At 69.9% G+C, this 227,439-nt stretch carries 209 protein-coding genes, 1 pseudogene and 3 riboswitches (2 of these 213 only partly in view); of the genes and pseudogenes, 132 read left to right on the plus strand and 78 right to left on the minus strand.

Translation table 11 applies throughout. From position 1 onward, the window contains the following. On the minus strand, nt 1–934 hold the 5' portion of the coding sequence (locus ACYVIO_RS23810) for an acyltransferase family protein (RefSeq protein ID WP_460653071.1). It extends 290 nt beyond the left edge of the window; only the first 934 of its 1,224 coding nucleotides appear in the window; its start codon is at nt 932–934; the stop codon falls past the left edge of the window. Between the two features lie 37 nt (nt 935–971). Further along, a complete protein-coding gene (locus tag ACYVIO_RS23815; protein ID WP_460653072.1) occupies nt 972–2,816 on the minus strand; it encodes a hypothetical protein in 1,845 nt (614 codons plus the stop codon). Nucleotides 2,817–2,936: 120 nt separating this feature from the next. On the opposite strand from ACYVIO_RS23815, the gene ACYVIO_RS23820 reads away from it, so the two are divergent. Next, entirely contained in the window at nt 2,937–3,998 is a 1,062-nt protein-coding gene (locus tag ACYVIO_RS23820) for a PorA family protein (RefSeq protein ID WP_460653073.1), read from the plus strand. Between the two features lie 39 nt (nt 3,999–4,037). On the opposite strand, the gene ACYVIO_RS23825 is transcribed toward ACYVIO_RS23820, so the two are convergent. Genes ACYVIO_RS23825 through ACYVIO_RS23835 form a run of 3 tightly spaced genes read right to left on the minus strand, consistent with a single transcriptional unit; the run spans nt 4,038 to nt 5,998 of the window. Beyond that, complete coding sequence (locus tag ACYVIO_RS23825) at nt 4,038–4,829, minus strand: class I SAM-dependent methyltransferase (protein WP_460653074.1); 792 nt, start codon at nt 4,827–4,829, stop codon at nt 4,038–4,040. Nucleotides 4,830–4,886: 57 nt separating this feature from the next. Then, a complete protein-coding gene (locus ACYVIO_RS23830) occupies nt 4,887–5,441 on the minus strand; it encodes an SRPBCC family protein (RefSeq protein WP_460653075.1) in 555 nt (184 codons plus the stop codon). Further along, entirely contained in the window at nt 5,438–5,998 is a 561-nt protein-coding gene (locus ACYVIO_RS23835) for a TetR/AcrR family transcriptional regulator (RefSeq protein ID WP_460653076.1), read from the minus strand. Before ACYVIO_RS23835 ends, ACYVIO_RS23830 begins: the two co-directional genes overlap by 4 nt. A gap of 124 nt (nt 5,999–6,122) precedes the next feature. Here ACYVIO_RS23835 and ACYVIO_RS23840 point away from each other — a divergent pair, with 124 nt between their 5' ends. From ACYVIO_RS23840 to ACYVIO_RS23855, 4 genes are all read left to right on the plus strand, one after another. Next, nucleotides 6,123–7,016, plus strand: coding sequence for an SGNH/GDSL hydrolase family protein (locus tag ACYVIO_RS23840; RefSeq protein ID WP_460653077.1), 894 nt, complete (start codon nt 6,123–6,125; stop codon nt 7,014–7,016). A gap of 34 nt (nt 7,017–7,050) precedes the next feature. After that, entirely contained in the window at nt 7,051–7,956 is a 906-nt protein-coding gene (locus ACYVIO_RS23845; protein ID WP_460653078.1) for a phosphotransferase family protein, read from the plus strand. Nucleotides 7,957–8,205: 249 nt separating this feature from the next. Then, nucleotides 8,206–9,702 carry a 30S ribosomal protein S1 gene (rpsA, locus tag ACYVIO_RS23850; RefSeq protein ID WP_460653079.1) on the plus strand — a complete coding sequence of 499 codons (1,497 nt, stop codon included), beginning with the start codon at nt 8,206–8,208 and terminating at the stop codon, nt 9,700–9,702. 78 nt (nt 9,703–9,780) lie between these two features. Continuing rightward, nucleotides 9,781–10,137 (plus strand): YrdB family protein, encoded by a 357-nt coding sequence (locus ACYVIO_RS23855; protein WP_460653080.1) that lies wholly within the window; start codon nt 9,781–9,783, stop codon nt 10,135–10,137. Between the two features lie 3 nt (nt 10,138–10,140). Here ACYVIO_RS23855 and ACYVIO_RS23860 read toward each other — a convergent pair whose 3' ends face one another. Then, complete coding sequence (locus ACYVIO_RS23860) at nt 10,141–12,891, minus strand: AfsR/SARP family transcriptional regulator (protein ID WP_460653081.1); 2,751 nt, start codon at nt 12,889–12,891, stop codon at nt 10,141–10,143. Between the two features lie 108 nt (nt 12,892–12,999). On the opposite strand from ACYVIO_RS23860, the gene coaE reads away from it, so the two are divergent. The 7 genes from coaE (at nt 13,000) to ACYVIO_RS23895 (ending at nt 21,050) form a co-directional block, all read left to right on the plus strand. Continuing rightward, nucleotides 13,000–13,608: a dephospho-CoA kinase gene (gene coaE / locus ACYVIO_RS23865; RefSeq protein WP_460653082.1), complete on the plus strand. Its 609-nt coding sequence runs from the start codon at nt 13,000–13,002 to the stop codon at nt 13,606–13,608. Nucleotides 13,609–13,689: 81 nt separating this feature from the next. Then, nucleotides 13,690–14,847: a PrsW family intramembrane metalloprotease gene (locus ACYVIO_RS23870; protein ID WP_460653083.1), complete on the plus strand. Its 1,158-nt coding sequence runs from the start codon at nt 13,690–13,692 to the stop codon at nt 14,845–14,847. Continuing rightward, nucleotides 14,844–15,875, plus strand: coding sequence for a hypothetical protein (locus tag ACYVIO_RS23875; protein ID WP_460653084.1), 1,032 nt, complete (start codon nt 14,844–14,846; stop codon nt 15,873–15,875). Before ACYVIO_RS23870 ends, ACYVIO_RS23875 begins: the two co-directional genes overlap by 4 nt. Next, nucleotides 15,872–16,852, plus strand: coding sequence for a hypothetical protein (locus ACYVIO_RS23880; RefSeq protein WP_460653085.1), 981 nt, complete (start codon nt 15,872–15,874; stop codon nt 16,850–16,852). The genes ACYVIO_RS23875 and ACYVIO_RS23880 overlap by 4 nt, the downstream gene beginning before the upstream one ends. 40 nt (nt 16,853–16,892) lie before the next feature. Then, nucleotides 16,893–17,699 carry a hypothetical protein gene (locus ACYVIO_RS23885; RefSeq protein ID WP_460653086.1) on the plus strand — a complete coding sequence of 269 codons (807 nt, stop codon included), beginning with the start codon at nt 16,893–16,895 and terminating at the stop codon, nt 17,697–17,699. 71 nt (nt 17,700–17,770) lie between these two features. Continuing rightward, nucleotides 17,771–19,873, plus strand: coding sequence for an excinuclease ABC subunit UvrB (gene uvrB / locus ACYVIO_RS23890; protein ID WP_460653087.1), 2,103 nt, complete (start codon nt 17,771–17,773; stop codon nt 19,871–19,873). Nucleotides 19,874–20,315: 442 nt separating this feature from the next. Further along, nucleotides 20,316–21,050, plus strand: a complete 735-nt coding sequence (locus tag ACYVIO_RS23895) for an SDR family NAD(P)-dependent oxidoreductase (RefSeq protein ID WP_460653564.1) — start codon at nt 20,316–20,318, stop codon at nt 21,048–21,050. A 227-nt stretch (nt 21,051–21,277) separates the two neighbouring features. On the opposite strand, the gene ACYVIO_RS23900 is transcribed toward ACYVIO_RS23895, so the two are convergent. Together ACYVIO_RS23900 and ACYVIO_RS23905 are read right to left on the minus strand one after the other, a co-directional pair. Continuing rightward, entirely contained in the window at nt 21,278–22,207 is a 930-nt protein-coding gene (locus ACYVIO_RS23900; protein WP_460653088.1) for a carbon-nitrogen hydrolase family protein, read from the minus strand. Further along, complete coding sequence (locus ACYVIO_RS23905; protein ID WP_460653089.1) at nt 22,204–22,770, minus strand: GNAT family N-acetyltransferase; 567 nt, start codon at nt 22,768–22,770, stop codon at nt 22,204–22,206. The genes ACYVIO_RS23900 and ACYVIO_RS23905 overlap by 4 nt, the downstream gene beginning before the upstream one ends. Nucleotides 22,771–22,922: 152 nt before the next feature. Here ACYVIO_RS23905 and ACYVIO_RS23910 point away from each other — a divergent pair, with 152 nt between their 5' ends. The 3 genes from ACYVIO_RS23910 (at nt 22,923) to ACYVIO_RS23920 (ending at nt 25,477) form a co-directional block, all read left to right on the plus strand. After that, entirely contained in the window at nt 22,923–23,681 is a 759-nt protein-coding gene (locus tag ACYVIO_RS23910) for an SDR family NAD(P)-dependent oxidoreductase (RefSeq protein WP_460653090.1), read from the plus strand. 36 nt (nt 23,682–23,717) lie between these two features. Continuing rightward, complete coding sequence (locus tag ACYVIO_RS23915) at nt 23,718–24,077, plus strand: MmcQ/YjbR family DNA-binding protein (protein WP_460653091.1); 360 nt, start codon at nt 23,718–23,720, stop codon at nt 24,075–24,077. Between the two features lie 263 nt (nt 24,078–24,340). Beyond that, the gene (locus tag ACYVIO_RS23920; protein WP_460653092.1) at nt 24,341–25,477 is read left to right on the plus strand and encodes a TerC family protein; all 1,137 of its coding nucleotides are present in this window, start codon (nt 24,341–24,343) and stop codon (nt 25,475–25,477) included. A 54-nt stretch (nt 25,478–25,531) separates the two neighbouring features. On the opposite strand, the gene ACYVIO_RS23925 is transcribed toward ACYVIO_RS23920, so the two are convergent. Genes ACYVIO_RS23925 through ACYVIO_RS23935 form a run of 3 tightly spaced genes read right to left on the minus strand, consistent with a single transcriptional unit; the run spans nt 25,532 to nt 28,349 of the window. Beyond that, nucleotides 25,532–26,446 carry a C40 family peptidase gene (locus ACYVIO_RS23925; RefSeq protein WP_460653093.1) on the minus strand — a complete coding sequence of 305 codons (915 nt, stop codon included), beginning with the start codon at nt 26,444–26,446 and terminating at the stop codon, nt 25,532–25,534. After that, nucleotides 26,443–27,510, minus strand: a complete 1,068-nt coding sequence (locus ACYVIO_RS23930; protein ID WP_460653094.1) for a mandelate racemase/muconate lactonizing enzyme family protein — start codon at nt 27,508–27,510, stop codon at nt 26,443–26,445. The genes ACYVIO_RS23925 and ACYVIO_RS23930 overlap by 4 nt, the downstream gene beginning before the upstream one ends. Further along, nucleotides 27,507–28,349: a serine hydrolase gene (locus ACYVIO_RS23935; RefSeq protein ID WP_460653095.1), complete on the minus strand. Its 843-nt coding sequence runs from the start codon at nt 28,347–28,349 to the stop codon at nt 27,507–27,509. The genes ACYVIO_RS23930 and ACYVIO_RS23935 overlap by 4 nt, the downstream gene beginning before the upstream one ends. A gap of 78 nt (nt 28,350–28,427) precedes the next feature. Between ACYVIO_RS23935 and ACYVIO_RS23940 the strand changes: the two genes are divergently transcribed. The 6 genes from ACYVIO_RS23940 (at nt 28,428) to surE (ending at nt 36,202) form a co-directional block, all read left to right on the plus strand. Further along, nucleotides 28,428–29,357: a cobalamin biosynthesis protein gene (locus ACYVIO_RS23940; protein ID WP_460653096.1), complete on the plus strand. Its 930-nt coding sequence runs from the start codon at nt 28,428–28,430 to the stop codon at nt 29,355–29,357. Next, complete coding sequence (locus tag ACYVIO_RS23945; protein ID WP_460653097.1) at nt 29,354–30,037, plus strand: phosphoglycerate mutase family protein; 684 nt, start codon at nt 29,354–29,356, stop codon at nt 30,035–30,037. Before ACYVIO_RS23940 ends, ACYVIO_RS23945 begins: the two co-directional genes overlap by 4 nt. Next, entirely contained in the window at nt 30,028–30,987 is a 960-nt protein-coding gene (locus ACYVIO_RS23950) for a DUF3500 domain-containing protein (RefSeq protein ID WP_460653098.1), read from the plus strand. Before ACYVIO_RS23945 ends, ACYVIO_RS23950 begins: the two co-directional genes overlap by 10 nt. 53 nt (nt 30,988–31,040) lie before the next feature. Further along, nucleotides 31,041–31,538, plus strand: coding sequence for a hypothetical protein (locus ACYVIO_RS23955; protein ID WP_460653099.1), 498 nt, complete (start codon nt 31,041–31,043; stop codon nt 31,536–31,538). Nucleotides 31,539–31,556: 18 nt separating this feature from the next. Beyond that, a riboswitch (cobalamin riboswitch) is annotated at nt 31,557–31,674 on the plus strand. Between the two features lie 34 nt (nt 31,675–31,708). After that, nucleotides 31,709–35,434, plus strand: a complete 3,726-nt coding sequence (gene cobN, locus ACYVIO_RS23960) for a cobaltochelatase subunit CobN (protein WP_460653100.1) — start codon at nt 31,709–31,711, stop codon at nt 35,432–35,434. Between the two features lie 12 nt (nt 35,435–35,446). Then, nucleotides 35,447–36,202, plus strand: a complete 756-nt coding sequence (gene surE / locus ACYVIO_RS23965; RefSeq protein ID WP_460653101.1) for a 5'/3'-nucleotidase SurE — start codon at nt 35,447–35,449, stop codon at nt 36,200–36,202. On the opposite strand, the gene ACYVIO_RS23970 is transcribed toward surE, so the two are convergent. Beyond that, a complete protein-coding gene (locus tag ACYVIO_RS23970) occupies nt 36,199–36,576 on the minus strand; it encodes a CPCC family cysteine-rich protein (RefSeq protein WP_460653102.1) in 378 nt (125 codons plus the stop codon). The genes surE and ACYVIO_RS23970 overlap by 4 nt on opposite strands. Nucleotides 36,577–36,678: 102 nt before the next feature. After that, nucleotides 36,679–36,758, plus strand: a riboswitch (cobalamin riboswitch). A gap of 95 nt (nt 36,759–36,853) precedes the next feature. Between ACYVIO_RS23970 and ACYVIO_RS23975 the strand changes: the two genes are divergently transcribed. The 8 genes from ACYVIO_RS23975 to ACYVIO_RS24010 all read left to right on the plus strand — a co-directional run bounded on the left by ACYVIO_RS23975 (nt 36,854) and on the right by ACYVIO_RS24010 (nt 46,359). Continuing rightward, a complete protein-coding gene (locus ACYVIO_RS23975) occupies nt 36,854–39,007 on the plus strand; it encodes a magnesium chelatase subunit D family protein (protein ID WP_460653103.1) in 2,154 nt (717 codons plus the stop codon). Next, complete coding sequence (cobO, locus tag ACYVIO_RS23980; RefSeq protein ID WP_460653104.1) at nt 39,007–39,621, plus strand: cob(I)yrinic acid a,c-diamide adenosyltransferase; 615 nt, start codon at nt 39,007–39,009, stop codon at nt 39,619–39,621. The genes ACYVIO_RS23975 and cobO overlap by 1 nt, the downstream gene beginning before the upstream one ends. Continuing rightward, entirely contained in the window at nt 39,618–40,970 is a 1,353-nt protein-coding gene (locus ACYVIO_RS23985; RefSeq protein ID WP_460653105.1) for a cobyrinate a,c-diamide synthase, read from the plus strand. Before cobO ends, ACYVIO_RS23985 begins: the two co-directional genes overlap by 4 nt. Next, nucleotides 40,967–42,391 (plus strand): 5,6-dimethylbenzimidazole synthase, encoded by a 1,425-nt coding sequence (gene bluB / locus ACYVIO_RS23990; RefSeq protein ID WP_460653106.1) that lies wholly within the window; start codon nt 40,967–40,969, stop codon nt 42,389–42,391. The genes ACYVIO_RS23985 and bluB overlap by 4 nt, the downstream gene beginning before the upstream one ends. Next, complete coding sequence (locus ACYVIO_RS23995; RefSeq protein ID WP_460653107.1) at nt 42,388–43,002, plus strand: hypothetical protein; 615 nt, start codon at nt 42,388–42,390, stop codon at nt 43,000–43,002. Before bluB ends, ACYVIO_RS23995 begins: the two co-directional genes overlap by 4 nt. A 180-nt stretch (nt 43,003–43,182) precedes the next feature. Next, nucleotides 43,183–44,283, plus strand: coding sequence for a LolA family protein (locus ACYVIO_RS24000; RefSeq protein ID WP_460653108.1), 1,101 nt, complete (start codon nt 43,183–43,185; stop codon nt 44,281–44,283). Nucleotides 44,284–44,288: 5 nt separating this feature from the next. Then, nucleotides 44,289–45,485, plus strand: a complete 1,197-nt coding sequence (locus ACYVIO_RS24005) for an ABC transporter ATP-binding protein (RefSeq protein WP_460653109.1) — start codon at nt 44,289–44,291, stop codon at nt 45,483–45,485. Continuing rightward, nucleotides 45,472–46,359, plus strand: coding sequence for an ABC transporter permease (locus ACYVIO_RS24010; RefSeq protein ID WP_460653110.1), 888 nt, complete (start codon nt 45,472–45,474; stop codon nt 46,357–46,359). Before ACYVIO_RS24005 ends, ACYVIO_RS24010 begins: the two co-directional genes overlap by 14 nt. 81 nt (nt 46,360–46,440) lie before the next feature. Here the strand turns inward: ACYVIO_RS24010 and ACYVIO_RS24015 are convergent, their stop codons facing one another. Further along, nucleotides 46,441–46,770 (minus strand): winged helix-turn-helix transcriptional regulator, encoded by a 330-nt coding sequence (locus tag ACYVIO_RS24015; RefSeq protein ID WP_460653111.1) that lies wholly within the window; start codon nt 46,768–46,770, stop codon nt 46,441–46,443. A 179-nt stretch (nt 46,771–46,949) separates the two neighbouring features. On the opposite strand from ACYVIO_RS24015, the gene ACYVIO_RS24020 reads away from it, so the two are divergent. The 3 genes from ACYVIO_RS24020 (at nt 46,950) to ACYVIO_RS24030 (ending at nt 49,607) form a co-directional block, all read left to right on the plus strand. After that, entirely contained in the window at nt 46,950–47,849 is a 900-nt protein-coding gene (locus ACYVIO_RS24020; protein WP_460653112.1) for an NAD(P)-dependent oxidoreductase, read from the plus strand. After that, complete coding sequence (locus ACYVIO_RS24025; RefSeq protein ID WP_460653113.1) at nt 47,846–48,718, plus strand: NAD(P)-dependent oxidoreductase; 873 nt, start codon at nt 47,846–47,848, stop codon at nt 48,716–48,718. The genes ACYVIO_RS24020 and ACYVIO_RS24025 overlap by 4 nt, the downstream gene beginning before the upstream one ends. 64 nt (nt 48,719–48,782) lie before the next feature. After that, the gene (locus ACYVIO_RS24030; RefSeq protein WP_460653114.1) at nt 48,783–49,607 is read left to right on the plus strand and encodes a putative RNA methyltransferase; all 825 of its coding nucleotides are present in this window, start codon (nt 48,783–48,785) and stop codon (nt 49,605–49,607) included. 66 nt (nt 49,608–49,673) lie between these two features. Here ACYVIO_RS24030 and ACYVIO_RS24035 read toward each other — a convergent pair whose 3' ends face one another. Beyond that, on the minus strand, nt 49,674–50,339 hold the full coding sequence (locus ACYVIO_RS24035; protein WP_460653115.1) for an FMN-dependent NADH-azoreductase: 666 nt from the start codon (nt 50,337–50,339) through the stop codon (nt 49,674–49,676). 108 nt (nt 50,340–50,447) lie between these two features. Here ACYVIO_RS24035 and ACYVIO_RS24040 point away from each other — a divergent pair, with 108 nt between their 5' ends. After that, nucleotides 50,448–50,981: a MarR family winged helix-turn-helix transcriptional regulator gene (locus ACYVIO_RS24040; protein WP_460653116.1), complete on the plus strand. Its 534-nt coding sequence runs from the start codon at nt 50,448–50,450 to the stop codon at nt 50,979–50,981. Nucleotides 50,982–51,012: 31 nt separating this feature from the next. Here ACYVIO_RS24040 and ACYVIO_RS24045 read toward each other — a convergent pair whose 3' ends face one another. Beyond that, nucleotides 51,013–51,675, minus strand: coding sequence for a response regulator transcription factor (locus ACYVIO_RS24045; RefSeq protein ID WP_460653117.1), 663 nt, complete (start codon nt 51,673–51,675; stop codon nt 51,013–51,015). After that, the gene (locus tag ACYVIO_RS24050; protein WP_460653118.1) at nt 51,672–52,937 is read right to left on the minus strand and encodes a sensor histidine kinase; all 1,266 of its coding nucleotides are present in this window, start codon (nt 52,935–52,937) and stop codon (nt 51,672–51,674) included. Before ACYVIO_RS24050 ends, ACYVIO_RS24045 begins: the two co-directional genes overlap by 4 nt. Before the next feature lie 394 nt (nt 52,938–53,331). On the opposite strand from ACYVIO_RS24050, the gene ACYVIO_RS24055 reads away from it, so the two are divergent. The 14 genes from ACYVIO_RS24055 (at nt 53,332) to ACYVIO_RS24120 (ending at nt 66,431) form a co-directional block, all read left to right on the plus strand. Beyond that, on the plus strand, nt 53,332–54,354 hold the full coding sequence (locus tag ACYVIO_RS24055; protein ID WP_460653119.1) for an ABC transporter substrate-binding protein: 1,023 nt from the start codon (nt 53,332–53,334) through the stop codon (nt 54,352–54,354). A gap of 2 nt (nt 54,355–54,356) precedes the next feature. Next, nucleotides 54,357–55,148, plus strand: coding sequence for an ABC transporter ATP-binding protein (locus ACYVIO_RS24060; RefSeq protein ID WP_460653120.1), 792 nt, complete (start codon nt 54,357–54,359; stop codon nt 55,146–55,148). Beyond that, nucleotides 55,145–55,927: an ABC transporter permease gene (locus ACYVIO_RS24065; protein WP_460653121.1), complete on the plus strand. Its 783-nt coding sequence runs from the start codon at nt 55,145–55,147 to the stop codon at nt 55,925–55,927. The genes ACYVIO_RS24060 and ACYVIO_RS24065 overlap by 4 nt, the downstream gene beginning before the upstream one ends. Further along, complete coding sequence (locus ACYVIO_RS24070) at nt 55,924–57,012, plus strand: Ldh family oxidoreductase (protein WP_460653122.1); 1,089 nt, start codon at nt 55,924–55,926, stop codon at nt 57,010–57,012. Before ACYVIO_RS24065 ends, ACYVIO_RS24070 begins: the two co-directional genes overlap by 4 nt. Continuing rightward, the gene (locus ACYVIO_RS24075) at nt 57,012–57,407 is read left to right on the plus strand and encodes a RidA family protein (RefSeq protein WP_460653123.1); all 396 of its coding nucleotides are present in this window, start codon (nt 57,012–57,014) and stop codon (nt 57,405–57,407) included. Before ACYVIO_RS24070 ends, ACYVIO_RS24075 begins: the two co-directional genes overlap by 1 nt. Before the next feature lie 51 nt (nt 57,408–57,458). Next, nucleotides 57,459–58,310 (plus strand): fumarylacetoacetate hydrolase family protein, encoded by an 852-nt coding sequence (locus tag ACYVIO_RS24080; protein WP_460653124.1) that lies wholly within the window; start codon nt 57,459–57,461, stop codon nt 58,308–58,310. Continuing rightward, nucleotides 58,307–59,008: a GntR family transcriptional regulator gene (locus ACYVIO_RS24085; RefSeq protein WP_460653125.1), complete on the plus strand. Its 702-nt coding sequence runs from the start codon at nt 58,307–58,309 to the stop codon at nt 59,006–59,008. The genes ACYVIO_RS24080 and ACYVIO_RS24085 overlap by 4 nt, the downstream gene beginning before the upstream one ends. Continuing rightward, nucleotides 59,005–59,733 (plus strand): SDR family NAD(P)-dependent oxidoreductase, encoded by a 729-nt coding sequence (locus ACYVIO_RS24090; RefSeq protein ID WP_460653126.1) that lies wholly within the window; start codon nt 59,005–59,007, stop codon nt 59,731–59,733. Before ACYVIO_RS24085 ends, ACYVIO_RS24090 begins: the two co-directional genes overlap by 4 nt. Before the next feature lie 3 nt (nt 59,734–59,736). Next, nucleotides 59,737–61,317 (plus strand): FAD-dependent monooxygenase, encoded by a 1,581-nt coding sequence (locus ACYVIO_RS24095; protein ID WP_460653127.1) that lies wholly within the window; start codon nt 59,737–59,739, stop codon nt 61,315–61,317. Then, a complete protein-coding gene (locus tag ACYVIO_RS24100; RefSeq protein ID WP_344170386.1) occupies nt 61,314–61,703 on the plus strand; it encodes a cupin domain-containing protein in 390 nt (129 codons plus the stop codon). Before ACYVIO_RS24095 ends, ACYVIO_RS24100 begins: the two co-directional genes overlap by 4 nt. Before the next feature lies 1 nt (nt 61,704). Then, nucleotides 61,705–62,601, plus strand: coding sequence for an amidohydrolase family protein (locus ACYVIO_RS24105; RefSeq protein WP_460653128.1), 897 nt, complete (start codon nt 61,705–61,707; stop codon nt 62,599–62,601). Nucleotides 62,602–62,680: 79 nt separating this feature from the next. Then, a complete protein-coding gene (locus tag ACYVIO_RS24110; RefSeq protein ID WP_460653129.1) occupies nt 62,681–63,646 on the plus strand; it encodes an alcohol dehydrogenase catalytic domain-containing protein in 966 nt (321 codons plus the stop codon). 172 nt (nt 63,647–63,818) lie between these two features. Next, nucleotides 63,819–64,511 (plus strand): GntR family transcriptional regulator, encoded by a 693-nt coding sequence (locus ACYVIO_RS24115; RefSeq protein ID WP_460653130.1) that lies wholly within the window; start codon nt 63,819–63,821, stop codon nt 64,509–64,511. Between the two features lie 54 nt (nt 64,512–64,565). Next, nucleotides 64,566–66,431 (plus strand): AfsR/SARP family transcriptional regulator, encoded by a 1,866-nt coding sequence (locus ACYVIO_RS24120; RefSeq protein ID WP_460653131.1) that lies wholly within the window; start codon nt 64,566–64,568, stop codon nt 66,429–66,431. Here the strand turns inward: ACYVIO_RS24120 and ACYVIO_RS24125 are convergent. Together ACYVIO_RS24125 and ACYVIO_RS24130 are read right to left on the minus strand one after the other, a co-directional pair. Then, complete coding sequence (locus ACYVIO_RS24125; protein WP_460653132.1) at nt 66,391–66,855, minus strand: PPOX class F420-dependent oxidoreductase; 465 nt, start codon at nt 66,853–66,855, stop codon at nt 66,391–66,393. The two genes, ACYVIO_RS24120 and ACYVIO_RS24125, sit on opposite strands and share 41 nt — an antisense overlap. Nucleotides 66,856–66,860: 5 nt before the next feature. Further along, entirely contained in the window at nt 66,861–67,250 is a 390-nt protein-coding gene (locus ACYVIO_RS24130; protein ID WP_460653133.1) for a hypothetical protein, read from the minus strand. A 59-nt stretch (nt 67,251–67,309) separates the two neighbouring features. On the opposite strand from ACYVIO_RS24130, the gene ACYVIO_RS24135 reads away from it, so the two are divergent. From ACYVIO_RS24135 to ACYVIO_RS24150, 4 genes and pseudogenes are all read left to right on the plus strand, one after another. Beyond that, on the plus strand, nt 67,310–67,891 hold the full coding sequence (locus tag ACYVIO_RS24135; protein ID WP_460653134.1) for a hypothetical protein: 582 nt from the start codon (nt 67,310–67,312) through the stop codon (nt 67,889–67,891). A 53-nt stretch (nt 67,892–67,944) separates the two neighbouring features. Beyond that, nucleotides 67,945–69,015, plus strand: coding sequence for a hypothetical protein (locus ACYVIO_RS24140; protein WP_460653135.1), 1,071 nt, complete (start codon nt 67,945–67,947; stop codon nt 69,013–69,015). Continuing rightward, complete coding sequence (locus ACYVIO_RS24145) at nt 69,015–71,063, plus strand: DNA polymerase Y family protein (protein ID WP_460653136.1); 2,049 nt, start codon at nt 69,015–69,017, stop codon at nt 71,061–71,063. The genes ACYVIO_RS24140 and ACYVIO_RS24145 overlap by 1 nt, the downstream gene beginning before the upstream one ends. Nucleotides 71,064–71,827: 764 nt before the next feature. Continuing rightward, nucleotides 71,828–72,656, plus strand: a pseudogene (locus tag ACYVIO_RS24150) (PHP domain-containing protein); the annotation flags it as partial. A gap of 312 nt (nt 72,657–72,968) precedes the next feature. On the opposite strand, the gene ACYVIO_RS24155 reads toward ACYVIO_RS24150, so the two are convergent. Continuing rightward, nucleotides 72,969–73,409, minus strand: a complete 441-nt coding sequence (locus ACYVIO_RS24155; RefSeq protein WP_460653137.1) for a hypothetical protein — start codon at nt 73,407–73,409, stop codon at nt 72,969–72,971. A gap of 105 nt (nt 73,410–73,514) precedes the next feature. Between ACYVIO_RS24155 and ACYVIO_RS24160 the strand changes: the two genes are divergently transcribed. The 4 genes from ACYVIO_RS24160 to ACYVIO_RS24175 all read left to right on the plus strand — a co-directional run bounded on the left by ACYVIO_RS24160 (nt 73,515) and on the right by ACYVIO_RS24175 (nt 78,629). Further along, entirely contained in the window at nt 73,515–74,309 is a 795-nt protein-coding gene (locus ACYVIO_RS24160) for a RibD family protein (RefSeq protein ID WP_460653138.1), read from the plus strand. Nucleotides 74,310–74,336: 27 nt separating this feature from the next. Continuing rightward, on the plus strand, nt 74,337–74,720 hold the full coding sequence (locus ACYVIO_RS24165) for a VOC family protein (RefSeq protein WP_460653139.1): 384 nt from the start codon (nt 74,337–74,339) through the stop codon (nt 74,718–74,720). A 96-nt stretch (nt 74,721–74,816) separates the two neighbouring features. Further along, nucleotides 74,817–75,797: an NAD(P)-dependent alcohol dehydrogenase gene (locus ACYVIO_RS24170; protein ID WP_460653140.1), complete on the plus strand. Its 981-nt coding sequence runs from the start codon at nt 74,817–74,819 to the stop codon at nt 75,795–75,797. Between the two features lie 189 nt (nt 75,798–75,986). After that, nucleotides 75,987–78,629 (plus strand): ATP-binding protein, encoded by a 2,643-nt coding sequence (locus ACYVIO_RS24175; protein ID WP_460653141.1) that lies wholly within the window; start codon nt 75,987–75,989, stop codon nt 78,627–78,629. On the opposite strand, the gene ACYVIO_RS24180 is transcribed toward ACYVIO_RS24175, so the two are convergent. Then, a complete protein-coding gene (locus ACYVIO_RS24180; RefSeq protein WP_460653565.1) occupies nt 78,622–79,851 on the minus strand; it encodes an RNA polymerase sigma factor in 1,230 nt (409 codons plus the stop codon). The two genes, ACYVIO_RS24175 and ACYVIO_RS24180, sit on opposite strands and share 8 nt — an antisense overlap. 44 nt (nt 79,852–79,895) lie before the next feature. Further along, nucleotides 79,896–80,264 carry a YciI family protein gene (locus ACYVIO_RS24185; RefSeq protein WP_460653142.1) on the minus strand — a complete coding sequence of 123 codons (369 nt, stop codon included), beginning with the start codon at nt 80,262–80,264 and terminating at the stop codon, nt 79,896–79,898. A 52-nt stretch (nt 80,265–80,316) separates the two neighbouring features. Between ACYVIO_RS24185 and ACYVIO_RS24190 the strand changes: the two genes are divergently transcribed. From ACYVIO_RS24190 to ACYVIO_RS24280, 19 genes are all read left to right on the plus strand, one after another. Continuing rightward, nucleotides 80,317–80,667 (plus strand): ArsR/SmtB family transcription factor, encoded by a 351-nt coding sequence (locus tag ACYVIO_RS24190; RefSeq protein WP_460653143.1) that lies wholly within the window; start codon nt 80,317–80,319, stop codon nt 80,665–80,667. Then, on the plus strand, nt 80,664–81,104 hold the full coding sequence (locus ACYVIO_RS24195; protein WP_460653144.1) for an SRPBCC family protein: 441 nt from the start codon (nt 80,664–80,666) through the stop codon (nt 81,102–81,104). Before ACYVIO_RS24190 ends, ACYVIO_RS24195 begins: the two co-directional genes overlap by 4 nt. Nucleotides 81,105–81,300: 196 nt before the next feature. After that, entirely contained in the window at nt 81,301–81,903 is a 603-nt protein-coding gene (locus ACYVIO_RS24200) for a CDP-alcohol phosphatidyltransferase family protein (protein ID WP_460653145.1), read from the plus strand. Continuing rightward, complete coding sequence (locus tag ACYVIO_RS24205; protein WP_460653146.1) at nt 81,900–82,727, plus strand: DUF881 domain-containing protein; 828 nt, start codon at nt 81,900–81,902, stop codon at nt 82,725–82,727. Before ACYVIO_RS24200 ends, ACYVIO_RS24205 begins: the two co-directional genes overlap by 4 nt. Further along, nucleotides 82,724–83,056: a small basic family protein gene (locus ACYVIO_RS24210; protein WP_460653147.1), complete on the plus strand. Its 333-nt coding sequence runs from the start codon at nt 82,724–82,726 to the stop codon at nt 83,054–83,056. Before ACYVIO_RS24205 ends, ACYVIO_RS24210 begins: the two co-directional genes overlap by 4 nt. Nucleotides 83,057–83,058: 2 nt before the next feature. Next, nucleotides 83,059–84,045, plus strand: a complete 987-nt coding sequence (locus ACYVIO_RS24215) for a DUF881 domain-containing protein (RefSeq protein WP_460653148.1) — start codon at nt 83,059–83,061, stop codon at nt 84,043–84,045. Between the two features lie 24 nt (nt 84,046–84,069). Continuing rightward, nucleotides 84,070–84,453 carry a glycine cleavage system protein GcvH gene (gene gcvH, locus ACYVIO_RS24220; protein WP_460653149.1) on the plus strand — a complete coding sequence of 128 codons (384 nt, stop codon included), beginning with the start codon at nt 84,070–84,072 and terminating at the stop codon, nt 84,451–84,453. A 135-nt stretch (nt 84,454–84,588) separates the two neighbouring features. Further along, a complete protein-coding gene (locus ACYVIO_RS24225) occupies nt 84,589–85,113 on the plus strand; it encodes an FHA domain-containing protein (RefSeq protein ID WP_184794386.1) in 525 nt (174 codons plus the stop codon). 31 nt (nt 85,114–85,144) lie between these two features. Beyond that, nucleotides 85,145–85,780, plus strand: coding sequence for a transcriptional regulator FtsR (ftsR, locus tag ACYVIO_RS24230; RefSeq protein WP_460653150.1), 636 nt, complete (start codon nt 85,145–85,147; stop codon nt 85,778–85,780). 59 nt (nt 85,781–85,839) lie between these two features. Continuing rightward, entirely contained in the window at nt 85,840–86,334 is a 495-nt protein-coding gene (locus ACYVIO_RS24235; protein WP_344170446.1) for a bifunctional nuclease family protein, read from the plus strand. Nucleotides 86,335–86,534: 200 nt separating this feature from the next. Further along, nucleotides 86,535–87,152, plus strand: coding sequence for a MerR family transcriptional regulator (locus ACYVIO_RS24240; RefSeq protein WP_460653151.1), 618 nt, complete (start codon nt 86,535–86,537; stop codon nt 87,150–87,152). Between the two features lie 50 nt (nt 87,153–87,202). After that, entirely contained in the window at nt 87,203–88,090 is an 888-nt protein-coding gene (locus ACYVIO_RS24245) for a dihydrodipicolinate synthase family protein (protein WP_460653152.1), read from the plus strand. 15 nt (nt 88,091–88,105) lie between these two features. Further along, nucleotides 88,106–88,197: riboswitch (glycine riboswitch) on the plus strand. 76 nt (nt 88,198–88,273) lie between these two features. Continuing rightward, nucleotides 88,274–91,129 (plus strand): aminomethyl-transferring glycine dehydrogenase, encoded by a 2,856-nt coding sequence (gene gcvP / locus ACYVIO_RS24250; RefSeq protein ID WP_460653153.1) that lies wholly within the window; start codon nt 88,274–88,276, stop codon nt 91,127–91,129. After that, nucleotides 91,126–92,427, plus strand: coding sequence for a serine hydrolase domain-containing protein (locus ACYVIO_RS24255; protein WP_460653154.1), 1,302 nt, complete (start codon nt 91,126–91,128; stop codon nt 92,425–92,427). Before gcvP ends, ACYVIO_RS24255 begins: the two co-directional genes overlap by 4 nt. Nucleotides 92,428–92,510: 83 nt before the next feature. Beyond that, on the plus strand, nt 92,511–94,010 hold the full coding sequence (locus ACYVIO_RS24260; protein ID WP_460653155.1) for a pyridoxal phosphate-dependent decarboxylase family protein: 1,500 nt from the start codon (nt 92,511–92,513) through the stop codon (nt 94,008–94,010). Continuing rightward, nucleotides 94,007–95,689, plus strand: coding sequence for an IucA/IucC family protein (locus tag ACYVIO_RS24265; RefSeq protein WP_460653156.1), 1,683 nt, complete (start codon nt 94,007–94,009; stop codon nt 95,687–95,689). Before ACYVIO_RS24260 ends, ACYVIO_RS24265 begins: the two co-directional genes overlap by 4 nt. Then, on the plus strand, nt 95,686–96,231 hold the full coding sequence (locus tag ACYVIO_RS24270; protein WP_460653157.1) for a GNAT family N-acetyltransferase: 546 nt from the start codon (nt 95,686–95,688) through the stop codon (nt 96,229–96,231). The genes ACYVIO_RS24265 and ACYVIO_RS24270 overlap by 4 nt, the downstream gene beginning before the upstream one ends. Nucleotide 96,232: 1 nt before the next feature. Further along, nucleotides 96,233–97,474, plus strand: a complete 1,242-nt coding sequence (locus tag ACYVIO_RS24275; RefSeq protein WP_460653158.1) for a lysine N(6)-hydroxylase/L-ornithine N(5)-oxygenase family protein — start codon at nt 96,233–96,235, stop codon at nt 97,472–97,474. Beyond that, nucleotides 97,471–99,195 (plus strand): IucA/IucC family protein, encoded by a 1,725-nt coding sequence (locus tag ACYVIO_RS24280; RefSeq protein ID WP_460653159.1) that lies wholly within the window; start codon nt 97,471–97,473, stop codon nt 99,193–99,195. The genes ACYVIO_RS24275 and ACYVIO_RS24280 overlap by 4 nt, the downstream gene beginning before the upstream one ends. A gap of 3 nt (nt 99,196–99,198) precedes the next feature. Here the strand turns inward: ACYVIO_RS24280 and ACYVIO_RS24285 are convergent, their stop codons facing one another. Both ACYVIO_RS24285 and ACYVIO_RS24290 read right to left on the minus strand, forming a co-directional pair. Beyond that, nucleotides 99,199–99,357, minus strand: coding sequence for a hypothetical protein (locus ACYVIO_RS24285; RefSeq protein ID WP_460653160.1), 159 nt, complete (start codon nt 99,355–99,357; stop codon nt 99,199–99,201). Nucleotides 99,358–99,552: 195 nt separating this feature from the next. Further along, nucleotides 99,553–101,127 (minus strand): carbohydrate kinase family protein, encoded by a 1,575-nt coding sequence (locus tag ACYVIO_RS24290; protein ID WP_460653161.1) that lies wholly within the window; start codon nt 101,125–101,127, stop codon nt 99,553–99,555. Between the two features lie 224 nt (nt 101,128–101,351). On the opposite strand from ACYVIO_RS24290, the gene ACYVIO_RS24295 reads away from it, so the two are divergent. Next, the gene (locus ACYVIO_RS24295; protein ID WP_460653162.1) at nt 101,352–102,239 is read left to right on the plus strand and encodes a Mom family adenine methylcarbamoylation protein; all 888 of its coding nucleotides are present in this window, start codon (nt 101,352–101,354) and stop codon (nt 102,237–102,239) included. A gap of 16 nt (nt 102,240–102,255) precedes the next feature. Here ACYVIO_RS24295 and ACYVIO_RS24300 read toward each other — a convergent pair whose 3' ends face one another. Further along, nucleotides 102,256–102,411, minus strand: a complete 156-nt coding sequence (locus tag ACYVIO_RS24300) for a hypothetical protein (RefSeq protein WP_460653163.1) — start codon at nt 102,409–102,411, stop codon at nt 102,256–102,258. Nucleotides 102,412–102,570: 159 nt separating this feature from the next. Then, on the minus strand, nt 102,571–104,094 hold the full coding sequence (locus ACYVIO_RS24305) for a PfkB family carbohydrate kinase (RefSeq protein WP_460653164.1): 1,524 nt from the start codon (nt 104,092–104,094) through the stop codon (nt 102,571–102,573). Between the two features lie 371 nt (nt 104,095–104,465). Between ACYVIO_RS24305 and ACYVIO_RS24310 the strand changes: the two genes are divergently transcribed. Then, entirely contained in the window at nt 104,466–105,122 is a 657-nt protein-coding gene (locus ACYVIO_RS24310; protein WP_460653165.1) for a class I SAM-dependent methyltransferase, read from the plus strand. Nucleotides 105,123–105,222: 100 nt separating this feature from the next. Here the strand turns inward: ACYVIO_RS24310 and rox are convergent, their stop codons facing one another. Continuing rightward, complete coding sequence (rox, locus tag ACYVIO_RS24315; RefSeq protein ID WP_460653166.1) at nt 105,223–106,638, minus strand: rifampin monooxygenase; 1,416 nt, start codon at nt 106,636–106,638, stop codon at nt 105,223–105,225. Nucleotides 106,639–106,787: 149 nt separating this feature from the next. Between rox and ACYVIO_RS24320 the strand changes: the two genes are divergently transcribed. Further along, nucleotides 106,788–107,417: a hypothetical protein gene (locus tag ACYVIO_RS24320; RefSeq protein WP_460653167.1), complete on the plus strand. Its 630-nt coding sequence runs from the start codon at nt 106,788–106,790 to the stop codon at nt 107,415–107,417. A gap of 105 nt (nt 107,418–107,522) precedes the next feature. Here ACYVIO_RS24320 and ACYVIO_RS24325 read toward each other — a convergent pair whose 3' ends face one another. The 4 genes from ACYVIO_RS24325 to ACYVIO_RS24340 form a co-directional block, all read right to left on the minus strand. Beyond that, nucleotides 107,523–108,932: a metallopeptidase TldD-related protein gene (locus tag ACYVIO_RS24325; RefSeq protein ID WP_460653168.1), complete on the minus strand. Its 1,410-nt coding sequence runs from the start codon at nt 108,930–108,932 to the stop codon at nt 107,523–107,525. Further along, nucleotides 108,929–110,446 carry a TldD/PmbA family protein gene (locus tag ACYVIO_RS24330; RefSeq protein ID WP_460653169.1) on the minus strand — a complete coding sequence of 506 codons (1,518 nt, stop codon included), beginning with the start codon at nt 110,444–110,446 and terminating at the stop codon, nt 108,929–108,931. The genes ACYVIO_RS24325 and ACYVIO_RS24330 overlap by 4 nt, the downstream gene beginning before the upstream one ends. Nucleotides 110,447–110,517: 71 nt before the next feature. Further along, a complete protein-coding gene (locus ACYVIO_RS24335) occupies nt 110,518–112,212 on the minus strand; it encodes an alpha/beta fold hydrolase (RefSeq protein ID WP_460653170.1) in 1,695 nt (564 codons plus the stop codon). Between the two features lie 61 nt (nt 112,213–112,273). After that, the gene (locus tag ACYVIO_RS24340) at nt 112,274–113,047 is read right to left on the minus strand and encodes a DinB family protein (RefSeq protein WP_460653171.1); all 774 of its coding nucleotides are present in this window, start codon (nt 113,045–113,047) and stop codon (nt 112,274–112,276) included. A gap of 115 nt (nt 113,048–113,162) precedes the next feature. Here ACYVIO_RS24340 and ACYVIO_RS24345 point away from each other — a divergent pair, with 115 nt between their 5' ends. Together ACYVIO_RS24345 and ACYVIO_RS24350 are read left to right on the plus strand one after the other, a co-directional pair. Then, nucleotides 113,163–113,684: an RNA polymerase sigma factor gene (locus ACYVIO_RS24345; protein ID WP_460653172.1), complete on the plus strand. Its 522-nt coding sequence runs from the start codon at nt 113,163–113,165 to the stop codon at nt 113,682–113,684. Then, nucleotides 113,681–114,376 (plus strand): hypothetical protein, encoded by a 696-nt coding sequence (locus ACYVIO_RS24350; RefSeq protein ID WP_460653173.1) that lies wholly within the window; start codon nt 113,681–113,683, stop codon nt 114,374–114,376. Before ACYVIO_RS24345 ends, ACYVIO_RS24350 begins: the two co-directional genes overlap by 4 nt. Here ACYVIO_RS24350 and ACYVIO_RS24355 read toward each other — a convergent pair. Next, nucleotides 114,373–115,095, minus strand: a complete 723-nt coding sequence (locus ACYVIO_RS24355; protein WP_460653174.1) for a methyltransferase domain-containing protein — start codon at nt 115,093–115,095, stop codon at nt 114,373–114,375. The two genes, ACYVIO_RS24350 and ACYVIO_RS24355, sit on opposite strands and share 4 nt — an antisense overlap. Nucleotides 115,096–115,242: 147 nt before the next feature. Between ACYVIO_RS24355 and ACYVIO_RS24360 the strand changes: the two genes are divergently transcribed. Next, complete coding sequence (locus ACYVIO_RS24360; RefSeq protein ID WP_460653175.1) at nt 115,243–115,878, plus strand: hypothetical protein; 636 nt, start codon at nt 115,243–115,245, stop codon at nt 115,876–115,878. On the opposite strand, the gene ACYVIO_RS24365 is transcribed toward ACYVIO_RS24360, so the two are convergent. Next, nucleotides 115,875–116,906 (minus strand): NADPH:quinone reductase, encoded by a 1,032-nt coding sequence (locus tag ACYVIO_RS24365; protein WP_460653176.1) that lies wholly within the window; start codon nt 116,904–116,906, stop codon nt 115,875–115,877. The genes ACYVIO_RS24360 and ACYVIO_RS24365 overlap by 4 nt on opposite strands. A gap of 193 nt (nt 116,907–117,099) precedes the next feature. Between ACYVIO_RS24365 and ACYVIO_RS24370 the strand changes: the two genes are divergently transcribed. The 5 genes from ACYVIO_RS24370 to ACYVIO_RS24390 are packed head-to-tail and all read left to right on the plus strand — an operon-like array spanning nt 117,100 to nt 122,748. Beyond that, nucleotides 117,100–118,029, plus strand: a complete 930-nt coding sequence (locus ACYVIO_RS24370) for an ABC transporter permease (RefSeq protein ID WP_460653177.1) — start codon at nt 117,100–117,102, stop codon at nt 118,027–118,029. A 1-nt stretch (nt 118,030) separates the two neighbouring features. Next, nucleotides 118,031–119,029 (plus strand): ABC transporter permease, encoded by a 999-nt coding sequence (locus ACYVIO_RS24375; RefSeq protein WP_460653178.1) that lies wholly within the window; start codon nt 118,031–118,033, stop codon nt 119,027–119,029. Further along, complete coding sequence (locus ACYVIO_RS24380) at nt 119,022–120,023, plus strand: ABC transporter ATP-binding protein (protein WP_460653179.1); 1,002 nt, start codon at nt 119,022–119,024, stop codon at nt 120,021–120,023. Before ACYVIO_RS24375 ends, ACYVIO_RS24380 begins: the two co-directional genes overlap by 8 nt. After that, nucleotides 120,020–121,081: an ABC transporter ATP-binding protein gene (locus ACYVIO_RS24385; RefSeq protein ID WP_460653180.1), complete on the plus strand. Its 1,062-nt coding sequence runs from the start codon at nt 120,020–120,022 to the stop codon at nt 121,079–121,081. Before ACYVIO_RS24380 ends, ACYVIO_RS24385 begins: the two co-directional genes overlap by 4 nt. Continuing rightward, nucleotides 121,078–122,748: an ABC transporter substrate-binding protein gene (locus ACYVIO_RS24390; RefSeq protein WP_460653181.1), complete on the plus strand. Its 1,671-nt coding sequence runs from the start codon at nt 121,078–121,080 to the stop codon at nt 122,746–122,748. The genes ACYVIO_RS24385 and ACYVIO_RS24390 overlap by 4 nt, the downstream gene beginning before the upstream one ends. A gap of 3 nt (nt 122,749–122,751) precedes the next feature. Here ACYVIO_RS24390 and ACYVIO_RS24395 read toward each other — a convergent pair whose 3' ends face one another. Continuing rightward, nucleotides 122,752–123,249, minus strand: a complete 498-nt coding sequence (locus ACYVIO_RS24395; RefSeq protein ID WP_460653182.1) for a phosphatase domain-containing protein — start codon at nt 123,247–123,249, stop codon at nt 122,752–122,754. A gap of 15 nt (nt 123,250–123,264) precedes the next feature. Next, nucleotides 123,265–123,816 carry a GNAT family N-acetyltransferase gene (locus ACYVIO_RS24400; protein WP_460653183.1) on the minus strand — a complete coding sequence of 184 codons (552 nt, stop codon included), beginning with the start codon at nt 123,814–123,816 and terminating at the stop codon, nt 123,265–123,267. Nucleotides 123,817–124,001: 185 nt separating this feature from the next. On the opposite strand from ACYVIO_RS24400, the gene ACYVIO_RS24405 reads away from it, so the two are divergent. Continuing rightward, the gene (locus tag ACYVIO_RS24405; RefSeq protein WP_460653184.1) at nt 124,002–125,126 is read left to right on the plus strand and encodes a metallophosphoesterase family protein; all 1,125 of its coding nucleotides are present in this window, start codon (nt 124,002–124,004) and stop codon (nt 125,124–125,126) included. Then, entirely contained in the window at nt 125,123–127,900 is a 2,778-nt protein-coding gene (locus tag ACYVIO_RS24410) for an ATP-binding protein (RefSeq protein WP_460653185.1), read from the plus strand. The genes ACYVIO_RS24405 and ACYVIO_RS24410 overlap by 4 nt, the downstream gene beginning before the upstream one ends. Before the next feature lie 28 nt (nt 127,901–127,928). Here the strand turns inward: ACYVIO_RS24410 and ACYVIO_RS24415 are convergent, their stop codons facing one another. From ACYVIO_RS24415 to fdhD, 3 genes are all read right to left on the minus strand, one after another. After that, nucleotides 127,929–128,675 (minus strand): anti-sigma factor, encoded by a 747-nt coding sequence (locus ACYVIO_RS24415; protein WP_460653186.1) that lies wholly within the window; start codon nt 128,673–128,675, stop codon nt 127,929–127,931. Between the two features lie 5 nt (nt 128,676–128,680). After that, entirely contained in the window at nt 128,681–129,280 is a 600-nt protein-coding gene (locus tag ACYVIO_RS24420; protein WP_460653187.1) for a sigma-70 family RNA polymerase sigma factor, read from the minus strand. A 69-nt stretch (nt 129,281–129,349) separates the two neighbouring features. Next, nucleotides 129,350–130,177 carry a formate dehydrogenase accessory sulfurtransferase FdhD gene (gene fdhD, locus ACYVIO_RS24425; protein WP_460653188.1) on the minus strand — a complete coding sequence of 276 codons (828 nt, stop codon included), beginning with the start codon at nt 130,175–130,177 and terminating at the stop codon, nt 129,350–129,352. Nucleotides 130,178–130,307: 130 nt separating this feature from the next. Between fdhD and ACYVIO_RS24430 the strand changes: the two genes are divergently transcribed. Beyond that, on the plus strand, nt 130,308–130,949 hold the full coding sequence (locus ACYVIO_RS24430; RefSeq protein WP_460653189.1) for a peptide deformylase: 642 nt from the start codon (nt 130,308–130,310) through the stop codon (nt 130,947–130,949). On the opposite strand, the gene ACYVIO_RS24435 is transcribed toward ACYVIO_RS24430, so the two are convergent. Further along, nucleotides 130,946–132,016 (minus strand): phosphotransferase family protein, encoded by a 1,071-nt coding sequence (locus ACYVIO_RS24435; protein WP_460653190.1) that lies wholly within the window; start codon nt 132,014–132,016, stop codon nt 130,946–130,948. The two genes, ACYVIO_RS24430 and ACYVIO_RS24435, sit on opposite strands and share 4 nt — an antisense overlap. Before the next feature lie 75 nt (nt 132,017–132,091). Between ACYVIO_RS24435 and ACYVIO_RS24440 the strand changes: the two genes are divergently transcribed. Beyond that, nucleotides 132,092–132,703, plus strand: coding sequence for a trimeric intracellular cation channel family protein (locus tag ACYVIO_RS24440; protein WP_460653191.1), 612 nt, complete (start codon nt 132,092–132,094; stop codon nt 132,701–132,703). Here ACYVIO_RS24440 and ACYVIO_RS24445 read toward each other — a convergent pair. Continuing rightward, nucleotides 132,700–133,899, minus strand: coding sequence for an MFS transporter (locus tag ACYVIO_RS24445; protein ID WP_460653192.1), 1,200 nt, complete (start codon nt 133,897–133,899; stop codon nt 132,700–132,702). The genes ACYVIO_RS24440 and ACYVIO_RS24445 overlap by 4 nt on opposite strands. A 46-nt stretch (nt 133,900–133,945) precedes the next feature. On the opposite strand from ACYVIO_RS24445, the gene ACYVIO_RS24450 reads away from it, so the two are divergent. The 3 genes from ACYVIO_RS24450 (at nt 133,946) to ACYVIO_RS24460 (ending at nt 136,464) form a co-directional block, all read left to right on the plus strand. Further along, complete coding sequence (locus ACYVIO_RS24450) at nt 133,946–135,061, plus strand: ferrochelatase (RefSeq protein ID WP_460653193.1); 1,116 nt, start codon at nt 133,946–133,948, stop codon at nt 135,059–135,061. Further along, nucleotides 135,058–135,852, plus strand: coding sequence for an inositol monophosphatase family protein (locus ACYVIO_RS24455; RefSeq protein ID WP_460653194.1), 795 nt, complete (start codon nt 135,058–135,060; stop codon nt 135,850–135,852). Before ACYVIO_RS24450 ends, ACYVIO_RS24455 begins: the two co-directional genes overlap by 4 nt. Nucleotides 135,853–136,164: 312 nt before the next feature. After that, nucleotides 136,165–136,464: a DUF4193 domain-containing protein gene (locus ACYVIO_RS24460; protein ID WP_012921380.1), complete on the plus strand. Its 300-nt coding sequence runs from the start codon at nt 136,165–136,167 to the stop codon at nt 136,462–136,464. Nucleotides 136,465–136,549: 85 nt separating this feature from the next. On the opposite strand, the gene ACYVIO_RS24465 is transcribed toward ACYVIO_RS24460, so the two are convergent. Both ACYVIO_RS24465 and ACYVIO_RS24470 read right to left on the minus strand, forming a co-directional pair. Then, nucleotides 136,550–136,864 (minus strand): DUF4235 domain-containing protein, encoded by a 315-nt coding sequence (locus ACYVIO_RS24465; protein WP_460653195.1) that lies wholly within the window; start codon nt 136,862–136,864, stop codon nt 136,550–136,552. 29 nt (nt 136,865–136,893) lie between these two features. Then, on the minus strand, nt 136,894–137,349 hold the full coding sequence (locus ACYVIO_RS24470) for a DUF3093 domain-containing protein (protein WP_460653196.1): 456 nt from the start codon (nt 137,347–137,349) through the stop codon (nt 136,894–136,896). Nucleotides 137,350–137,401: 52 nt separating this feature from the next. On the opposite strand from ACYVIO_RS24470, the gene ACYVIO_RS24475 reads away from it, so the two are divergent. The 6 genes from ACYVIO_RS24475 to ACYVIO_RS24500 all read left to right on the plus strand — a co-directional run bounded on the left by ACYVIO_RS24475 (nt 137,402) and on the right by ACYVIO_RS24500 (nt 144,228). After that, on the plus strand, nt 137,402–137,959 hold the full coding sequence (locus ACYVIO_RS24475) for a PaaI family thioesterase (RefSeq protein WP_460653197.1): 558 nt from the start codon (nt 137,402–137,404) through the stop codon (nt 137,957–137,959). Next, entirely contained in the window at nt 137,956–138,408 is a 453-nt protein-coding gene (dut, locus tag ACYVIO_RS24480) for a dUTP diphosphatase (RefSeq protein WP_460653198.1), read from the plus strand. The genes ACYVIO_RS24475 and dut overlap by 4 nt, the downstream gene beginning before the upstream one ends. A gap of 95 nt (nt 138,409–138,503) precedes the next feature. Next, nucleotides 138,504–139,202 carry a DUF3710 domain-containing protein gene (locus tag ACYVIO_RS24485; protein WP_460653199.1) on the plus strand — a complete coding sequence of 233 codons (699 nt, stop codon included), beginning with the start codon at nt 138,504–138,506 and terminating at the stop codon, nt 139,200–139,202. Nucleotides 139,203–139,256: 54 nt separating this feature from the next. After that, nucleotides 139,257–139,646, plus strand: coding sequence for an OB-fold nucleic acid binding domain-containing protein (locus ACYVIO_RS24490; protein ID WP_184794433.1), 390 nt, complete (start codon nt 139,257–139,259; stop codon nt 139,644–139,646). Continuing rightward, entirely contained in the window at nt 139,639–140,517 is an 879-nt protein-coding gene (locus tag ACYVIO_RS24495; RefSeq protein WP_460653200.1) for a DUF3159 domain-containing protein, read from the plus strand. Before ACYVIO_RS24490 ends, ACYVIO_RS24495 begins: the two co-directional genes overlap by 8 nt. A gap of 150 nt (nt 140,518–140,667) precedes the next feature. Next, nucleotides 140,668–144,228: a S8 family peptidase gene (locus tag ACYVIO_RS24500; protein WP_460653201.1), complete on the plus strand. Its 3,561-nt coding sequence runs from the start codon at nt 140,668–140,670 to the stop codon at nt 144,226–144,228. A gap of 39 nt (nt 144,229–144,267) precedes the next feature. On the opposite strand, the gene ACYVIO_RS24505 is transcribed toward ACYVIO_RS24500, so the two are convergent. After that, nucleotides 144,268–144,936, minus strand: a complete 669-nt coding sequence (locus ACYVIO_RS24505) for a potassium channel family protein (RefSeq protein WP_077016494.1) — start codon at nt 144,934–144,936, stop codon at nt 144,268–144,270. After that, nucleotides 144,936–145,598, minus strand: coding sequence for a potassium channel family protein (locus ACYVIO_RS24510; protein ID WP_460653202.1), 663 nt, complete (start codon nt 145,596–145,598; stop codon nt 144,936–144,938). The genes ACYVIO_RS24505 and ACYVIO_RS24510 overlap by 1 nt, the downstream gene beginning before the upstream one ends. 94 nt (nt 145,599–145,692) lie before the next feature. Between ACYVIO_RS24510 and ACYVIO_RS24515 the strand changes: the two genes are divergently transcribed. The 4 genes from ACYVIO_RS24515 to ACYVIO_RS24530 all read left to right on the plus strand — a co-directional run bounded on the left by ACYVIO_RS24515 (nt 145,693) and on the right by ACYVIO_RS24530 (nt 155,255). After that, nucleotides 145,693–147,720, plus strand: coding sequence for an APC family permease (locus tag ACYVIO_RS24515; protein ID WP_460653203.1), 2,028 nt, complete (start codon nt 145,693–145,695; stop codon nt 147,718–147,720). After that, nucleotides 147,717–148,889: a class I SAM-dependent RNA methyltransferase gene (locus ACYVIO_RS24520; RefSeq protein WP_460653204.1), complete on the plus strand. Its 1,173-nt coding sequence runs from the start codon at nt 147,717–147,719 to the stop codon at nt 148,887–148,889. The genes ACYVIO_RS24515 and ACYVIO_RS24520 overlap by 4 nt, the downstream gene beginning before the upstream one ends. 65 nt (nt 148,890–148,954) lie before the next feature. Next, entirely contained in the window at nt 148,955–154,312 is a 5,358-nt protein-coding gene (locus ACYVIO_RS24525) for a hypothetical protein (protein ID WP_460653205.1), read from the plus strand. A gap of 10 nt (nt 154,313–154,322) precedes the next feature. Further along, a complete protein-coding gene (locus ACYVIO_RS24530) occupies nt 154,323–155,255 on the plus strand; it encodes an LLM class F420-dependent oxidoreductase (protein ID WP_460653206.1) in 933 nt (310 codons plus the stop codon). Here the strand turns inward: ACYVIO_RS24530 and ACYVIO_RS24535 are convergent. Then, entirely contained in the window at nt 155,252–156,448 is a 1,197-nt protein-coding gene (locus ACYVIO_RS24535) for an MFS transporter (protein WP_460653207.1), read from the minus strand. The genes ACYVIO_RS24530 and ACYVIO_RS24535 overlap by 4 nt on opposite strands. A 201-nt stretch (nt 156,449–156,649) precedes the next feature. Here ACYVIO_RS24535 and acnA point away from each other — a divergent pair, with 201 nt between their 5' ends. Then, nucleotides 156,650–159,424, plus strand: coding sequence for an aconitate hydratase AcnA (gene acnA, locus ACYVIO_RS24540; protein ID WP_460653208.1), 2,775 nt, complete (start codon nt 156,650–156,652; stop codon nt 159,422–159,424). A 72-nt stretch (nt 159,425–159,496) separates the two neighbouring features. Here the strand turns inward: acnA and ACYVIO_RS24545 are convergent, their stop codons facing one another. Together ACYVIO_RS24545 and ACYVIO_RS24550 are read right to left on the minus strand one after the other, a co-directional pair. After that, nucleotides 159,497–160,549 carry a hypothetical protein gene (locus ACYVIO_RS24545; RefSeq protein ID WP_460653209.1) on the minus strand — a complete coding sequence of 351 codons (1,053 nt, stop codon included), beginning with the start codon at nt 160,547–160,549 and terminating at the stop codon, nt 159,497–159,499. After that, nucleotides 160,546–161,286, minus strand: coding sequence for an RNA polymerase sigma factor (locus tag ACYVIO_RS24550; protein WP_460653210.1), 741 nt, complete (start codon nt 161,284–161,286; stop codon nt 160,546–160,548). Before ACYVIO_RS24550 ends, ACYVIO_RS24545 begins: the two co-directional genes overlap by 4 nt. 201 nt (nt 161,287–161,487) lie before the next feature. On the opposite strand from ACYVIO_RS24550, the gene ACYVIO_RS24555 reads away from it, so the two are divergent. Further along, nucleotides 161,488–162,225: a sulfite exporter TauE/SafE family protein gene (locus ACYVIO_RS24555; RefSeq protein ID WP_460653211.1), complete on the plus strand. Its 738-nt coding sequence runs from the start codon at nt 161,488–161,490 to the stop codon at nt 162,223–162,225. 30 nt (nt 162,226–162,255) lie between these two features. Then, on the plus strand, nt 162,256–162,804 hold the full coding sequence (locus ACYVIO_RS24560; RefSeq protein ID WP_460653212.1) for a HEAT repeat domain-containing protein: 549 nt from the start codon (nt 162,256–162,258) through the stop codon (nt 162,802–162,804). On the opposite strand, the gene ACYVIO_RS24565 is transcribed toward ACYVIO_RS24560, so the two are convergent. The 5 genes from ACYVIO_RS24565 to ACYVIO_RS24585 all read right to left on the minus strand — a co-directional run bounded on the left by ACYVIO_RS24565 (nt 162,801) and on the right by ACYVIO_RS24585 (nt 167,523). Next, complete coding sequence (locus tag ACYVIO_RS24565) at nt 162,801–163,454, minus strand: maleylpyruvate isomerase family mycothiol-dependent enzyme (RefSeq protein WP_460653213.1); 654 nt, start codon at nt 163,452–163,454, stop codon at nt 162,801–162,803. The genes ACYVIO_RS24560 and ACYVIO_RS24565 overlap by 4 nt on opposite strands. A 57-nt stretch (nt 163,455–163,511) precedes the next feature. Beyond that, on the minus strand, nt 163,512–164,723 hold the full coding sequence (locus ACYVIO_RS24570) for an RNA polymerase sigma factor (RefSeq protein WP_460653214.1): 1,212 nt from the start codon (nt 164,721–164,723) through the stop codon (nt 163,512–163,514). A gap of 62 nt (nt 164,724–164,785) precedes the next feature. Then, nucleotides 164,786–165,130: a YciI family protein gene (locus tag ACYVIO_RS24575; RefSeq protein ID WP_460653215.1), complete on the minus strand. Its 345-nt coding sequence runs from the start codon at nt 165,128–165,130 to the stop codon at nt 164,786–164,788. Between the two features lie 69 nt (nt 165,131–165,199). Beyond that, nucleotides 165,200–165,616 (minus strand): HIT family protein, encoded by a 417-nt coding sequence (locus ACYVIO_RS24580; RefSeq protein WP_460653216.1) that lies wholly within the window; start codon nt 165,614–165,616, stop codon nt 165,200–165,202. Further along, nucleotides 165,616–167,523 (minus strand): Na+/H+ antiporter, encoded by a 1,908-nt coding sequence (locus ACYVIO_RS24585; protein WP_460653217.1) that lies wholly within the window; start codon nt 167,521–167,523, stop codon nt 165,616–165,618. Before ACYVIO_RS24585 ends, ACYVIO_RS24580 begins: the two co-directional genes overlap by 1 nt. A gap of 142 nt (nt 167,524–167,665) precedes the next feature. Here ACYVIO_RS24585 and ACYVIO_RS24590 point away from each other — a divergent pair, with 142 nt between their 5' ends. Further along, nucleotides 167,666–169,189 carry a CocE/NonD family hydrolase gene (locus ACYVIO_RS24590; protein WP_460653218.1) on the plus strand — a complete coding sequence of 508 codons (1,524 nt, stop codon included), beginning with the start codon at nt 167,666–167,668 and terminating at the stop codon, nt 169,187–169,189. Nucleotides 169,190–169,315: 126 nt separating this feature from the next. Here ACYVIO_RS24590 and ACYVIO_RS24595 read toward each other — a convergent pair whose 3' ends face one another. Beyond that, on the minus strand, nt 169,316–169,810 hold the full coding sequence (locus ACYVIO_RS24595) for a DUF402 domain-containing protein (RefSeq protein WP_460653219.1): 495 nt from the start codon (nt 169,808–169,810) through the stop codon (nt 169,316–169,318). 53 nt (nt 169,811–169,863) lie between these two features. Here ACYVIO_RS24595 and rfbB point away from each other — a divergent pair, with 53 nt between their 5' ends. Together rfbB and ACYVIO_RS24605 are read left to right on the plus strand one after the other, a co-directional pair. Then, the gene (rfbB, locus tag ACYVIO_RS24600) at nt 169,864–170,862 is read left to right on the plus strand and encodes a dTDP-glucose 4,6-dehydratase (protein WP_460653220.1); all 999 of its coding nucleotides are present in this window, start codon (nt 169,864–169,866) and stop codon (nt 170,860–170,862) included. A gap of 144 nt (nt 170,863–171,006) precedes the next feature. Continuing rightward, nucleotides 171,007–172,743 (plus strand): LamG domain-containing protein, encoded by a 1,737-nt coding sequence (locus ACYVIO_RS24605; RefSeq protein ID WP_460653221.1) that lies wholly within the window; start codon nt 171,007–171,009, stop codon nt 172,741–172,743. Nucleotides 172,744–172,788: 45 nt separating this feature from the next. Here the strand turns inward: ACYVIO_RS24605 and ACYVIO_RS24610 are convergent, their stop codons facing one another. Next, complete coding sequence (locus ACYVIO_RS24610; protein WP_460653222.1) at nt 172,789–173,295, minus strand: DUF402 domain-containing protein; 507 nt, start codon at nt 173,293–173,295, stop codon at nt 172,789–172,791. 157 nt (nt 173,296–173,452) lie between these two features. Between ACYVIO_RS24610 and dxs the strand changes: the two genes are divergently transcribed. The 5 genes from dxs to ACYVIO_RS24635 all read left to right on the plus strand — a co-directional run bounded on the left by dxs (nt 173,453) and on the right by ACYVIO_RS24635 (nt 181,346). Then, the gene (gene dxs / locus ACYVIO_RS24615; protein ID WP_460653223.1) at nt 173,453–175,348 is read left to right on the plus strand and encodes a 1-deoxy-D-xylulose-5-phosphate synthase; all 1,896 of its coding nucleotides are present in this window, start codon (nt 173,453–173,455) and stop codon (nt 175,346–175,348) included. Beyond that, nucleotides 175,308–176,750 carry a hypothetical protein gene (locus tag ACYVIO_RS24620; protein WP_460653224.1) on the plus strand — a complete coding sequence of 481 codons (1,443 nt, stop codon included), beginning with the start codon at nt 175,308–175,310 and terminating at the stop codon, nt 176,748–176,750. The genes dxs and ACYVIO_RS24620 overlap by 41 nt, the downstream gene beginning before the upstream one ends. Before the next feature lie 246 nt (nt 176,751–176,996). After that, on the plus strand, nt 176,997–178,292 hold the full coding sequence (locus ACYVIO_RS24625) for a hypothetical protein (protein WP_460653225.1): 1,296 nt from the start codon (nt 176,997–176,999) through the stop codon (nt 178,290–178,292). Between the two features lie 69 nt (nt 178,293–178,361). After that, complete coding sequence (locus tag ACYVIO_RS24630; protein WP_460653226.1) at nt 178,362–179,843, plus strand: APC family permease; 1,482 nt, start codon at nt 178,362–178,364, stop codon at nt 179,841–179,843. A 195-nt stretch (nt 179,844–180,038) separates the two neighbouring features. After that, the gene (locus tag ACYVIO_RS24635) at nt 180,039–181,346 is read left to right on the plus strand and encodes a hypothetical protein (RefSeq protein ID WP_460653227.1); all 1,308 of its coding nucleotides are present in this window, start codon (nt 180,039–180,041) and stop codon (nt 181,344–181,346) included. Here the strand turns inward: ACYVIO_RS24635 and ACYVIO_RS24640 are convergent. The 4 genes from ACYVIO_RS24640 to ACYVIO_RS24655 form a co-directional block, all read right to left on the minus strand. After that, nucleotides 181,327–182,421 carry a ligand-binding sensor domain-containing protein gene (locus tag ACYVIO_RS24640; protein ID WP_460653228.1) on the minus strand — a complete coding sequence of 365 codons (1,095 nt, stop codon included), beginning with the start codon at nt 182,419–182,421 and terminating at the stop codon, nt 181,327–181,329. The genes ACYVIO_RS24635 and ACYVIO_RS24640 overlap by 20 nt on opposite strands. Next, nucleotides 182,418–183,230: a hypothetical protein gene (locus ACYVIO_RS24645; RefSeq protein ID WP_460653229.1), complete on the minus strand. Its 813-nt coding sequence runs from the start codon at nt 183,228–183,230 to the stop codon at nt 182,418–182,420. Before ACYVIO_RS24645 ends, ACYVIO_RS24640 begins: the two co-directional genes overlap by 4 nt. Nucleotides 183,231–183,381: 151 nt before the next feature. Continuing rightward, a complete protein-coding gene (locus ACYVIO_RS24650; RefSeq protein ID WP_460653230.1) occupies nt 183,382–185,499 on the minus strand; it encodes a 3-hydroxyacyl-CoA dehydrogenase NAD-binding domain-containing protein in 2,118 nt (705 codons plus the stop codon). Continuing rightward, on the minus strand, nt 185,496–186,695 hold the full coding sequence (locus ACYVIO_RS24655; RefSeq protein WP_460653231.1) for a thiolase family protein: 1,200 nt from the start codon (nt 186,693–186,695) through the stop codon (nt 185,496–185,498). Before ACYVIO_RS24655 ends, ACYVIO_RS24650 begins: the two co-directional genes overlap by 4 nt. A gap of 177 nt (nt 186,696–186,872) precedes the next feature. Between ACYVIO_RS24655 and ACYVIO_RS24660 the strand changes: the two genes are divergently transcribed. Genes ACYVIO_RS24660 through ACYVIO_RS24670 form a run of 3 tightly spaced genes read left to right on the plus strand, consistent with a single transcriptional unit; the run spans nt 186,873 to nt 188,731 of the window. Then, nucleotides 186,873–187,562, plus strand: a complete 690-nt coding sequence (locus ACYVIO_RS24660; RefSeq protein WP_460653232.1) for a hypothetical protein — start codon at nt 186,873–186,875, stop codon at nt 187,560–187,562. Nucleotides 187,563–187,571: 9 nt separating this feature from the next. Further along, entirely contained in the window at nt 187,572–188,246 is a 675-nt protein-coding gene (locus ACYVIO_RS24665; RefSeq protein WP_460653233.1) for a dienelactone hydrolase family protein, read from the plus strand. Beyond that, nucleotides 188,243–188,731 carry a glutathione peroxidase gene (locus tag ACYVIO_RS24670; RefSeq protein WP_460653234.1) on the plus strand — a complete coding sequence of 163 codons (489 nt, stop codon included), beginning with the start codon at nt 188,243–188,245 and terminating at the stop codon, nt 188,729–188,731. Before ACYVIO_RS24665 ends, ACYVIO_RS24670 begins: the two co-directional genes overlap by 4 nt. A 144-nt stretch (nt 188,732–188,875) precedes the next feature. On the opposite strand, the gene ACYVIO_RS24675 is transcribed toward ACYVIO_RS24670, so the two are convergent. Continuing rightward, a complete protein-coding gene (locus tag ACYVIO_RS24675) occupies nt 188,876–190,174 on the minus strand; it encodes an HRDC domain-containing protein (protein WP_460653235.1) in 1,299 nt (432 codons plus the stop codon). Next, nucleotides 190,171–190,773, minus strand: coding sequence for a DUF3000 domain-containing protein (locus ACYVIO_RS24680; protein WP_460653236.1), 603 nt, complete (start codon nt 190,771–190,773; stop codon nt 190,171–190,173). The genes ACYVIO_RS24675 and ACYVIO_RS24680 overlap by 4 nt, the downstream gene beginning before the upstream one ends. 130 nt (nt 190,774–190,903) lie before the next feature. Between ACYVIO_RS24680 and hemE the strand changes: the two genes are divergently transcribed. Continuing rightward, complete coding sequence (hemE, locus tag ACYVIO_RS24685) at nt 190,904–191,944, plus strand: uroporphyrinogen decarboxylase (RefSeq protein WP_460653237.1); 1,041 nt, start codon at nt 190,904–190,906, stop codon at nt 191,942–191,944. 79 nt (nt 191,945–192,023) lie between these two features. On the opposite strand, the gene ACYVIO_RS24690 is transcribed toward hemE, so the two are convergent. Beyond that, entirely contained in the window at nt 192,024–192,530 is a 507-nt protein-coding gene (locus tag ACYVIO_RS24690) for a MarR family winged helix-turn-helix transcriptional regulator (RefSeq protein WP_460653238.1), read from the minus strand. 90 nt (nt 192,531–192,620) lie between these two features. Between ACYVIO_RS24690 and ACYVIO_RS24695 the strand changes: the two genes are divergently transcribed. From ACYVIO_RS24695 to ACYVIO_RS24710, 4 genes are all read left to right on the plus strand, one after another. Then, nucleotides 192,621–193,814, plus strand: a complete 1,194-nt coding sequence (locus tag ACYVIO_RS24695) for an FAD-dependent monooxygenase (protein WP_460653239.1) — start codon at nt 192,621–192,623, stop codon at nt 193,812–193,814. Between the two features lie 517 nt (nt 193,815–194,331). Further along, entirely contained in the window at nt 194,332–195,765 is a 1,434-nt protein-coding gene (gene hemG, locus ACYVIO_RS24700; RefSeq protein WP_460653240.1) for a protoporphyrinogen oxidase, read from the plus strand. Further along, the gene (hemQ, locus tag ACYVIO_RS24705) at nt 195,762–196,487 is read left to right on the plus strand and encodes a hydrogen peroxide-dependent heme synthase (RefSeq protein WP_460653241.1); all 726 of its coding nucleotides are present in this window, start codon (nt 195,762–195,764) and stop codon (nt 196,485–196,487) included. Before hemG ends, hemQ begins: the two co-directional genes overlap by 4 nt. A 1-nt stretch (nt 196,488) precedes the next feature. Next, the gene (locus ACYVIO_RS24710) at nt 196,489–196,866 is read left to right on the plus strand and encodes a VOC family protein (protein ID WP_460653242.1); all 378 of its coding nucleotides are present in this window, start codon (nt 196,489–196,491) and stop codon (nt 196,864–196,866) included. Nucleotides 196,867–196,911: 45 nt separating this feature from the next. Here ACYVIO_RS24710 and msrB read toward each other — a convergent pair whose 3' ends face one another. From msrB to ACYVIO_RS24735, 5 genes are all read right to left on the minus strand, one after another. Then, on the minus strand, nt 196,912–197,328 hold the full coding sequence (gene msrB, locus ACYVIO_RS24715) for a peptide-methionine (R)-S-oxide reductase MsrB (protein ID WP_460653243.1): 417 nt from the start codon (nt 197,326–197,328) through the stop codon (nt 196,912–196,914). A 118-nt stretch (nt 197,329–197,446) separates the two neighbouring features. Next, entirely contained in the window at nt 197,447–199,837 is a 2,391-nt protein-coding gene (locus tag ACYVIO_RS24720) for a lamin tail domain-containing protein (RefSeq protein ID WP_460653244.1), read from the minus strand. A 97-nt stretch (nt 199,838–199,934) separates the two neighbouring features. After that, nucleotides 199,935–201,326, minus strand: coding sequence for an adenylate/guanylate cyclase domain-containing protein (locus ACYVIO_RS24725; protein WP_460653245.1), 1,392 nt, complete (start codon nt 201,324–201,326; stop codon nt 199,935–199,937). After that, a complete protein-coding gene (locus tag ACYVIO_RS24730; protein WP_460653246.1) occupies nt 201,319–203,064 on the minus strand; it encodes an NAD(P)/FAD-dependent oxidoreductase in 1,746 nt (581 codons plus the stop codon). Before ACYVIO_RS24730 ends, ACYVIO_RS24725 begins: the two co-directional genes overlap by 8 nt. Before the next feature lie 146 nt (nt 203,065–203,210). Continuing rightward, nucleotides 203,211–204,803 carry a M4 family metallopeptidase gene (locus ACYVIO_RS24735; protein WP_460653247.1) on the minus strand — a complete coding sequence of 531 codons (1,593 nt, stop codon included), beginning with the start codon at nt 204,801–204,803 and terminating at the stop codon, nt 203,211–203,213. A gap of 161 nt (nt 204,804–204,964) precedes the next feature. Here ACYVIO_RS24735 and ligD point away from each other — a divergent pair, with 161 nt between their 5' ends. Further along, complete coding sequence (gene ligD, locus ACYVIO_RS24740; RefSeq protein ID WP_460653248.1) at nt 204,965–206,023, plus strand: non-homologous end-joining DNA ligase; 1,059 nt, start codon at nt 204,965–204,967, stop codon at nt 206,021–206,023. Between the two features lie 35 nt (nt 206,024–206,058). Here ligD and ACYVIO_RS24745 read toward each other — a convergent pair whose 3' ends face one another. Both ACYVIO_RS24745 and ACYVIO_RS24750 read right to left on the minus strand, forming a co-directional pair. After that, nucleotides 206,059–206,823, minus strand: a complete 765-nt coding sequence (locus tag ACYVIO_RS24745) for an SDR family oxidoreductase (RefSeq protein ID WP_460653249.1) — start codon at nt 206,821–206,823, stop codon at nt 206,059–206,061. Nucleotides 206,824–206,926: 103 nt separating this feature from the next. Beyond that, the gene (locus tag ACYVIO_RS24750; protein ID WP_460653250.1) at nt 206,927–207,736 is read right to left on the minus strand and encodes an SURF1 family cytochrome oxidase biogenesis protein; all 810 of its coding nucleotides are present in this window, start codon (nt 207,734–207,736) and stop codon (nt 206,927–206,929) included. Nucleotides 207,737–207,812: 76 nt separating this feature from the next. Here ACYVIO_RS24750 and moaA point away from each other — a divergent pair, with 76 nt between their 5' ends. Beyond that, entirely contained in the window at nt 207,813–208,826 is a 1,014-nt protein-coding gene (gene moaA, locus ACYVIO_RS24755) for a GTP 3',8-cyclase MoaA (protein ID WP_460653251.1), read from the plus strand. Between the two features lie 92 nt (nt 208,827–208,918). On the opposite strand, the gene ACYVIO_RS24760 is transcribed toward moaA, so the two are convergent. Together ACYVIO_RS24760 and ACYVIO_RS24765 are read right to left on the minus strand one after the other, a co-directional pair. After that, a complete protein-coding gene (locus tag ACYVIO_RS24760; RefSeq protein WP_460653252.1) occupies nt 208,919–209,122 on the minus strand; it encodes a hypothetical protein in 204 nt (67 codons plus the stop codon). A 177-nt stretch (nt 209,123–209,299) separates the two neighbouring features. After that, nucleotides 209,300–209,659 (minus strand): DUF3099 domain-containing protein, encoded by a 360-nt coding sequence (locus ACYVIO_RS24765; protein WP_460653253.1) that lies wholly within the window; start codon nt 209,657–209,659, stop codon nt 209,300–209,302. A gap of 74 nt (nt 209,660–209,733) precedes the next feature. On the opposite strand from ACYVIO_RS24765, the gene ACYVIO_RS24770 reads away from it, so the two are divergent. From ACYVIO_RS24770 to ACYVIO_RS24795, 6 genes are all read left to right on the plus strand, one after another. Beyond that, nucleotides 209,734–209,946 (plus strand): dodecin, encoded by a 213-nt coding sequence (locus ACYVIO_RS24770; protein WP_425835416.1) that lies wholly within the window; start codon nt 209,734–209,736, stop codon nt 209,944–209,946. A 108-nt stretch (nt 209,947–210,054) separates the two neighbouring features. Next, nucleotides 210,055–210,759, plus strand: coding sequence for a 3-oxoacyl-[acyl-carrier-protein] reductase (fabG, locus tag ACYVIO_RS24775; protein ID WP_460653254.1), 705 nt, complete (start codon nt 210,055–210,057; stop codon nt 210,757–210,759). 38 nt (nt 210,760–210,797) lie between these two features. Then, nucleotides 210,798–211,568 (plus strand): enoyl-ACP reductase FabI, encoded by a 771-nt coding sequence (fabI, locus tag ACYVIO_RS24780; RefSeq protein ID WP_460653255.1) that lies wholly within the window; start codon nt 210,798–210,800, stop codon nt 211,566–211,568. Next, complete coding sequence (locus tag ACYVIO_RS24785) at nt 211,561–213,258, plus strand: Mur ligase family protein (protein WP_460653256.1); 1,698 nt, start codon at nt 211,561–211,563, stop codon at nt 213,256–213,258. The genes fabI and ACYVIO_RS24785 overlap by 8 nt, the downstream gene beginning before the upstream one ends. Nucleotides 213,259–213,295: 37 nt before the next feature. Beyond that, nucleotides 213,296–214,192 (plus strand): hypothetical protein, encoded by an 897-nt coding sequence (locus ACYVIO_RS24790; RefSeq protein ID WP_460653257.1) that lies wholly within the window; start codon nt 213,296–213,298, stop codon nt 214,190–214,192. A 33-nt stretch (nt 214,193–214,225) separates the two neighbouring features. Continuing rightward, nucleotides 214,226–214,573 (plus strand): hypothetical protein, encoded by a 348-nt coding sequence (locus tag ACYVIO_RS24795; RefSeq protein WP_460653258.1) that lies wholly within the window; start codon nt 214,226–214,228, stop codon nt 214,571–214,573. On the opposite strand, the gene ACYVIO_RS24800 is transcribed toward ACYVIO_RS24795, so the two are convergent. From ACYVIO_RS24800 to ACYVIO_RS24825, 6 genes are all read right to left on the minus strand, one after another. Next, nucleotides 214,570–215,775: a Dyp-type peroxidase gene (locus ACYVIO_RS24800; protein WP_460653259.1), complete on the minus strand. Its 1,206-nt coding sequence runs from the start codon at nt 215,773–215,775 to the stop codon at nt 214,570–214,572. The two genes, ACYVIO_RS24795 and ACYVIO_RS24800, sit on opposite strands and share 4 nt — an antisense overlap. Further along, nucleotides 215,772–216,329: a copper chaperone PCu(A)C gene (locus ACYVIO_RS24805; protein WP_460653260.1), complete on the minus strand. Its 558-nt coding sequence runs from the start codon at nt 216,327–216,329 to the stop codon at nt 215,772–215,774. Before ACYVIO_RS24805 ends, ACYVIO_RS24800 begins: the two co-directional genes overlap by 4 nt. Nucleotides 216,330–216,348: 19 nt before the next feature. Continuing rightward, entirely contained in the window at nt 216,349–219,171 is a 2,823-nt protein-coding gene (gene cphA / locus ACYVIO_RS24810) for a cyanophycin synthetase (RefSeq protein ID WP_460653261.1), read from the minus strand. After that, nucleotides 219,168–220,238, minus strand: a complete 1,071-nt coding sequence (locus ACYVIO_RS24815) for a cyanophycinase (protein WP_460653262.1) — start codon at nt 220,236–220,238, stop codon at nt 219,168–219,170. Before ACYVIO_RS24815 ends, cphA begins: the two co-directional genes overlap by 4 nt. A gap of 42 nt (nt 220,239–220,280) precedes the next feature. Then, entirely contained in the window at nt 220,281–220,859 is a 579-nt protein-coding gene (locus tag ACYVIO_RS24820) for a dihydrofolate reductase family protein (RefSeq protein WP_460653263.1), read from the minus strand. Between the two features lie 66 nt (nt 220,860–220,925). After that, nucleotides 220,926–221,765, minus strand: a complete 840-nt coding sequence (locus ACYVIO_RS24825; RefSeq protein ID WP_460653264.1) for an AraC family transcriptional regulator — start codon at nt 221,763–221,765, stop codon at nt 220,926–220,928. 69 nt (nt 221,766–221,834) lie between these two features. Between ACYVIO_RS24825 and ACYVIO_RS24830 the strand changes: the two genes are divergently transcribed. Beyond that, nucleotides 221,835–222,608 carry a hypothetical protein gene (locus ACYVIO_RS24830; protein ID WP_460653265.1) on the plus strand — a complete coding sequence of 258 codons (774 nt, stop codon included), beginning with the start codon at nt 221,835–221,837 and terminating at the stop codon, nt 222,606–222,608. Nucleotides 222,609–222,662: 54 nt separating this feature from the next. Here ACYVIO_RS24830 and ACYVIO_RS24835 read toward each other — a convergent pair whose 3' ends face one another. Beyond that, nucleotides 222,663–224,069 (minus strand): glycoside hydrolase family 16 protein, encoded by a 1,407-nt coding sequence (locus ACYVIO_RS24835; RefSeq protein WP_460653266.1) that lies wholly within the window; start codon nt 224,067–224,069, stop codon nt 222,663–222,665. Nucleotides 224,070–224,149: 80 nt separating this feature from the next. After that, nucleotides 224,150–225,046 (minus strand): GNAT family N-acetyltransferase, encoded by an 897-nt coding sequence (locus ACYVIO_RS24840; RefSeq protein ID WP_460653267.1) that lies wholly within the window; start codon nt 225,044–225,046, stop codon nt 224,150–224,152. Between the two features lie 131 nt (nt 225,047–225,177). Here ACYVIO_RS24840 and ACYVIO_RS24845 point away from each other — a divergent pair, with 131 nt between their 5' ends. Together ACYVIO_RS24845 and ACYVIO_RS24850 are read left to right on the plus strand one after the other, a co-directional pair. Continuing rightward, nucleotides 225,178–225,999 carry a hypothetical protein gene (locus ACYVIO_RS24845; RefSeq protein WP_460653268.1) on the plus strand — a complete coding sequence of 274 codons (822 nt, stop codon included), beginning with the start codon at nt 225,178–225,180 and terminating at the stop codon, nt 225,997–225,999. A gap of 180 nt (nt 226,000–226,179) precedes the next feature. After that, complete coding sequence (locus tag ACYVIO_RS24850; protein WP_460653269.1) at nt 226,180–227,013, plus strand: hypothetical protein; 834 nt, start codon at nt 226,180–226,182, stop codon at nt 227,011–227,013. On the opposite strand, the gene serB is transcribed toward ACYVIO_RS24850, so the two are convergent. Next, nucleotides 227,006–227,439: the 3' end of a phosphoserine phosphatase SerB gene (gene serB / locus ACYVIO_RS24855; RefSeq protein WP_460653270.1), read on the minus strand. The gene runs 778 nt beyond the window's last position; 434 of the gene's 1,212 nt are visible here — the last part of the coding sequence; its start codon lies off the right edge, out of view; the stop codon is at nt 227,006–227,008. The two genes, ACYVIO_RS24850 and serB, sit on opposite strands and share 8 nt — an antisense overlap.

Genomic DNA, 227,439 nt, shown 5'->3' on the forward strand with positions numbered 1-227,439 from the left:
CGCCGAACGAGATGTCTCCGGCGACGTGCCCGATCCGTCCGCCGAGCATCGCAGCGGTCCGCCGCGACGGCGTGATCGCCGGGAACACCACGCAGGCGGCGATCGCGGTGTAGAGCAGGCTCTTCACGAACGCCTGTGCGGCGCTCGACGACGTCAGGTTGTACGGGCCGGCGATCGGGCCGGACGCGATCACCAGCAGGACGGCCGCGACCGCCCAGATCGTGCCGGGGATCGTGGACAGCGTGTCCAGTGCGGACGGCCCGAGCCGCCCGCTGCTGCGGGCGACCTGCCAGAGCGCGAAGCCCATGCCGACCGCGAACCAGCCGAGGTACCCGGGCAGCCAGAGGCCGGCCATCGGTTGGTCGGTCGCGTTGACGGCGGCCATCCAGATCGGGCCGAGCAGCGTGAAACAGGTCAGCACCGCGAGCCGGCGACGTACGGCCTTGCGGGTCGGACGCTCGTAGCTGATCAGCAGGCGGGCCAGGAACGGCAGCAGCAGGTAGAACGCGCCCTCCGTCGCCAGGCTCCACATCTGGGTCAGCCCGTCGGCAGCGGGAGAGTCGACGTAGATCTGGCTCAACGACGCGTGCCGCAGGTACGTCGTCCAGGTGATGCCGTCCTGCCGGGGGACCAGGAGGGCCGCGAGCACGACGGCCACCCACAACGCGGGCAGGATCCGCAGCGCCCGGTTGCGCAGGTACGGCAGCGTCAGCGGCGGCTCGGTCTCGCCGAACCAGGCGACGACGTACGGGCGGTAGAGCAGGAAGCCGGAGATGGCGAAGAAGATCGCCACTCCGACGTCGAGCCGTGCCAGCAGGCCGGCGAAGGGTCCGTTCAGCGCGTCGCCGCTGTGGAAGCCGACGTGCGTGGTCAGCACGGCGAGGGCACCGAAGGCCCGCAGACCGTCCAGGGCGGGGAACCGCGTCCGTCTCATGCACTCACCTGCGTCTGTTTCTGTGTCTGGACCTGGGTCATTCGCTCACCTGCGGCAGGCCGACCTCGACGCTGCCGATGCAGAGATTGCTCTTCGGGTCGGTGGTCCGCAACCGGATCGCGGCCAGGTCGGTCACGGGGGTCGGACCGAGGTAGCTGCTCGCCACTCCGGCGGGCCACGCCGCGGGTGCCGGCGCTGGTACGGCGACGGAGCGGCCGTCGGTTCCGATCAACTCGACCGCGACGGTGTGCTCAATTTTGCTCAGGTAGCCGATCTTGACGAACCAGTTGGCCGTCGGGTGGTCGGCGGTGGTCGCCTTCAGCGGCAGCGTCGTCGTGCTCGCGCCCTGGAGGAAGACCGAGCAGATCTGGCCCTTCCTCTTGGGCGGGATGACGTCGGTCGCCCACGCGCTGAGGTGCGCCGGACGGATCCGGCCGGTGTCGTCGACCATCCGCGGCTCGCTGCCCGAGACCTGCAGCTGGAAGGGGATCCCGGCGGTCCGGAGCACGGGGGAGACCCGTGGATCGGCCGACAGCGCGATCGACAGCGAGTTCGGCAGGCGGGTGTCCCAGAGGTTCACCGACGGACCGGCGTTGTCCAGCTCGGCGCGCAGCGTCGCGAAGTACGGGCGGGACGGGTTGTCGTCCCAGTACTGCGCGAAGCTCGCCAGTGAGACGACCGCGGACGCGACCCACGCGATCATCGCGCCGGCGGCGATCAGCGGCGGGAAGTGGATCGACCGGGCGGTGAGGACGACGGCGAGCGTGAGCGGGATCGCGAGGTCCGACCAGTAGTGGTAGTGCACGGTGAAGGAGGCACCGAAGAGCGCGAAGCGCCCGTAGGAGACCAGGGTCAGCGTGACCAGGGTGTAGATGCCGACCGATGCCCACAGCAGCAGCACCCGGCGGTCCCGGCGCCAGGCGGTCACCAGCAGGCCGATCGCGACGATCCCGCCGAGCACCACGACGACGGCCGGAGCGTCGGCGAGGCCGAAGGCGCCGGCGATCGGGCTCCAGTGCCAGGGGCCGCCGGCGAGTGCGCCGAGCGGTACGGCGATCGACTTGCCGGCCAGCTCGACCAGGGTGCCGAAGCTCGGTAGGTGGCCTGCCGACGGATTGCCGTTGGCGGCGTACAAGATGCCGAAGGCAATGATCGGGACGGTGAGCGCGGCGGCGTACGGCCAGGTACGGCGCAGCCAGGGCCTCAGTGGCGTCTCGCGCAGGTAAAGGGACAGGGCGAGCGCGGTGGCGAGGACGAGGCCCGACTTCTCCCAGCAGGCCAGGGAGATCAGCAGCGAAAGGGGGCCGTAGGCAACGGCTCGGCGACGGTGACCGACGGACCAGTCGACGGTCGCGTGCAGCAGGAGCAGACCGAAGACGTGGGCCGGGAGGTTGTTGACGCCGCTCGACAGCGACATGAACGACGGCATGCTGAGGGACGTCAGTGCGTACGCGACCGTGCCCGCGAGGACCCACCAGCTCGCCCCGAGCAGTCGCAGCAGCAGCCGGCCGAGGAGCGTGATCGCCAACGCCTGCAGGAGAACCCGGCAGACGACGGTGAAGTCCCAGTTCAGCGGGGCGAGCTCGGCGAAGGTCGCGTAGACGAAGCGCAGGCCCGGCGCGATGTGATCGTTCAAAGGGGTCAGCAGCTCGCGTGGCGCGAAGCCTTTGCCGCCCTGGACCAGGAACTCGATGTCGTCGCTCAGCCAGTAGCCGCGGCGCGCGAGCAGGCCGAGCACCACCGACTGGACGACCGCGACGCCGATGACGAGCGCTCGCAGAACGGTCGGCTCGGGCGCGGAACGGCGGCTCGCCAACGCCCGCCGTACGGCTGCTTCGGGCGCGGTGCGGCGGCGCGCGAGTGTGCCCCAGATCCCCCTCATGGAGCCGGACTATATGTCAGTTCAGGACGACCGCGATTGACTCTGTTCAATGACGCTACTCGCTGGTAGCGTCCCGCGGACAGACCGGGAGGGGTTGTTGTGGGGAATCGCAGTCGAATCGTGCTGCTGGCACTGGGGATCTTCTTCGTCGGGGTGGCCGTGATGGCCAGGTTCTACGCCTATCCGACGCTGGCGGTGGCGCCGCCGGACCAGGTCGCGCACACCACGTCGACGACGAGGGACGACGGCACGGTGTTCGTGGTCGCGACGCAGAAGGAGACCGAGCTGCCGCTGACGTCGAACCGGACCGTGCGCGGTGACGTGGTCGCGGCCGAGAAGATCGGCAAGGCGCTGAAGCGCGACGTGGTCGTCTTCGACACCGCCGTGGTCACCGACGACGACCCGGCGTACGCGTTCCCGAGCGAGGACGACGCCAAGCGCGACGACAAGGCGCCGCTGAGCTTCGTGCAGGAGCGGGTGGTGCTGGACGCGCACACCGGCGAGGCGATCCGCTGGGACCCCGACCGGGCCAAGGACAACAGCGGCGAGTACATCACCACGACGCTGAAGGCCGGGGACCGCAAGCGGCCGGGGGACAAGATCTTCGCCGGCCACGAGGGGCTGGTGCTGAAGTTCCCGTTCGGGACCGAGAAGAAGACGTACAAGTTCTGGGACAGCACGCTGCGCAAGGCGTTCCCGATCGAGTTCAAGGGCGAGACCGAGTTGCTCGGGCTGAAGGTCTACAAGTTCGTCCAGGAGATCCCGAAGTCCGAGGTGCCGCAGACCGACAAGCTGAAGGTGCCGGGCACGCTGATCGGCGAGAAGGGGCAGCCGTCGGTCCTCGTCGACCGCAGCTACCAGAACACCCGGACGCTGTGGATCGAGCCGGTCACCGGCGCGATCATCAAGGGTGAGGAGAAGCAGCTCGCCACGATCGACTACAACGGCGAGGTCAAGATCACCGCGACCGACGCCACCATCGCCTACGACGACGCGACGGTGAAGAAGAACGTCGAGGGTGCGAAGGTCGACGGGAAGTCCGAGGGCGGGTACGCCGAGAAGGCGTCGCAGCTGCACCTGATCGGCTTCTGGGTGCCGTTGCTGTCGCTGATCCTGGGTCTGCTGCTGCTCGCGCTGGCCGGGGCCCTGGCGCTGCGACCGAAGGGTCGCCGCGCGGCCTAGTGCTGAGCGACGCGCCTCGGGATCCGGGGCGCGGCGGCCTCAGGCTTTGTGGGCGGACCAGATCGCGGTGCCTGGGATCAGGCGGCCGCGCTCTGGTCCCCAGCCGCCCCAGACCTGGTCGTGACCGGCCGGCCACTCCGGCTCGAGCAGGTCGTCGACGACGAAGCCGGCGCCGGTGAGCGCGCGGATCCAGTCGCCGGTGGTCCGGTGGTGCTCGGCGTAGATCGCGACGCCGTGCTCGTCGACCTCGACGTACGGCGTGCGGTCGAAGTACGACTGGGTGATCCGCAGACCGGCGGGCGTCGGGTCGTCCGGCATGCTCCAGCGGATCGGGTGGGTGACCGAGAACACCAGCAGGCCTTGGGGTTTGAGGGTGCGGGCGATCTCGCGCAGCGCGGCCTCGGCGTCCGCCACGAACGGCAACGCGCCGAAGGCCGAGCAGGCGATGTCGAAGGTGTTGTCGGCGAACGGGATCGCGGTCGCGTCGGCGGCGACCGTGCGCACCGTCGTACCGGTCTTGCGGTCGAGCGCCTTGCCGACCTCGAGCTGCTCGAAAGAGATGTCGAAGGCAACGGCCTGCGCGCCCTGCTTGGTCAGCCAGCGGGCGCACTGCGCGGCACCGCAACCGATCTCGAGGACACGCTTGCCGCGAACGCTGCCGAGGAGTTGGGCGTCGGCCTCGTCGACACCTTCGGGACACCAGACGAAGCGGTCGTCGCCGAGAAAGGCGCCGTGCTCCTCGAGGTACTCGGTCGCCGCCGAGTCCCAGTAGGTTCTGCTGGCCTTCGAGGTCTCCGCCTCGGTCAGCTCGATACGTTGCGGCTCGACCACGCCGTCACCTTATCCCCGGGGGATTGTCCAGGGCGTCGGCCGGACCAGGTCGTGTCTCTAGGGCTTGGTTGCCTGGTCCGCGATCGCCTGGTTCATGGCGTGGAACTGGGGCTCGATGGTGTCGCGCAGCATGCCGGTGGTGAACGGGACGGCGACGCCGCGGAAGGTCTCCTCCTGGATCAGCTTGCTGCGGCCGTTCGGGAGGGGCTCGATGCGGAAGGCGTGCTCGCCGTCGAAGACGCCGCCGAAGCCGATCTTGCCGATCCAGCGCAGCTCGCGGCCGGGCTCGACGGCGAGCAGTTCGGGCGTGAAGGCCGTCTCGCTGCCCTTGGTGTCGCGCAGGACGTTGGTGATCGTCGCGCCGACCTTCAGCTCGCCGGTGGACGAGACGATGAACGGGTTCCAGTCGGGGTAGTGCTCGCGGTCGGCGAGTGCCTTCCAGACCTGGTCGGGGGTCGCGTCGATCTCGAGCTCGGTGTGCAGGACCGTCGGGCGGGCGATCGCGAAGACGGAGTAGCCGATCAGCAGGATCAGCAGGGCGCCGAGAGCGAGCAGCAGGCGGCGGCGGGCGGGGCGCCGGCGTACGGGAGTGGTGGCGGTGGCAGTGGTCATCGGGACTCCTCAGGTCCTAGGACGCTGGTGATGAGCGTCCGGGCGTACTCGGGGGTGAGTGGCTCGCCGGTGACGAGGAGCCGGTAGTAGAGCGGGCCGGCCAACTGATCGACCAGTACGGCGGGCGCGACGTGGTCGAGCACGAGCCCGGCCTCCTGCGCCTTGGCGACGACGGCGGTGACTGCTTGGTGGCGGCCGGCCCAGAGCGCGCGGACGGCTTCGCCCACGCGCGGATCGCGGGCGGCCGCGGCGGCCAGGTCGGCGATCAAGCTCGGGGGAGTGGCCGCGAGATTGGCGGCGATCGCGGTGACCAGCTCGGTCAGGTCGCGGCGGGGATCATCGCTCGGTTCGAACGGGACGTCCTCGCGCAGCGTGGTGATCAGCGCGACGACGAGCTCGGCCTTGGACGCCCAGCGCCGGTACAGCGTGGTCTTGGCGACGCCGGCCCGCTCGGCGACGCGGTCGATCGACAGGCCGTCGTACCCACCGCGCCGTAGTTCTTCGGCTGCGGCAGCGAGCACCTTGCCGTCGATCGCGGGGTTCCTGGGGCGGGCCATGGAGTTACGCTACCGCAGTATCGAAATGAAGTCGAACGACTCCAGGTCTTGCCTCGAAGGTGAGAGTTGCTCATGCTGTTGCGAACTGTTACTGGCCGGTCACTTAACGTCGAAGGGCAGCGCGATGCAGATGAGATCAGTACGGGTCCGAGTGGTCGCCGCCGTTGCCGCGGCGGGTCTGGTGGTCGCCGGTTCGGTGACCACGCCGGCGGCCGCGGCACCACCTGTGGTCTACGTGGCGATGGGCGACTCGTTCGCCGCCGGTTCGCTGGTGCTGCCGGCCAAGGAGGTGCTGACCTGCGCGCGTTCGGCGGTCAACTACGCCTCGCTGGTCGCCCAGCAGATCAAGCCCGCGAAGTTCCGCGACGTCACCTGCGGCGCCGCGACGACGGCACACTTCGCGAACCCGCAGCCGGGCATCATCGCGGGCACGGCGGCTCCGCAGTACGACGCGCTGAGCGAGGACACCACGGTCGTCTCGGTCGGGATCGGCGGCAACGACATCGGCCTGGTCGGGCTCGCGGTCTCGTGCGTCAACCTGCTGCCGCAGCCGATCGGCACGTCCTGCAAGGCGACCAACACGGCGGGCGGCGTGGACCGGCTCGCGCAGAAGATCGACGCGTTCGCGCCGACGTACGGGACTGTGATCGAGCAGATCCGGGCGCGGGCTCCGCACGCGAAGATCCTGATGGTCGGCTACCCGACCGGGATCAAGAAGGGTGGCTGCTGGCCGGTCGTCCCGGTGTGGGGCACGGACGCGGACTACCTGCAGGCGGCGCTGACCCGGCTGAACGTCAGGATGGCTGAGCAGGCGAACGCGCACGGCGCGACGTACGTCGACCTCGCGGCGCCGAGCGTCGGGCACGACATGTGCAAGAGCGCCGGGACGCGGTGGATCGAGGGACTGATCCCGAGCCTGACGACGAACGGTCTCGTGCCGCTGCACCCGAACGCGGCCGGCCTGCGCAACGCCGTACCGACGGTCCTGGCGGCGCTCGGTACTCCTGCGAAGGTCTGACAGCTTGTCGGTCGGTGCTGGCAGGATCGTCGCCGTGGATGGATTCGAGGCGATCGCTGCCAGCGCCGTACCGCTGACCGGTGGGTACGGCGGGGAGACGTTCGCGGTCAGCGCGGCCGGCGAAGACGCCGTGCTCAAGCTGTACGCGAAACGGCCGGGCCGGGCGGCGGTGGACGCGGCGTTGCTGCGGCTGGTCCGCGGGCTGCTGCCGGTGCCGCGGGTGCTGGACGCGCAGGTGGATCAGGTCGACGGCAATCCGACGTACGTGCTGACCGAGCGGTTGCCGGGGACGAATCTCGAGACCTTCCTGGTCGACGCCGATGATCGGCAGCGGGAGCGGGTCGGCGAGCAGTTGGGGGAGTTGCTGGTCCGGCTGAGCGGGATGCCGTTCCTGGATTTCGGGGAGTTCGTCGGGAGCGGGTTGGCGATCGAGTCGTTCGGGGGCGGCGGGCTCGACGAGTGGCTGGATAGCCATGTCGAGGCGCTCGGGCTTTCGCGTGACCAGGTGGAGAGCCTGCGGGACGTCGTCGCCGAGGCCGGGGACCTGACCGACAGCGGAGTCACTCGGTTCTGCCTGGTGCACAGCGACTTCAATCCGAAGAACCTGCTGGTCGACCCGGCGACGGCGACGATCACCGGGCTGATCGACTGGGAGTTCGCCTACAGCGGTTCGCCGTACGGCGATCTGGGGAACCTGCTGCGGTTCGGCGGCGATCCCGTGCTCGAGCGGGCGGTGCTGCGCGTCGTACGGGAAACCGGTCCGGATCTGGGGGACCGATTGGTCGACCGGGGCCGGGCGGTCGATCTGTGGGCGCTGATCGACCTCGCCGCGCGGTCGGGACAGAATCCGGTCGCGACCGCGGCGCACGAGCTGATCACGCGGATGGCCGACACGGGAGACCTGTCGGCAGGCCGTCCGGATCCGGACGTCGTACATTGAGATCAGCAGGACGTCGGGTGACCTCGGCGGGCGGCCGGGCGTGACCGGGTGCCCCGGGTTGTGCTGCCCCAGCCGGTACACGTATTCTGTGAGATGCGCTATGGGCCCGCGCGACCTCGGACGGAGCAGGCTCGTGCTCGCAGCAGTCGGTGGTGAATCTGTCCTCTCAGAGCTTTCCAGCGGTTTGGTGCGATCCAACGGCCCGTGCGCAGCCGTACGACACCATCAGCCCACGGAGCAACCCACCACATGACGGCCAGCATCGAGGCACCTCTCGACCCCGCAGTGCGCACCACCCCGCAGGTAGCGGTCAATGACATCGGGTCGGAGGAAGACTTCCTCGCGGCGATCGATCAGACCATCAAGTACTTCAACGACGGCGACATCGTTGAAGGGACCATCGTCAAGGTCGACCGGGACGAGGTTCTCCTCGACATCGGTTACAAGACCGAAGGTGTCATCCCCTCGCGCGAGCTGTCGATCAAGCACGACGTCGACCCGAACGAGGTCGTCAACGTCGGCGACCACGTCGAGGCCCTGGTTCTCCAGAAGGAGGACAAGGAAGGCCGCCTGATCCTCTCGAAGAAGCGCGCCCAGTACGAGAAGGCCTGGGGCACGATCGAGAAGATCAAGGAAGAGGACGGCGTCGTCACCGGTACCGTCATCGAGGTCGTCAAGGGTGGCCTCATCCTGGACATCGGCCTGCGCGGCTTCCTGCCCGCGTCGCTGGTCGAGATGCGCCGGGTCCGCGACCTCCAGCCGTACGTCGGCCAGGAGATCGAGGCCAAGATCATCGAGCTCGACAAGAACCGCAACAACGTGGTCCTGTCGCGCCGTGCGTGGCTGGAGCAGACGCAGTCCGAGGTGCGGATGAACTTCCTCACCCAGCTGCAGAAGGGCCAGATCCGCAAGGGTGTCGTCTCCTCGATCGTCAACTTCGGTGCGTTCGTGGACCTCGGCGGCGTCGACGGTCTGGTGCACGTCTCCGAGCTGTCCTGGAAGCACATCGACCACCCGACCGAGGTCGTCGAGGTCGGCCAGGAGGTCACGGTCGAGGTGCTGGACGTCGACATGGACCGCGAGCGCGTCTCGCTGTCGCTGAAGGCGACCCAGGAAGACCCGTGGCAGCAGTTCGCCCGGACCCACCAGATGGGCCAGATCGTGCCCGGCAAGGTCACCAAGCTGGTGCCGTTCGGTGCGTTCGTCCGCGTCGAGGAGGGCATCGAGGGTCTGGTGCACATCTCCGAGCTCGCCGAGCGTCACGTCGAGATCCCGGAGCAGGTCGTCCAGGTCAACGACGACGTGATGGTCAAGATCATCGACATCGATCTCGAGCGTCGCCGGATCTCGCTGTCGCTGAAGCAGGCCAACGAGGGTGTCGACCCGGTCTCCGACGACTTCGACCCCACGCTGTACGGCATGGCGGCGACGTACGACGACCAGGGCAACTACGTCTACCCCGACGGCTTCGACCCCGAGACGGGCGAGTGGCTCGAGGGCTTCGACTCGGCGCGTGAGGAGTGGGAGCGGCAGTACGCCGAGGCCCACGCGCGCTGGGAAGCTCACAAGAAGCAGATCGAGGACGCCAAGACGGCGGACGTCGAAGCCGGCGAGGCCTCGACGTACTCGTCGGCCACCGGCGGCGGCGCCAGCGCGGCTCCGAAGGACGACGCTCCCGCCGAGGGCGCGCTCGCTTCCGACGAGGCGCTCCAGGCTCTCCGCGAGAAGCTGACCGGCCAGGGCTGAGTAGTTCCCTAGCCAGCAGGACCCGAGACCCCCGCACCCCCGTACTGGGTGCGGGGGTCTCGCCTTTTACCCTGAGCCGTGCGCGAACTGTGGCGGTGGGGGAATCTGACGGTGGCGTTCCTGGTCGAGCTGATCGCGCTGGGCGTCTTCGCCTGGTGGGGCTGGCACACCGGCGACGACTTGGCCGGCGGCCTCATTCTCGCCATCGGCCTGCCGTTGGCGGGCGCCGTTCTGTGGGGCCTCTTCGCGGCCCCCACCGCGCGCCGCGGCCCGGTGCCGCGGGCGATCGTGAAGACCTTGGTCTTCGGCCTCGCCGCGTTGGCTCTCTGGGATCTCGACCACCCGCTGTTGGCCGTGCTCTTCGCCGTGGTCGTCGTGGCTAACCTGCTGGCCATCCGTCTCGGCAATCTGTCCCCGGAGGCGTCCTCAGGTTGAGCTTCAGTCCGCCAGCAGGGCTTCGAGGGACTCCTTGTTGAGTTCGGGGGCGCCGGTGAGGTTGTTGGCAGTGAGGATGGTGAGGGACTGCTGCCAGTGGTCGCGGGCCTGGGCGGGGTTGCCGGACTGCTGGTGGGCGTGGCCGAGGTTGGCCAGGGCGACCGCTTCGCCCCAGCGGTCGCGGAGGTCTCGGCAGATGGTGAGGGACTGCTGGTAGAGGGTGACCGCGGTGGCGTGGTCGCCGCGGGCTGCCTGGGCGGTGGCGAAGGTTTCCAGGGCGAAGGCCTCGGCGCGGCGTTCGCCTGAGGTGCGGTTGCGGAGGACGGCCTGTTCGGCGGCGGCGCAGGCTTCGTCGTACCGGCCGTCGGCCAGGTACATCTGGGCCATGCTCGACAGGTTGCGGGCGATCTCGACGTGGTCGTCCGGCGCCAGCGCGGCGATGGCCTGCTGGTGGTGCTCGATGGAGGCCTGCGCGTCACCGGCGTACCGGAACATCCGGCCGAGGCCGGTGAGGACCGAGGCCCGGCCGCGTTGGTCGTCGAGGGAGTCGAACAGCTTCAGCGCGTGAGTGAGGTGCTCGGAGCATCTCTGGAAGTCCCGGCGATGCAGGTACGCGGCCCCGAGGCCCAGGGCCAGGGTGGCCTCCGCGACCACGTCGCCGGTACGGCGTGCAGCCTCGAGCCCGACGCGCTGCAACTCGAAGAGCTCGTCGAAGGCGCGGAGGTAGATCAGGTACGGCCAGAGCGCGAAGGCCAGCCGGTACGCCGCCCGGTCGTGCCCGTGGCGTACGGCGTCGTACACCGCCGCGATCAGCACGTGCCGCTCGGCGGTGAACCAGTCAGCGGCCGTCGGCGTAGCGTCGAACGTCAGCGGCGTCACCCCAGGCAGTGGCGAGCCGAAGTCCAGCAGCGGCTCCGACCGCTCCAGCATGACCTTGCCGTTGAGGGCCGAGTGCGCGTACCAGTCCAGCAGCCGGGCCCGCGCAGCCTCACGCTCGGCCGGCTCCTCGGCCTGCTGGACCAGAGTGTTCGAGTAGAGCCGCAGCAGGTCGTGCAGCTGGTAGCGGCGACCGGGCCGCTCCAGCAGGTGAGCGCCGACCAGCCCATCCAGGCATCGGGCGGTCTCCCGCTCGGACCCAGAAGCCAACGCTGCAACGGCTTCCAGCCCGAGGTCCTGTGCCGGCTGTAACGCCAGCAGCCGGAACAGCCGAGCCTGCGGAGGCGCCAGCACGCGGTACGACCAGTCGAAGACCACGCGGAGGGCACCGTCGTCGTCCTCGTCGACATCCAGTACGCCGAGCCGATCGGGGTGATCACGTAGCTCGCTGATCAAGGCCCGTACGCCGGCTGCCGGGTCCCTGGTGACTCGCTCGGCTGCGATCGCCAGGGCCAGGGGCAGGTGGCCGCAGAGTTCGCTCAGCTCAGCGATCTCGGTGCTGCTCGCCTGGACGTGGTGGGGCTCGAAGGTCGCCGCCAGGTACGTCGCCGCGTCGTCTGGGCCGAAGCGGTCGAGCGCGACTCGGTGAGCGCCTTCTCGCGCGGCCAGCGAGCGCAGCTGGCTGCGGCTGGTGATCAGCACGAGGCAGCCGGAGCCGGGGAGGAGTGGTCGCACCTGCTCGGCGTCGCGGGCGTTGTCGAGCAGGAGAAGGACGCGGCGGTCTGCCAGGACGGTCCGCAGCATTGCCGTGCGTGCTGGGCCGCGCTCGGGGATCTGCTCGCCGGAGATGCCGAGGGCGCGCAGCAGGATGTCGAGCGCGGCATCTGGGTCCATGGGGTCGCCGGGGCCGTAGCCCTGGAGGTTCAGGTACAGCTGGCCGTCCGGGAAGCGGTCGGCCACTCGGTGAGCCCAGTGCAGGGCCAGGGAGGTCTTGCCGACGCCGCCTTGACCGTGGACTGCCAGGATCGCCAGGGAGCTGCCGGTACCAGTGCTCAAGGTGTCGAGGCGGTCCAGTGCGGCTGTGCGACCGGTGAAGCGGGCTGGGCCGGGTGGGAGTTGGCGTGGGGCGATGGCGGTCTGGCTGGGGCGCTTGGGCTCGGTGGCTTCGAGCAGCTCGGCGTGCAGGCCGCGGAGCTCGGCTTCCGGGTCTACGCCTAGCTCGTCGGCGAGGCGGCGGCGTAGTTCGTCGTACAGGGTGAGTGCTTCGGCCGGTCGGCCCGAGCGGCTCAGTGCGGTGAGCAGGCGGAGCCAGAGGGACTCGCGGAGGGGGTGCGTGGCGGTGAGCTCGCGGAGGGGTGGCAGTACGACGTCGTGGCGGCCGGCGGCGAGGTCCAGGTCCACCCGGCGTTCGATGGCGGACAGGTACGCCTCGGTGAGCCGCGGTGCTTGCTCGCGGTCGAGCCAGTCCGAGCGGATGCCGCCGAACGGTTCACCGCGCCACAGGGCCAGCGCAGCAGTCAGCAGGTCGCGCTCGGCCGTCGGGGTGCTCGCCTGGGCGGCCTGTTCGAGCAGTTGGGTGAAGACGAGTGCGTCGACTTGCTGCGGGTCGATGCGGAGGGCGTAGCCGCCCGGTGTGGTGTCCAGACTGAGCTCGGGCGCCAGCAGGGTGCGGAGCCGGGCCACCGAGGTGTGCACGCTGGGCCGCAGGTTGGCCGGCGGGTTGTCACCCCACAGTCGCTGGCCGATGGCGTCGACGGAGACAGAGTCCGGTACGGCGAGCGCGAGGACCGCCAGGAGAGCGCGGACGCGACCGGTCAGCCCAGGGAGCGGCTCGTCGTCGAGCAGCGTCTCGAACGGCCCGAGCAGCCGGATCTCCAAGTCGGTCCTCCTGTGTGCGTGCCGCCCATTCTCGGGGACAGCGGGGGTGACGGTCGGCCCGAGCCGGTGGTTCGTTCGCCAGCCGGACAGGGTCGGTAGGGTGCAGGCGTGCTGAGAGTCGGGTTGACCGGGGGAATCGGGTCGGGCAAGAGTTCGGTGTCGCGGCGGCTGGGGGAGCGGGGAGCCGTGGTGATCGACTCCGACGTGCTGGCACGAGAGGTGGTCGCGCGTGGGACCGACGGGCTGGCGGAGGTGGTCGCGGCGTTCGGCGACGGCGTACTGACGGCTGACGGCGAGCTGGACCGCCCGGCTGTCGGCAAACTCGTGTTCGGCGACGAGACGGCTCGGCGGAAGCTGGAGGCGGTCATCCACCCGCGAGTCCGCGCCCGGGCGGCCGAGATCGAGCAGGCGGCGCCGGACGACGCGGTGGTGGTGCACGACATCCCGCTGCTGGTGGAGACCGGTCAGGCGGACAGGTTCGACCTGGTGCTGGTGGTCGACGTACCGGTCGACGTACAGGTCGAGCGCCTGACCACGCAGCGCGGGATGGCCGAGGACGAGGCGCGGCGCCGGATCGCGGCGCAGGCCTCGCGCGAGGACCGGCTGGCGGCCGCGGACGTGGTGATCGACAACGCGGGCAGCCTGGACGACCTGGATCGCCGCGTCGACGAGGTCTGGAACCGGCTGACAGGGCACGGAACGGACACGAAAGCGTGACCCCTGCGCGGGAAATGATGTTTCCCGGCCGGCCTGTACGAGAATCACGCCGGTCCCGCAGGTCCTAGCTAGGGAGAGAGCGTGGAGTGTCCCCGCTGCGGCTCCGAGGTCCCCGACGTCTCGCAGTTCTGCCACCACTGTGGCAGCGGACTGCGGTCGGCGGACCCGGGGCGCAAGAAGGCGTACGCCGCCAGACCGGACGAGCCGGTGGCCTCGTTCAAGCTGGTGTCGACGATCATGCCGCAGGGCTCCGGCCAGCAGCCGTACACCTACAAGGTGGCGCTCGGCGTCGCCCTGCTGCTCACCGTGGTGACGGCGGCGGTCGGTGCGCTGCCGGTGGCGATCATGGTGGCCGCCTTCGCGATCCCGATCGTCTACATCCTCTACCTGTACGACGTGAACCTCTGGGAGGACGAGCCGATCCCGGTCGTCGTGGCAGCGTTCCTGCTGACCGGCGTACTGGCGGGTGTCTTCACCTGGCTCTGGTCGGACCGGATCGGCCTGTCGCTGGACACCATCGGCAGCAACGACGCCGGTCCGGTCGGCCGTGACCTGCTGATCCTGCTGCTGCTCGTCCCGGTCGTGTCGGTCCTGATCCAGCAGGTCGGACCGCTCTACCTGGCCTCCAGGCCCCGGTACGACGACCTGATGGACGGCTTCACCTTCGGGGTGGTCGCCGGTGTCGGGTTCGCCTGCTTCGAGACCCTGGTACTGCACTGGGGCTGGATCAGCGGCGGGTTCGCCGGTCCGGGCTCCGGTGCGGGGACGTGGATCTCGATCGTGGTGCTGCAGGGGTTCGTGAAGCCGCTGATCTACGGGTCGGCAGCCGGACTGGCCGTGGCGGAGTTCTCCGGGCTGGGCGAGAAGTACGACGGGTTCACCCCGCGCTGGGTGATCGGTGTGCTGCAGGCGATCGTGGTGAACGCGCTGTTCCAGGGTGGCGTCTACCTGCTGGGCTTCGTCGGCGGACAGGGCTCCTGGATCGGAGCGGTGCTCGGTGTGATCTGGGGGCTGCTGCTGCTCGGAGCGCTGATCGTGCTGGTCCGGACTGTCCTGCACAAGGGTCTGCTGGAGGCAGCGCTCGAGTCGGCTGCCCGCGGTGGGTCGAACCACGCGTCGGGTGAGCAGGCGTTCTGCACGCGGTGCGAGATGCCGCTACTGGCGCACTCGGACTTCTGCTCCGCGTGTGGCAACGCGGTGCGGTCGGTGCCCAAGTCGGAGCGAGGGGTCGTGGCATGAGCAACCAGCAACCGCCGTACCAGGGCCGGCCGCCGCAGCAGCCGCCGTACCAAGGGCAGCCGCCGCAGCCTCCGTACCAGGGACCGCCGCAGGGTCAGCCTCCGTACCAGGGGCAGCCGCCTCAGCAGCCGCCGTACCAGCAGGGGCCTCCGCCTCAGCAGCAGCGGCCGCCGTACCAGGGACCGCCGCAGGGGCAGCCGCCTTACCAGGGACCGCCGCAGGGCCAGCCGCCCTACCAGGGGCAGCCGCCGTACCAGCAAGGCCCGCCGCAGCAACCGCCGTACCAGCAGGGTCCTCCGCAGCAGCCGCCGTACCAGCAAGGGCCTCCGAAGCAGTTCCAGCAGCAGCAGTACCCGCCGCAGCAGCAGTGGGGACAGCCGCAGCAGTTCCAGCCGCGCGGTGGGCGTGGCCAGGGCAGCAAGAAGATCCTGGTGCTCGCCGGTGGTGCGCTGGCCGTCGTGGTGGTGATCGGTGTCGTGCTGGCGCTGGTTTTCGGCCGGAACGACGACAACAACGTCCAGCCCGACCCGAACCCGCAGCCGACCGGCCAGCCGAGTGAGAACCTCGACAAGGGCATCGAGGTCGGGGAGGGCGTGTTCGTCGATCCGGCCGCGGGGTACCTTCGCAAGACGCTGGAGGGTTTCAAGGGCGTCTACCTGCTCAAGCAGGGGGAGGGCTACTTCATGGTGCAGACCGTCAAGGCCGGCAGCGACACGGCCGACACCGTGCTGCCGATCCTGATCGCGAGCGAGAAGAAGGCGCGGCCGACCGGCTTCAAGGCCAAAGAGGTGCAGAAGGACACGCCCGGCGCCGACGACAAGACGCCGGTGAAGCAGGTCTCGACCCAGGCGTTCCAGTCCACCTCGACCGGCCAGGGCGGAAGCTTCGGCGTGGTCGGGTTCATCGGCGTGATCGAGCGCAACGACGGGATCATGACGATCGTTCAGGTGTACGGCCGGCAGGACAAGTCCGCGACGTTGCAGCCGGACTCGACTGCCATGTTCAAGTCGGTGATTGCGAGCCAGTGAGTAACAAGCGCGACAAGGGCCCGGCCGACAACCCCTGGGTCCGCAAGACCGATCCGGACGACGACGAGGGCGCGGCTCCCGAGGAGGAGCTGCCGCCGTCACCGTGGTCGCTGGAGGTTCCGCCACGCCCGTCACCGTGGACCGACCCGGCCGCTCCGGCCGCACCGGCCAACGGTGGCTGGGGCCGGGCCACGCCGGACCAGCCGACCGCACCGATGCCTCCGGCCCAGCCGGATGCCGGTACGCCGGCAGCGGGCGGCTGGGGCAAAGCCGACGAGTCCGCCGCTGGCGCGGGGGGTGCGACCGGGACCAGCTCCGCCTGGGGCGACAAGGTCGGACCGCCGTCGCTGCGGCGCCCCGAGCCGGTGAAGAAGAAGCCACCGGTCCCGCCGCTGCTACTGCCGATCGCGGGTGGTCTGGCGGTGGTGCTGCTGGTCGCCGTGGCGCTCGTCGTACTGACTGGCGGCGATGACAAGGCCAAGACTCCGACTCCGACAGTGACCACGCCGCCTGCCTCGACGTACACGCCGCCGGCGAACGCGATCGCCGTCGACCACGGCGTCTCGATCGTCCCGGCCAACGGCTGGAGCCTGCTCACCACGGAGACCGAGGGCAAGCAGCTGGTCACCTACTCCCCGAAGCGCGAGGCGCTGGCGTTCCTGTGGGTCCGGCAGAAGCTGAACGTGTCCGCCAACACCTACCTGCTGGGCATCGTCGAGGGTGAGACCGAGAACGAGACCACCGCGCTGGGCAAGGTACGGAACCTGCCGTGCCCGAAGGACGTCTTGGTGGAGTGCGTCGCGATCAGCTACACCTCTACCGTCGCCAAGACCGGCAAGGTGCAAGGCTCGGTCGAGGTGTACCGGCGCAAGGACGGCGTCGTGACCGCGCTCGACTTCCGCAGCAACGCGACGTACGCGGCCAAGGCCGAGTCCGAGGCGGCGCCGATGAGGCAGTCGGTCATCGACAGTCTGTGACCACACAGCTCAACCAGACCACACAGCTCGAGAGGCCCTGATGAGTCAGCAGTACGGACCTCCCCAGAACCAGTACCAGCCGCCCAACCAGCCGCTTCCGCCGGCCGGTCAGGGCGGCTGGGGTCCGGGTCCTGGCTACCCGCCGCAGTACCGGCCGGGTGGACGGAAGAACCGCAAGACCCAGTGGATCGTGATCGGCGGCGCCGCGCTGGCCGTCGTACTGATCGCGACGGGTGCGGTGCTGCTGGTCACGGGTGGCAAGAAGGACACCCCGGCCGCGCCGGTTGCCGGGGAGACGCTGACGCCGGCGCCGGTCGGGACGATGTACACCCCGTCCACGCCGTCGCCGACCGTGACCCAGATCACGAAGGGCCCGTACGACAAGGGCGTCGAGATCGGCGGCGGAGTCTGGTTCACGCCGGCCAAGGGCTGGGTGAAGGACTCGGACAAGACCCGGTCCGGCCACAACTACCTGCTGCCCGAGCCGGGCCGCGCGGGTGCGATCGACGGGTACTTCTGGATCCGGCAGACCACGCTGATGGGCGCCAAGCAGTTCGCCGAGCACCTGGTCGACGTCGAGTCGAACAACCTCGAGCACGTGGTGATCGGCAAGGGCGGCTTCCGGCCCTGCCCGAACAAGGCGCTCAAGCTCTGCTACGCGACCAACTACTCCGCCGTGGTCCCGGTCAAGGGCAAGAAGTCGGTCGTGTTCTCGGGCTTCGTGCAGACCTTCGAGGACTTCACCGGGCAGACCACGGCGACCGACGCGGCCCTGCAGCGCGAGGTCTGGCCGAAGCGCAAGCAGGAGATCCTGAACATGAACGGGACCCTGGTCCGCTCCTTCTGACCGGCCTTCGGCGGACGGCGTACGGATCGCGATTTCGGAAACTGTCGGCGCGGGGTCGTACGGTGGAGGGCATGAGACAGGTCACCGATCTCCAGCGTATGGTCGCGCCACTTCAGGTGGTGTCCGACTTCGACCCGGCCGGCGACCAGCCGGCCGCGATCGCCGAGCTCGAGCGGCGGATCAACGCCGGCGAGCAGGACGTCGTACTGCTGGGTGCCACCGGTACGGGTAAGACCGCGACGATGGCCTGGCTGGCGGAGAAGATCCAGCGGCCGATGCTGATCCTGCAGCCGAACAAGACGCTCGCGGCGCAGTTCGCGACCGAGCTGCGGAGCTTCTTCCCGGAGAACGCGGTCGAGTACTTCGTCTCGTACTACGACTACTACCAGCCCGAGGCGTACGTCCCGCAGACCGACACCTACATCGAGAAGGACTCCTCGATCAACGAGGAGGTCGAGCGGCTCCGGCACTCGGCGACCTGGTCGCTGCTGACCCGGCGCGACGTCGTCGTGGTCGCGACGGTGTCCTGCATCTACGGCCTGGGCTCCGCCGACGAGTACCTGAACCGCATGATCCACGTGAAGGTCGGCGACGAGATGGATCGCGACGGCCTGCTCCGCAAGCTGGTCGGCGTGCAGTACGCGCGCAACGACCTGGCCGGCACCCGGGGCACGTTCCGGGTCCGCGGCGACACGCTCGAGGTCTTCCCGGTGTACCAGGAGCTCGCCGTGCGGGTGGAGTTCTTCGGTGACGAGATCGAGCGGGTGATGACGCTGCACCCGCTGACCGGCGAGGTGCTCAGCGAGGAGAACGAGCTCTACATCGGCGCCGCGACGCACTACGTCACCGCCCCGGAGAAGATGGAGCGGGCGATCACGTCGATCGAGGCGGAGCTGGCCGACCGGCTGGCCGAGCTGGAGCGCGGCGGGCAGCTGCTGGAGGCTCAGCGGCTGCGGATGCGTACGACGTACGACATCGAGATGATGCGCCAGATCGGCACGTGCTCCGGCATCGAGAACTACTCCCGTCACACCGACGGCCGCGAGGCCGGCACGGCGCCGCACTGCCTGCTGGACTACTTCCCCGAGGACTTCCTGCTGGTGATCGACGAGTCGCACGTCACCGTGCCGCAGATCGGCGGGATGTACGAGGGCGACATGTCCCGCAAGCGGACCCTGGTCGAGCACGGCTTCCGGCTGCCGTCGGCGATGGACAACCGGCCGCTGCGCTGGGAGGAGTTCCTGGAGCGGATCGGCCAGACCGTCTACCTGTCCGCGACCCCGGGGCAGTACGAGCAGGACAAGTCCGACGGGTTCGTCGAGCAGATCATCCGGCCGACGGGCCTGATCGACCCCGAGGTGATCGTCAAGCCGACCAAGGGCCAGATCGACGACCTGATCCACGAGATCCGGCTCCGGGTCGAGAAGAACGAGCGCGTCCTGGTCACCACGCTGACCAAGAAGATGTCCGAGGACCTGACCGACTACCTGCTCGAGATGGGCATCCGGACCAGGTACCTGCACAGCGAGGTCGACACGTTGCGCCGGGTCGAGCTGCTCCGCGAGCTCCGGATGGGCGAGTACGACGTACTGGTCGGCATCAACCTGCTGCGCGAAGGCCTCGACCTGCCGGAGGTGTCGCTGGTCGCGATCCTCGACGCGGACAAGGAAGGCTTCCTGCGGTCGGGCCGGTCGCTGATTCAGACCATCGGCCGTGCGGCGCGAAACGTGTCGGGTGCGGTCTTCATGTACGCCGACAAGATCACGCCGTCGATGGAGATGGCGATCGACGAGACCAACCGACGGCGCGCCAAGCAGGTCGCGTACAACACCGAGCACGGCGTCGATCCTCAGCCGCTGCGCAAGAAGATCGCGGACATCACCGACATGCTGGCCCGCGAGGACGCCGACACCGCCGAGCTGCTCGGCAACGGCCGGACGCAGTCGCGCGGCAAGGCACCGGTGCCAGGCGGTGGCAAGAAGGCCGGCGAGAAGGCGAAGGAACTGGCCGGCGGCCTGCCGTCGTCCGACCTGGCCGACCTGATCCAGCAGCTCACCGACCAGATGCACAACGCCGCGGCCGAGCTGCAGTTCGAGGTGGCGGCGCGCTACCGCGACGAGATCTCAGAACTGAAGAAGGAGCTCCGGCAGATGGTGAACGCCGGGGCGAAGTAGTCGCCGGCGCTCACGCCCACGAGGCGTGAGCGCCGACCTCACCTGAGTCGCGGCGATGTCCAGCGGCCGGTAGTCGGTGGGCACCTGGCTGAGGGCATCTGGGCCCCGCGGTCTGACGGTCGCGCCCGCCAGGCGCAGCTGGTCGTCGTCCCGGGCGACTGCGCCTCAGGCCCGCCCGCCTCAGGCCCGCCCGTCCCGGGCCCGTGCGTCCCGGGCCCGGCCGTGCTCGGGGGAACTAGGCGCGCACCCAGTAGGTTCACCTTCCGCACCAAGCGGTGGCTGGTTGCGGTGGTGACTACCTGGGGTGGTTGGGGTCGTGCCCGGGACAGGTGCGCGCCCGACGGGTTCAGGTGCCCGGCGGGTCGCGTCGGTGGGTAGTTCGGTGGGGGTGGGCGGCGCGTCGGTACGGGGACGGGATGGCGGCCCTAGTCTCGATCGGGTGATGACTGAGGAGCTGGCCGGGCAGCGGGCGCTGGTGACCGGGGCGACGTCGGGGATCGGGCGGGCGATTGCGCGCAGTCTGGCGGGTGCGGGGGCGGAGGTTGTCGTCACCGGGCGCCGGACCGAGCGCGGCGCCGAGACGGTCGAGCTGATCGAGGCCGACGGTGGGCGGGCGACGTTCGTACCGGCTGATCTGGGGGTCCTGGACGATGTCGAACGGCTGGCGCGCGAGGCCGGCGAGGTGGGGATCCTGGTCAACAACGCCGGGTTCTACCCGATGGTTCCGACGACGGCGCTGCCGGCCGCGGAGTACCAGTTGATGTACGACGTGAACCTGCGGAGCGCGTACTTCCTGACCGCCGCCATCGCGCCCCGGATGGGTGCGGGCAGCGCGATCGTCAACGTCTCCTCGACCGGCGCCCAGATCGGGATGGCGATCGCGGCCGGGTACAGCGGAACCAAGGCCGCCCTCGAGTCGATGACCAGGTCGTGGGCCGTCGAGTTCGGTCCGGCCGGGGTCCGGGTGAACGCCGTGTGCGCCGGCATGATCCGGACCGACAAACTCCTGGAGCTTGTGCCGGAAGAAGGCATGGCGCAGGTCAGCGTGCCCTGGCCCCTGGGTCGCCCAGGCACCCCGGAGGAGATCGCTGAAGTGGTCCTCTTCCTCGCCTCCCCGCGAGCCAGCTACGTCACGGGCGCCGTCCTGGTAGCCGACGGCGGCCAAACCATCTCCTGACGCGTTGTCCTTCAGCCGAGGACAGGTAGCTGCGGGGCGGAGCGGTGAGTCCCTCTCAAGTGCCGGCCATCGTCCGGGGGCTGGTACTTGAGGCGGGGGCGGCGGCGAGGTTTGTTGCCACGGCGCCGGAGTGGTCAGTCGTCCTCTCAAGTGCCGGCCACCGTTCGGGGGCTGGTACTTGAGGCGAGGGTGGGCGGTGAGATTTTGTTGCCGCGGTGCCGGGGCGGTCAGTCGTGTCGTAGGACGGTGTGTTGCGGTGTCTCGTTGACGTGCAGCGTGAAGATGTCCGGTCGTGCGTAGTGGCCGGCGGCGTCGAAGTCGAACCTGCCGCGCGCCAGCTCGTCGAGGTCCAACTCGGCGAGCAGGACTCCTTCGGCGCCGCGCAACGGACCGGCCAGGACCTCGCCCAGCGGTGAGACGATCACGCTGCCGCCGTTGATTAGGACCGTCTCCGGCGCCTCGCCCTGCACGGGGTGCACGTCGTCGGGGAGGTCGGCGCGGGTGAGGTACTGGTTCGCGCTGATCACGAAGCACCGGCCTTCGAGTGCGACGTGCCGCATGGTCGCCTGCCACTGCTCGCGGTCGTCCACCGTGGGAGCGCACCAGAGCTCGACGCCTTTGGAGTACATGGTCTGCCGGAGCAGCGGCATGTAGTTCTCCCAGCAGATCGCCGCACCGAGCACGCCGAAGTCTGTCTGTACTGCGGGCAGGGTCGAGCCGTCACCCTGACCCCAGAGGAACCGCTCAGCCGCCGTCGGCATCAGCTTGCGATGCTTCGCGACCAGCCCGTCGACGGGATCGATGAAGACCGCCGTGCAGTACAAGGTCCCGCCGTCGCGCTCGATCACTCCGGCGACGACGTGCACCTGAAGCTCGGCGGCGAGCTCTGCCAGTCGCGCGATCTCCGGGCCGGGCACCACGACAGCCGCCTCGTAGTACCGGCGAAAAGTGTCACGCCCCTCGGACGACCGCGAACCAACGGCGACCCCGAAGTCGAGGCCCTTCGGGTAGCCCCCGAGGAACGCCTCCGGCAGGACGACCAGTCGCGCACCGCCGGACGCGGCCTCCCGCAAGTACCGCTCGGCCTTGACCAGCGTCGCAGGCGTGTCGAACAACGTGGACCCAGCCTGAACCGCAGCAACGACAACAGACGTCATACCGGCAGCCTAGGTTGAGGCAGCCACCAGTTGCTGGTGTCCGGCCAGGTGATGCGGAGGCAGTGGGGGTTGTCTGTCAGACGGCTCGGGTCGCCGCCTGGGGGTGGGACGGGGGCTTTCTCGACGGCGGTGCCGCCCGCGGTTCGGTAGAACTGTTGGGCGGAGGTGTTCTGCTCCAGGACCCAGAGGTACATCGCGTTGGTCTCCGCCTGGTCGGTGACTGCGGCGGCGGCGCGGGTCAGGAGGTCGGTGCCGATTCCGAGGCGGTGCTGGTCGTGGCGGACGTGCAGGTTGTCGACCAGGCTGCCCCACTCCGGGTCGTGGTCGAGCATCACGTGGACGAAGCCGACCAGGCGGCCGTCGTACTCGGCGAGCACTGTCGCCGTACCGGTCGGCGTTGCCAGTCGGGTTGTCCAGACCGCGTTGCGTTCGACGGCGATGTCCCCGTCGAGGAACGCGTCGGCGTACGCGCCGCGGTAGTGGCGTCGCCAGCTGTCCGCGTGCAGCTCCGCGACCTGGCCGGCGTCGTCAGGTCCGGCGGAGCGAAACAGCACCGGGCTCATCGGGACAGCTCCGTTTCGTCGAAGGTGGAGAGGATCGTGCAAGAGGTCGCTCGCATCGTTCTACCGTTCCCGCAGGTCGGATTGATGGAATGGAAGGAGACAGTTTCCGGGAGAGCGCGGAGCGCTCCAGTTTTGGACAAGGTGGACAACTCATGCAGGTCGCACTGGTGACAGGTGGCAGTTCAGGCATCGGACGAGGCACGGCGCTTCGGATCGCCGCGCGGGGGATGGGTGTGATTCTCACCTACGGCGGCAACGAGCAGGGCGCGCTCGACACTGTCTCAGCGATTGAGAAAGACGGCGGGACCGCGGTCGCGCTGCCGCTCGACCTCGCGCGGTCGGAGACCTTCCCGGCGTTCCGCGACGCCGTCGTAGGGGCGCTGCGGGAGACCTGGCAGGTGGAGACGCTGGCCGCGCTGGTCAACAACGCGGGCTTCGCGCAGACCGAGCCGTTCGGCGAGGCGACCGAGGAGGTCTTCGACCGCCTGTACGCCGTACTGCTGAAGGGTCCGTACTTCCTGACCCAGACCCTGCTGCCGCTGATCGCGGACCACGGCGCGATCGTCAACGTCAGCAGCAACTCGTCGATGCACACCAATGCCGAGCCGGGCTACAGCGGCTACGCGACGATGAAGGGCGGGCTCAACGTGATGACCCGTTTCCTCGCGAAGGAGCTCAGCCCGCGCGGTATCCGCGTCAACGCCGTCGCGCCCGGCTCCACCCTGACTCGCCTCGGCGGCGACGCCTTCGACAAGTACCCCGAGGTCATCCCGGCCCTGGCCGCGAAGACCGCGTTCGGCCGGGTCGGCGACCCCGACGACATCGGCCAGGTGATCGCGGCGCTGATCTCCGACGAGACCCGCTGGGTCACCGCCCAGGTCCTCGAAGCGTCTGGCGGCTTCGGGCTCTGAGCCCGCGGTCGTATCGTTCAGCCCAGGAGGTGGGCGATGCGACTGACCGGGAAGGAACTGCTCGAGCACTGCCTGGCCAAGCCGGGTGCGTGGCAGGACGAGCCGTGGGAAGGCGACGTGGTCGCGAAGGTGAGCGAGAAGATCTTCGCGTTCCTCGGGGACGAGTCGGTCGGGATCAAGTGCGGGGCCAACCGGGACGAGGCCGACGAGCTGGTCAACGCCTATCCCGACGACGTCGGCAAGATGGCCTACATCGGCCGGTCGGGCTGGAACACGGTCCGCCTCGGCGGCGCCGTACCGGATGACGAGATTCTCGAGCTCGTCGACGCGTCGTACACGACCATCGTCGGGAAGCTGCCGAAGAGCCGTCGCCCGCCTGGGCACACCACGCAGTGACCAACCTGATCACGCAGCGAAGTTATTCCCTCGCCGGAGCGTGATCATTCCGACATGCGGGTACCGGACGGTCGATTTGGAAACTCGGACATCGACCCGCCAGAATGGTGGGAGTTTGAAGGGGAGTATTCCTTCGCGGCGGTATCGTCATCACGGTCAGGGAGTTCGTCTCCACGCCCGGTACCGCCGGCCAGGCCCGAGGATTCGAGCCAGGCGGAAGAGACCTTCGGAGTCCACTTTCGCTTGCGCTCCGGAGGTTGCCTGTGCACGTCCACGATTACGTCTGGTACATCACGGTCGGGGTTCTGCTCGCCCTGCTGGCGTTCGACGTCTTCATCATCGGCCGTCGCCCGCACGAGCCCACCACCAAGGAATCGGCGACCGCGATCGCGTTCTACGTCGGTCTCGCGATCGTCTTCGGGCTCGGGGTCTGGCTGTTCTCCGGCGGCCAGTACGCCGGGGAGTTCTTCGCCGGCTGGCTGACCGAGTACAGCCTCAGCGTCGACAACCTGTTCATCTTCCTGATCATCATGGCCAGGTTCCAGGTGCCCAGGAAGTACCAGCAGACCGCGTTGCTGGTCGGCATCATCCTGGCGCTGTTCTTCCGCGGCATCTTCATCGCCGTCGGCGCGGCCGCGATCAACCAGTTCTCCTGGGTCTTCTACCTGTTCGGCGCGTTCCTGGTCTACACCGCGGTGCACCTGGCCAAGCAGGGCGAGAACGACGATGACGACTACAAGGAGAACGCGGTCATCCGGTTCGCCCGCAAGCGGCTGAACGCGACCGACGAGTACAACGGCGTCAAGCTGACCGTGGTCAAGAACGGCAAGCGGCTGTTCACCCCGATGGCGATCGTGATCGTCGCGCTCGGTACGACGGACCTGCTGTTCGCGCTGGACTCGATCCCGGCGATCTACGGTCTGACCCAGGAGCCGTTCCTGGTCTTCACCGCCAACGTCTTCGCGCTGATGGGTCTGCGGCAGCTGTACTTCCTGCTCGGTGACCTGCTCAAGCGCCTGATCTACCTGTCGCTCGGCCTGTCGGTCGTGCTCGCGTTCATCGGTGTGAAGCTGGTCCTGCACGCGATGCACGAGAACGAGCTGCCGTTCATCAACGGTGGCGAGCACATCAAGTGGGCGCCGGAGATCCCGATCTCGGTGTCGCTCGGCTTCATCATCGTGACGCTGGGCATCACCACGGTCCTGAGCCTGTGGAAGTCCCGCAAGATCGCCGCGGAGCAGGCGGCCAACGGCGAGGAGACGACCCCGGCCGAGACCGCCGGCGGCGAGCTGGACGAGTCGACCCCGCGCCCGAAGGACGACCTCGACCCGCAGACCAAGGCCGAGATCAACGGCCTCCCGGAGCCCGAGCCCCACGACACGGACTCGAAGAAACCCTGATAGCTCAATGAAGAAAGCCCCCACCAACTGGTGGGGGCTTTCTTCATTTGCTTCTCAGAGACGCGCTGCCGAGACCAGGGTTTCGCGGCGTTCTGGGAGGAGGGGCTCGTTCTCCAGGACCTTGCCGGTTTCTGAGGCGTGGAGCATGCCTTGGGGGGAGACGAAGCCGACGTGGTGGACCTGTTTGCCGGGGCGGGCGAAGAAGTACAGGTCGCCGGGCTTCGCCTCGTCGATCGGCACCGACTCCAGGGCGTCGGCCTGGTCGTGGGCGTCGCGGGGGATGCGCTGGCCGAGCACCCGGCTGACCGCGTGGATCAGGCCCGAGCAGTCCAGCCCGTACGCCGAAGTGCCGCCCCACAAGTATTCGAGTCCGAGGAAGAGCGAGCCCAGTCGCAGGCGCTCCTCCGAGGTGGGCGGCGTGTTGACGACACGGAGAGCATCGTCGGCCAACCAGCCGAAGCTGCCGTCCGCGAGGGCGACGCGGGTGAACCCGTCCACGTGCTCGACCGACGAAAGCACCGTGCCGAACGACAATTCGGCGATCTCGCCGGCTCCCGGGGATCCGGCGGCGCCGGGCCCCGCGGATCCGCTGGCGGCGACTCCCGGCTCGGCGGTCAGTGTGGTGACCGGGACGGCAACGGCGACCGGGGCGGTTGCGGACTCCGGCAGCTCACCCAGGTGCGCCGACGGGACCCAGCCCGGGTAGCCCAGGTCGTCCTGCGAGGACGGTTGCCACGGGGCGACGATCTCGGACCAGCCGTCGCGTTCGGAGCGGACGATCACCGGTTCGCCGTACAGGAGCTGCGTCAGTGTCCGGCCGTGCAGGCCGAGGCGCGTCTCGGTGTCCATCGACTTCGCCCATGCGGCGACGTCGGGAGCGGCGGCGACCGCGGGGGCGTCGATGTCGCGGGGTGCTTCGGGGGAGGTCCACACGGTACTGACCGGGACCTTGGCGGCTACTACCTTCATGCGATCAAGCCTGTCACGCCGAGCCCAGGAGTCGAGGGCAGGTGGATGGTGGACCCTTCGTAGGTGATCCCGCCGTCGACCGGCGGCTGCTCCAGCCACCAGGCCGCGTCGAGATCGTTGACGGCCGTCGTCGGGTACGCCGCGACGAGCGCGGCCGCCGCGCCGACGCCGACATGGCTCTCCATCATCGAGCCGACGATGGCGCCGAGCCCGTGCTCGCGGGCGAGTTCCAGCAGCGTGCGCGCGGGCCCGAGCCCGCCGCACTTGGCGAGCTTCACGTTGACCAGGTCGGCCGCGCCGTACCGGATCACGTTCACCAGGTCCCGTACGCCGTACACGCTCTCGTCGGCCAGGATCGGCGTGCTGACCCGGTCGGTGATCCAGGCCATGCCCTCCAGATCGGCCGCGGCGACCGGCTGCTCGACCAGTTCGATCGCGCAGCCCGCGTCCTCCAGCGCGCGGATGGCGGTGACGGCGTCGCGGCGGTTCCAGCCCTGGTTCGCGTCGAGGCGGATCCGAGGCTCGGGCCCGACCGCCTCGCGCACCCGGCGTACGCGCTCGAAGTCGGCGGCCGCGTTGCCGGTCCCGACCTTCACCTTGAGTACGTCGAACCCGTCGCGCACGCGGTCCTTTGCCGCCTGGACCAGCGCGTCGGCGTCACCGGCCGACAGCGTGACGTCGGTCCGTACGGTCGTCGCGGTCGAGCCGAGGAAACCTTGCAGCGTCAGCCCGACGCGCCGGGCGGCGAGGTCGTGCAGCGCGACGTCGACCGCGGCCTTCGCGCCGAAGTTGTTCTGCGCGGCGCCTTGCAGCCGCCGCAGCGCCTCGGTCAGGTCGTCCGGGCCGAGCCCGTCGAGCGCCGTCGCGATCGGGCCTTCGACGCAGGCCTGCGCGCCGGCCAGCGATTCGCCGGTCACCTTCCAGACCTGCGGCGCCTCGCCCCAGCCGGTGTGTTCGCCGTCGCTGATCGAGACGAGCAGCGACTCGGCGTGGGTCGCGGTCCGCAGCGCGGTGACGAACGGCGTGTGCAGCGGCGCCGACACCAGGTGCGTGGAGATCTTCATCGGACCGCCTTGAGGTCGTGCCGGTGGTTCCACGCCTCGGCAGCGATCGCCGCGATCAGCTGTTGCGCGTCGCGATCGGGCAGCTCGGACGTCGTACAGACGACGAGGACGAAGGGATCCGCGTCGTCCGGGCGGACGATGCCGCCGTCGTGCCGGATCCGCAGGTCCCACCCGTTCTTGTGCTCGACGCGCGTGCCGGCGGGGACGCCCGCGGGGATCTCGCCGTTCCACTCGTTCGCGGCCAGCAGGTCGCGGAGGTACTGCCCGGACTCATCGTTGCCAGCAGCAACCAGTACGCCGGCCAGCCCAGCCGGCGACATCATGTTGCTGATCCCGGCCTGCTGCGCGGGGGAGTCGTCGATCCCGCGCTTGATCACGCTGCCGTCCGCCGTCTCCCCAGGCCCCGCGCCGCGCTCCGCGCCGGCGGCGTGCTCCACGAGCACCGCGTTCGCGGCCTCGGCTCCAACCAGTTCCAGCACCAAGTTGGTCGCCAGGTTGCTCGACCGCGTGATCATCTCCCGGGCCAGCCAGTTCAGCGGGACCTCCTCGCCGAGCTTCTCCCAGGTCGCCGGTGCCTCGTCCTCGGCGCGGTTCACGCCGAACCGCCCACCGGCCGCCGACGCGAAGTCGTTGTGCACGGTCACCGGCTGGTCCAGCGCGAGCTCGCCCGCGTCGACCTTGCGCAGCATCGCCATCGCGACCGGCAGTTTCATCGTGCTCGCCGAGTAGTGCGTGCGTTCCGCCTCGTGCGTGAACACCGCGGTGCCGTCCGTCCGGCCGAGCCAAACACCGAACGCGCCCCGGCCCTCCACCCCGCGCAGCAGGTCAGCAATTCCCATGGTGGTTACTTTTCCACATCCCGGGCAATTCTGATGTAGCGGGCTTGCGGAGCGGACTCGCCTGGCAGACTGCATTCCGTGTCCAGAGCACTCGGCCTGATCCTCGGCTTCGCCGCCGACCGTGTCCTCGGCGATCCACGCCGCCTCCACCCGGTCGCCGGCTTCGGCCGAGCCGCCTCCCGGCTCGAGGGCGTCGCCTACGCCGACTCACGAGCAGCCGGTACGGCGTACGCAGCGCTGCTGGTCGGTTCGGTCACCGCCGCAGGCGTGGCCGCGGAGCGGTTCACCAAGGACCGGCCGATCGCGCAGACGCTGGTGACGGCCGCCGCGACCTGGGCCGTACTCGGCGGGCGGAGCCTCGAACGCGAGGCCTCGGTGATGTCCGGCCTGCTGGAGGCGAAGAACCTCCCGGCGGCGCGCGAACGGCTGAGCCACCTCTGCAGCCGCGACGCCACGGACCTGGACGCGGACGAACTGGCCCGCGCCACCGTGGAATCGATCGCGGAGAACACGAGCGACGCGACGGTCGCGCCGCTCGTCTGGGGCGGGCTGTTCGGCGTACCGGGTCTGATCGGCTACCGCGCGGCGAACACGCTCGACGCGATGGTCGGCTACAAGTCGGCCCGCTACCTCCGGTTCGGCTGGGCCTCGGCGCGGTTCGACGACCTGGTCAACCTGCTGCCGGCCCGCGTCTGCGCGGCGCTGACCGGGCTGACGTGCGGCCGGCCGCGCGAGACCTGGCGGATCTGGCAGCGCGACGCCGGCGGTCATCCGAGCCCGAACGCGGGACCGGTCGAGGCGTCGTTCGCCGGTGCGCTCGACCTGCGGCTCGGCGGCACCAACACGTACGGCGAGGAGATCGAGGACCGCGGCACGCTCGGCGACGGGCTGCGGCCGGGCGTCACCGACGTACGCCGTACGGCCGTCCTCGCAAGACGCGTCTCGTACGGCGCGGCGGCTACCGCCGCGATCCTGGCCCTGGCAGCGACTCGTGGACGGAGAGCATGATGCATCTGAGTCAGCGGCCGCTGCGGATCGCGCTGATCCGGCACGGCGAATCGGTCGCCAACCTGGACAAGTCGATCTACGAGACCGTGCCCGACCACTCCGTGCCGCTGACTCCGCACGGGCACGAGCAGGCGGCCGAGGCGGGCAAGCACCTGCGCACGCTGTTCGAGGGCGAGCCGGTCCGCGTCTACGTGTCGCCGTACCTGCGCGCCCTGCAGACTCTCGACGCGCTGGGGATGGACGACATGATCGGCCTGGCTCGTGAGGAGCCGCGGCTGCGCGAGCAGGACTGGGCGAACTTCCAGGACACCGACGACATCGAGCGGCAGGAGGCGCTGCGCGACTCGTACGGGCACTTCTTCTACCGGTTCACCCACGGTGAGTCGGGCTCGGACGTGTACGACCGCGTGTCCAGCTTCCTCGAGACGATGCACCGCGACTTCGAGCAGCCGGACGCTCCACGCAACGTGCTGCTGGTGTCGCACGGGCTGACGATGCGGCTGTTCTGCATGCGCTGGTTCCACTGGTCGGTGAAGTTCTTCGAGACGCTGCGCAACCCGGGCAACGCCGAGACGCGTGTGCTGCTGCGGCAGCCGAACTTCCGGTACAAGCTGGATCGGCCGTTCGAGCAATGGACGCACTACGAACCGAAGGATGGGGAGCGTTCGGCATGGTTGTAGAGCAGACCCGCAAGACCGCGCTGGAGTTGCTGGACGCGCTGACGCCCGAGCAGCGGGCGAAGGCCACGGCGCCGTTCGACACACCGGACCATCGCGACTGGACCTATCTGCCGGGCGAGCGGCCCGGACTGCAGCTCACAGAGCTGTCAGCTGAGCAGGAAGCACATGTGCACCGCCTGCTCGAGCTGGCCTGCAGCGAGCGCGGTGTGGGCGACGCACTGGCGACCATGGCCGCCGAGATCATCCTGCGGGAGCTGCCGGACGTCGGAGCGACCGGTGGGTGGCAGGGCACGGTCGTGGGGGAGCGCTACTTCCTGCGCATCCTCGGCGACCCGTCCGGCACGGACCCGTGGGCCTGGCGCCTCAACGGCCACCACCTGGCCCTGCACGTGACGCTGGTCGGCGACCAGGTCTCCTTCGTCCCCAACTTCATCGGCTCCAACCCTGCCGAGGTCCGCCAGGGCCCGTACGCCGGCCGCCGCTTCCTGGCCGCCGAGCACGACCTGGGCTTCCAGCTCCTCCACGCACTCGACTCAGGCCAGCGCGACGTAGCTGTCGTCTCCGCTGAGGCGCCGGACGACATCCTCACCCGCCACGACCCCGTGGCCGACGGCTCCGTCCTGCACCGAGGCATCGCGTACGGCGACCTGCAGGACTCCCAGCGGGACCTCTTCACTCAGCTGCTCGACCAGTACGTCGGCCGAGCCGCTCAGCCGATCGCCGAACAGGCCTGGGCCAACCTACGCAGCCAGGGCCTCGACCAGCTCACCTTCGCCTGGGCCGGAGCCCTCCAGCCCGGTGCCGGCCACTACTACTCCATCACCGGCCCCACCTTCCTCGCCGAGTACGACAACACCCAGTCCGACGCCAACCACATCCACTCCGTCTGGCGAGACCTCGACAACGACTGGGGCCAGGACCTCCTGGCGGCCCACTACCGCGCGCACTGACAGGAACCGGTCGCCGCAGGTAGGGACCAGTCCGCGTCGGGAACCCTGCCGTCATGGAGAAAGAGCTGCTCATCAGCGCCGGCGCGGTCGCCGCGCTGGTGCTGCTCGTCTGGCTGATCTCGAAGGCAGGGCGTCAGCAGCAGGAGTTCACGGCGGAGGAGATCGAGCGCCACGCGGAGTACGTCCGCCGTGGCGCTCTGCTGCTCACCGATGCCGGTGAGTGGACCAACACAGCCGCAGGTCGCGCGTACTACGAGCGGCTGTCGGCCGCCGAGTCCGGCCTCCTGCACCTGGTCCTCGTCCGCGTGCTGCTCGCCCACCCCGCCGTCCGCCGGCAGGTGCTCTGCCTCGCGATCAAGATCGGCCGTCCCGGCTCCGAGGACCGCCTGATCCAGGCCCTGTCCCGCTTCGGCGACAAGCTGATGGCCGAGGACTTCCTGAACTGCGGCGCACCCGAGCTGGCCAAGGGCGCCCGGCGCTGGGCCGAGCGCCGCGGCTACCGGATCACGCACCGGGCCGCCGGACAGAGTGCTACCTGGGGAGAGTTCTGACCGGAGCCGGTCGGCTAGAGTCTCGGTGTCATCGACGGTCGTCAGCAGGAACCCGGTGCGAGTCCGGGGCGGTCCCGCCACTGTGACCACGCTCAGCGTGGGAGTCAGGAACTGCAGCCGTCGAACTGCCCACCCGGGGCGTGGACACCCCGAGGAAGGACCGGACGCGCATGCCCGCGAACCTGTTGCTGCTCTCCACCGCCGACACCGATCTGCTGGCCGCTTCACAGGCCCAGGTGGGCTGGAAGGTCGCCAACCCGGCGCGCGTCGAGGTCGCCGAACTGTCCAGCCTGCTCGACGGCGTCGAGGTCGTCGTAGTCCGGCTGCTCGGCGGTCGCCGCGCCTGGGAGGAGGGTCTCGACGCTGTTGTCGCCTCCGGTCTGCCGGTGGTGGTGCTCAGCGGTGAGGCCGCACCGGACGCCGAGCTGATGTCGCTGTCGACGGTCCCGGCCGGCGCGGTGACCGAGGCCCTGGCCTACCTGCGCGAGGGCGGCTCGGAGAACCTGGGCAACCTGGCCGGCTTCCTCCGCGACACGATCCTGCTCACCGGTGACACGTTCGACCCGCCGCACAGCCTTCCGGCGTACGGCGTACGGGCTGGTCGTTCCACCGAGCTGGACGGTCGCCCGGTGGTCGGCATCGTCTACTACCGAGCGCACGAGATCTCCGGCAACACCGCGTTCGTCGACGCACTCGCCGACGCCGTCGACGCGGCCGGTGCGCAGCCGCTGCCGGTCTACTGTGGCACGCTGCGTGGTCTGGACCCGTCGAGCGCCGACAACGCCGAGCTGTTCGACCTGCTCCGCAGCTGCGACGTACTGGTCACCACGCTGCTCGCAGCCGGCGGCACGGTCGCGGCCAACGCGAGTGCGGGTGGAGCGGACGACGCCTGGGACGCGGGCGCCCTCGCGTCGCTCGACATCCCGCTGATCCAGGGCCTCGCGCTCACGTCGACCCGCGAGCAGTGGCTGGAGAGCGACGCCGCGATCAGCCCGCTGGACGCCGCGACCCAGGTCGCGATCCCGGAGTTCGACGGCCGGATCATCACGATCCCGTTCTCCTTCAAGGCGTACGACGCCGAGGGCATCGCCAGCTACCAGCCCGACACCGAGCGCTGCACCCGCCTGGCCGGGATCGCCGTCGCGCATGCCCGGCTGCGGCACGTCGCGCCGGCCGAGAAGAAGCTCGCGCTGGTGCTGTCGTCGTACCCGACCAAGCACGCCCGGATCGGCAACGCGGTCGGCCTGGACACTCCGGCCTCCGCGGTCGTCCTGCTCGGCCAGCTCAAGGACGCCGGCTACGACCTGGGTCCTGACCTCGACCTGGACGAGCTGCAGGGAGCCGAAGGCGCCGACGGCCTGATCCACCGGCTGATCGCGGCCGGTGGCCACGACGTCGACTGGCTGACCGACGAGCAGCTGTCCGGCGCGGTCGCGAAGATCTCGCTGTCGACGTACCAGCAGTGGTTCGGCCGGGTGCCGGAGACGCTGCGGGACGCGATGACCGAGGCCTGGGGCGAGGCACCGGGCTCCCTGTACGTCGACACGACCGGTGCCGAGCCGGCGATCGCCCTGGCCGCTCTGCAGTTCGGCAACGTCGTCCTGATGATTCAGCCGCCCCGCGGGTTCGGTGAGAACCCGGTGGCGATCTACCACGACCCGGACATGGCTCCGTCGCACCACTACCTGGCGGCGTACCGCTGGCTGGAGGCTCCGGTCTCCGAGGGTGGCTTCGGCGCCCACGCGGTCGTCCACCTGGGCAAGCACGGCACGCTGGAGTGGCTGCCGGGCAAGGGCATCGGCATGGCGGCGGACTGCGCGCCGGACGCCGTACTGGGCAACCTGCCGCTGGTGTACCCGTTCATCGTCAACGACCCGGGTGAGGGCACGCAGGCCAAGCGGCGTGGGCACGCGGTCGTCGTGGACCACCTGGTACCGCCGATGGCGAGGGCCGAGACGTACGGCGACATGGCCAAGCTGGAGTACCTGCTGGACGAGTACGCCACGGTTTCGGCGCTCGACCCGGAGAAGGTGCCAACCCTGCGCGCGCAGATCTGGACGCTGATCCAGGCCGCTCAGTTGCACCACGACCTGCACACCAGCGAGAAGCCGGAGGACGAGGAGTTCGACGAGTTCGTCCTGCACCTCGACGGCTACCTGTGCGAGATCAAGGACGTGCAGATCCGCGACGGGCTGCACATCCTCGGCGGTGGGCCTGTTGGTGAGGCCCGGGTCAACCTGGTGCTGGGGATCCTGCGGGCCTCGCAGATGTGGGGTGGCGCGTCCGGCGCCGTACCGGGACTGCGTGCGGCTCTTGGTGCGACGTACGACGTGGACGAGGCGGCACTGCTCGCCGATCCGGGTCGTGCGGTGCCTGCTGAGCTGGCGGCCCTGTCGGAGCTGGCTGACCTGCCTGCAGTGAGTGCTGCCGACGGTGTGGACCTGCTGGAGGCTGTGGCGCGCAAGCTGGTGCTGGGGCTGGAGACGCTGAGCTGGGACGCCGCGAAGGTGCCGGTGGTCGTCGGTGAGGTGCTGGGTCGCCAGTCGGCTGGTGTGGAGACGTCGCTGCGGTTTGCCTGCGAGGAGGTCGTGCCGCGGCTGGCACGCACCGGTGACGAGCTGACGAACGTCCTGCGTGCGTTGGACGGCCGCTTCGTCGAGGCCGGGCCGTCGGGCTCGCCGACGCGCGGTCTGGTCAACGTGCTGCCGACCGGTCGCAACTTCTACGCCGTCGACCCGAAGGCGATCCCGAGCCGGAACGCGTGGGACGTCGGCGTCGCGCTGGCCGACTCGCTGCTGGCCCGGCACAAGGCCGAGACGGGGGAGTGGCCGCGGTCGGTCGGACTGACCGTCTGGGGTACGTCGGCGATGCGCACCCAGGGCGACGACTTGGCCGAGGTGCTGTGGCTGCTCGGTTGCCGGCCGGTCTGGGACGAGGCTTCGCGGCGGGTGTCGGGCTTCGAGGTTGTACCGATCGCCGAGCTGGGTCGGCCGCGAGTGGACGTGACGATCCGGATCTCCGGCTTCTTCCGGGACGCGTTCCCACACGTGGTCGCCTGGCTGGACGAGGCGGTGCGGACCGTCGCGGCGCTGGACGAGGATGCCGCCGACAACTACCTGCGGGCGCACGTTCTGGATGATGTTGCTGCAGGCAACGACATGCGGTCGTCGACGGCGCGCGTGTTCGGCTCCAAGCCCGGCTCGTACGGCGCCGGCCTGCTGCCGCTAGTCGACGCGCGCAACTGGCGCACCGACGCGGAGCTGGCCGAGGTGTACGCGGTGTGGGGCGGTTACGCGTACGGCAAGGACCTCGACGGCGCCGAGGCCCGGCCGTCGATGGAGCGCGCCTACGCGCGGATCCAGGTCGCGGCCAAGAACGCGGACACCCGCGAGCACGACATCATGGACTCCGACGACTACTTCCAGTACCACGGCGGCATGGTCGCGATGGTCCGCCACCTGACCGGGGCGAACCCGAAGGCCTACATCGGCGACTCCGCCGTACCGGCCCAGGTGAAGACGCGGACTCTGGAGGAGGAGACCAAGCGCGTCTTCCGCGCCCGGGTCGTCAACCCGCGCTGGATGGCCGCGATGCAACGCCACGGCTACAAGGGCGCCTTCGAGATGGCCGCGACCGTCGACTACCTCTTCGGGTACGACGCGACCGCCGGTGTCGTCGACGACTGGATGTACGAGACGCTGACCACCGAGTACGTCGCCAACCCCGAGGTCGCCGAGTTCTTCCGCAAGTCCAACCCGTGGGCGCGGCACGGCATCGCCGAACGGCTGCTCGAGGCTGCCCAGCGCGGGCTGTGGTCGGAGCCGTCGGCGGAGGCGCTGGAGACGCTGCGCACCGCCGTACTTGAGACGGAAGGCGACATCGAAGACCGCGGGTGATTGGGTAGAGGCATGGCTTTCCGAGTGCTGATCACCAACGACGACGGTTACCGGGCGCGCGGGATTCGGGCGCTCGGGGCGGCGCTTGCCGCGGCTGGGCACGAGGTGCTGGCCGTGGCGCCGCTGGACGATCAGAGCGGGGTCGGGTCTGCGCGGGCCGGGATGGTCGACCGACCGATCCGCACGGCTGAGGAGACCGTTGACGGCGTGACGTACATCGGCGTCGACGGGACGCCGGCGCTGGCGGTGACGCTCGCGCTGGTGGGGTCGTTCGGCGACGTACCGGACGTGGTGGTGTCGGGGATCAACCACGGCCACAACATCGGCGTACCGATCCTGCACTCGGGCACTGTCGCGGCCGCGCTGACGGCGTCCGGTCAGGGGCTGTCGGCAATCGCCATCAGCATCGACTCGGAGGATCCCAAGCACCTCGACACCGCGGGCACGATCGCCGCGCAAGCGCTCGGCTGGCTGACCTCGGAGCCGGCCGGCACGGTCATCACCGTGAACGTCCCCGACCGCCCGCTCGAAGAGCTCGAGGGCGTACGCCGGGCGCGGCTGGCGCCGATCGAACGTTCCCGCATCACCGGCCTGAAGGCGCCCACCGGCGAGCCGATGATCACGCTCGCCGCGCCGGCGGCAGGTGCCGAGCCCGACACCGACGAGGCCTTGCTCGCGGCCGGCTACGTGGCGGTCACCCCGATCGTCGGCATCCGCGAGGTCGACTCGTCGGCCGCCGCGGAGTACCTGTCAGAACACTTCGGTTAGGCGCGGTCGGCCCTCCAGTACGTCGGGCGCCACCAGTACAGGATCGTGCCGTCGGTGATGAACCCCGGCGCACTGTCGCCCGGGCCCTCGAACACGTCGTGCCCGAGGTCGATCGGCCGCCAGCCACGCTCCAGCGGCTCGTCCTCCCGCGGCGGCCGGACGTGCTCGAGCGCGTCCCGGTCGCACGCGCCGTACGCGAGGTAGTTCTGCTGCGCCTGCACGAGCGGCACCTGGTTGGCGCCGAGCATCGTGTCCGGCGTCCGGAGCTGCACCTGGTCGTCCTCCCAGAAGCACACCGGGCAGATCTCGTAGCCGCCTGGTGGGTCGTCCATCGTCAGGTGGCCGCAGCAGACGCACGGAAAGCGCTCACTCATGGGTCCAGTATTTCCACGGACCGGTTCACCCCGGGTGAGGTTTCTCTCCGGGCGGCGGCCGTACGGCGGGGATGTGGAATGATCGCCGGGACGGCAGGAGAGGAACACCGGTGACGGCCAGCACGGCCGAAGTCCGGGGCGGTCCCGCCACTGTGACCGGACGTGATCCGGAAGCCAGGACATCTCGCGCCGTCCGCCAGGGAGCGCTCTCCGCGTTCCCGGGCGACCGTTGCCAACGCGGGCGTGGACACCCGCAGGACGAAGGGACCCACCGCCGATGCGGCCTGCTCCGACCCCGACCGGCTTTCCGTTCACCGCGGTGGTGGGGATGGACGACCTCCAGCTCGCCCTGATCCTGGCCGCGGTCTCCCCGGCGATCGGCGGCGTCCTGATCCGCGGCGAGAAGGGCACCGCCAAGTCGACCGCGGTCCGCGCCCTCACCGAGATCCTGCCCGCGGTGGACGTCGTCCCCAACTGCCGCTTCTCCTGCGACCCGGCCAACCCGGATCCCACGTGCCCGGACGGCCCGCACACTCCAACGAGCAGTGGGGGTGCGCCGCTCGGTCACCTTCCTGGATCGACCTCAGGTCCTGCGGCTTCTGTGTCCCGGCCGGCTCGGCTCGTCGAGCTGCCCGTGGGTGCTACCGAAGACCGCGTCCTTGGCTCTCTGCACCTGGAGAAGGCACTGGCCGAAGGCATCACGGCGTACGAGCCTGGTCTGCTGGCGGCCGCTCACCGCGGCCTGCTGTACGTCGACGAGGTCAACCTCCTGCACGACCACCTGGTCGACGTACTGCTCGATGCTGCGGCGATGGGCCGCGCGACCGTCGAGCGTGACGGCGTCTCCGTCACGCACCCGGCGCGCTTCGTCCTGGTCGGCACGATGAACCCGGAGGAGGGCGAGCTCCGCCCCCAGTTGCTCGACCGCTTCGGCCTGACAGTGGACGTCGTCGCCAGCCGCGATCCCGCCGTACGCGTCGAGGTGATGCGAGCCCGCCTGACCTACGAGGCCGATCCGACGTCCTTCGTCAGCCGGTACGACGGTGCGCAGCGCGAGCTGGCCGAGCGCATCGTCAAGGCGCAGAGCCTTCTGCAGGACGTGATCCTCACCGACTCGGCGCTGCGGCAGATCGCGGAGATCTGCGCCGCGTTCGATGTGGACGGAATGCGCGCCGACCTGGTCACGGCCCGTACGGCGGTCGCCCACGCGGCCTGGTCCGGGCGGACCGTCGTCGAGGTCGAGGACGTCCGCGCGGCGGCGAAGCTCGCGCTGCCGCACCGGACCCGGCGGAACCCGTTCGATGCACCGGGGCTGGACGAGGACCGGCTGGATCAGGTGATCAACGACAGCACGCCGCCGGACGACCCGGACGACGATCCCGACGGTGGGCCCGACGGGGGGCCGGACAACGGCCCTGACAGCGGCACCGAGTCCCAGCCGTCCGCGTCCGACGATTCGTCCGGCCCGGACGACTCCTCGGCGCCGGAGGACCCCAGTCGGCAACCTGACGACCAGGTCGAAGACCAGACCCCGCCCGGCAAGCCCGCCGACCCGGACAACGCCGGGAACCCGGAGAACACGCTCTCCGGCGGCGCGCCCACCGGCGACGTGGCGACCAGCTCCACGCCGTACAAGGCTCGCCTCCTCAGCATCCAGTCGGCCGGCACCGGCGTCGCCGGTCGCCGATCGCGCGCGATCACCGAGGTCGGCCGAGTCGTCGGCGACCGCGCCCGCGTCGGCCGCGAGTCCGGTCGCCCGCACCTCCTCGCCACGCTGCGCGCCGCCGCGCCGCACCAGCACGCGCGCGGCCGTTCGGGCCCCGGCCTCGCCGTCCGCGCGTCCGACGTACGGCTCGGTGTGCGCGAGGGCCGCGAGGGAAACCTGGTGATGTTCTGCGTCGACGCGTCGGGCTCGATGGGCACCAAGCGGCGGATGGGCGAGGTCAAGACCGCGATCGTCTCGCTCCTGCTCGACGCGTACCAGCGCCGCGACAAGGTCGGCCTGGTCACGTTCGCACGCGCCGACGCGACGATCGCGCTCCCGCCGACCGGCAGTGTCGAGACCGCCGTACGCCGGTTGGAATCGCTGCCCACCGGCGGCCGCACGCCGTTGGCCGAGGGCCTGCTGCAGACCGCCGAGGTGCTCCGCATCGCCGCGATCCGCGACCCGCGTCGGCGCCCGCTGCTCGTCCTGGTCACCGACGGCCGCGCGACGCACGGGGAGAACGCGTTCGCGCGGGCTCAGCAGGCGGCCGGCTGGATCGCGCACCAGGGCATCCCGACGGTCGTCGTCGACTGCGAACCGCGCCGCGGCGTCCGGCTCGGCCTGGCCGCTGAACTGGCCACCACGCTGCGCGCCGAGTACCTCGACCTGGGAGAAGTTGCCGCAGGCAACCTCATTCGTACCGTCACCGAACGGAGGGCCGCCTGATGCCGCAGGGACAGCCGAGCGTCGTACCGAAGGACGGGCTGACCACCCGGCAGCGCCGGAACCGGCCGTTGCTGATGGTGCACACCGGCGAGATGAAGGGGAAGTCGACCGCGGCGTTCGGGATGGCGCTGCGCGGCTGGAACCAGGGCTGGAACATCGGCGTCTTCCAGTTCGTCAAGAGCGCGAAGTGGAAGGTCGGCGAGGAGGGCGCGTTCCGCGCGCTCGGGAAGTTGCACGAGGCAACGGGTGAGGGCGGCCCGGTTGAGTGGCACAAGATGGGCGAGGGCTGGAGCTGGTCGCGCAAGTCCGGCACCGACGAGGACCACGCCGCCGACGCGCTCGAGGGCTGGCGCGAGATCCAGCGCCGGATCGCGGCCGAGACGCACGACCTCTACGTGCTCGACGAGTTCACGTACCCGATGAAGTGGGGCTGGATCGACGTCGACGAGGTGGTCGACACGCTGGTCAACCGCCCCGGTCACCAGTACGTCGTGATCACCGGCCGGAACGCCGACCAGCGGCTGCTCGACGCCGCGGACCTGGTGACCGAGATGACCAAGGTGAAGCACCCGATGGACGCGGGCCAGAAGGGCCAGAAGGGAATCGAGTGGTGATCCCGCGGATCGTCGTCGCCGCGCCCGCGTCGGGTGCCGGCAAGACGACGGTTGCCGTCGGCCTGATGGCGGCGCTGCGCCGGGCCGGGCACACGGTCGCCGGCTTCAAGGTCGGCCCGGACTACATCGATCCCGGTTTCCACGCTGTCGCGACGGGCCGCCCGGGCCGCAACCTGGACGCGATGCTGTCCGGTGAGGAGCGGGTCGCGCCGCTGTTCGCGCACGGCGCGGCCGGCGCCGACATCGCGGTCGTCGAGGGCGTGATGGGCCTGTACGACGGCGCGCTCGGCACCGAGGGGTTCTCCTCGACCGCGCACGTCGCGAAGTTGCTGCAGGCACCGGTCGTGCTGGTCGTCGACGCGTCCGCGGCCGGTCGCAGCGTCGGCGCGGTGGTGCAGGGATTCGTTGCCTACGACACCGGTGTGCGGATCGTCGGCGTGATCCTGAACAAGGTCGGCACGGACCGGCACGAGGCCGAGGCTCGCGCCGGTGTCGCGCCTACCGGCGTACCGGTGCTTGGAGTACTGCGTCGGGACACCCGGCTGACTGTGCCGAGCCGGCACCTGGGACTGGTCCCTGCTGATGAGCAGCGGGCGCAGGCGGTGGCTGCTGTGGACGCGGCGGCTGAGCTGGTGCGGGCTGGTGTTGACCTGGAGGCCTTTGTCGCTGCGGCTGCCGCGGCCAGTCCTCTGGAGACTGTGGCTTGGGATCCGGCGGCTGAGGTGACTCCGGCGGCGGAGGGCCGGCCGGTGATTGCTGTGGCTGGGGGACCGGTGTTCTCCTTCCGCTACACCGAGACGGCTGAGCTGCTGACTGCTGCCGGTGGTGACGTGGCGACCTTCGACCCGCTGCACGACTCACTGCCGGACGGAACTGCTGCGCTGTACCTGGGTGGCGGCTTCCCGGAGATGCACGCAGAGGCGCTGTCGAACAATGAGGCTTTGCGTACTCAGGTGGCGTCGGCTGTGGCAGGTGGGCTGCCGGTGATTGCCGAGTGCGCCGGACTGCTCTACCTGTGCCGCGAGCTGGACGGCCACGCCATGACCGGCGTACTGCCTGCCACGGCTCGCATGACCGGCAAGCTGACGCTGGGGTACCGCACTGCGATCGCTGCCAGTACGACGGCCTTCTTCGACGAGGGGCGACGCGTCCGGGGGCATGAGTTCCACCGGACTGCGGTGACGCTGGATGCGGACGCCGATCCGGCCTGGTACCTGCCGGACGGCGTCGAGGGAGTCACCCGGCCGTCCGTGCACGCGTCGTACCTGCACCTGCACTGGACGGCGACTCCGGACGTCCCTGCTCGGCTGGTAGCTGCCGCACGCATCCACGCGGGGTTGGAGAAGTGACGCTCGTCCTGGGCATCGGCCTGCGCGCCGGTACGTCGTACCGAGAGCTGCGGGACCTTGTCGATCGTGCACTGACCGGTGTGGTGGGCGTGGTCGGGTCGGTGGTGACTGTCGAGGGTCGAGAGGACGAGCCGGGGCTGCAGCGGCTGGTGGCCTCGTTGGGGGCGCAGTTGCTCGTCGCGTCTGCTCTGGACCTTGCTGGGCAGGAAGTGCCTTCGCCGAGCGAGCAGGTGGGGGAGCTGGCCGGTACGGCGAGTGTGGCTGAGGCTGCTGTCGTGCTGAGCGGTGCGGAGCTCGTCATACCGAAGCTGAAGTCCGCGGGAGCGACTGTGGCCGTCGGACTGTTGGACGGTGCTGCACCGGGTTACTCGGCTGCCGATCGCGAGGTGGTGCACCGCGTGATCGCGGAGCGCCGCGACGTACGGCGTGGGTTCCTGGACAAGCCTGTCGACGACGAGCTGCTGACCAGAGTGCTGGAGGCGGCGCACCGGGCGCCGAGCGTCGGCCTGAGTCAGCCGTGGGACTTCCTGCTGATCAAGGACGTTGCGACCCGGCGGAAGATTCATGACTTGGCTTCGGCCCAGCGGGACGCGTTTGCCGCGTCGCTGCCGGCGGACCGGCGGTCTGCCTTCGATGGGCTGAAGATCGAGGCGATCCTGGACACGCCGCTGAACATCGCGGTCACCTGTGATCCTGCGCGCGGTGGCCGGCATGTGCTGGGTCGGCATGCGGATCCGCGGACTGTCTGGTTCTCGGCTGCTATTGCTGTGCAGAACCTGTGGCTGGCTGCGCGTGCGGAGGGGCTGGGCGTTGGCTGGGTGTCGTTCTTCGACCCGGCTGAGGTCGGGGCGGTGCTGGGGCTGCCTGCTCATGTGGAGTTGCTGGGGTACCTGTGCGTCGGGCACGTTGCGGAGTTTGCAGCTGCGCCTGAATTGGTGCGGTCTGGTTGGGCTGCGCGGCGGCCGCTGTCGTGGGCGGTTCACCAGGAGCAGTGGGGGTATCGGGGGCTGCCGGGTTCTCCGGCTAGCACCACGGCTGCGCTTCGGGATGCTGCTGCGTCGTCTGTGCGGGTTGGCGGCGGCTCGCAGGTCCTGCGTCTAGTGGTGCTGGATGGTGGCTCAGGTGCTGAGTACCTGGGGGCTGCGGACGTTCTCGTCGTACAGGTGGGAGCTGAGAAGCCTCCTACGGATTTCGGCGTGCTGTGGCGGCCGGCCCGGACTGCTGACGAGGCTGTGGAGCTCGGCGTCGAGGTGGCGCGGGACCTGGTGCTGCAAGGGGTCGGAGAGCTTCAGGTGTTGTCTGTCGGAGGCTCTTTGCTGGCCGAAATGCTGACCCAGGGCATCCGATGGGGTGGACTTGCGTGCGGAGCGGTCGTGAAAGGCGTGGATGAGCCCGCGGCGGTGACAGACTCACCCGCATGACGGTCCCACCGAACGGCCCAGCGCCGATGCACGTACCCGCCTTCTCGATGAAGCAGCGGATCACGATGATGGCGAACAAGTACGAACTGATCGCGACCAACCCCGACGGCACCGACGGGGCGTTGCTCGCGTTCGCGCAGCAGAAGCGGATGGCGTTCAAGGAAGAGGTCACCTTCTACACCGACGACCGCAAGTCGGAGGTCGTGTTCTCGTTCAAGGCGCGCAAGCGGCTCGACCTGGGGTCGGGGTACGACGTGTTCGACGCCTCCGGGCAGGCGATCGGGTGGTTCAAGAAGGAGTTCGGCAAGAGCCTGCTGCGGTCCAGCTGGCAGCTCACCGGACCGGGCTTCGAGTCCGACGGCACCGAGCGGAACGCGAAGGTCGCGATCATCCGGCGGGTGTGGGAGTTCGTGCCGTTCGTCGGCGAGATCCCGCTGCCGTTCATCTTCCACTTCGACTTCACCGACCGCGCGAGCGGTCAGCCGTTGTTGTCGGTCGAGCGGAAGGTGTCGGTCCGTGACCGGTACCGGGTTTCCGTGCACGACTCGCGGGTGGACTTCCGGGTCGCCGCGGCGATGACGGTCGCGCTGGACGCGCTGCAGAGCCGCTGATCTTCTGGTACGACGGGTGGTCGCCTTCGGGGGACTGCTGCTGAGCTTTGTCTGGGTCCCCCGGTCGCCGTACGGCATGCACCCGATTTGCTGCCGTTCGGGCCGGGGGACTCACTCTTTTGGGTGAACTGACCCTGAGAGGCCTTGGTTCCGGCCGATGGCGGTGCGAGTCTTGAAGACATGGCAGCAACGAGGCGCGGTCGACGGTGGTTGGTTCCGGTCACGGCAGTCGCAGTGGTCGCGGGCGTGGGTGCGCTCGGGCCCGTGGTCGCGGACGCGTCTCCAGACCTGCCCGGGATCACCGCGCAGGATCTGCTCGCCAAGGTGCAGACCGCCAAGGTCGACGGCCTGAGCGGCACGGTCCGCTCGGCGACCGACCTCGGCCTGCCCGCGCTGCCCGGTGTCGACGGCGCGAGTCAGCTGCCTGATCTGCTGACCGGTGAGCACACGGCACGTGTCGCGTTCGCCGGGCCGGACAAGGCTCGGGTCTCGGTGCTGGACGACATGGCCGAGCGGGTCTGGACGACCGACGGCAAGACCGCCTGGGCGTACGACTCCGCCAAGCGCGAGGCCGTGAAGCTGGCGCTGCCGGCCCGTCCCGCGAAGCCCGAGGTCGCGCCGGAGAAAGAGGCGTACGACCCGCAGGCCGTCGCGAAGAAGTTCCTGACCGCGATCGACCCCAGTACGGCGGTCGACGTGACCGGCACGGAGTCGGTGGCCGGCCGCGACGCGTACAAGCTGCGTCTGGTGCCGAAGACCGACAAGACGACCGTCGGTTCGGTGACGCTGGCGATCGACGCGAAGACCTGGGTCCCGCTCGAGGTGACCGTCCTGCCGCGGACCGGGAAGAACCCGGCCGTCCAGGTGGGCTTCGAGTCGGTGTCGTTCGACGTACCGTCCGCCAGCTCCTTCGCGTTCACCCCGCCGGCCGGCGTCAAGGTGACCGAGAAGAAGCTGCCCGCGATCACGCAGAAGAAGCACGACACCCCGAAGTCACTGCCGAAGGCCGACCCGAAGAAGCCCGCAGCCGCTGACCGCCCGACCGTCATCGGTCAGGGCTGGGAATCCATCGCCGTGATCCGAGGCGTTAAGCTCCCCGCCGACAACGGCCCGCTGAACCAGCTGCTCGCCAACGCCCGCACGGTCCAAGGCCCCTGGGGCTCCGGCAAGATCCTCACCAGCAAGATGGTCAGCGCCCTGATCACCGACGACGGCCGAGTCCTCGTCGGCCTGGTCACCGCCGACACCCTCGCCGCAGCCGCCCCCTCGGCCCCCCGCTGACCACCATGCCCACCACCCCGGAGTCCCTGGACGGCTGCCCCTCAGCCGACGTAGACCCCTCCACCTTCACCAAGACCACGTCGGCCTCACCTGCAGCGGCCGAGGCGGCCGCCGACCCCGAGGCCGACGCCACCGCAGACGACCCAGCTAGACCCACCGATCCCGACTCGGGAACGGAGCCAGCTGAGCTGGCCCAGCCTGGCTCGCTGGCCTCGGCCGGCGGGCTGCCTGTGTTTGGCGGTGGGGCTCCGATCGTCACCCGCGGGCTGACGAAACGGTTCCGAGGCGGGCAGGTAGCTGTGGCGGGGATTGATCTGGAGGTTCCTGCGGGGAGCATCTTCGGGTTTCTGGGGCCGAACGGGTCGGGTAAGACGACGACCATTCGGATGCTGCTGGGGCTGATCGCGCCGACTTCGGGGACGGTGGAGCTGCTGGGGGAGCCGATGCCCAAGGCTCAGTTGGCGGTGTTGCCTCGGGTGGGGGCGTTGGTGGAAGGGCCGGCGTTCTACCCGTTCTGGACCGGGCAGGCGAATCTGCTGCGGTTCGATGCCGCAGACCGGACCGCGGATCCGCGGACTCGGAAGCAGCGCGCGGGAGAGGCGCTGGAACGCGTCGGGCTCTCGAACGCGGCGAAGAAGAAGGTGCGGGCGTACTCGCTGGGCATGCGGCAGCGGCTCGCGATCGCGGTGGCGTTGATGCAACGGCGTGAACTGCTGGTCCTCGACGAACCGACCAACGGCCTCGACCCGCAAGGGACTCGGGAAGTCCGCTCGCTCATCCGCGAACTGGCAGGCGACGGTACGACGATCTTCACCTCGACCCACCTGCTGGCCGAGGTCGAGCAGTTGTGTACGCATGCGGCGGTGATGAGCCGCGGCCAGTTGCTGCGGCAGTCGACGATGGCCGAACTGCGTTCCGAGCTCCGACCACGCTTGGTGGTCCGTACGCCGGATCTCGACCAGGCCGAGCAAACTCTCGTCGCCCTCGGCGTCCGCGATCTTCGCCGCCCCAACGTTCACCCGGCTGATGACCGCGACGGCATCCCAGCCGTCGAGGGCGATCCCGGCGACCTCCCGATCGACAAACTCGCCGCGGCCTTGGTCGCGGCCGACGTACGCCTGCACGGCTTCGGTCTCGAACGTCCCAGCCTCGAGGAATCCTTCGTCGCGCTGACCGGGGAGGGCTTCGATGTCGCCGAATGACGCGCAGGCCGTTGTACAGACGAACGCTCGCCCGACGTACAAGCCCCAGCGTCCTGGAGCAGGCCGGCACACGTTGGCACTGTTCAGGACCGAGCTGCACCTGGTGTTCGGCCGCGCTCGGACGTGGGTGCTGCTCGGTGTGCTCGGGCTCGTGCCGATGCTGGTGGGTGTGGCGATCCGGTTGTCAGGTTCGTCGGGCGACGCCGAGGGATTCATCGGTCAGGTCGCCGGGAACGGCTTCTTCCTGATCGTGGCAAGCCTGGCGTTGTCGTTGCCGTTCTTCCTGCCAACCGCGGTGACGGTCATCTCGGGAGAGTCGCTGGCCGGTGAGTCGAGCCTCGGCACGTTGCGGAACCTACTGACCGCGCCCGCCGGCCGATCACGTCTGCTGGCGGCGAAGATGGTCGCGCTCGCCGTGTTCTGCCTCGCCGCGACGTTGACCGTGTGGCTAGGCGGCTTGATCGCGGGCTTCATCCTGTTCCCGGTCGGCGACGTCGTACTGCTGTCGGGCTCGACCGTGTCACTCGCAGACGGACTGCTGCGAGCGCTCGGCATCGCAGTCCTGATTGCCGCATCCCTGCTCGGCTTGGCCGGAATCGGTCTGTTCGTAAGTTCCCTGACCTCCACACCACTGGCCGCGATGGCGGCGACGTTCGGCGCGTTCATCGTGTTCGGCATCCTCGGAGCGATTCCGCAGATCGACGAGATCCACCCGTGGCTGTTGATGTACGGCTGGACGTCGTTCGCCGACCTCCTCCGCGACCCGCCGTACTGGGACGCCATCGTCCGCAACCTCCTGATGCAAGGTGCCTACCTGGCCGTCTTCTACGCCGCAGCCTGGGCCCGCCTCACCAGCCGAGACATCAACGGCTGACCGCACCCGAAAACACCTGCGCCGCAGCGCGCAACAGCCGGGGTCCGTCGACCGGTTGGGAGCGCGGCCATGGAGGGTCGGTCAGGGGAGGGACTCGATGCGTTCGAGGTGTTCTTCGCCCCACTCGCCGAGCGGGGCGAGTGCGGTGTTGAGGGAGTCGCCGAACGCGGTCAGTGAGTACTCCACCTTCGGCGGGACCTGCTGGTAGACCTCGCGGTGCACCAGGCCGCTGCTCTCCATCTCCCGGAGCTGAAGGATCAGCATCCTCTCGCTGATGCCGGGCACCGACCTCCTCAACGCACCGAAGCGCACCGGCCCCTCGCCGAGTGAGAACAGGATCAGTCCCTTCCACTTCCCGCCCATGACGGCGATGGCGGCGTCGAGTCCGCAGGTGAAGGATCGCTTGGCCATCAGCACTCTCCTACTGACAAAAATGTGGGTACCGGACAAAAATGTCGGTACTTGCTGAATTGTCTGTGGGAATCAAGGATGGAGCAACGGGCCGCGCCGGACGCGTGCTGCTCCCGATCTCGTCGAGCCGACCCATCTCGAGGGTGCTCGACCCATCCGCCTGCTGACTGGAGCGACGCATGACCTTGGACACCCCCACCCCCGTGGCCGTCATCGGGCTGGGATCGATGGGCCGGGCGCTGGCCGAGGCGTTGCTCGACGCCGGGCACCCGACAACGGTGTGGAACCGCACACCGGCCAAGGCGGCACCGCTGGTGGCCAAGGGAGCCGTCCACGCCCAGACAGTCCAGGCCGCGGTCGAGTCTGGCCCGCTGGTCATCACCTGCCTGACCACCTTCGAGGACACCCGCTCAGCACTGGAGCCGGCCGCCGCCGTACTGGCGGGGCGCGCACTGATCACGTTGAACAGCGGTTCCCCCGCCGGTGCTCACGCCATGGCTGCCTGGGCGACCGGCCACGACGCCCGGTTCCTGGCCGGAGCGGTCAAGAACGTGCCTTCGGCCGTCGGAGCGGCGGACACGTTGCTGTACTACGGCGGCGACAGGACGCTCTTCGACGAGCACGAGACGACGCTGAAGGTGCTGGGCGGCGACACCGTCCATCTCGGGGCCGAGCCCGACCTCGCCGCCCTGTACGAGATGGCGGTGGGCGCCATGCTGCTCCCGGCACTCGTCGGGTTCTTCCAGGGAGCCGCTGTGGTCCAGTCCCGTGGACTGGAGGCGGCGAGCATGGTGCGGTACGCCGGGAAGTGGCTGGACATGATCAAGTCCCTGCTGCCGGTCTACGCCCAGGAGATCGACAGCGGCGACTACACCGATGCCGCCTCCTCGGTGAACCTCTTCCTCGCGGGTGCGGCCCATGACGAAGACCTGGCCGAGGAGACGAACGTCGACACGGCCTGGCTCGCTCCTCTGCAGGACCTGGTACGGCGAGCAGCAGACGCAGGCCACGGCGACCACAGCATCTCGGCGCTGACCGAGGTCCTCCGCAAGCCGGCGCAGACGGCGTACCAGGCATGAGCACGCAGGAGGTGTCGGTCATCGGGCTCGGCCCGATGGGACGGGCGATGGCGGGAGCGTTCCTCGGCAAGGGCTACCGGGTCACCGTCTGGAACCGGACCGCGGGCAGAGCGGACGAACTGGTGACCGCGGGGGCAAGCCTGGCCGCCACTGCCGGCGACGCGCTCGCCGCGAGTGAACTGGTTGTCCTCAGCCTGACGGACCACCAGGCGATGTACGACGTGCTCGAGCCGGCGACCACGATGCTGTCCGGCCGGGTCCTCGTCAACCTCAGCTCGGACACACCCGAGAGTGCCCGCAGCGCTGCGCGGTGGGCCGCGGAACACGGAGCCCGGTATCTGTCCGGAGGTGTGCAGGCTTCACCCCCGGACATCGGGCAGCCTGGCGCCTCCACCTTCTACAGCGGGTCCAAGGAGGCCTTCGACGCGCACCGGGAGACCCTGGAGGTGCTGACCAGCACGGACTACCGGGGCGAGGATCCAGGGCTGGCGGCGTTGTACTACCAGATCGGGATGGATCTGTTCTGGACGACAGTGACCGGCTGGCTGCACGCTCTCGCGCTGGCGGATGCCCATGGGGTCCGGGCGGAGGAGATCCTGCCGTCCGCGTCATCCGTGCTGTCCGGAATGCCCGCCTTCCTGGCCTTCTACACCCAGCGGATCGACGCGGGTGAGTACCCGGGCGACATCGAGAAGCTCGCGATGGGAGTGGCGAGCGTCGATCACGTCCTGCAGACCGCCGTAGACGCAGGGGTCGACACCTCGTTGCCGGCGGCGGTCCTGGAGATCTTCCGGCGAGGCACTGCGGCTGGTCATGGCGACGACAGCGTGACCAGCTTGATCGAGGTCTTGAAGAAGCCTGCCGGCTAGCCACTCGCTCCGGCCTGCGCCCGGCGGAGTGCGGGCCGGTGAGTCGCCGGGGGAGAATGAGGCCGTGCGTGCTGACTTGGTAGCTGTCCTGCGTTGTCCGGTGTGTGGTGACGGGCTGGAGCTGAGCGAGCGTACGGCGCGGTGCACGGCGGGGCATGCCTACGATCTGGCCAAGCAGGGGTATCTCAATCTGTTGCCCTCGGCATCGACTGGGATCGACGGTGACAGCGCGGAGATGGTCGATGCGCGGGCCGAGTTTCTGAGCCGGGGTTGGTTCGCGCCGATTCGTGAGGCTCTGGTGGACGGCCTTCCGAAGGCGGACGGCCAGCCGCTCGCGGTGGAGGTCGGGGCCGGTACGGCGTACTACCTGGCCGGGGTGGTCGGCACCGGCTGGCGGGGGATCGCGGTGGACGTCTCGCGGTACGCGGCGCGGCGGGCGGCGAAGGTGGATCCGGGGATCGGGTCCGTCGTCGCGGATGCCTGGCGGGAGTTGCCGGTGCGGGACGGGGTGGCTGACGTGGTGCTGGATGTGTTCGCGCCGCGGAACGCTGCGGAGATGGCCCGGGTGCTGGCGCCGGGTGGGACGTTGCTCGTGGTGACGCCCAATCAGCAGCATCTGGGCGAGCTGATCGACGTACTCGGGATGGTCAGCGTCGATGGCGAGAAGGAACGGCGGCTGGTCGAGTCACTGACTGGGTTCGAGCGGGTCGACCAGCGCGTGGTGGAGACGGCGATGCGGCTCGACCACGAGGCGATCGAGCAGTTGGTGGGGATGACGCCGAGCGCGCGGCACCTGGATCGGCAGGCGCGGGCGGAGCGGATCGGCGTACTGGCTGATCCGACGGAGGTGACCTTGTCGGTCACGGTGTCGGCCTGGCGGACCGTCTGACCGCCCCGGGTGCCGGCTCGAGCTCGGCACTCGGATGGATCAGGCGAGGTCAGATCTGCCTGTGGCTCAGGCGGCGGTGCTGGTGAGCGTGCGGGCGACCTCGGCGGCGTGCTCGCCGGCCGTCGTGTGGGCGTCCTGCTCGGAGACCTTGGACAGGTCGATGAGCTCCTCCATGCCGGGGGTGACCGGGGCGAGGGTGAGTTCGGCGGCCGCGGTACGGACGTTCATGGTGAAGACCTCACCGAAGATGCGGTTCAGGTACGGCGTGGCGTGGTCCCAGCCTTCCTTCGGCGTGCCGGGGCCGTAGCCGCCGCCGCGCGCCAGGGTGAAGATGATCGGTCGGCCGGCGACCGCCGTACCGGCCAGCAGCTCCTGGTCGGTGAGCAGCAGGTCCATGTAGGTCTTCACGTTCTGGGCGATGCCGTAGTTGTACAGCGGTACGGCGAACAGGACCGCGTCGGCGGCCTTGAACTCGGCGATCACGTCGCCGGCGATCGCCTTGGCCTCGGCCGGGTCGGTGAAGTCCGCGCCGGCCGGGGCTTCCCAACCGAACCTTTCGGTGACGAGCGCGGGCCAGACACCGGCCGGGATCGGGTGCAGCCCGAGGTCGCGCCGGACGACGACGCCGTTGGGGTGCTCGGACTTCCAGGCCGCCTCAGCGCTGTCGGCGAGCGCGCGGCTGACGGAGCCGTCGAGCCGGAGGCTGGCGTCGATGCGAAGCAGGGTGGTCATGTCGTTCCTTCCAGAGGGGGCAGGCTCGGGTGAGCTGTCTCGAAGATAGTCTGTCGAACAGAACATATTCAAATCAGATCGTATTCCGGGTGGCATACACCACGTACGATGGATCTCGTGACCAGTTCATCGCCTGAGACGAGCACGACCCAGGGGGCCCGCGGCACGTCCGTCGAGGCCGACCTCGGGTGGGCGCTCGGCGTGGTGTTCCGCCGGTACGTGAAGCAGAGCGCGCTCGCGCTCGAGGACGTGCCGGGCGGCCCGCGTGGTTACCAGGTGCTCGCGACGGCCAACACCGAGGGCCCGAAGCGGCAGCTCGACCTGGCCGCGCAGCTGGAGATCGACCGCACGGTGATGACGTACCTGCTGGACGACTTGGAGAAGGCGGGCCTGGTTCAGCGCCAGCCGGACCCGGCGGACCGTCGCGCCCGGTTGATCGTCGCCACGCCGAAGGGCGCCGAGCTGCACTGCGACCTGGAACGCCGCCTGCGCGCGACCGAGGACGAGGTGATGGGCGGGCTGGACGACGGGGAGCGGCTGATCTTCCGCATGCTCCTCCAGCGCGTCGCCCGGCAGGCCGACGCGGTCGACCCGGTCCACAATGCCTGCACGCTGGCCGAGGAAGGTCTGGCCGACAGCTGACACCTCGGACCGAGGTTGTCTGGGCTGAAGGTTAGTGCAGGGGGACGAAGCCTGACTCGTAGGCGAGGATGACGGCTTGGGTTCGGTCGCGGGCGCCTAGTTTGGCCAGGAGGTTGGCGACGTGGGTCTTGATGGTTTGGACGCCCAGGACGAGTTCGCCGGCGATCTCGGCGTTCGACAGACCCTTGGCCATCAGGCGCAGGACCTCCTGCTCGCGGTCGGTCAGGTCGTACTGGCCCAGGCCCAGCGGCTTGCGCTCCTGCTGGTCGACGTGGGCCAGCGCGAGGGTGCGGATCGCTTCCGGGAACAGTAGCGACTCGCTGCCTGCGACCGTGCGGATCGCCGCGATGATGTCGTCGGGAGGCGTGCGCTTGAGCAGGAAGCCCGACGCTCCGGCGCGCAGCGCGTCATACACGTAGTCGTCGTTCTCGAACGTGGTGACGACCAGGACACGCGGCGCGGGGTCGAGGGCGTCGAGCAGCAGACGGGTGGCCTGGATGCCGTCGAGGGCCGGCATCCGGACGTCCATCAGTACGACGTCCGCGCCCGTACGGCGTACGAGCGGCAGGACCTCGGCGCCGTCGCCCGCCTCGCCGACCACGGTCAGGTCGGGCTCCGCGTCGATGATCGCGCGCAGCCCGCTGCGGATCAGCGGTTCGTCGTCCACCACGACCACCGAGATGTCCACACTCATCCTTTCGTCACCGCCACCGGGAGGGTGACCGCGAGCCGCCAGCGGCCGCCGTCGAGGCCGGCCTCGACCGTTCCTCGCAGTACGGCGACCCTTTCACGGATCCCGGCCAGGCCCCGGCCGCCGCGGGTGGACTCGCCCTCCACGGCAGCGGGGGAGGAGCCGACCGGGTTGGTCAGTTCGAGCAGGAGCCCGGAGGAGTCCAGGCTGATCGACAGGTCCACCTCGACGTCACCGGCCGGGCGGCCGGCGTGCCGGATGGCGTTGGTGAGGCCTTCCTGGACGATCCGGTACGCCTCGCGGGAGACGGCGGCCGGCAGGGTCGACAGGTCGCCCGAGTGGTGCACCTCGACGGTGATCCCGCCGGCACGAGTCGCCTCGACCAGGCGGGCGACGTCGCCGAGGGTCGCCTGGGGCGCGGTCGCGGAACCTGGGCGGCGGTCGTCGCGGAGGAGGCCGAGGACGTGGTCGAGGTCGGCGAGCGCGGCGCGAGCCGAGGTCTCCATGGCGGCGAGGGCGGTCTCGGCGAAGGCGGGGTCGGTGGCGAGTACTCGACGGGCGGCGGCGGCCTGGATGGTGACGAGGCTGAGTGCGTGGCCGACGCTGTCGTGCAGTTCGCGGGCCAGACGGTTGCGCTCGGCAAGCGTCGCCGTACGGCGTTCGAGGAGCTCGATGCGCTCGGCGGGCGTCGGGCCGAGGACGCGTGGGGCCGAGTAGGCGAGCAGGGCGCCGACGAGGGCCGAGAGCAACAACATGGCGACGATGCCTGCTACGGCAGCCAGGGGCATCCAGAGGTCGGTCCAGCGGCCGGCTACGTGGTAGTCGATCCCGGGGACCAGTTCACGGGCGCCCGGGGTGCGGAAGGGGGCCGCGAGCAACACCGCGCCGAAGCCGATGACCGCCGTACTGAGGATGCCGACGAAGCCGCCGGTGATCAGGTGCAGGCAGAACCAGAGCGTCGTACGGCGGCGTTGTGGCCAGGTGCGGGACGGGCCCAGGGGGCGTTCGTCGAACTTGACGCCGAGGAGGGACTCGACGGCGATGCCTTCGACCTCGCGGACCGCGGGGAGGACGCCCAGGAGGACCGGTGGGGCCACGACGACGACGGCGACCAGGATCACGGTCAGGAGCTGGGGGAGGGCGAGGTCCTGGAGGAGGGAGACGAGGGCGCTGTCGACCAGGACGAACGCCAGCACCAGGGCAGCACCCAGCAGCAGGTAGACCCAGCGCAGGTACGTCGACCCGCGAAACAGCACGTTCGCCACGTCTCCATCCTGTCAAAGGAGCAGGCCGCGGCCCTCCCTCCGCGGGGTGAACCAGTTCCCCCGAGAGAGGGAGCCGGCGACGCCACCACGAGAGAGAGCGTTTGCATGACGTGAGTCACAGCCCGTGACGGGTTTACGCAAATTTGTCGCGGAAGGCACACATTGGTCCCGATCGGACGTCGCGATCTGCTGTCCGGACCGGTACGGTCTGTGGTCGGGGCGGGATGCCCGTCCGGACAGGACAGGCATGGGGAAACGGCTCCAGGACGGGCGGCACAAGGGTTCTGAGGGGACCCGCACGGTGGACGTAAAGTCCCTGTGAAGTCCCCGAGGGCCGATTGACCGCTCTTCCATATTTGATGTTTGATCAAATATCGGAGAGGAGAAATCCAGCATGAGGTTCAGACGTTCGGCCGTCGCTGGGGTGGCGGTCCTCGCACTAGCTCTGGTGAGCGCGTGCAATGACAGCAAGACTGGCCAGAACGGGGACACATCCCTCGAGAAGGTCAGTTACCTGACCTCCTTCGGAACTTTCGGCCGTGAGGCCTACGCCTATGTCGCCCTCGAGAAGGGCTACTTCAAGGACGCCGGGTTCGACGTCACCATCACTCCGGGCAGCGGCACGGTCGACGTGCTGAAGCTGGTCGCCGGCGGTCAGGCGGATTACGGAATCGGTGACTTCACCGCCACCGTGATCACGCTGGGGAACCAGAAGCTGCCCGTCACCACGGTGGGCATGGTCCAGCAGAAGTCGATGGCCGCGATCGTCGCCCTGGAGGGCGGCACGATCAACCGGCCCGAGGACCTGCCGGGCAAGAAGATCGGTGACCAGCCGGGCTCCACCAACCAGGTGATGTTCCCGGTCTACGCCAAGGCCGCCAAGATCGACCCGGAGCTGACCAAGTTCGTCGCCAACCCGCCGCCCGCGCTGCCGCAGCTGCTGTCCAGCGGCAAGGTGGACGGTATCGGCCAGTTCGTGGTCGGGGTGCCGCTGGTGGAGAAGGCCGACTCGAAGAAGCGCAAGGCCGTCGTACTGCCGTACGGCAACCTGCTGCCGGACCTGTACGGCAACGCGATCATCACCCGGAACGACCTGGCCAAGGACCACCCGGACCAGGTGAAGAAGTTCACCACCGCGTTGTTCAAGGGTCTGCAGGACGCGATCGACGACCCGGCCGGGGCGGCCAAGATCCTGGCCAAGTACGTGCCGAACACCAACGTCGACGTGGCCACCGCCGAGCTCCAGCTGATGAAGCCGTACGTGAAGCCGGACGACTTCAGCGGTGCGCTCGGTGAGGTCGACCCGAACCGGGTGCAGAAGGTCATCAACCTGCTCGAGGAGGCCGAAGCGGTCAAGCCGAAGGGTGCGATGAAGCCGTCCGACGTGGTCAACGACGCCCTGGCTCCGAAGGGCTGACCATGATCGAGCTGGACGGGGTGGGTCAGGTCTTCGAAGGTCGCGGGGGCCAGGTCCAGGCGCTCGACGCGATCGACCTGCACGTCCGGCAGAACGAGTTCGTCACGTTGATCGGCCGGTCGGGGTGTGGCAAGTCCACACTCCTCCGGCTGATCGCGGGGCTGCTCCCGCCGACGTACGGCGCGGTCACGGTGGCGGGCGAGCCCGTCGCCGGACCGCGGCGGGACGTGTCGTTCATGTTCCAGCGCCCGGCGCTGCTGCCGTGGCGCTCGGTGCTGTCGAACGTGATGCTCCCGGTGGAGATCTCCGGTGACGACACCGGCCGCAAGGAGTACAAGCAACGGGCCCACGAGCTGCTCGAGCTGGTCGGGCTGTCCGGGTTCGAGAAGCGGCTGCCGCACGAGCTGTCCGGCGGCATGCAGCAGCGGGTGTCGCTGTGCCGGTCACTGATCCGCCGGCCGCAGGTGATGCTGATGGACGAGCCGTTCTCGGCGCTCGACGCGCTGACCCGGACCGAGATGTCGGACGAGCTGCAGCGGATCCAGATGGAACTGGCCACCACGATCGTGTTCGTCACGCACTCGATCGAGGAGGCCGTGCTGCTGGCCGACCGGGTCGTCGTGCTGACGCCCCGCCCGGGCCGGCTGCGTGAGGTGGTCGAGATCGACATCCCGCGGCCGCGCAGCCTGGGCACCAACGCGCACCTGACCGAGGTGGCGCAGATCAGCGGCCGCCTGCACGGCCTGCTGGCCGAGAAGACGCACCCGGTGGACGCTCCCGAGGCGACGCGATGAGCCGTCGGTCCTCGTGGCTCACGACGTCGCGCACCAGCGCGATCCTGCTGCCCGTGGTGGGCGTGGTGATCACCATCGCGCTGTGGTGGCTGGTGATCGTTGCCTTCGGCATCGAGCAGTTCCTGCTGCCCAGCCCGTACGACGTCCTGCAACGCTTCCTGGACCAGCCGGCCTACCTGCTGCAGCAGACCTGGATCTCGATGATCGAGGCGCTGGCCGGGTTCGGCCTGGCGATCGTGGTCGGGATCCCGATCGCGCTGGTGATCGTCCGCTCGGCGTTCCTGGAGCGCCTGGTCTACCCGCTGCTGCTGGCGGTGAACGCGATCCCGAAGATCGCGATCGCGCCGCTGCTGGTGATCTGGATGGGTTTCGGTCAGGTCCCCAAGATGGCGATGGCGCTGCTGGTCTGCTTCTTCCCGATCGTGATCTCGACCGCGCAGGGGATGAAGTCGACCCCGGCCGAGCTGGTCGAGCTGCTCCGGTCGCTGAAGGCGAGCCGGACCCAGGAGTTCTTCAAGCTCCGGCTGACCTACGCGCTGCCGCAGATCTTCACCGGGCTCAAGGTGGCGATCTCGCTGGCCGTGATCGGGGCGGTGATCGGTGAGTTCGCCAACTCCACCGAGGGCCTGGGCTACGTGATCTGGAACTCCGGTTCCTCGGCCGACACCCCGCTGGCGTTCGCCGCGATCGGTCTGCTGAGCATCATGAGCATCGTCTTGTTCTACCTCCTGGTCCTGCTGGAGCACCTGCTGCTGCCGTGGGCCGAGGAGACCCGGTGACGACCCAGGCGTCGGACGCCGACCGGCGCGTGCTGGTCCGCCCGGCCTGGCTGGAGGCGACCGTCTCCGCGGTGTTCACCGCGCTCGGCTTCGAGCCCGCCGACGCGGCCCAGATCGCGCACTCGCTGGTCGAGGCCGATCTGCGCGGGGTCAGCTCCCACGGCATCATGCTCGTCCCGATGTACGTCGACCGGCTGAACGCCGGGGGTGTCACCCGGGAACGCGAGCTGGACGTCGTGCACGACGCCGGCGCCGCGATCGTCGCGGACGCGCGCGGCGGGATGGGGCAGCTGTCCAGCCCGCAGGCGATGGGGCTCGCGATCGACCGGGCGGGCCGGTACGGGATCGGGCTGGTCTCGGTCCGCAACGCGCACCACTTCGGCGCGGCCAGCCGCTGGGCGGTCCAGGCCGCCGAGGCCGGCTGCCTCGGGATCGCGATGTCGAACACGACGCCGCTGATGCCCGCGCCGGGTGGCGCCGAGCGGATCGTCGGGAACAACCCGCTGGCGATCGCCGTACCGACGCAGGCCGGCGCGGAGATCGTGCTGGACATGGCCCTGTCGGCTGTTGCCCTGGGCAAGATCCGGCTGGCGGCGTCGGCCGGGCGGTCGATCCCGGACACCTGGGCGACCGATCCTTCCGGCGTACCGACGACCGATCCCGAGGCCGCCGTACTGGGAATGCTGCTGCCGGCCGCGGGCCACAAGGGCTTCGGGCTGGCGCTGATGATCGACGTACTGACCGGCGTACTGAGTGGCGGCGGCTGGGGGGACCAGGTTCGGCCGCTCTACCGCGAGCCGGACCGGCCGAACGACTGCGCGCACCTGTTCCTCGCGATCGACCCGGAGCTGCTGGGTGGGATCGAGGGGTTCCGGGAGCGGTCGTCGGCACTGGCCGAGCGGGTCCGCGGCAGTGCGACCGCGCCCGGCGTCGAGAGGTTGTACCTGCCGGGCGAGATCGAGGCCGATCGTGCCCGGCAGCAGCGGCGGACCGGGGTCCTGATCGAGCGGTCGGGTCTGGACGGTCTGCTGGCGGCGGCCCGCGCGGTGGGCGCCGTGGTTCCGACCGGAGGGGTGCAGAACTGATGCCGAAGACCCAACTGACCAGCGCCGAGCTGCGCAGCCCGAACGGGGTGTTCTCGCAGGCGACCACGATCGAGGCGACCGGGCGGCTGGTGTTCGTCTCCGGGATGACCGCGCGCCGGCCCGACGGCAGCATCGCCGGCGTCGGCGACGTCAGCGAGCAGACCCGGCAGGTCTGCGAGAACGTGCAGGCCGCGGTCCGCGAGGCGGGCGGCACGCTGGACGACGTCTGCCGGGTGGACGTGTACGTGCGCAACATGGAGGACTTCGCCAAGATCCACGAGGTCCGGGCGCGCTACTTCCACGAGCCGCTGCCGGCCTCGACCATGGTCGAGGTCAGCAAGCTGGCCCACCCGGACTACCTGATCGAGATCTCCGCGATCGCGGTGGTCGCATGACCCTGACAAGGACAGGTGGTGATCGCATGCGTGGCGTCGAGTGGGTGTGAGATGAGATTCGTGACAGTGATGTACGCCGGAGCCGAGCGGCCCGGCGTACTGGACGGCGACGAGGTCGTCCTGCTCCCGTACGACGACGTGGTGGCCGTGATCGAGGCCGGTACCGACGCGGTGCTGACCGGTGAGCGGATCCCCTACCGGGAGCAGGACCTGCGGGCGCCGTTGCGACGGTTCCGCCGGGACATCCTCTGCACCGGCTGGAACTACTGGGACCACTTCGAGGAGAGCCGCGGCAAGCGGGAGGGCCAGGACGTCGACCGGCCCGAGCACCCGACGTTCTTCACCAAGGGCCCGGACGTGGTGGTCGGTCCGTACGACCCGATCGCCTACGACCCGGCCCTGTCGGCCAAGTGGGACTACGAGGCCGAGCTGGCGCTGGTGATCGGCAGGACCGGCCGCAGCATCAAGGTCGAGGACGCGCTGGACCACGTGTGGGGCTACACACTGGCCAACGACGTCTCCCAGCGGGACCTGCAGCGGGCGCACGGCGGCCAGTGGCTCAAGGGTAAGAGCATCGACGCCACCATGCCGCTCGGCCCGTGGATCGTCACGCCGGACGAGCTGGGCGACCCGCAGGACGTGCGGCTGACCTGTCTGCTCAACGGCGAGGTCATGCAGGACGCCTCGACCAAGCAGATGGCCTACGACATCGCCACGCTGATCAGTGAGCTCTCCTTCGGGATGACACTGCGGCCGGGCGACCTCCTGCTGACCGGTACGCCGGCAGGCATCGGCAACGCCCGGGAGCCGCAGGTGTTCCTCAAGGAGGGCGACGAGGTCGTCACCCGCGCGGACAAGATCGGCGAGCTGCGCAACACGCTGGCCTACCAGGAGCTGTCGTGACCAGCCGGCTGGAGCTCCTGCCCGGCGGTGGCCGTGGCGGCCGCCGTACGCTCGCTGAGACTGCCGCTGCCGAGTTGCACCAGCTGATCCTGTCCGGTGAGTTGCCGAGCGGTACGCCGTTGCGCCTGGTCGAGCTGGCGAACCGCCTGGAGATGAGCCAGATGCCGGTCCGCGAGGGACTGCGCCGGCTGGAGGCGCTCGGCCTGGTCGACATCATCCCGCACCGGGGTGCCTGGGTCCGCGAGCTGTCGCTGGAGGACCTGCACGACACGCACGAGACCAGACTGGCGCTGGAGAGTCTCGCCGTACGGGCTGCTGCTGAGCACTTCGCGGTGGCCGACGAGCAGCAGGCCATCGCGGCGCTGGAGCAGCACCTGCGGCTGTCCCGGGCCGACGACTCGATCGGCGCCCGGCAGGCGCACGCCGACTTCCACTTCGCCCTCTACCGAGCCGGTGGCTCGCAGTGGCTGGCCCGCGCGATCGAGCCGGTCTGGCAGAACAGCGAGCGGTACCGGTTCGGCAGCCGGCAGACGCCGTTCCAGATCGAGCAGAACCGGCAGGAGCACCAGGCCATCCTGGACGCCTGCGTCGCGCGCGACCCGGACGCCGCCGAGCAGGCCCTGCGCAACCACCTGGCTGGCGCGGTGCAGCGGATCACCGAGACGATGACCTCGAAGCAGAAGGGGACGTCGACATGAAGGTGAGCTTCGACGCGACCGGCGAGGTCGTGGTCGTCACAGGTGGAGCGCACGGCATCGGTGCCGCGCTGGCGTCGGCCGTCGTGGCCAACGGCGGTACGGCGGTGGTGCTGGACATCAGCGCGCCGGCCGACGAGCGGGTCGAGTACGTCGAGGTCGACGTGTCCGACCGGGCCGCGGTGTTCAAGGCGGTCGGGTCGGTGATCGAGCGGCACGGCCGGATCGACGGTCTGGTCGCCGGTGCGGCCGTGCAGCCGCGGTGCGCCGTACTGGACACCGACCCGGCCGAGTGGACCCGGACGCTGCAGGTGAACCTGGACGGCGTGGTGTGGGTCTGCCAGGCCGTCGTACCGCACATGGTGGAGCGGTCGGCCGGGTCGGTCGTCGTGTTCACCTCGGGCCTGGCCGCGACCGGCTTCCCGCAGGCGGCGGCGTACTCGGCGAGCAAGGCGGCGCTGACCGCCTTCGCCAGGACGCTGGCGGCCGAGGTGGCCGAGCACCGGGTCCGGGTGAACATCGTCGCGCCCGGAGTGATCGACACCGACCAGTTCCGGGCCGCCAACGCCGGAGCCGACTTCGACCACTGGCGGGAGACCACCGGCATCGGTGAGCCCGCCGACGTGGTCGGCCCGCTGCTGTTCCTGCTGTCCGACGCGGCCGCGATGACCGGGTCGTTGCTGACCCGGGAGCGCGCCTTCGCCCGGTTGACCGACCTCACGGAGTGACGAGTGACATCGACTGACCAGCAACTGCCCGTCGCCGTGGTCGGCGCCGGACCGATCGGCCTGACCACAGCACTCGGTCTGGCGCACTACGGCGTGCCGTACGTGCTGCTGGAGGAGGACGCGACGCTGTCGTCCGACACCAAGGCCGGTACGACGCTGAGCCGGACCCTCGAGATCTGGAACCGGTACGGCGCGGTGGAGGGCATCCTCGCCTCGGCGGTGCGCATCGACGAGATCGGTGACATCGACCGGGCCACCAACACGCCGCGGGCCTCGGTCCAGCTGGCGGAGCTGGTCAACGACACCCAGTTCCCGTTCGTGATCAACCTGCCGCAGCAGATCATGGAGCCGATCCTCGCCGAGGCGCTCCCGCAGCCGGTCCTCACCCAGCACCGGCTGACGTCGTTCGAGGTCCGCGACGACCGGGTCGTGCTGCAGCTGGAGACCCCGGACGGCCCGCAGGAGCTCGAGGCGTCGTACCTGCTGGCCTGTGACGGCGGCCGGAGCAAGATCCGCGACGCGCTCGGGGTGAAGGTGGTGGGGGAGACCCTGCCCGAGCGGTACATGCTGATCGACGTGGCGGTCGACCTGGACGTCGACAACGCCCGCGACTACCCGTACCTGGCGTACTTCGCCGACAAGACCGAGTGGATGGTGCTGATCCGCCAGCCCGACAACTGGCGGTTCCTGTTCCCGCTGGCGCCTGGTGCGGAGACGCCGGGCACCGAGGACCTGCTGGTGAAGGTGAAGCAGTTCATCGGCGAGGTGGACCGGATCGAGCTGCTCGGCACGGTCATCTACAACGTGCACCACCGGGTCGCCGAGCAGTGGACCAAGGACCGCAAGGTGTTCCTGATGGGCGACGCGGCCCACCTGATCACTCCGATGTGGGCCCTCGGCCTGAACACCGGTGCCCTGGACGCGTCCAACCTGCCGTGGCGGCTGGCCTGGGTCCTGCGCGGCTGGGCCGATCCGTCGTTGCTGGACGGGTACGAGCGGGAGCAGCGACCGGTGGCGATCGAGGGCTCCGGGGAGATGGCCGAGGCCGCGCGCAAATACATGGCGCAGCAGCGGGGTGCTGTCACCGAGGACACGGGCGCGTGGGCGACGGCGTACAACCGCACGCTGCTCAGCGTCCGGCTGGACGTGGAGGGTGTGGGCGACTGGTCGATGGTGGCGACCAGTGCGGCGCCGCCGGCAGTGCGCGCGGGGGACCGGGCGCCGGACCTGGCGCTGCAGAGCCCGACCGGCCGGACCACGATCCACGACCTGTGCCGGGACTCGTTCGTCGCGCTGTACTTCACCGACGTACGGCGTCGTCCGGAGATCCCCGCCAACGACTCGCCTGCGCTGCGGCACTACGCCGTCTCGCGGTGGGACGCGCCGCACGACTCCGGCCTGCGGGACCGTTCGCTGTTCGACCCGGGCAGCATCGCGACCAACCGGTACGGCGTACCGGCCGGCAGCGTCGTACTGATCCGGCCTGACGGCCACATCGCGGCCGTGGCCCCCATGGCACCCGGCGTGGCCGACGAGCTCTACACGCGGGTGACCGGTCGCCCTGTCCCTCGGGAGGCGTCATGACGTTCGACGAACCGCTGCGGGAGATCCTGCTGCAGACCGACGACCTGGACTGGGTCGAGAAGTCCCTGGACGGGCTGTCGCACAAGATGCTGTGGCGCGACCCGGAGACCGAGGCGTCGATCGCGTTGGTGCGCTTCGAGCAGGGGTCGGGGATCCCGTCGGAGCACAAGCACGCGTCGAACCAGTTCATGTTCTGCCTGTCCGGCCGGTACGTGTACCTGCCGACCGGGACGACGCTGACCAAGGGCAGCTTCTACTGGAACCCGAAGGGCGTCGTGCACGGCCCGACGCGAGCAGAGGAGACCTCCGTCCTGCTGGAGGTGTACGACGGCCCGCACTACCCGGAGCGGCCGTCCTTCTACGACAACGACGAGGACGCACGCTGACATGGCCGGCTGGGACGTCCACACGCACCTGATACCGCCCACTGTGCTGGCTGCTGCCCGCAGCGGCTCGTTCGGCCTGTCCGTCGAGGGCGGGTCGCTGGTGGTCGACGGCGAGCACCGGCTGCCGCTCGGCAAGCTCGCCGACCCGGCCGCACTGCTGCAGTGGGTCAGCGACCAGGACTTGGACGGCGCAGTGGTCTCGGTGCCGCCCGCGCTGTTCCGGTACGACCAGGGCGTCGAGTGGACCGCTCTGCTCAACGAGGGACTCCGGGAGCTGGCAGGACCACAACTGCGGGTGCTGGCCCACATCCCGCTCCTGCACGCCAGTGCTCCGGCAGTCGCTGCCGCGCTGGGGGAGGAGGGCGTGTTCGGCGGCTTCGCTCTCGGTACGCCGGGGTTCGCCGGGCTGGACGCGGTCTGGAAGGTGCTGGACGAGCTGAACGCGTTCACGCTGGTCCACCCGGGCCACAGCTCGGACCGGCGGCTCGACGCGTTCTACCTGTCGAACCTGCTCGGAAACCCTTACGAAACAGGGCTTGCCGCCGCCGAGCTGGTCTTCACCGACGTACCGGCTCGGTTCCCGGGGATCAAGTTCTGCCTGTGCCACGGCGGCGGTGTGACGGCCGCGCTGGCCGGGCGGTGGCAGCGCGGGATCGACACCGAGCGGCCGGGGATCGAGGCGCCGTCGCTGGCGGTGGCCGAGGCGCTGCAGCGGTTCGTGGCCGACGACCTGGTGCACGATCCCGCCGTACTGCCGTTGCTGGAGTCGACGTTCGCGGACGTGCTGGCCGGGAGCGACTGGCCGTTCCCGATGGGCAGCGACCGGGTGGATCCGCGCCGGTCGACGGCCGCCGGAGAGCTCACCCGTCCGCTCGGTCAAGGGGGTCGGACAGCGTGAGACCAACTGTCGCTGAGCGGCAAGATGTGATCAGATATCAAATGCAGGTGGGGTTCACAGGCACGAGTGGGGTGGGTGGATGAGCGCGCGACAAGGCATCGTGCTGCGCTGCTACGGGCCTGGGGAGCAGCTGAAGGCCGAGGAGACCGAACTGGTCGCCGGACCTGGAGAGACGCTGGTCGAGATGGATGTCGCCTCGGTGACGCAGCTCGACCGCACCGTGCTGGCGGGCAAGCTCGCCCAGCAGTTGCAGCCGCCGTTCGTCCCGGGCTCCGAGGGTGCCGGTGTGGTGGTCGACTCGGCCGTGTACCCGTCGGGGACGCGCGTGGTGATCCGCGGTGGTGGTGTCGGCGTGGCCCGGCCGGGGACGTGGGGCTCGATGGCAGTTGTGCCGGACTCGGCCGTGCACGCTCTGCCGATCGGACTCGACACAGCCGAGGCGCTGGCCCTGCTGGCTCCCGCGCTGACCGCGCACACCGCCGTACGGCGGGTGGCCGGGGTCGGTCCGGGTGAGACGGTCGTGATCACCGGTGCGACCGGTCTGGTCGGTCGGCTGTGTGCTGCGGTCGCTCGGGCGGCTGGAGCCGGCAAGGTGATCGGTCTGGTCAGGTCGGACGAGTCCGTCGACCTGCTGACCCGGCTGGTCGACCAGATCGTCCGGGTGGACGAGCTGGGCCAGGTCGGCCGGGAGCTGCCGTGGTGCGACGCCGTCATCGACACGGTGGGTGGCCCGGTGACCAGTGGGGTGATGAGTCACATCACCCCCGGCGGCCGGATTGCCATCCTGGGCTACACGGCCGGTGAGTTCGCCACGCTCGACCTGCACCAGCTGATCGGGCGGGACCTGCGGGTGCTCCCGGTCAACATGCAGCGGACGACGATCGAGGCCGGGACGGTCGCGCAGGTGCTGGCCGACATCGCGCCCGCCCCGATCACTCCGGAGCTGGACATGGTCCCAGCAGCTCGTGTGGACGACGCGCTGGACCGTCTGGCCGGCGGTACGGCGGAGCGGCGAGTACTGCTCGATCTCACCCGGCTGCGCTGAGTAGTGGACGGGAGGCGGCTCCGGTGAAAAGCTGGACCGCTGGTCTTCCGGCCGGTGTCGTTCGGGGCTGCGTGGGGGCGCGGCGGGCGATCCGTCGCCGGAACGCCCGTGGCACCGCTACGGTTACCTCCCAGACGTGTGCGTAGTGGACGAGAGAGGCAGCCCACACCCAATGACCCGACGACTCGAGCTCACGCCCGGGGGACCCAGCGGCCGGCGTACTCTCGCCGAGGAAGCCGCCGCGGAGCTGCATGAGCTCATCCTGTCCGGCGAGCTGCCCAGCGGCACCGCGCTGCGGCTGGAGGAGCTGGCCAAGCGGCTGGACATGAGCCAGATGCCGATCCGGGAAGGGCTGCGCCGGATGCAGGCGCTCGGCCTGGTCGAGATCGTCCCGCACAAGGGCGCCTGGGTCCGCGAGCTGTCGATGGAGGACCTGCGCGACACCCACGAGACGCGGCTGGCTTTGGAGACTCTGGCGGTCCGGGCCGCGGCGACGCGGTTCGCCGAGTCGGACGGCGTGGTCGCCAAGGCCGCGCTGGCCGAGCACGTCCGGCTGTCCAAGGTCGGCGACATCATCGCGTCCCGGCAGGCGCACACCGAGTTCCACTTCGCGATCTACCGCGCCGGCGGGTCCCGCTGGCTGCCGCGCGCGATCGAGCCGGTCTGGCAGAACAGTGAGCGGTACCGGTTCGGCTCGCGGCAGACCAAGGCGCGGATCGAGCAGACCCGCCGGGAGCACCAGGCGATCCTGGACGCCTGCCTGGCCAACGACGAGGCGGGCGCGGGCGCGGCGCTGCGCGAGCACCTCGAGGGCGCGTTCCAGCGGATCAGCGAGACGATGGCGCGGCGGTACACCAAGGAGTGAGGTCAGCCGTCACCGGTCTGAGGGGTTACTATTGAGCCCTTCAGTGTCGGGAGGTTGGTTCAGTTGGAGCTGCGGTACGAGCTGCTCGGTCCGGTCCGGGCCTGGAACGGTGACACCGAGATCGACCTCGGCGCGCCCCAGCAGCGCGCGATTCTCGGTCTGCTGCTGCTCCGGGACGGCGCGCTGGCGACGTCGGACCAGCTGCTGACGGCGCTCTGGGCCGACCAGACACCGCGGGCCGCGGCGGGGATGATCCGGTCGTACGTGTCGCGGCTGCGGCGTGCGCTGTCGGACTCGACCATCCAGTCGGTCGCCGGCGGGTACGTGCTGCCGGTCGCGCCGGGTGCGCTCGACCTGAACGAGTTCCTCCGCCTGATCGACCTGGCGCGGGGCGCTCGGCAGGAGGGGCGGCTGGAGTCCTGGGCGGACGCACTGCGGGCCGCGCTCAAGCTGTGGAAGGGGACGCCGCTGGCCGGCGTACGGGGTGACTTCGCCAACTGGGAGCGCGAGCGGCTTCGCCAGCACCGGCTGGCCGCGGTCGAGGACCTCGCGGCGGCCAACCTGGACCTGGGTCGGCCGGAGGAGGCCGCGCAGGTGCTCTCGCCGATCGTGATCGAGCACCCGCTGCGGGAGCGGCCGCGGGAGTTGCTGATGCTCGCGCTGTACCGGTCCGGGCGGCAGGCCGACGCGTTGCGGCTCTATCAGGAGACCCAGCATCTGCTGGCTGACGAGCTGGGTGTTGACCCGGGGCCGGAGCTTCGGGAGATGCAGCGACGGATCTTGTCGTCGGATGCTTCGCTGGCTGGGGTTGTGCATCATTCTGTGGCGCTGTCGTCTGTTGCTGTGGCGCCTGAGCAGCTTCCGCCTGATCTGCCGGAGTTCACCGGTCGTGGTGAGGACCTGGTCCGGCTGTCGATGCTGCTGCAGCCGTCCGGTGATCACCTGCCCGTACTGGGTCTGACGGGTGCTCCTGGGGTCGGCAAGACGTCGCTGGCGGTTCACCTGGGTCGCCGGTTGGCCAGTCGGTTCCCCGATGGCCAGTACTACGTGCACATGATGTCCGCCGGTGATCCGCTGTCCTCGCTGCTTCGAGCGGCCGGTGTGACCGCGCTGCCGGAGTCGCCGTCGGAGCGTGGTGCGCTGTGGCGTTCGCTGACGGTCAACCGGCGAGTGCTGGTGGTGCTGGACAACGCCAAGAGTGCGCGCGAGGTGCTGCCGTTGCTGCCGGGGACGGGCGGTGCCGCTGTCATGGTGACCGCGTCGCAGCGGCTGTTCGGGTTGCCGTACGCGGACTGGGTCAAGGTCGAGCCGCTGTCGCCGGAGAAGGCGCTGGAGCTGCTGGAACGTCTGGTCGGCGTACGGCGGGTGCAGGCGGAGCCGGCGGAGGCTCGGCGGTTGCTGGCGCTCAGCTCTGGTCTGCCGCAAGCGATTCAGGCCACGGCGGCGCGGCTGCAGTCGCGGCCGGGCTGGAGCCTTGCCACGGCGTACGAGCGGATGCAGTTGCGCGGCGGTCTCGAACGGCGACACAGCGAGTGCGATCCGGTTGACTCGGCGTACGAGGTGGCGATGGCGGAGCTGCTGCCGGAGCAGGCCCAGGCGTTCCGGCTGCTGGCGTTGCTGGAGGAGGACTTCACGTTGGACGCGGCGTCCGTCGTACTGGAGCTGTCTGATCAGGAGACCGAGGCGTTGGTGGAGTCGCTGGTCGACGCGCACCTGGTGGAGTCGCGTGGGGCTGACCGGTACTACTACCTGCATCCGCTGCGGGAGTTCGCGCGGACGCGTGCTTGGGGGCTGGACGGGGAGGACGCCTGCCGGGCGGTGCTGAGCCGGGTGACCGCCTACCTGGCTCAGCTGCCCGTGCTGGCTTCGGCGTCCGGTGTCAGTCGGCCAGTCGGGCCGGGAAGCCGCCGGTTGCGATAGGGGACCAGCGGGTCGGCGTGATGCGGATCAGGCACTTGCCCTGCTTGCGCATCGCCTCGCGGTACTCGTCCCAGTCCGGGTGCTCGCCGGAGATCGAGCGGTAGTAGTCGACCAGCGCCTCGACGGCGTCCGGCAGCTGGATCACCTCACCGGTACCGTCCACCTGGACCCAGGCGCCGTTCCAGTCGTCGGACATCACCATGACGCTGGTCTGCGGGTTGCGCTCGACGTTGGTGCTCTTGGCCCGCTCGGGGTAGGAGGAGATGACGATCCGGCCCTCGGCGTCCACGCCGCCCGACACCGGCGAGGCCTGCGGCGTCCCGTCCTGGCGGGTGGTGATCAGCAGCATGTGGTGACGCGGACGGACGAACTCCAGCAGCCCGTCGAGGTCGACCTTGGTGTTGGTGGCAATCGTTCTCGGCATACCACTCACCCTAGTCCGGTCGCTGTTTCGTGCACGCTCAGCCAGCGCACGCCGTACCGGGCGGACTCGTCAGGAGTCAGTACGGCGGTGACGCGCCGCGACTCACCGACGGAGTGCCGCTCCAGGAAGCGGCAGACGACCACCTGGTCGGTCCGGATCAGCAGCTCGTACTCCTCGATGCTGATCGTCAGTCCAGGGACTGCGTTGCGCGCACCGGCCAGTGCTGCGCTCAGTGCTGGTAGGTCGAGTCGTCCGCCGTCGGTGGTGACCAGACTGAACTCCGGACTGTGCATCTGCCGGAAGGTGTCGAGCAGGCCGTCCTCCGCCTCGCTGCCCAGCCAGCGGGCGAGGTCCTGGTGGTGCTGGACGACCTCGGCCTCGGTCTGGTCGGTCATGGTTGTCGTCCCCTTCGTAGCGTGGCTCGGGAAGCCTAGTGGGCTTGTAGGCTCGCCCGATGAGTCAGTACGCCGAGTTCCGGATGGCGCCGCAGGTGCGGGGCCGGGCGCTGGTGCCGATGGTCGGGCTGCTGGTGCTGTTGGCGGTGGTGCTCCTGCTGCTGGGGTCGCTCGGTGGGCTGGTGGTCGGGATCCTGGCCAGTGTTGTCGGGACTGTTGTGGCCGTGGTCTACCTGATGGCGAAGCTCAACCGGCTGTCGGCGGCCAACGTGCTGCGGTTCGACGGCTGGGGGATCCGCTGGGAGGCCGGCGGGGGAGTCGTCCACCAGGTGGCGTGGGGCGACGTGACCGGGATCGGTCCGGTGAACGTACAGCTGACCCCGCGGCGGCGGGTGCATGTCGGACCCGTCCCGCAGCAGGTGCAGGTGTCGATGGCTGATCACGGCGTACAGGGGTGGTCGGCGGTGGCGCTTCCGGCCCGGGTGCCCGCGGTGATGCGGCAGGCGCTCGCCGCGATGCCCGCCGATCCTTCGGGAAAGCGGCACATCGGGATCCCGCTCGCCTCGTTCGACCCGAACTGGCCGGCCGGCCCGATCGGCGCCTGGATCAGGGCTCGCCGTCCTGACCTGTGGAGTTCCTGAAGCTGTGGACGGCCCGATTGACATGAGTCGAACAGGTGTTCGAACATGGGGGTGTGACGGGGACAGCTGCAGCCGACGAGGCACCGCCGATTCCGGCCGAGGGCACAACGGTCCAGGCCGGGCGGATCACCGCGCTCGACCAGGCTCGGCAGCTGCTCGCGCGGGCGCAGGCTCAGAAGGCTGCCCGGGTCGCTGAGGAGGAAGCTCGGGCTGCTGAGGAGGAGGCTTCGGCCCGTGCGCGGCTGGGGTCGGTCGCGAAGGAGGCTGCTTCTTGCGCGCGACTGGCGGAGGAGGCTGCTTCGGCCCACGCACGACCGGCGGAGGTCGCGGAGGAGGCTGCTTCGGCTCAAGCTCGACTGGGGACGGTCGCGGAGGCGGCTGTTGCGGCATCTGTTCTGACGGCGCTTCCCACGCTCGACACCGCGCGGTCCCGGACGGTGGCGGCGCCTCGGACCACGGAGACGCGGGTCCAGCAGGCGCTCGACACGGCGACTGCGGAGCGGGCGCTGCCGACGTTGCCGGCGGTGTCCGAGCTGCTGTCCGGCGCCTTGCGCGGCGGCGCGGTGTATTCGGTGCGTGGATCGAGCGCTCTGGTGATGGCGATGATGGCCGGGCCGTCCGCCGAGGGGGCTTGGTGCGGGGTGGTCGGGATGCCGTCGTTCGGCGCGGAGGCGGCGCGTGGTCTCGGGGTCGATCTCGAGCGGTTGGTGCTCGTTCCCGATCCCCAGCACGACTGGCTGAGTGTGGTTGCCGCATTGGTCGACGCCTTGACGGTGGTGGTGGTTCGTCCGCCGGGTGAGGTCACTTCTGGCGAGGCTTCTCGGCTGTCGGCCCGATTGCGTACTCGGGGTGCGATGTTGATCGCCGTTGGGTCCTGGCCTGGAAGTGAGGCTCGGCTGGAGGTTCAGGCCAATACGTGGAGCGGGCTGGGTGCTGGTGAAGGGCATCTCACTGCCCGGCAGGCGACCATCGCGGTCACCGGCCGCGGCGCCGCCGTACGGCCTCAGCAGCATCAGCTGTGGCTGCCGGCTCTCGACGGGACGATCCGGCCGGTGGAGGAGACCGCGGCCGACGGGACTGTTCGGCCGGCGGGCGACGGCTGGCTGCAGGAGGCGGTCGGCTGATGGGTGTTTCTCAGCAGCCGGTCCGGGGTGGTCGGTCGGCCTCGAGTGGTCACGTCGGCGAGGGCAGCGGTCACCTGGGCGAGGGGCAGCGCAGCGAGGCTGACCGGCACGCGATGCACCAACAGCACGTATCGCTGCCGTCTTCAGGCGGTCGGCGGACGCCGCCGGGTGGGTCGGTTCGGCAGGTGGGGGTGCGGACGATGGTGGTGTGGGTGCCGGACTGGCCGGTGCTCGCGGCGGCTTCGGTGGAAGGGGTTTCGCCGGATGCACCGCTGGCCGTCCTGCTGAAGGGACGCGTGCTGGCCAGCTCCGCCGCGGCTCGCGCTGAGGGCGTACGCCGCGGGCTGCGCGCCCGGGATGCTCAGTCCCGCTGCCCGGAGCTGCTCGTGCTCAAGTACGACTCGGTGATCGATGCGCGGGCGTTCGACCCGGTGATCGCTTGTCTGGAGGCGCTCACCCCGGGCATCCAGGTGATCCGTCCAGGCATGTGTGCGCTGAAGGCCCGTGGGCCGAGCCGGTTCTACGGCAGCGAACCGGCCGCCGCGGAGAAGCTGCTCGACCGGCTGGAGACGTACGACGTACCGGGAGGTCGCGTCGGGATCGCCGACGGCCCGTTCGCCGCGGAGCAGGCCGCGCGGGCCGCGTCGGCGCAGACGCGGGTGCAGGTGATCCCGTCCGGTGGATCGGCCGAGTTCCTGGCGCCGCTCACGGTCGACACGCTGGAGCGACCCGAGCTCACCGACCTGCTGCGGCGGCTCGGTCTGCGGTCGCTCGGCGCCTTCGCGCGGCTTCCTGCGACCGAGGTGCTGACCCGGTTCGGGCCGGACGGTGCGTTTGCCCACCGGCTGGCCCGAGGCGACGACGACCGCGCGGTGGTGGCTCGGCAGGTCCCACCCGAGCTGACCCGGACCCTCGACTTCGAACCGCCCGTGGACCGGGTCGACCAGGTCGCGTTCGCGGTCCGGACGGTCGCGGACGAACTGATCGGCCGGCTGACCGCGCTCGGCCTCGTCTGCACCACCTTGCGCGTCGAGGTCGGGACGGAGTCCGGCCGGGTGCACGAGCGGGAGTGGTTGCACCCACGCTGGTTCGCCCCTGGCGACGTGGTCGACCGGGTCCGCTGGCAGCTCCAAGGCAGCGGTACGGCGACCAGCGAACTGACCTCACCGGTGGTGCGGCTCCGCCTGATCCCCGAACGAGTCGACCCGGTCGGCGCCCACGTCGACACGCTCTGGGGCAGCGGCCCCGACGAACGCATCCACCGCGCCCTGTCCCGAGTCCAAAGCATGCTCGGCCACGGCGCCGTCGTCACCCCGGTCATCAGCGGCGGCCGAGGCTACGCCGACCGCCAAACCCTGATCCCCTGGGGCGATCCCCCCACCCCCGCCCGCTCACCCGCCAGCCCCTGGCCCGGCTCCCTACCCGGCCCAGCCGCACCACCTGCACCAGCCTCTGCCGAGCTCGCACCCGCACCTGCGCCCGCAGCAGTACCCGCACCCATCGCCGTCGCGTCCATGCCGGTGTCCGTCGTCCCCAGGCCCGCGCCTGTGGCATCCCCACCTCGTACGGCCTCCACTGTTGCTGTTCTTCGCCCGGCTCCAGCTCCGATCTCCACACCTAAAACTCCTGCACCTACCTCCAAGCGTGAGCCCTCCGAACTGGTGACTCACCGGCCTTTGCCCACCACGACTCCACTGCCGTTGCCGTCCACCTCCGGCTGGCCGGTTCCGGTGCCGACGCTGGTCTATCCCTCACCTCGCCCCGCTGAAGTACTGTCGGCCGACGGGCGCCAGGTCACGGTCAGCGCCCGCGGCGCTCTCTCCGGCGCACCTTCGGCCTTCCGCCTGTTGCCCGCCCCACAAGTTGCCGACAGCAACAAGCTGCACCCGATCACCGCCTGGGCAGGCCCCTGGCCGGTGGAGGAGCGCTGGTGGGACGCCGACGCCGAGAACCGCCTGGCCCGCTTCCAGCTCGTCACCGCCGACGGCCGCGCCTGGCTGGCCGCCGTCCAGAACACCCACTGGTGGATCGAGGCCAGCTATGACTGACCCCACCACCACACCCAGCGCCGCCGCACCCAGCACCTCCAGCGAGGCGCACTCCGCCGCGGCCATCTCCGTCGCAACCACCGCCGCTGCGCCCAGCACCTCCGGCGGAGCGCCCTCCTCTGCAACCAACTCCGCCGATGCACCCATCGCATCCACCACTGCGGTCACCTTTGGCTGCCGGCCGGTTGAGGACCATCTGGTCTGCGCCCGGCGGCACCTCATGGCCGCCCACCGGCAGCGCCACCGCCTCACCGCCCACCGGCACCTGCGCTACGCCCGCCGCCACCTCCTGGCGGCCAACCCCGGCGCGCACCTGCAGCTGACGGGCCGGCCGAGGAAGGACGACCCGATGGGAGCCGACCTGCATCCGGACGAGCACCCGCTCACCTCCGACCTCCGCGTACCGGCCCCGCCCGGCCCCGGCCTCCGCGTACCGGCCCCGCTCACCCCCGGCCTCCGCGTACCTGCCCCGCTCACCCCCGGCCTCCGCGTACCGGCCCCGCCCACCCCCGGCCTCCGCGTACCTGCCCCGCCCGGCCCCGGGCGGACAACGTCGGCCGGCGGGCTCTCCAGCCGCGGCAGGTTGTCCATCAAGCGCCGCCTCACGCCGGACCACCTCACGCCGTACCGGATCTCCTGTCCTGCAAGGCATTCCCTGCCCGGCGCGCGGCGCCTCCGCCTGCCCTGTCACCGCCGCCTGTCCGCCTGCCGGCATCTGCAACGAGCCCACCGTCAGCTCCGCCAGTTGCAGAGGGGAGCTACCCGTGGGCTGGAATAACCCGGCGATCCCCTGGTCGGAGCTGGAGCGCAAGCTGTCCAGCCGGTCCCGCCCGCCCGAGCCCGTTGACGAGCTGCTGGAGGCCGACGGCGGCGACGGCCCGGCGTGGTCACGCCATCGCCCGCCGTACGACCCGGATCCCGCGCTGCGTCCACGCCGTCCCGAGGGACCGGTCGTGCCGTACGCCGAGCTGCACTGCCACTCGTACTACAGCTTCCTCGACGGCGCCTCCGCACCCGGAGCAGCTGGTCGAGGAGTCCGTCCGTCTCGGCCTGCACGCGCTCGCGCTGACCGATCACGACGGGTTCTCCGGCGTGGTCCGGATGGCCGAGGCCGCGGAGGAGTACGACGACCTCGGCACGGTGTTCGACGCCGAGCTGTCGCTCGACCTGACCAAACCACAGAACGGCGCGGCCGACCCCGAAGGCAGCCACCTGCTGGTCCTCGCCGAACGCCAGGAGGGGTACCACCGGCTCGCCGGCGCGATCACCGAGGCCCAGCTCGCCGGCCAGGAGAAAGGCCGCCCGGTCTACGACCTGGAGGAGCTCGCCGACCGCGGCAAGGACGACTGGCTGATCCTGACCGGCTGCCGCAAAGGCCTGGTCCGGCGCGCGCTCGAGCTCGGCGGTCAGGCATACGGACCGGCGGCCGCGGCCCGAGAGTTCGACCGACTGACCGCGCTGTTCGGCAAGGACCGGGTCGTCGTCGAGCTGATCGACCACGGCCTGCCGACCGACAGCAGCCGCAACGCCGTACTGGCTCGCCTTGCTGCCGATCAAGGCCTCCCGGTCGTTGCCACGAACAACGTTCACTACTGAAGCACAGGCAAGTTGTCACAACGGATCGATCTACTGGGCCAACGCGTACCTGCGTGGGCTGCCTGGTGGGGCCCCGCACGTCGGCCCTGAAGCTTCCTTGTCAGCCAGCGTCTTGGTGGTGATGAGCTTGCTGGCCTAGGGCGCTCTGTGTGCTCGCCCGGCCGGCGCCGCGTGCGGCGTTCAGCTGGTGGCCCGAGGGGTGGTGGTTGGCGGCGCTGGGTGGGCTTCGGCGCGGGGTGTGCTGGGGCGCGGGCGTTTGGGCTGGTGCTGCGTGTGGGTGCGGTTGGTGTGGCTTGTGGGGGTGGGGTGTTAGCCGAGTGCTCCGAGGAGGATGAACAGGAGGCTGATGGCGACTACTGCTCCGATCAGGGCCAGGAGGAGGGCGAGGCCTTTGCGTTTTACCTTGGTGTGGCCGATGCTGCCGGCGGAGGCGAACTGGTGGTACGGCGAGGCGTAGAAGACCGGGACGGCCTGGTTCGGGTGGATCGTGAAGTCGAGGGCGGCCTTGCCGAAGGTGCGCATCCACTGGGAGTGGATCTCGACGTGCAGCGGTCCGGCGTACACCGGGATGTCGTTGCGGCCGTACTTGACCGGGACCTTGTAGCCGTTCAGGTGCACCGTCGGCGGGATCATCGTGCTCGTCATCATGCTGCCCTGGATGGTCAGGTGCAGCATCCCCATCGGACCCTGCGGCTGGTACTGCTGCGGCGGGTGCGGCTGGTACTGCGGCGGCTGCTGCGGGTAGCTCATGCGGCCTAACGATAGAGCGAGCGCGGTACTCGATCCTCTTGCCGTCTGGTGGGTGTCGGCGGGGGCTGGTTGGGTGAGGGTCCGACCGTGATGAGGAGACGTGGGATGACGAGTGTGGTGGGGCGGCCTCGGGTGGTGGTTTCGGTGACGGGGTCGGTGGATGGACGCGTGGCCCTGCGGCGAGATGAGCCGTTGATGGGGGAGGCCGCTTCGCAGGTGTGGCGGGGGATGTTGCCGGGGAGCGCGGCGGGGGTGGAAGAGGTGCGGACCGCGGAGCTGGCCGAGCGGTGGGGTCCGCAGGCGGTCCTGGAGGGGAGCGGGTCGCTCGTTGCGGACTCGGTGGGTGCGGTCGAGCACTCGGAGGAGTTCGGCGAGTCGGTTGAGGAGCTGCGGTCCGACTTCCTGCCGGTGGAGGTCGTGGGACGGCCCGGGCGCGAGAAGTGGTTCACCGTGGTGGACAGCCGGGGACGGATCGCGTGGGACATCAAGAGCCAGGGCGAGTACGACGTACTGGTGCTGGTCTCGCGGGCCACGCCGGCGGACCATCTCGCGTACCTGCGGCGGGAGCGGATCGCCTACCTGGTCGCGGGCGAGGACCAGGTCGATCTCGAGGCCGCGTTGCGCAAGATGTACGACGTACTCGGCGTGACCTGCGTGGTGTCGACGGCCGGCGGCGGGCTGAACGGCGCGTTGCTGCGGGCGGATCTGGTCGACGAGGTCCATCTGGTGATCAGCCCGGCGATCATCGGCGGACTCGGTACGCCGACGGCCTTCGACGGGCCGGAGCTGCCGGCAGGACAGGTGCCGACGAAGGTGCGGTTGCTGTCCACGCACACCGAGACGGACGGTCTGATCTGGCTCGGGTACGAAGTCGTGCGCGAGGAAACCGGCGGCGCGTAACGGCGTCGGCGCCTACGATCGGGAGGCATGCACAAGAGTCGGGTTTCGACGTTGCTGATCGACGTACCGCAGGCGGAAGCGCCGCGGGCCAAGGACTTCTGGTCCGCCGCGCTCGGCGTGCGGACGGGCAGTCCGCCGGGGGAGCCGCAGTACATCAGCCTGTACGACGCGGTGCCGGGGCTGGTGACCGCGGTCCAGGTGCTGGAGGAGGGTGAGGCGCGTTATCACCTGGACATCGAGACCGACGACGTCGACGCGGAGACGGCGAGGCTGATCGGGCTCGGCGCGGTCGAGGTGTCGAGCTGGCAGGGCTGCAACACCTTGCGCGTTCCGGGCGGGCAGCTGGTGTGCGTCATCCCGGTCCACTCAGACCCCGAGGAGTTCGCCGCCAAGGCGACCCCCTGGCCGTGACCCCTGAGGGTTGGCTGGGGGTTTCTCCCCGATGTGCTCAACCACCCACCCTGGCTAGGGTCGAACCGCGGCCTGGGGGCTCGAGGTGGGGGTTTGATGAAAGCCATCGTGCAGGACCGGTACGGCGCGCCTGACGTGCTCGAGCTCCGGGAGATCGACCAGCCGGTGCCAGGGGCGAGCGACGTCCTGGTGCGGGTCCGTGCCGCCGCCGTCAACGCGCGGGACTGGCACCTGATGCGTGGTGACCCGTACGTCGCGCGCCTGATGGACAAGGCGACCTTCGGCCGGCGCGGCCCGCGGCAGCCGGTCCGGGGGTCCGACTTCGCGGGCGTGGTCGAGTCGGTGGGGGCGGGCGTGACGAGGTTCAAGCCCGGCGACGAGGTGTTCGGTGAGGCCGACGCCGCCTTCGCCGAGTTCGTGTGCGTGCCGGTGACCGCGCTCGTGCACAAACCCGCGGCCCTCACGTTCGAGCAGGCGGCCGCGTTCCCACTCGCCGCGAACACCGCGCTGATGGGTCTGCGTGCTCTCGAAGCCGGTCAGCACTTGCTTGTGAACGGCGCGTCCGGCGGTGTCGGCACGTTCGCCGTACAGATCGCGAAGGCGTACGGCGCGGAGGTGACCGGCGTCTGCAGCACCCGCAACGTCGACCTGATCCGCGAGCTCGGCGCCGACCACATCGTCGACTACACCACCACCGACTTCACCCGAAGCCCAAGCCGGTACGACGTAGTGCTCGACCTCGTCGGGAACCGCACCCTGCGCGATCTCCGTCGGACACTCAGACCAGGCGGCACGCTCGTCCTGTCCGGCGGCGGTGTCTCCCGCGGCGGAAGTCTGATCGGCCCGGTCGGACTGATCATCAGGGGAATGCTGCTCGCCAAGCTCACCCGTCGCCACCACATCGAGGTCCTCGAGGCAGCCCCGCGTGCCGACAACCTCCGCACGCTGGCCGACCTCGCCGAGACCGGCAAGGTGGTCGCTGTGATCGACCGCGAGTACCCGCTCGCCCAGGCAGCCGAAGCGATCCGCCACCTGGAGGTCGACCACGCGCGAGCGAAGGTCGTCCTCACCCTCTGACCCCGCACAGCCAAGGCCCTCACCCAGGCGGGGTAGGCAACCAGGCGCGGCACGAGCAACCGCGCAGCAGCGCGAGCAACCGCGCAGCAGCGCGAGCAACCGCGCAGCGCGAGCAACCGCGCAGCGCGAGCAACCGCTAAGGCGCGGTACGCCACGTGGAGTGTCCCACCGCCCGCATAGAGTGCTCGGGTGGACGAGTTGCCGGACCCCGACGGGGTCATCGATCTCGACGAGCTGGTCGGGCAGTTGCGGCTGCTGAAGGTGTGGGCCGGCAATCCGTCGTACGACGGGATCGCGAAGCAGATCGGTGAGCGGCGCGGCCAGCCCGCGCGGAAGTCGACCGTGGCGGACTGCTTCCGTCACGGGCGGCGGCGGATGGACGCGGAGCTGCTGCTGGACGTCGTGGCGACCCTGCACCCCGACTCCGGGTACGTGGCGCGCTGGCAGCACGCCCTGCGCGTGGTGACCGGCGAGAGCGCGGCATCGGCGCACGTGAGCGTCGAGGAGGTGCTGCCGGAGGACCTGGCCGGGTTCACCGGGCGGACTGCCGAGCTGGACAGGCTGCGGGACGTGCTGGTCGCCAGCCAGGCCGAGGGCAACGCAGTGGTTATCTCCGCCATCGAGGGGATGGCCGGGGTCGGCAAGACGCGGTTCGCTGTGCACGCCGGGCACCTGCTGGCCGCGGACGAGCCGTTCGAGCAGGTGCTGTTCGTGAACCTGCGCGGCTTCCACCAGGATCCCCAGCAGCGCCCGGCCGATCCGGCGGCGGTGCTCGACGGGTTCCTGCGCCGGCTCAACGTGCCGGCAAGCCAGATCCCCCACGGCCTGGCAGCCCGTACGGCGGTCTACCGCGAACGCCTGGCCGGCACGCGGACCCTCGTCGTACTGGACAACGCAGCGACCGAGGAACAGGTCCGTCCCCTGCTGCCGCAGACCGCCGGATGCCTGACCATGATCACCAGCCGGCGCAGTCTGACCGGTCTGCCGCAGACAAGCCGTTTCGAGATCGACGTGTTCAGCCGCGACGAAGCCGTCGGCTACCTGACTCGCAACCTCCCCGGCCTGCCAACCGGTGAGGACCCGGCAGCAGCTGCCCGGATCGCCGAGCGCTGCGGCTTCCTGCCGTTGGCACTCAGCCTCGTCACGGCCTACATCGGTACGACGACCGGCTGGACGTTGACCGACCACGCCGACCGCCTGGACGAGCGGTACCGCGACCACCGCATCGACGACGCCGTCGAGGTCGCACTCGACCTGTCGTACGAGGGCCTGCCGGACCGGCACCGCCGCATCCTGCGGATGCTGTCGCTGCACCCCGGCGCCGACTTCGACGCGTACGCCGCCGCCGCACTCGCCGACACCAGCCTGCCGGCCGCCGAGCTGACGTTGGAGGAGCTGGCCCGCGACCACCTGCTCCAGCAGACCACTCCGGACCGCTACACGTTCCACGACCTCGTACGGGCCTACGCGACGGTCAAGGGGGTGGACGAGGACCGGCCAGGTGCTCGCCGGGACGCGCTGACTCGCCTGTTCGACTACTACCTGGCCACGTCGTCGGTGTGCATGGACGTCCTGCACCCGGCGTACGGCGACCGCAGGCCGAAGGTGGCGACGCCGTCGACCGAGCTGCCGGCAATCACCAACGGCCCTGCTGCCGTCGGCTGGCTGACCGCCGAGCGCTCGAACCTGACTGCCTTCGCCGAGCACACCAGCCAGAACGGCTGGCTCACGCACGCCAGCCAGCTGTCGATGACGCTCGGCCGGTACCTGATGGGCGTGCACGCGTCGGACGCGATGACCATCCACACCCACGCGCTGCGCGCCGCCGTGGAGGCCGGGGACCTGGTCGGTGAGGCGTACGCGCTGAACAACCTCGGCATCTCCCGGGGCCGGATGTTCCAGTTCGACCGGGCGATTGTGCTGCACGAGCAGACCCGGGACAAGTTCGCGGCCCTCGGCGACCGGATCGGGGAGGGCGGCGCCTACAACGCGCTGGGCACCCACTACACGCAGCTGAGCGACTTCGCCCGCAGCGCCGAGCACTTCGAACGCGGCCTGGCCGTGTACCACTCGGTCGGCGACCAGCGCGGCGAGGCGCTGATCCTGTCGAACCTGGCCAACAACTACAAGCGGACCGCCCGCTACGGCCAGGCGCTCGAGGTGCTCCACCGGGCCCTGGCGATCTACGCCGAGCTCGGCGAGTCCGACGGCCGGGCCGCCGTACTGACCAATCTCGGTGTGGTCGCGGAACGGACCGGCAGCTACCCGGAGGCCATGGCACACGCCAAGGAGGCGCTGGAGCTGTGCCGCCAGGCCGGCAACCGCAACGGCGAAGCGCGTGCGTTGCAGTGCCTCGCGGTGGCGGAGCTGCGGGCCCGCCGGTACGAGGATGCGCGCGAGCACGGGCTCGAGGGGCTGGAGATCTACCGCCGCATCGGTGGACGTGGCGGCGTCGGAGGTTCGCTCGACACCTTGGGCGAGCTGTGCACGGCGACCGGCGACACCACGCAGGCGGTCGAGCATCACCGGGCAGCCCTGCTCATCTACCGCGAGACCGCTGCCTACGACCACGAGAGCTACTCCCAGAACGGGATCGGCGAGGCTCTGCACACAGCAGGCGACAGCGAACTGGCCCTCACCCACCACACCGAGGCCCTCGCGATCGCCAGCAAGTACGACATCGCGATGGAGCAGGCCCGCGCCCATGCCGGCCTGGCCCGTGCGCACCGGAGCCTCGGGGCGATCACCGACGCGGACCAGCAGGACCGGCTCGCCGACTCCATCTACACCACGCTGGACGTGCCGACGCCTGCCTACAACGCGGCTAGCTGAGGATCGCCGCCGCGCGTGCCGCCAGGTAGTGGCGCTCGGGGAACGACTGGGTCTGCCGCGCCGCTTCCTCGTACGCCGTGCGCGCGGCTTCGAGGTCGCCGGCGAGTTCGAGCAGATGAGCCCGTACGGCGGTAGTGCGGTAATGGTTCGCGAGGTCCTCGGTGGCGTGATCGAGCCGGTCGAGACCGGCGCGGGGGCCGTGCACCATCGCGACGGCGACGATCCGGTTGAGGGTGACGATCGGGCCGGGGGAGAGGGTCTCCAGGAGCTCGTAGAGCACGAGGATCTGGCGCCAGTCGGTGTCGGCGGCGTCCAGGGCCTCCGCGTGCACGGCGGCGATCGCGGCCTGCAGCTGGTACGGGCCGATCGGGGCGGTGCGCAACGTCGTACTGATCAGATCGGTGCCTTCGGCAATGAAATCGTGGTGCCAGCGGGTGCGGTCCTGGTCGGGGAGCGGGACGAGCGCGCCGGTCTCGGAGGTGCGGGCGGGGCGGCGCGCGTCGGTGAGCAGCATGAGGGCCAGCAGGCCGCTGACCTCGCCCTCGGCCGGGAGTTGCGCGTGCAGCTGACGGGTGAGGCGGATCGCCTCGGTGCTCAGCTCGACCCGGTGCAGGGCGTCGCCGGAGCTGGCCGTGTAGCCCTCGTTGAAGATCAGGTAGAGCACGTGCAGTACGACGGCCAGCCGCGCGCCGAGCTCCTCGACGGGCGGCATCCGGAAGGTCGCGCCGTCGGACTTGATCGTCGCCTTCGCCCGGCTGATCCGCTGGCCGATGGTTGCCTCGGGCACCAGAAAGGCGCGGGCGATCTCGACTGTCGTGAGGCCGCCGACGGCGCGCAGGGTGAGCGCGATCTGCGACGGGGGAGTGAGCGCGGGGTGGCAACAGAGGAAGAGCAGCGTGAGCGAGTCGTCGGTCGCGGGGAGTGGCTCCGGCTCGGACGACTGAAGGGCGACCGCCTCCTCGCGTTTGCGGCGGGCGTTCTCGCTGCGCAGCAGCTCGATCCGGCGCCGGGACGCGACGGTGATCAGCCAGTTCAAGGGCTGATCGGGTACGCCGTCGGCCGGCCATTGAGTGGCCGCCGCGAGCAGGGCCTCCTGGACGGCGTCCTCGCAGAGATCGAACCCGCCGTACCGGCGTACGAGCGGCCCGACAACTCGCGGGGCAAGCTCCCGCAGCAGGCCCTCGATCTGCCCCGGCGAGCCGCGGTCCGGCTGCCCCGGGATTCCCCGCTGCCCCGAAACACCCCCTCCCGGCTGCCCCGTGACGCTCACCGCAGGGAACTCAGGTCCCGGACCGGGCGGATCTCGACGATGCTGAACGCGGCCTCGGGGATCTGCGTGACGATTTCGGTCGCGCGCTCGACGGTGTCGCACTCGACCAGGTAGAAGCCCGCGAGCTGCTCCTTGATCTCGGCGAACGGGCCGTCGGTGGTGACCGCCTTGCCGTCGCGCACGAGCACCTGCCGGGTCAGCCCGGGATCGTCGAGCGACTCGTTCGCGAGCAGCTCACCGTTCGCGGTCAAGGTGTTCTCCAGATCGGCGTAGCCGACCATCGACTCGCGCCGCTGCTCCTCCGACAGCTGGTTCCACAGCTCACGGCCCTCGGGATTGCCGTAGATCAGGATCAGGAATTTCATCGTCCCAGAGTAGGACTTGATGGGTAGGAATAAACCTACCTATAGTGGAGGCATGCCACCGCGCCCGAGTGTTGTTGCCGAGAGCATCGAGAACCGCGTGTTCGCCGCGCTGTCCAGTCCGGTACGCCGGGAGGTGCTGCGGCTGCTGCGGGACGGCGGGCCGCAGCCAGTCGCCGTACTGGCCGGACGGTTCGCGATGGCCCGGCCGAGTTTCTCCGAGCACCTCCGCGTGCTCCGCGACGCCGGGCTGGTCAGCGAACGGAAGGAAGGCCGGCAACGGCTGTACCGGTTGGAGCCGGTGCCGCTCGCCGAGGTGCACGAGTGGCTGACGCCGTACGAACGGTTCTGGCGCGAGCGGATGGCCGCGCTGGGCGACGTACTCGACAAGATGGAGGACGAGTGAGCGAGGACCTGACCACGATCGAGGTCGACCAGTTCTATCCGCACCCGGCGGCGAAGGTCTGGCGGGCGCTGACCGAGCCGGAGCTGATCGCGCAGTGGCTGATGCCCGGCGACTTCCGGCTCGAGATCGGCCACCGCTACACGATGCAGTCCCGGCCGATCCCCGCCACCGGCTTCTCCGGTCTGGTCGAGGCCGAGGTGCTGGCGTTCGAGACCGAGAAGCTGCTGCGCCTGGGCTGGCGTGATGCGGCCGGTGGTGACGTCGACTGGACTCTGACCTGGACGCTGCAACCGGAAGGGCGCGGCACCCGGTTGTTCCTGCTGCACGAGGGTTTCGATCCGGACGACCCGCTGCAGCAGCAGGCCCGCACGATCATGAACGGCGGTTGGCGTACCGGCGTACCGGCGTCCCTCACCAAGCTGCTCGACAGCCTCTGAGTCGCTGCGGGCAGTCTCCCTTCGGTCTCGATCAGGTCACCGGTCGGTGTCGTGCGTAGCCGAACCGGTTCGGTGGCGTTCGAGTAGTCAGGGGCATCTCAGGGCTTCCCCGGTGTGGCCCGAGCGAAACCTGGTCGTCTGCCCCAGTAGAGTTACCGGCGGAAGTGGGCCGACAGGACATAAGGGGGAGGGTCGCGTGCCGGACGTGGAGGTGTCCGACCGGGTACTGACGATCCCGAACGCACTGAGCTTCGTGCGGTTGCTCGGGGTGCCGTTGTTCCTGTGGCTGATCCTCGGCCCGGAGGAGGACGGCTGGGCCCTGCTGGTGCTCGCTGTCTCGGGCTTCACCGACTGGGCCGACGGACAGATCGCCCGCCGGATGAACCAGACCACCCGCCTCGGCCAGATGCTCGACCCGGTCGCCGACCGGCTCTACATCTTCGCGACCGTGCTCGGTCTGGCGCTGCGCGACATCATCCCGTGGTGGCTGGCGATCGCGCTGCCGTTGCGCGACCTGCTGCTGACCTTCACCCTGCCGGCCCTGCACCGCCGCGGCTTCAACGCGCTGCCCGTGCACTTCCTCGGCAAGTCGGCGACTTTCTGCCTGCTGTACGCCTTCCCGCTGCTGCTGCTCGGTGACGGCGACAGCACGCTCAACCTGCTGGCCCGCGTGTTCGGCTGGGCCTTCGCGATCTGGGGCACGGCGCTGTACTACTGGGCGGGCGCTCTGTACTTCGTGCAGCTACGGCACCTGGTCCAGACCGTCAAACCGATCAGCGGGCAACCGGGGAGATCGTGACTCAGCAAGCTCCGCCCGGGCAGCGGCGCGTGGACGCGTCCATGTCGCTGCTGAACAACCTGATGGCGCACCCGCTCGACGAGGGGTACGCGATCAGTGCACGGGCCCGTCCGCTGACGGGTGGGCCGAAGAAGGCCCGGCACAGGATCATGCTGGTCGTCGCGTTCGTCGTCCTGGGTTTCCTGCTGGCGATCGCCGCGTCGCAGAACTACCGCGCGGCCCCGGCCGCGGAGAAGCAGCGCAACGAGCTGGTCGAACGCGTCGAGCAGGCCGACGGCCGGCTGAACGATCTGCGCAGCCGCCAGACCGCGCTGGCCGGTGAGGTGCGCGGCCTGCAGGCCGGCGCGCTGAGCGAGTCCGACGCGGCGCTGCAGAAGAAGGTCGACGACCTGGAGCTGCAGGTCGGCGCGGTCGCGGTGACCGGGCCCGGGATCAAGGTGGTCGTCGACGACGCCAAGAACGCCGACGACAAGGAGGGCCGGCTGCTCGACGTCGACCTCCAGCAGCTGGTCAACGGGCTGTGGACCGCGGGCGCCGAGGCGATCGCGGTGAACGGCCACCGGCTGACCAGCCTGACCGCGATCCGCGGCGCCGGCAGCGCGATCACCGTCGACTACAGCTCGCTCAACCCGCCGTACACGGTGCTCGCGATCGGCGACACCAACACCTTGCCGGCCCGGTACGCCCAGAGCTCGGGCGGGCAGTGGGTGCAGTACCTGGTGAGCAACTTCGATGTCCGGATGACGACCACGACGGAGGACTCCTTGCTGGTGCCAGCCGATGCCACCATCGCGCTGCGGTACGCGAAGGTGGGACCGAAATGATCGCCGTGCTCGGTCTGGTGATCGGCGTCGTGATCGGCCTGCTGGTCGCGCCCGACGTGCCCGACTGGGCCCAGCCGTACCTGCCGATCGCCGTCGTCGCCGCGCTCGACGCGGTCTTCGGCGCGCTGCGCGCGTTCCTGGACGGGATCTTCAACGACAAGGTGTTCGTCGTGTCGTTCGTGTCCAACGTCCTGATCGCCGCGCTGATCGTCTACCTCGGTGACCAGCTCGGCGTCGGCTCGCAGCTGTCCACCGGTGTCGTCGTCGTACTGGGCATCCGGATCTTCACCAACATGGCCGCGATCCGCCGGCACGTCTTCCGGGCCTGACCATGAGCGACGACCAGCGACCGCCCGAGGAGCCGAAGCGCCCGCCGCAGCACCGCGGCGAGGCGCACCACCGGGCGTCGTCGGAGCAGAAGCAACCTGGCCGTACGCCGGCCGAGAGCTCGGACGGTACGCCGACCGAGCCGCCCGGACCGTCCAAGCCTGCCGAGCCGTCCGGGCCGAGCGAGCAGTCCCCGGCGCCGGCCGAGGCGGCCCACCCGGTCGCGCCGACTCCGATGCCGCAGCCCCGCACCAAGGGACCGAACCTGGCGCTGCGCCGGTTGAAGGCCGGCTTCAAGCCGTCGCGCGGACAGGCGATCGTGGCCGTCGTTCTGGCGCTGGTCGCCTGTACGGCGGTCGTCCAGGTCCGGGTCAACCGGGCCGACGACGGCTACCAGAACGCCCGCCGCGAGGACCTGATCGCGATCCTCGACGGCCTGAACCAGAACAACCGCCGCCTGGAGAGCGAGATCACCGAGCTGGAGGAGCGCAAGAACACGCTGTCCTCCAGCGCGGACAAGGCCCAGACCGCGCGCGAGCAGGCCGAGCAGCAGGTCCGGACCCTCGGCATCCTGGCCGGCACGCTGCCGGCCCAGGGACCGGGCGTCCGGATCACGTTGAACGACCCGGAAGGCAAGATGACGTCCGGCAACCTGCTGGACGCGATCGAGGAACTGCGCGACGCCGGCGCCGAGGCGATCCAGATCAACGGCTCGGTCCGGGTGGTGGCCAGCACCGACCTGACCGACGACGCACCTGGCGTCCGGGTGGACGGGGAGAAGCTCGTCTCGCCGTACGTCATCGAGGCGATCGGCGAGTCGCACAACCTGGCCGAGGCGGCCAACTTCCCCGGCGGCCTGGTCAGTGAGGTGACCGGCCCGCAGATCGGCGGCACCGCCGAGGTGACCGAGCTGCGGCAGCTGACCGTCAGCGCCTTGCACGCGCCGGAGGAGCATCGCTACGCTCGCCCGGCCCCCAGCCCGACCAAGTAGATCCTGAGCGAAAGAGGACCCGAGGTGTACCCCGAAGACCTGAAGTACACGGCCGAGCACGAGTGGCTCAAGGCCGGCGAAGAAGGCCCGGTGCGGGTCGGTATCACCGACTTCGCGCAGGACGCGCTGGGCGACATCGTCTACGTCCAGCTGCCCGAGGTCGGCGCCGTCGTACGGGCCGGTGACGCCTGCGGCGAGCTGGAGTCGACCAAGTCCGTCAGCGACCTGTTCGCACCGGTCAACGGCACCGTCACCGCCGTCAACGAGGCCCTGGCCGACCAGCCCGACCTGGTCAACACCGACCCGTACGGCGAGGGCTGGCTGCTCGACATCCGCGTCGACGACGACGAGGAGGTGGCGGCCCTGATGGACGCCGACACCTACAAGGGCCAGCTCGACCAGAGCTGACGTCCCAGGACTGATAGGTTTGCGGCCTCAACCGCCGGTCGAGGGTTGAGGCCTGGTCCACACTTGCACCACGACTGTCATCACGGGGATCTACGACAACGTCGCCGGACCGCCGGCGATCGGGAGGATCACAGCATGCCGTTCTGCAACCAGTGCGGGCACGAGAACTCCGAGGGCAGCAGGTTCTGCTCGCAGTGCGGAACGATGCTCCCTGGCGCGGACCGTCCGGTGCCCGCCCCCGGCGTCACCGACACCGCGATGCTGACCCCGATCAGCGCCGAGCCCGACACCGAGCGGATCGAGCTGGCCGGTGAGGGACTGACCGCCGAGGACGAGGCCGCCGTCGGCGCGCTGCCGGCCGGGTCCGCCCTGCTGATCGTCCAGCGCGGCCCGAACGCGGGCAGCCGCTTCCTGCTCGACGTCGACGTGGTCACCGCGGGCCGGCACCCCGACAGCGACATCTTCCTGGACGACGTCACGGTGTCCCGCCGGCACGCGGAGTTCCGCCGCGACCCGGCCGGGGTCAAGGTCCGCGACGTCGGCAGCCTGAACGGCACGTACGTCAACCGCGACCGGATCGACGAGGTCGCGCTGGCAGGCGGCGACGAGGTCCAGATCGGCAAGTACCGGCTCGTCTACTACGCCAGTGGCCAGGCCTGAGGCTGACGCCGGAGGAAGCAGCATCGGAGCGGTGCTGCAGGTCCTGCAGGCCGAGTTCGCCGACGTCACCATCTCCAAGCTCCGCTTCCTCGAGGCCGAGGGACTGGTGACGCCGGCCCGGACCGCGTCCGGGTACCGCAAGTTCAGCGCGGCCGACATCGAGCGGCTGCGGTACGTGCTGACCGCGCAACGCGACCAGTACCTGCCGCTGAAGGTGATCAAGGAACACCTCGGCGCGATGGACCGCGGGTTGCGGCCGACACCGGGCGGCCGTCCGGCAGCGCCTGCCGCGGCCGAGCCCGCCGGTCTGCCGGTGGCCGAGGACTTCGGTGCCGACCGCACCGAGCTGAAGCTGACCCGCGAGGAGCTGCGCGTCGCGGCGGGTATCACGTCCGAGCTGTTGGAGCAGTTGGAGAGTCACCAGCTGGTGGTGGCTCGGGGCAACCACTACGACGGCGACGCGATCCTGGTCGCGAAGGCGGCTGCCGAGTTCGGCCGGTACGGCGTGGAGCCGCGGCACCTGCGCCCGTTCCGTACGGCGGCCGACCGCGAGGTCGGCCTGATCGAACAGGTCGCCGGCCCGCGCCGCGACGACAAGACCCAGGAGCTCGCCGCCCTCGCCGTACGTTTGCACGCAGCCCTTGTTCGGTCTCGCCTCAGCCGCTGACGGCGTACGGCACGACCCGTACGCCAGCTTGTGTCGTCGGTGCGGAGTAGGCTGAGGGTGTGCGCGAAGTCGACGTAATCGGAGTCCGGGTCGAGATGCCCTCGAGTCAGCCGATCGTGCTGCTCCGGGAGGTCGGCGGTGAGCGGTACCTGCCGATCTGGATCGGCGCGGCCGAGGCCAGCGCGATCGCGTTCGCGCAGCAGGGGATGGAACCACCGCGTCCCCTCACCCACGACATCTTCGCCGAGGTGATCCGTGTTCTGGGTCACACGCTGACCCAGGTCCGGATCGTGAACCTGACCGACGGCGTCTTCGAGGCGATCCTGGTCTTCGACGACAAGACCGAGATCTCGGCCCGCCCGTCGGACTCGATCGCCCTCGCGCTGCGGACCGGTACGCCGGTGTTCTGCGCCGAGGAGATCCTCGCCGAGGCCGGCGTCCCGGTGCCGGAGAGCGAGACCGACGAGGTCGACGAGGTGGAGGAGGAAGAGGAAGTGGAGCGCTTCCGCGAGTTCCTCGACCAGATCTCGCCCGAGGACTTCGACAAGTCCTGACCGTGCGTTACGGCCAGATTTTGGATATCACTGGTACAAGGCCGGGTTGGTAACGATTCGGCCCGGAGCCGCGACACGCTTTCGGCTCGGAGCGGTTGTCGTTGACCGGGTCAAGTCGGCGGCTTACCTTGAAGGAGTTGTGAGGAGTTGTAACTCCACGGATGTAGTCCGTTCCAGTCCGTACCCAGGGAGGCTCAGGCGTGACACGCACCGGCGACACTGATCTGACGGCGCAGTCGGCGTCGGAGGCACACGCCGACGCGGCTGCCGCAGCGGGGGTGCAGGGCCTGCTCTTCGACGACGACCTGCGCCCGATGCCGGAGGATGTCGGCTTCCGCGGCCCGACGGCCTGCGCGGCCGCGGGCATCACTTACCGTCAGCTCGACTACTGGGCCCGCACCGGCCTGGTGTCGCCGTCGGTCCGCCCGGCCACCGGCTCGGGCACGCAGCGGCTCTACGGCTTCCGCGACGTTCTTCTGCTCAAGGTGATCAAGCGGCTGCTCGACGCCGGCATCTCGCTGCAGCAGATCCGGACCGCGATCGCCCACCTGAGCAAGCGCGGCATCGACGACCTGACCCAGATCACGCTGATGAGTGACGGCGCCTCGGTCTACATGTGCACCTCGCCCGACGAGGTGATCGATCTGCTGGCCGGCGGCCAGGGAGTGTTCGGCATCGCCCTCGGTGGTGTCTGGCGCGAGGTCGAGGGTTCGCTGTCCGAGCTGCCGACCGAGCGCGCCGACGGCAGCGACGACGAGTCCGGCTCGCACGCGAACGACGAGCTCGCCGCTCGCCGCCGCGCCCGGATGACCGGCTGAACCACCCACAGCAAACAGTGCGCCCACTCACCGCGGAGACCTTGCGTGGTGTGTGGGCGACTTTGTTGTTACCCCTCGACGCCGACGACACGATCGACTTCGCCCGCCTCGAGACCCAGCTCGACCACCTGACCAAGGCGGGGCTGGACGGTCTGTACGTGCACGGTACGGCGGGGGAGTTCCAGACCCTGACCGAGGACGAGTACGACCGGATCAACGCCCTCCTCGCCGCGGGCACCGACCTCCCGTTCCAGATCGGAGCGAGCCACCCCTCGGCTCAGCTCCAGCTCGATCGCGTACGACGGGCCGCCGCGCTTCGTCCTTCCGCGATCCAGGTGATCCTGCCCGACTGGCTGCCGCTGAACGCCGGCGAGGCGCTGACATTCCTCGACCGCGTCGCCGAGACGGCGGGCGGCGTACCGCTCGTGCTCTACAACCCGCCGCACGCGAAGACGCAGGTCGGGCCCCGGCAACTCGCCGACCTGGCGCGCGCCGTACCGACGTTGATCGGGCTGAAGAGTGCCGGGGGAGACGCGGAGTGGTTCTCCCGAGCGCGCGACTCCGGCCTGTCGCTCTTCGTCCCCGGTCACTTCCTCGCGAGCATGACGCCGCTCGGCGCGGACGGCAGCTACTCGAACGTCGCCGCGCTCTCGCCGACCGGTTCCGTCAGGTGGTACGAGCTGGTCGAGACCGACCACCAGGCGGCACTCGACGTCGAACGGCGGATCGCGGAGTTCTTCGCCCAGCACATCGCGCCGCTGCAGGCCCGAGGCCTGTCGAACCCCGCGCTCGACAAGTTCCTCGCCGCGGTCGGCGGCTGGGCCGACGCCGGGACGCGCATGCGCTGGCCGATGGCCTTCGCCGATCCGGAACTGGTCGGACCCGCGCGGGTGACCGCGCGGCGGCTGCTGCCGGAACTCGACGAGGGCAACTGGTAACCTCGGGGTTGCCGTACACAGCACTCGGGAGAGTCCCAGGTTCGCCTGGGCGCCGAAGGGGCAATTCCTCCCCGGAACCTCTCAGGCCCATGGACCGGGTGCCGCAGGCGACTCTGAAGCGCGCTCGCCGCGTGACAGAGGGGGAGGCCACCGGCAGACCTGTCAGCAACGGAGCCTCCACTCATGACTGAGCACGACATCTCCCCACAGATTTCGGCGACCTTCGCCGACCGTCACATCGGTCCGCGCGCCGACGAGGTCGCCCGGATGGTGCAGACCCTCGGGTACGCCGACGTCGACGCGCTCGTCGACGCCGCCGTACCGGCCTCGATCCGCTCGACCGAGCCGCTGCGGCTGCCCGAGCCGGCCTCCGAGGTCGACGCGCTGACCGAGCTCCGTCAGCTGGCCGCCCGCAACACCGTGGCCACCTCGATGATCGGCCAGGGCTACTACGGCACGTTCACCCCGTCGGTGATCGTCCGCCGCCTGGTCGAGAACCCGGCCTGGTACACGGCCTACACGCCGTACCAGCCGGAGATCTCCCAGGGCCGGCTCGAGGCGCTGCTGAACTTCCAGACCGCCGTGTCGGACCTGACCGGCCTGCCGACCGCGAACGCGTCGCTGCTCGACGAGGGCACCGCCGCCGCCGAGGCGATGACCCTGGCGCTCCGATCCAACCGCAAGTCCAAGAGCAACCGCTTCCTCGTCGACGCCGACTGCTTCGCGCAGACGATCGCGGTCGTCGAGACCCGCGCCGAGGCGCTCGGCATCGAGGTCGTCGTCGCGGACACCACCGACGGCCTGCCGGACGGCGACTTCTTCGGCTTCCTGGTCCAGTACCCGGGCTCCGGCGGCGTCGTCCGCGACCTCAAGCCGCTGGTCACCGCCGCGCACGAGCGCGAGACGCTGGTGGCCGTCGCCTCCGACCTGCTCGCGCTGACGTTGCTCGAGGCACCGGGTGAGGCCGGCGCCGACATCGTCATCGGCTCGTCGCAGCGCTTCGGCGTACCGCTGTTCTACGGCGGACCGCACGCCGGCTTCATGTCGGTCCGGGCCGGCCTCGAGCGGTCGTTGCCCGGTCGCCTCGTCGGCGTCTCGGTCGACGCCGACGGCGCCCCGGCGTACCGGCTGGCCCTGCAGACCCGTGAGCAGCACATCCGTCGTGAGAAGGCGACCTCCAATATCTGTACGGCGCAGGTCCTGCTCGCCGTCGTCGCGTCGATGTACGCCGTCTACCACGGCCCCGACGGGCTGAAGGCGATCGCCGAGCGCGTCCACACCAACGCCGACAGCCTGGCCGCGTCGCTGCGCGCCGGTGGCGTCGAGGTCGTGCACGAGCAGTTCTTCGACACCGTCCTGGCGCGTGTCCCCGGCCGCGCCGCCGACGTCGTCGACACCGCCCGGCAGAACGGGATCTGGCTGCGTCTCGTCGACGCGGACCACGTCGGCATCTCCTGCGACGAGAAGACCGACGCTGCCGCGCTCGGCCTGGTCTGCAGCTCGTTCGGCGTCCGGTACGACGCATCGCTGGCCGGTGGCAACCTGTCCGAGGCCGTCGTCCGGACGTCGGACTTCCTGACCCACCCGGTCTTCAACACGCACCGGTCCGAGACCGCGATGCTGCGCTACCTGCGCAAGCTGTCCGACTACGACTACGCGCTCGACCGCGGCATGATCCCGCTCGGCTCGTGCACGATGAAGCTGAACGCGACCACCGAGATGGAAGCGGTCACCTGGCCCGAGTTCGCCGACGTGCACCCGTTCGCGCCGATCGAGGACGCGGCCGGGTACGTGAAGCTGATCGGCCAGCTGGAGCGCTGGCTGGCCGAGGTGACCGGCTACGCCAAGGTCTCGATCCAGCCGAACGCCGGGTCGCAGGGCGAGCTCGCGGGCCTGCTGGCGATCCGCGGCTACCACCGGGCCGAGGGAAACGAGGAGCGCAACGTCTGCCTCATCCCGTCGTCGGCGCACGGCACCAACGCCGCCTCCGCGGTGATGGCCGGGATGAAGGTTGTTGTTGTCAAGGGCAACGATGACGGCACCATCGACCTGGACGACCTGCGGGCCAAGGCGACCGAGCACGCGGACAAGCTGGCCGCGATCATGATCACCTACCCGTCCACGCACGGCGTGTACGAGGAGAGCGTGACCGAGGTCTGCCAGATCGTGCACGACCACGGCGGCCAGGTGTACGTCGACGGCGCGAACCTGAACGCCCTGCTCGGCCTGGCCAAGCCGGGCGAGTTCGGCGGCGACGTCTCGCACCTGAACCTGCACAAGACCTTCTGCATCCCGCACGGCGGCGGTGGCCCGGGTGTCGGTCCGGTCGCGGTCGCCGCGCACCTGGCGCCGTACCTGCCGAACCACCCGCTTCTGGGCCAGGCCGGTCCGGACTCCGGCGTCGGCCCGATCTCGGCGGCGCCGTTCGGCTCGGCCGGCGTGCTGGCGATCTCCTGGGCCTACATCCGGATGATGGGCGCGGAGGGTCTGACCTCGGCGACCAAGGCCGCCGTCCTGACCGCGAACTACGTCGCCAAGCGGCTCGAGAACGCGTTCCCGGTGCTCTACACCGGCGAGAACGGCCTGGTTGCGCACGAGTGCATCCTCGACCTGCGGCCGATGACCAAGGAGACCGGCGTCACCGTCGACGACGTCGCGAAGCGGCTGATCGACTACGGCTTCCACGCGCCGACGATGTCGTTCCCGGTGCCCGGCACGCTGATGGTCGAGCCGACCGAGTCCGAGGACCTGGGCGAGCTGGACCGCTTCATCGACGCGATGATCGCGATCAGGCACGAGGTCGACCGGGTCGCCGCGGGCGAGTGGCCGGCCGACGACAACCCGCTGGTCAACGCGCCGCACACGGCGTCCGCGGTGATCAACGACAAGTGGGAGCACGCCTACACCCGCGAGGAGGCCGCGTTCCCGCAGTCGGTCGACCGGACCACGAAGTACTGGCCGCCGGTCCGCCGCATCGACGGCGCGTACGGCGACCGCAACCTGATCTGCTCCTGCCCTTCCCCGGAGGCCTTTGAGTGACCTTGCGCCCTGACACCGCTGCCGCCTTGTACGCCGAGGTGGCAGCGGCCCAGAGTGAATGGAAGCTGCCGTCGATCACGGCCGGTGTGGTGCGCGACGGCGCGCTGGTGTGGACCGGTTCGCGGGGGCAGTTCGCGACCGCCGACGGCGGGTTGCCCGGTCCGGAGCGGCAGTATCGGATCGGCTCGATCACGAAGACGCTGACCGCGGTGCTGGTGATGCAGTGCCGCGACGACGGGCTGCTCGCGCTGAACGATGCCGTGGGCAAGCATCTGCCGGGGGTCGCGTTCGGCGACCTGACGATCCGGCACCTGCTGTCGCACTCCGGCGGCATGAACGCCGAGCCCGAAGGGCCTTGGTGGGAACGCAATCCGGGTGTTTCGTTCGAGGCGCTGACCGCGGCGATGGACGAGTCGCAGGCGGCCGGCGGACCGGATCAGCGGTACCACTACTCGAACCTCGGGTACGGGCTGCTCGGTGAGGTCGTCTCGCGGTTGCGCGGTGCTTCCTGGATCGAGCTGGTCCGCGATCGGATTCTGTTGCCGCTGGAGATGCGGCGTACGACGTACTTCCCGGAGGACCCGGCGGCTCGGGGTTTTTCGGTGCATCCGTTCAGTGGCCGGCTCTGTGAAGAACCGGCGTACGACTCGATGGCGATGGCTCCGGCCGGGCAACTGTGGAGCACGATCGAGGACCTGGCGCGGTACGCGTGCTTCTGGATCGATCCGGTCCCCGAGGTGCTGAGTCGCGAGAGCGTCGAGGAGATGGCGACGCCCGCGTCGGCCGATCCGCGCGAGGCGCTGAACGCGGCGTACGGGCTGGGGCTTCGGTTGCAGGCCGACGATCCGTTCCTGTTCGCCGGCCACACGGGCTCGATGCCCGGGTTCATCGCGGGCCTGTTCTTCGACCGCGCCCGGCGCATCGGTGCCGTCGCGCTCGCCAACGCGACGTACGGCAAGTGCGCCTCGGTCCCGATCGATCTGATGCGGGTCGCGATGACCCACGAGCCGTGGCTGCCCCAGGAGTGGGTCCCCGAGCCCGAACTCTCGGAGGGCGAGGAGCTGCTCGGCCACTGGTACTGGGGGAACACCCCTGTCACCATGTCGGTCAGCGGTTGCATCCTCCAGTTGAGCGGCGCTCTCACGTGCCGTTTCTCGCCGTTGGGTCCCGACCTCTACCAAGGCCGGGACGGCTACTTCGCCGGTGAAAAGCTGCGGGTCGTCCGCGACGAGGCCGGCTCGATCACCGAACTCAACATCGCGACGTTCATCCTCACCCGCGCGCCGTACGGGCGGTGAATTGACATCACCTGCAGGAGAAGTAGGTTAGGGCTACCTAAGTAAGGGTTGCCTTACTCAACAACTTTTCCTGGAGTCGCTGGATGTCGCAGCAAGTGGGTCTCGCACCGTTGAGCTCATCGGTCCGGGCGCCGTACGGCCCGCACGAAGTGCGGTGGCCGTTGGCGTCCACGGTAGTGGATCGGGAACGCGGGCCGTTGCCGGCCGGCCTGCCCGCGGACGTGTTGCGACGAACGGCGGAGATGCTGGGGGAGCCGCGGGTGCCGTCGACCGGCGTCGGCGAGTCCGCGGCGCTGGATATGATCGCCGGACTGCTCGATCGGGACGGCATCGATCTCAGTCATCCGCACGCCGCGGCGCACCTGCAGCCGCCGGTCCTGCAGGTCGCCGTCGACGCCGATCGGCTGGCGTCGGCGAGCAACGCGTCGATGGACACGTACGACTCCGGCCCGGCAACGCTGGCGATCGAGCAGTGGGTGGTTCGGGCGCTGGCCGGGATGGCTGGCTTCGGTCCGGCGGCGGACGGCGTACTGACTCCGGGTGGCTCGATCTCCAACCTGCTCGCGATGCTGATCGCGCGGGACAACGCGGCGGCCGCGGCGGGTCTCGACGTACGGCGTGACGGCGTGTACGGGATGCGGCGGCCAGTGGTGCTGTGCTCCGAGCTGGCGCACTTCTCGATCCAGCGGGCTTGTGCCGCGCTCGGGTTGGGCGAGGATGCGGTGATCGCGATCCCGACCGACGGCGACTTCCGCCTTCGCCTCGACGTACTTGCCGACGAGCTGGCCCGGCCGGGGCGCACGCCGATCGCCGTGGTGGCGACGGCCGGTACGACGGACTACGGCTCGATCGACCCGATCGAGGGGATCGCGGAGCTGGCACGTCCGTACGGCGCCTGGGTGCACGCGGACGCGGCGTACGGGTTCGGTGCTTTGTTCTCCGATCGGCTGGCGCCGTTGATGGCGGAGCTGCCGGCGGCGGACTCGGTCACGCTCGACCTGCACAAGATCGGCTGGCAGCCGGCCGCGACGAGCATGCTGCTGGTGGCGGACAAGCAGCGCTTCTCGGCGCTCGGGCGATCGGTCGACTACCTCAACCCGGCCGACGACATCGACTCCGGTCTCGACGGTCTGCTCGGGCGGAGTCTACAGACGACGCGGCGTCCCGACGCTGTGAAAGTCGCCACGACTTTGACCGCTTACGGGCGAGCCGGACTGGGCAAGATGCTCGACACCTGCCACGAGCTCGCGCACGCCGCCGCGGCCAGGGTCGTTGCCGACAGCAACCTCGAGCTGCTGGCGCCGGTGACCTTGACCACGGTGCTGTTCCGGGTCGCCGGGCGGGGCCTGGACGCGGCCGGCGTGGACGCGCTCCAGGGTGAGGTTCGGCGCCGGTTGCTGACGTCGGGACGGGTGCTGATCGGCCGGACCACCATCCCCGGCGGTGGTGACCGCCCGGCGGCGGTCGCGTTGAAGCTGACGCTGCTGAACCCGAACGCCACCGCGTCGGACATCGAGGAGCTGCTCGACCTGGTCGTGGCCACCGGCCACGAAGTCCGGTCGGCCGGCGAAGGAGCAGCGTGACCCCCACCACCGCAGCAGCTGTCACCACCCACCTGAACGCCATCCTGAGGTGCTACACCCGCGAAGCCGGCGTGCCGGTTGCTCCTGGACGGCTCAGCTTCCGGGTCGGGCCTGCGCCTGCCGCCGCCGACGCGGCCGGGGCCGGCGCCGAGGTGACGGCGCAGGTGCTCCACGCGTCCCCGACCGGCCTACATGTCTTCGCCGACGTCCAGGTGGACGGCAGCGCGCCGGAGCCGGAGGAACTGGTCCGGCTGTTGGCGGTCGACGCCGACCCCTCCGAGGTGGACGACCTGGCCGCCCGCACCGCCGAGTCCGTGCGCAACGTCGCGACCTTCTTCGCCGGCGGACAGGCCGAGCTCGGCCCCGGCCGCTTCCTCACCCACGAGCAGGCCCTGACGGTCGGGCACCAGAACCACCCGGCCCCCAAGAGCCGCGACGGACTGAGTGGCGACGAGCTGGCGGCGTACTCGCCAGAGCTCGCCGGCCGCTTCGCAGTGCACTGGTTCGAGGTCGACCAGGAACTGGTCTCCTCGGATCAGGTGGCCGGCGCACCCTCACTGCAGGGACTGGACGCCCCGCAGCTGATGGCCGCGCTGGCCGGTACGACGCCTGCCGCGGGTGCTGCGCTGATACCGGCGCACCCGTGGCAGGCCGAGTCCCTGCTCCACCGGCCGCGCGTAGCCGAGCTGATCCGTGCCGGACGAGTCCGGCCGCTCGGACCGCTCGGCGCGCAGTGGTACCCGACCTCCAGTCTCCGCACGGTCTACCACCCGGACCTGCCGGTCATGCTCAAGCTGTCCCTCGGCCTGCGGATCACCAACTCCCGCCGCGAGTCCACCTCGACAGAGCTCCGCCGCGGTCTCGAGATCAACCGCCTGCTCGACGCGGCGTACAACGCCGGTACGGCGACCGCCTACCCCGGCTTCTCGATCGTGCGCGACCCGGCGTGGGTAGCGCTCGACGAGGGCGGCCCGACGCTCACCGGGCTCGACGTGGCCGTCCGTGAGGTCCCCGCTGACGTCGACAGCTACGCCTGCCTCGCCGGACTCGTCGCACCCCGGCTCGGCGGCGTCAGCCGCCTCAGCGCGCTCCCCGCCGTACAGGAGGACCCGGCTGCTTGGGTGGCGTCGTACGTCGACCAGGTGCTCGTCCCCATGCTCTGCCTGTACGCCGAGACAGGCATCGGTCTGGAGGCGCACCAGCAGAACACGCTGGTCCGGCTGGACGACAGCGGGCGAGTCATCGGAGGCGCCTACCGCGACAACCAGGGCTACTACCTGGCGTCGTCGTACCTGAAGGGTCTGCTGGCGGTGACCGGCCTGCGCGACTCCACCCTGGCTGTCGTCGAGGATGCGATCGTCGACGACCGACTGACCTACTACCTGCTGCACAACCAGGCGCTCGCTGTGGTGAGCGCACTGGGCGTCGACGGGGTAGCGGACGAGCTGGACCTGCTGGACGTCGTACGGGATCGTCTGGCCGACGCACTGCCGTCCCTGAAGGCTGCTGGACCTGACGGCGATCGGCTGGCCCAGCGCTGGCTCACGGCCGACCAGCTGCCCTGCAAGGCGAACATGCTGACCCGACTGAAGGGCATCGACGAGGTGGTCGCACCGCTGGACAACCAGTCGGTCTACCTGGAGATCCCGAACCCCCTGCGGCTGGGCGCGGCTCGATGAGGTGCGAGGTCGCGCCGGTGCTGCACCTGGACGACGGCTTCGACCTCCGCCCGGCCGAGACGTCCGACGCGTCTCTCGTCGCGCAGTGGATGGCTCAGCCGCACATCGTGCCCTGGTGGGAGTCGGACTGGCCGGTGGAGCGCTGGGCCGAGGCGCTGGACGAGCAGGCGGCGGGGGAGCACTCGGTCCCGTGCCTGGTCGCTCTCGACGGGCAGAGCTTCGCGTACGTCGAGCTGTACCGCGTCCGGCACGACCGGCTCGCGGAGTACTACGCCTGGCGCGAGCACGACTGGGGGCTGCACGTCGCCATCGGTGACGTCGCTCAGGTGGGCCAGGGGATCGGGCGGCGGCTGCTGCGCGCCCTCGCCGACGCCGTACTGCGGGCCGATCCCCGCTGCGACCGCGTCGTCGCCGAGCCAGACGTTCGCAACACCCCGTCGCTGCGCGCGTTCGCCGCAGCCGGGTTCGAGCCGGCCGGGGAGCTACAGCTGCCCGAGAAGACCGCACTACTGATGGTCCGCACCCGGACCGTGGAGGCCTGAGATGACTGCTGACCCGTACGACGTGATCGCGATAGGCGCCGGCCCGTTCAACCTCGGGCTGGCCGCGCTGGCGGACGGGCTGGACCTGCGAGTCGCCGTACTGGACGGCCGGCCGGAGTTCACCTGGCACCGGGGGCTGATGTTCGACGACGCGATGCTGCAGGTCTCGTTCCTGGCCGACCTGGTCAGCCTGGTCGAGCCTGCGCACCGGCTGTCGTTCCTGTCGTACCTGCGCGACAACGACCGGCTGTACCAGTTCTACGTGCGGGAGAAGTTCCACCCGACCCGGCGTGAGTACGAGTCCTACCTGCGGTGGTGCGCGGCGCAGCTGGACTCGTTGCACTTCGGGCGCGAGGTCACGGCGGTGGAGTGGGACGGGTCGGTCTTTCGGATCGTTGCTGGTGACGAGGTCTTCGAGGCTCGGCACCTGGTGCTCGGGGTCGGCACTGAGCCCGCTGTACCGGCTGCGCTTGCTGACCTGCCTGCTGGGCGGCTGTTGCACTCTGCGGACTACCTGTACCGGCGGGACGAGTTGCTGGGTGCTGGGCGGGTCACTGTCGTCGGGTCCGGGCAGTCCGGTGCGGAGTGCGCCCTGGACCTGCTGCGGGCCGACGGGCCTGCCGTGAGCTGGCTGACTCGTACGGCGTCGTTCGCGCCGCTGGACTACTCGAAGCTGGTGCTGGAGATGACCACACCGTCGTACGTGGACTACTTCCACTCGTTGGACGAACCGGTGCGGGACCGGCTGGTCAAGGAGCAGTGGCGGCACTACAAGGGGATCTCGTCCGAGACGCTGGAGCAGATCCACGACCTGCTGTACTCGCGTGACGTGTCTGCCGAGCTGCAGTGCGGTGTGGCGGTCACTGCTGCTGTGGAAGGGCCTGACGGGGTCGAGCTGACGCTTCGGCACACTGACAGCGGCAAGACCTTCCAGCACGTGTGTGACGCGGTTGTGGCCGCTACTGGCTACCGGAACCGGCCTCTGGGGTTCCTGGACGCGTCTGTCGAGTCACTGGTGCAGCGGGACGCTGCCGGTCGGTGGGTGGTCAACAGGGATCACAGCGTCGGCGGTCTTGCGAAGCTGTTCGTGTCGAACGCCGACCTGCACAGTCACGGCGTCGCGGCGCCGGACCTCGGCATCGGGGCGGTCCGCAACGCGACGATCCTGAACGCGGTCGCCGGGCGTGAGGTGTTCCGGCTGCAGAAGTCCACCGCCTTCACCAGCTTCGCCCAGCCCGCATGAGCTGGGAACGCTGCTCAGCGGAGCTGCTGGCCAAGCTGATCTCGCAGCTCTGCAGCGAGGCGTTGCTGACACCCGTGGACGGCCGGCTGGAGCTGGGCTCGGTCGCGTACACCTTCGAGTACGTCGAGGGCGCCTTCGCGACGTACCGGGTGACGCCGGGGTCCGTGCAGCGGACCACCGCCGGCATCCTCGGCAACGACGAGAGCGAACCGGCGATCGACCCGCTGCAGTTCCTGCTGGACGCGGCCGGCGTACTGGGTCTCGACGGGCCGACTCTGGCCGGCTACACCGCTGAGCTGTCGAGCACGCTCGCTGCCGACGTACGGATGGCTTCTACTGCTGTTAGCTCTGACGACCTCCTGCAGCTCCACCACACTCGTCTGGAAGGCCACCTGACCGGCCACCCCATCCTGGTCGCCAACAAGGGGCGCCTGGGCTTCTCAGCCTCCGACAGTGAGCGGTACACGCCAGAGGCCCGTACGCCGCTCCGCCTTGTGTGGCTGGCGGTACGGCGTGGCCTGGCCGAGTTCCGGGGGACTCCTGACCTGTCGGAGCACGCGGTCGTCGGCCGCGAACTGGGGCCGGAGACGCTGGAGGCCTTCCGGGGGTTGTTGGTCGACCCGGACTCGTACGTCTGGCTCCCGGTCCACCCTTGGCAGCTCGACCACGTCGTCCGCACCCAGTGGTCCCGCGAACTCGCCACCGGCGAGATCGTCGTCCTGGGGGAGTCTGCTGACGACTATCTCCCCACCCAGTCCATCCGAACGATGGTCAACATCTCGTCGCCGTTGCGCTACCAGGTCAAGCTCCCCCTGAAGATCCTCAACACGTCGGTCTACCGAGGCATCCCCATCCACTGCACCCTCGCGGCCCCCATGGTCACCCAATGGCTGCGAGGCCTCTGGTACCGCGACGAGACGCTGCAGTCCCTGGGCGCCGAGCTCCTGGGCGAGGTCGCCTCCGTCACCGTCCGCCATCCCCAACTCGCAACAGCCCCCGGAATCCCTTACCAGTGGACCGAAACCCTCGGCTGCATCTGGCGAGACCCTCTTGACCCCCGCCTTCGTGAGGGCGAATCCGCCTGGCCTTTGGCCGCCGTCCTCCACGTCGACGCCGCCGGCGAACCGCTCGTCGCGTCGTACATCAAACGCTCCGGCGTATCCCCCGAGGTGTGGATCAGCCACCTCCTCTCCACCATCCTCAGACCCCTGCTCCATCTCCTTCACAATTACGGCATCACGGTGAACCCCCACGGCGAAAACCTCGCCGTCATCTGCGACCCCTCAGGCCTGCCTTCTCGCCTGGTCGTGAAGGACCTCGTGGACGACGTCAACATCTCCACCACCCCCATCCCCGACCGGGGTCTGGAACCGGACTCCCACGACCGAGTCCTCCCTAGAAAGCCCTGGAACGTCCTCCGGCAGTACTTGGTGGACGCCCTTTTCCTGGGCGTTCTGAACCCCCTCTCCAACCTCGTCCCCGAAGTCGACCTCTGGGGCCTGGCCAGAGGCGAACTGGAGCTCTATTCTGCCGAGAACCCGCACCTGGCGGCCCATCTGGAGGCGACCGCCCTGACCGGCGAATCCTTCACACGCTACCCGCTGAATGGCTACCGGTTAGCCCTCGGCTACACCGACCTGGACACCAGGCCTCCTATCCCGAGCACAGGCGTTCTGCCCAATCCGCTGAGCAGTCGGGCGGGTATCGCTCCTCATCGCTGATCCTCACGAGATCTCGATGATCGATACGAGTTGGAAGATGCCGAAGCAGAAGATAGTCACCAATGATATGAGGAGAGCGACGAGGACCTGCTTCCAGTAGTGAATGAGAGCTGCCGCTGCGGTGATCGCAGCTATCAGCGTCAAAGCATCCGTGTAGTCCATGGCGACGCCTCGTTCCTGTCGATGCTGATTCCCACACCATCAGTGAACAACGCGAAGGAATGCTGTCAAGTAGGTCAGTTTGCCCGTGCTGCCGATGAGTTTGGCGACCAATCCGAACTCATGTTGCGGATCGGTCGGCCTGCTAAACCCGAGTTTGGCCGTAGCTGGCTGACAAGCTCGCGACTTGCGTGGCGATCAGCCCGGTGGTGTGATTGGCCGCTCGACAGATGTTAGCGGGGCAATGTCCACCTCGGAGAGGTTGGACTCCACGAGGCCAAGATCCGGTAAGGACCTGATCGACAGGTTGGGATCGTTGTCGTGTGAGTCGAGGCTCTGCTCATCGACAGTGGTCAAGTTGGCCACCACCTGGTCAGCGAACTTCTGTGCGGTGAGACCCATTGCGACAGTTGCCGCCTGAACTGCTTCTCGCCATCCAATTGGATTGCTGCAGCGAGCGACTGCCAGCGCTGCACAGAAGGCATCGCGCGCAACTGATGAGTTCGGTGGAATCTGGAAAGAGATCTTCGATTGAAATCCGACCCGGTCGGCCGCAATGTGAACCTCGCATCCTTGGCCAGTCATTAGGCAAACCACGGCGACTCCAGCTCGTAAGAAGTATTTTACCAACTGGCTATCACTGAGATCTTTCTCCTCTTGAAATAGTCGCGCCAGCTCCCATGGGCGTGCGACGAGGCAGTCGACATTCCTGAGAAGTTGGCGATCGAGGCGAACCGTCGAGAGGTAGGGCTGCCCTGGCGTGAGAACAACCACCGGTCGATCTGCCCGGCGCAGATGGGGGAGATCGAGTAGACGCGTCAGTGTTGCGGGCGGAATCTCGAATGTCACCAACAGGCCGTCCTGCGTACTCAGCAGATCGGCAACCCCGTCGATGTCGCCCTCGTTGAGGACGGCTCCGCCGCGTACGTTGACCGCGATGCTGGCTCCCTGCTGTCCCTCGATGACGTACGTGATGCTTGAGACTGCCCCAGGAACTTTTTTTAACTGAGTGGCATCGACTCCCTCCTCTGTGAGCAAATCATTGATGCGCTGTCCGAATTTATCGTCGGCGACTGCAGCGATCAAAGTGCTCCGGGCTCCCAGCCGTGCGGCCGCGACAGCCTGCAACAGGCCCTTACCGCCGGGGGTATAGCGCTGCTTGATCGCCTCCGCCGACGTCTCGAGAGTCGGTACTGACTCGACAGACAAGGTCAGATCGGTCGTCGCGCCGCCAACAACCGCGATGGATGGCCGTCTTGGCGACGACGATTCCTGCCGGACGGCAACGATCAACTGGTCGGCGAGTTCGCCCAGTACCTGCTCCTCGAGGGTCTTGCGCAGATGGCCATCCGTCGGACGGGGGATCATCTCGGGTGTACCCGCCGCGATGTGCAGGTCTTCCCAGTGCGTGACAAGCCACCTGCGACGCGCTCCAAGCTTTCCTGTGTAGAGCTGCCGTACGGTGCCGTTCGCGTTGTCTTCGGCTCCGACAATCTCGTCGAGCAGCCCGAGCGCGAAGATCGTGTCGGCGACGATGAGAGATGTCGTGAGAGGGGCCTTCGGGTCCCCGCGCACAATAGTGATAATGAGCTCGAAGAGCAGTTCAGTCGGTGGCACTTGCTCAATGAATGGGAGCTTCAACAGCGCCTTGCTGAGTAGTTCGAGTTTAGTCGAGCAGTTGCTTGGCGACGATGTCAGGCCGCCATGTCCACGCAACTTGGACAGCACGTCGATGATCGAAGCCGTCTCAAGGTTCGTGGGATCAGGGGCCATTTTCGCTCCGAGTGTGGCGTCTGCAGATGGCCAGTATGCGCAAGGAGTTGCTTCCCCGACAGAGGTGGCCCCTTCCGCGGGCCCTTCTGAGCTTGAGTTGACGGATGCAAGCCGGGCATCCGCTAGCATTAGGTGTAGGATCTGACGCTCTTGGAGAACGAGGCACCATTGTGCGAGAGCTCGCCACTGGGGCGGAGGCTTCTGTCAGGCGGATTTCCTGCCCGATGCTCACCCTTGAGGGGTGCCGGACCGGGGACGAGTTATTCTCGCGTCTCGTGAAAGACTCCGCGCGATGGCACGGGGTTGAGCCTCGGGCGTTGGCCGTGCGGACCTTGCTGCAGCTGCCCCGGGTTGCTTCGCGCCGCGGGCGGGTTCTGCGGCGTGATCTTGATGTCGAGTTGCGAAGCTGTGCCCTGCAGTTGCGGGCCGATCAAGCTATGGTGTTCGACCTTGCGTCGACTGACGCCTATCCGTTGGACGTGTTGCGGTTCGTGGAGTGTGAGGTCGAGGACGCCGAGGCGATCTTCGGGAACCTCCACTACCTGCGGAGCGCACGCCCGGGGGCCCGGAACTTCGCGCTCATTGATCCGATTCATCGGCGGCCGGTGACGTTGTGCAGTGTGTCGCCGATGGACTGGGCGGTGGTGGGGAAGCAGCTCAACCGGCAGTTCGGGGTGGCGGTGGAGCGGATGTGGGACGTGTCGCGGGTCTACTCGTTCGACGTCGCGCCGGCCAATGCCATTTCGACGCTGCTGGCCGGCGTACGGAAGGAAATGCAGAAGTCGGAACCGACGGCCGAACTGCTGACCACCGTGGTCGATCAGAATCTCGGATTCACCGGGTCGAGTTATCGCGCGGCGAACTGGCAGTACTGGATGTCGGTCCGCCCGCGGCCTTACCTGTACGTCGACGGAGTGGCGGTCAGCCCACGGCAACTGGGAATTCGGTACGGAACACAAAGCCTCGCCGAGGTGCGCGCGAAGTACGGCGTACTGGCGGAGCAGAGCCGGGCCGAGCTCGCGGACTCGATGATTTACTGCTGCCGCCTGCGCGGGCCGACCGAGGCAGTCGAGCCGGGAGAGCGCCGACGGCTACGGCGGCGCTCACGGTGAACATAAACTGCCGTGGTCAGTTCGTCATCGCGAAAGCGACGGAGTAGACACCGAACCCGAAAACGATCACCAAGACCATCAGCAGGACGCCGAGGAGCGGTCGCCAGAACCTGTAAAGGACTCCGGCCGCGGCGAGCATCACATTGAATGCCAGGGCGCTGTTCTCGGTCATCGTCGATTCTCATGGTCACAGGCGGCGGCGGTGCCGACCGGGGTCGGCAGGTGGGTGCAGCTTCAGTAAAACGCATGGCACTTGGGTGTCAACGCACTTCCGTGGCAACCCCGACGCCAAACCGTTGCCAAAACGGCGTACAGGTTGCCAAACGGCAGGTCAGAAGTTCTGGGCCTCGCGGAGCTTGCGGCTGATGCGGTCGCGGTCGGGCATCGTCGTGGACAGTGGGAAGTCCTCGGCGGCGCAGGCCATCGCGGCGGTGACCCAGCGGGCGATGGCCGGCGTGAGGGTCGGGCCGTCGTCGATGAGTTTGGCAGCGAGGGCGGCGCAGAACGCGTCGCGGGTGATGGAGACCTCTTTGAACGGGGAGCGCGAGACCGTCGGGAGGCGGTCGATGGTGGGGGCGGTGCGGGAGTAGATCAGGCCGCCGCCGTTGCCGAGAAGGCAGAGGGTGCCGACGCCGCCGTCCAGAAGGTGCTCGCCGAGGCGGTCGGCGTCGAAGCGGTCCTGGTCGGTCGGGCGGTAGCGCGCGAGCTCCCAGGCGTGGGCGACGAGGTAGTCGATCTGGCCGAGGGCGGGCCGGGAGATCCGGCCGTCGGGATGCGGCTGGCCGGGGGTGACGATGACGATCGGGCGGGTCGTCTCGTTCGAGTGGGCCAGGCCGAGGGTGCGCTGCACGGTTTCGCGGGGGACCTCGAAGGTGAGCAGCAGCGCGTCGCAGTCCGCGATCTGCCGGCCGAGCAGGTCGACATCGCGGACGGTGAGGTTGATCTGCTTCTCGTTGCGCCAGACGGCCGCGATGCTGTCGCCGAGGTCCAGCTCGAAGACACCGGTCATCGGCGTACGGGCACCGCGGACGATCTTGAGCAGCGACGTGTCGACGTTCTCGGCGCGCAGGTGCTGGACGATCTCGTGGCCGAACGGATCGTCGGCGACCGCCGCGACCAGCGAGACCTTCAGCCCCAGGCGAGCCGCGGCGATCGCTTGCGTGACGCCTTTGCCGCCGGGGCTGAGGCTGAAGTCGTGCGCGGGAACGGACGTCTCGTGCTGCGGGATCATCATGGTCCGGAAGATCGCGTCCATCACCGCGCCGCCGACGACGATCACCCGCCCGGCGGGGGCGTTGGGAAGCGGGTCCGGATCGTTCGCGCTGGACAGTGGGCCGGCCGTCGGTGACACCGGGCCGGGCTGGATCAGCCGGCGGGCCAGCTGACGGAGAACCTCGGGCTCCATGCTGCCGCGGAGGGTGCGGTCGCTCGGTGGTTCGGCAGCGGTTCCGCCCATCGCCTCGTGCAGGCGGCGCCAGTTCGCGAGCAGCGTCGCGCGACGCCGGCCGACTGCTCCGGCGCGCAAGGACTGGATCACCTTGTCGTCCAGGCCGTGCTGCGCGTAGACGTCGGCGAGCACGCCGAGTCCGAGCACGGCGTCCGCCACGATCCGGTACGTCGCGTGCTCGGTGTCGCGGACCGCCTGGGCGATGATCTGCAGCGCCGCGTCCGGCCGGCCGATCTCCTGCCGTTCCGCGTGCGCGCGCACGACGGGCAGGTTGAGCAGGGAGGCGACGTCCTCGTTCTTGGTGTCCTCGAGCCGGGCCAGAACCACGCCGGCCCGCATCCGGAGCGCGCGCAGGGCATGCGTCAGTACGACGGCTTCGGATGAGTCCGGATCATCGCGGTTGGCCATTCGCCCCCCGGCTTCATCGTGGTTCACCTCCAGTATGGGAACGGCCGTGCCGGCTCGCACCGTGGGCCGGTGTGTCCGCGGCACCGGTGGCCGCGCGGTGAGGGCTCAGTTGGATACCAACCGGCTACAGGTCTGATGACGGCGAGTAGCCGCCGGGCCGGCCATGTCCGGACCTGGTCGGCACGCCGGTACCGGATTCTGCTTGGCCAGGGCGGCGTCCGCGGGAGATTGCTTGCTAACAGCAACCAATTGTGGGCGGGTTGTTGCGGTCGGCAAAGGAGAGCCGGCGGGAAGACGGGTGCTGAGTTGTCGCGTAGGCTGCTGCGGGTCTGCCGGTTTCTCTGATCGGCACGGCGACCACGGGGAGCAGGATGAAGACTGAGCAGGAGCTCGCGAGGGCTCAGCAGGACAGGTGGCAGCGCGCGTACGACGAGAATCCGCGGCTGCACGGGCCGGAGCCGTCGGCGGCGGCGCGGTGGACGGTTCGGCTGTTCGGTGCCGCGGGCATCGACGACGTACTGGAGCTCGGCGCCGGGCACGGGCGGGACGCGTTGTACCTGGCCCGGCAGGGGTTCAGCGTGCACGCGACGGACTTCAGCGAGTCCGCGCTGCACCAGTTGCGGCTGGATGCGCAGCGCGACGGGCTGGACGACCGGGTGACGGCGGCGTTGCACGACGTACGCGATCCGTTACCGCCCGCCGACGCGACGGTGAACGCGGTGTACGCGAACCTGCTGCTGAACATGGCGTTCACGCGGACCGAGCTGCGCTCGCTGATGAACGAGGTCCGGCGGGTGCTGCGGCCGGGCGGGCTGTTCGTGTACTCGGTGTGGTCGACCGAGGACCCGTACTTCGGCAAGTGCCCCGAGGTCGGCGACGGCCTGTACACCCGGGACGGCTTCGCCGGCCGCTTCTTCGACGGCGAGCTGATCGGCGAGCTCGCCGACCAGTGGGAGCTCGGCGGAGCCGACCCGTACGACGAGGGGCCGCGCAAGCTCTGGCGAGTCACCCAGGCCAAGCCGGCCTGACCGGCGTACGCGATCGAACTCGACGGCCCTCTAGCTGATCGCCGCGGCGCTCTCCGGTTGTCGCGTGGCGGCAGACGGGCCTCTTCGGTTGCTCGGCGAATCAGTGGGCGGGCTGGCCGAACCAGCGGGTGAGGTGCGCGTCCAGGTCCTGCTGATCGTCGCCGATCCAGGCGACGTGGCCGTCGGGGCGTAGCAGGACGCACGGAACGTCCAGGGGCGCAGTGGGATCCGCGAGGTGGTCGACCCGGTCGGACCAGTCTGCGACGGACAGGCGTTCGGTGCGGTCCAGTAGGAGGCCGCGGCCTCGGTGCAGCTGGTCGTAGAGCCGGTCCTGCTTGAGGTCGAGATCGCGTAGGCGACGACCCAGCAGGTCCGGGCCTTCGCCGAAGTCGTAGCGGAGGTCGATCGCGGTGATCTTCTCGATCAGGTAGCGGTTCACCTCGTTGAGGTCCATCAGTTCGGTGAGCAGCCGGCGTACGGCCTGCGAACCTGGTTCTGCGGAGGACAGCTCCAGCTGTGCGCGGGTGTTGTCCAGCACCTCAGCGGCGACCGGATGGCGTTCGGCCTCGTATGTGTCCAGCAGTGTTTCCGGCGCCCAGCCGTGGATCTGTGCGGCCAGCTTCCAGCCGAGGTTGAAGGCGTCCTGAACTCCGAGGTTGAGGCCTTGCCCGCCGGTTGGCGGATGGATGTGTGCGGCGTCGCCGGCCAGCAATACCCGCCCGACCCGGTAGCGCTCGGCCAGCCGGGTGGCATCGCCGAAGCGGGACAACCATCGCGGCGAGTGCACGCCGAAGTCCGTCCCGGCGACAACACGCAACTGGTGCTGGAAGTCTGCGAGCGTAGGCCGTTCCGTGCGATCGCTTACTCCGGCGACCGGGACGACCACGCGATAGAGCCCTTGGCCGAACGGCGTGAGACTGAAGCTCTTGCTGGTCTGCTGGATCTCGGCCACCTTGGCGGCGATCTCCTCCTGCGGCGCTGCGACTTCCAGTTCGCCCATCAGCGTCTCGGTCCGCGAGGGCTCGCCGGGGAATCCGACGCCGAGCAACTTGCGCACCGTACTGCGGCTGCCGTCGCAGCCGACGAGGTAGCGCGCACGCAACTGTTCGCCGTCAGCCAGCTCGACGGTCACGCCTTCGTCGTCCTGCTCGACACCGGCGACCGCGTAACCGCGACGGATCTCCGCGCCCAGCTCGATCGCGTGTTCTTCGAGCAGGCGTACGACGACCGGCTGCGGGATGCCCAGCAGATAGGCGTGCGCGGAGTCGAGCCCCTCGGGCACCGGCTTGTGGATAGCGGCGAAGAACCCGGCAGCAGGCCGCTGCCGTCCGTGGGGGAGGAGGCGGTCCAGCAGCCCGCGCATCGCCATCAGTTCGAGGCTGCGAATATGCAGACCGACGATGCGCACGAACGACACCGGCTCGGTGTCCTTCTCCAGCACGAGAACCCGTACGTCGTGCAGCCGCAACTCGGCCGCCAGCATCGCACCGGTCGGGCCACACCCGGCAATGATCACGTCGTACAGGAGGATCTCGTCTCTTCGCGAAGCATCACGGACGACTGCAAGTTACAAGCCTCGGCGTTGCGCCGTCCAAGCCTTTCCGGGCTCGGGCTGTCCGCAGCCAACACGGGCGGCGGCCCACCGAGGCGCTTACGCTGAACGCCGTGACCTTCGAGGAAGCCGGCCCGCATCGCGAAACGCTCGCCCTCCTCGGCAGGCAAACCGATCATCGCGCCGCGGAAGAAGCACTTGTCTCGGCGGGCTGGACTCCGTGCGGGGCCGGCGACTGGGCGATCGCGCTTCGCTCGCCGGACGGTACGGCGGTAGCGCGGATCAGCCCGTTCGATCCGGCCGCTGCTTATGCCGTGGCGCTGTATCGGGAGGCCGCGCAGACCTGGCAGGTCCCCGAACTGTTCGCGCACCGGCGGCTGGTCGGTGGCGGTGACTTCCAGATCCTGGAGTGGCTCCGTCCCGTCCCCGAGCCCGAGGCGGTCGCGTTCCACCAAGCGATCGCCAGGCGGGCGCCGGAAGTTGCTGAACTCGCTGATGCCGCAGGGCGTGTTCTGGAACGGGCCCGCGCAGAGGTGCCGTGGTTCGGACTGAGGCTGGATGACAACCCGGACAACGTGATGCGTGCCGCGGACGGGCGGCTGGTCGTCGCTGACCTGTTCGGTGCCGACGGCCCCAATCTCTACGCCGCGGTGGCGACCGACCCCGATCTGATCGTCGCGCGGATCCCTGAGATCGAGCGGCGCTTCATGACCGAGATCCCTTTGACGTCGACCGGAGCGTGAGCGCCAGAGGTGCGGGAGGCGATGCGCGCAGGGCTTGCCGCGGCAGACGCCCGCAGCAAGAACGCCGCCGTGCGGGAGGCCCTGTGAAGGGGCCTCCCGGGTGCGTCAGTTCGCTTGGCTCTGGGTGGACATGTTGAAGTCGGGGATGAGCAGAGGCGGGGTGGCGGTGCGGGAGAAGTCGTCGCCCCACTCGCGGGAGAAGGTCGGGACTGTGGCGCCGGCGGCGGTGAAGCGGTTGAGGAGGTCGATGGGGCTTTCGTTGAAGCGGAAGTTGTTGACGGCGGCGGTGACTTCGCCGTTCTCGACCTGGTAGACGCCGTCGCGGGTGAGGCCTGTGACCAGGAGGGTCTGGGGGTCTACTACGCGGATGTACCAGAGGCAGGTGAGTAGCAGGCCGTGGTCCATGCCGGCGACGAGGTCGTCGACGGAACCGGTGGCGCCGTCGACGGAGAGGACGTAGTTGTCGATGGTGGGGGTGACCGCGGGGGCACCGGTGAGGTCCGCGGTGAAGCGGCTCTGCATCAGGTTCTCGAGCTTGCCGCCGCGGATCCAGTCGGTCGCCCTCAGCGTGAGGCCGTTGTCGAAGACGCTGGAGGATCCACCGGACGACCGCGCCACCGCGAACGGGAACGTCTCCAGGCCCGGCAGGTGCGGGTCGGAGCGGAGGTTGACCGGCTGCTTGGACAGTACGTCGCCGACCCGGGAACCGCCGCCGGGCTTGGAGAACGGGCTGTTGCCGTCCGCGGCGTCACGGCCGTCGAGCGTCCAGAACAAGTACGTCGTCAGGTCGGCCACGGCGGCCGGCGGCAGGATCGTCGGGTGCCGACCGGCGTCGACCGACACCGTCCGCGAGGCCCAGCCGAGCCGGCGGGTCAGCTCGGCGTCGAGCGAGTGCGGGTCGATGTCGCTGAAGTCGCGGGTCGCGGCGCCCGCCCAGGCGGATTGCGAGAGGTCGCCGGACTTGCCGGTCGCGCTGACGAAACCGCGGGGGAGCGAGTGCCGCAAGCGCATCCCGGCCGACGACCCGGCGTACAGCGTGACGACCTCGTGGTCGGCGAAGCCGTAGAGCCAGCGGCCTTCCTTGCCGGCGCGGCCGAGCACCTCGCCGAGCGCCGGCGCGAACTTCTCGTACACGTTGACGGAGGTCTCGTCGGCCTCCTCGTCCCAGCCCGGGCCGACGGTGCCGTCGACGAGCGGACGCGCGTCCTCGGCCGGCTCGGCGTCGCGGGCCGTCGAGACCGCGGCCGCGACGATCTCGTGCAGCGACTCCGAGGTGACCGACGAACGGCTGACGATGCCGACCGCCGTGCCCTCGCCTGCGCCGACGGTCGCGATCACCGTGACGCTGGTTCCGCGCATCGCGCCGTTCGTGGTGAGCGTGTTGTTCGCCCAGCGCAGGTTCGCGCTCGAGGTCTCGGCGACGAGGACGACGCAGCCCTCGGCTCCCTGCGCGGCCGCGAGCTCCAGGGCCTGCTCGACGGTGTCCTGCGGGGTGAGCTGAATGGCGGTCGTCACCGGCCGGCCTCCTGCGTGGTGTTGAGAATGTTGACGTCGCGGAACAGGGCGGACGGGCACCCGTGGGTGACCGCGCCGGACTGGGACGGCTGCGCCTTGCCGCAGTTCAGCGCGCCGCCGAGCAGGTAGGTCTGCGGGCCGCCGACCGCCTCCATCGAGCCCCAGAACTCGGTGGTGGTCGCCTGGTACGCGACGTCGCGCAGCTGGCCGTCGAGCTTGCCGTCGGTGATCTTGAAGAACCGCTGCCCGGTGAACTGGAAGTTGTAGCGCTGCATGTCGATCGACCAGGACTTGTCGCCGACGATGTAGATCCCGTTCTTCACCTGGCTGATCAGCTCCTCGGTGGAGGGGCCGTCGGGCGCGGGCTGCAAGGAGACGTTGGCCATCCGCTGGATCGGGATGTGGCCGGACGAGTCGGCGTACGCACAGCCGTTGGAGCGCTCGGTGCCGAGCACGTCCTCGTTGACCTTCGCCATCCGGCGGTCGACCTGGTACCCGACGAGGAGGCCGTCCTTGACCAGGTCCCACTGCTGGCCGGCGACGCCCTCGTCGTCGTACCCGACGGTCGACAGGCCGTGCTCGGCCGTGCGGTCACCCGTGACGTGCATGATCGGCGAGCCGTACTTCAGCGTGCCGAGCTGGTCGAGCGTCGCGAAGCTGGTGCCCGCGTAGTTGGCCTCGTAGCCCAGGGCGCGGTCCAGCTCGGTGGCGTGACCGATCGACTCGTGGATGGTCAGCCAGAGGTTCGTCGGGTCGACGACCACGTCGTACCGGCCGGGCTCGACGCTCGGGGCGACCATCTTGTCCGCCAGCCAGCCGGGGATCTGGGCGAGCTCGCTGTCCCAGTCCCAGCCGGTGCCGGTCATGTACTCCCAGCCGCGGCCGGCCGGTGGCGCGCAGGTGGTCATCGTGTCGAAGCGGCCGGACTCGGGGTCGACCGAGGTCGCCTGGATCGACGGGCCGATGCGGACGCGTTGCTGCGTGTACGACGTGCCTTCGGAGTTCGCGTAGAACTTGCACTCGTGCACGGACGCGACGTGCGCGTTGACGTGGGTGACGCCGTCGGCGTCCAGCAGGCGGCGGCTGTAGTCGGCGAGCAGCGCGACCTTCTCCGCGCGCGGCACGCTGAACGGGTCGACGTCGTACGACGAGACCCAGGTGACGTCGTCGTAGACCGGCTCGTCGGCCAGCTCGATCGGCTCGGTGTTGATCGGGCGCGAGACCTGCGCCAGATTGACCGCCTGCTCGGCGACCAGGACCGCGCTGTCGGTGGTCAGCGCGACGGCGGCGGCGAACCCCCAGGTGCCGTCGTGGATCACACGGACGGCCAGTCCGAGGTCCTCGTCGTCGCGGGCGTTCTCCAGCGCGCCGTCGCGCAGGGAGATCGACTCCGAGCGGATGCGCTCCAGCCGGAACTCCGCGAAACTCGCGCCGAGATCCTTGGCACGTTGCAGGGCGGCGCCGGCCAGCTCGTGGCGCGGAAGGGCGAGGAAGGACTCGTCGAGATCAGGCACGAAGACGACCTTAGTACGTCGTACGGACCGTTTTCGCGTGGATTGAATTCCTTGTGGACAACGCGGCCCGGTCAGTCGCCGAGCCGGCGCGCGGCTTCGGTCAGGCGGACGATCCACTGCTGCGCGGCGGGACTGGATTGCTCCTCGTCGGAGAAGGAGAACAAGCCCTGGACCGCCATCGCGGGAAGCGTGTCGCGGAGGTCGGCGGCGCCGTACGCGGCGAGCGCCTCGTCCCACTGCCGTGGGTCGACCGAGGAGACGAGGAACCAGGTGAGGTCGTCGAGGCCTGGGCCGATCCGGAGGTCCTCCCAGTCGAGCAGGGCGATCTCGCCGGTCGGCGAGGTGCGCATGTTCCGGGCCGAGGCGTCGCCGTGCACGAGGGTGGGCGGTCCGGCGGCGGCGGCCCGTTGCTCGAGCACGGGGACCTGGCCGACGAGGCTGTCACCGAGGTCGCGGACCCGCGCGGTCAGGTCTGCTCGGGTGCGGGTGGTGGCCCAGGTGTCGCTGAAGAGCTGGTCCACGAGGTCAGAGGCCTCGGCTTGAGCCAGCCACGGCCACTCGGCGAGGGCCTTGCCCTCCCAGCGCCGGTGAAGGTCGGCCAGCAGGCGGGCGGCGTCGGCGGGATTCGCGCCGAGCTGCCAGTCCGAGAGGTCCTCGAGCTCGAGGTGGGTCGCGCCGTCGACCTGCTCGGCGTGGAAGCAGGCCGGAACGCGAACGCCGACGGACGGGCCGATCTCGCGGTAGAAGCGGACCTCGCGGTCGAACATCTGCAGGCGGTCGGCGATGGATCCGGGCGTGGCCGGCTCGCGGCGCTTCGTGAAGGTCTTCGGCACCAGGGCATCCTCGCAGAGCCGGGTGTTCCCTTGTTCTCGACGGTTCTCGGTGCCGAGACTCCCCGCGGCGACGTCGCGCACGGCCTGGATCACCACGTCCGGGCGGTCGATGTGGATGTAGTGCCCGGCATCCGGTACGACGTGGTGGTGGCCGTTCGCGGCGGCGACGAGCGCTTCCTGGATCGCCATCACCGGTGCGACGAAGGCCTCGGGTCGGCCCTTCATCGCGGTGAGGACCGCGACCGGGACCTGCGGCCAGACGGCTCGCGCACGGCGTACGGCGAGGTCGTCGAGATGGTCGAGCGCCATCGGGACCTCGTCGAGGATGGTGAACACCTGCTCGTCGGTCTCGACGTACGAGAGGTAGGCGTCGATCAGCAGGTCCTCGTGGCTGCCGACGCTCGCGGCGACCTCGGTCGCGAGCTCGCGGGCGGACGGCAGGACGTTGGCGCTGCGCGGGTCGTCGGCGGCCGGCCTGGTCGGGTGGCGTGCGGCCTCGGCGAGCGCTTCGGGGGTGAGGAAGTCGGCCCACAGGGACTCGTGGGACGGGTCGATCAGGACGAGGCCGGTGATCAGGTCAGGGCGTTCCCAGGCGGCGAGTTGAGCCAGCAGCCCGCCCCAGCTGTGTCCGACGAGGATGCACGGCCCGGCAGCTTCCAGTACGGCGACCAAGTCGCCTACCTGTAGGTCGAGGCTGAGCGGCGCCGCGTCGCTGATGCCATACCCGGCGCGGTCGTAGGCGATCACCCGGTGGTCCGCGGCCAGCGCCTTGAAGCACGCCGCGAAGCCGGCGACCGGCGACATCGCGCCCGCCTCGAACACCACAGCCGGACCGTCGCCGGCCTCGATCCACCGCAGGAAACGCCCGCCGCGGTCGAGCTCGCCTCGCACCCCACCGCACAACGCGTCGAACGCCAGCGCGACCTTGTCCACAACATCCCCCTCAGTCAGGTCCCGCGACTGTAGGCCCATCAACCAGGCCAAGGCGATGCAGTTACTCGAGGGTGGTGAGGTCGCGGGTGGCGAAGAGGTGGTGGTCGATCTCTTCCTGCATGACGACGTAGAGGCATTCGGCGACCGGGCGGTCGCCTTCGGGGTAGCCGGGCGCGGGCGTGCGGGGGCAGGGGTGGTTGAGGTCGGCACTGGTGAGAATTTCGCGGACGACTGATTGGCGGGACTCGCGGGCCTCGAGGACTTCGGCGTACGTCGGGGTGGCGGCGAGCGTCATGCCCAAGGCGGCCGCGTCCGTGGGGCTGTAGGCGGACTGGGGGAGGGCCAGAGGGTGGAACGGATTCTCCTCGTCGAGGATCGTGCGGCTGGCCCACGAGTCGGTGATGAAGACGAGGTGGCGGAGGGTTTCGATGAACGACCACTCCTCGTCGACGCGTTGGGAGAGCAACGCTTCGGGGAGTCGTGAAGCGCGGTCGGTGGTGGCGGCCCAGAGAGACTCGATGGTGGTCCAGAGGGCGCGGAAGTCGTCGAGGCTGCCGACCGAGCGGAGCTGGACGCGTTCGGGGTGGCGGCGGTCGAGCTCGGACTCGACGTACGCCGTGACGTCGACGCCGTTGACGACCAGGCGCTCGACGTACCCGGACACGGCGACGTCGACCAGGGTGGCGTCGACGATGCGCGCCCCGGTCAGGTCGCAGTCGACGAAGCGCGTCCCGCGGAGGTCGGCGACGTGGAACCGGGCGCCGCGGAAGCGGTCGGTGTCGGGCGTGCGGTCGTGGCCGGCCGACCAGCGGTGAGGTCCGAACTGTGCGGTCATGCACGGCATTCTGGCGCGGATCCAGGACGATTTCGGGTAGTGGGAACCGCGAACGCCGCCGTGGTGTAGTTCAGGCAGAGGGAGAGGAGGCGGCATCAGCGACGAGGCCGCGATCGTGCACCGGGTCCGGGGCGGTGATTCCGCCGCCTATGCGGAGCTGGTGAACCGTCATGCCCAGGTGGCGCAGCGGATGGCGGTCCTGCTCGGTGCCGGTGCGGACGCCGACGACGTCGTGCAGGAGTCGTTCGTGAAGGCCTACCGGGCGCTCGGCAGCTTCCGGAACGACTCGGCGTTCCGGCCGTGGCTGCTGCGCATCGTGGCCAACGAGACGCGCAACCAGGTCCGCTCCAGACAGCGGCGCGTACGGCGTGAGGAGCTGGTGGCGCTCCCCGACGAGGTGCTCGACGACCCGGCGACCGCTGCGCTGTCGTCCGAGCGCAGGCGTGAGTTGCTGGACGCGCTGAAGACTCTGCCCGAGCAGTACCGGCTGGTGGTGACGTGTCGCTACCTGCTGGAGCTGGACGAGCAGGAGACCGCCACAGTGCTCGGCTGGGCGAAGGGCACGGTCAAGTCGAGGCTGCACCGGGCGCTGAAGAAGCTACGGAGTCAACTGCCGGACAAGGAGGTGCAGCGATGACGGACGAGCAGTTGCTTGAGGAACTGCGAGCGCTCGGCCGCAGCTACACACCTCCTGTCGCTCCCGACCTGGCGACGGCTGTGCTGGAACGTGTCGCCGTACGACGTACTGCCGGTGAGGTCATCCGAAGCAAGTGGCGGGCGCTGCTGGCGTTGCTGGCTGTCCTGGTCGCGGGTGCCGCAGTGGCGCCGCCGGTCCGGGCTGCCGTGGCTGAGTGGTTGGACATCGGGGGAGTGGAGGCCCGGCCGGTGCCGAGCGGCCCGACGAGTGCGCCTGGTCCGCCGGTCGTCAGCGGGCAGCTGTCGCTGCAGGAGGCGGGTCGGCTCGCTGGACTCACACCGCTCGTCCCCAGGCGGCTCGGTACGCCGAACGGCGTCGAGGCGTCAGGCGGCAAGGTGGCGATGACGTGGAACACAGCGGACGGCGTCGTACGGCTGGAGCAGTTCAAGGACCGGTTGTCGCCGTACTACATCAAGAAGTACTACGAGTCGCTGGAGCCCGTGCGGGCGGTGAACGGCTACTGGTTCAGTACGCCGCACGAACTGGTGCTGGAGGACCAGAACGGCAACGAGGTGTACGAGCGGGTCGCTGGGCCGACGCTGGTCTGGGTGTACGGCGGGCTGACGTTCCGGCTTGAAGGTGCCGCGGACAAGGAACGGGCCACGGAGATCGCCGAGTCGGTGACGGGCTAGCGGCCGTAGACGGAGACGTGCATGCCTTCGCCGGTGTAGCGCTCCTTCTCCCAGCCGCCCCAGCGGTCGACCAGCCGCAGTCCGGCCAGGCGGGCCATCAGGTCGAGCTCCGACGGCCAGGCGAGCCGGCAGGAGATCGGGCCGAGGTGGACGCCGGCCGCGTCGAGGCGGACGTGGTTCTCGTCGAGGATCTGGGTCGCCGGGTCGTAGCGGCAGACGTCGAGCACGACGTACGACGGTTCGACCTGCTCGGCGTTGACGTACTGGTTGCTCGGCAGCCAGGCGCTCGGGACGGCGGCCTCGACCAGGAACACGCCGTCGTCGGCGAGGTGGCGGGCGGCGTTCTCGAAGCAGCGGACCTGGGCGTCCTGGGTGAGCAGGTTGAAGATCGTGTTGAAGACCAGGTAGACGAGCGGGTACTTGCGGCCCGTCGTCGTGGTGCTCATGTCGCCGACCAGTACGTCGAGGTCGCTGCCGCCGGGCCTGGTGCGGAGCTGGTCGACCATGTCGGTGGAGAGCTCGATGCCGTCGACGCGGATGCCGCGTTCGGTCAGCGGGAGTGCGATGCGACCGGTGCCGATGGCGAACTCCAGGGCGGAGTCGCCGCGGGCGAGGCCGGCGAGCAGGTCGACGGCTGGCTGTTCGTCACCGCGCGCGGACTTGACGTCCCGGGCGGCGACGGCGGGACCGAAAGCGGCTGCTGGATCGAAGTCGCGCATGGGATCACCCTTGCGGGGGCAGGGCTAGGTCGGCAACCGGATTACCGCGCCCGCGCCGCTGCGCGGCGCGGGCGCGGAGAAAAGAAAGAAGGGGAGGGGGCCGGGCGGGCGTCGGAACCTCCCGGTGCGCAGCGGTGTAGGACGGGTATGAAGACATTGCTGCGGTTGGGTGGGGTGTTGCTGATCGTCATGTCGGCCTGGATCGCGGTGCCGGCGCAGGCGGGTGGGCCGACGAGTGTGCTGCTGAGCGCGCCCGCGATCCCGAAGGTCGCTGCCGCCGGGTACCAGGACGCCAGGTACGACGCGCTGATGAACTCGGTCGGGATGCAGGCCAAGAACCATCCGGGCTGGGAGGCGGAGGGCAACGGCCGGGTGATCCGGGCCACCTGGTTGATCCACGACATGTCGGTCTGGCGGCTCGACCTGATCTACCCCGATGCCCAGGGCGGCCCGTGGGTGGCGTCGTTCGAGAGCTCCACCGGCACGATGCCGGAGAAGCCGATCTGGCACCCGGCGGCCGACGGGCAGGCGCTGATGAAGGTGCTCGGTGAGCTGGGCATGCTGTCGCAGAAGGGCTACGAGGCCACCGACGGCGCGACTCCCGAGACCGCCGTCACCGACGACGCGACGACGACGGCCGCCGCCGCGACCACGAGCGACGGCACCGACGCGTTCACCGGCTGGCGCTGGGCGCTGCCGGGAGCTCTCGTCGGTGCCGTGCTCGCGCTCGCCGCGGTCAAGTTCTGGCCGCGGCGTCGCTGGGAACTGATCGACCAGGACTAGAGCTCGGCGACCTTCACCAGAACCTTGCCTACGGCACCGGACTCGACGGCGCGGTGCGCGTCGCCGGTCCGGTCCAGGTCGAACTCGATCAGCGGCAGTCCCGCGTCCTCGCCGACCGGCAGCGCTCCGGCGGCGATCGCCGCGGTGATGTCCTCCGCACCGGCGGCCACCTTGTCCCAGCCGAAGGTGTAGCCCAGCACGAACTGGTAGCGCACGTTCAGGCCCATGTTCTGCCCGATGTCGATCGCGAACGGCGTACCGCCGTCGTTGGCGTAGATCGCGATCGTCCCGCGGTTCTTCAGTACGGCGAGATCGAGTGCGTTGTTCCGCCCGGCGGCGACCTCGACGATCAGGTCGATACCCTCCGGCGCGATCGCGCGGATCTGCTCGGCGGCATCGTCGTCGCGGTAGTTCACGACGTGCTGCGCACCAGCGGCCTTCGCGTACGACGCTTTGGCCTCACCGCTGACCGTGGCGATGACGGTCGCGCCGGCCCAGCGCGCGAGCTGCACGGCGGCGTGGCCAACGGCACCCGCACCACCAGCGACCAGCACAACAAAGCCCTCGAGAGCGCCGGGCGCGAGCCGCGACGGCCCGTCCTCGGCGACGGTCAACGACCGATGGGCGGTCAGCGCGGGAATCCCGGTCGCCGCACCGAGCTCGAAGCTCGCACTGTCGGGCAAGGGAAAGACGCGCTGAGCCGGCAGCACCGTGTACTCCTGCGCCGTCCCGCTCGCCGGACGCTGGTACGCCGCAAGCGAGACCCACACCCGGTCGCCGACCGCGAAGTCCTTGGTGTCCGGACCCACCGCGTCGATCACGCCCGCGCCGTCGTGGTTCGGCACCGACAGCGGGAGCTCGCCCTCAGCCGCGCCGTACGCGCCGCTGCGGCCCTTCCAGTCGGTCGGGTTCACACCGGACACCGCCACCCGGACCCGGACCTCGCCGGCGCCCGGCTCGGGAACGTCGAGCTCCGTGACGCGCAGAACGTCCGCGTCTCCCAACTCGCTGTGTGCAACGGCCTTCATCGGTACTCCCCATCGGTCTGCGATTGTTGTCTGGCACAACCCCGGACCGGCCGCGGATCTTCCCACCCGGGTCAGCACGAAACCACAGTACGTAGATGCACATTCTCACCATTCAAGACGGCGCGCCGATGGTGGCAGACTCTGGCCTACCGTCTTTCGGCTGGGTTCAAGTCCATCGTTGTCAGGAGTTCTCGTGGGTTCCTCGGTCGCCACGGCCGTCTCACCGACCCGGCAGGCCCTGCGCCGTGTCCGCCGGGACCGCAGTGCCCGGCTCGGCGCCGTCCTGGTCATCGTCCTGATCGTCGTCGCGCTCGCGGCGCCGCTGCTGGCCAAGCTCGAGGGCCAGGACGCCTTGACCTACGACATCGGTCTGCTCGATCCCCTGCGGGGCAACGCTCCGCGCGGTGCGATCGGCGGGCTGAGCGGCGACCACTGGTTCGGTGTCGAGCCGCTGACCGGGCGTGACCTGTTCGCGATCACCGTGCTCGGGCTGCGCACGTCGTTGTTCATCGCGATCGTCTGCACGATCATCACGACCACGGTCGGCACGCTGGTCGGCATCAGCGCCGCGTACTTCGGCGGCTGGTACGACGCGGTCGTGTCGCGGCTGCTCGACTTCCTCTTCGGGTTCCCGCAGCTGGTCTTCATGATTGCCCTGGGCATCATTGTCCCGGCCGGGTTCCCACGCTCGCTGCTGCTGATCATCGTGCTGAGCGTGTTCGGCTGGGCCGGCCTGGCCCGTCTGATCCGCAACCAGGCGCGCTCGCTGGTCACCCGCGAGTTCGTCGAGGCGGCCCGCTCGGCCGGGTCCAGCGGCTGGCACGTGGTCACCCGTGAGCTGCTGCCGAACCTGCTCGGCCCGGTGCTGGTGATCGCGACGATGGCCGTGCCGGGCATCATCGGCACCGAGGCCGCCCTGTCGTTCCTGGGCGTCGGCGTACCGCCGCCGACACCGAGTCTGGGCCGGTCGATCTCGGACTCGATCGCGTGGGTCTACACCGGCACCGACCCGTGGTTCCTGGTCTTCCCGGGCGCGATGCTGTTCCTCGCCGTACTGGGGTTCACGCTGCTCGGCGACGGCGTACGGGATGCTTTCGACGTACGGCTGCGGAGGGCGAACTGACATGCCCGACCTGCTGTGGTTCGTGATTCGCCGCTTGCTGGCGACCGTGCTGGTCATGCTCGCGCTGAGCCTGGCCGTCTACCTGATCTTCTACGCGCTGCCCGCCGACCCGGCGAGGCTCGGCTGCGGAAAGCCCTGTACGCCGGACCGCCTGGAGCAGGCGCGGCACTTCATGCAGCTGGACCAGAGCGTGCTCCAGCAGTACCTGAACTTCCTCAAGGGCATCGTGGCGGGCCGTAGCTTCGGCGAGGGCGCCGCGACCGTGCAGTGCAACGCGCCCTGCTTCGGCTACTCGTTCCCGCTGGCCCGTCCCGTGACCACACTGATCCTCAGCCGGCTGCCGGTCACCGCGTCGATCGCGATCGGCGCGGCCGTGCTCTGGCTGCTCCTCGGCGTCTCGCTCGGTGTCGGCGCGGCACTCAAGCGCGGCAAGCTGTTCGACCGTGCGGCGGTCGGGTTCGCCCTGGTGGGCGTGGCGGCGCCGTCGTTCCTGGTCGGCCTGCTCGCGATCCTGGTCTTCGGGTTCTGGCTGAACATGGTGCCGGTCAACGGATACGTGCCGCTCACCGAGAGCCCGGTCGACTGGGCCTGGCACCTGATCACGCCGTGGGCGGTGCTGGCGGCGCTGTACGCGGCGTCGTACATCAGATTGACCCGGGCGCAGATGCTCGAGGAGCTCAACCTCGACCACATCACCACGGCCCGGGCCAAAGGCGCGGGCGAGGGGCGGGTCGTCGTACTGCACGGTCTGCGCGGCGTCCTGGTCCCGATCGTGACGATCTTCGGGCTCGATCTCGGCGGCCTGCTCGGCGGCGCGATCCTGACCGAGAAGGTGTTCAGCATGCAGGGTCTCGGCGAGCTGCTGATCAGCGGAGTCGGGCAGCTCGACGTCGCGGTGGTGGTCGGCGTGACGCTGTTCTCGGCGTTCCTGGTGATCCTCGCCAATCTCGTGGTGGACGTGCTGCACGGAGTTCTCGACCCGAGGGTGGGCCATGCCTGATCAGCCGGTGCTGGAGGTCCACGACCTCCACGTGACGTTCAAGACCGAGGGCGGGCTGGTGCCGGCCGTCGCCGGGATCGACTTCGCCGTCGCGCCCGGCCAGACGCTGGCGATCGTCGGCGAGTCCGGCTCCGGCAAGAGCGTCAGCTCGGCCGCGGTGATGGGACTGCTGCCGTCGAACGCCGACGTGAAGGGCGAGGTGCTGCTCGGCGGCCGCGAGCTGGTCGGGCTGCCGAAGGACGAGCTGCGCAAGATCCGCGGCAACGACATCGCGCTGGTCTTCCAGGACGCGTTGTCCGCGCTCAACCCGTACTACACCGTCGGCTGGCAGATCGCCGAGGCGTACCGGCTGCACCACGACGCCTCGAAGAAGGAAGCGTGGAAGCGGGCGGTCCGGATGCTCGACCTGGTCGGCATCCCGTCGGCCGAGCAGCGGGCCCGCGCGTACCCGCACGAGTTCTCCGGGGGAATGCGGCAGCGGGTCGTGATCGCTATGGCTTTGGTGAACGACCCGAAGGTGCTGATCGCGGACGAGCCGACGACCGCGCTCGACGTCACCGTCCAGGCGCAGATCCTGCGGCTGCTCGAGGACGTGCAGCGCGAGTTCGACACCGCGCTGGTGCTGATCTCGCACGATCTCGGGGTGGTCGCTGAGGTCGCCGATGACATCCTCGTGATGTACGCCGGACGCGCGGCCGAGCGCGGGACCGTCCGGGATCTGTTCTTCCGGGCGGCGCACCCGTACAGCCTGGGGCTGCTGGGCGCGATGCCGCGGGTCGACGTACCGCCGAGGCATCGATTGGCAACGATTCCCGGGAGTCCGCCGTCGCCGGGGTCGATCAAGACCGGGTGCCCGTTCCAGCCGCGGTGCGCGTACGCCGTGCAGGTGGGGGAGCGGTGCGTGACCGAGCGGCCCGAGCTGACGCCGCGGCCGGGCGAGGGCGATCACGAGGCGGCCTGCCATCTCGGGCGCCGGCCGGAGGTGCAGCTGTGAGCGAGGAGAACGTGGAGGTCCGCGAGGTGCCCGCAGGCGGCGAGGAACGCAGCCGCGGGGACTCGGCGCCTGGCGAGGAGTTGCTCCGGCTGACCGGGGTGAAGAAGTACTTCGGCGTACGGGGTCTGCCGTTCCGGAAGGCGGGCGCGGTCCGTGCGGTGGACGGGATCGACTTCGTCGTACGCAAGGGCGAGACCGTCGGTCTGGTCGGAGAGTCGGGGTCGGGCAAGTCGACGCTGGCGCGCCTCGCGATGCGGCTGCTCGACCCGACCGAGGGGCGCGTCAGCATCGGCGGCCAGGACGTCACCAAGCTGCGCGGCCGCCGGCTTCGTCCCGTACGGCGCAAGATCCAGATGGTGTTCCAGGACCCGCAGGCCTCGCTCAACCCGCGGCAGTCGGTCGGCACGATTCTCAGCACCCCGTTCCGGGCGCAGGGGATCAAGCCGACCCGCGCGCAGCTGATCGAACTGCTGCAGCAGGTCGGGCTGTCCGAGGAGCACCTCGAGCGGTACCCGCACGAGTTCTCCGGCGGCCAGCGTCAGCGGATCGGCATCGCCCGCGCGCTCGCGGTGAAGCCCGACCTGCTGGTCTGCGACGAACCGGTCTCCGCGCTCGACGTCTCGGTCCAGGCCCAGGTGCTGAACCTGCTGGCCGACCTGCGCGACGAGCTCGGCCTGTCGTACGTGCTGGTCGCGCACGACCTGGCCGTCGTACGGCAGGTCGCTGATCGGCTGGCCGTCATGTACCTCGGCACGATCGTCGAGGAGGGCCCGGCCGCCGACGTCTACGCGAACCCGGCCCACCCGTACACGCGCGCGCTGCTGTCCGCCGTACCGGTTCCTGAACCGGGTGCGGTCCGGGAGCGGATCGTGCTGACCGGCGACGTCCCCACGCCGATCGACCCGCCGTCCGGGTGCCCCTTCCGGACCCGGTGCTACAAGGCCCAGGACGTCTGCGCGACGGTCCGGCCCACCCTCGAAGAAGTCAGCGGCGAGCACCGTGTCGCCTGCTACTTCCCCGAATCCTCTGAACCCCCCACGTCTGAGAGGACACCATGAAGAGCATCACCCGGGCGGTCGCTGTCGCAGGGGCGCTGGCCCTCGCGCTGGCCGCCTGCAACGCCAACGACAAGTCCGCGCCCGGAGCGGGCAGCGACGCGGCCGCCGAGAAGGGCGGCACGCTGCACTTCCTGAGCACCAGCAAGGAGATCAGCTACGACCCGGCCAAGAGCCAGAACCTCGGCATCAGCGGCATCCACCTGGTGCTGCGCGGCCTGACCTCGTGGAAGACCACCGAGGGCAAGGGCGCCGAGATCGTGCCCGACCTGGCCACCGACACCGGGCAGGTCAGCGACGGCGGCAAGACCTGGACGTACAAGCTCAAGCCGGGCCTGAAGTACGCCGACGGCTCGCCGATCGTTGCCGCTGACATCAAGTACGGCGTCGAGCGGTCGTTCGCGCCGGAGTTGTCCGGCGGGCTGAGCTACCACAAGTCGCTGCTGGCCGGCGCCGAGAAGTACACCGGTCCGTACAAGGGCCAGGAACTCGCGTCGGTCGAGGCGCCGGACGACACCACGGTCGTGTTCAAGCTGAACAAGCCGTACGGCGACTGGCCGTGGATCGTCAGCATGCCGGCGTTCTCGCCGGTGCCGAAGAAGGCCGACACCGACCCCGCGCACTACGGCGAGGACCCTGTTGCCAGCGGCCCCTACCAGATCAAGGCGTACGCGCCGGGCTCGAAGCTGGAGCTGGAGCGCAACCCGAACTGGGACCAGGCGAGCGACCCGGCGCGGACCGCCCTGCCGGACTCGATCATCACCGACATGGGTCTGCAGCCCGACGTGATCAACCAGCGGCTGATCGCCGACGCCGGTGACGACAAGTTCTCGGCCACGACCGGTACGTCGGTTCCGGCCGCGCTGATCCCGACCGTGACCGGCAACCCCGCGGTCAAGGCCCGGGTGGCGACCTCGCCGTCCGGCGCGCTCGAGTACCTGGCGATGAACAACAAGCGCCCGGCGCTGGCCAACCCCGAGGTCCGCAAGGCGATCCAGTACGCCGTCGACAAGCAGGCCGTTCAGGTCGCCGAGGGCGGTCCGGAGTTCGGTGGCGAGATCGCGACGACGCTGATCACGCCGGGCATCGAGGGCTACGCCAAGTTCGACCTGTACCCGACGCAGCCGCAGGGCGACCCGGAGAAGGCCAAGTCGATGCTGGCCGCGGCCGGTGCCACGAACCTGAACCTGGTGCTTGCCGCCGACAACCAGAAGCTCGGTGTCGCCCAGGCGATCCAGCAGGGTCTGAAGCGGGCCGGGATCACGGTCTCCATCAAGCCGTACGACGCCGAGGCGCTGACCGAGGTGCAGACCAACGCGAAGGGCGACTACGACCTGACCGTCGGGAGCTGGCTGCCGGACTTCCCGAGTGCGATCGGCAACATCCAGCCGCTGTTCGCGTCGTCGGAGATCGGCAACGGCGGGTACAACCTGTCGCGCTACTCCAACGCGGCGGTCGACACCGCGATCGCGGCGGCGACCGGTGAGCCGGACCGCGCCAAGGCCGCGTCCCAGTGGGCCGCGCTGGACAAGCAGATCCTCGGCGACGCGCCGCTGGTTCCGCTGCTCTACGCGACCAACGCGTTCCTGCACGGCTCGAAGGTGCAGAACTTCTACCTGGGCGCCTACCCGCCGTACCCGAACACCCTGATCGTCGGGCTGAGCAAGTAGGTCCTACGTACGGCCCTCTTTCTCCTGGGCCTCGAAGAGGGTCGGCTGGGTCTCGGCATCGAGTCCCCAGTCGGCCCTCAGCACGGTGTAGCCGGCCTTCTCGGCGGCGGCGCAGACCTTGACGTCGTCGTCGACCAGGACCGCGACCGGGCGCTCGGCCTTGAGTTGGTCGAGCCGGTAGAGCTTCATCGTCGCCGACGGGCGGCGGTCGTTGTTGCGCCGCATGAACAGCTGCCCCTCGGGGAAGCCGTTGTCCTTCAGCCACCGCACCGTGTCCCGCCGCAGCCGCTCGGGCCGGCCGGTCAGGTAGACGATCTCGTGCCCCTCGGCCAGCTTGGTCGCGACCGCCAGGCCTTCGTCGAGTACGGCATCGTCCTTTGCGCCGGCGAAGAACGAGTCCCAGTCCTTCGGCTTCTTGTTCAGGAAGTGGACGCGCTTACTGGTGTCGGACAGCGTCGCGTCGATGTCCAGTACGGCGTACGGCGGCTTGTCGTCAGGCACGGTCCCCAGTGTCCCCTACGCGCCGGCCGACCAGGTCTCCCGGTCGACGGCGTACTCGACCTCACCGTGCTCGGTCCCGGGCAGCGGATCCTCGAACACCACGTGGAAGACCCGCACGAACCGCAACCCCGACTTCACCATCACGCGCCGGGACCTGGTGTTCACCGCCATCGTGTCCGCCACCACCCGCTCGGCCCCGAGCTCGGTGAACGCCTTGGCGATCAACGCCCGCGTCCCCTCGGTCGCGTACCCACGCCCCCACACGTCCCGCCGCAGCCGATACCCCACATCGAGCGTGCCCGCCGTGGCTGTCGGCTGCAGCCCGAACCACCCCACGAACTCGCCCGTCGCCTTCTCGTGCGCCGCGAACGTCCCCAGCCCCGGGTGCCGTGCGTAGACGTCCAGCATCCCCGGCAGCACCTTGTTCTCGATCTCGTCCCGAGCCGTCACCTGCCCGGTCAGAAACCGCATCACCTCGACATCCGAGTCCAGGCCCACCAGCAGCTCGACGTCCCCGGTCGTGAACCGCCGAAGCACCAGCCGCGCGGTCTCCAGGTACGTCTCCATGCGCCCGATCCTGGGTGATGGACGGGTGGCACGGCAACGGGGTTTCGGCGTACAAGACTAGACCGGAAAGAGTAGGTGTTGTGTCAGGGAGCTTCCGAAAGGGTGTTCGGATGCCGGGCGGTCGGGGGGTTGTGGGTGTGTTGGGTTGGGCGGTAGTCGGTGGGTCGGGTTAGCGTTCTCGCGCGATGGACGAATCGATCACGTTTCTGCACAGTTCGGACTGGCAGCTGGGGATGATGCGCCGGTTCCTGGGGCCGGACGGTCAGGCCCGGTGGGGTCAGGCGCGGCTGGATGCTGTCGCGCGGATCGGTGAGGTCGCGGAACGGACCGGCGCGCGGTTCCTGGTGGTCACCGGGGACGTGTTCGAGCACAACCAGGTCGAGCGGCAGACGATCCTGCGCGCGTGCGAGGCGCTGAAGCGGATTCCGGTCCCGGTGGTGCTGCTCCCGGGCAACCACGACGCCCTCGAGCCGGGGTCGTTGTGGACGTCGGCGCAGTGGGCCGCGCACAAGCCGGACCACGTCACCGTGGTCGTCGACGAGTCGCCGTACGAGGTCGTGCCGGGCGTCGAGATCGTCGGGGCGCCGTGGCGTTCGCGCCGGCCGGTGTCGGATCCGGCGGCTCCCGGGTACGCCGGGCTGAAGCCCTCCAAGAACCGACGGATCCTGCTCGCGCACGGGCAGCTGACCAGCCTGAGCGGCGGCATGTCCGACGTACCGACCATCGACCAGGCGGCGCTCGAGGCCGCGGTCGAGGACGGCCGCCTGCAGTACGTCGGACTCGGCGACCGGCACTCGATGACGAAGGTGACCGAGCGAATCTGGTTCTCCGGGACGCAGGAGGTCACCGCGCCGGAGGAGACGCATCCGGGCAACGTCCTGGCCGTGACGCTCACCGGGGACGCGATCACCGTCGAGCCGCAGCGGGTCGGTGCCTGGCACATGGTCGAGCACCACGCGGAGCTGGACGGCGAGGAGTCGCTGAAGGCGCTGGAGGACTGGTTCGCCGAGCTGCCGGACAAGGAGCGGACGTACGTCCGGCTGGCTGCTGACGGCTCGCTGCCGTTGCCGCTGATGAGCCGGCTGGACGCGACGCTCGACGCGCTGGGCGAGGTGTTCGCCAGCGTCGAGAAGTGGCCGAAGTTCTGGACCGTGCGGCCGGCACCCGAGGCCGCCGATCTGGACGCGCTGCAGCTGAGCGGTCCGGCCCGGGCGGCGATGGAGGAGCTGCGGCAAGCGCTCGCCGGCGGCGACGAGGCGGCCGGTGCGGCCCTGACTCTGATGCACCGTTTGGCCAGGGACGCGGGATGAGACTGCACAGCCTGACGCTGCGGAACTTCCGCGGCGTCGCGGAGCGCACCGTCCAGCTCCCCGCGATCGGCACCACCGTCGTGGTCGGCGACAACGAGGTCGGCAAGTCCAGCCTGGTCGAGGCGTTCGCGCTGGTCTTCGACTTCCCGGACGACTCCAAGTCCAAGCGGATCGCCGACGTCCAGCCGGTCGGCCACGACGTCGCGCCCGAGGTGACGGTCGAGCTGACCCTGGGCGGCCGCGAGCTGACCTACACCAAGCGCTGGCTGAAGAACCGGTCCACCGAGCTGTCCGTGATCGCGCCGGACGGCCGCCGCCAGACGTTCACCGGCCGCGAGGCGCACAACGAGGCCGAGCGGCTCTTCAACGAGAACGTCGACCCCGTGCTCTGGCAGACCCTGATGGTCAGCCAGGGCCAGTCGCTGATCCTGCCGACGCCCGCCGACGCCGAGCCGCTGATTACCGCGGTCACGGCAGAGTCCGGTACGCCGGTCGACGGCGCTTCGATGCCGCTGGTGTCCGCGGTCGAGCACGAGTTCCTCCGGTACTGGACACCGCGTGGTCGTCCGACGGGCGACTTCGCCAAGTCGGCCCAGGCGGTGACCGCGGCCGAGCTGCGGTCCGCGCAGGCGGCCAAGGCGATGGAGGAGGTCGTCGCCGACATCCGCCGGGCCGAGCGGCTAGCTCTCGACCTCGAGGACCTCACCACCCGTTTGGCCGAGCACCTGAAGTCCGTCGAGGAGCTGCGGGTCCGCAAGAAGGACACCGACGAGATCCTGCTCCGGCGGGACTCGGTGCGCGCCCGGGCCGAGACGGCGCGGGCCCGGCTGGAGAACCACACGCGCACCCGGCTGGAGCGCGAGCGGCTGCTGTCCGAGGTCGAGCGGTTCACGACGGCAGCCGGCGAGCTGGCCGAGCTCAAGACCGAGGCGGAGAAGGTCGCCAAGGCCTCCACCGACACGCTGCACGCCGCCGAGGCCGCGCTGGCCGAGGTGGTCGAGCTGAAGGACGACCGGCGCGGCGACGTCCAGCACGCTGAGCAGCGGGTGTCCGAGCTGATGGACCGCGCCGAGCTGGACCGGCTGACCGGTCAGCAGGCCGAGCTGGCCGACGTACGGGCCCGGATCGCTACGGCGTCGCGGGTGCTCGACGGGATCAAGGTGACCGACGACCTGGTCGCCGAGCTGGAGGACTCCCGGGCCAAGGTCGTCGAGGCGCGGGCGGCGCTGGCGGCCGGCGTACCGGAGGTGCTGGTACGGCGGCTCGGTGCCGAGGAGGTCTCGCTGGAAGGGACCGGCCTGGACGCCGGTGGTGCGAAGGTGCCGCCGCAGCTGGCCGAGGGCGCTGAGCTGTCGATGCTCGTGTCCGGCGAGCTGCACGTCGGCGTACCGGGTCAGGTCGAGATGGTCGTCCGCGCGGGCGGCGACGCGGCCTCGCTGCGGTCGCTGGTCGATGAGGCCGTACGGCGTGAGACGGACCTGCTGAAGCGGGCCAAGGTCCGCGACCTGCAGGCCGCCCGTGAGCTGCTGCGCAAGAGCGACACCGCGTCGGCGGAGCTGCAGGAGGCCCGGCGGACCGAGCGGTCGCTGACGGCCGGCGGTGACCCGGGGGAGCGGATCGCCTTGCTGGCGGCGCGGTTGGGTGTCTTCGGCGACGAGCCCGCCGAGGAAGAGGAAGAGGCGCCGAAGGGCAAGCAGCAGCCGGCGGTGGAGAACGTACCGGGGCAGATGTCGCTCTTCGAGGAGTTCGCCGAGGACACGTTCGACTTCGAGGACCTGGTGATGCCGGAGCCGCTGGCGCCGGACGACCTGGCCGGTGCGCAGCGGGCGCTGGAGGACGCGCGGACCGAGCTGGCGACGGCAGAGCGGTTGCTGACCGATGCGGAGTTCGCGGCGGCGCAGGCGCGGAAGGCGGCCGACGAGGACCGGTCCGAAGCGCAGCAGGCGCGGGCCCGGGCGGAGCTGGCGGCTGAGCGGGTTGCTGCGGCGACGGCTGAGTTGGAGGCGGCCCGCGCGGTGCTGGCCGACGAGGACGTCGACGCGGCGGAGGAGACGGCCACCGGTGAGGTGGAGGCGGTGCTGGAGGAGTTCACCGCCGTGCAGGAGCAGGTGGACGCTGCTGGTGCGGACCACGTCGAGGGCGAGCTGGCTGACGCGCTGGCCGTCGCCAACCGGCTGCAGGGCGAGCGGGACACACTGCGCGATTCACTCCGTACGACGGAGGGCCGGCTGGAGCAGTCGGGCCGCGACGGGCTGGCGACTCGGCAGGACACGGCGGAGCTGGAGCTGGCCGCCGTACGGACCGAGCACGAGAACCTGCAGCGCCGGGCCGAGGCCGCGCGGCGGGTGCACGAGACCTTGGGCCGGCACCGGGCTGCCGCGCAGACGAAGTACTCGGAGCCCTTGCAGAGCAGGATCGAGGCGCTTGGCCGCAGTGTCTACGGGCCGACGTTCCGCGTCTGGCTCGACGACGACCTGGCCGTCGCCGAACGCGAGCTGGAAGGCAACCGGCTGCGGATCGAGTCGCTGTCGACGGGCGCGCAGGAGCAGCTGGCGATCATCACCCGGCTGGCGATCAGCCACCTGGTCAGCACGACCGAGAACAGCGTGCCCGTCATCTTCGACGACGCCCTCGGCTGGTCCGACAAGGCCCGCCTCCGCGATATGGGCACCCTGCTCGGCCGTGCCGGCGACCACGGCCAGGTGATCATCCTGACCTGCATGCCCGACCGCTACGAGTACGTGCCCAAGGCAACCTTCATCAAGCTGCAGTAGCTCGACGAAGGTTGCCTGGGGTGGAGCTCTAGGCCATCTGCACCATGGCGATGATGGGCTCGGTCGGGGTGACGGCGCCGGGGGAGTTCTCGACGGTGATGCCGAGGGCGGTCTTGTCCTTGACGCCGCCGTTGATCAGCCTGGTCGCCTCGGGAGTGGCCAGGCCGGCCGAGTGCGGGGTGAGGGACTTGTCCATCAGCCAGAGCTGGTAGGTCTTGCCGTCCGGCAGCTTCGGCAGGCCGCGCAGCAGGACGATCGCTCGGTCCTGTCCGGCCGACATGATCACTGCCGCGCTGCCGCCACCAGTCACGGCAGCCCGAGCGGTCCGGGCGTCCGGCTGGGCCAGCAGGCCGGCCAGATCCTGGTTCTGCTGCTCGACGCGTTGGCTGTCGCGGTACTGGTCGATGGCGATCCCACCGGTGGCTGCGACCGCCAGAGCGGCTGCGGCCAGGGCGAGCATCGAGCGGCGCGCACGGCGGGGCTTGCGATGCATGCCGACAACTGTCGGTGCGGGTTCGACGTCCTCGGTGTGGCGGACGATCGGCGGCAGCTGTCGGGTCGCAGCGATCTCGGACAGCACCCGGGCCTTCAGCGCGGCCGGTGGCGGCATCGCCACCGCCGTACCGAGCTTGTTGGCCGCTTCACGCAGCTCCGAGACCTCGGACCGGCACGACGAGCAGTCGGCGAGGTGATCCTCGAACCCGATCCGCTCGTCCTCGGGCAGTGCGTTCAGTACGTAGGGACCGGTCAGCATGTGCACGTCCGGTGTCGTCATGGCCCTCACCTCCCCGTCACACCCAGGCAGTCGCGCAGCCGGATCAGGCCGTCGCGCATCCGCGCTTTGATCGTCGCCAACTTCGCGTCCAGCAGTTCGGCCACCTCGCGGTAGGAGTAGCCGCCGTAGTAGGCCAGCGTCACCGACTCGCGTTGCAGCTCGGTCAGGGCCGACAGGCAGTGGCGGACCTGCTCGACCTCCAGGTTCGTGGTGACCGCTTCGGCGACCTCGTCGTACGCCGTGGTCGAGCTGGCCGCTGCGACGGCCTGCTCCCGGTCCGTGGCCGACTGCTCCGACCGGACCCGGTCGATCGCGCGCCGGTGCGCCATCGTCAGGATCCAGGAGGTCGGTGAGCCGCGGTCGGCGTCGTACCGGGTGGCCGTCCGCCAGACCTCGACCATCACCTCCTGGGTGACCTCCTCGGACTGGGCCGGGTTGCGCAGCACCCGGCGGATCAGTCCGAACACCCGCGGAGCCATCTGGTCGTACAGGTGCGAGAACGCATCCGTGTCACCGCGCGCCACCCGGGCCATCAGCTCGGCAGGCGTCGTACCTCCGATGCCGGTCACCACCGGCCACGGGAGGGCTGTCGACTCCTCGCTCACGGGCATCCTCTTCGCTCGTCGATCTCGGTCGGATGAGCTTCGGAGCAGAAACCGTGGCGGATGGGTCTGCTACCGCAGTATGCGCTCGGGTGCGCTGTAGATCACGCAGCGCTCGCCGCGGGTGAAGCCGGCCAGGGTGATGCCGAACTTGCGGGCCAGGTCGACCGCCAGGCTGGACGGGGCGCCGACCGCGACGATCATGCCGATTCCGGCGGCGACCGACTTCTGCACCAGCTCGTACCCGGCGCGGCCGCTGAGGGCGAGCACGAGGCCCTTGCGGCTGTGCTGGTTGAGCACGGTCCAGCCGATCACCTTGTCGACCGCGTTGTGCCGGCCGACGTCCTCCTTGACGACCACCTTGCGGCCGTCGGTGGTGAACAGTCCGGCCGCGTGCAGCCCGCCGGTCCGGCCGAACGTGGGCTGCGCGTCGCGCAGCAGGTCGGGCAGTCGTAGTACGAGGTCAAGGGGGGCCTCGACCGGGTCGACCGGGTCGTACTCGCGCTCGGCCAGCTCGTCGAGGCTCTGCTGGCCGCAGACGCCGCACGCGGCCGAGGTCACGCCGTACCGCTGCGGGGGCTCGCGGTCGGGCGGACCGTCGAAGGTGACCGTGACGGTGTTGAACTGCTGCTCGCGAGTCAGTACGGCGTCGGTGCAGTAGGCGACCGTGCGGATCGCGTCCGGCCGTACGGCGAAGCCCTCGGCGAGGCAGAAGCCGGCGGCCAGCTCGAAGTCGGACCCCGGTGTGCGCATCGTCACGACCAGCGCCTCCGGCGGTCGGCCGGGCCACTCCAGCCGCAGCTCGAGCGGCTCCTCGGTGACCACGACGTCCTCGCGGCGGGACGTCTTGTCGCCGTCCTGCACCTCGACCTTGTAGCGCGTCACCGGGCCTTTAGTCATGTATACGATCTTAAGCTGCTGGGGGTAGGCCGACCGATCGGAGTGAACCGTGCGGGTGTCCCGTCGAGTACTGCTCACGAGTTCGCTGGTCGCACCACTGACCGCCCACGTGACCACCTCCCGAGGAGCCATGAGTACACCAAGCACCGTCAAGGACCGCGTCGAGGCGCTGGTCGAGCTGTACCGCGACGACGTCGCGCCGATCGTGGCGCTGGGCGACCCGGTGCTGCGACACAAGGCGGACCCGTACGACGGGCAGCTGGACGACGAGCTGCTGACCGAGTTCGTCGAGCTGCTGCGGCGGACGATGAAGGCCGCGCCGGGCGTCGGGCTGGCCGCGCCGCAGGTCGGGGTCTCGCTGCGGATGGCTGTGATGGAGGACCCGGCGACCGTGCCGGAGGAGATCGCGGAGGCGCGGGAGCGGTACCCGCTGGAGTTCTTCGCGGCGATCAATCCGTCGTACGAGGCTGTCGGGCGGACGCGGCGCGGCTTCTACGAGGGCTGCTTGAGCATGCCGGGGTACACGGGTGTGGTGAATCGGGCGCTGAAGGTCGACGCGGTCTACACCGACGTGAGCGGCGAGCGTCGGAAGCTGGCGCTGTCCGGATGGCAGGCGCGGATCTTCCAGCACGAGACCGACCACCTGAGTGGGACCGTGTACGTCGACAAGCTGGAGCCGCGGTCGCTGGCGACGTCGGCGAACTACACGAACCGGTGGGCCGATCCGGTGCCTACCAAGGCTGCTCGGGAGCTTGGCTTTCACTTGGACTAGCTGGACCAGCCTCTGCGCATCGCGAGCCAGTCGAGGAAGGTCCAGGCGTAGAGGCGCTGGTGGCGGCGGAGCTCGGGCGTGCAGCCGGGCGGGGGCGGGGCGTCGAGGTCGTCGAGCATGTACGCCGCTATGACGGCCGCGCCGCAGTCGAGGTGGTCGGCGGGAACGTCGGCGGTGAGTGGTGAGCTGCTGATCGCGGCCTGGGTGTCGATGCCTTCGTACTGGGCGATCGGGAGCAGGCAGGACCAGTCGAACCACTTCGGGCCGAGTGAGAGCCAGTTCCAGTCGACGGTCCAGCAGGTGCCGGCCGGGTCGATGAGGAGGTTGTCGGGGCGGAGGTCGCTGTGCATGGCGGTGTCGCCGGCGAGGGCCTCGGGGTAGAGCGCGATCAGGTCGGAGAATTCCTGGAGTACGTCGGGGAGCCAGGGCTGGAAGCCGGGCGGGAGCGGGCGGTCGCCGGTGCGGATCTGTTCGGGTAGATCGATCGGCCAGCCACCGGAGGCGATGTCGTCGACGAGCACGTCGAGGCCGGTCAAAGGTGTTGGAGTGAGGGCGTCGGCCATGGTCTCGCAGGCGCTGGTGACCGCGGCGAAGTCGTCGAGGGTCCAGGGCGAGCCGGGCATGCGGCCGTCGATGCGCTCGGAGGCAACTGCGAACCACTTGGTCGTGCCGGCTGCGCCGGGCGACTCCAGGGCGGGGGCCGGGACTTGGGGCGTGTCGGCCGACGGCGTAGCGGGAGCGTTGGCGGGAGCGTCGGCTGTTGCGGTGGCGACGATGCTCGGGACGCGGATGGCCCGTGGGAGCTGCGGGACGATTTCGGCTTCGCGTTGGTAGGCGCCGTACGCGTGCATCGTGTCGGGGGCTGCCTTGACGAAGAGCTCGCGGCCGTCGGCGAGGGTGACGGGGGCCGCGAAGCCGCCGGTGAAGCCGGAGCCGACCGGGCGGCCGGCCTCGGCGATCTCGGTGCCTAGGGCAACGGCCAGAGAATGCTGGAGACCCGCGGGCAGCGCGTCCCAGCCGGGGCGGGCCGACGTGGCGCGGTAGTCGACGACTGGTGGACCGGACATGTCGCAGACCCTAGCTGCCCGGCGACCAGCGAGCCTCTCATTTCCGTTGGGCTGTGGACAGTTAGCGTGCGCAGCATGGACGGGTCTGTGGTGCTGCAGGTGCTGGATCTGGTCGGGATCTTCGTGTTCGGAATCACGGGCGCGCTGGTCGGCGTACGGAAGAAGCTGGACGTGTTCGGGATCCTGGTGCTGGCCCTGGTGACCGGGCTGGGCGGTGGGTTCCTGCGGGACGTGCTGATCGGCGCGACCCCGCCGGCCGCGTTGCAGGACTGGCGGTACCTCGTTGTACCGGTGCTGGCCGGGCTGCTCACGTTCTTCCTGCACCCGCGGATCGGGCGGCTGGAGCGGATGGTGAACGTCTTCGACGCGGCCGGCCTGGCGCTGTTCTGCGTGACCGGCGCGGTCAAGGCGACCAGCTACGGGCTCTCGCCGTTGCCGGCCGCGCTGCTCGGGACGATCTCGGGCATCGGCGGGGGAGTGATCCGCGACATCCTGTCCGGCCGGGTGCCAGTGGTCCTGCGCTCGGAGATCTACGCGACGCCGGCCTTCCTCGGCGCCGGCATCGTGGTCGTCGCGGCGGCGCTCGACTACGAGGAGCTGTGGGTCCCGGTGACGGCCGCGGTCATCTGTTTCCTGATCCGACTGCTCGCCATCCGCCGCGGCTGGAACGCCCCGCTGCCGCGCTAGTTGTGCGCGAACACCGTCTTCGGCCGGGCGAACGTGATCGAGACACCGGCAACAGCCGCGCAGAGCACGCCGATCGACACCGGCACCCAGTACGCCGAGGAGGCGCCCCACACGTCGACCGCGTGACCAGCCGCCGCGTTGCCCGGGGCAACACCGAGCAGGATCCCCGTGACCGTCCAGGTGATCGCCTCGGTCAGCCGCTGTGGCGGCACCCACTCCTCGACGCAGGCGGTGACCGCCACCATCGTCGGCGCGATCGTCAGCCCGGCGCAGAACAGCACTCCACCCAGTACGACGGTGTTGCCGACCCACGGCAGAGGCGCCAGCGAGATGGCCAGCAGGATCGTCCCGATCAGCAGCCGGCGCTCCACCGGAGCCCGCCAGTGCACCGAGCCGTACCAGAGCCCAGCCAGCAGTGACCCGAACGCCCACACCGCCAGTACGACGCCAGACATCCCCGGCTGCCCCTGCTCGGCTGTGAAGGCCACAGTGACGACCTCAGCGCTACCGAGCGTCGCCCCGAGCCCCAGGCCGATCAGCGACAGCAGCAGCAACGACAGCCACGGCAGCGGAGCCTGCTCGGCTCCGTTGGCCTTGCCGCGACCAGGCGGGTCGGAGCGACGCAGCAGCGCCAGCCAGATGCCGCCGGCCAGGCCGAGCACACCGGCAGCGCCCAGCGCGACGTACGGACTGACCTGGGTCGCCAGCGCTGTGACCAGCACCGGGCCGATGATGAAGACCACCTCGTCGCCGACCGCCTCCAGCGCGAACGCGGTCTGCAGAGCTCGGCCGCGGCCCAGCAGGTGCGTCCAGCGTGCCCGGACGAACGAACCGACCTGCGGACGAGTGGCACCGGCCAGGAACGACAGCAGGTAGAGCACGGCGGTCGGTGCGTCGGCGCGGACCGCCAGCAGGAGCCCGGCCAGGCCGATCGTGCAGAGCACGCTCCCGGCCAGCAGCAGGCTCCGCTGCCCGAACCGGTCGACCAGACGACCCTGGATCGGGCCGGTGATCGCACCGGCGACCACAGCGACTCCGGACACCGCACCGGCCAGTCCGTACGAGCCGCTCTCCTGGGCGATCAGGATGACGATGCCCAGCCCGATCATCGAGATCGGCATACGCCCGAGGATCCCGGCGGCGCAGAACGCGGCAGCACCGGGACGGCGCATGAGGTGGACGTAGGGCATCAGCATGGGGGACCGTGCACACCGTATCCGGAGGGCCTGAGAAACTCGGTGTATGCCCCACCCCGTGTCGCCTGATCCTTCCCCGTACGACGCCGTGCTGCTGCTGTCCTTCGGTGGCCCCGAGAAAACCGAAGACGTGCTGCCGTTCCTCCAGAACGTGACCCGTGGCCGGGGCATCCCGGACGAGCGGCTGAAGGAAGTCGGCGAGCACTACTACGGCTTCGGCGGCAAGAGCCCGATCAACGACCAGAACCGGGCCCTGCTCGCCGCGCTGCGGGAGTCGTTCGACGAGATCGGCCTCGACCTGCCGGTGTACTGGGGCAACCGGAACTGGGCGCCGTACCTGACCGACACGCTGCGCGAGATGGCCGCCGACGGGATCCGCCGGGCGGTGGTGATCGTGACCAGCGCCTACCCGTCGTACTCGGGCTGCCGGCAGTACCGGGAGAACCTGGCCGACGCGACCGCCGCGGTCGAGAACGCGCCGGTGATCGACAAGCTGCGGCACTACGCGAACCACCCGGGCTTCGTCGGGTCCTTCGTCGAGTCGACCGCGGCCGCGCTGAGCGAGCTGCCCGAGGGCGCCGCGATCGCCTACGTGACGCACTCGATCCCGACCGCGATGAACACGACCAGCGGCCCGGACGGCAACGGCTACGTCAGCTGGCACCTGGACGTCGCGGCCGAGATCACCGCCGAGCTGGAGCGCCGGACCGGCGTCACCCGGCGGACCGACCTGGTCTACTGCTCGCGCTCCGGCCCGCCGCAGGTCCCGTGGCTCGAGCCGGACGTCAACGACCACCTGGAGGAGCTGGCCGCGGCCGGTGTGCCCGGCGTGGCCGTCGTACCGATCGGGTTCGTCAGCGACCACATGGAGGTCATCTACGACCTCGACACCGAAGCCGCGGCGACCGCGGTCAAGCTGGGCCTGCCGATGGCCAGGGCGGCGACGCCGGGCACCGACCCGCGGTTCGTGACGATGCTGCGCGACCTCGTGGTCGAGCGGGCCGAGGCCGAGCGCGGTGAGCACCCGGAGCGGCCCTGCGTGGGCAAGCTGGGTCCCGGCTGGGACAACTGCCGCCCTGACTGCTGCCCCGCCCTGCGCCGCCCCTCCACCCCCACCCAGACCGCCGTACCAACGACAGCAGGACCGAAGGAAACCGCATGAGCACCCCGCAGGAACTGCTGAAGCTGGCCGTCACGGTCGCCACCGAGGCGGCCGAGCTGATCGTCGAACGGCGCCGCGGCACGATCACCGTCGCCGACACCAAGAGCACCGCGACCGACATCGTCACCGCCGTGGACCGGGAGTCCGAGGAGCTGATCCGGGCCCGCGTGCTCGAGGCGCGGCCGGACGACTCGTTCCTCGGCGAGGAAGGCGACGACATCGACGGGACCAGCGGTGTGCGCTGGGTCGTCGACCCGATCGACGGCACGGTCAACTACCTGTACGACATCCCGACGTACGCCGTGTCGATCGCGGTCGAGCAGGACGGCGTGACGGTCGCCGGTGTGGTCGTGGACGCGCCGAAGGGCGAGGTGTTCACCGCGACGCTCGGCGGTGGCGCGTACCTGGACGGCAAGCCGATCCGGGTCTCGGACTGCACGTCGCTCGACCGGGCCCTGGTCGGGACGGGCTTCGGCTACGACCCGGACCGCCGCCTGGTGCAGGCTGAGGTGGTCCAGCAGCTGATCGCCAAGGTTCGCGACATCCGGCGGATCGGGGTCGGCGCGATCGACCTCTGCTACGTCGGCTGCGGACGGCTCGACGCGGTGTACGAGCGCGGGCTGAACCCGTGGGACTACGGCGCCGGCGCACTGGTCGCGTCCGAGGCAGGCGCGCGGGTCGGCGGCCTCAACGGCGCCGAGGTCTCGCCGGAGATGTCGATCGCGGCTACGCCCGCGGTGTTCGATGCGTTACACGACGCGCTCGCCGCCGCGGACCCGCTGCGTCAGTAGTCGAGGAGCCCTGCGCGCAGAGCGTATGCTCGTTTGTGCACACAAACTGCTTGTACGGGACGGTAACGCGCAAACTTCTGTTCGGTCCTGACAATTTCTTCGACACGCGGGTCAGAAGGTGGACCCCGACGCGCGCGATGGCCGGGTTATAGGGCACAATCCCTGCCTCGGGAGCGGAAGCGAGTCCGGTCCCAGCCTGTCTGTCAAGGGTTTCGGGGGACCAGAGGATTCCGGGCGGAATTTCTCGGGCGCGTTATCCGTTCCAGGGCTCAGCAGGCAACACCACGGGTACGAAGAGGGCAGGGAAACACCATGGCGACTGATTACGACGCCCCGCGCAAGACGGACGAGGACTCCAGCGAGGAGTCGATCGAAGAGCTGAAGACTCGCCGTCACGACAAGAACTCCGGCAAGGTCGACGAGGACGAGGCCGAGGCGGCCGAGAGCTTCGAGCTGCCCGGCGCCGACCTGAGCCACGAGGAGCTGGCGGTACGGGTTCTCCCGCGCCAGGCCGACGAGTTCACCTGTTCGAGCTGCTTCCTGGTCCACCACCGCAGCCAGCTCGCGAACAGCAAGAACGGCCAGCTGATCTGCCGCGACTGCGCTGCCTGACACACAGCAGCGCGGCCGCCCTGCTCGGCTGATCCGTACCAATCGGGACCGTCCCCCTTTCCGGGGGCCGGTCCCTTGGTGCGTTTCAGGCCTTGACGACGTCCTTAGCCGCGCCCTTGACGGCCTCGGCCTCGAAGCCCGGCGGCAGGTGGCCGGTGGACTTCAGCCAGTACGACGCCGCCCGCTGCTCGGCGAACCGCTTGGCCACCGCCGCGGCCGCGCCGCTGGCGACCGCCCAGCTGACCACCTCGACGTAGCCGGCCTCAGTGCTGCCCTTCTTCGGCGGCTTCCCGCCGGACCCGATCTTCCAGGCCGTGGTGACCGCCTTGTTGGCGACCAGTCCGACCACCATCGTGAAGACCGCCAGCACCAGCTTCCAGCCGATCTTGGCTCCGATCACCACTGCCTCCCTAGCTTGATCCCGTTACTTCAGGATCTTGCCACGCTGTTCTCCGTCAGAGCCGCTGCGAGCCGCTCCGGGTTCCGCGTGGCGATCAGCCAGTACGGCGCCGGGTCGTGCGGGTCGGTGATCTCCACTCGCACCGCGCCCTTCAGGTAGCTGCGCAGCACCAGGTACGCCGCCGGGTCGCAGTCGCGGCCGAACGCGGTGCGGACGGCCTCGCCGGTCAGGGGCTCGACCTTGCCGAGGTACTCGCGCTCGATCGCGGCCTTGCCGGCGCGGAGTCGCTCGGCGTCCACCTCGACCAGCGCACCGCCGTACCGGATGAAGAGCGCGGCCAGCAGGACCGCCACGACTCCACCGGCGACCAGTCCGGCCGGCTGACCGGCGGGGACCGCGACGATCAGCCAGATGGTCAGGACGAGCAGGGCGGCGATGATCCACCAGCGCACCGGCACGCTCAACCGCTCCCGATAGTTCGTCACACCACCAGCCTGGCATGTGGCTCAACATGTGACGTCGGTAGGGTCGCCTCTCGTGATCGAGCCCCCGACCCGCTCTGCGACCCCGCAGCGTGAGCTGGAGCCGCCGGAGCGTCACCCGGAGGCACCTGCTCCCGGCACGGTCCTGCCGTCGCACTACGAGAACTGTGTGGCCTGCGGACCGTCGCACCCGACCGGCCTGCGGCTGGTGTCGACCGCTGGGCCCGAGGTGAGCATCAGCGGCGAGTTCACCGTCACCGCCGACCACCAGGGCGCACCTGGTCTCGCGCACGGCGGCGTACTGGCGCTGGCGCTCGACGAGACGCTGGGCGGTCTGTCCTGGCTGCTGCGGCGGCCGATGGTGACCGGGCGGCTCGAGACCGACTACATCCGGCCGGTGCCGGTCGGTACGACGCTCTTCCTGACCGCCCGGTGCCTGGGCTTCGCCGGACGGCGGATGTACGCGAAGGCGACCGGGCGGCTCGGCGGACCCGAGGGCAATGTCGCGTTACGGGCGAGCGCTGTGTTCGTTGTCGTTCCGCCGGAGCACTTTGTGGAGCACGGCACCGATATGACGACCGAGCAGGTCCACGACTACGAGGTGAACCCATGACCGAGGTACTGATCCAGCGGCTCGACCCGGAGCTGCCGCTCCCGTCGTACGCGCACCCCGGCGACGCCGGGGCCGACCTGGTGGCCTCGCACGACGTGACGCTGAAGCCGGGGGAGCGTCAGCTGGTCGGGACGGGCGTCGCGATCGCCCTGCAGGACGGGTACGCCGCGTTCGTGCACCCGCGGTCCGGACTGGCCGCCAAGCACGGGGTGTCGATCGTCAACGCACCGGGCACAGTGGATGCGGGCTACCGCGGCGAGATCAAGGTGTGTCTGGTCAACCACGACCCGCACGCCGAGGTCACGTTGCGGCGCGGCGACCGGATCGCGCAGCTGGTGATCCAGCAGGTCGAGAAGGCCCGGTTCGTCGAGGTGACCACCCTGCCGGGCTCCGCGCGCGGCACGGGGGGACACGGCTCGACCGGTGGTTTCGGTGATGTGACACGCTGATCAGGTTGCCGCCCGCTGACCTGCGGGTACGGGAGACTACGGCGGGGTTTGTGCCGCCCCCAGAAGACTGACGATCGAGGAAGTAGGCAAGAGCAGTGATCTTCCGCCGCAAGGCCAAGAACGACGACGCCGTGGAGACGGTCGACACCGTCGAGGAGACGACCGAGGAGACCGCCGGCGACGGTGGCACCGAGGAGTCCACGACCGCCGAGGCCGTCCAGGACCTCGCGGGCGGTCCGTTCGACGTCACCGAGGTGGACCCGGAGACGCTGGAGGCGGAGGACCGGATCGACCTCGGCGCGCTGGTGATCACCGGCCTGCCGGGCATGGAGCTGCGGCTGCAGGTCGACGAGCAGAGCGGCGACGTCCAGGCGATCCTGCTGGTGCTGGAGGACTCGGCGCTGGAGCTGCGCGCGTTCGCCGCACCGAAGACGGCCGGCATCTGGGACGAGGTCCGCCGCGAGATCGCGAGCGAGGCCACCAAGATGGGCGGTACGGCGTCGGAGACCGAGGGCCCGTTCGGCACCGAGCTCGTGCTCGTCGTACCGGTCCAGGACCCCGAGGGCCAGATCTTCAGCCAGACCTCGCGCGTGATCGGTGTCGACGGCCCGCGCTGGCTGGTGCGCGGCACCATCCTCGGTCGCGCGGCGGTCGAGCCGGACGCCGCACCGCCGATGGAGCAGGCCTTCCGCAACGTCGTCGTCGTCCGCGGTTCGGAGCCGATGGCGCCGCGTGAGTCGCTCGCGCTGAAGCTGCCCCAGGGCGCGCAGCCGGCCGCCGAGGAAGAGGCCTGATCCCGGTGTCCGGATTCCGGTTCAGCGCGTTCGCGCGCGGATTACACTGATCCCATGGGGAGCGACAAACCCGCAGGGTTGTGGCGACGTGCCTTCCGAGGCCTGGCCGGCGACCAGGACGAGCAGGACGCCGAGGTACTCAAGGACTTCGCCCACGACTGTGGCGCGCGGTCGATCACCGGTTGTCACGACCGGGAGATGGTGACGCTGTACGGGACGCTGCGCACCATCACCTTCAGCCCGCGCGGCGGTGTCCCGGCCCTGGAGGGCGAGTTGTACGACGGCACCGGCACGGTGAAGCTGGTCTGGCTCGGCCGGCGCAAGATCGCCGGCATCCACCCCGGCTCGGAGCTGATCGCGTCCGGGCGGATCGGAGTGGTCGACGGCGACCGGGTGATGTTCAACCCGCGCTACGAGCTGCGTCCGACGGCCGCGCATGGCTGAGCCACGAGCCGGACAGGACTCCGAACGAGACCTGGACGGGCACATCGCCCCGGACCTGGGCGGTGCCTCCGAGCCACGCCGTGACGACGATCGGGGCCGCGAGGCGAAGCACCCGACCGACGAGGAACTGGTCGAGATCCTGCGGCCGGAGCTCGAGGCCGCCGAGGCGGAGCTGACCGACGACAAGCCGGACGGTTCCACCGAGGACCGGCCGAAGACCACCGACAAGGACTTCTTCCAGGCGCTCGGCGGCTGGGGTGCGCTGCTCGACATCGGGCTGCCGTGGATCGCGTTCCTGATCGTGTACGGCGTCACCGACCACGACCTGAAGCTCGCGCTGATCGTCGCGATCGCCTGCGGTGCGGCGGTCGCCGTACTGCGGCTGGTCCGCAAGCAGCCGTTGCGCAACGTGCTCGGCGGCTTCGTCGGTGTCCTGATCTCTGCCTGGGTGGCGAACCGCAGCGGCAACGCCGAGGACGTCTACCTGCCCGGCCTGCTGACCAACGTGGGCTACGGCCTGCTCTACCTGATCACCGTGCTGATCCGCTGGCCGCTGTTCGGCCTGCTGTACGGCCTGATCACCCAGACCGGGACGGCGTGGCGTCGCGACCCCGCGATGCTGCGTGGGTTCAGCCGGGCCACCTGGGTCTTCGTCGCGCTGTTCGCGATCCGGCTCATCGTCCAGGTCCCGCTGTACCTGGCCGGCAGCCTGAACGCCCTGGGCATCGCGAAGGTCGGCCTCGGCCTGCCGTTCTACGCCCTGGCCCTGTGGCTCGCGTACGCCGTACTGCGGGGCTCGTTGCCCGCGGACAAGTGGGACGAGGCGCGCGACCACATCACCCATCTGCTGGGTGGCGGTAAGAAGAAGTAGTCGTCCGGCGCTGTCGCGTAGAGGACGTGTCCTCTATGTGACAGCGCTTTTCCGCGACCGAGCGTGATCGCGGTGTCTAGGGTTTCACGACTTTGTCCGTAGAAACCCTGTGAGGCACCTGTGACACCACGCCCCGGTCGCGCTCGGGCGGTGACCGCCGTACTCGCGGCGGCGCTGACCGTCGCCGCGACCCTGACCGGTGGTCCCGCCATCGCGTCAACCGCCCCCACGCTGCCGATCGCAGCACCCGGCACGACTCCTCGGACCGTCACCCTGATCACGGGTGACAAGGTCGAGGTCACCGTCGCCGCCGACGGCAAGCAGAACTACCGCGTCACCGGTCCGGACGGCCGGCTGGCCGACCACGACGTGCACGTGGACGGCAAGGACACCTACGTCTACCCGCGCTCGGCCGCCCGCTTCCTGGCCGCCAAGCTGCTCGACGAGAACCTCTTCAACGTCACCAGACTGCTGGCCGACGGGTACGGCGACGAGCTCCCGCTGATCGTCACCTACACCGACGCGGCCACCCGGTCGCGCAGCCAGCAGGTGCCGACCGGTGCGCGCAAGCAGCAGACGCTCACCAGCATTCAGGGTGCCGCACTGTCCACTGACCAGCCGGCCGCGTTCTGGAAGTCGCTGACCAGTACGACGGCCCGCAGCGCTGCTCTGGCCGGTGGCATCGAGAAGGTCTGGCTGGACGGCAAGTTCAAGGCCGACCTGGCCGACAGCGTCGCGCAGGTCGGTGCGCCGGAGGTCTGGCGCGGTGGCAACACCGGCGAGGGCGTCGACGTCGCCGTACTGGACACCGGCGTCGACCTGCAGCACCCGGATCTCGACGACCGGGTGGTGGCCTCCACGAGCTTCGTACCGGAGCTGGACGTCACCGACCGGCAGGGCCACGGCACGCACGTCGCGTCGACGATCGCCGGGACCGGTGACGCGTCCGGCGGTACCGAGCGCGGTGTCGCGCCGGGTGCCCGGCTGCACATCGGCAAGGTGCTCGACAACGAGGGCAGCGGCCAGGAGTCCTGGATCATCGCCGGGATGGAGTGGGCCGCGCGCGACCAGCACGCCAAGGTCGTCAGCATGAGCCTCGGCGGCGGCCCGACCGACGGCACCGACCCGATCAGCCAGTCGCTGAACGAGTTGTCCGCCGAGACCGGTGCACTGTTCACCGTGGCCGCCGGCAACGCCGGACCGGGCTACTACACCGCCTCCGCGCCAGGCATCGCCGACGCGGCACTGACTGTCGGTGCGGTCGACGGCGGCGACAAGCTCGCGGAGTTCTCCAGCTGGGGACCGCGGGTCGGCGACGGCGGCCTCAAGCCGGACATCACCGCGCCGGGCGTCGACATCCTGGCCGCCCGTTCGCAGTACGCCGCTGAAGGCAGCGGGTACTACCAACTGATGAGCGGTACGTCGATGGCGACGCCCCACGTGGCCGGAGCCGTTGCACTGCTCGCGGCGCAGCACCCCGACTGGACCGGGCAGCAGCTGAAGGACGCGATCGTCAGCTCGGCCAAGCCGACACCGGAGTACATCCCGTACCAGGGCGGCAGCGGCCGGCTGGACGTCGCAGCAGCCAGCAAGGCGAAGGTACGCGCCACCGCTTCGGTCTACTCGGGCTTCCACCCGTGGCCGGTGCAGCCGAACGAGTCGGTCGAGCGGACCGTCACCTACACCAACGACGGCGACCAGGCGGTCGAGCTGAACCTCTCGACCCAGGTTGCTGACGCACCGGCCTGGCTGTTCGCGTTGTCGAGCCCGAAGGTGACTGTGCCCGCGCACGGGACCGCTGAGGTCAAGGTGACCGTGGCGGTGAACGCCGTACCGGTCGACAAGCAGCTGTCGGGTCGGCTGGTCGCTACCGGCACCGGTGTGCAGTTGAGCACGGTGATCGGCGTCGGGCGTGAGGGGGAGCGGTACCAGCTCACCCTGAACGCCAAGGACCGGAGCGGTCGGCCGCTGAGCGGCGACGCGATTCTGATCGGCCGGGGGAGCTACGGGCAGTTCGTCCTCGGTGAAGAGGGCGCTGAGCTGCGGCTGCCGCCGGGGGACTACACGACCTGGCTGACGACCGACGTGGAAGGTGCCAACGGGCCGAGCAGCAAGGGGCTCGCCGTACTGACGCTGGTGGACATCCACCTCGACAAGGACAAGACGGTCACGTACGACGCACGCAAGGCGCGGCAGCTGAGCGCTACCGCGCCGCAGTCGACCACGCTGGGCGAGGTGCGGGCGAACGTGTACCGCGACTTCGGGCGGGACTTCTCGGTCGGGTCGTCGCGGTGGCCGAACCCGTCGTACGACAGCGTGTGGGTGCTGCCGACCGGGAAGGTGACGGACGGCGACTTCGTTGCCGGTGCTCGCTGGCGGTTGGAGCAGCCGGCGCTGACAGTGGACGGTTTTGACGACCTCCTGGTACGCCGGGCGGCGCAGCCGTTGGCTCGCGGTCGTCAGCAGCTGGACGCGGTCTTCGTCGAGCAGGGACTGGCCGACCGGAACGGGAGTCACCGGGGCAAGGCGGTCGTCGTACGGAACAACGGGTCGGTGGAGCAGCAGACCGCGGCGGCTGTCGCTGCCGGGGCGAAGCTGCTGGTTGTCGTCAACGACGGGCCGGGCAAGCTCGAGCCGTGGACGGACTCGATCTACGCGCCGAACCCGCCGCCGATCACGATCGCGACGCTGACGCACGACGAGGGCGAGCAGCTGATCGCGCAGCTCGGCAAGGGGCGGCGGACGTTGACAGTGACGTCGAACCCGACGCTGGAGTACCAGTACGACCTGTCGCGCTACTGGGACCACGTGCCGAGCTCGCCGTCGTACCGGCCAGGTGGTCGCGAGCTGGCGCGGATTGATGTTGCCTACCGCAACTTCCGGCCGGGGCGCGGGCTGGAGAACCGGTACGACGTCTGGAACACCGACTGGGAGTCGGCGATGAACGCCTCCGGCACCACGGTGCAGGGGGACCGGACGGACTGGGTGACGGCCGGTGTGCCGTACCAGGCGAAGGCCGAGATCATGCGCGAGGTGCAGGAGACCGAGCCGGGGTGGCGGAGCTACTCGGGTGGGAGCCGGAGTGCGCTGCAGTGGTTCGGTCCGGTGCAGCGGCCTCGGCTGGCCAAGGGGTTGTCGCCGGTGCGTGCCGGTGAGCAGTTGGCGGCGGTGTCGCCTGGATGGGGTGATGGCGGTGACCACGTCGGTACGGCGTTCGGGAACTGGGACATCACTCAGCAGCTGAGCCTCTACCAGGGCAGCACCTTGGTCGCGCAGGATGCGCGGGACCAGCTGACGGTGAGTGGGCTGAAGCCGGAGCGGTTGCCGTACAAGCTGGTCGCGGACAACACGCGGGGGACGTACCCGCACCCGTACTCGACGGCTACTCGGACGGAGTGGGGCTTCACCTCGGCGGCGACCGACACGGTGCTGTCGCTGATCCAGCTCGACTACGTGGTCGGCCGGAACGAGCTGACGGTCACGCCGCGCTGGTCGGAGACCAACTCCACCGCGGGCATCCGCAAGCCGACGCTGGAGATCTCGTACGACGGCAAGACCTGGCGATCGGTCTCTCTGCGCCAGGACAAGTCGGGCTGGACCACTCGGCTCGACGCACCACGCGGGGCCACTTACGTCAGCCTGCGCACGCGTGCTGACGGTTCAGGCGCCTCGATCGACCAACGCATCGACCGGGCCTTCGGGCTCAAGTAACAAGTAGTAGTTGGGGAAGGTTGCGCCTTCCCCAACTACTTACTTCCGGTGGTGCGGGGACAGCATGTCCTCGAGCTGTTCCTCGGTCTCGTCGGCCGCGACGAACAGCAGTTCGTCGTTCAGCTCCAAGGTGCCTTCCGGGTCCGGCCGCAGGACGCGGCCTTCGCGGATGATCGTGACCAGCGCCGTGTCGGTCGGCCAGTCGATGTCGCCGACGCGCAGGCCGATCATCGGGGAGTCCTCGGGCAGCGTCAGCTCGACCAGGTTCGCGTCGCCCTGGCGGAAGGTGAACAGCCGGACCAGGTCGCCGACCGAGACCGCTTCCTCGACCAGCGCCGACATGATCCGCGGCGTCGACACCGACACGTCCACGCCCCACGCCTCGTTGAACATCCACTCGTTGCGCGGATGGTTGACCCGGGCAACAGTGCGCGGTACGCCGAACTCGGTCTTGGCCAGCAGCGAGACGACCAGGTTCACCTTGTCGTCACCGGTGCTCGCGATCGCCACCTGGCAGCGCTGCAGCGCGGCCTCCTCGAGCGACGACAGCTCGCACGCGTCGGCCAGCAGCCACTCGGCGCGCGGCACCGACTCGGCCTTGATCGCCCGCGGATCCTTGTCGATCAGCAGCACCTCGTGCCCGTTCTCCAGCAGCTCGCCCGCGATCGAGCGGCCGACGTTCCCCGCACCGGCGATGGCGACCCGCATCACAGCTCCTCAGGCTTGGTGCCGAGCTGCGACTCGATCGCCGCGGCCTCGGTCTCCAGCATGACGACGTGCACCAAGTCACCCTCCTGGATGACGGTGTCCGCCTTGGGCAGCAGACCCTCGCCGAGCCGGGTCAGGAACGCGACCCGGGCGCCGGTGGCCTTCTCGATGTCGAACGCGGCACGCCCGACCCAGCCGGAGTGCACGTGCACCTCGGCCAGCCGGATGGTCGCCGACGGGTCGCGCCACTCCGGCTCCGACCCGCTCGGCAGCAGCCGGCGGACCATCTGGTCCACCGTCCACTTCACCGTGCCGACGGTCGGGATGCCGAGCCGCTGGTAGACCTCGGCGCGGCCCGGGTCGTAGATCCGGGCGACGACGTTCTCGATCCCGAAGTTCTCCCGGGCGACGCGCGCGGCCAGGATGTTGGAGTTGTCTCCGTTCGAGACCGCCGCGAACGCCTCGGCGTCCTCGATCCCGGCCTCGATCAGGACCTCGCGGTCGAACCCCATCCCGGTGATCGTGCGGCCGGAGAAGTTGGCGCTGAGCCGGCGGAACGAGTCGGCCGACTGGTCGATGATCGCTACTGTGTGGCTGCGCTTCTCCAGGGTCCGCGCGAGCGTCGACCCGACGCGTCCGCAGCCCATGATGACGACGTGCACTCCGTGATCACTCCCTGCCCCGTGGGGGGCCGCTGGCATCCATTCGGCGGTGTAGACGCTACACCGGCCCGGGGCTCCCTCTAACATCCTCGGTGTGACCCCCGCTCTAGGCGACATCGGTAAACGCATCCTCATCGGACGCAAGCTGCGCAGCACGCAGCTCGGCGAGACGCTGCTTCCGAAGAAGATCGCACTCCCGGTGTTCGCCAGTGACGCTCTGTCGTCGGTGGCCTACGCGCCCGACGAGATCTTCCTGACGCTGTCGCTGGCCGGCCTGGCGGCGTACAGCTTCTCCTGGAAGATCGGCCTGCTGGTCGCGTTCGTGATGCTGATCGTGGTCGCGTCGTACCGGCAGAACGTGCACGCCTATCCCTCCGGCGGCGGCGACTACGAGGTCGCGACCGTGAACGTCGGACCGACCGCCGGCCTGACCGTGGCCAGCGCGCTGATGGTCGACTACGTGCTGACCGTGGCGGTGTCGATCTCGTCCGGCGTGCAGAACGCGAAGTCCGCGCTGCCGTTCCTGGCCGGTCACGAGGTACCGCTCGGCGTCGGGCTGGTGCTGATCCTGACCGCCCTGAACCTGCGCGGCGTGCGGGAGTCGGGGGCGCTGTTCGCGATCCCGACCTACATCTTCATGGCCGCGATCATCGGGATGACGCTGTGGGGCCTGGTCCGGCTGGGCCTCGGCAGTCTGCCGATGGCCGACAGCTCCGGGTTCGACGTGCACCCGGAGCCGGGGCACGAAGTGTTCAGCGGCGTCGCGGCCGCGTTCCTGCTGGCGCGGGCCTTCTCCTCCGGCTGTGCGGCGCTGACCGGGGTCGAGGCGATCAGCAACGGCGTACCGGCGTTCCGCAAACCGAAGAGCAAGAACGCCGCGACCACGCTGCTGCTGCTCGGCACGATCGCGATCACGATGCTGATGTCGATCCTGTTCCTGGCCAGCAAGATTCACCTGCGCTTCGCCGAGGATCCCAGCACCCAGCTGTACCGCGACGGCGTACCGGTCGGTGACTCCTACACCCAGAAGACGGTGATCGGGCAGATCAGCGACTCGGTCTTCTCGAACTTCCCGCCCGGCTTCTACCTGGTGCTCGGCGCAACGATGCTGATCCTGGTGCTGGCCGCGAACACCGCGTTCAACGGCTTCCCCGTCCTGGCCTCGATCCTGGCCAAGGACGGCTTCCTGCCCAAGCAGCTGCACACCCGCGGCGACCGGCTGGCCTACAGCAACGGCATCATCCTGCTCGCGGCCTGCGCGATCGGCCTGATCATCGCGTTCGACGCCGAGGTCACCAAGCTGATCCAGCTGTACATCGTCGGGGTGTTCGTCTCGTTCACGCTCAGCCAGTTCGGCATGATCCGGCACTGGACCCGGCACCTGAAGACCGAGACCGACGCGGTCGCCCGCGGCCGGATGATGCGCTCGCGCTCGATCAACGCGGTCGGCCTGACCCTGACCGCCACGGTGCTGGTGATCGTGCTGATCACCAAGTTCACCCACGGCGCCTACATCGCGATCATCGCGATGGCCGTGCTGTTCTTGATGATGAAGGGGATCCGCCGCCACTACGACACGGTCGGCCGCGAGATGGCCGTCGACGAGGGCGACCAGCTGATGCTGCCGGCCCGCGTGCACGCGATCGTGCTGGTCTCCAAGCTGCACAAGCCGACGCTGCGGGCGCTGGCGTTCGCGAAGGCGGCCCGGCCGTACATGCTCGAGGCGGTCACCGTCGACGTCGACCGCGAGGAGTCCGAGACGCTGCAGGCCGAGTGGGAACGGCACGACATCCCGGTCCCGCTGAAGCGCCTGGCGTCGCCGTACCGGGAAATCACCCGGCCGATCCTGCAGTACGTCCGCGACATCCGGCGGCAGTCGCCGCGCGACGTCGTGATGGTCTACATCCCCGAGTACGTCGTCGGCCACTGGTGGGAGCACATCCTGCACAACCAGAGCGCGCTGCGGCTCAAGGGGCGGCTCTTGTTCACACCTGGTGTGATGGTGACGTCGGTTCCGTACCAGCTGATCTCGTCCGAGGCGGCCCAGGAACGGCAGGACAGGGTGGAGCGGGTGGCCGGACAAGTACGCCGGGGCGCTCGCAAGACGTCGGGAGATCGGTGACGGGCGAGGACTTGGTCGGGACGGTACTGGAGCTGGAGATCGGCCCGGTGGCGCACGGCGGGCACTGTGTCGCGCGGTACGAGGGCCAGGTGGTCTTCGTCCGGCACGGGCTTCCCGGCGAGCTGGTGCACGCCCGGGTGACCGAGCGGACCACCAAGTACCTGCGGGCCGACGTCGTACAGGTGCTCACACCGTCACCGCACCGGATCGAGCCGCCCTGCCCGTACGCCGGGCCGGGGCGCTGCGGCGGTTGCGACTTCCAGCACGCCAACATCGTCGAGCAGCGGCGGCTGAAGGCGACCGTGGTCTCCGACACGCTGCGGCGGATCGGCGGCATCGAGCGGACCGTGACGATGGAGTCGCCCGGTGACGACGGGCTCGGCTGGCGGACCAGGATGCGGTACGCCGTGGGGCCCGACGGGCGGCCGGGGATGCGGGTGCACCGGTCGCACGACCTGATCCCGATCGACCAGTGCCTGCTCGCGCACCCGGGGACGCCTGACGTGCTGGACCAGCGCTGGCCGGGGACCGAGTCGGTGCAGGCAGTCGTGTCGTCGGAGGGCAAGCAGGCCGTGATCACCGACTCGGACAGCGGTGGCCGGGTCGTCGAGGTCGTGCGTGACCGGCGGTTCCGGGTGGAGGCCGGTGGGTTCTGGCAGGTGCACCCAGCTGCTGCGACGACTTTGGTTGACGCCGTACTGGCTGGGCTGGAGCCGTCTGCGGGGGAGACCGCGCTGGACCTGTACTCAGGGGTCGGGCTGTTCGCGGCGTTCCTGGCCGAGGCCGGGTGCGCGGTGCTGGCGATCGAGGGGGACAAGGACGCGGTCAAGAACGCCCGGCGCAACCTGCACGACCTGACCGAGGTCACGCTGGAGCAGGGCGACGTGGACAAGGTGCTGAACGGCGCGGTCCGGCAGGGGCTGTCGCAGGTCGACCTCGTCGTACTGGACCCGCCGCGGACCGGTGCCGGCAAGCACGTCGTACGGCGTATCGCCGGTCTGTCGCCCCGGAAGGTGGCGTACGTCGCCTGTGATCCGGCGGCGCTGGCGCGGGACCTGAAGACGTTCACGGAGCTCGGGTACGGCGTCAGCTCGCTGCGGGCTTTCGACCTGTTCGGGATGACCCATCACATAGAGTGCGTGGCCGTGCTGGAACCTGTGACTGGTTAGTTGCCGGGCGGCTCGGGTACCGTTCTGCGCTGGTGCCCTGATGTTCGCTGGAGACCTGATACCCGATGCCGCTCGTCGACCTGGATGACCCGGAGGAGCTGCGCGCCCGCTGGAGCGCCCTCGCCGCGGTCGCCCATGCCACCGGCTTCGACCGCCGTTGGTACGCCGACGCCGACGGCTGGTACCACCAGGACGAGACCGGTTCGGACCTGCGGATGGTGCGGCTGTCCGGCGGGCGGTCGGTGCTGTTCGGCTACCACACGCAGCACAGCCGGACGGCCGGGACGGACCTGCTCGCCGGCGCGCCGGACTGGATCGGGCAGCCGGAGGTCAAGCGGCGCATCACTGCCGGGGACCTGGGGTTCGTGTACGGCTCGTTCAACGGGACGTGGGCGCGGGCGTCGTACGAGGGTGATCCTTGGCAGCCGGTGGACGACGGGTTCGGTCCGATCGGCTCGTGGATCACGTCCGACGAGGAGGCTGCGCGGGAGCTGGTCGAGTGGGCGGCTGAGTGGGCCGACTATCTGGGCGGGCTGGATGAGTTGGTGCCGCTCGGGGTGGGGCTGATTCGGTCGGCTGCTGCTTCGACGTTGTCGGCTGAGCAGGTGGGGGAGTTCTTCGCGCGGCTGGGGGTTGGGCCGAGGTCGGCTCAGCAGCCGGATGTGTATGCGGCGCTGGTGGCTGTGCAGCAGTTCAGTCAGGTGCCTGGGGCTCCTGCTGTGGCTGCGCCTCCTGCTCCTGCGCCGGTTGTCGAGGAGCCGGAGGAAGAGCTCTTCATCGTCCCGCCGGGCGTCAGCCCGTTCACCGGCCAGCCGATCACCGAGGATCCCCACGAAATCATCGGCGCGGAGCCGACGTACGAGGCCCAGTCGTACGAGCCTGAGCCTTCCTACGAAACCCCTTCGGATCCCGAGCCGGCAGTAGACGACTACGGCGTGGTCAGCAAAAAGCCCCGCCTCTTCGGCCGCAAGAAGAAGCAGCCCCGCGAGGAAGACAACGCCTCCCTGGCCGGCCTGGGCCTGGCCGCCCCCGACCCAACCCCCGCCGCTCCGCCACCCCCTGCAGCACCCCCGCGCACCTACGACCGCCCCCTCCCGTCCTCGGAGCCCCCACGCGTAGGCGCCCCGGTCGAAGACGGCGAAGACTTCTACGCCAGCCTCTACGCCGACGCCCCCGCCGCAGCCAGGTACACCCCCGACACCCCCACCGACCAGCAGCCCGCCGAGCCTCCCTGGTCAGCCAACGAAGCCACCAACGAAATCGCCGCGGTAGCGGAGGAGACAGCCCCGTACGACCACGTCGGCGAGGACACAGCCCAGTACAACCCTGTCGCCGACGACACCGCCCCCTTCACCCCGTTCCAGCCCCAGGCTTCTTCAGGCGCCAATTCCCCCTTCGCCCCACCCCCTTCCGCAACAGAAGCCCCCGGCTCACCCTTCGCACCACACCCCGAAGAGGCAGCCCCCGCGCCTGAGGCTCACTCGCCCTTCGCTCCACACCCCGACGAGGCAGCCCCCGCGCCTGAGGCTCACTCGCCCTTCGCTCCACCACCGGACACCTCCCCGTTCGCCCCCGAGCCCTCGCCGACCTCCGCAGCGGACGACACCGGCGCCATCACCCCGGTCGACACCGACCAGTCGTACGCAACCGCCGACGACGACACCGGTGTCATCGCCCCCATCGACGCCGACGCGCCCCCGTCGTCCACCACCGACGACGACGACACAGGCGTCATCCCACCAATCGCCGACCCCGGCACCACCGACGCGTTCACCGCCGGCGACGACACCGGCGTCATCCCACCCGTCGCCGATGCCTTCGCGGAATCCACCCAGGACGACGACACCGGAGTAATCCCACCCGTCGCCGCCACACCCACGGACGTCGTACACGAGCCTTCCCCGCTGGACGACCACAGCCAGCACCCGCCCCACGACCTCCAACCGCGCCCCGGACACGACACGCCCTCACCTTCGCCCGCTGACGAGTCCCACGACGACCAGTCACACTCCGGACCTGATGCACCCCGCGACCAGCGCCCGGAGCCCACAGACACACCCCAGGATTTCCAGCCGGCCTCTCCGCTGGCCGCCCCCCAGAGCCACCATCCGACCTCGCGTCCGGACACCCGCGAGGATCACAGGGGATACCCGCCCTCAGCCGACCCCCAGAGCCAGCAGCCGGGATCACAGCCGTGGGCCCTGCGGGACCATCGCGCAGGCTCGTCCTTGGAAGACCTCGAGACCCGGCGCCCGGATTCGCCGCCCCAGGCTGCGCAGGACCAGCGCGCGGGCTCGTCCTTCGACATCGGCCAAGACCAACACCAGGGCTATCCGCCGCCGGCTGCGCAGGACCGCCACGCAGGTTCGTCCGTGGACGCAGACCGAGACCAGCATGCAGGCGCGCCGGAAGATGCTGCACGGGACCAGCACGCGGACACCTTCTTGGACGTTGCCGAGCAGCAGAGCGCAGGCTCGTCGGCAGACGCTGCGCGGGACCAGGGCCCAGGCTCGCCGTTGGATGCTGCGCGGTACCAGCGCCCAGATTCGCCGCTGGATGCTGCGCAGAACCGGCGCACAGACTCGTACGAGGACCAGCGTCCCGGCCCAGGCTCGCCGTTGGACGCCACGCGGGACCAGCGTTCAGACTCGTCATCGGATGCGCAGGACCAGCGGCCGGGCTCGCCGCTGGACGCGGCCCGGGATCAGCGCCAGGACTCAACGCCGGACGCCCGGGACCACAACCCCGCCGCACCCAGCGACGTACGCCAGCCCCCCGGCCCGACCTCCCCACTCGACGCCTTCGCCCCCGACCACGGCGTCTCGCCCGAACCCTCCCCGATGGAACGCGAGTGGGTCGGCGGCGCCTGGATCAACGGCGAGTGGATCGAGGATGTCGCCGCGTACCTGGCGGCCAACCCTCACCTCGCCCACCCACCGCGTCCTGCCCGCCGCCAACGCCGAACCCCGTCCGCTGAGCCCGGCACGCCGGATGCCCTCCAGCCGGCGCCGTACGCGGGGGCCCATCCCGACATCAACGCCGAAGCTCGCCCTGAGGACGCTTACACCGCCGACGCCCACGGCGATGACGCCAGCGCCGCGGATGCCCGCGTAGCGGATGCCCGCGTCGATGACGCCGATGCCGACGACAGAGCTCACTTCGACCGACGCCCCGACGCTGACCGCGCGGACGACTCGCAGGGCACCGCCGACCTCCCCACGGAGTCCATCGAGGCCCTCCCCGCGCTCGACGAACCAGAGGACGCAGAAGACCTCCAGCAAGCCGACGTACCGCGTCCCGCCGACGAAGCCCGAGCCGGAGACAGCGGGGCCGCCGACGTACAGCGTCCCGCCGACGAAGCGGGAGCCGGGGACAGCGGGGCCGCCGACGCGCGACACCCCGCCGATGAAGCCCGAGCCGGAGACAGCGGGGCCGCTGACGCGCGACACCCCGCCGATGAAGCTCACGTCGCAGGCCGTTGGGCCGCCGACGTACAGCGTCCCGCCGAGGAAGCCGGAGACGGCGGGGGCGCTGACGCACGGCGTCCCGCCGGTGACGCCCAAGGCGAAGACGGCGCGGCCGTTGACGCACCGCGCGACGGCGACGATGCACGAGACGCGGAGTACCGCCGGGCAACCGACGTACGAGGTGCTGTCGACGAGCCAGGCGCCGACGACCACGTGGCCGAATCGCCAAGCGCCGATCCGCGGGCAGTCGGCGACCGCCGGACAGCTGACCTTCCCACGGAGGCGTTCCAGGCGCTTCCGGCCGACGGAGCACCGGAAACCGACGACCGCCGGGCCGACGACCAGCAGGCTGACGGGGTACGGCGTGGTGTCGATGGGCAGGGTGCGGATGACCCCTACGCGTCCGACGGCTCGGGCACCGAGCCGCACGCAGACGACGACCGTCGGGGTGCCGACCTGCCGACGGAGTACTTCGAGGCGCTCCCCGCCGACGAGGTAGGGGACGCGAACGACCGCCGGGATGTCGACGTACGAGGTGGTGCCGACGGCCGTCGGGCAGGCGACGTACGGGGTGGTCTCGACGAGCAGGGTCCGGACGACCCGGCGACCGTTGCGCAGGGCACTGATTCACGAGGAGACGGCGATCGCCCGGTTGCGGAACTCCCCACGGAGCCTTTCGACGCACTCGCTGCCGACGAGCCCGGCGCTGGTGATCGCCACGCACCCGACGTACAGGCTGATGCCGGCGAGCCTGGTGGTGGCGACGTTGACCTCGAGGATGAGGCGCCTACTGCGGAGATCGCCGCGGTGGTCGACGAGCCGGCTGAGGATATTGCTCGGGTTGACTCGGGGGAGGGGACTGCCGCCGGGGACGGGCCTCGGACTTATCCGCCGCTGAGTGATCAGTACGGCGGGTCCGGGGACGAGCTGGACGACTTCGAGTACGCCAACGAGTTCCACGACGAGATCCTCGGCAGCGCGGACTGGACGGCCGACCAGCTGGGCGAGATCTCTACGCGTGAAGCTCGACCTGAGGTTGAAGCAGACGCCGGTACGCCGGAGCAGGACGCGGAGCCGCACGTTGCTGAGGTTGATGAGCCTGAGCAGCAGGACGCGGAGCCGCTCGTTGCTGAGGTCGAGCAGCAGGTTGCCGAGGCGGATGACGCAGAGGAACTTGAGGCTGAGCAGGGCCCGGCCGCTGAGCAGACAGTCGAAGACGCAAGCGCTGAGCAGCAGCTCGCGGATGAGCAAGCAGCCGCTGAGCAGGAACCCGCGGACGAGCAAGCGGATGCTGAGCAGACACCAGCGGCTGAGGTAGTTGCTGTTGGCATCGATGAGGTTGCCGTATCCGAGACGACCCACGAGCCTGACGACACAGCTGAAGTTGTTGGGCTTGCTGAGGCGCTGGACGCGTACGAGACCGACAACCCCGCCGGCATGCACATCCCCGAGCTGTCCGGCGCCGGCGTGCCGATCGCTCTCCCGCTCGGCGTCGAGCAGGCCATGCGGGCCGAGGCCGAGCGCCCACGCCCGCGCCCGAAGGAGTCCGACGCCTTCGAGGCACTCCGTGCCTGGTGCCGCGCGCGCACCAACGTCGTCCCCTCCGGCTTCACCATTCAGGTGCAGGTCCTCGACCCCGCACGCCCGTCGTACCGGTTCGACCTCGAGCCCGCGCAGGTGGACGACGAGGAATGGCCCGACGACCGACTCAGCGAGCTGCTCGGCGATCTGTGGATCGAAGAGGCTCAGACCGACCACGGCGGCTGGCTCTTCGCTCGCATCGACGCCGCGGGCCGGACGCTCAGAATCGACCGCTGGTACGACCAGGTCCCCGAGTGGTGGGACACGCAGCTCCCCGGCGCGATCGACGTCGAAGGGCTCGTACGACGCCTGTACGGCCGCGGCCCCGAGTGGCAGCCGTCCTACCTGGAGCAGCTGTACATCACCGCGGGATAGCGTTGTCCCCATGTTGCTCAGGATCTTCACCGAACCCCAGCAGGGCGCCTCGTACGACGACCAGCTCGCCGTCGCGCAAAAGACCGAGGAGTGCGGGTTCGACGCGTTCTTCCGCTCCGACCACTACCTCGTGATGGGCGACGAGGACGGCCTGCCGGGCCCGACCGACGCCTGGATCACGCTGGCCGGCCTGGCCCGTGAGACGAGCCGGATCAAGCTCGGCACGCTGGTCAGCTCCGCCACGTTCCGCAACCCCGGCGTGCTCGCGATCAGCGTCGCGCAGGTCGACCAGATGAGCGGCGGGCGCGCCGAGCTCGGGCTGGGTGCGGGGTGGTTCGAGGCCGAGCACGCGGCGTACGGACTGAACTTCCCGGACACGCCGGGCCGGTTCGACCTGCTGACCGAGCAGCTCGAGCTGATCACCGGGCTGTGGGACACGCCGGTGGGGGAGAAGTACGACTTCACCGGGAAGCACTACCAGCTCAAGGACTCCCCGGCCCTGCCGAAGCCGGTCCAGCAGCCGCACCCGCCGATCATCGTCGGCGGCGCCGGCAAGAAGCGCACGCCCGCGCTCGCGGCCCAGTACGCCGCCGAGTTCAACGCCGGCTTCAAGACCGTCGAGGACACCAAGACGCTGTTCGACCGCGTCCAAGCAGCCTGTACGACGATCGGCCGCGACCCCAAGACCCTCGCGCTGTCGGCCGCCCACCGCGTTGCCGTCGGCAAGGACAAGGCCGAGGTCGAACGTCGTGCCGCGAACTTCGGCTGGTCCCTCGACCAGCTCGCCGAGAACGGCGTCGGCGGCACCCCCGCCGAGATCGTCGACCACCTCGGCCGCTTCGCCGAGCTCGGCGCCGACCGCTTCTACCTCCAGATCATGGACCTCACCGACCTGGACCACCTGGAACTGATCGCCTCCGAGGTCCTGCCGCAGCTCTCCTAGGTCGCGGGCCGCCGCATGATCGCCGCGGTCAGGGCGAAGAGTGCGGCGGCTCCCGCGAGGGCGACCGGCAGACCGGCCAGGTGCGCGACGAGCGTGATCAGTAACCCGCAGATCACCTCGCCGAGGTACTCCGCCTGAGCGAGGAACGAGTGCGTCGTCGCCCGTACGTCGCTCGTGGTGCGCGCGTTGACCCAGATCATCGCGATCACGCGGGTGAGCGGTACGGCGATCCCGGACACCAGGATCAGCGCCGCGGCGCCGGTGCTCGCGTTCGGCGCGACGGCCAGTCCGACGGTTCCGGCAGTTCCGACGATCGCGGCGACGCCGTACGAGTGACGCGCGTGCTCGCCGTCGAGGCGTCGCGCCGCGATCCGCAGTGTCAGGGCGCCGAGGACGAGAGCAACGACACCCAGCCCGGTGAACCAGACGATCGGGTCGAGCCGGATCGGCAGCCCGAGGTCGAGCAACTGCTTCGGCGCAAGCCGCCCGGCGGCGTCGGTCGAGCCGTTGACCAGGAACGTCGCCAGGAAGATGCGCAGCAGATCCGGGCTCCCGCGGACCAGGTCGACTCCCCGGCGGAACGTCGTCCACGACGCTGCCCAGCGAGCACCACGAGCGGGGACGAAGCGTTCCTCGCTGAAGCGGGTGACGACGTACAGGCTCAGCAGCAGCATCGCCACCCCGGCTCCCACGATGGCCACCTCGCGCCGCGTTGCCCACGCGAGAGCTCCGAGCACCACGAGCCCGGTCGCCGCGCCGGACAGCTGGGCGCGGGCTGTCCGGGACAGCACGGCCGTGATGCGATCAGGGGCGTTCAGCTCGTCGGTGATCCAGGCGATGTCCGAACCGCTCGCGAAGGTCCACGCCAGTCCCCACAGCACCTGAGTCGCGAGCAGCAGCGGGAACGAGGTGACCAGCCCGGTGGTCACCATCGCGGTTCCCATCAGGATCAGCGACACGACCAGCGACCACTTCCGGCTGACGGTGTCCGCCAGTACGCCGGCCGGCACCTCGCAGCACAGCGCGAAGATCCCCTGAACGGCTCCGATCGCCACGATCTGCGCGGCGCTCAGCCCGGCGTCGACGACCAGGTAGACCGAGGTGACGAGCCACCAGCCGTTGTGCAGCACCGCGCGGGCCCAGTTCCAGCGGACGAACGCGCGCGTCAATGAGTCCTGCCGCGAGTTGTCCACACGGCAGTCGATCAGCGCCCGGCGGCCCGCGGCAACGCAATTTCCGGCTTAGGGTGGTGGCTCGATGTCGTGTATCTTGATGTCGAGAGAGTTTCCCGCCGAGCAGTGTGGCGGGAAGTTAGGGCAGCCTGACCTGTGGGCCGGGTGGGCGGCTCGGCAGGATGGGTACCAGTGGAACAGGACGGACAGAGGAGCAGGTTGATGGCCAGCGTCGACAGCTTCGGTGCCAAGGGTGCACTCGAGGTCAACGGACAGTCGTACGAGATCTTCAGGTTGGCGGGCATCGAGGGCGCGGAGACTCTGCCGTACTCGCTCAAGGTGCTGCTCGAGAACCTGCTGCGCACCGAGGACGGCGCGAACATCACCGCCGACCACATCACCAAGCTGGGCAACTGGGACGCCAACGCGGCCCCGGACACCGAGATCCAGTTCACGCCGGCCCGGGTGATCATGCAGGACTTCACCGGAGTGCCGTGCATCGTCGACCTGGCCACCATGCGCGAGGCCGTCGCGGAGCTCGGCGGTGACCCGACCAAGATCAACCCGCTGGCCCCGGCCGAGCTCGTCATCGACCACTCGGTGATCACCGACGTCTTCGGCCGCCCGGACGCCTTCGAGCGCAACGTCGAGTTCGAGTACCAGCGCAACGGCGAGCGGTACCAGTTCCTGCGGTGGGGCCAGACCGCCTTCGACGACTTCAAGGTCGTCCCGCCGGGCACCGGCATCGTGCACCAGGTCAACATCGAGCACCTGGCCCGGACCGTGATGGTCCGCGACGGCATCGCCTACCCGGACACCTGCGTGGGCACCGACAGCCACACCACGATGGTGAACGGCCTGGGCGTGCTGGGCTGGGGCGTCGGCGGCATCGAGGCCGAGGCCGCGATGCTCGGCCAGCCGGTCAGCATGCTGATCCCGAAGGTCGTCGGCTTCAAGCTGACCGGCTCCGTGCCGGCCGGCGCCACCGCGACCGACGTGGTGCTCACCATCACGCAGCAGTTGCGTCAGCACGGTGTGGTCGGCAAGTTCGTCGAGTTCTACGGCGAGGGCGTCGCGGCGGTTCCGCTGGCGAACCGGGCCACCATCGGCAACATGAGCCCGGAGTTCGGCTCGACCTGCGCGATCTTCCCGATCGACGACGTCACCCTGGAGTACCTGCGCCTCACCGGCCGGTCCGACGCCGACGTCGCGCTGGTCGAGGCGTACGCCAAGGAGCAGGGCATGTGGCACGACCAGTCGGTCGAGCCGCGCTTCTCGGAGTACCTCGAGCTGGACCTGTCGACCGTCGTTCCGTCGATCGCCGGCCCGAAGCGGCCGCAGGACCGGGTCTCGCTGAGCGAGTCGAAGGAGGCCTTCCGCGGTGCGCTGACCGACTACGCGACCGAGGAGCTCGAGGTCGACCCGTCGGAGCTCGGCAGCTTCCCGGCCAGCGACGCGCCGAACGGTCACGGCCACGTCAACGACGAGCCGCACACGCCGCACGGTGGCCCCGGCCGTCCGTCGAAGAAGACCAAGATCACCCTGAACGGCGCGGAGACCGAGCTCGACCACGGCCACGTCGTGATCGCGTCGATCACCTCCTGCACCAACACCTCCAACCCGTCGGTGATGCTGGCCGCCGCGCTGCTGGCCAAGAAGGCCGTCGACAAGGGCCTGACCAGCAAGCCGTGGGTGAAGACCTCGCTGGCCCCGGGCTCGAAGGTCGTCACCGACTACTACGAGAAGGCCGGCGTCACGCCGTACCTGGAGAAGCTCGGCTTCCACCTGGTCGGCTACGGCTGCACGACGTGCATCGGCAACTCCGGCCCGCTGCCCGAGGAGGTCTCGGCCGGCGTGCAGGAGGCCGACCTGGCGGTCGTGTCGGTGCTGTCCGGCAACCGCAACTTCGAGGGCCGGATCAACCCGGACGTCAAGATGAACTACCTGGCCTCGCCGCCCCTCGTCATCGCCTACGCGCTGGCCGGCACGATGGACTTCGACTTCGAGACCGACCCGCTGGGCCAGGACACCGACGGCAACGACGTGTTCCTGCGCGACATCTGGCCGGCCGCGGACGAGGTCGAGAAGGTGATCGCCTCCTCGATCAACAAGGAGATGTTCACCAAGGACTACGCCGACGTCTTCGCCGGTGACGAGCGCTGGCAGTCGCTGCCGACGCCCGAGGGCAAGACCTTCGAGTGGGACGCCGACTCGACGTACGTGCGCAAGCCTCCGTACTTCGAGGGGATGGCCAAGGAACCGTCGCCGGTCACCGACATCAGCGGCGCCCGCGTGCTGGCCAAGCTGGGCGACTCGGTCACCACCGACCACATCTCCCCGGCCGGTGCGATCAAGGCCGACGGCCCGGCCGGCAAGTACCTGGCCGAGCACGGCGTGGACCGCAAGGACTACAACTCGTACGGCTCGCGGCGCGGCAACCACGAGGTGATGATCCGGGGCACGTTCGCCAACATCCGGCTGCGCAACCAGATCGCGCCGGGCACCGAGGGCGGCTTCACCCGCGACTTCACCAAGGACGACGCGCCCGTCACGTCGATCTACGAGGCGTCCGAGGCGTACCTCGAGGCCGGCACGCCGCTGGTCATCCTGGCCGGCAAGGAGTACGGCTCCGGCTCGTCGCGCGACTGGGCGGCCAAGGGCACGGCACTGCTCGGCGCGAAGGCGGTCATCACCGAGTCGTTCGAGCGGATCCACCGGTCGAACCTGATCGGCATGGGCGTCCTCCCGCTGCAGTTCCCCGAGGGCGAGAACGCGGAGTCCCTCGGCCTGACCGGCGAGGAGACCTTCGACATCAGCGGCGTCACCGCGCTGAACGACGGCGAGGTCCCGCGCACCGTGCACGTCACCGTCACCCGCACCGACGGCAGCACGCAGGAGTTCGACGCGGTCGTCCGCATCGACACCCCCGGCGAGGCGGACTACTACCGCAACGGCGGCATCCTGCAGTACGTGCTCCGCTCACTGATCGCGAACTGAGTCAGCCAGTACGACGGACGAAGGCCGGCCGCAGGACCTCTCCTGCGGCCGGCCTTTCGGCGTTCGCCTGGCTCAGCGGCACATGCCGTTCCGCTCCCGCGGGTCCTCGCCCTTGGCCATCGTGTCGCCGTCCTGCCAGAGCCCGGCCGGGAAGCGGCCGATCTTGTCCATCTCCAGCAGGACCTTCCAGTGGCGGCTGCTCTGGATCGCCGCCGTGGCCTGCTGCATCTTCGCCTTGTCGCCCGCCTTCTTCGCGACGGCCCACTGCTCGAACCACCCGCAGGCAACCGCCTCGGTGACCTTCGCGCCGAACTGGTAGCGGGCGAGCACCAGGATCTTCAGGTACGGCGTACGGTCGAAGCTGGGCAGGACCGGCACGTCGGTCAGCATCTCGTCGATCACCCGCGACGCGTCGGACTGCTTGACGATCGTGTCCGGCATCGCGTCGAGCCAGGTGTCGGTGTCAACGGTCTTCAGCTTGCCGACCAGGCTCCGGTACGCCGCGACCGAACCGACGTCTCCGCGGATCTCCAGCAGGTAGCGCCCCTTGGGCGGGAAAACGGCCGTCAGGTCCGTCGACGCGCCGATCTGGTACATCGTGCCTTTCTGTCCGAGCAGCTCGATCGCACTGCCTCGCGAAGGTGCGCCGGGATCCTTGAACCCGACGAGGCGGCCGGCGTACTGGCCAGCCGGCCGCCAGTTCACCTGGAGCCGCTGCTTGCCGCGGCCGAACTTGATCTCACCCTCGTCGGCGGTGAACTGCGAGATGTCGACGATCTTCCAGGCCGGGTCGTCGATCACCAGCCGCGGCGTCGCGCCGGTGACCGCGCGGAACTCCGCGCCGTACGCCGAGACCGGCGCGATCGGGCTGCTGCCCTTGGGGAAGAAGACCCCGGTGAGCACGACGGCCACGGTCGCGGCCGCCGCGAGCAGGATCACCGCCCGCCGCCGGCCGTCGCGCCGACGGCGCGGGATGGCGGGTGCCGGGGTTGTATCTGAAGCTTCGGTGCTGATGATTTCCTCCAGCAGGTCGAACTCGGCGCCGTCGGTCGGCAGGTGCCGGACCTTCGCGTCGCCGTACGGGTTGGCCCGCGCGATCAGCTGGTCGAGCTCGTGGTCGTTCATCGGTCCTCCTGCGCTGGTCGCTGGGGCTGGTCTTCCCGTTCATGTCCGGAATCGGCGAAGGCGTCTCCGATCGCCTCGCGCAATCTCGTCCGCGCCCGGTGCAACCGCGTCCGGACGGTCCGGGACGGTACGCCGAGCACGACCGCGGCCTCACGCGGTTCGAGCCCGTCCCACGCGGTCAGCATCAGCAGCTCGCGATCGTCGTCGCTCAAGCGAGTCAGGCCCTGCTGGATGACCGTCGTCGAGCCGGTGAGGTCGGCGTGGTCGGGCATCACCTCGACCAGGTGCTGCCGCAGCCGCCCGGCGAGCCGGTCACGCCGGAGTTCGCCGCGGCGGTGGTTGGCGACGACGCGGCGGGCGACGCCGTACAGCCAGAGCCGGGCGGTGTCGTCGGCCGGGACCTCGTCGATGCGCCGCCAGGCGACGAGCATCGCCTCGGCGACCACATCAGCGGCGTCGTCGGGCGAGCCCACCCGCCGCAACGCGTAGCCGAGCAGAGCGCGGAACTGGCTGTCGAACAGCTCCCGAAACCTGAGCTCATCGCCGAGGCCGGAGGCGGACGGGCGCTCACCGAAATGCACCGCGTCGTCATCTTCCATCGCGACGTCCGGCGCGTCACCCGCCCGCAGCGGCGCGCGCCGGGCGGCCGGACCACCGGGCGGATCTGCCGGCTCGGGCGGATCGCCGTGGTCCGGTACGGCGGCGACCGGTGGGGGCGGGCTCGAAGGACTCCTCATGCTCCACCCATGTCCGGGAGTATGGCGGTCGTTACAGGTCAGCCCCGTTTGGTGTGGACGGACCTGGATGGGGTAGGACGGTCCTGGTGCGATCGGCCGGTACGGCGCCGGTCGCGCCGAGCGAGGAGCCGGCCGATCCGGGCCCTCGGTGCGGCCCGGCCTCAATCGGCCGTGTTCGGCGGGACCCGTTCGGGGCCCGCGATGCTGGAGAGGCTGGGCGGCGTGGACCTGGGGATTCTGTTGCTGGGCGGCTTGGCGATCGCGGTGGCGGCCGTCGTACAGGGAACTCTCGGGCTCGGGCTGATGCTGGTCGGAGCGCCGGTGGTTGCGCTGCTCGACCCGTCGCTGATGCCGGGCGGGATGCTCGTGCTCGGGACCTTGCTGCCGATCCTCACGCTGGCCCGGGAGTGGCGGCAGATCGACTGGCGGCAGGCCGGGTGGCTGACCGGTGCGCGGGTGGTGACGACGCCGCTGGGCGTGCTGGTGCTGGGCTGGTTGTCGGCGCGGGCGATCGGTGCGGTGGTCGGGTTCGTCGTACTCGGAGCTGTCGTGCTGACGTTCTGGCGGCTCGACGTGCGGGCGACACGGCGCAACCTGGTGATCGCGGGAGCGGTCGCGGGGATCTCCGGTACGGCGGCGTCAATCGGCGGTCCGCCGGCGGCCGTCGTACTGCAGCACGAGCAGGGGCCGCGGCTGCGGGCGACGCTGGCCGCGTTCTTCTTCATCGGGTCCGCGGTGTCGCTGACGGCGGTGGCGATCGGTGGGCAGTTCACCCGGCACCAGCTGTACTACGGCCTGTCGTGGATCCCGGCGCTGGGGATCGGGTTCGCGGTGGCCGTGCCGCTGCAGAAGCGCTTCCACGGTCCGCGGCTGCGGCAGACGATCCTGATCCTGGCCGGGCTGTCGTCGATCCTCGTCATCCTCAAGTCGCTGCTCTGAACTGTCGGCGCGGGCCGCTTTACTGGTCGGGTGGCAGCTCATCCGCGAGCGGTGGTCGAGGCCGCGTGCGCCCGGTACGGCGAGGAGACGGTCGTCGGCTGGTGCGTCGCGCTGCTCACCGGCGAGATCTCCGGCGAGGACGCGTACGGGCCTGACCTTCCGAAGCTCCAGGCGATCACCGGCAGCCCCAACCCTGGCGGATGGCAGCAGCCGGTCGACCCGGTGAACTACTACTGGGTCCGCGTGTGGGCTGCCCGGGTATTGCTGTACGCCTGGCGCGACGACGCCGTCGACGCCCTGCGAGCTGTGGCGAACGATCCGGCGTGGCGGGTCCGGGAGCATGTCGCCCGGATCACCGCCCAGCGTGAGCTGGGCGAGCTGGTCGACCACCTGCTCCCGATGCTCGACCACGAACTGCCCCGCGTCCGGGCGGCCGCCGTACGGGCTGTTGGTGCGGCCGGGGAGTACGAGCACGCCAAGGCGATCGAAGCGCTCCGGGACGATCCGGACCCGACAGTCAGAGCAACTGTTGAAAAAGCTTTGGAGAAATTGTCGGAGCGCCTGGACAGGGAGGTCTAGAGCGCTGCCGTGACCTGGGGGAGGGCCGAGCCTGAGAGGTTGGCGAGGCCCGCCGGTCGGCCGGTGGCGGTGAGGATCAGGTCGGCGAGCGACCCGTGGAGCTCCTGGACGTCGGTGCCTGAGCCCTGGTGACCGACGCCTCCGGACCAAGGGTGGTCGGTGGCGATCAGGCGGGTGTCGCGGAGGCGTTTGGGGGCGCCGTAGAACTTGCTCTTCAGGACGTGTTCCAGCGCGAGCACCGCCGCCTCGGCGGGCATCGGGCGCGGGTGGCCGAGGGGGCGGGCGACGTCCTGGCCGTGGACCAGCGCGTCGAGCAGCGGGTCGACGATGCCGGCGCCGAGGGTGCGGTGGGCCGAGGTCGCGGTCTCGCGGAGCTGGGCGACCAGTTCGGCGGGGGAGAAGCGGGCGGCGCGCTCGGTGGCGAACCGCAGCTCCATCCGGTCGAAGCTGCCGCGCGCCCGGATCGCGCCCTTGATCACCATCGGCACGGTCGTCCGCGTCGACAGCGTCATGTGCGCGGCGACGTCGTGCACGGTCCAGCCGGCGCACAGCGAGTCGGCCTGCCACTCGGCGGCGGTCAGACTCTCGAAGAAGTCGGCGAGGCTGAGGCGCTCGGCGGTGGTGAGGGCGAGTACGGCGCGGTCGTCCATGGGGTTCCTCTCGTCGGTCTTTGCATCACTACGAACGAGGACCGCGCGGATGGACAGCTAGCCGGAAGTGAGTCTCTGCAGGCGGCGTTCGACGTGGCGGCGTTCGGGATCCGTACCGGCTGTCTCCAGCGCCTGCTGGTACGCCGTGGCCGCTTCGGCCGGGCGGCCGAGGCGTTCGAGGAGGTCGGCTCGGGCCAGGTGATACGGGTGGTAGGCCTGCAGAAGCGGTTCATCGGCGAGGTCGTCGATGAGGGTCAGCCCCGCCTCAGGCCCGTCGCGCAGCGCGATCGCGGCGGCACGGTTGAGGGCGACGACAGGGGATGCGACGAGCGCGAGCAGTACGTCGTACAGGGCAACGATCTGCGGCCAGTCGGTCGTGGCGACGTCGGCGGCTTCGTCGTGGAGGGAGGCGATCGCGGCCTGCACGCCGTACGGGCCAGGTGGGCCGGTGATCGCCTTCAGGACAAGGGCGCGGCCTTCCTCGATCATCGTGCGGTCCCAGCGGGCGCGGTCCTGGTCGTCGAGCAGGACGAGCTCGCCGTCCGGGCCGGTGCGAGCGTCGCGGCGGGCGTGGATGAGCAGCATCAGCGCGAGCAGACCGGCGACCTCTCGGTCGGCGGGCATCAGGCCATGCAGAATGCGCGCGAGGCGGATGGCCTCGTCGGCGAGGTCGACGCGTTGCAGGTCGGTGCCGGAGCTGGCGGCGTACCCCTCGGTGAAGACCGAGTAGGTCACCTGCAGTACGCCGGGCAACCGCTCGGCCAGCTCGTCGGCGGCTGGTACGCGGAACGGGATCCTCGCTTCGCGGATCTTCTTCTTCGCGCGGACGATCCGCTTCGCCATCGTTGCCGTCGGCACGAGAAACGCGCGCGCGACCTCGGGGGTGGTCAGGCCGGCGAGGCAGCGCAGGGTGAGGGCGACGCGGTCCTCGGCGGGGAGTGCGGGGTGGGCGCAGGTGAAGAAGAGCTGGAGCCGGTCGTCGGGGAACTCAGAAGTCGGCGCAGGATCCCGCAGGTCGGCCTCCACCTGCAGTACGGCGAGCCGCGCGGCGTAGGTCTTGTCACGCCGAAGCCGGTCGACCGCCTTGCGGCGGGCGGTGGTCATCAACCAGGCGCCGGGCATGGGAGGTACGCCGTCCACAGGCCACTTCTCGAGTGCGATCTCGATCGCCTCGGAGGTGACCTCTTCAGCCAGGTCCAGATCGCCGAACCGCCGAGAAAGGGCGGCCAGCAGCCGCCCCCGCTCCTCGCGGAACACCTGCTCGACCATGCCCACCGGAGTGGAGGAGAGGGGCCCACGCGGAGCGGGGAGCGGGGGCGTGCCGTCGGACATCAGTCGAAGTCGGCGATGGGCCGGACGACGATGTTGCCGCCGCCGCGGGAGCCGGGGCAGCGGGCGGCCCAGTCGAGGGCGACGTCCAGGTCCGGGACGTCGATCACGTAGAAGCCGCCCAGCACCTCACGGGTCTCCGCGAACGGCCCGTCGGTGACGGTACGACGTCCGGCCTCGTCGACCTTGACGACCGTCGCGGTGACGAGGTCGGCCAGCGACTCGCCGGAGACCATGATCCCGGCGTCCCGGACCTCCTTGTCGTACGCCATCCAGTCGGCCGGCGTACAGCCCTCGACCTCGCCGGCAGGCGTGGCGGACGCGTTGATCAGCAGCAGGTACTTCACGGTGGATCTCCTCGGTTCGTCGGTCGCTACGGCACTACCACGAACGACCGGGCCCCAGATGGACAGCAGCTACTGAGAAAGCGCGTCCCGCAGCTGAGCAGCGTACGACTCCGCCTCGGCGTCGTCGGCGTACTTGGTCCGCGGCCAGAAGAACCCGCGCAACCCGTCGCCCTTCGTCCGCGGTACGACGTGCACGTGGAGATGCGGCACCGACTGCGACACCACGTTGTTCACCGCCACGAACGACCCCTGCGCGCCGTACGCCGTCCGCACCGCCGCCGCGACCGACCGCGCCGCTCCGAAGAGCGGCACGGTCAGTTCGTCCGGCAGTTCGACCATCGTCGCGACGTGCTCGCGCGGCACGATCAGCGTGTGCCCCTTGAACACCGGGCGGATGTCGAGGAACCCGACCACCTCGGGCGTCTCCAGCACGAGCTGCGCCGGCGTCGACCCCGCGACGATCGAGCAGAACAGGCAGTCGGCCATCACCCGAGGGTTTCGTCCACGAAGCACCAGCGCCAGTTCTCGCCGGGCTCGAAGCTGCGCATCACCGGGTGCTCGGTCTCGGCGAAGTGCTTGCTGGCGTGCTTCATCTGCGACGAGTCGCAGCAGCCGACGTGCCCGCAACCGAGGCACAGCCGCAGGTGCACCCAGGTGCCGCCTTCGGCCAGGCACTCCTCGCAGCCCTCGGGCGTGTTCGGCGTCTTCACCACCGGCGCGTCGGCCAGGTGCTCGCACGGACCACCCTGGGGGGTCGGTACGCGGAGGTCGTCGGACTGTCCGCCGACGTCGTCGGCTTCTGCGCGATCCAAGATGGACTCCTCGATGTCGAGTGCGATCTGTGCCCGTTGCAGCACCTCGTCGGCGACGAGGCCCTCGTCCCGGACCTTGAGGATGTGGCCACGCTCGGCCTGCAGCATGACCATCCGAAGTCGACGATAAGCCTCACTGGGCGTTTCGTACTCGGTTTCGGGCCGGCCGAGTCGCTCCCACGCGGCCAGCGCCCGCGCCTCGCCGCGCTGACGGAGCAGATCGACGACCTGCTGCGGGTCGTCGGGCGTGAGGACCTTGTCGAGCTCCTCCTCGCCGGCCTTGTGCGCGGCCTGCAGTACGGCGGCCTCCTGCAGCGCGTCCTCGGCCGGGTCGGGACCGGGGAGCCGCATCCGTCGTACCAGCCAAGGCAGCGTCGAGCCCTGCAGCAGCAGCGTCCCCGCGGTGACGGCCAGCGCGATGAACACGAGCACCTCGCGGTGCGGCGTGTTCTCCGGCAGCACGAACACCGCGGCCAGCGTCACCACACCGCGCATCCCGGCCCAGGACAGGACGGTCAGCGCCTGCCAGGACACGGGCCCGGGCCGCGACCGGCCGAGGATCTTGCGGGACAGGATCGTCACCGGGAACAGCCAGATCGGCCGGATCAGCACCACGGCGAGGAAGACCCCGATGGTCGCGATCGCGATCGTGCCACCCGACAGCGGGCTCTCCGACAGGTCGTCGAGGATCCACCGGGTCTGCAGGCCGATCAGCAGGAAGACCGTGTTCTCGAGCAGGAACTGGAACGTGCGCCAGTTGGTCCGCTCCGAGATCCGCGACGCGGCCGACTGGATGATCGGCGCCTTGTGCCCGAGCAGCAGACCGGTCACCACGACAGCCAGTACGCCGGACGCGTGCACGTAGTGGTTCTCCGCCGCGACGTACGCGATGAACGGGGCGGTCAGGCTCAGCGTCGTGTCCAGCACCGGGTCGGTGAACCGTTTGCGGATCTTGGCCAGCACGATCGCGACCACCAGTCCGACCACGACACCGCCACCGGCCGCGCGCAGGAAGTCGAGGCTGACGTGCACGAACGTCGGCGCGACCGCCGCGGCCGCGATCGCGGTCCGCAGGCAGACCAGCGCGGTCGCGTCGTTCAGCAGGCTCTCGCCCTCGAGGATCGTGACCACCCGCCGAGGCAGGCCGACCTTCCGCGCGATCGCCGTGGCCGCGACGGCGTCCGGCGGCGCGACCACCGCACCGAGCGCGAACGCGGCCCACAGCGGCAGCCGCTCCTGCCCGTCGGCCTCGGCCATCCCACCGAGCAGCCAGTACGCGACGAGGCCGACGCCGACCGCGGTGAAGGCCACCAGCCCGACCGACAGCGTGCCGATCGAGCGCCGGTGCTGGGAGAAGTCGACCAGGCTGGTCTTGATCGCCGCCGAGTACAGCAGCGGCGGCAGGAAGCCGACCAGCACGACCTCGTGCGACAGCTCCACCCGGGGGACGAACGGCAGGTACGACGCCACCACGCCGATCACGACCAGCAGCAGGGGAGCCGACACCCCGATCCGGCGGGCCAGCGCGGCCCCCGTCGCCACCAAGGCGACCAGGGCGACGATCTCGATCGCGATTTCCACGCGCACAGTGTGTCAGGCAGATCCTCGCTGCGCCCGCAAGGACCGGGCGTCTGTGGACAACCCTCTCGCGCTCGGCTGTTCCAACGGTCCTGAGTGTCGTCTACGGTGACCGCACCGGTCCGCCCCCGTACGAGGAGTCACCGTGCGCCGTCTGAAGACTCTTGGCCTCGGCACCGTGCTTGCCCTGCTGGCGGTCGGGCTGCCGGCCTCGGCCGCGGCCGCTGCGACCGATCCGGTCACCACCAACGGCTGCGTGGCGAGCGTGCCGGAGCCGGGCAGCACGACGCCGGTCCGGATCTGCTACTCGCTGTTCAAACCGGCCGGCGCGTCCGCACGCCGTACCGTGCCACTGGTCTTCCACAGCCACGGGTGGGGCGGCAGCCGGACCAAGGACGCCGCCGCGTTCGCGTCGTACCTGCAGGCCGGGTACGGCGTGCTGAGCTTCGACCAGCGCAGCTTCGGGGAGAGCACCGGCGTCGCGCACGTGATGAACCCCGATCTCGAGGGCCGCGACGTGATCCGGCTGGTCGACTTCGTCGCCGGGCTGGACTGGGTGACCAGGCAACGGCCGGGCGATCCGCTGATCGGTGCGATCGGCGGCTCGTACGGTGGTGGCTACCAGTTCGCCGGTGCGTTCACCGAGCTGCGCGACAAGGGCCGCACCCGGTTCGACGCGCTGATCCCCGAGATCACCTGGTGGGACCTCAAGCAGAGCCTGGCTCCGGACGAGTCGGCGCGGACGATGTGGCTGACGATCCTGTACGCCGGAGGCGGGCAGAACCTGCCACCCGCGGTCCAGGCGGCGTTCGTCGCGCTGATCACCACCGGCGCCTGGCCGGCCGGACAGGCCGGTCGCGACCTGGACGCCTTCTTCGCGAAGAACGGTCCGGCCTGGCACGTGCGGCACGGCCGGAAGCTCGACGTACCGGTGCTGATCGGGCAGGGACTGTCGGACAACCTGTTCAACCTCAACCAGGGGCTGCAGAACTTCGACCGGGCGCTCACGCCGCGGGCGCGGGCCCGGTCGATGCTGGTCGGCTACAACGGCGGCCACACGTTGCCGAGCGTCGTCCCGCCGGGCTACGCGACGCCCGGCGACCCGTGCTCGATCGCGCTCGGCAGCCCGAACTTCGGCGCGCTCGCGCAGCGGTTCCTCGACCTCAACCTCAAGCACCGCGGCAGTGGGCTGACCGGTTTCGGGCGCTACCACCTGGCGACCGCCGACGGCCGCTGCGCGACCGAGCGCGACCTCAGGCCGAACCAGCGGTTCACCGTCGGCAGCGTCACCAGCAGTGCGAACGCCGGGCTGCCGGTCACGGTCGAGCTGGCCAAGGGCCCGATCACCGTCACCGGTGTGCCGCGGCTCGACGCGAAGGTGACCACGCTGCGGCCCGACGCCGCGGCGTACTTCGCACTGAGCGTGGGCACGTCGCCGCTCGACGCGAAGATCGTGCAGAACAACACGATGCCGCTGCGGGAACCTCGCGTCGTCCGGAACGTCCGCCGGACCGTCGAGCTGCCCGGGATCGCCGTCGACGTACCGGCCGGGAAGTCGCTCTACCTCACCGTCGCGCCGGCCGCAGACATGTTCGCCGGGCAGGACGGACGACTGCCGAACGCGGTGAGACTCGACCGCGCGGCGCTCAGTCTGCACCGCAGTTACTGAAAGTTTCGTGAGTGAGCCTGCAAAAGCTTGCGGGTGACCCTCAGTTAGTGGACTCTTGGATCGCTGCCGGGCTGGCCGGACTGGGACGGGGCGGTTCCAGTCGTGGACGGCCCGGCCGCCTGACTTCTAGCGAACCTGGTCCAGGTACGCCTTGTACGCCGCCAGGAACGGCTCCTCGGTCATCACCGCGCCCGACAGCCAGTCGCACGACGCCTGCGCCGCCCGGATCACGTCGGGCGGGTAGTCGTACTTCACCTGGTGCTCGGCGAACTCGTCCTCGTCGTCGACGTAGAAGCTGCCGTCACGCCGCTTCACCACGTCCAGGTCGAGGTCCACCATCGTGAACTCGTCCTCGCCGAACGTCACCGGCGTGGTGATGTCGCAGTAGATCTCGGTCTTCTGCGGTACGTCGTTGAAGCTGGCCGTGAACCACTTCTCCCGCGGGAACAGCATCACGCAGGCTGCCTCCATGGTGATCGCCGGCTCCTCGCCGCGCTGGGCGATCGCACCGGCCGGCGCACCCAACCACACGCCGTACTGGTCTTCTCCGAGATGGGTCATCCACTGGTGCCAGTGGAGCTTTCCGTCGTACTTGCGATACACAACCCGCACCTTGCGCATGGCGTCACCGTACCGGCGCCGCCGGTCACCTCCGGCCTCGCTATCCTGTGCCGATGCGACGGATGCTCATCACCGGCGGCGCCGGGTTCATCGGCTCGAACTTCGTGCACGACACAGCACGGCGGTACCCCGACGTCGAGCTGACGGTGCTCGACGCGCTCACGTACGCCGGCAGCCAGAGCAACCTGGACCCGGTCGCCGAGCAGGTGACCTTCGTGCACGGCGACATCTGCGACGCCGAGCTGGTCGACAAGCTCGTCGGCGAGACCGACGTCCTGGTGCACTTCGCGGCCGAGTCGCACGTCGACAACTCGCTGAACGACCCGTCGCCGTTCATCAAGTCGAACATCATCGGCACGTTCACGCTGCTCGAGGCGGTCCGCAAGCACGACAAGCGGATGCACCACATCTCCACCGACGAGGTCTTCGGCGACCTCCCGCTGGACTCGGTCGACCAGTTCACCGAGACCACGGCGTACGACCCCTCCAGCCCGTACTCGGCCAGCAAGGCCAGCTCGGACATGCTCGTCCGCGCCTGGGCCCGCTCGTACGGCGTCGCCGCCACGCTGTCGAACTGCGCGAACAACTACGGCCCGTACCAGCACGTCGAGAAGCTGATCCCGCGGCAGATCACCAACGTCCTGATCGGCGACAAGCCCAAGCTGTACGGCGCCGGCGAGAACGTCCGCGAGTGGACCCACGTCGAGGACCACAACGACGCGGTGCACCGGATCATCACCGACGGCCGCCTCGGCGAGACGTACCTGATCGGCTCCGGCGACGAGCGCAGCAACAAGCAGATCATCGAGAAGATCCTCACCCTGATGGGCGAGCCGGCCGACGCGTTCGTGCACGTCAACGACCGCCCGGGCCACGACCTGCGCTACTCCAACGACTCCACCAAGATCCGCACCGAGCTCGGCTGGGTCCCGCGCTACGCCGACTTCGACGCCGGCCTGTCCGCGACCATCGACTGGTACAAGGCCAACACCAATTGGTGGGAGCCCCAGAAGGGCACCGCCGAGGCCAAGTACAAGGTCCTCGGCCGCTGACCTGCAACAAGCTGCAACACCCGTAGACGGCGCTGCGGTGATACCTCCAAGATGATGCGTCCCCGGCTCCCGGGGCGCTGATTCCTGGAGGTCCGCATGCAGGGGTGGAGTCCGTTCACAGGACGCGTACGGCGGGGAGCCGTCGTGGTCGCGCTAGCGCTGGGCATCGGCGGCCTGAGCGGTCTGACCGCCGCGGCCGACGACCCGCCGGTCCCACCGACGCCGCCGGCGATCTCGGTGACCTACCACGGCGTCCCGGTCGCGAACTGCCTCGAGCAGACGGTCTGTCCCGAGATCGTGGCGCTGGGGGAGACTGTCGAGGTCACCGTCGCCGCGACGTCGAGCGACGTGGTGAAGCTGCGGTACGGCTTCTCGGGCCAGGGCGCCGTCGACGTCGACGGGACCACCGTGTCGGTGACGATGGCCCCGCCGCGTGGGGGCTGGACCACGCTCGAGGCCCAGAGCATCAACGCGATCGGACAGCTCAGCACCACCGCGCGCTTCCTGTTCAACGTCGGGCCGCGTCCCGCCGCCGTCGGGTCCTGGGGGTTCGACGACGGCACCGGTACGACGGCCGCTGACGGTCCCGGGCTGACCCATCCGCTGACGCTCAGCGGGGGAGCGGCGTTCGACGCCAAGGGTCGCATCGACGGTTCGCTCGCCCTGGACGGCGTCAACGGCGTCGCCCAGGCGACCGCGCCGGTGATCGACACGGCGAAGAGCTTCAGTATCTCGGCCTGGGCCCGCCCGACGAACGCCGCCAAGACCGGTGTCGTCGCCGCGGTCACCGGCACGAAGAGCACGGCCGCCGGCCTCGGGTACGACGCGGGCACGAAGCGCTGGACCTTCACCCGCACGTCCGCCGACGTCAACATCCCGACGGTCTCCAAGGTGTCGTCGAAGGAGGCTCCGGTCAACGGCGCCTGGACGCACCTGCTCGGCACGTACGACGCCGCCACCGGCCAGCTCCAGCTGTTCGTCAACGGTCGGCTCCAGCAGGCCGCTCACTCCGTCGCCGGCTGGCAGGCCGCCGGTCCGCTGACCATCGGCCGCGGCAAGTCCGCCGGTACGCCGACCGGCGCGTTCGCCGGCTCCATCGACCGCCTCGCCGTCTGGCAGCGCGCGCTGGTCGCCGAGGAGATCCCGCCGCTGGTCGACCCGCGGGTCGGGACCGGCGGGAACAACCGGATCACCGCCGGGCTGGCGGCGTACTGGCCGCTGGACAACGCCGTTCGCACGAACGGCGTCTCGCGGACGCCGGAGCAGGTCCGTGGTGCCGACCTCACGTTGACCGGTTTCGCCAAGCCGGCGGGCGCTTTCGTCGACGACCCGGAGCTCGGGCGTGTCCTGGAGCTCACCGGGCGGTCGCAGGAGTCGCTGTCGCTGAACGCCTCCACCGTGGACGGCAGCGCGAGCTTCACGGTCGCGGCGCGGGTGAAGCTCGACGACCTGTCCAAGCCGATGGTGATCGCCCGGCAGGGGACCGCCGGCAAGGACACCTGGCGGCTCGAGTACCGGCCGGTGGACACGTTCAGCAGCCAGTGGCGCTTCATCCGTGGCGACGCCGGTTCGGCGACCGAGACGGTGGCCGTGGCGACCGTGGACCGCGACTCCTTGGCCGGCTGGCACCTGCTGGCGGGCTCGTACGACGGCAGCGGCACCGGTGAGGTCGAGCTGACCGTCGACAACCGCCCGTCCGACGGCTCGATCGTGTCCTACCCGGCGACCCCGCCGCGGGCCGGCAGCACGGTGGTCGGCACGGGCAAGACGTCCGGCCAGGCGTTCGACGGCCGGATCGACGACCTGCGCGTGTATGTCGGCCTCGCGGCCAACTTCCGGCTCTGCGCGGACTACCCGGACACCGAGGGCTGCGGCGCCTAGCTGTCAGAAGGCCTGGTCCGCGAGCTCGTGCACGCGGTCCAGGCCTTAGTCCGTCAGTTCGCGGACGCGGTCCAGGTAGGTCTTGTAGACCGTCAGGAACGGCTCAGCGGTGGTGATGTTGGACACGACCCAGGCGCAGGTGGCCTGGGCCGTGGCGACCACCTGGGGTGGGTAGCCGTAGTGGACCTGGTGGGCGGCGAACTCGTCCTCGTCCATCACCTTCACCGTGCCGTCGCGCAGGCGGCGGATGTCGAGGTCGAGGTCGACGGCGGTGACCGTCTCGACGCCGAACTCGGCCGGCATGGTGATGTCGCAGTAGATCTCGGTCGGGTGGGGCGCCGCGTTGAACAGCGCGCTCCACCACTGGCCGCGCGGGAACAGGCGCACGCGGGTGTGGTCGACGTTGATCCAGGTGCCGTCGGCGCGCTGGGCGCGGTCGCCGGGGCGGGAGCCGACCCAGAGGCCGTGGTCGTCCTCGCCGAGGTGGAGGGACTCCATCAGGCGGTGGGGGCGGCCGTCGTACTTGCGGAACAGGGTCCGCACCATCTCCATGCCGGTTACTCTAGGTGAGATGGATGCCACCGGTGAACTGCTCGACCGTCCGGAGCGTCCCGTACTGTGAGATTGCTCCGGAAGGCCTTGCCGCGTTCGGCATCGAGGACCGGGGTGCATAGACTCGACCAACCGAGACAACCTGCGGAGGGGCTGGATGCGCTTGCTGGACACGGTCGGAGGGCCGGCGGACCTCGAGGACCTGACCGATCAGCAGCTGACGGACCTGGCCGCGGAGATTCGCGACGTGCTCGTCGAGACGGTGTCGCGGACCGGCGGACACCTGGGCCCGAACCTCGGCATGGTGGAGATCACCCTGGCGATGCACCGGGTCTTCGAGTCGCCGCGCGACCGGCTGGTCTACGACACCGGCCACCAGACCTACGTGCACAAACTGCTCACCGGCCGGGCGCCGAAGTTCGACACCCTGCGCCAGCAGGGCGGCCTGTCGGGGTACCCGAGCCAGGCCGAGTCCGAGCACGACGTCGTCGAGAACAGCCACGCCTCGACGTCCTTGTCGTACGCCGACGGGCTGGCCAAGGCGTACCGCCTCCGCAAGGAGGACCGGCACGTCGTCGCGCTGATCGGTGACGGCGGCCTGACCGGCGGCATGGCCTGGGAGGCGCTGAACAACATCGCCGCCTGCGACGACCTCAAGCTGGTCGTGATCGTGAACGACAACGGGCGTTCGTACAGCCCGACCGTCGGTGGCCTGGCCACGCACCTGACGAGCCTGCGCACCAACCCGCGGTACGAGAAGATCCTCGACCTGGTGAAGACCAACCTCGGGCGCACGCCGTACGTCGGACCGCCGATGTACGAGGTGCTGCACGGGGTGAAGAAGGGTCTGAAGGACATGCTCGCCCCGCAGGGCATGTTCGAAGACCTCGGCCTGAAGTACGTCGGCCCGGTGGACGGCCACGACCGGGTGGCGATGGAGGACGCGCTGGCCAAGGCGAAGGCCTTCGGCGGGCCGGTCCTGGTGCACGCGGTGACCCAGAAGGGCTTCGGGTACGCCGCTGCCGAGCAGGACGAGGAGGACAACTTCCACCAGGTCCGCCCGGCCCACAAGCCGCGCGGCTGGACCGACGTGTTCGCCGAGGAACTGGTCGAGATCGGCCACCGGCGTCCGGACGTCGTCGCGATCACCGCGGCGATGCTGCACCCGACCGGCCTCGCCGCGTTCGGGCAGGAGTTCCCGGACCGCATCTTCGACGTCGGCATCGCCGAGCAGCACGCGGTGACGAGCGCCGCCGGGCTCGCGATGGGTGGGCTGCACCCGGTCGTCGGGCTGTACGCCACGTTCCTGAACCGGGCGTTCGACCAGCTGCTGATGGACGTCGCGCTGCACAAGTGTGGAGTGACCTTCGTGCTGGACCGCGCCGGTGTCACCGGTGACGACGGCGCGAGCCACAACGGCATGTGGGACATGTCGCTGCTGCAGCTCGTGCCGGGTCTGCGCCTGGCCGCGCCGCGCGACGGCAAGCGGGTCGCCGAGCTGCTGAACGAGGCGATCGACGTGGACGACGCGCCGACCGTCCTGCGGTACGCCAAGGGCGAGGTGTTCCCTGACATCGAGGCGATCGACCGGATCGGTACGACGGACGTCCTGGTCCGTACCGGCACGGACGTGCTGGTGGTCGGGATCGGCGCGATGGCCGCGACCGCGGTGGACGTCGCCGAGCGGCTCGGTGCGCAGGGCTTCGGGGTGACCGTGGTCGACCCGCGCTGGGTGAAGCCGGTCGCGCCGGAGCTGGTCGAGCTGGCCGGCAAGCACAAGTTCGTCGTCACGATCGAGGACAACGGCCGCGTCGGCGGCTGCGGTGCGGCGATCGCGCAGGCGATCCGGGACGCCGACGTCAGTACGCCGGTCCGGGACTTCGGGATCCCGCAGCGGTTCCTCGACCACGCCAAGCGGCCGGCGATCCTGCAGGAGATCGGCCTGACCGGTCAGGAGCTGGCCCGCGAAGTGATCGAGATGATCACGCGGCACCAGGGGGACGCGATCACCAGTGAGCCCGACACCGCCCGCGGCCGGTCCGCCGGGTCCTGATCCCGAGCCTGCGCCCTGGTTCCCCCAGGAGCAGGCTCAGGAGCAGCCCCGAGCGCCCGAACCGCCGCGTGAGCAGCAGCCCAGGGGTCGCCACGCGGCGGCCCCGAGGCGGCGCGGCGTCGGGCCGGTCCTCATCGCGCTCGTGCTCGTCGCGGCGGCCGTGGCCGGCGGGCTGGCTCTCCACAAGTCCGGGACCGAAGGTACGACGCCGCCCGTCGCCGCGGCGCCCAAGACCCCCGAGGTCGATCGCGCCGCCCGCGCGTCCGGCGTCGACGCCGTACTGACCGCGCGCGCCGAAGCGGTGAAGCTCAACAAGCCCGACCAGTTCCTCGCCGCCGTCGACCCGGTCAACAAGTCGCTGCGCGCCCGCCAGCGCACGCTCTTCGACAACCTGCGCCGCTTCGGCTTCGCCAGCTTGAAGTACGAGCGCCTCCAGGAGCAGTACGACCAGGCGCTCACCGACAAGTACGGCCCGAGCACCTTCGTCGTCGCCGTCGCGATGACGTACCAGATCCGCGGCATCGATCCGGTCCCCGCGCGGACCATGCTCGGCTACACGTTCGTCCAGCGCCCCGACAAGAAGTGGACGCTGGTCTCCGACTCCGACCTCGACAAACGCCTCCCGCGCGGCTCGCACCAGGAGGCCTGGGACATCGGCGAGGTCCTGGTCAAACGAGCACCCCGCGTCCTCGTCGTCGTGGAACCGAGTCAGACCAAGCTGGCCGCCGGCCTGCTCACCAAGGCAGGCAGCGCGGTGAAGGCGGTCAGCAAGAGCTGGCCCGGCGGCTGGACCGGGTCCGGCGTGGTGATCGCGCTCGACGACAAGATGGTCCGCGGCGCCGACTACACGCTGCCGAAGAACGCCGAGGACGCGCTCGCGATGGCGACCTGGGTCTACCGTTCGCTGCCCGGCGAGGTCAGCGGCGTGGGGGAGCGGACCGATTCGTACGTCGTGATCAACCCGCGCAACCGGAGCAAGGTCGACGCCCGGACGCTGGCGCACGAGTTCACGCACGTCGCCACCGCGCCGTACGGGACGTTCGCGCCGCGCTGGCTGGTCGAAGGTGCGGCGACCTGGGTCGAGTTCCTGCCGATGGACGGCGCCCGCGACCTCGCGATCGGCACGTACCGGCAGACCGTCCGGACCAAGTACCTGGCCAAGGCGAAGGCGCTCCCCGCCGACGCGACGTTCTTCCAGGACTCGCTGAAGTCGTACCCGCTGTCCTGGCTGGCCGTCGACCTGCTGATCGAGCGGTACGGCGGCACCGAACTGGTCACGCTCTACCAGGAGATGGCCGCCCTCGGGCAGACCCAGGCCGAGCGCGACCGGATCATGCTCGAGCACCTGAACATGACCGAGGCCGGCCTCTTCCAGGCGCTGAAGACCGCGGCCGCCGCCTGATCCACCAGGCGGAACCGGTTACGGCCGGCACGGGCGAGCGACAGGGGAATCCCGGGGATTCCAGGGGCAAAGTTGTATACCCGGCGTGTCGGTGGTGGATTCAGCAGGACCGAGTAGGGTAGCCGGGCTGTCGCTGGACGGGCGGACCGGAGGAATCGACCCGACGTGAGTGTGTCACCCCCTGACGCTGCCCGGCCGGGCGCTCAGGCACCGCCCCCCAGGCCCCGCCGTTGGCTGGGTCTGCTGGTGGTGGTCGTGATGACCTGCGGCGGTGTCGCGTACGCCGTCGAGCAGCGCGAGGACGCCGCCCGCAGCCGGCCCAAGGTGAGTGTCGGCCCGACCTCCCCGCCGAACCAGAGCAACAAGCCGCCGTCCAAGACCGCGGCCGCGGTGGCCGCCCGGCGGATGGCGGTCGACACCGTGCTGCTGCGTCGCGCGAGGGCGGTCCGGGACGGCAACGAGAAGCTCTTCCTGGCCGACGTCGATCCGGGCGACACGAAGCTGCGCCAGGAGCAGCGGACGCTGTTCGCGAACCTGGTCGAGATCGGTTTCACCGAGGTCGGGTTCAGCCAGGCCGAGGAGCGGTTCGACCAGGCCGCGGTCCGCGAGCACGGCTCGTCGACGTACCTGGTCCGGATCCTGATGCGGTACCAGATCCCGAAGGTCGACCACGACCCGGTGACCACCGAGCTCGGCTACACGTTCGTCAGCCGCGGCGGTCGCTGGGTGATCACCGACGACCGCGACCTCGACGACGAGCTCGGCCCGACCGCGCACCGCGAGCCGTGGGACCTCGGCCGGATCGAGGTCCGGCGTGGGCCGCGCGTGCTGGCGATCGTGGAGAAGGGCGACACCGACCGGGCCAAGGCGATCGTTGCCGAGGCCAATGAGGCGCTCGGCCAGGTCGCGGCGTACTGGCCGCGGCGCTGGCGCGGGTCGGTGCTGATCGCGGCGCTGGACGACACCGAGGTCCGCGACGCGCGGTTCGCCGACGAGGACATCGAGTCCGCGGCCAGCGCCGGCTCGACGTTCACCTCGCTGCCCGGTCAGGACACCGCGGACGGCACGGTCGGCGGCGCGTACATCGTGGTCAACCCCAAGGAGCGCGACCGGATCGACGAGATCCTGCTGTCGCACGAGATCACCCACGTCGCGACCGCCGACCTCGGTGGCTACGAGCCGCTCTGGCTGGCCGAAGGCGCCGCCGAGTACGTGTCCTGGCGCGGGATCGAGGCGGTCAGCGGTGCGGGCGAGGTCGCCAAGTGGGAGCAGGAGGTAATCGACTCGGCGATGCCCGGGCTGGTTGCCCTGCCCTCCGACCTCGGCTTCTACCAGAGCAACACCGACGTGTACGGCGTGAGCTGGCTGGCCGTGCGCTTCCTGGTCCGGGAGATCGGCCTGAAGGCGGTCGAGGACCTGTACGAGGATCTCGCCCGGCACGGCACCGACCAGGCCAGCCGCGACCGCATACTCCTGACCCGCACCGGGTACACCGAAGCCACCCTGTGGATCTCCCTCAAGGACTACCGGCCCCAACGCTGAGTGGCGGTTTGACCTCACCGCGTCAGAGGGGCACGCTCGGGATGTTCCGTCCGAGTTCAAGGAGGCGTAATGAGTCTGTTGCGGACCAAGACGATCGAGCAGTCGATCGCGGACACCGACGAGCCGGAGTACCAGCTCAAGAAACGCCTCACCGCCCTGGACCTGACCGTGTTCGGCATCGGTGTGATCATCGGCGCCGGCATCTTCACGCTCACCGGAAGGGCAGCCCAGGCGTACGCCGGGCCGAGTATCGCGCTGTCGTTCGTGCTGGCCGCGATCTGTTGCGGCCTGGCCGCCCTGTGCTACGCCGAGTTCTCCTCGACCGTCCCGGTGTCGGGATCGGCGTACACGTTCTCGTACTTCTCCCTCGGTGAGATCTTCGCCTGGATCATCGGCTGGGACCTGCTGCTGGAGCTGATGCTCGGGGCAAGCGTCGTGGCCCAGGGCTGGTCGACGTACGCCGCGCTGTTCCTGGAGCAGATCGGTCTGGGCTGGCCGGACTCGATCGGCCCGGACAGCAACGTGAACGTGCTGGCGATGCTGCTGATCATCGTGCTGACGATCCTGGCCACGGTCGGCATCAAGGAGTCGCTGCGGGTCAACCTGGTGCTGGTCGCGGTCAAGCTGTTCGTCGTGCTGTTCGTGATCATCGCCGGCCTGTTCTACGTCAAGGGCTCGAACCTGACCCCGTTCATCCCCGACAGCGTGCCGGCCGCGAACGGTGACGTGACCATCACAACGCCGTTGTTCCAGGCCCTGTTCGGCTTCACGCCGTCGACGTTCGGCGTGATGGGCCTGGTGTCCGGTGCGTCGCTGGTGTTCTTCGCGTTCATCGGGTTCGACGTGGTCGCGACCACCGCCGAGGAGGCGAAGAACCCGCAGCGCGACCTGCCGCGCGGCATCATCGGCTCGCTGGCGATCTGCACCGTGCTGTACGTGCTGGTCTGCATCGTGATCACCGGGATGGTCAACTACAAGGACATCAACGGCGAGGCCGCGCTGGCCGAGGCGTTCCGTTCGGTCGGCCGGCCCGGGTTCGCGACGCTGATCTCCGCCGGTGCGGTCGCGGGTCTGACCACCGTCGTGCTGACGCTGATGATCGGCGCCGCGCGGGTGGTGTTCGCGATGAGCCGCGATCACCTGGTGCCGGCCAAGCTCGGCAAGACGCACCCGAAGTTCGGTACGCCGTACCGGCTGACGATCGGGATCGGCGTCGTGGTCGCGATCGTCGCGGGCGTCACCCCGATCGGCAAGCTCGAGGAGATGGTGAACATCGGCACCCTGGCCGCGTTCACCCTGGTCTCGATCGCCGTCCCGCTGCTGCGCAAGAAGCGGCCGGACATCCAGCGTTCGTTCCGCGTCCCCGGCAACCCGGTGGTGCCGATCCTGGCCGCGGTGATCTGCGTCTACCTGATGCTGAACCTGTCGCTGGAGACCTGGCTGCGGTTCGCGATCTGGATGGCGCTCGGCTTCATCGTGTACGCCGTCTACGGCTACCGCCGCAGCCGTGTCGGTATCGAGGAGAAGACGGGCGAGGCCACCAAGGCCTAGCCTCGGCAGCAGCAGGCCGCGCCCCCGGATCCGGTCCGGGGGCGCGGCCTTTGTCGACGGTAGGATTCCTCAGTCGTCTGCCTGTGCCTTCCAAGTACCGGCCACCGATCGGGGGCCGGTACTTGTGAGGTGATCGGCGACGAGCGTCAGTGGCGCTGGTTCACCGGTACTTTCGCAGAGGGCAGGACTCTTTCCATGAAGCACCCGAGGCGCCTGCTGGCGGCCGTGGCCGCGCTCGCGCTGGCCGGGACCGCCGGCGTCGTGGTGGTGACGCGTTCGGGAGATGCTCCGGCCGGGAGTACGGCGGCCGCCCTGGAGGCGCCGGGCGCAGCGCCTGAGCTGAGCGACACCGAGAAGAAGAGTCGGCAGCGCGAGGTCGATCTCCTGCTGGGCAAGCGGGCGACCGCCGTACTCAAAGGTGATCTGAACGGCTTCCTCGCCGCGGTCGATCCGAAGCAGCCGAAGCTGGTCGCGCGGCAGAAGCTGCTGTTCGCGAACCTGCGCAAGTTCGGCTTCAGCACGCTGAAGTACTTCACCGCCGACGACTGGGCGGCGCCGAAGCTGACCGAGAAGTACGGGCCCTCGACGTACAGCACGCGCGTGATGATGCGGTACCAGATCGCCGGCGTCGACCCGAAGCACGTGCAGACCGACCTCGGCTACACGTTCGTCCGCCGGGACAACCTGTGGGTCCTGGTCGAGGACGGCGCGATCGACGAGACGCTGAGCCGCGACGGGCACCGGCAGCCGTGGGACTTCCAGGAGGTCGCGCTGGTCCGGCGCGGCAAGGTCGTCGTCGTGGTCGCGCAGCGCGAGCTGGCGCTCGGCAAGACGATCGCGCGGGTCTCGCAGGACGCCGTCGCCGCCGTCCGCCGGCACTGGCCGCGCGGCTGGGACGGCTCGGTCCTGGTCGTCGCGATGCCGGAGCCGCAGGTGATGGCGACAGTGTGGACGTCGGGCAGCGGCCGCGGCTGGACGATCGCCGCCAAGGCCGTCACCTTGTACGAGGGGGAGCAGCTCGGCAAGCCGACCGGTCCGGCGGTCGGCAGCCGGATCGTGATCAACCCGGCGCTGCGCAAGGACCTCGACGAGGACCTGCTGGTGCACGAGATGACCCACGTCGCGACCGTGCCGATCGGCCCGCTGGTCCCGCTCTGGCTGGCCGAGGGCCTGGCCGAGTACGTGCGCTGCCGGTCGGTCGAGGACGACCCCGAGTGGACCGTCGACCCGTACCGCAAGACGGTCAGGTCCAAGTACCTGCCGGGCATGAAGACCCTGCCCGACCGCGCCGCCTTCGACGCGAACGGCGAACGCGCCTACGGCCAGAGCTGGTGGACCGTCGAGTACCTGGCCGACCGGATCGGCATGCCGAAGGTCGCCGCCCTGTACGCCGACGTGGCCGTGCACGGGACCACCGACGCGACGTACAGCGCGATCCTGAAACGTCACACCGGCAAGACCCCGGCCGAGCTGACCGCGGCGGTCAAGAAGTTCCGGGGTTGAGCTTCCGCTGGTCCCGCGGCGGCAGGTAGCGCGCCGCCTTCTGTTCGAGGCTGTCCCGCTGGGACGGCCGGCGCGCGATGCTGATCCCGCCGTGCCCGGCCGCGAACGGATAGGTGCCGAACCACAGCCCGCCCTCGCGGTCCTGCAGGATCGAGCGGACCAGGTCCTCGACCAGCTCGCCGTCGGCCGTGTACGACGTCCAGTCGCGGCCGTCGTACCGGCTCACGCCGCCCTCGGTGCCGAACCACATCGTCTGCTCGGCGTCGATCAGCATCGCGTAGACCCGGTCGTGCACGAGCCCGTCGGCGGTCGTCATCCGGTACCACTCGCGGCCGTCGTACACCGAGACCCCGCGCATCGTCCCGAACCACATCCGGCCGTCGGGATCCTCGAACATCGAGTACACGCAGTTGTCCAGCAGGCCGTCCTCGACCCGGAAGTTCTGCCAGCGCGTGCCGTCCCAGCAGCCGACGCCGGCGCCGTCACCGTGGTCGTAGGTGCCGACCCAGATCCGGCCGCGGGAGTCCTCGAAGACCTTCAGGATCTCGACCCCGGGCAGGCCGTCGCGCTTGCCGAACGACTGCCACTGGCGGCCGTCGTACCGGTGCAGGCCGCCGCCGGTCAGTCGTGAGCGCCAGGTCCCGGCCCAGACGTGGTCGGCGGCGTCGACGTGCAGGGTGAGGATGCTCTTGCCGGTCAGTCCGGCCTTGGTGAACCGCTGCCCGTCGTACAGGGTGAGGCCGCGGTCGGTGCCGATCCACAGTCGTCCGTGGGAGTCCTCGCGGACGGAGGTGACCGCGTTGCTGGCCAGGCCGTCGCTCTTGGTGTACGTCGTCCAGCCGCGGCCGTCGTACCGGCCGAGTCCGCCGCCCCAGGTGCCGACCCAGATGGTGCCGTTGGAGTCCTCGAACAGGTCGTAGATCCAGGGGTGGGGGAGTCCGTCGGCAGTGCCGACCGAGGTCCACTCGAAGGGCGCTTCGTTGCTCTCGGCAAGGAATGCGCGCATCAGCTCGCGCAGCTCGCCGCGTCCGGCCGGTCCGCCGCGGGCGGCGCGTTCGATCGAGTCGCCGGTCATGGCTGGTCTCCCTTGCGTCGCAGGTTCTCCAGTTCGGTGCGCAGCCGCATCACGGTCGCCGACTCCTCGTCGATCGCGCGCAGGAACTCCTGGTTCTGCTCGCGGATCCGGTGCTGCGCGTCGTCCGGCACGGTGAGCTCGGCCTCGGTCGCGTCGGCCCGCAGCCGGGCCAGCCGATCGTCGAGCCGGCGGGCCGCTGCCCGGTACGACGCCAGCCGGTCGGTCGCCTGGCCGGTCGACAGCTCCGCGCCGTCGTCGTCGTACGGGCCGAGCTCGCCGCGGTACTGGAGGACGAACGCCTCCATCAGCACGTAGTCGCGTTCGCGGTAGACGGCGTGCGCGACCTCGAACTCCTCGGGCGGCGCCGTCGAGGTGTCGGTGTGGACCTTCGGCAGCACGATCCGCTTGAACTCGCGCAGGATGCGGCGCCGGCTGAGTTCGTCGAGCCCGTCGTCGGAGTGCTGCTCGGCGGACGCGGTCGGGTCGTCCTCGTTCAGCGGGCCGGGCACGGTGTCGACCAGGGCGGCGTCGACATCGGCCGCGAGTGCCGCGTCGTCGGCGTACTCACCGTCGGCGAGCCGCGTCCGGATGCGGTCGAGCTCGGCCTCCAGCCGCCGGCGCTCCTCGATCAGCTGCTGGAGCTGGTACCCCGCGCCCATCACCTGGGTCCGGAAGGCGTCCTCGAGTCTGCGCATTCGGGCCGACAGTCCGACGTACGCCTCAAGCGTTCGGACCACCTGCTCCCGGACGGCGTTCGCCGCCTTGGTCGCTCCGATGACCCCGAACTCGTCCCTGGCCAGTTCGCTCACCCACGCGACCCTAGTAGCCGACTGGGCGACCGGTCCGGCAGATGGCCGCAACAGGACGCCCCGACCGCTGCTGCACAGCGATCGGGGCGGAACGTGCTGCTGGGGCCGGAGCGGGCTTCCGGGCGCCGCACCGACCCCAGCAGATAATGGGTCAGGCCAGCGAGGCGACACCCTTGGGGAGGAAGCGCTGCCCGTTGACCTTCTCGGCGATGCCCGAGCGGTCCAGGTACGGCGTGATGCCGCCGAGGTGGAACGGCCAGCCGGCGCCGAGCAGCAGGCACAGGTCGATGTCCTGCGCCTCGGCGACGACACCCTCGTCGAGCATGATCCGGATCTCCTCGGCCAGCGCGGTCAGCACGCGGGTGCGCAGCTCGTCGGCGCCGGACGGCTTGTCGCCGACCGTGACCAGCGCCTCGACCTCCGGGTCGACCGACGGCTTGCCCTCGGCGCTCCAGACGTAGAACGAACTCTTGCCTGCGGCAACGACCTTGGCGAGGTTCTCGGACACCGCGAACCGGTCCGGGTAGGCCCGGTTCATCGTCTCCGCGACGTGCAGCGCGACCGGCAGGCCGACCAGCTGCAGCAGCACGAACGGCGGCATCGGCAGACCGAGTGCCGACAACGCCTTGTCTGCTTCGGGAATCGGCGTGCCCTCGTCGACCGCCGCGCTGACCTCACCGAGGAAGCGGGTCAGCAGCCGGTTCACCACGAAGGCCGGCGCGTCCTTGACCAGCACGCAGGACTTCTTCAGCTTCTTGCCGACCGCGAACGCCGTCGCCAGCGCGGCGTCGTCGGTCTGGTCGGCGCGGATGATCTCCAGCAGCGGCAGCACCGCGACCGGGTTGAAGAAGTGGAAGCCGACGACCCGCTCGGGGTGCTCCAGCCCGGCCGCCATCTCGGTGATCGGCAGCGACGAGGTGTTCGTCGCCAGGATCGCCTCCGGCGCCACGATCTTCTCCAGGTCGGCGAAGATCGTCTTCTTCAGCTGCAGCTCCTCGAAGACCGCCTCGATCACGAAGTCGGCGTCGGCGAAGACCGCGCGGTCGACCGATCCGGTGACGAGCGCCTTCAGCTGGTTGGCCTTGTCCGGGCGGATCCGGCCCTTGCCGAGCAGCTTGTCGATCTCGCCATGCACGTAGCCGACGCCGCGGTCGACGCGCTCCTGGTCGAGGTCGGTCAGGACCACCGGCACCTCGAGCCGCCGTGCGAACAGCAGCGCGAGCTGGCCGGCCATCAGACCGGCGCCGACGACACCGACCTTGTTGACCGGGCGGGCGAGCGACTTGTCCGGCGCACCGGCCGGGCGCTTGGCGCGCTTGTTGACCAGGTCGAAGGCGTAGAGGCCGCTGCGCAGCTCCTCGCTCATGATCAGGTCGGCCAGCGCCTCGTCCTCGGCCGCGAACCCGCGGTCGCGGTCGTTGTCCTTGGCCGCCGCGATCAGGTCCAGGGCCCGGTACGGCGCGGGCGCCGCGCCGCTGACCTTGAGGTCGGCGAACGCCTTGCCGCGGGCCACCGCCGCGTCCCACGCGTCACCGCGGTCGATCTCGGGCCGCTCGACGGTGACCTCACCGGTCAGCACCTTGCTCGCCCAGAGCAGCGACTGCTCGAGGAAGTCGGCCGAGTCCAGCAGCACGTCGCCGATCCCGAACTTCACCGCTTCGGGGCCGGAGAGCATCTTGTTCTGGTTCAGCGCGTTCTCGACCACGACCTTGACGGCCTTGTCGGCGCCGATCAGGTTCGGCAGCAGGAAGTTGCCGCCCCAGCCCGGGAGCAGCCCGAGGAAGACCTCCGGCGTGGAGATCATCCCGGCAGCGACCGAGACGGTCCGGTACGACGCGTGCAGCGCGACCTCGAGACCGCCGCCGAGCGCGACGCCGTTGACGAACGCGAAGCTCGGCTTGCCGCCCTCGGTGAGCTTGCGCATCACGCCGTGGCCGATCCGGCCGAGGTTGAGCGCCTGCTCGCGCTCGGTCAGCTTCGGTACGCCGCTGAGGTCGGCGCCGGCAGCCAGGATGAACGGCTTGCCGGTGACACCGATCGCGACGACGTCCTCGCGGGCCAGCGCGGCGTCGATCGCCTTGTTCAGCTCGGCGAGACCCTTCGGGCCGAAGGTGTTCGGCTTGGTGTGGTCCTGGCCGTTGTCGAGCGTGATCAGGGCCATCGTGCCGGCCTTGTTCGGCAGCACGACGTCCCGGCTGGGCGCGAGCGTGACGAGCTCCTCGTTCTCGATCGCGGTCGCCTCAGCGATCAACTGCTGGAGGTCGCTCATGCGGCCTGTCCTTCCCAGTTCGGGTTCTCCCAGATGATGGTCCCGCCCATGCCGAGGCCGACGCACATGGTGGTGAGGCCGTAGCGGACCTCGGGGCGCAGCTCGAACTGCTTGGCCAGCTGGACCATCAACCGGACGCCCGACGAAGCGAGCGGGTGGCCGTAGGCGATCGCGCCGCCGTACGGGTTGACCCGCGGGTCGTCGTCGGCGATGCCGTAGTGCTCGAGGAACGCCAGCACCTGGACGGCGAACGCCTCGTTCACCTCGAAGGCCTGGATGTCGTCGATGGTCAGACCGGCCTGCTTCAGCGCCTTCTCGGTCGCCGGGACCGGGCCGAAGCCCATCACCTCGGGCTCGACGCCGACGAAGGCGTACGAGACCAGCTTCATCTTCGGCTTCAGGCCGAGCTCCTCGGCCGCCTCGGCCGACGTCAGCAGGGCAGCCGTCGCGCCGTCGTTGATGCCGGCCGCGTTGCCCGCGGTGACCCGGCCGTGCGGACGGAACGGGGTCTTCAGCTTCGCCAGGTCCTCCAGCGTCGTACCGGGCCGCATCGGCTCGTCGGTGGTCGCCAGGCCCCAGCCGTGCTCGGCCGAACGGGTCGCGATCGGGACCAGGTCCGGCTGGATCAGGTCGTTCGCGTACGCCTTGGCGGCGCGCTCCTGGGAGGCGACCGCGAACGCGTCGGTGCGCGCCTTGGTGATGGTCGGGTAGCGGTCGTGCAGGTTCTCGGCGGTGGAACCCATCACCAGCGCGGAGGTGTCGACCAGCTTCTCGGAGATGATCCGCGGGTTCGGGTCGACGCCCTCGCCCATCGGGTGCCGGCCCATGTGCTCGACACCGCCGGCGATCACCACGTCCTGGGCGCCGAAGGCGATCCCGGAGGCGGTGGTGGTGACCGCGGTCATCGCGCCCGCGCACATCCGGTCGATCGCGTAGCCCGGGGTCGTGTTCGGCAGACCGGCCAGCAGTGCGGCGGTCCGGCCGATGGTGAGGCCCTGGTCGCCGATCTGGGTGGTGGCCGCGATCGCGACCTCCTCGACCCGCTCCGGTGGCAGCGACGGGTTGCGCCGCAGCAGTTCACGGATGCACTTGATCACCAGGTCGTCGGCGCGCGTCTCGGCGTACTGACCTTTGGCCTTGCCGAACGGGGTGCGAACGCCGTCGACGAACACGACATCGCGGATCTCACGGGGCACGAGGCCCTCCTTAGGGTGGGGTGGCACCACCGATGCTACCCGCCGGTAATGAACGGCCCCAAGCAGCCACGCCTGTGCGGCTGCTCACAACCTCGATCCGGTCAGTGCGAGTTGGACGTGGCGCCCCGGCGGGATCGGGCGCATGCTGGAGACAGGCACGCCTCGGGAGTCGCTCTGATGAACAACTTCGATCTTCCTGTCCCGGTCCTGAGCCGGGGCAAGCACCGCAACCCACGCAAGGGCGCCTGCTTCATGGAGTTCGCGTCCTACCTCGCCGGCGAACCGTGGTCGGACCATCCGGCCTGCACACATCCGCTGCTCGCGGGCGTCGCGCGCGACGTCAACGACTGTACGACGGACGCCGGCCGGTCCCGGCTCGCGCCGCTGATTCCGTCGGTGATCGGCCTGACGCCGGAGGACCCGCACGTCGTACCGCGGGTGACCGCACGCTGCATCCAGGAAGCTCTGCCGGTGGTCTCGCAGGAACGCCAGTACATCCTGGCCGTCGCCCTGATCGTGGGGGAACGGCAGCTGGCGATGCTGGACGGCAGACCGCTCGACAGCATGGACCCGGCCTCGCAGGAGGTCCTCGACTCGGTCCCGTCCGCGACCAAGTGGGCCCGCGCGTTCACGGCCAAACCCCATCGCGGCACGTCGTCGGACTACGCCCGGCGGACGGCGCCGAGAGCGGTGTCGTGCGCGGTCGAGGGCATCTCGCAGGCCTGCGTCCCCGACCCGGACGAGCGGCTGTACCGGCTGCTCGACAACGCCATCGAGGAGTGCCGACGCTGGGTTCCGGCCGAGCCGTCCCGGTTTCCGCAGGCTGCTCCGAAGGCTGTTCGGGAGGAGAGCCAAGTAGCGCAGTAGGCTCGCTGTGTGACCTTGGAAATCGACACCGGCTCCGGGCTGATGCCTGTCCACGTGTGGGAAGGGTCCGGTCCCGGACTGCTGCTCCTGCAGGAGATCTTCGGGGTCTCGGACTACATCAAGGAGCGCGGCGCCCAGCTCGCCGCGCTCGGGTACCACGTCGTCGCGCCGGAGATCTTCTGGCGCCTGGACGACGTCGACCTCGACCCGGACGCGCCCGACCTGCTGGACCGCGCGCTCGCCGTACTGGGCCGGCTCAACTGGGACCTGGCCGTGTCCGACTCGGTGGCCGCGCTGGAGTACCTGCGCGGGCGTGACACCAAGGTCGGCGTGTTCGGCTTCTGCTTCGGCGGCGGACTCGGCTTCAACGTCGCGGCCGTCTCTTCGCCGGACGTCCTCGTCAGCTACTACGGCTCCGCCCTGCCGAACCTGCTGCCGCTCGCGCCGGACGTGACGGCGGCGAGCCTGCACCACTTCGGGGACGCTGACGACTACCTCCCGCCGGAGACCGTCGACAAGATCGTCGCCGAGCTCGGCGACGCCGAGGTCTACCGTTACCCGGGCGCCGGGCACGCGTTCGACAACCCGATGCCCGCGTTCCACCACGCCGGGGCCTCCGCCGAGGCCTGGCAGCGCACGACCGATTTCCTGAACCGCCAACTGCCCCCAGAAGGAACCAGATGAGCCTGTACGACATCCCCCTGCGGACCCTGTCCGGCGCCGAGACCTCGCTCGGCGAGTTCAAGGGCAAGACCGTGCTGGTCGTGAACGTCGCGTCCAAGTGCGGCCTGACCCCGCAGTACGCCGAGCTGGAGAACCTGCAGAAGACGTACGCGTCCCGCGGCTTCACCGTGCTGGGCGTCCCGTGCAACCAGTTCGGCGGGCAGGAGCCCGGCACGACCGAGGAGATCCAGGAGTTCTGCTCGACGACGTACGGCGTGACGTTCCCGATGCTCGACAAGCTCGAGGTGAACGGCGACGCGCGGCACCCGCTCTACTCCGAGCTCACGCTCACCCCGGACGCCGAGGGCAACGCCGGTGACGTGCAGTGGAACTTCGAGAAGTTCCTGCTGACCTCCGACGGCACGATCGCCGGCCGCTTCCGCCCGAAGACCACCCCGGAGTCCCCGGAGATCGTCGAAGCCATCGAGCGCCAACTCCAGGCCTGACGGCAGCTCAACGCCTAGCGCCCCGCGCAAGGACCCGGCGCAACAGAAGCTCACCGGCCCAGCGCCCCGCGCACGGCCCCGGGCCTGACATCTTCAAATAGTCCCCCCGATCCCCGTGACCAACTGGTCCGGGGCTTGGGGCGACTAGTCCAGCGTCTTCGCCGGCGCCGTAACAGTCAGCGCGTCGGCAAGCACCTGCGCGGTCAACCCGATCTGCCACTCCCGGGCGCCGTGCTCGCGCAGGAACGTCTTCACCACGTCCAGCCCCGGCTCGGCCGGCGGAGTCCACGCCAACCGGCGAATGGTGTCGGGGGACAGCAGGTTCTCCGTCGGCAGCCGGTGGGCCTCCGCGATGTCGCCAACTGCCGCCCGCGCGGCCGAAAGCCGAGCCGCGGCGTCCGGGTCACGGTCGGCCCAGGCACGGGCCGGCGGCGGGCCGTCGTACCGGGGTCCTTGCTTGGGCAGCTCGCTGTCTGGCAGCCGGCGCGCGTGGTCGATCGCCTCCCACCAGGTCCGCATGTGGCGGTGCGCGCCACGGCCCTTGAAGGCGGTCAGCTTCTGCAGCGTGTCGCGGTCGACCGGCATCGCGGCCGCGGCCTCGACGATCGCCGCGTCGGGCAGGATCCGCCCGGGGGAGATGTCGGCGGCCTCGGCGATCTGGTCGCGGGCCTCCCACAACGCCCGTACGACGGCCAGGCTGCGCCGGTTGCGCACGCGGTGCATGCCCGACGTACGACGCCACGGATCCGGCTTCGGCTCACGCGGCGGCGCGGACAGGATCGCGGCGAACTCCTGCTCGGCCCACTCCCACTTGCCCTCGCGGCGCAGCTCCTGCTCGATCGCGTTGCGCAGCTCGATCAGCATCTCGACGTCCAGCGCGGCGTACACGAGCCAAGGGCTCGGCAGCGGCCGGGTCGACCAGTCGGCGGCCGAGTGCTCCTTGCGCATCCGGTACCCGAGGACTTCGCTGACCAGCGAGGCCAGGCCGACCTTCGGGTAGCCCAGGAGGCGCCCGGCGAGCTCGGTGTCGAAAACGGTGCGCGGCACCATGCCGACCTCGGCCAGGCAGGCCAGGTCCTGGTTGGCCGCGTGGATGATCCACTCCGCGTCGATGATCGCGTCACCGAGCGAAGACAGGTCACCGAACGGGATCGGGTCGACCAGCGCGGAGCCGGAACCCTCCCGGCGCAGCTGGACCAGGTACGCGCGGTGGGAGTAGCGGTAGCCCGACGCGCGCTCGGCGTCGACGGCCACCGGGCCACTGCCCGACTGGAACGCTTCGACGACCTCCTGCAACGCAGGGTCGGTGTCGACGACTTCGGAGAGCCCGTCACGCAGTTCGAGCAGCGGAAGGGTCTCGATCGGGTCCTCGGCGACAGCTGGCTGCTGGGTCCCTGCGGAATCCTCGGGGACGGGCGACTGCTGGGTCTCGGCCGGGCTCATCGGCCCCGCTGACCGCGGCGGGTCGGCATCGCGACGACACCGGGCGGCACCGGCGGCAACCCTGCCGCGGTGCACAGCACCTCGCCCCACGCCTCGGCGTGCCGCGTCACGTCGATCCCACCGTCCGGGCCCGGGACCGGGCTCCAGGAGGCGCGGATCTCGATCTCCGCGGTCGCGTCGTCGTCGGCCATCCCGCCGAAACTCTCGGACACCACCCTGGTGACGGTACCGCTCGGGGCCAGGAACTCCGCACCCCGGTCCGCCAGCGCCTCCATCAACCAGGTCCAGCCCACGCCACCGAGCAGCGCGTCGGTCACCATCTCCGGTTCGACGGCCGCACGCACGTACGCGACACAGCGGAAGGTCGACTGCCAGGCGTCGTTCCCGTCCGGGTCGTAAAGGACGACCAGACGGCCGGTGGCGACATCGTCACCGTCGACCGTCACGTCGGCGCTGACCGCGGCCGCGTGCGGAGCGATCCGCTGCGGCGCGGGCATCTCCTCGACGAAGACCTCGGGCCGGAACCGGGCCTCACGCAGTTGCGTCAGGGCCTCGGCGAACTCCGCGGGTGGCGCGTCGACCTGCTTGCGGGCACCCATGCTTCGCAGCCTACGACTGATTACTCACCGACGCCGGTGACGACGCGCCGGTAACGGGTTTCGGGCATGGGATCATTGCCCTGTGCCCGTGAACCAGTCAGCTCAATCACAGACCGCTGTCGGTAGCTCCTTGGACCGCTCCGCCTTCCTGCTCGCCGCCCGGGGAGAGCCCGGGCCGCACACGCCGGTGTGGTTCATGCGCCAGGCGGGTCGCTCGCTGCCGGAGTACCGGGCGATCCGCGAGGGCACCACGATGCTCGAGTCCTGCATGCGATCCGACCTCGTCGTGGAGATAACGCTGCAGCCGGTACGCCGTTACGGCGTCGACGCCGCGATCTTCTACTCCGACATCGTCACGCCGCTCAAGGCGGTCGGGGTCGACCTGGAGATCAAGCCCGGCGTCGGTCCGGTGATCGCGTCGCCGGTCAGGTCGCTCGAGGACCTGGCCGCGATCCGTCCGGTCGATCTGTCGGACGTGTCGTTCGTCACCGAGTCGGTCCAGGAGCTGACGTCGCAGCTCGGCGGTACGCCGCTGATCGGCTTCGCCGGCGCGCCGTTCACGGTCGCGTCGTACCTGGTCGAAGGCGGCCCGAGCAAGGACTACGCCCGGACCAAGTCCCTGATGCACAGCGACCCGAAGCTCTGGCACGCCCTGGCCGACCGCCTGGCCGACGTCGCCATCGCGTACCTCGCCGTCCAGATCGAGTCCGGCGCCTCGGCGATCCAGCTCTTCGACTCCTGGGCCGGTTCGCTGTCCCCGCGGGACTACGTGGAGTTCGTCCAGCCGCACTCCGCGAAGGTCTTCACCGCGCTCGAGCAGTACGGCGTACCGCGGCTGCACTTCGGCGTGAACACCGGTGAGCTGCTCGGCCAGATGAGCGAGGCCGGCGCCGACGTGGTCGGCGTCGACTGGCGCGTCCCGCTCGACGAGGCCGTCCGCCGCATCACCGCCGCCGGCGGCGCTGCCAAGCCGGTCCAGGGAAACCTCGACCCGGCCCTGCTGACGGCCGGCTGGGACGTCATCGAGCCCGAGATCGACCGCATCCTCGCCGAGGGCAAAGCAGCCCCCGGCCACATCTTCAACCTCGGCCACGGCGTACCGCCGACCACGGACCCCGAGGTCCTCCACCAGATCGTCAAGGCAGTCCAGGAAAAGTCAGCCCGAAGCTGAGCCAGCCCGGCTCGGCGCCCACCTCCCGCGCCGAGCCCGGCTGCAGGCCAGGCTCCGGAGCCCCCGGAGCCCCCGGAGCTCAGCTGGGCGCTGAGTCCGGGTCCTCCTTGGCCAAGTGGGCTGTGACGTCGTCGGCGAGCTTGGCGAGGAGGCGGCCGAGGTCCTGGCGGTCCTGGGTGGGCCAGTCGGCGACCACCTCGTTGAACCAGCCGACGATCGACGCCGTGTAGCGGTTCGCCGCCGCGGCGCCGTCCGCAGTCGGTTCGATCAGGCTCACCCGCCGGTCGGTCGGGTGCGGCACCCGTCGTACCAGGCCTCGCTGTTCCAGCGCCTGCGTCTGCCGGGTGACGTGCGGTCCGACGACCTGCATCCGCTCCGCGATCTCGCCGATCCGGAGCGGCTCGCCCGCCATCGCCAGTGTCAGCAGGATGGTGAGCGCCGGGCGGTCCAGGCTCAGACCGGTCGCCTCCGTCGCGCGCTGCGCGAGGCGCCCGCGGTTCATCGCGTTGCTGATCTGCGCGAGCCGGGGGAGCGCCGAGAGCGCCTCCGGAGCGGCGTCGCGGGCCGGGCGTTGGTCGCCGTCCATTTGATTACCTAACTTAGGTATGTATTCTGAGCAGTAAGTAGATACCTAAAGTACGCATCTCGGATGCGGGTTGTCAGGAGGACACACGTCATGAACCAGACAGTTGGCTCGACCCCACGCACGGTGCTCATCTCCGGCGCGAGCATCGCCGGCCCCGCGCTGGCCTACTGGCTCGACCGCTACGGCTTCGAGGTGACGGTCGTCGAGAAGGCCGACGCCGTCCGCGGCGGCGGGTACGCCGTCGACATCCGGGGGACCGCCCGCGAGGTCGTCGACCGGATGGGCCTGCTCCCGGAGCTGCGCAAGGCGCACGTCGACTCCCAGAAGGTCTCCTTCGTCGAGCCCGACGGCTCGCTCATCGCGACCATTCGCCCGGAGGCGATGACCGGCGGCGCGGAAGGACTCGACCTCGAGGTCCGCCGCGGCGACCTCGCCGACGCGCTCTACACGCCGATCCGCGACAAGGTCGAGTTCATCTTCGGCGACTCGATCGCCCAGCTCGACGACCGCGGCGACCGCGTCGACGTCGTCTTCGACAGCGGCACCAGCCGGAGCTTCGACCTGGTCATCGGCGCCGACGGCCTGCACTCGAACACGCGGCGCCTGGTCTTCGGCCCCGAGGAGGACTACCACCGGTACGTCGGCTACGCCTTCGCCGGCTTCACCCTTCCCAACGACTTCGGCCTCTCCCACGAGGGCGTCGTCTGGAACGTCCCCGGCCGCGCGGCAGTCCTGTACGCCCACGAGCCCGAGGAGCCGGTCCACGGCTTCCTCACGTTCCAGCAGGACGTCCCGCCGTACGACGCCTTCCGCGACCCCGCGGCCCAGCGCGACCTGGTCACCCAGAAGTTCCCGCACCGCGGCTGGTACATCCCCCAGCTGGTCGAGGCGATGCGCTCGTCCGAGAACCTCTTCTTCGACGTCGTCAGCCAGATCCACATGCCCGCTTGGTCCCACGGCCGAGTAGCCCTAGCCGGCGACGCAGCCCACGCCACCTCCTTCATGTCCGGCCAGGGCTCCAGCGTCTCGCTGGTAGGCGCCTACGTCCTGGCCGGCGAACTGGCCACCCAAGCCACCCACACCGAGGCCTTCACGGCGTACCACCACCGCATCCGCCACTTCGTCGAACAGAACCAGGCCCTGGTCGAGATCGGCCGCAGAGTCCTGGCCCCCACCACCCAAGAACTCCTCGACACCCGCAACCAGGCCCTCCGCGGCGCCCACGTCTCCGGCGAACAGGGCCGAGCCGCCAACACCGGCTTGGTCCTGCCGGACTACTACTGACCGCGGAGCTGCCCCGACGTCCACCACCACCGGGCCGGATGGACCACCGTCGAGATGCTCAGCCCAAGCCGCCACCACCGCGTGCTCGCCAACCGCCAACCGCCAACCGCCAACTGCTGGCGTTGGTCGCGCCGACGTCCACCACTGATCAAGGAGGTCGACTCGGGGTCGGCTGAGGAGGTTTCACGCTTGGGCCGGTGGAGTCTCGGGCGCCGGCTGGGGATTGGTCAGTGGTGGGTGTCGGTGGGGTTCGCGGAACGCGGCGGGCGGGAGGCCTGCAGCGATGACGGGGTGGTCGGGCTCTGGGCGGGCGGATGTCCACCACTCACCTTCGCGCTTGTCGTTGGCTCGGATACACCGGTCTGCGCGGAGAGCGGAGCGCGGCGGATGGCGGCGCGGGGAGTTGGTGAGTGGTGGACGTCCGCCTGCGTGGTGTGGCGGTCGGAGAGCGTGAGGCCGGGGGAGTTGGAGGGTAGGTGGGTCCGGTGGGTTTTTGAGGGTGGGTGAAGATGAGGTTGTGGATGCTCGGACGGTGGTTGTGGTTGGTGGTGGGGTCAGTGGGCTGGCGGCGGCTCGGGCGTTGGTGAGTGGGGTGAATCCGCCGCGGGTGATCGTGCTGGAGTCCTCGCCTCGGTTGGGTGGGAAGTTGGCGGGGGATGTGCTGGAAGGGGTGCCGGTCGACCTCGGGGCGGAGTCGGTGCTGGCTCGGCGGCCGGAGGGGGTTGACCTGATTCGGGCGGTCGGGCTGGGGGACGAACTGGTGCATCCGGCAACGACCTCCGCTGGGTTGTGGGTCGGGGACCGGATCCGGGCGATTCCGCCGACGGTGATGGGGGTGCCGGTGGATCCGGCCGAGACCGTCGACGTACTTGGTGAAGAGGCCGCCGCGCGGGTTGCCGAGGAGAAGGGGCTGCCGGAGCCCGCGCTGACCGAGGACGTGGCGATCGGGCGGTACGTCGCCGAGCGGATGGGCCCGGCGGTGACGAACAAGCTGATCGATCCGCTGCTGGGCGGGGTGTACGCCGGGCGTGCCGACGAGATCTCGCTCGCGGCCGCCGTACCGGAGCTGTACGCGAAGCTGAAGACCGCCCCGAGCCTGCTCGCCGCGACGGCTGAGCTGCGAGCGACCAGCCAGCGCAGGGCGACCGACGGCAAGCCGGTCTTCGCAGGCATCCGCGGGGGCATCAACCGACTCATCCAGGCGCTAGAAGCCGACCTCGCAGCACGCGGAGTCGAGATCCACCGCTCAGCACCAGTACGCCGGATCACCCGCACAGGTAGTGCAGAGCAAGTGCAGTACGAGCTGGAGGCTGGGCCTGTCCCAGCCCCGCAGTTCTTCCGCGCTGACGCGGTGATCGTCGCGACCCCCGCCTCGCCGGCGGCGCGGATGCTGGCCGACTTGGTCCCCGCGGCGGCGACCGAGCTGGCAGCCATCCAGTACGCGAGTATGGCGATCGTCACGCTCGCCGTACGCAAGCAGGACTGGGCCGCGACAGCCACCGGATCAGGCTTCCTCGTGCCCTCCGACGAGGGCCGGACGATCAAGGCCGCGACCTACTCGCACGCCAAGTGGCAGTGGTCCGCCGAGGCCGGCGGCGACCTTGCCGTACTGCGGTGCTCGGTCGGGCGCCTCGGGGAGGAGTACGTCCTGCAGCGCTCCGACGAGGAGCTCACCGCCCTCGCGACCGCCGACCTGCGCAAGGCAGTAGGCCTCGACGCGCCGGTCGTCGGAGCGCTCGTCAGCCGCTGGGGCGGCGGGCTTCCGCAGTACGCCGTGGGCCATCTCGACCGCATCGACCGAGTGGAAGCGGCCGTCGCCGACGAGCCCGGGCTGGCGGTCTGCGGGGCGGCGTACAGGGGTGTCGGGATCGCGGCCTGTGTCGCCTCGGGGGCCCAGGCGGCAACCCGGGTGCGGGCTCACCTGGACGCATTGGCGACAATGGGTTCGTGACCGACGCGAACCAGCCCGAGAGCAGCACGCCCGCGAAGCCGAAGGCCCGCGAGCTGAACAACGTGATCCGCTACACGATGTGGTCGGTCTTCAAGGTCGAGACCCCGCTCGGGGACACCGATCGCGACGAGCTGACCGCCGAGCTCAACGAGCTGGTCGGCAAGCTGGCGGCCGACGACGTGGTGATCCGCGGCTGGTACGACGTGGAGGGCTTCCGCGCGGACGCCGACTTCATGGTCTGGTGGCACGCGCCGACGTCGGACGCGCTGCAGAAGGCGTACCACGCGCTGCGCCGGTCGCGACTCGGGCGGCACCTGACGCCGATCTGGTCGCAGTACGCGCTGCACCGGCCGGCCGAGTTCAACAAGAGCCACATCCCGGCGTTCCTGGCCGACGAGGAGGCGCGCGGGTACATCTGCGTGTACCCGTTCGTCCGGTCGTACGAGTGGTACCTGCTGCCGGACGAGGAGCGTCGGCACATGCTCGCCGAGCACGGCAAGATGGCGCGCGGCTACCCCGACGTACGGGCCAACACGGTCGCGTCGTTCGCGCTCGGGGACTACGAGTGGATGCTGGCCTTCGAGGCCGACGAGCTGCACCGGATGGTCGACCTGATGCGCGACCTGCGTGCGTCGACGGCGCGGCGGCACGTGCGTGAGGAAGTCCCGTTCTACACCGGCAAGCGAACCGAGCTCGGCGAGCTGGTCGCCAACTTCGCCTGACATGGAACGCAAAGCGTTTCCCGTCCTGTACGTCGGCAGCGTGCGGCGCTCGGTCGAGTTCTACGCGCTGCTCGGCTACGAGCAGACCTACCAGTTCCCGCTCGAGGGCGACCCCCACTACGTCGGCCTCGAACGCGGCGAGTCGTCCCTCGGGTTGGCCGACACCAGTTGGCCGGAAGCCCAACTGGGCATCACCGTCGGCACGGCTCCCCGCTTCGAGCTCTTCGTGTACGTCGACAACGTCGGCGCCCAGGTGGAGATCCTCCGCGAGGCCGGCTACACGATCGTCCAGGAACCGGCCAACATGCCCTGGGGCGAACGCCAGGCCTACGCCTTCGACCCCGACGGCAACCCGGTAGCCCTCGCCACCCCGATCTGAAAAAGCCCGGCACTCCGTGGGAGTGCCGGGCCTTTCAACAGCTGATCAGGCCTCGGAGAGTGTCAGGCTGATCGAGTTGATGCAGTAGCGGAGGTCGGTGGGAGTGCCGTAGCCCTCGCCTTCGAAGACGTGGCCGAGGTGGGAGCCGCAGTTGGCGCAGCGGACCTCGACGCGCTTCATGCCCATCGCGGTGTCCTCGATGTACTCGACGCGCTCCTCGGCGAGCGGGGCGAAGAACGACGGCCAGCCGCAGTGCGAGTCGAACTTGGTCTCGCTGCGGAACAGCTCCGCGTCGCACGCCCGGCACTTGTAGACGCCGACCGTCTTGGTGTCGGTGTACTCACCGGTGTACGCCCGCTCGGTGCCGGCCTTGCGCAGCACCTGGTACTCCGCGGGGGACAGCTGCGCGCGCCACTCCTGGTCGGTCTTGTCGATCGCGTACTGCTTGGTGCCGTCGGTCACGGTGCCCGTACCTCCTCAAGGTCAAGGAGCCGGTTCCCCGGGGAAACCGGCTCCTTTTCATTATCGGCGGTCGGACAAGCGAAACCCCGTCGGGGGGCCCGGCGTCAGCACCCCGTAATCAGCGGTACCAGGACGGCAGCGGGATCACCCGCACCACCTGCGGGTCGTGGTCGGAGATCTGGTCGGGGAACTCCGCGTTCATGTGGACCACGTCGTACGCCGACGCCGGCTGCAGGTTCCGCGACATCAGGATCTGGTCGAGGATCTGGCTGTTGCCCTCGAACACGTAGCTGTACCGCTCCTTGGCGGGCAGCGTGCGCGGCAGGTCGATCAGCGACGTCTTGCCGGAGCCGACCAGGATGTCGGTGGTCTGGCTGAAGTCGAAGTCGTTCAGGTCGCCGAGCACGATCACGTTGGCGCCCCGGTCCTTGGCCAGCAGCTGGTCGACGAAGGTGCGCACCGACTGCGCCTGCTGGTGCCGCTTGGGCGCCGAGCTCTGGACAGGCGGCTGCACCCGGCCCCAGAGCGGGTCGTCGCCGCCCTTGGAGCTGAAGTGGTTGACCACCACGAACAGCGACTGGCCGAGCCAGGTGAACTCGCCGGCCAGCGGGACACGGGTGGCCTCCCAGGCCGGGTTGGCCGGGTCGATGCGACCGGGCGACGAGCTCAGGTGCGGCCGGCCGAACCGGTCGGTGGTGATCGTCGTACCAGTGGTCGAGCCGCCGCCCGCGCGGTCGACGAACTTGACCGGCCGGTCGGTGCGGTACATGAAGGCGACCCGGATGTTGCCGCCCGGCTCACCGCCCTCGTCACCGTCGACCGGGTCGATCTGGCGCCACGCGTACTTCGGGCCGCCGGCCTTCTGGATCGCCGCCGCCAGGGTGTTCAGCGTGACGTCGGCGGCCGTCGTACCGGAGTTGGTCGCGCCGTCGTTGTCCTGCACCTCCTCGAGCCCGAGGATGTCCGGCGACGCGAGGTTGTGGACGACCGCCTGGGCGAGCCCGTCGAACTTGGCGGCGCCGTCGGACGGGTCGAGGTTCTCGACGTTGAACGTCGCGACCGAGACCTGCAGCAGCGACGACGGCGTGGTCTTCTCGCGCGTCAGCGTCCCGGGGACGACGGTCGGCGTCTGCGTGACGAGGAACTTGAAGTTCCCGAACCCGTAGTCGAGGACACCGGTCACGGTCCCGGCCAGCGTGTCACCGGTCTTCGCGTCCGGGATCGGAGCCAGTACGTCGTCCAGCAGCACCCGCTCGGGGTTGCTGTCGGTCTTCTGCAGCAGGATGCCACCGCGGATGGTCCGCAGCCCGGCCCCAGCCGGTACGACGGACAGCTCGCGGAACGAACTCGTCGGCCCGGTCACCTGCGGCTTGTCGATGCCGAGCCACATGCCCTCGAGCGACTCCCAGAAGTCGAGCCCGTCGGTGGCCGGCTCGAACGTGCCGGTCGTCTCCACGTCGCCGTTGGAGTCGTCGTCGATCACGGTCGACGGCGGAACGCGCCCACCCGGGCCGACGATCGTCGCAGCCGGTACGGCGGCAGTGCCGGTCACCGTCACGGTCGGGTTGGTCAGCTCGGTGGTGGTCAGGTTGTCGCTGCCGCCCGAACCGCCCGGCCGGAACTCGGCGACGGTGCCCTGCACCGACACGGCGTCGCCGACGGCAACGGTCGGGGCCGAGCTGGTGAAGACGAACAGGCCCTCGCTGGTCGCCGGGTCGCTGTCCGGCGCGGTGTCCTGGAACCAGAACCCGTTGCCGCTCTTGGCGGTGACCACACCAGTGACATCGCCGACGAGCTTGCCGTTCAGCGGCGACAGGTGCGCCGCGCCCTGGATCTCGTGGATCTTGGCGGGGATCGGGTCCTCGGCCGGCGGCTCGGCGGTCAGCGTCTTCGGCGACGGGTTCACCTCGGCGAACTCGGTCGCGTTGTTGTCCGCGTCCTTCGTCGGGTCCTTGCGGGTCGCCGACGTCGTGTTCGACAGTCCGGGCGCCGCGGCGGTCTCGAAGTCGTTGGCGGCGCCGTACCCGACGAAGTCGACCACGCCGGCAGCCGTCGCGCAGCCCGTCCCACACGTCAACGAGGTCACCGACGAAACCAGTGCGACCTTGCCGGACGCCGCGGACATGTTCACGCTGCCGGTCGCGTCGGGCGTCGGCATCGGCTGGCCGTTGGCCCCGCCGGACGCGCCCTGCGCGAGGTAGACGCCGCCGGGCGCGATCGAGCCGGACAGCGTGATCTTGTTCGCCCAGGAGTTTCCGGCGGCGGACGCGTACTGGATCGACCAGCCGGTCAGGTCGACCGAGGCGCTGCTGTTGTTGGTCAGCTCGACGAAGTCGTTCGTGTACGACGCGCCGGAGTTGCCGCCACCGCCGTACACCTCGGTGATGACCACGGTGGACGAGGCGGCCTGGGCCGGGGCGGCCGCGATGGCGACCAGTCCGGTCAGGACGAGAGACGATGTGACCACGAGGGCGCCCAGGCGGCGCCGTGATCGGTTCTGGGCAGACATGTGGCGGATTCTCACACCAGGAACGGACCTCGCCAAGGCCCAACACGTGAACAGCTGGTACGACGCCGAACGCGAGGGTGATCATGCGCCTCGCGAATCAGTGGTCCAGGGCAATCAAACGATGGACCTCCAACGGCTCCGCCTTGCCCTTCAGGCTGATCGGCCCGAGCGACTCGGTCACCGCGTCGGGCAGCAGCGCCTTCGTCGCGGGCCCGATCGCGACGCCACCGCCGGGCGCCTTGCCCTCGATCCTGCTCGCCACGTTGACCGTGTCTCCAATGACTGTGTGCGTCCGGCCACCCTCCGTGCCCAGCAGGCTGACCGACGCGATCCCGGTGTTGATCCCGACCCGGAACCGCGGCCAGTCCGCGTGCTCGGCCCGCACCTTCTCGGCCGCCGCCTGCAACGCGAGCCCGGCCGTGGCCGCCAGGCGGGCGTGGTCCGGCTGGTCGCCGCGCTTGTTGAAGGTGACCATCAGCGCGTCCCCGATGATCCGGTCCACCTCGCCGCCGTGCCGCCCGACCACCGGCGGGACGACGACCTCGAAGTACGTGTTCAGCATCGTGGTCACCTCGTCCGGCTCGTGCTGCTCGGAGAACGTGGTGAACCCCTGCAGGTCCGCGAACAGCACCGACAGCTCGCGCCGCCCGGACACGGTTCCGGCGACGTACAGGTCGGAGAAGCGTTCCTCGAACCACTGGATCCGGACGCCGGCGACGACCAGCACGAACGCCGCGAGCAGCAGCAGGTGCCACTCCCACCACGACAGCGCCCAGTTCCGCGCGAACACCAGCGCGATCATCGCCTCGGCCAGCAGGACGAAGGCGGACACCAGCGAGAGCAGCATCAACGACGGCCGCGCGGACCACATCCGCAGGTAGCGCGCGGCGGCGACGCCGTACAGCAGGACGGTCGGTACGGCGAGCGCGGTGAGGATGCCGTCGGCAACTTCCGGTACGGCGGTGTCGTGCAACGGCGGGAGTTGGGTGACCGAGGCAACGGCCCACAACGCCATCACGAGCAGCAGCCCGAACCGGATCCGCCGTCCCCGCCGCATCCAGAGCACCGATCGCTCGCCCTCGAACCGCAGGCTCGACAGGACCGCGCAGACCGACCCGAGCGCGACCCCGACCGGCGTCGCCAGCACGAACCCGGCGTTCGGCGTACTCAGCAGCACCCCCGGCGTCGCCAACGCGTGCAACGCGAGGAACCCGGCCGCCGACAGGAACGCCAGCGACACCAGCAGCACCCGCGGATCACCACGGCGCAGCGCGGCCGAGCCCATCGCCTGAGCCAGTACGGCGCTCAGCGCCGCGGTCAGCAGCACCAGCCAGAAGTGCGACGGGTGATGCTCCCAATGCACGTCCAGCCTCGGTTCCCGCAGCAGCAGGAGGAGCGCCACGAGCGGAATCAGCAGCACCGCGGCGGTCAGCCCGACCATCGCCGCGGAGTACACGAAGCGAGGTCGCGCCGGGGGAGCGTCAACCATCGGGGCCGGCCTGCTCCGCGATCCGCAGCGCCTTCAGATGTTCGTGGACCTGCGACACGACGACCGACCCCTCGCCGACCGCCGACGCGACGCGCTTCACCGACCCGCAGCGCACGTCGCCGACCGCGAACAGCCCGGGCACCGTCGACTCGTACGGTTGCGGCGTCCGCGACGAGGTCCACAGCCCCGACGCGACCGCATCCGCACCGGCTGCGACGAAACCGTGGTCGTCCCGGCCGACCTCGGCCGGCAGCCAGCCGGTCCGCGGTTCCGCACCGATCATCACGAACAGTCCGTCGGCGGCGAGCACGTCCTCCGCGCCGGTGCCGCGGTCGCGCAAGGTGATCCGCTCCAGCCGCCCGTCGCCGCCGCCGTCGACGACCTCGCTGGACGCGCGGACGGCGATGTTGGGCGCTGCGTCGATCACGTCGATCAGGTACTGCGACATGGTCGCCGACAGATCCGGCCCGCGGACCACCAGCGTGACCTGCCGGCAGTACCGGGCCAGGTGGATCACGGCCTGCCCGGCGGAGTTGCCGCCGCCGACCACGCAGGCGTCCAGCCCGGTCAGCCCGTGCGCCTCGGAAACGCTGGCGCCGTAGTACACCCCGGCTCCGGTCAGCGCTTCGAGGGCCGGTACGCCGAGCCGCCGGTACGACACTCCGCTGGCGAGCACCACGGCCTTGGCCGTCACCTCGCCGACCCCGTCGATCTCGGCCACGAAGTCGTTGCCCCGAGCATCGAGTTTGACGACCTCACGCATCAGCGCGAAGTGCGCCCCGAACACCCACGCCTGCTGGTACCCGCGCTGGGCGAGGTCCGACCCACTGATCCCGCGCGAGAACCCGAGGTAGTTGCGGATCAACGAGCTCGTCCCGGCCTGGCCGCCGATCGCTTCCCGCTCGACGACCAGCGTGCGCAGCCCTTCGGACGACGCGTAGACCGCCGTCGCGAGCCCGGCCGGCCCACCGCCGATCACCAGCACGTCGAAGTCGCGCTGCTCGTCGTCCAGCGTCGTCGACACACCCCACGCCTCGGCGATCTCCACGTCGGTCGGGTCGTGCAGCACGGTGCCGCCGATCGCGGGCATCCACACCACGACACCGTCACCGGGATCGGGCTCGCCGATCTCGGCCAGCACGAGGTCGGCGTTCGCCGTACCGGTCGCACGGAACGCGCTCGGGATGCCGTTGCGTCCGAGCAGCGCCTGGATCGCGTGCCCACGGGCCGATCGCTCGTCGGCGACCACGACGACCTCGCGCAGGTTCGCGACCTCGTTGCGCGACCACTCCTGGACGAACTCCGCGACCGTCCGGTGGAACAGTTCGTCGTGCCCGATCCAGGGCTTCAGCACGTAGTAGTTGATGTCGCCCTTCGACATCGCGGCCAGGATCGCCTTGGCCGTGTCCCGCTCGGCCCACGCACCCCACGGGATCAGCAGCGCCCGCCGGGCATCGGGATGCGCACCCCGCGCCTTGGCCAGTACGGCGGCCCGCTCGTCGTCCGGCAGTTCGTGATCGACCAGTACGACGGCCACCCGCTGCTCGAGCTCGTGGGCCAGGTCCAGGCAGTGCAGCGCCGCGGCGGCGGTCAGCTCGCCGCGCACCCTGAAGTCGACGCCGAAACTGCGCTCCAGCTCGTTCTCGATCCGGTCCAGCCGCAACGGATCGGTGTCGACGACGAGCAGCAGGGGCCGTGCCTCGCGAAGGCTCGACCGGACGCCGGGATCCCCACCCATGGATCGACGGTAAGTCCGGCCCGGCGCCCCGGCAATGGTCAAAACGTTTGATCACCGGCCCTGTCCGCCCCAGTGGGACAGGGCCGGTGATCAAGTACAACGACCGGCCGGCTACAGCCAGGTCGCGGCTTGGTTGCTGTCGGCGATCAGTTGACGCTCACCCCGGACCAGGCGGCGGCGACGGCGGTGCGCTCCGGGCTCGAGGCGCCGTACAGGTCGGTGGCCGCGTTCAGCGTCGCGGTCCGGGCCTGGGCGTACGTCGTACCGGTCGTCATGTACGTCGTGAGTGCGCGGTACCAGATCTTGCCGAGCTTGTCCTTGCCGATGCCCTGCAGCGTGGTGCCGTTGCAGGTCGTCGAGTCGTGCGCCAGACCGCCGAACGTCTTGGGCCCGGTGCCTTCGGCGAGCAGGTACGCGAAGTGGTTCGCGACGCCCGAGGAGTAGTGCACGTCGATGTTGCCGATGCCGGAGTACCAGCAGTCCTTCGACTGGCCGTCCTTGCTCGGCTTGTCCATGAACCGCAGCGCCGGGCGGTCCTTCATGATCTCCTCGCCGATGTAGTAGTCGCCCGGGTCGGAGGCGTTGTTGGCGTAGAACTCGACCAGCGAGCCGAAGATGTCGCTGGTGGCCTCGTTCAGGCCGCCGGACTCACCGGAGTAGGTCAGGTTCGCGGTCGCGGTGGTGACGCCGTGGGACATCTCGTGCCCCGCCACGTCGAGCGAGACCAGCGGACCGGCAGCGACCCCGTCGCCGTCGCCGTACGTCATCTTCTTGCCGTCCCAGAAGGCGTTCACGTAGTTCACGCCGTAGTGGACGCGGCTCGGGACGCCCTTGCCGTCGTTGAAGATGCCGTTGCGGCCGTGGATCAGCTTGTAGTAGTCGAACGTCTTCGCCGCGCCGTAGTGCGCGTCGACGGCGGCCGAGGCGCGGTCGGTGTTGACGCCGGTGCCCCAGTGGTTGTCCGCGTCGTTGAGGCGGGTCGGGGGCGGGCAGCCCAGGCCGAACAGCTGGCACAGGATCGAGTCGGTCTTGTTGTTCGCGTCGGCCGTGTAGCCGTTGCCGCGGGCCGGGTCGGTGAGCGTGAAGCCGCCGGTCGCCGGGGTGGTGTCGATCGCCACCGTGCCGGAGTACAGGCTCTTGCCGTCGCCGCTCGCGGTGTGGATGTGCTGCTCGCTGACGAGCTTGGCGCCGGTCAGCGCGTCCACGGTCGTGGTGATGTGGCTCGGTGTCCCGTCGGCCTGGGTGCCGCCGGTCGTGACCAGGTACGCCAGGCGGGGCGCACCCTTGCGGGCCTCGATCACGAGAGACGGCTTGCCCTCGGACTTCATGCCGCCGGAGAGCGCCTTGGCGGTGGCGCCTGCGAGCGAGATCTTCGGCGTACGGTCGACGTTCGCCGACCGGGTCAGGGTCAGGCTGGCGTCCTTCCAGGCGCCGTCCTTGGCCTGGTGGACGACGACGTCGCCGCCGAGCACCTTCAGGCCGCCGATGCTGCGGTCCATCCGGACGTGGCTGGTGCCGTCGGCGTCGACGATCACGTCGCGGACCGCGAACGCGTCGGCGCCGGTCGCCTTCAGCGTGCCGAGGTTCTGGCCGATCGCGGCCTTGACCCGGGCGGCCGCGGTGGCCGGCGACGGGCCGGGTTCGGCCTGCGGGGCGCCGGTGGCGGTCCCGGTCCCCAGGCCCAGGGCGGTGGCGGTCGCGACTGCGGTGGCAGCGGCGAGCAGGGCGGATCTGTTCATCCTCGTGCTCCTTCAAGAGTGTCCCGGGGGCCTCACGCCCCAGGAACGAGGTGCAGGAACGTTACCGCTCGGTCACCTAGGGTGGCCAGAGGTTGGGAAAAGATCGGTTTTCTTGGTGGTCACGCCCACTTTTGGTCCGTGCCGGGCGGTAGCGTCGCGGCATGGCGGCGACGAAGGCAATCGAGCTCGAGGTGGCGGGACGGACGGTCCGGGTGAGCAACCCGGACAAGCCGTACTTCGCGGACCGCGGGCTGACCAAGCTGGACATCGTGAACTACTTCGTCGCGGTCGGCGACGGCATCCTCGGCGCGCTCCGGGACCGGCCGACCACGCTCGAGCGTTGGCCCGGCGGCTGGTTCGAGGGCGCGAAGCTGTCGACGCGGATGGACAACAAGGGCGACGCGTTCTACCAGAAGCGGGTCGCCAAGGGCGCGCCCGACTGGGTCGAGACGGCAACGATCAAGTTCCCGAGCGGACGGCCGGCGGACGAGGTGTGCCCGACGGAGCTGGCGGTCGTCGCGTGGGCGGCGAATCTGGGCACGCTGACGTTTCACCCTTGGCCGGTACGACGTCCTGAGCTGGACGCGCCGGACCAGCTGCGGATCGACCTGGATCCGCAGCCGGGGACGGACTTCAAGAGCGCGGTCGCTGTCGCGCCGGCGCTGCGGGAGTTGCTGGCCGAGCACGGGTTGGAAGGCTTCCCGAAGACGTCGGGTGGGCGCGGTCTGCACGTGTATGTGCCGATCGAGCCGCGGTGGGACTTCATCCAGGCGCGGCGGGCGGTGATCGCACTCGGGCGGGAGCTGTCGAAGCGCCTTCCCGACCAGGTCACGGTGAACTGGTGGAAGGAAGAGCGCGGCGAGCGGATCTTCATCGACTACAACCAGATGGCGCGGGACCGGACGATCGCCTCGGCGTACTCGGTCCGTCCGAACGCGCGGGCGAGGGTGTCGGCGCCGCTGCGGTGGGAGGAGTTGGAGGACGTCGTACCGGACGACTTCGACGTGCTCACGATGCCGGCCCGCTTCGCCGAGGTCGGCGATCTGCATGCCGCTGTCGGTGAGCAGGCCTTCTCGCTGGACTCCCTGCTGGAGCTGTCGGCGAAGCACGAGCGGGACCACGGCGAGGCAGACCTGCCGTACCCGCCGGAGTACCCGAAGATGCCCGGCGAGCCGAAGCGTGTGCAGCCCTCGAAGGACAAGGACCGCCCGAAGGACTAGCGGCACGCCCACCCGGTTGGGGGTGGGCTGCGGGGTCAGAGCGTGCGGAGGGCTCCGCCGTCGACAGGAACCATCACGCCGGTCAGGTACGACGCGGCGGGGGACAGCACGAAGGCTGCTACTCGGCCGAACTCCTCCGGGAGGCCGTAGCGGCGCAGCGGAATGGTCTTCTCGGCGGAGCGGCGGGCGGCGTCGGGGTCGCCGCCCTTGGAGTCGAGTTCGCGGACTCGGTCGGTCGCGATCTTGCCGGGGAGCAGGCCGTTGACGCGGACGCCGTTCGGGCCGAGCTCGTCGGCGAGGGTCTTGGCGACCATCGCGAGGCCGGGGCGCAGACCGTTGGAGATCGCGAGTCCGGGAATCGGCGACTTCACCGACGACGACAGCACGAACGCCAGCGACGTACCCTCAGCGCCGGCCCGAGCGACCGAGCGGGCGATCCGCAGCCCACCCAGGAACACGCTGTCGAAGGCCGCGCGCCAGTCGTCCTCGTCGGTGTCCAGCGCCGTACCGGCTCGCGGTCCACCGACGCTGATCAGCGCGCCGTGCAGTGCGCCCCACTTGGCGATCGCCGTCGCGGCCAGCCGTTCGGCGCTCTCGGGGTCGGCGTTGTCGACGGGGATGCCGACCACGTTCTCGCCGAGCTCGGCGGCGGCCCGCGCGATCGACTCCTCGTTGCGGCTGGAGATCACCAGCCGGGCGCCTTCGGCGGCCAGTACCCGCGCGGTGGCGAAACCGAGCCCGCCGCTGGCGCCGGTGACGATGTAGGTGCGATCGCGAAGTCCGAGGTCCACGGCCACCATCCTGCCGTACAACGCCAGAGCCCGCTGAGATGCACCCCGGGACAAGCCGTCATCGTCTCGAATGATGAAACCACGTCTCATCAACGTGGCACGGCAGTACGCGCTAGCGCTCGGGAGCAGACCCGGAACTGTCCGACACGCCGACAACCGTCTCCGAACGGTTGCGATCGGCAACCTCGGATTCGCCGGTGCCGTCCTCGTCGTCCTTGGTGAGGTCCTGGCGCGAGAAGTAGACCAGCCCGCCGATCGCCATCAGCGCGAAGAAGAACCACTGCAGCGCGTAGAAGAAGTGCGGCCCGTCGTCGATCTCCGGCCCGGGGAACTTCCCGAACGCCGGGTCCGCCGCGGGCTGCTGCTGATCGGTCGCGAGATACCCGTCGTACAGCTTCAGTCCGAGCACGCCCGAGTAGTCCGGCCCGTTGATCAGTCGCGCCGTCCCGTCGACCGGCGTACCGCCGCTCGTGTGGCCGCCGTGCTCACTGCGCCGCAGCCGCCCGGTCACGGTCACTTCGCCGCTCGGCACCGCCGGAATCGCCGTCGGTGCCAGCTCGGAGCTCTGCCGCGCCAGGAACCCACGATCGACCAGCAGCGCAGTCCCGTCAGTGAGGATCAGCGGCGTGACGATCTCGAATCCGGGCCGGTCGTTCACATTCCGGTACCGGACGACGATCTGCTTGCTCGCATCGAACCGCCCGGTGACCACGGCGGTCCGCCAGTCGTGCTGCGGCCCGATCACGTGGTCGGGGCCGACGATCTCGCTGATCGGCGCAGGCGCGGCGGCCAAGTTGCTCGTGGTCACATGGTTGCGGTCCTTGCGTTCGTCGAGGCGGTGCAGCTGCCATCGGCCGAGCTGCACACAGGCCCCGGCCAGAACCAGGATCACCAGCGCGGAGCCGATCCACCGCCTTGTCATCAAACGACGCACCCCACGAACTTAGGCCATGACCTGAAACACACCGTCGCCGCCTGCCGCCACGTACGCTGAGGGTGTGTATACCAAGACGCAGCAGCTCGGTCTGGCCGACAACTACGGCCGGGTGGCGACCGACCTCCGGGTCTCCCTGACCGACCGCTGCAACCTGCGCTGCACCTACTGCATGCCCGAGGAGGGCCTGGACTGGCTCGCCAAGCCCGAGCTGCTCACCGACGACGAGATTGTCCGGCTGGTCTCGATCGCCGTCACCCACCTCGGCGTCGACGAGATCCGCTTCACCGGCGGTGAGCCGCTGCTGCGCCGCGGCCTGGTCGGCATCGTCGACCGTACGACGAAGCTCGAGCCGCGCCCGCAGGTCTCGCTGACCACCAACGGCATCGGCCTGGCCCGCCAGGCGGAGGCGCTGGCCGCGGCCGGCCTCGACCGCGTGAACGTGAGCCTCGACACCGTCCGCCAGGACACCTTCCTGCAGCTCACCCGCCGCGACCGGCTCAAGGACGTGCTGGCCGGTCTGGCAGCGGCGCACGCGGCCGGTCTGGCCCCGGTGAAGGTCAACGCCGTCCTCATGCGCGGTGTGAACGACGACCAGGCGCCCGAGCTGCTGCAGTTCTGCCTGGACCACGACTACGAGCTGCGCTTCATCGAGCAGATGCCGCTCGACGCCCAGCACGGCTGGGACCGGACGACGATGATCACCGCCGACGAGATCCTCGAGAAGCTCAGCGACCGGTTCGGCCTGGAGCCGACCGACGCGGCGACCCGGGGGAGTGCGCCGGCCGAGTCCTTCACGGTGCAGGGCGGCCCGAAGACGGTCGGCATCATCGCCAGCGTCACGCGCCCGTTCTGCGGGGACTGCGACCGGGTCCGGCTGACCGCCGACGGTCAGGTCCGCGACTGCCTGTTCGCCCGGACCGAGTCGGACCTGCGGACCGCGTTGCGTGACGGCGCCTCCGACGAGGACCTCGCCGAGCGCTGGCGGACCGCGATGCGGGGCAAGCTGCCCGGCCACGGGATCGCCGATCCGGCCTTCCTCCAGCCGGTCCGTCCGATGTCCGCGATCGGTGGCTAGCGCGAGGCACTAGTACGGCGTACTAGTAGGTGCCGGTGCAAATCTGAACCGGAAATTTACTTTTTCACCCGTAACGCACCCAGGCGTTGTTCTCAGCCGGTGAAAGGCTCGACCTCGCGCAGGAAAGAGCGCGCGCCGAGGAAGTCGCTCAACGACTGCTTGTGCTCGTCACAGGCGACCCACGTCTTACGCCGGTCGGGCGTGTGGATCTTGGGGTTGTTCCACAGCAAGGCCCAGCGGGCGGGGGCGCCACAACCCCTTGCGGAGCAGACGGACGGCGGTGCTTGTTCACTCATGAGGAATTGTTCCTGATCACTCAATAATCAAAAGCCTGGGGAAAATGAAGCGACGTCGGACAGCCACGGGGGGAGCCGTCCGACGCCGCATCAAGTCCCTGAATTTCACTGGTGAACTTCAGAGCACGCGGGAGATTCTGACACGGATCCGGTGGCAGAATCCAGTCCCGGCCGAGATCACTTTTCGGTGTCGCCACGCAACTCCTGATCGGGCACGTATTCACCCTGTACGACGGGCCCCGGCTGCTGCTCCAGCTGGATCCGCGGCGGCGCCTCGTACGGGTCCGCGCCGGACACCTTCTTGCGCTGCTGCGCGTTCGCGAAGACCACCGCGACCGAGGGCAGGAACACCGCGCCGACGAGCAGGATCCACCGCCACGGCGACGGCGTCAGCACGGCCGCGATGAAACACACGACGCGCAGGGACATCATCCAGGCGTACCGCGCGATCCGGCTGTCCAGGTCCTCGGACCGACCCGGCTGAGCCGTAGTTACAGAGACGACCGTTTCGCCGTCGGTCTCACGTCGTCGGGGCATCTATTCTCCTCACCAAAGACAACGGTACGCCGCTGATTCAGGGCCGCCGCAGCCAGCTGTGAAGGGAGAGCACGATGACAGATCGCACCTACCGGGTGACCGAGCTCGTCGGCACGTCCAAGGACGGCGTCGACGCGGCGATCCAGAACGCGATCGGCCGGGCCGGCGAGACGCTGCGGCACCTGGACTGGTTCGAGGTGACCCAGATCCGCGGCCACATCGTCGACAACCAGATCGACCACTACCAGGTCGGCCTGAAGGTCGGTTTCCGCCTCGAGGACTCCTGACCGGTACGCCGTTCGGCGCCCCCGGCGACCGCCCGGTTCATGCCGGCGCCGGGGGCGGGCGATAGCGTTCGTCCGGCAGGAGTGTCCATCTAGTGAGGAGAAGTGTTCGTGGCCAGATCGGTACTCGTCACCGGGGGCAACCGGGGCATCGGCTTCGCCATCGCGACCGCGTTCAAGGAGGCCGGCGACAACGTCGCGGTCACCTACCGCAGCGGTGAGCCGCCCGAGGGCTTCTTCGGTGTGAAGTGTGACGTCACCGACACCGAGCAGGTGGACGCCGCCTTCGAGGCGATCCAGGCCGAGCAGGGCCCGGTCGAGGTCCTGGTCGCGAACGCCGGCATCACCAAGGACACCCTGCTGCTGCGGATGTCCGACGACGACTGGGACTCGGTCATCCAGACCAACCTCACCGGGTCGTTCAAGGTCGCCAAGCGCGCCGCCAAGGGCATGCTGCGGCTGCGCAAGGGCCGGATCGTCTTCATCTCCTCGGTGGTCGGCCTGCTCGGCTCGCCCGGCCAGGTGAACTACGCCGCCAGCAAGTCCGGCATGATCGGCATGGCCCGCTCGATGGCCCGTGAGCTGGGCAGCCGCGGTATCACCGCGAACGTCGTCGCCCCGGGCTTCGTCGAGACCGACATGACCGCCGTACTGCCGGAAGAGACCCAGAAGCAGTACCTGGGCCAGATCCCGCTCGGCCGGTTCGGCCTGACCACCGAGATCGCCAACGCCGTGCGCTGGATTGCGTCCGAGGAAGCCGGGTACATCACCGGCGCGGTGCTTCCGGTCGACGGCGGCATCGGCATGGGCAACTGACCACACTCACTCACCCAGTAATCCAGAAAGGGACGCCGGTGGGCATCCTCGACGGCAAGCGGATCCTGGTCGCGGGAGTCACGCTCGACTCCTCGATCGGCTTCGCCACGGCCAAGGTGGCGCAGGAACAAGGCGCCACCGTGCTGATCTCGAACTTCGGCCGCGCGCTGAGCATCACCAAACGGATCGCGAAACGCTTACCCGTCGAACCGCCGGTGCTCGAACTGGACGTCACCGACGAGGAGCACCTGGCCGCGCTGCCGGACAAGATCCGTGAGCACGTCGACGGACTGGACGGCGTCGTGCACTCGATCGCGTACGGCAACCCGGAGACGATCCTCGGCGGCAAGTTCCTGGACGGCCCGTGGGACGACGTGTCCCGCGCGGTGCACGTGTCGGCGTACAGCCTGAAGGCGCTGGCGGTGACGTGCGCGCCGCTGATGAGCCGCGGCAGCAGCGTTGTCGGGCTGACCTTCGACGCGACCGTGGCCTGGCCGGGGTACGACTGGATGGGTGTGGCCAAGGCCGCGCTCGAGTCGACCTCGCGCTACCTGGCCCGCGACTTGGGTGCCCAGGGCATCCGCTGCAACCTGGTCTCGGCCGGCCCGCTGAAGACCCTGGCCGCGAAGGCGATCCCGGGCTTCGAGAAGTTCGAGGAGCCGTGGCTGGACCGCGCCCCGCTGGGCTGGGACCCGTCCGACCTCGAGCCGACCGGCAAGACCATCGTCGGCCTGCTCAGCGACTTCTTCCCTTCCACCACCGGCGAGATCATCCACGTGGATGGCGGCTACCACGCGATGGGTGCTTGATGTGACGTCCCAGGTCGAGCTCCGCGTCTTGGACGGGGCCAACCTCTACTTCAGCCGGGCCGCGGTCAAGCTGACTCTCGATCTGTCCGCGCTGATCGACGCGCCGGCGCCGGCGGCGAAGTCGTTCGCTTCGGCCCTCGGGCTCGGGGCGACGCGGCCGGGACGGATCGGGTCGGGCTTCCGGCAGCGGTTCGCGATCCGCGTGGTCGGGCACATTGTCCGCCGGATCGCCCGCGAGGCCGGGATCGGCCGGATCGGCGTCCGCGTGCGTCCGGAGACCGACGTACGACGGTTGGTGGTCGCGTTCCCGTGGGCGCACGAGCAGCGCGCCCGCGCGCTCGGTCAGGCGATCGTCGAGGTGATCGATGCGTTCGGCACCGACGAGAGCGAGCTGAGCGCGCTCGTCACGACCGTCGGCGACCGGGTCCGCAACGAACCGCCGGGCAACCCGCCGCCGACGCTGCGGCCGAAGGTCCCGGTCGTCGCGGTGACCGGGACGAACGGCAAGACCACGACCTCGCGGATGATCGCGCACATCGGCCGCGCCGCCGGGCTGCACGTCGGCTGGTCGAGCACCGACGGCGTGTACTTCGACGGCGAACTGGTCGAGTACGGCGACTTCTCCGGTCCGAGCGGCGCCGGCCGCGTTCTGTCCCAGCCGGGGATCCAGCTCGCGGTCACCGAGACCGCTCGCGGCGGCATCCTGCGCCGCGGCATCGGCGTCGCCTCGAACGACGTCTCCGTCGTCACCAACGTCAGCGCGGACCACCTCGGGCTCGGCGGCATCGACACCGTCGACCAGCTCGCCGAGGTGAAGGCGGTGATCACCAAGATCACTCGCCCGCGCGGCTGGTGCGTGGTCAACGGCGACGATCCCCGCACGTTCGCGATGCGGCTCGACTCGCCGGCCAAATGCTGGGTGTTCTCCCGCGACCCCGACTCGCCGTCGATCCGGACGGTGCTGGAGGAGGGTGGCCGGGCGACCACCGTGCTCGACGGCTTCGTCACGGTCCTGGACAACTCCAGCGACGCCGAGGCGCTGCTCAAGGTGACCGACATCCCGATGACGCTGTCCGGCCTGTCCCACTACAACGTCGAGAACGCGCTCGCCGCGGCCTCGGCGGCGCTCGGGCTCGGGCTGCCCAAGGCGGCCGTGGTCGAGGGGCTGACCAGCTTCTCGCCGAACGAGAACAACCCCGGCCGGATGAACATGTACTCGATCCGCGACTTCACCGTGGTGATCGACCTGGCCCACAACGAGGCCGGGCTCGAGGCGCTGCTGGAGATCATGAACGGCGTACGGCGTGAAGGCGCGCGTCTGCTGCTGGCGCTCGGCTCACCGGGCGACCGGTCCGACGAGATGGTCTCGGCAATGGGCGCGATCGGTGCCCGCGGCGCCGACCGGGTGGTGATCGGGCACAAGGACAGCTACCTGCGCGGCCGGCCGCCGTCGGAGCTGGACGCGGTGTTCCGCGAGGGCACGAGCTCGGTGGGCGTCGACGACGTCCCGTCGTTCCCGACCGAACTCGACGCGGCCAAGGCGCTGGTCGCCGAAGCCGGCACTGGTGACGTCGTCGCGGTGATGTCTCTGCAGGATCGGGCGAGTCTTGACGCCTGGTTGCGGTCCGAGGGAGCTACCGTCGATACCCCGGAGATCTTGAAGAGCAAGGTCGAGCGAGCCCAGCACTGAACCCCGGCCCCGGCTGCCGGGGCTGAATTGGGGTGTCATGCGCTACCTGTGGGCCGTCCCGGCGGCTGTGATCGGCTGGTTCGTCGCGGGATTCGCGCCGAGCTACCTGATCGGACTGCCCGAAGCGACCACGCTGTTCGTCCCGGCCTCCAACGGCCGGATCGACCTGCTCGTGCTCGGCGGCTTCGCCGGGGGAGTGGCGGCCGGGTTCCTGCTCGGCCGCATCCGGTACGCCGTACCGCTGGTCCTGGTGGTTGCCTCAGGCACGTGGTGGCTCAGCGGACACACGCTGTCCGCGCGCGAACTGCTGATCACGTTGCTCGCGGCAAGTGCCGTCGGCGCCTTCTTCGGTGCCGTGGGCACCCGAAGCTCGGTGGTCGCCGCGTTCGCGCTGGCGCTGCCCCTGGCCTGGTACGCCGCCCGCCCGGCGGCGGACCTCGCCGACGACTTCCGCTGGATCTGGCAGCTCAACGGCCTGCTCGTCGCCGTCGGCCTGACGATCGTCCTGTACGTCTCCTGCTGGCGCCGCGGCTGGCGCTCGGCGTACTTCTGGCCGGTGCTGATCGCGACGTACCTGCTGTCGTTCGCGATCGTCGACGGCGTCCGGGCAGTCTCCGCCTCGGCCGGCCGCTCACCGGACGAGGTCGCCGACGCCGGGACCAAGGCCTTCTTCCAGTCCTTCGAGCCGCTGCTGACCAACTACTGGCCCTGGCTGGTGCTCGCGGTCCTCCTGGCGATCCCGATGACCGCGCTCAAGTTGCGCGCCCTGCCTCCGGCGCCGCCCCCGCTCGACCCGTACGCCGACCGCACCAACGACGCCGTCCTGTCCGACGACCTCGACTGGATCGACCAGCGTGAGCCCGAGCGTCGACTGCTCGCTCGTTATAACCGCGCCACGCCGGAAGAGGCTACTTCGGTGAATGTTCAACCATAGGGTGTGAGCACATCCCGCCCTTTGGAGGAACTTGTGAGGATTCGCCCCGCCCTGAGCGTCACCGCCCTGGCTGTGGTCGCCGCAGGCCTGTCCGTCAGTCCGGCGTCCGCCGCCCAGCAGCAGTCCAGCGCCTTCGAGTGTCAGCAGGGTCAGGCCTGCTTCTTCGAGACCACGAGCTTCAGCGGCAAGGCTGTTGCTTACAACGACGTTCCCGGCGCCTGCACGGTGCTGCCGTTCGCCCCCGGCGCGCTCTTCAACTGGTCCACCGAGGACGTGCTGCTCTACCGCACGGCCGACTGCACCGGCCCGGCGAACCTCGAGCCGGCCAACAACTTCCACAGCTACCCGAGCACCAAGTTCCTCAGCTTCCGGGCGGGCTAACCCAGCAGATCGCGCGCCAGCCAGCCGTCTTCGTGCCATCCCGGAGGGATCGCGAAGACGGCTGAGCCGATCGTCGTCGTCCACTCGTTCAGCGCGTCGGCGGCGTCCAGCCGGGCCAGCAGCGGGAGGAACTGCCCGGCCACGTCCGCCTGGTAGCTCAGGAAGATCAGCCCGCTCTCGCGCGTCGCGCCGGTGTCCAGCACGTAGTTCAGGCCCTTGCGGAAGATCCGGCGCCCGTCGTTCGTGCTGTGATGGGACAGCCGCGAGTGCGCGTTCTCCGCGATTACCAGCCGCTCGTCGGCGTCCCGCGCCTCCAGGTCGAGCTCGTCGTGCTCGGTGGTCCCGGTCACCGGCGCACCGGTCGACAGCTTCCGCCCGACCGCACGCTCCTGCTCGGACCGGGTCAGCTCGTCCCAGGTGTCGAGGTTCATCCGGATCCGCCGTACGACGAGCGTCGTGCCGCCGCGGAACCACTCCGGCCCATCGTCGGCCCACACCGTCGCGTCGAACTCCGGCGATCTGACCGCCGGGTTCCCGGTCCCGTCGACCTGGCCGAACAGATTCCGCCCGGTCACCGGCTTGCCGTCCGGACCGGTCCCGTTCCAGAAGCCGGTCTGCCGCCACACCGGCTTCGCGAACGGCGCCGCGTCCGCCACCAGCCGCCGTACGGCGTGCACGACACTGACGGGATCGTCGGCCCCGACCTGGATCAGCAGGTCGCCACCGGACCACGTCGGGAGCAGCCGGTCGTGCCGCATCACGGGCAGGTCGTCCAACCCGCGAGGCTTGTACGCCGTGAGTCCGGGACGGGTGAACACCCGCGGCCCGAACCCGACCGTCACGGTCAGCGCCGCGTTCGGGACGGCCAGCTCGGGTGCCGTGTCGCCGGGCGTCGGCCGGCCTTCGGTCAGCGCGACGATGTCCGTGCTCCACAACCGCATCAGTCGGCCGAGCGCGGCCCGGTCGGTGCTACTGAGCAGGTTCAACGCGACGAGTTCGGCGTGCTTCGGCGAGGGCGCCGCGATCGCGGGCTGGTGGTCGCCGTACGGACTGAGGTCGCGGGACGCCACGGCTGCGGCCGGCGCCGGGTCGTTGCTCAGGGCAACTGCTGTGCCGGAGACAGCGGCCCCCGCGGCGGCGGCTCCGGCGTACCCGAGGAGCTGCCGGCGCGAGGGCCGGGTGGAGGAGTCTGTCGAGGTCAAGAGGCAGGTGTCGGGGTCTGGGAGGGGTGGTAGTGCTCTTCCTCCTCGGTGAAGTTCTTCACCGGGACGGTCAGGTCGTGCGTGCTGCCGTCGGAGAACTTCAGCGTCAGCGGCACCTCGTCACCGGGCTTCAGCGGCTGCTTGAGGTCCATCAGCATCACGTGGTCGCCGCTCGGCGCGAGGTGGGCGTGCGAGCCGGCCGGTACGACGATGCCGCCGGCCTTCTCCTGCATCACCATCTTGCCGTCCTTCATCGTCATCTCGTGCAGCTGCACGGTGCCGGCCACCGGGGAAGTTGCCGAGGTCAACTTGATCTCGGCGTTGCCCGGGTTCGTCAGCGACATGAACGCCGCCGTCATCGTGGTGTCCTTGGCGCCGGCCGTGGTCCGGACCCAGGCGTCCTCGACCAGCACGCTCGGCGTACTGACCGAGGGCGCGGTGTCCGCGGCCGCGGCCTTGTCACCGGAACCGCACGAGGACACCAGGAGGGGGAGGGCAACGACAACGCAGGCCATCAGCAACTTCTTCTTCACGCACAGGCCAACGAGGGTCACCCGACCCGAGTTCCCCAACTCATTGTTGTTCTTGGTCACCTTCTTCGTCCGGGCGGACGAAGTCGGGGTCCCCGCCTTCGTCGCCGGACCGCGCGCCGGCCTGCGCCAGGTGCGACACGGACTCCAGCTCGGCGAGCACCGACTGGTGCTGGTCGACGCACAGCACGACCAGGTCACCCCGGTTGGATCGACCCAGCGCATGCCGTACGGCGTCGAGCTCTTCCAGCACCAGCTCCACCGAACGGCACCGCGCGCCGTCGGCCATCGCGGACCGGACGCCCTCGATGATCAGCTCGGCCGACTCGCCTCGCTTACGGCCACGCAGCCGCGTGTCCTCACGGACGATCAGCTGGTCGAAGTGCTGCGCCGCGACCTCGCCCAGTTCGCGCATGTCGTCGTCGCGCCGGTCGCCCGCGGTCGCGATCACACCGATCCGCGACGGCCGCCCGAGCTCCGACGACGCACCGAGGCTCTCGCCGATCCGGTCGACGAAGTCGCCGAGCATCCGCATCGCCGGGGCGTTGTGGCAGTAGTCGACGATCACGTGCCGGCCGTCGACCTCGATCTCGTTCAGCCGGCCCGGCGACAGGTAGTACGACGTACTGAACGTGCGCAGGCCCTGCCGGATGTCGTGCAGCGGCGCCCCGGCCGCGAACGCCGCGGCGGCGGCAGCCATCACGTTCTGCACGTTCATCATCGCCCGGCCGCCGAACGTTGCCGGCAGCAAGTGTGTCCAGGCCAGCTGCATCGAGCGCGGGCCGTGCCTCATGATGATCATGTCGCCCAGCTCGGACCGCTCCAGCACGACCGCGCGGCCGCCGCGACGGCAGTGGCCCTCGATGTACTCGCGCACCTCGCTGCCGGCCTCGGCCATGCTGAACCACACGACCTGCCCGGAGCACTTGCGCCGCATCTTCCGGACCAGCGGGTCGTCGGCGTTCAGTACGGCGAAGCCCGTCCGCGGCACCGCCTCGACCAGCACGGCCTTCACGTCGGCCAGCTGCTCGAGCGTGTCGACACCGCGCAGCCCGAGGTGGTCGGGCTGGATGTTCAGCACGACGGCCACGTCGTTGCGCTCGTACCCGAGGCCCTCGCGCAGGATGCCGCCGCGGGCGACCTCGAAGACCGCGAAGTCGACGCGCGGGTTCTGCAGCACCATCCGGGCCGACTTCGGGCCGGACGCGTCGGACCGGATCACCAGCCGCTCGTCGATCACGATGCCGTCGGTCGACGTCATGCCGACCTTGCGGCCCATGCCCTTGAAGACGTGGCTGATCATCCGCGAGGTGGTGGTCTTGCCGTTGGTCCCGGTCACCGCGATGATCGGGATCCGGCTGGTCGCACCGGGCGGGAACAGCATGTCGACGACCGGTTTGGCGATGTACTGCGGCTCGCCGATCGTCGGGTTGGTGTGCATCCGGAAGCCCGGCGCCGCGTTCACCTCGCAGATCGCGCCGCCGGTCTCGCGCACCGGCTGGGTGATGTCGGGACAGATGAAGTCGATGCCGGCGATGTCCAGCCCGATCATCCGGGCCGCCTCCTCGGCGATCTCGACGTTCTCCGGGTGCGCCTCGTAGGTGCGGTCGATCGAGATCCCGCCGGTGGACATGTTGCCGGTCAGCGTGAGCTTCACCGTCACGTCCTCCGGCGGTACGTCCTCCAGCTCGAAGCCCTGGCTGCGGACCAGATCGCGGGCGGCGGCGTTCACGGTGATCCGGGTCAGGATCTTCTCGTGCCCGACGCCGCGGCGCGGGTCGGCGTTGGTGATCTCGACCAGCTCGGCCACCGTGTGCACGCCGTCGCCGACCACGTGTGCGGGGACCCGCTCGGCGATGGCCTCCATCCGGCCGTTGATGATCAGGCAGCGGTAGTCGCGGCCGGTGACGAAGTTCTCGACGATCACCCAGCCGCGCCGGGACTGGTCCTGCGCGATCGGGAACGCCTCGCGGACCGCGTCCGCGTCGGCGAGGTTCAGGCAGACGCCGCGGCCGTGGTTGCCGTCGAGCGGCTTGCAGACGACCGGGTAGCCGATCTTGTTCGCGACGCTGACCGCGTCCTCGACCGTACGGATCGAGTCCGACCGGGGGACCGGCAGTCCGGCTGAGGCCAGCAGCCGCGTGGTCAGGTCCTTGTCGCTCGCGACGTCGACCGCGATCGAGCCGGTCTCCGACGTCATCGTGGCGCGGATCCGCTTCGCGTGCACGCCCTGACCGAGCTGGACCAGGCTGGCCTTGTTCAGCCGGATCCACGGGATGTCGCGCGAGGTCGCCTCGTCCACGATCGCCTGGGTCGACGGACCGAACGCGGTCCGCTCGGCCTGCTTGATGAACCGCTCGAGCTCGGTGGTGAACTCGAAGTCCGGGTCCGGCTGGACCAGGTGGTTGACGAAGCGGACGGCCAGCTCAGCGGCGGCCAGGCCGACGGCCTCGTCGGCGTACGCGTAGACGATGTTGTACCGGCCGGGGACGCCCTTGACCTGACGCGTCTTGCCGCGCCGCATGTCGTGGCCGGCCTCCTGCTGCAGCTGCAGGGCGACGTGCTCGGCGATGTGGCCGAGCCAGGTGCCCTCCTGAAGGCGCTCGATGAAGCCGCCACGGCGACCGCGCGAGCAGTGGTGCTGGTCGAGCCGCGGCAGATCGGCGAGCAGGTGCTCGGTGAAGCCGTCGATCGTGTCGGACGGCCAGTCCTCGAGCGAACCCAGGTCGACCACCAGGTGGATGGCCGGCTCGTAGCTCCAGACGTTCGGGCCACGGTAGACACGGGTCTCGATGATCTTCAGGTCGGGGCTCGGCGACCCCTGCGGGTCGGCGGGCTTGCGGCGCTGGGGGGCGGTCTCTGTCATTGCGTCGTCCCACTGTCTGCTTGCGGATCGGTGTCTGGTCGGCTGAGTTCGGCGCCCGCGCTCAGAGGCTCGGTCGCCTCCGGTCTGGACTCGGTCGCCGACGACACCCGCCGGGCCACGCGCTTGCCGGCGCGACGCTTCTGCTCGGCGTAGTACTGCGGGGAGACACCCTCGGCCGCGATGTCGCGGGTCAGCTTGCGCAGGTCCGCCTCGGCCTGCTCGATCTCGGCCAGCTCCTCGGCCGGCGGCTGCGGCCCGTACGAGAGCAGCGTGCGGGACCGCAGGTCGAACGTCGCGGTGGCCGGCAGCACGTGCAGGACGACGCCGGAGGCAAGGATCGCCTCGGACCGCTTGGCGTAGTGCGCGTTGGAGGTGATCCGGCTGCCGTCGAAGATCGTGACGGCTCCACGGCCGACCACTTCCAGGTGAGACCCCCGTACGACGGCCGCCGTGTCCTCGTCGACGCCGATCCCGAGCAGGCCGGGGGACTGGGCGACGAGCGACAGGAGCCGGCCGTACCGGTTGCGCTGGGCGAAGTGCTGGTCGACGATCGCGCCCTGGACCAGTCCGAGCCCGCCCGCGAGCTGGCTCATCCGCTGGCGCGGAGTCGCGCCGGAGCGGCCGAACGCGATCATGTGCTCGGCCAGGATGCTGGCGCCGGCCGACGTACCGCCGACTGCGGCGCCGCGGCGGTGCGCGGCCGTGACGGCCCGGCCGAACGCCGTACCGGTGACCACGCCGCTGAGCTTGAGTTGGTTGCCTCCGGTCATGAAGATGCCGGTCGCCTCGTTCAGCGGCTCGATGAACGCCGGGTCGTCGGCGTCCTCACGGTTCTCGGGGCGAACCCCGACCACACTGGCCGCGCCGAGCGCGGCGAACAGCGCGGAGTACACGTCCGTGACGTCCGGCCCGAGCGCGGACGCCGTGGGCACCACCACGATCCGGGCCTTCGGCCCACCGGCCGCCTCGACGAACTCCTGCAGCACCATCCGCTTCTTCAGCTTGTCCTCGGCTCCGCCGATCGCGAAGAGAGCACCCGGGCCGCTGCTCACCACCTGTTGAGACATAGCCGAAGAATAGGTCACGGCCCCCGCCGGAGCTTGGATCGGTCAGCGGCGCACCTGGTAGCGGAGGTGAAGCACCCGGTTGCCATGAATCACTTCGGGATCCTCCAACAGGTGCTGCGCGTCGACGGATCCGAAGTAGCGTTTACCGGAGCCGAGCACGACCGGGACGACGTCCATGCGCACCTCGTCGACGAGACCCGCGGCAAGCGCCTGGCCACCGACGTCGCCGGCGGCGACCTCGACCAGGCGGTCGCCCGCCAACTCCTGCGCCTTGGCCACGGCTGCCTCGACGCCGTCGACGAAGTGGAACGGCGCCTCGGGGTCCCAGCCCTCGGGCTGCGGCCGGTGCGTCACGACGACGACGTGATCGATCCCGGCCGGAGGCTTCCCGTCCCAGCCGTCCGTCAGGTCGAAGACGTGGCGGCCGGCGATGGTCACGCCGATCTCGTCCCAGTACGCCCGGGTGTAGTCGTAGGACACCTGCGACACCTTGACCACGTCGCTGTCGTCCAACGGGACGTCACCGCTGGTCAACCAGTCGAACAGCGGTCCGGGCTGATCGTTCTCGTCCGCGACGAAACCGTCGACCGACACCGAGGCGTACATGACCACTTTGCCCACGGGACACTCCTCTGCTCTGGGGTTGCCTCAAACTAGCGCGCCACGAGCGGCCGATCTTGTAAGAAATCAATCGGCCGGCAGCGGCCAGCCCTCCAGCGTGTGGCCGGGATGTTCGCGCAGGAACCGCTGCCGGACCTCGACGTACCGCGACGGCGTGAGCCCGGTGAACTCCCGGAACTCGTGGCCGAAGTGGGCCTGGTCGAAGTAGCCCGCGCGCCCCGCGAGGTCGCCCCAGTCGACCGGTCCGGCGGGGTCGATCGCGAACACCGTGGCGGTGAAGCGGTGGATGCGGGCCAGCCGTTTCGGCGTGATGCCGATGAGCTCCTTGAACCGCTGGGCCAGATGAGTGCTGCTGACCCCGGCCGCCTCGCTCAGGTCGCCGATCGCCAGTGTCCCCTTGGTCGCCGCGATCAGACTGCTCGTCCGGCGTACCAGCTCCAGCCCGGCGGTCTCGCGCAGCCGTCGTACCAGCTCCTCCTCGAGCAGCGTCAGCATCTCGTGCGGCCCGGTCGCCGCTGCGAGCCGGTCTTGCAGCTCGGCGATCGCGGATCGGCCCCACACCTGCTCGATCGTCACCGGCCGGTCGCACAGCGCGGACGCGGGCATCCGCAGGAACGGCGCGAGCCCCCACGGCTTGAAGTGCACGCCGACGGACCGGGTCCGGACCGGGTAGCTGAACTCGAACGCGCGGGTGGGCATGGTGACCACGCAGCCGTCGGCGTACTCGGCCAGGTCGAGGTCGGTGCCGGCGCGCATGCGGAACGGCGCCCCGAGGTTCACGATCAGCAGCGCCGACGGGCTCGGCGGCAGCGTCAGCCGGGCGTACGGCGGTGCGCCCTCCAGGTAGTAGAGGTCGTCGATCAGCCCGTCCAGCGGCGCCCGCGGGACCTTCGACACGTACTCCATGCCCACAGCATCGCCGAAGTGCGGCGTGCGGGGGAGGAGCTTCGACGGATTTGTGGCATCCTCCGCCGGGTGAAGAAACTGATGACACCGTTGCTCCTGGTCGGGGCGTTGGTCCTGGTCGCCGGGTGTGGCGGCTCCGATGATTCCGGTGCGCCGGCGGCGGCGGACAGCAAGATCACGCCGTTGAGCCAGGGCGACTTCTCGGGCAAGGTTCAGGCGGCGCTGGCGGCGAAGAAGACGTTCCAGGTGGTGACGACCACGACAGACGCTGACGGCCCGGCCACGTTCACGACGAACGTGCGGCTGGCGGGTGCGGCGGCTGATGTGCAGGGGAGCGCGCTGGAGAGCACCTTCGTTCGGGTCGGCGGCACGCTGTACGGCAAGGGCGGGCAGCTGTCGAGTGACCCGAAGAAGCCGTGGGTGATGTACGACCCGACGGGGAAGGGCGCCGGCAAGGAGACGTCGGCGATCATGGCCGGCGCGATGCTGCAGCTGCTGGGCGCTCAGCTGGACCAGTACCGCGTGGCCGTGGCCACCTCGCCGTACGCGACGGACTTCAAGAGCGCGGCCGGCGAGCCGGTCGACGGGGTTGCGACGGCGAAGTACACGATGACCGTGAACGTGCTGAAGGCGACGCAGGCGCAGGCGTTCGGGCAGTACCTGACGTCGGAGACGGCCGCCCAGTCCGGCCTGACCGAGCTGCCCATCGAGGTCACGGTGGATGCCGAGTCGCTGCCGCGGACGTTCGCGTACGAGGCCGACGGCGCGAAGGTCAGCGGGACGTTCGGCAAGTTCGGCGAGCCGGTGACGATCACCGCCCCGGCAGCGACCGAGATCGCCTGACCTCCTGTACGACGAAGCCGCGGCCGGCACCTCTGGCCGCGGCTTCGCTGCGTTCTAGTGGCCGAAGGTGAACCAGTTGACGTTCACGAAGTCCGCCGGCTGACCACTCGTGAAGGTCAGGTACACATCGTGTACGCCGGTGACGTTGGAGATGTTGGCCGGTACGGTCCGCCAGCTCTGCCAGCCGCCGGTGTTGCCGACCGCGAAGCTGCCGATGGGCGCGTTCGACCGGCTGTCCAACCGGACTTCGACCAGCCCGCTGACCCCTCCGCCGGCGCCTGACGCGACCCGCGCGACGAACTGCCTGGCCGGCGTACTGCCGAAGTCGATGGAGCCGTAGCGGGCCCAGTCACCGTTGCCGACCTGGCTGAGGTTCTGCCCGCCGCCGGAGTCGCTGGTCGTTTCGACGGCGACACCACCCTGCTGACCGAAGGCTTCGGCCTGCAAGGGCCCGTACGCGCCGCTCCCACCAGGAGGCGGCGTCGTGGGCGGTGTCGTCGGGGGAGTCGTGCCGCCGCCCTTGGTGGAGACCGCCACGTAGTCGACCACCATCGGATGGCCGGGGACGGTCTCGGCGCGCGGCGTCGGGCCGTTGAGCGCGTCGGGGAACGCGCCGCCCATCGCCACGTTCAGCAGGATGAAGTAGCCCGCGTGCGAGGTCATGCTCGCCCAGGTGTCGGCCGGCAGCTGTGCCTGGGTGACGGAGTGGAACTGCTGTCCGTCGACGTACCAGCGGAACGCGTTGGGCGTCGTACTGGTGTCCCACTCGAACCGGTACGTGTGGAACGCCGACTGGCAGCTCGACCCGGGGCAGGCGCGGCTGGCGCCGAGGCCTGTGGTCTCGTTGCACGGGCCGCCGGGGTTCACGCCGCAGTGCAGCACGGCCCAGACCGAGTTGATCCCGTTGACGTTCTCCATGATGTCGAACTCGCCGATGCCCGGCCAGTTCCAGTAGTTGCCCCGGTACGGCTGGCCGAGCGCCCAGAACGCCGGCCAGTAGCCGAGCGCCGCGTTGCCGGTGACGTTGGGCATCTGGATCCGGCCCTCGATCGCCAGAACGCCGCCGGACGGCGGCTTGAAGTTCGCGCGCTGGGTCTCGATCCGGGCCGACGTCCAGTTGCCGGCGCCGTCGCGGCGCGGGGTGATCCGCAGGTTGCCGGAGCCGTCGAGGGCCAGGTTGTCGGCGTTGCTGGTGTAGTTCTGGATCTCGCCGGTGCCCCAGTTGCCGGGGCCGCCGGGATAGCCGTGGCCGGTGTCGACGATCCAGTTCGCGCTCGACGGCAGGCTGCCGCTCGGGCCGTCGAAGTCGTCGGACCAGACCGTGGTCCAGCCGGTCGGTGGTGGGGGAACGCTGGCCTGGGCCGCGATCGTCAGCGGCACGGCGACCATCACCGGTACGACGAGTGCGCTGAGCAGGGTCCTGAGGCGGGGGCGGGACGGTGTGTTCGGGCGGGAACGCATCTTGACCTCCCTGGAGGGGTTACGCCTATGGGAGCGCTCTCATCGCCGGGAGTCAACAGCTCGTCACGATCTGGCGCGACTCAGACCCGGCCGCGCAGCACCGTCGTACTGCGCCGCACGGTCATGCCGAGCCGCTCGTACATCGCCAGCGCGCCGGTCCCCGAGTGCGTCCAGAGCGTCAGTTGGGTGCGGCCGTCATCGTGCATCGCCTGGGCCGCGGTCGCGAGCAAGGCCTTCGCGACGCCGCGGCCGCGCTGGTCCTTGCGTACGGCGACCTGCTCGACGTACCCGTCGCTGCTGTCAGGGAGATCGAGGCTGAGCGCGGCGCCGACGAGTTCGTCCCCGGCGAAGGCGACGGGCGAGAGCTGTGGCACGAAGCTCGACCGCTCGATGCCCATCCGCGCCCACTCGTCGTACTCCTTGCGGCGCGGTTGCCAGTCGTCGAACGCGTCCTCGATCACCTGGTACGCCGCGTGCTCGTCGCCCGGCTGGAACGGCCGGATCGTGATGCCGTCGGGGATCCGGACGTCCAGCTCCGTGGTCGGCATCTCCAGCAGCCAGTTCGTCGCGAGCAGTTCGTAGTCGCGCGAGCGCAGCAGTTCGAGGCCGGCCCGGTCCTGGTCGTCGACGGTCTGCGCGACCCAGTCCGTCCCGACCTCGGCGGCGCGAGCCTCGACCCAGTCGAGCAGCGCGGCGCCGATCCCGCGGCCGCGGAACGCTGGATCCACATCGACCTGGGAGCGTCGTCCTCGGTTGATCCAGGCCCAGCCGGCCAGCTGCCCGTCGTCCGCGTGCACGACGAGACTGTCGACGGTCGCGTCGAATCCCGGCCTGGTCAGCGCGGCCTCGATCCCGTCGGCGCCGGTCTCGACCACGCCGGTCGTCGCGCGTTCGGCGGCGCTGACCAGCGTGTGGATCGCCGGTACGTCGGCGGTGGTCGCGGGGCGGGCGGTGAAGTTTTCCGGCAGTGGAGGCATGGGCGCGATCCTGCCTCTCGGCGTACGGCGTGGGCAAACGGATTGGCAGGTTGTGCTACGTCACAGAGTGTTTGCGGGGAGGTCCGGATCTGTCACCATGTGAGCGATCCCCGCCTCGAGGAGTGTTCGCTGTGCGTTTCACCAAGGCCGGCGCCGTCACCGCCGTGCTGGTGCTGGGTCTGTCTGCCTGCGGTTCGACGCGGGCTGCCGGACCAGCCGCCGACGCTTCCACCGCCGGTACGCCGTCCGCTTCACCAAGCCTGTCGGTCTCCGCGACGGCGCCGAGCGACGACGGGTTGTCGCCCGCGAACCTCGCGTCGGAACTGCTCGGCCGGCTGGCCGAGAAGGGCACCTTCCGGACGGTCTCCCGTACGACGAGCGCAGGAGAGTCGGCCGTTGTCGTCACGGCCGACCTCCGGATCAGTGGTGACCACGCCGGACTGATCGCGACCGGCTTCGGCCGGAAGCTCATCAAGACCGGCGGCACGGTGTACCTGAAGGACGCGGCCCTCACCGGGGACAAAACGCGCCCGTGGTCCGAACTCGCGGCCGGCGGGCAGTCGTCCCGCTCCGGCAGGCAGTTGCTGCGCGCGGCGCAGGTCCACGCGCTGATCGGCGGCGCCGCGCACGCGACCACGTTCCAGCGCGCCGACCGCATCACCGTGAACGGCGCACCGGCCCAGGAGTACGTCGTCTCCATCGACCTGGCCCGCGCCACCGCGGCCGACGCAATGGAGGGCTACCTCACCGCCGGCACGGCCGAGTCGTTGCCCGAGGCCCTGACCGTACGGATCGCCGTCGACGCCCACTGCCTGCCGGTCCAGCTCCGTTTCACCCTCGACGACGACGCCACCGGCCGCGCGGACGTCACCGCCACCTTCAGCCGCTTCGGCCAGAAGCTGACGATCAACCCACCCGCCCCCCACAAGATCGCCACCCCAGCAACAACCTGAGCGCTGCGCATCACCCCCCCCGCCCTGGCCTCCACCCCCGCGCCGGTGCTGACTTGAGCGCTGCAGCTTGCTGCAAGCGTTTAGGTTGCCGGCTTGCTGTTGTGTCACCATCTGACCCGAGTCGGGTCGATCTGATCGGGAGCAGCAAGACCCTCACCCTGTTCACGAGGAGTCCTTGCTGTGCGTTCCGTCCTGCCCGTCCTGATCGCGGGTTCCGCCCTGGTACTGACTGCTGCCTGCGGCAACAACACCGCCCCGGCCGCGGCGCCCGCATCCACGCCGACCATCGCAGCCAGTACGTCGACGCCGACCGGTCCGCCCGAGCCGGCCGAGCTGACCAAGGCGGACTTCGGCCCGAAGGTGCTGGCGGCGTTGCGGACCGCCGGGACGTTCCGGACGACGGTGAGGGAGACCGGAGCGGCGCGTGCATCGGTCGCGGAGCTGAACGCCGACATCAGGCTCAAGGGCGCGACGACCGACGCGGCGGTGACCAGTGAGGAAGGCTTGCCGGTCACGCGCATCGGCAAGGTCCTCTACATGGAGAACGACGAACTGACCGGCAACCCGAAGAAGCCGTGGGTGAAGCTCGACCTGGCGTCGAAGGACCGGCACATCCTCGCGGCCGCGCTCGTCGTCGTACAGGACTACAACCAGGCGATGGTGCACCAGGTGCTCGGCGGAGCGGCGTACTCGACGAGCTTCAGGGCCGTGGGCTACCAGCCGATGGACGGCACGCAGGTGCGCGAGTACCAGCTGAGCATCGACGTGAAGAAGGCGACGGCGGCCCGCGCGATGGGTGTCTACCTGACCCAGGCCGACGCGAAGACCCTGCCGACGCAGCTCAGCGTCTCGGTGATGGTGGACGCGAAGAACCTGCCGCACCGGATCGTGTTCGTGCTCGCCGACACCAAGGGAGGCAACACCGCGATCCAGGCGTCGTACGAGAAGTTCGGCGCGAAGCTCCCGGTCGTCGCCCCGCCGGCCGCCAAGACCGGCAAGCTCGACCTCAGCTGAGGTTGTCGGCCGCTTCGACCTCTTCGCGGGAGATGCCGAGCAGGTAGAGGATCGTGTCCAGGTACGGCACGCTCAGGTGGGTGTCGGCGGCGGCGCGGACGACCGGCTTGGCGTTGAAGGCGACGCCGAGGCCGGCGGCGGCGAGCATGTCGAGGTCGTTGGCGCCGTCGCCGATCGCGACCGTCTGCGACAACGGCGTACGGGACGACTCGGCGAAGCGCCGCAGCGCGACCGCCTTGCCGGGCCGGTCGACGATCTCGCCGACGACCTTGCCGGTGAGCTTGCCGTCGACGATCTCCAGCTCGTTGGCCGCCGAGTAGTCGATGCCGAGGTCGGCGGCGATCTTGTCGGTGATCTGGGTGAAGCCGCCGCTGACGATCGCGAACTGGTACCCGAGCCGCTTCAACGTCCGGACCAGCGTCCGCG

The sequence above is a fragment of the Kribbella endophytica genome (assembly GCF_054781295.1).

What these genes read in the sequence shown, in the direction of transcription:
- ACYVIO_RS23950 (WP_460653098.1), top strand. Translation starts at nt 30,028, where the DNA reads ATGGTTGTAGAGCAGACCCGCAAGACCGCGCTGGAGTTGCTGGACGCG.
- ACYVIO_RS24035 (WP_460653115.1), bottom strand. Translation starts at nt 50,339, where the DNA reads ATGACCACCCTGCTTCGCATCGACGCCAGCCTCCGGCTCGACGGCTCC.
- cobN (WP_460653100.1), top strand. Translation starts at nt 31,709, where the DNA reads ATGCCCGCGAACCTGTTGCTGCTCTCCACCGCCGACACCGATCTGCTG.
- ACYVIO_RS23915 (WP_460653091.1), top strand. Translation starts at nt 23,718, where the DNA reads ATGCGACTGACCGGGAAGGAACTGCTCGAGCACTGCCTGGCCAAGCCG.
- ACYVIO_RS24525 (WP_460653205.1), top strand. Translation starts at nt 148,955, where the DNA reads ATGCCGCTCGTCGACCTGGATGACCCGGAGGAGCTGCGCGCCCGCTGG.
- ACYVIO_RS24155 (WP_460653137.1), bottom strand. Translation starts at nt 73,409, where the DNA reads ATGAGCTACCCGCAGCAGCCGCCGCAGTACCAGCCGCACCCGCCGCAG.
- ACYVIO_RS24835 (WP_460653266.1), bottom strand. Translation starts at nt 224,069, where the DNA reads ATGCGTTCCCGCCCGAACACACCGTCCCGCCCCCGCCTCAGGACCCTG.
- ACYVIO_RS24060 (WP_460653120.1), top strand. Translation starts at nt 54,357, where the DNA reads ATGATCGAGCTGGACGGGGTGGGTCAGGTCTTCGAAGGTCGCGGGGGC.
- ACYVIO_RS23970 (WP_460653102.1), bottom strand. Translation starts at nt 36,576, where the DNA reads ATGAGTGAGCGCTTTCCGTGCGTCTGCTGCGGCCACCTGACGATGGAC.
- ACYVIO_RS24725 (WP_460653245.1), bottom strand. Translation starts at nt 201,326, where the DNA reads ATGGTTGACGCTCCCCCGGCGCGACCTCGCTTCGTGTACTCCGCGGCG.
- ACYVIO_RS24210 (WP_460653147.1), top strand. Translation starts at nt 82,724, where the DNA reads ATGATCGCCGTGCTCGGTCTGGTGATCGGCGTCGTGATCGGCCTGCTG.
- ACYVIO_RS24580 (WP_460653216.1), bottom strand. Translation starts at nt 165,616, where the DNA reads ATGGCCGACTGCCTGTTCTGCTCGATCGTCGCGGGGTCGACGCCGGCG.
- ACYVIO_RS24770 (WP_425835416.1), top strand. Translation starts at nt 209,734, where the DNA reads ATGACAGATCGCACCTACCGGGTGACCGAGCTCGTCGGCACGTCCAAG.
- ACYVIO_RS24045 (WP_460653117.1), bottom strand. Translation starts at nt 51,675, where the DNA reads ATGAGTGTGGACATCTCGGTGGTCGTGGTGGACGACGAACCGCTGATC.
- acnA (WP_460653208.1), top strand. Translation starts at nt 156,650, where the DNA reads ATGGCCAGCGTCGACAGCTTCGGTGCCAAGGGTGCACTCGAGGTCAAC.
- ACYVIO_RS24445 (WP_460653192.1), bottom strand. Translation starts at nt 133,899, where the DNA reads ATGCTGATGCCCTACGTCCACCTCATGCGCCGTCCCGGTGCTGCCGCG.
- surE (WP_460653101.1), top strand. Translation starts at nt 35,447, where the DNA reads ATGGCTTTCCGAGTGCTGATCACCAACGACGACGGTTACCGGGCGCGC.
- ACYVIO_RS24010 (WP_460653110.1), top strand. Translation starts at nt 45,472, where the DNA reads ATGTCGCCGAATGACGCGCAGGCCGTTGTACAGACGAACGCTCGCCCG.
- ACYVIO_RS24390 (WP_460653181.1), top strand. Translation starts at nt 121,078, where the DNA reads ATGAAGAGCATCACCCGGGCGGTCGCTGTCGCAGGGGCGCTGGCCCTC.
- ACYVIO_RS24735 (WP_460653247.1), bottom strand. Translation starts at nt 204,803, where the DNA reads ATGAACAGATCCGCCCTGCTCGCCGCTGCCACCGCAGTCGCGACCGCC.
- ACYVIO_RS24145 (WP_460653136.1), top strand. Translation starts at nt 69,015, where the DNA reads ATGGGTGTTTCTCAGCAGCCGGTCCGGGGTGGTCGGTCGGCCTCGAGT.
- ACYVIO_RS24340 (WP_460653171.1), bottom strand. Translation starts at nt 113,047, where the DNA reads ATGACCGCACAGTTCGGACCTCACCGCTGGTCGGCCGGCCACGACCGC.
- ACYVIO_RS24565 (WP_460653213.1), bottom strand. Translation starts at nt 163,454, where the DNA reads ATGGACGACCGCGCCGTACTCGCCCTCACCACCGCCGAGCGCCTCAGC.
- ACYVIO_RS23925 (WP_460653093.1), bottom strand. Translation starts at nt 26,446, where the DNA reads ATGAAGGTAGTAGCCGCCAAGGTCCCGGTCAGTACCGTGTGGACCTCC.
- ACYVIO_RS24125 (WP_460653132.1), bottom strand. Translation starts at nt 66,855, where the DNA reads ATGCCGAGAACGATTGCCACCAACACCAAGGTCGACCTCGACGGGCTG.
- ACYVIO_RS24275 (WP_460653158.1), top strand. Translation starts at nt 96,233, where the DNA reads ATGACTGCTGACCCGTACGACGTGATCGCGATAGGCGCCGGCCCGTTC.
- ACYVIO_RS24490 (WP_184794433.1), top strand. Translation starts at nt 139,257, where the DNA reads ATGGGGAGCGACAAACCCGCAGGGTTGTGGCGACGTGCCTTCCGAGGC.
- ACYVIO_RS24760 (WP_460653252.1), bottom strand. Translation starts at nt 209,122, where the DNA reads ATGAGTGAACAAGCACCGCCGTCCGTCTGCTCCGCAAGGGGTTGTGGC.
- ACYVIO_RS24215 (WP_460653148.1), top strand. Translation starts at nt 83,059, where the DNA reads ATGAGCGACGACCAGCGACCGCCCGAGGAGCCGAAGCGCCCGCCGCAG.
- uvrB (WP_460653087.1), top strand. Translation starts at nt 17,771, where the DNA reads ATGAGACAGGTCACCGATCTCCAGCGTATGGTCGCGCCACTTCAGGTG.
- ACYVIO_RS24555 (WP_460653211.1), top strand. Translation starts at nt 161,488, where the DNA reads ATGCTGGAGAGGCTGGGCGGCGTGGACCTGGGGATTCTGTTGCTGGGC.
- rpsA (WP_460653079.1), top strand. Translation starts at nt 8,206, where the DNA reads ATGACGGCCAGCATCGAGGCACCTCTCGACCCCGCAGTGCGCACCACC.
- ACYVIO_RS24415 (WP_460653186.1), bottom strand. Translation starts at nt 128,675, where the DNA reads ATGACGACACCGGACGTGCACATGCTGACCGGTCCCTACGTACTGAAC.
- ACYVIO_RS24355 (WP_460653174.1), bottom strand. Translation starts at nt 115,095, where the DNA reads ATGCGCGACTTCGATCCAGCAGCCGCTTTCGGTCCCGCCGTCGCCGCC.
- ACYVIO_RS24400 (WP_460653183.1), bottom strand. Translation starts at nt 123,816, where the DNA reads ATGGAGACGTACCTGGAGACCGCGCGGCTGGTGCTTCGGCGGTTCACG.
- ACYVIO_RS23910 (WP_460653090.1), top strand. Translation starts at nt 22,923, where the DNA reads ATGCAGGTCGCACTGGTGACAGGTGGCAGTTCAGGCATCGGACGAGGC.
- fdhD (WP_460653188.1), bottom strand. Translation starts at nt 130,177, where the DNA reads ATGACTAAAGGCCCGGTGACGCGCTACAAGGTCGAGGTGCAGGACGGC.
- dut (WP_460653198.1), top strand. Translation starts at nt 137,956, where the DNA reads ATGACCGAGGTACTGATCCAGCGGCTCGACCCGGAGCTGCCGCTCCCG.
- ACYVIO_RS24840 (WP_460653267.1), bottom strand. Translation starts at nt 225,046, where the DNA reads ATGCCTCCACTGCCGGAAAACTTCACCGCCCGCCCCGCGACCACCGCC.
- ACYVIO_RS24720 (WP_460653244.1), bottom strand. Translation starts at nt 199,837, where the DNA reads ATGTCTGCCCAGAACCGATCACGGCGCCGCCTGGGCGCCCTCGTGGTC.
- ACYVIO_RS24310 (WP_460653165.1), top strand. Translation starts at nt 104,466, where the DNA reads ATGAAGACTGAGCAGGAGCTCGCGAGGGCTCAGCAGGACAGGTGGCAG.
- ACYVIO_RS23840 (WP_460653077.1), top strand. Translation starts at nt 6,123, where the DNA reads ATGCAGATGAGATCAGTACGGGTCCGAGTGGTCGCCGCCGTTGCCGCG.
- gcvP (WP_460653153.1), top strand. Translation starts at nt 88,274, where the DNA reads ATGACTGAGCACGACATCTCCCCACAGATTTCGGCGACCTTCGCCGAC.
- ACYVIO_RS24455 (WP_460653194.1), top strand. Translation starts at nt 135,058, where the DNA reads ATGAGCACCCCGCAGGAACTGCTGAAGCTGGCCGTCACGGTCGCCACC.
- ACYVIO_RS23930 (WP_460653094.1), bottom strand. Translation starts at nt 27,510, where the DNA reads ATGAAGATCTCCACGCACCTGGTGTCGGCGCCGCTGCACACGCCGTTC.
- ACYVIO_RS24650 (WP_460653230.1), bottom strand. Translation starts at nt 185,499, where the DNA reads ATGAGCGACCTCCAGCAGTTGATCGCTGAGGCGACCGCGATCGAGAAC.
- ACYVIO_RS24690 (WP_460653238.1), bottom strand. Translation starts at nt 192,530, where the DNA reads ATGGACGGCGACCAACGCCCGGCCCGCGACGCCGCTCCGGAGGCGCTC.
- ACYVIO_RS24505 (WP_077016494.1), bottom strand. Translation starts at nt 144,936, where the DNA reads ATGCGGGTCGCCATCGCCGGTGCGGGGAACGTCGGCCGCTCGATCGCG.
- ACYVIO_RS24020 (WP_460653112.1), top strand. Translation starts at nt 46,950, where the DNA reads ATGACCTTGGACACCCCCACCCCCGTGGCCGTCATCGGGCTGGGATCG.
- ACYVIO_RS24790 (WP_460653257.1), top strand. Translation starts at nt 213,296, where the DNA reads ATGCGCTACCTGTGGGCCGTCCCGGCGGCTGTGATCGGCTGGTTCGTC.
- ACYVIO_RS24295 (WP_460653162.1), top strand. Translation starts at nt 101,352, where the DNA reads ATGCTCACCCTTGAGGGGTGCCGGACCGGGGACGAGTTATTCTCGCGT.
- ACYVIO_RS23975 (WP_460653103.1), top strand. Translation starts at nt 36,854, where the DNA reads ATGCGGCCTGCTCCGACCCCGACCGGCTTTCCGTTCACCGCGGTGGTG.
- ACYVIO_RS24360 (WP_460653175.1), top strand. Translation starts at nt 115,243, where the DNA reads ATGAAGACATTGCTGCGGTTGGGTGGGGTGTTGCTGATCGTCATGTCG.
- ACYVIO_RS23955 (WP_460653099.1), top strand. Translation starts at nt 31,041, where the DNA reads ATGGAGAAAGAGCTGCTCATCAGCGCCGGCGCGGTCGCCGCGCTGGTG.
- ACYVIO_RS24190 (WP_460653143.1), top strand. Translation starts at nt 80,317, where the DNA reads ATGCCACCGCGCCCGAGTGTTGTTGCCGAGAGCATCGAGAACCGCGTG.
- ACYVIO_RS23995 (WP_460653107.1), top strand. Translation starts at nt 42,388, where the DNA reads ATGACGGTCCCACCGAACGGCCCAGCGCCGATGCACGTACCCGCCTTC.
- ACYVIO_RS24115 (WP_460653130.1), top strand. Translation starts at nt 63,819, where the DNA reads ATGACCCGACGACTCGAGCTCACGCCCGGGGGACCCAGCGGCCGGCGT.
- ACYVIO_RS24110 (WP_460653129.1), top strand. Translation starts at nt 62,681, where the DNA reads ATGAGCGCGCGACAAGGCATCGTGCTGCGCTGCTACGGGCCTGGGGAG.
- ACYVIO_RS24305 (WP_460653164.1), bottom strand. Translation starts at nt 104,094, where the DNA reads ATGGCCAACCGCGATGATCCGGACTCATCCGAAGCCGTCGTACTGACG.
- ACYVIO_RS24075 (WP_460653123.1), top strand. Translation starts at nt 57,012, where the DNA reads ATGCCGAAGACCCAACTGACCAGCGCCGAGCTGCGCAGCCCGAACGGG.
- ACYVIO_RS24100 (WP_344170386.1), top strand. Translation starts at nt 61,314, where the DNA reads ATGACGTTCGACGAACCGCTGCGGGAGATCCTGCTGCAGACCGACGAC.
- ACYVIO_RS24765 (WP_460653253.1), bottom strand. Translation starts at nt 209,659, where the DNA reads ATGCCCCGACGACGTGAGACCGACGGCGAAACGGTCGTCTCTGTAACT.
- cphA (WP_460653261.1), bottom strand. Translation starts at nt 219,171, where the DNA reads ATGACAGAGACCGCCCCCCAGCGCCGCAAGCCCGCCGACCCGCAGGGG.
- ACYVIO_RS24750 (WP_460653250.1), bottom strand. Translation starts at nt 207,736, where the DNA reads ATGACAAGGCGGTGGATCGGCTCCGCGCTGGTGATCCTGGTTCTGGCC.
- ACYVIO_RS24545 (WP_460653209.1), bottom strand. Translation starts at nt 160,549, where the DNA reads ATGAACGACCACGAGCTCGACCAGCTGATCGCGCGGGCCAACCCGTAC.
- dxs (WP_460653223.1), top strand. Translation starts at nt 173,453, where the DNA reads ATGCGCTTGCTGGACACGGTCGGAGGGCCGGCGGACCTCGAGGACCTG.
- rfbB (WP_460653220.1), top strand. Translation starts at nt 169,864, where the DNA reads ATGCGACGGATGCTCATCACCGGCGGCGCCGGGTTCATCGGCTCGAAC.
- ACYVIO_RS24660 (WP_460653232.1), top strand. Translation starts at nt 186,873, where the DNA reads ATGAACAACTTCGATCTTCCTGTCCCGGTCCTGAGCCGGGGCAAGCAC.
- ACYVIO_RS24570 (WP_460653214.1), bottom strand. Translation starts at nt 164,723, where the DNA reads ATGGTCGAGCAGGTGTTCCGCGAGGAGCGGGGGCGGCTGCTGGCCGCC.
- ACYVIO_RS24135 (WP_460653134.1), top strand. Translation starts at nt 67,310, where the DNA reads ATGAGTCAGTACGCCGAGTTCCGGATGGCGCCGCAGGTGCGGGGCCGG.
- ACYVIO_RS23830 (WP_460653075.1), bottom strand. Translation starts at nt 5,441, where the DNA reads ATGACCACTGCCACCGCCACCACTCCCGTACGCCGGCGCCCCGCCCGC.
- ACYVIO_RS24675 (WP_460653235.1), bottom strand. Translation starts at nt 190,174, where the DNA reads ATGAGCCCGGCCGAGACCCAGCAGTCGCCCGTCCCCGAGGATTCCGCA.
- ACYVIO_RS24460 (WP_012921380.1), top strand. Translation starts at nt 136,165, where the DNA reads ATGGCGACTGATTACGACGCCCCGCGCAAGACGGACGAGGACTCCAGC.
- ACYVIO_RS24260 (WP_460653155.1), top strand. Translation starts at nt 92,511, where the DNA reads ATGTCGCAGCAAGTGGGTCTCGCACCGTTGAGCTCATCGGTCCGGGCG.
- ACYVIO_RS24015 (WP_460653111.1), bottom strand. Translation starts at nt 46,770, where the DNA reads ATGGCCAAGCGATCCTTCACCTGCGGACTCGACGCCGCCATCGCCGTC.
- ACYVIO_RS24435 (WP_460653190.1), bottom strand. Translation starts at nt 132,016, where the DNA reads ATGTCCGGTCCACCAGTCGTCGACTACCGCGCCACGTCGGCCCGCCCC.
- ACYVIO_RS23905 (WP_460653089.1), bottom strand. Translation starts at nt 22,770, where the DNA reads ATGAGCCCGGTGCTGTTTCGCTCCGCCGGACCTGACGACGCCGGCCAG.
- cobO (WP_460653104.1), top strand. Translation starts at nt 39,007, where the DNA reads ATGCCGCAGGGACAGCCGAGCGTCGTACCGAAGGACGGGCTGACCACC.
- ACYVIO_RS24280 (WP_460653159.1), top strand. Translation starts at nt 97,471, where the DNA reads ATGAGCTGGGAACGCTGCTCAGCGGAGCTGCTGGCCAAGCTGATCTCG.
- ACYVIO_RS24815 (WP_460653262.1), bottom strand. Translation starts at nt 220,238, where the DNA reads ATGTCTCAACAGGTGGTGAGCAGCGGCCCGGGTGCTCTCTTCGCGATC.
- ACYVIO_RS24025 (WP_460653113.1), top strand. Translation starts at nt 47,846, where the DNA reads ATGAGCACGCAGGAGGTGTCGGTCATCGGGCTCGGCCCGATGGGACGG.
- ACYVIO_RS24375 (WP_460653178.1), top strand. Translation starts at nt 118,031, where the DNA reads ATGCCCGACCTGCTGTGGTTCGTGATTCGCCGCTTGCTGGCGACCGTG.
- ACYVIO_RS24170 (WP_460653140.1), top strand. Translation starts at nt 74,817, where the DNA reads ATGAAAGCCATCGTGCAGGACCGGTACGGCGCGCCTGACGTGCTCGAG.
- ACYVIO_RS24285 (WP_460653160.1), bottom strand. Translation starts at nt 99,357, where the DNA reads ATGGACTACACGGATGCTTTGACGCTGATAGCTGCGATCACCGCAGCG.
- ACYVIO_RS24730 (WP_460653246.1), bottom strand. Translation starts at nt 203,064, where the DNA reads ATGGGTGGGGATCCCGGCGTCCGGTCGAGCCTTCGCGAGGCACGGCCC.
- ACYVIO_RS24040 (WP_460653116.1), top strand. Translation starts at nt 50,448, where the DNA reads ATGGATCTCGTGACCAGTTCATCGCCTGAGACGAGCACGACCCAGGGG.
- ACYVIO_RS23945 (WP_460653097.1), top strand. Translation starts at nt 29,354, where the DNA reads ATGATGCATCTGAGTCAGCGGCCGCTGCGGATCGCGCTGATCCGGCAC.
- ACYVIO_RS23835 (WP_460653076.1), bottom strand. Translation starts at nt 5,998, where the DNA reads ATGGCCCGCCCCAGGAACCCCGCGATCGACGGCAAGGTGCTCGCTGCC.
- ACYVIO_RS24670 (WP_460653234.1), top strand. Translation starts at nt 188,243, where the DNA reads ATGAGCCTGTACGACATCCCCCTGCGGACCCTGTCCGGCGCCGAGACC.
- ACYVIO_RS24130 (WP_460653133.1), bottom strand. Translation starts at nt 67,250, where the DNA reads ATGACCGACCAGACCGAGGCCGAGGTCGTCCAGCACCACCAGGACCTC.
- ACYVIO_RS23875 (WP_460653084.1), top strand. Translation starts at nt 14,844, where the DNA reads ATGAGCAACCAGCAACCGCCGTACCAGGGCCGGCCGCCGCAGCAGCCG.
- ACYVIO_RS24300 (WP_460653163.1), bottom strand. Translation starts at nt 102,411, where the DNA reads ATGACCGAGAACAGCGCCCTGGCATTCAATGTGATGCTCGCCGCGGCC.
- ACYVIO_RS24710 (WP_460653242.1), top strand. Translation starts at nt 196,489, where the DNA reads ATGGAACGCAAAGCGTTTCCCGTCCTGTACGTCGGCAGCGTGCGGCGC.
- ACYVIO_RS23885 (WP_460653086.1), top strand. Translation starts at nt 16,893, where the DNA reads ATGAGTCAGCAGTACGGACCTCCCCAGAACCAGTACCAGCCGCCCAAC.
- ACYVIO_RS24410 (WP_460653185.1), top strand. Translation starts at nt 125,123, where the DNA reads ATGAGACTGCACAGCCTGACGCTGCGGAACTTCCGCGGCGTCGCGGAG.
- ACYVIO_RS23895 (WP_460653564.1), top strand. Translation starts at nt 20,316, where the DNA reads ATGACTGAGGAGCTGGCCGGGCAGCGGGCGCTGGTGACCGGGGCGACG.
- ACYVIO_RS24000 (WP_460653108.1), top strand. Translation starts at nt 43,183, where the DNA reads ATGGCAGCAACGAGGCGCGGTCGACGGTGGTTGGTTCCGGTCACGGCA.
- ACYVIO_RS24080 (WP_460653124.1), top strand. Translation starts at nt 57,459, where the DNA reads ATGAGATTCGTGACAGTGATGTACGCCGGAGCCGAGCGGCCCGGCGTA.
- ACYVIO_RS24005 (WP_460653109.1), top strand. Translation starts at nt 44,289, where the DNA reads ATGCCCACCACCCCGGAGTCCCTGGACGGCTGCCCCTCAGCCGACGTA.
- ACYVIO_RS24405 (WP_460653184.1), top strand. Translation starts at nt 124,002, where the DNA reads ATGGACGAATCGATCACGTTTCTGCACAGTTCGGACTGGCAGCTGGGG.
- ACYVIO_RS24640 (WP_460653228.1), bottom strand. Translation starts at nt 182,421, where the DNA reads ATGACCGGCGACTCGATCGAACGCGCCGCCCGCGGCGGACCGGCCGGA.
- ACYVIO_RS24185 (WP_460653142.1), bottom strand. Translation starts at nt 80,264, where the DNA reads ATGAAATTCCTGATCCTGATCTACGGCAATCCCGAGGGCCGTGAGCTG.
- ACYVIO_RS23935 (WP_460653095.1), bottom strand. Translation starts at nt 28,349, where the DNA reads ATGGGAATTGCTGACCTGCTGCGCGGGGTGGAGGGCCGGGGCGCGTTC.
- ACYVIO_RS24495 (WP_460653200.1), top strand. Translation starts at nt 139,639, where the DNA reads ATGGCTGAGCCACGAGCCGGACAGGACTCCGAACGAGACCTGGACGGG.
- ACYVIO_RS24270 (WP_460653157.1), top strand. Translation starts at nt 95,686, where the DNA reads ATGAGGTGCGAGGTCGCGCCGGTGCTGCACCTGGACGACGGCTTCGAC.
- ACYVIO_RS24350 (WP_460653173.1), top strand. Translation starts at nt 113,681, where the DNA reads ATGACGGACGAGCAGTTGCTTGAGGAACTGCGAGCGCTCGGCCGCAGC.
- ACYVIO_RS24635 (WP_460653227.1), top strand. Translation starts at nt 180,039, where the DNA reads ATGAAGCACCCGAGGCGCCTGCTGGCGGCCGTGGCCGCGCTCGCGCTG.
- ligD (WP_460653248.1), top strand. Translation starts at nt 204,965, where the DNA reads ATGGCGGCGACGAAGGCAATCGAGCTCGAGGTGGCGGGACGGACGGTC.
- ACYVIO_RS24440 (WP_460653191.1), top strand. Translation starts at nt 132,092, where the DNA reads ATGGACGGGTCTGTGGTGCTGCAGGTGCTGGATCTGGTCGGGATCTTC.
- ACYVIO_RS23815 (WP_460653072.1), bottom strand. Translation starts at nt 2,816, where the DNA reads ATGAGGGGGATCTGGGGCACACTCGCGCGCCGCCGCACCGCGCCCGAA.
- ACYVIO_RS24695 (WP_460653239.1), top strand. Translation starts at nt 192,621, where the DNA reads ATGAACCAGACAGTTGGCTCGACCCCACGCACGGTGCTCATCTCCGGC.
- ACYVIO_RS24530 (WP_460653206.1), top strand. Translation starts at nt 154,323, where the DNA reads ATGTTGCTCAGGATCTTCACCGAACCCCAGCAGGGCGCCTCGTACGAC.
- ACYVIO_RS24055 (WP_460653119.1), top strand. Translation starts at nt 53,332, where the DNA reads ATGAGGTTCAGACGTTCGGCCGTCGCTGGGGTGGCGGTCCTCGCACTA.
- ACYVIO_RS24430 (WP_460653189.1), top strand. Translation starts at nt 130,308, where the DNA reads ATGAGTACACCAAGCACCGTCAAGGACCGCGTCGAGGCGCTGGTCGAG.
- ACYVIO_RS23900 (WP_460653088.1), bottom strand. Translation starts at nt 22,207, where the DNA reads ATGACGTCTGTTGTCGTTGCTGCGGTTCAGGCTGGGTCCACGTTGTTC.
- ACYVIO_RS24745 (WP_460653249.1), bottom strand. Translation starts at nt 206,823, where the DNA reads ATGGTGGCCGTGGACCTCGGACTTCGCGATCGCACCTACATCGTCACC.
- ACYVIO_RS24595 (WP_460653219.1), bottom strand. Translation starts at nt 169,810, where the DNA reads ATGCGCAAGGTGCGGGTTGTGTATCGCAAGTACGACGGAAAGCTCCAC.
- ACYVIO_RS24680 (WP_460653236.1), bottom strand. Translation starts at nt 190,773, where the DNA reads ATGGGTGCCCGCAAGCAGGTCGACGCGCCACCCGCGGAGTTCGCCGAG.
- ACYVIO_RS24630 (WP_460653226.1), top strand. Translation starts at nt 178,362, where the DNA reads ATGAGTCTGTTGCGGACCAAGACGATCGAGCAGTCGATCGCGGACACC.
- ACYVIO_RS24160 (WP_460653138.1), top strand. Translation starts at nt 73,515, where the DNA reads ATGACGAGTGTGGTGGGGCGGCCTCGGGTGGTGGTTTCGGTGACGGGG.
- ACYVIO_RS24225 (WP_184794386.1), top strand. Translation starts at nt 84,589, where the DNA reads ATGCCGTTCTGCAACCAGTGCGGGCACGAGAACTCCGAGGGCAGCAGG.
- ACYVIO_RS24165 (WP_460653139.1), top strand. Translation starts at nt 74,337, where the DNA reads ATGCACAAGAGTCGGGTTTCGACGTTGCTGATCGACGTACCGCAGGCG.
- ACYVIO_RS24450 (WP_460653193.1), top strand. Translation starts at nt 133,946, where the DNA reads ATGCCCCACCCCGTGTCGCCTGATCCTTCCCCGTACGACGCCGTGCTG.
- ACYVIO_RS24105 (WP_460653128.1), top strand. Translation starts at nt 61,705, where the DNA reads ATGGCCGGCTGGGACGTCCACACGCACCTGATACCGCCCACTGTGCTG.
- ACYVIO_RS24380 (WP_460653179.1), top strand. Translation starts at nt 119,022, where the DNA reads ATGCCTGATCAGCCGGTGCTGGAGGTCCACGACCTCCACGTGACGTTC.
- ACYVIO_RS24825 (WP_460653264.1), bottom strand. Translation starts at nt 221,765, where the DNA reads ATGGAGTACGTGTCGAAGGTCCCGCGGGCGCCGCTGGACGGGCTGATC.
- ACYVIO_RS24610 (WP_460653222.1), bottom strand. Translation starts at nt 173,295, where the DNA reads ATGGAGATGGTGCGGACCCTGTTCCGCAAGTACGACGGCCGCCCCCAC.
- ACYVIO_RS24090 (WP_460653126.1), top strand. Translation starts at nt 59,005, where the DNA reads ATGAAGGTGAGCTTCGACGCGACCGGCGAGGTCGTGGTCGTCACAGGT.
- ACYVIO_RS24065 (WP_460653121.1), top strand. Translation starts at nt 55,145, where the DNA reads ATGAGCCGTCGGTCCTCGTGGCTCACGACGTCGCGCACCAGCGCGATC.
- ACYVIO_RS24550 (WP_460653210.1), bottom strand. Translation starts at nt 161,286, where the DNA reads ATGAGGAGTCCTTCGAGCCCGCCCCCACCGGTCGCCGCCGTACCGGAC.
- ACYVIO_RS24365 (WP_460653176.1), bottom strand. Translation starts at nt 116,906, where the DNA reads ATGAAGGCCGTTGCACACAGCGAGTTGGGAGACGCGGACGTTCTGCGC.
- ACYVIO_RS24290 (WP_460653161.1), bottom strand. Translation starts at nt 101,127, where the DNA reads ATGGCCCCTGATCCCACGAACCTTGAGACGGCTTCGATCATCGACGTG.